Source organism: Eubacterium maltosivorans, from assembly GCF_002441855.2.
In the GTDB taxonomy this organism is placed as follows: Bacteria; Bacillota; Clostridia; order Eubacteriales; family Eubacteriaceae; genus Eubacterium; species Eubacterium maltosivorans.
Genome location: NZ_CP029487.1, coordinates 4,143,445 through 4,337,501 on the forward strand (window position 1 = coordinate 4,143,445; position 194,057 = coordinate 4,337,501).

General features: G+C 48.7%; 202 protein-coding genes, 7 tRNA genes, 3 rRNA genes, 1 other RNA gene, 4 pseudogenes, 2 riboswitches and 1 other annotated feature (1 of these 220 running past the window's edge). Of the genes and pseudogenes, 128 read left to right on the top strand and 89 right to left on the bottom strand.

What is annotated here, in order from left to right; all coding sequences use genetic code 11:
* From CPZ25_RS19230 to CPZ25_RS19285, 12 genes are all read left to right on the top strand, one after another.
* On the top strand, positions 1 to 1,809 hold the 3' portion of the coding sequence (locus CPZ25_RS19230) for an ABC transporter ATP-binding protein (protein ID WP_096920770.1). 429 nt of this gene lie to the left of the window's left edge; only the last 1,809 of its 2,238 coding nucleotides appear in the window; its start codon lies beyond the left edge, outside the window; its stop codon occupies positions 1,807 to 1,809.
* Positions 1,802 to 3,673: an ABC transporter ATP-binding protein gene (locus CPZ25_RS19235; RefSeq protein ID WP_096920769.1), complete on the top strand. Its 1,872-nt coding sequence runs from the start codon at positions 1,802 to 1,804 to the stop codon at positions 3,671 to 3,673. Before CPZ25_RS19230 ends, CPZ25_RS19235 begins: the two co-directional genes overlap by 8 nt.
* Positions 3,674 to 3,683: 10 nt before the next feature.
* Complete coding sequence (locus CPZ25_RS19240; protein WP_167495275.1) at positions 3,684 to 4,283, top strand: cytidylate kinase-like family protein; 600 nt, start codon at positions 3,684 to 3,686, stop codon at positions 4,281 to 4,283.
* 234 nt (positions 4,284 to 4,517) lie between these two features.
* The gene (locus CPZ25_RS19245) at positions 4,518 to 5,216 is read left to right on the top strand and encodes a helix-turn-helix domain-containing protein (RefSeq protein WP_038352786.1); all 699 of its coding nucleotides are present in this window, start codon (positions 4,518 to 4,520) and stop codon (positions 5,214 to 5,216) included.
* A gap of 398 nt (positions 5,217 to 5,614) precedes the next feature.
* On the top strand, positions 5,615 to 6,949 hold the full coding sequence (gene brnQ, locus CPZ25_RS19250; RefSeq protein WP_090413352.1) for a branched-chain amino acid transport system II carrier protein: 1,335 nt from the start codon (positions 5,615 to 5,617) through the stop codon (positions 6,947 to 6,949).
* Positions 6,950 to 7,031: 82 nt separating this feature from the next.
* Entirely contained in the window at positions 7,032 to 8,075 is a 1,044-nt protein-coding gene (locus tag CPZ25_RS19255) for a Glu/Leu/Phe/Val family dehydrogenase (RefSeq protein ID WP_041689918.1), read from the top strand.
* Positions 8,076 to 8,202: 127 nt separating this feature from the next.
* The gene (locus CPZ25_RS19260) at positions 8,203 to 8,877 is read left to right on the top strand and encodes an ATP-binding protein (RefSeq protein WP_096920767.1); all 675 of its coding nucleotides are present in this window, start codon (positions 8,203 to 8,205) and stop codon (positions 8,875 to 8,877) included.
* A gap of 24 nt (positions 8,878 to 8,901) precedes the next feature.
* The gene (locus tag CPZ25_RS19265) at positions 8,902 to 9,126 is read left to right on the top strand and encodes a 4Fe-4S dicluster domain-containing protein (RefSeq protein WP_013381722.1); all 225 of its coding nucleotides are present in this window, start codon (positions 8,902 to 8,904) and stop codon (positions 9,124 to 9,126) included.
* 12 nt (positions 9,127 to 9,138) lie between these two features.
* On the top strand, positions 9,139 to 10,206 hold the full coding sequence (locus CPZ25_RS19270; protein WP_013381721.1) for a 3-methyl-2-oxobutanoate dehydrogenase subunit VorB: 1,068 nt from the start codon (positions 9,139 to 9,141) through the stop codon (positions 10,204 to 10,206).
* Positions 10,190 to 10,942 (top strand): thiamine pyrophosphate-dependent enzyme, encoded by a 753-nt coding sequence (locus CPZ25_RS19275; RefSeq protein ID WP_096920766.1) that lies wholly within the window; start codon positions 10,190 to 10,192, stop codon positions 10,940 to 10,942. Before CPZ25_RS19270 ends, CPZ25_RS19275 begins: the two co-directional genes overlap by 17 nt.
* 1 nt (position 10,943) lies before the next feature.
* Positions 10,944 to 11,495, top strand: a complete 552-nt coding sequence (locus CPZ25_RS19280) for a 2-oxoacid:acceptor oxidoreductase family protein (RefSeq protein ID WP_096920765.1) — start codon at positions 10,944 to 10,946, stop codon at positions 11,493 to 11,495.
* Between the two features lie 33 nt (positions 11,496 to 11,528).
* A complete protein-coding gene (locus tag CPZ25_RS19285; RefSeq protein WP_096920764.1) occupies positions 11,529 to 12,830 on the top strand; it encodes an acetyl-CoA hydrolase/transferase family protein in 1,302 nt (433 codons plus the stop codon).
* 228 nt (positions 12,831 to 13,058) lie between these two features.
* Here the strand turns inward: CPZ25_RS19285 and CPZ25_RS19290 are convergent, their stop codons facing one another.
* Complete coding sequence (locus CPZ25_RS19290) at positions 13,059 to 14,285, bottom strand: tyrosine-type recombinase/integrase (RefSeq protein ID WP_096920880.1); 1,227 nt, start codon at positions 14,283 to 14,285, stop codon at positions 13,059 to 13,061.
* 418 nt (positions 14,286 to 14,703) lie between these two features.
* On the opposite strand from CPZ25_RS19290, the gene CPZ25_RS19295 reads away from it, so the two are divergent.
* From CPZ25_RS19295 to CPZ25_RS19320, 6 genes are read left to right on the top strand one after another with little or no spacing between them, the layout of a single operon-like run.
* Positions 14,704 to 16,758, top strand: coding sequence for a VWA domain-containing protein (locus CPZ25_RS19295; RefSeq protein WP_090413360.1), 2,055 nt, complete (start codon positions 14,704 to 14,706; stop codon positions 16,756 to 16,758).
* Positions 16,759 to 17,262, top strand: coding sequence for a signal peptidase I (locus tag CPZ25_RS19300; protein ID WP_096920629.1), 504 nt, complete (start codon positions 16,759 to 16,761; stop codon positions 17,260 to 17,262).
* Between the two features lie 14 nt (positions 17,263 to 17,276).
* The gene (locus tag CPZ25_RS19305) at positions 17,277 to 17,912 is read left to right on the top strand and encodes a hypothetical protein (protein WP_096920628.1); all 636 of its coding nucleotides are present in this window, start codon (positions 17,277 to 17,279) and stop codon (positions 17,910 to 17,912) included.
* 45 nt (positions 17,913 to 17,957) lie between these two features.
* A complete protein-coding gene (locus CPZ25_RS19310) occupies positions 17,958 to 18,593 on the top strand; it encodes a spore coat-associated protein (protein ID WP_013381712.1) in 636 nt (211 codons plus the stop codon).
* A 33-nt stretch (positions 18,594 to 18,626) separates the two neighbouring features.
* On the top strand, positions 18,627 to 19,187 hold the full coding sequence (locus CPZ25_RS19315; protein WP_013381711.1) for a SipW-dependent-type signal peptide-containing protein: 561 nt from the start codon (positions 18,627 to 18,629) through the stop codon (positions 19,185 to 19,187).
* Positions 19,188 to 19,233: 46 nt separating this feature from the next.
* The gene (locus CPZ25_RS19320; protein WP_096920627.1) at positions 19,234 to 19,950 is read left to right on the top strand and encodes a hypothetical protein; all 717 of its coding nucleotides are present in this window, start codon (positions 19,234 to 19,236) and stop codon (positions 19,948 to 19,950) included.
* 253 nt (positions 19,951 to 20,203) lie between these two features.
* Here CPZ25_RS19320 and CPZ25_RS19325 read toward each other — a convergent pair whose 3' ends face one another.
* Together CPZ25_RS19325 and CPZ25_RS19330 are read right to left on the bottom strand one after the other, a co-directional pair.
* Complete coding sequence (locus CPZ25_RS19325; RefSeq protein ID WP_096920626.1) at positions 20,204 to 21,514, bottom strand: M18 family aminopeptidase; 1,311 nt, start codon at positions 21,512 to 21,514, stop codon at positions 20,204 to 20,206.
* Between the two features lie 15 nt (positions 21,515 to 21,529).
* Positions 21,530 to 22,960, bottom strand: a complete 1,431-nt coding sequence (locus tag CPZ25_RS19330) for an APC family permease (protein WP_013381707.1) — start codon at positions 22,958 to 22,960, stop codon at positions 21,530 to 21,532.
* Positions 22,961 to 23,449: 489 nt separating this feature from the next.
* On the opposite strand from CPZ25_RS19330, the gene CPZ25_RS20600 reads away from it, so the two are divergent.
* The 6 genes from CPZ25_RS20600 (at position 23,450) to CPZ25_RS21125 (ending at position 26,994) form a co-directional block, all read left to right on the top strand.
* Positions 23,450 to 23,608 (top strand): hypothetical protein, encoded by a 159-nt coding sequence (locus CPZ25_RS20600; protein ID WP_158577818.1) that lies wholly within the window; start codon positions 23,450 to 23,452, stop codon positions 23,606 to 23,608.
* Between the two features lie 274 nt (positions 23,609 to 23,882).
* Positions 23,883 to 24,077, top strand: a complete 195-nt coding sequence (locus tag CPZ25_RS19340; RefSeq protein ID WP_133067095.1) for a hypothetical protein — start codon at positions 23,883 to 23,885, stop codon at positions 24,075 to 24,077.
* Between the two features lie 44 nt (positions 24,078 to 24,121).
* Complete coding sequence (locus CPZ25_RS19345) at positions 24,122 to 25,330, top strand: AI-2E family transporter (protein ID WP_096920625.1); 1,209 nt, start codon at positions 24,122 to 24,124, stop codon at positions 25,328 to 25,330.
* Between the two features lie 168 nt (positions 25,331 to 25,498).
* Positions 25,499 to 26,017, top strand: coding sequence for a hypothetical protein (locus CPZ25_RS21115; RefSeq protein ID WP_341473484.1), 519 nt, complete (start codon positions 25,499 to 25,501; stop codon positions 26,015 to 26,017).
* Positions 26,018 to 26,136: 119 nt separating this feature from the next.
* Positions 26,137 to 26,487, top strand: coding sequence for a hypothetical protein (locus tag CPZ25_RS21120; RefSeq protein WP_341473485.1), 351 nt, complete (start codon positions 26,137 to 26,139; stop codon positions 26,485 to 26,487).
* 234 nt (positions 26,488 to 26,721) lie between these two features.
* On the top strand, positions 26,722 to 26,994 hold the full coding sequence (locus CPZ25_RS21125; RefSeq protein ID WP_479723753.1) for an FGGY-family carbohydrate kinase: 273 nt from the start codon (positions 26,722 to 26,724) through the stop codon (positions 26,992 to 26,994).
* Between the two features lie 142 nt (positions 26,995 to 27,136).
* Here CPZ25_RS21125 and CPZ25_RS19365 read toward each other — a convergent pair whose 3' ends face one another.
* The gene (locus tag CPZ25_RS19365; protein WP_058695312.1) at positions 27,137 to 28,003 is read right to left on the bottom strand and encodes a DegV family protein; all 867 of its coding nucleotides are present in this window, start codon (positions 28,001 to 28,003) and stop codon (positions 27,137 to 27,139) included.
* Positions 28,004 to 28,013: 10 nt separating this feature from the next.
* Positions 28,014 to 28,484 (bottom strand): MarR family winged helix-turn-helix transcriptional regulator, encoded by a 471-nt coding sequence (locus CPZ25_RS19370; protein ID WP_058695311.1) that lies wholly within the window; start codon positions 28,482 to 28,484, stop codon positions 28,014 to 28,016.
* Between the two features lie 215 nt (positions 28,485 to 28,699).
* On the opposite strand from CPZ25_RS19370, the gene CPZ25_RS19375 reads away from it, so the two are divergent.
* The 4 genes from CPZ25_RS19375 to CPZ25_RS19390 all read left to right on the top strand — a co-directional run bounded on the left by CPZ25_RS19375 (position 28,700) and on the right by CPZ25_RS19390 (position 31,441).
* The gene (locus CPZ25_RS19375) at positions 28,700 to 29,869 is read left to right on the top strand and encodes a VanZ family protein (protein ID WP_096920624.1); all 1,170 of its coding nucleotides are present in this window, start codon (positions 28,700 to 28,702) and stop codon (positions 29,867 to 29,869) included.
* A gap of 55 nt (positions 29,870 to 29,924) precedes the next feature.
* A complete protein-coding gene (locus CPZ25_RS19380; RefSeq protein ID WP_207670834.1) occupies positions 29,925 to 30,290 on the top strand; it encodes a hypothetical protein in 366 nt (121 codons plus the stop codon).
* A gap of 111 nt (positions 30,291 to 30,401) precedes the next feature.
* The gene (locus CPZ25_RS19385; RefSeq protein WP_074617701.1) at positions 30,402 to 30,920 is read left to right on the top strand and encodes a hypothetical protein; all 519 of its coding nucleotides are present in this window, start codon (positions 30,402 to 30,404) and stop codon (positions 30,918 to 30,920) included.
* Positions 30,917 to 31,441, top strand: coding sequence for a P-loop NTPase family protein (locus CPZ25_RS19390; protein WP_096920623.1), 525 nt, complete (start codon positions 30,917 to 30,919; stop codon positions 31,439 to 31,441). Before CPZ25_RS19385 ends, CPZ25_RS19390 begins: the two co-directional genes overlap by 4 nt.
* A 147-nt stretch (positions 31,442 to 31,588) precedes the next feature.
* Here CPZ25_RS19390 and bcp read toward each other — a convergent pair whose 3' ends face one another.
* Positions 31,589 to 32,053 carry a thioredoxin-dependent thiol peroxidase gene (gene bcp, locus CPZ25_RS19395; protein ID WP_096920622.1) on the bottom strand — a complete coding sequence of 155 codons (465 nt, stop codon included), beginning with the start codon at positions 32,051 to 32,053 and terminating at the stop codon, positions 31,589 to 31,591.
* 202 nt (positions 32,054 to 32,255) lie between these two features.
* On the opposite strand from bcp, the gene CPZ25_RS19400 reads away from it, so the two are divergent.
* The gene (locus CPZ25_RS19400; protein ID WP_096920621.1) at positions 32,256 to 32,918 is read left to right on the top strand and encodes a MarR family winged helix-turn-helix transcriptional regulator; all 663 of its coding nucleotides are present in this window, start codon (positions 32,256 to 32,258) and stop codon (positions 32,916 to 32,918) included.
* A gap of 202 nt (positions 32,919 to 33,120) precedes the next feature.
* Positions 33,121 to 33,822, top strand: coding sequence for a toll/interleukin-1 receptor domain-containing protein (locus CPZ25_RS19405; RefSeq protein WP_074617705.1), 702 nt, complete (start codon positions 33,121 to 33,123; stop codon positions 33,820 to 33,822).
* Positions 33,823 to 33,868: 46 nt separating this feature from the next.
* Here the strand turns inward: CPZ25_RS19405 and CPZ25_RS19410 are convergent, their stop codons facing one another.
* Both CPZ25_RS19410 and CPZ25_RS19415 read right to left on the bottom strand, forming a co-directional pair.
* Entirely contained in the window at positions 33,869 to 34,690 is an 822-nt protein-coding gene (locus CPZ25_RS19410) for a MerR family transcriptional regulator (RefSeq protein WP_167495277.1), read from the bottom strand.
* A 92-nt stretch (positions 34,691 to 34,782) separates the two neighbouring features.
* Positions 34,783 to 35,529, bottom strand: a complete 747-nt coding sequence (locus tag CPZ25_RS19415; RefSeq protein WP_096920619.1) for an AAA family ATPase — start codon at positions 35,527 to 35,529, stop codon at positions 34,783 to 34,785.
* A gap of 336 nt (positions 35,530 to 35,865) precedes the next feature.
* On the opposite strand from CPZ25_RS19415, the gene CPZ25_RS19420 reads away from it, so the two are divergent.
* Together CPZ25_RS19420 and ytvI are read left to right on the top strand one after the other, a co-directional pair.
* Entirely contained in the window at positions 35,866 to 37,542 is a 1,677-nt protein-coding gene (locus CPZ25_RS19420; protein ID WP_074617708.1) for a Na/Pi cotransporter family protein, read from the top strand.
* A gap of 8 nt (positions 37,543 to 37,550) precedes the next feature.
* Entirely contained in the window at positions 37,551 to 38,546 is a 996-nt protein-coding gene (gene ytvI / locus CPZ25_RS19425) for a sporulation integral membrane protein YtvI (protein WP_341473486.1), read from the top strand.
* Between the two features lie 163 nt (positions 38,547 to 38,709).
* On the opposite strand, the gene CPZ25_RS19430 is transcribed toward ytvI, so the two are convergent.
* The 4 genes from CPZ25_RS19430 to CPZ25_RS19445 are packed head-to-tail and all read right to left on the bottom strand — an operon-like array spanning position 38,710 to position 40,686.
* A complete protein-coding gene (locus CPZ25_RS19430) occupies positions 38,710 to 39,075 on the bottom strand; it encodes an MmcQ/YjbR family DNA-binding protein (RefSeq protein ID WP_096920618.1) in 366 nt (121 codons plus the stop codon).
* A complete protein-coding gene (locus CPZ25_RS19435; RefSeq protein WP_074617711.1) occupies positions 39,068 to 39,556 on the bottom strand; it encodes a VOC family protein in 489 nt (162 codons plus the stop codon). The genes CPZ25_RS19430 and CPZ25_RS19435 overlap by 8 nt, the downstream gene beginning before the upstream one ends.
* A 22-nt stretch (positions 39,557 to 39,578) precedes the next feature.
* Entirely contained in the window at positions 39,579 to 39,827 is a 249-nt protein-coding gene (locus CPZ25_RS19440) for a helix-hairpin-helix domain-containing protein (RefSeq protein ID WP_096920617.1), read from the bottom strand.
* A 31-nt stretch (positions 39,828 to 39,858) separates the two neighbouring features.
* Positions 39,859 to 40,686: a helix-turn-helix domain-containing protein gene (locus CPZ25_RS19445; protein WP_074617712.1), complete on the bottom strand. Its 828-nt coding sequence runs from the start codon at positions 40,684 to 40,686 to the stop codon at positions 39,859 to 39,861.
* A gap of 148 nt (positions 40,687 to 40,834) precedes the next feature.
* Here CPZ25_RS19445 and CPZ25_RS19450 point away from each other — a divergent pair, with 148 nt between their 5' ends.
* Positions 40,835 to 41,629, top strand: coding sequence for a MerR family transcriptional regulator (locus tag CPZ25_RS19450; RefSeq protein ID WP_096920616.1), 795 nt, complete (start codon positions 40,835 to 40,837; stop codon positions 41,627 to 41,629).
* A gap of 60 nt (positions 41,630 to 41,689) precedes the next feature.
* Here CPZ25_RS19450 and CPZ25_RS19455 read toward each other — a convergent pair whose 3' ends face one another.
* The 16 genes from CPZ25_RS19455 to CPZ25_RS19530 form a co-directional block, all read right to left on the bottom strand.
* Positions 41,690 to 42,028, bottom strand: coding sequence for a cupin domain-containing protein (locus CPZ25_RS19455; RefSeq protein ID WP_096920615.1), 339 nt, complete (start codon positions 42,026 to 42,028; stop codon positions 41,690 to 41,692).
* Positions 42,029 to 42,133: 105 nt separating this feature from the next.
* Positions 42,134 to 43,162 carry an IS30 family transposase gene (locus CPZ25_RS19460; RefSeq protein ID WP_096920614.1) on the bottom strand — a complete coding sequence of 343 codons (1,029 nt, stop codon included), beginning with the start codon at positions 43,160 to 43,162 and terminating at the stop codon, positions 42,134 to 42,136.
* A gap of 13 nt (positions 43,163 to 43,175) precedes the next feature.
* Positions 43,176 to 43,361, bottom strand: a complete 186-nt coding sequence (locus CPZ25_RS19465; RefSeq protein ID WP_096920613.1) for a hypothetical protein — start codon at positions 43,359 to 43,361, stop codon at positions 43,176 to 43,178.
* Positions 43,358 to 43,972, bottom strand: coding sequence for a rolling circle replication-associated protein (locus CPZ25_RS19470; RefSeq protein WP_133067094.1), 615 nt, complete (start codon positions 43,970 to 43,972; stop codon positions 43,358 to 43,360). The genes CPZ25_RS19465 and CPZ25_RS19470 overlap by 4 nt, the downstream gene beginning before the upstream one ends.
* Before the next feature lie 171 nt (positions 43,973 to 44,143).
* The gene (locus CPZ25_RS19475; protein ID WP_096920611.1) at positions 44,144 to 44,899 is read right to left on the bottom strand and encodes a zonular occludens toxin domain-containing protein; all 756 of its coding nucleotides are present in this window, start codon (positions 44,897 to 44,899) and stop codon (positions 44,144 to 44,146) included.
* 18 nt (positions 44,900 to 44,917) lie between these two features.
* Positions 44,918 to 45,172 carry a hypothetical protein gene (locus CPZ25_RS19480; RefSeq protein ID WP_096920610.1) on the bottom strand — a complete coding sequence of 85 codons (255 nt, stop codon included), beginning with the start codon at positions 45,170 to 45,172 and terminating at the stop codon, positions 44,918 to 44,920.
* Entirely contained in the window at positions 45,169 to 46,509 is a 1,341-nt protein-coding gene (locus CPZ25_RS19485; RefSeq protein ID WP_096920609.1) for a hypothetical protein, read from the bottom strand. The genes CPZ25_RS19480 and CPZ25_RS19485 overlap by 4 nt, the downstream gene beginning before the upstream one ends.
* Positions 46,510 to 46,776: 267 nt before the next feature.
* A complete protein-coding gene (locus CPZ25_RS19490) occupies positions 46,777 to 47,970 on the bottom strand; it encodes a site-specific integrase (protein WP_021388559.1) in 1,194 nt (397 codons plus the stop codon).
* A 79-nt stretch (positions 47,971 to 48,049) separates the two neighbouring features.
* Complete coding sequence (locus CPZ25_RS19495) at positions 48,050 to 48,253, bottom strand: excisionase (protein WP_009905235.1); 204 nt, start codon at positions 48,251 to 48,253, stop codon at positions 48,050 to 48,052.
* 420 nt (positions 48,254 to 48,673) lie between these two features.
* Positions 48,674 to 48,931, bottom strand: coding sequence for a helix-turn-helix domain-containing protein (locus tag CPZ25_RS19500; protein ID WP_032509128.1), 258 nt, complete (start codon positions 48,929 to 48,931; stop codon positions 48,674 to 48,676).
* Positions 48,912 to 49,352: an RNA polymerase sigma factor gene (locus tag CPZ25_RS19505; protein ID WP_018112814.1), complete on the bottom strand. Its 441-nt coding sequence runs from the start codon at positions 49,350 to 49,352 to the stop codon at positions 48,912 to 48,914. The genes CPZ25_RS19500 and CPZ25_RS19505 overlap by 20 nt, the downstream gene beginning before the upstream one ends.
* A 466-nt stretch (positions 49,353 to 49,818) precedes the next feature.
* The gene (locus tag CPZ25_RS19510; RefSeq protein WP_016728876.1) at positions 49,819 to 50,592 is read right to left on the bottom strand and encodes an ABC transporter permease; all 774 of its coding nucleotides are present in this window, start codon (positions 50,590 to 50,592) and stop codon (positions 49,819 to 49,821) included.
* Between the two features lie 5 nt (positions 50,593 to 50,597).
* The gene (locus tag CPZ25_RS19515) at positions 50,598 to 51,407 is read right to left on the bottom strand and encodes an ABC transporter permease (RefSeq protein WP_016728877.1); all 810 of its coding nucleotides are present in this window, start codon (positions 51,405 to 51,407) and stop codon (positions 50,598 to 50,600) included.
* Complete coding sequence (locus CPZ25_RS19520) at positions 51,400 to 52,326, bottom strand: ABC transporter ATP-binding protein (RefSeq protein WP_016728878.1); 927 nt, start codon at positions 52,324 to 52,326, stop codon at positions 51,400 to 51,402. The genes CPZ25_RS19515 and CPZ25_RS19520 overlap by 8 nt, the downstream gene beginning before the upstream one ends.
* Positions 52,327 to 52,462: 136 nt before the next feature.
* A complete protein-coding gene (locus tag CPZ25_RS19525) occupies positions 52,463 to 53,380 on the bottom strand; it encodes a sensor histidine kinase (RefSeq protein WP_011861096.1) in 918 nt (305 codons plus the stop codon).
* A gap of 6 nt (positions 53,381 to 53,386) precedes the next feature.
* Positions 53,387 to 54,079, bottom strand: coding sequence for a response regulator transcription factor (locus tag CPZ25_RS19530; protein WP_016728879.1), 693 nt, complete (start codon positions 54,077 to 54,079; stop codon positions 53,387 to 53,389).
* Positions 54,080 to 54,421: 342 nt separating this feature from the next.
* Here CPZ25_RS19530 and CPZ25_RS19540 point away from each other — a divergent pair, with 342 nt between their 5' ends.
* From CPZ25_RS19540 to CPZ25_RS19560, 5 genes are all read left to right on the top strand, one after another.
* Positions 54,422 to 54,775, top strand: a complete 354-nt coding sequence (locus tag CPZ25_RS19540) for a helix-turn-helix domain-containing protein (protein WP_016728880.1) — start codon at positions 54,422 to 54,424, stop codon at positions 54,773 to 54,775.
* Positions 54,776 to 55,023: 248 nt separating this feature from the next.
* Entirely contained in the window at positions 55,024 to 55,353 is a 330-nt protein-coding gene (locus tag CPZ25_RS19545; RefSeq protein WP_021421432.1) for a plasmid mobilization protein, read from the top strand.
* On the top strand, positions 55,314 to 56,663 hold the full coding sequence (locus CPZ25_RS19550; protein WP_021388555.1) for a relaxase/mobilization nuclease domain-containing protein: 1,350 nt from the start codon (positions 55,314 to 55,316) through the stop codon (positions 56,661 to 56,663). The genes CPZ25_RS19545 and CPZ25_RS19550 overlap by 40 nt, the downstream gene beginning before the upstream one ends.
* A 60-nt stretch (positions 56,664 to 56,723) precedes the next feature.
* On the top strand, positions 56,724 to 56,993 hold the full coding sequence (locus CPZ25_RS19555; protein WP_016728891.1) for a helix-turn-helix domain-containing protein: 270 nt from the start codon (positions 56,724 to 56,726) through the stop codon (positions 56,991 to 56,993).
* Between the two features lie 46 nt (positions 56,994 to 57,039).
* Positions 57,040 to 57,333 (top strand): hypothetical protein, encoded by a 294-nt coding sequence (locus tag CPZ25_RS19560; RefSeq protein ID WP_016728890.1) that lies wholly within the window; start codon positions 57,040 to 57,042, stop codon positions 57,331 to 57,333.
* Positions 57,334 to 57,477: 144 nt separating this feature from the next.
* Here CPZ25_RS19560 and CPZ25_RS19565 read toward each other — a convergent pair whose 3' ends face one another.
* The 27 genes and pseudogenes from CPZ25_RS19565 to CPZ25_RS19670 form a co-directional block, all read right to left on the bottom strand.
* A complete protein-coding gene (locus CPZ25_RS19565) occupies positions 57,478 to 57,843 on the bottom strand; it encodes a cysteine-rich VLP domain-containing protein (protein ID WP_032509131.1) in 366 nt (121 codons plus the stop codon).
* Positions 57,840 to 58,046 (bottom strand): transposon-transfer assisting family protein, encoded by a 207-nt coding sequence (locus CPZ25_RS19570; RefSeq protein WP_032508375.1) that lies wholly within the window; start codon positions 58,044 to 58,046, stop codon positions 57,840 to 57,842. The genes CPZ25_RS19565 and CPZ25_RS19570 overlap by 4 nt, the downstream gene beginning before the upstream one ends.
* 2 nt (positions 58,047 to 58,048) lie before the next feature.
* Positions 58,049 to 58,993, bottom strand: a complete 945-nt coding sequence (locus CPZ25_RS19575; RefSeq protein ID WP_016728670.1) for a hypothetical protein — start codon at positions 58,991 to 58,993, stop codon at positions 58,049 to 58,051.
* Between the two features lie 3 nt (positions 58,994 to 58,996).
* A complete protein-coding gene (locus tag CPZ25_RS19580; RefSeq protein WP_096920608.1) occupies positions 58,997 to 63,382 on the bottom strand; it encodes an antirestriction protein ArdA in 4,386 nt (1,461 codons plus the stop codon).
* Positions 63,383 to 63,623: 241 nt separating this feature from the next.
* Positions 63,624 to 65,714 carry a DNA topoisomerase 3 gene (locus tag CPZ25_RS19585; protein ID WP_021388553.1) on the bottom strand — a complete coding sequence of 697 codons (2,091 nt, stop codon included), beginning with the start codon at positions 65,712 to 65,714 and terminating at the stop codon, positions 63,624 to 63,626.
* A gap of 120 nt (positions 65,715 to 65,834) precedes the next feature.
* On the bottom strand, positions 65,835 to 66,155 hold the full coding sequence (locus CPZ25_RS19590) for a TfoX/Sxy family protein (protein WP_016729340.1): 321 nt from the start codon (positions 66,153 to 66,155) through the stop codon (positions 65,835 to 65,837).
* A gap of 89 nt (positions 66,156 to 66,244) precedes the next feature.
* On the bottom strand, positions 66,245 to 66,427 hold the full coding sequence (locus CPZ25_RS19595) for a hypothetical protein (RefSeq protein WP_032513421.1): 183 nt from the start codon (positions 66,425 to 66,427) through the stop codon (positions 66,245 to 66,247).
* Positions 66,424 to 67,152 carry a DUF4366 domain-containing protein gene (locus tag CPZ25_RS19600; protein ID WP_021388552.1) on the bottom strand — a complete coding sequence of 243 codons (729 nt, stop codon included), beginning with the start codon at positions 67,150 to 67,152 and terminating at the stop codon, positions 66,424 to 66,426. Before CPZ25_RS19600 ends, CPZ25_RS19595 begins: the two co-directional genes overlap by 4 nt.
* The gene (locus CPZ25_RS19605; RefSeq protein WP_021426977.1) at positions 67,142 to 67,411 is read right to left on the bottom strand and encodes a DUF4315 family protein; all 270 of its coding nucleotides are present in this window, start codon (positions 67,409 to 67,411) and stop codon (positions 67,142 to 67,144) included. The genes CPZ25_RS19600 and CPZ25_RS19605 overlap by 11 nt, the downstream gene beginning before the upstream one ends.
* 31 nt (positions 67,412 to 67,442) lie before the next feature.
* Complete coding sequence (locus CPZ25_RS19610; protein ID WP_021387103.1) at positions 67,443 to 69,383, bottom strand: C40 family peptidase; 1,941 nt, start codon at positions 69,381 to 69,383, stop codon at positions 67,443 to 67,445.
* Positions 69,384 to 69,409: 26 nt separating this feature from the next.
* Positions 69,410 to 70,356: pseudogene (locus CPZ25_RS19615) on the bottom strand (DNA-methyltransferase).
* Positions 70,353 to 72,782, bottom strand: a complete 2,430-nt coding sequence (locus CPZ25_RS19620) for a VirB4-like conjugal transfer ATPase, CD1110 family (RefSeq protein WP_096920607.1) — start codon at positions 72,780 to 72,782, stop codon at positions 70,353 to 70,355. The pseudogene CPZ25_RS19615 and the gene CPZ25_RS19620 overlap by 4 nt, the downstream one beginning before the upstream one ends.
* Positions 72,730 to 73,134, bottom strand: a complete 405-nt coding sequence (locus tag CPZ25_RS19625; protein WP_021388550.1) for a PrgI family protein — start codon at positions 73,132 to 73,134, stop codon at positions 72,730 to 72,732. Before CPZ25_RS19625 ends, CPZ25_RS19620 begins: the two co-directional genes overlap by 53 nt.
* Before the next feature lie 41 nt (positions 73,135 to 73,175).
* Positions 73,176 to 74,045, bottom strand: coding sequence for a VirB6/TrbL-like conjugal transfer protein, CD1112 family (locus CPZ25_RS19630; RefSeq protein ID WP_032513415.1), 870 nt, complete (start codon positions 74,043 to 74,045; stop codon positions 73,176 to 73,178).
* An 18-nt stretch (positions 74,046 to 74,063) separates the two neighbouring features.
* The gene (locus tag CPZ25_RS19635) at positions 74,064 to 74,279 is read right to left on the bottom strand and encodes a Maff2 family protein (protein ID WP_009906233.1); all 216 of its coding nucleotides are present in this window, start codon (positions 74,277 to 74,279) and stop codon (positions 74,064 to 74,066) included.
* A gap of 263 nt (positions 74,280 to 74,542) precedes the next feature.
* A complete protein-coding gene (locus CPZ25_RS20605) occupies positions 74,543 to 74,710 on the bottom strand; it encodes a hypothetical protein (RefSeq protein ID WP_016729064.1) in 168 nt (55 codons plus the stop codon).
* Positions 74,711 to 74,729: 19 nt separating this feature from the next.
* Positions 74,730 to 74,897 (bottom strand): hypothetical protein, encoded by a 168-nt coding sequence (locus CPZ25_RS20610; RefSeq protein ID WP_016729065.1) that lies wholly within the window; start codon positions 74,895 to 74,897, stop codon positions 74,730 to 74,732.
* A complete protein-coding gene (locus CPZ25_RS19640; RefSeq protein WP_021388547.1) occupies positions 74,890 to 76,680 on the bottom strand; it encodes a VirD4-like conjugal transfer protein, CD1115 family in 1,791 nt (596 codons plus the stop codon). The genes CPZ25_RS20610 and CPZ25_RS19640 overlap by 8 nt, the downstream gene beginning before the upstream one ends.
* The gene (locus CPZ25_RS19645; protein ID WP_021388546.1) at positions 76,677 to 77,159 is read right to left on the bottom strand and encodes a PcfB family protein; all 483 of its coding nucleotides are present in this window, start codon (positions 77,157 to 77,159) and stop codon (positions 76,677 to 76,679) included. The genes CPZ25_RS19640 and CPZ25_RS19645 overlap by 4 nt, the downstream gene beginning before the upstream one ends.
* A gap of 94 nt (positions 77,160 to 77,253) precedes the next feature.
* Positions 77,254 to 77,472, bottom strand: a complete 219-nt coding sequence (locus CPZ25_RS19650) for a DUF5348 domain-containing protein (protein ID WP_004611927.1) — start codon at positions 77,470 to 77,472, stop codon at positions 77,254 to 77,256.
* A gap of 24 nt (positions 77,473 to 77,496) precedes the next feature.
* Positions 77,497 to 78,471: a DUF6017 domain-containing protein gene (locus CPZ25_RS19655; RefSeq protein ID WP_077711833.1), complete on the bottom strand. Its 975-nt coding sequence runs from the start codon at positions 78,469 to 78,471 to the stop codon at positions 77,497 to 77,499.
* Between the two features lie 755 nt (positions 78,472 to 79,226).
* On the bottom strand, positions 79,227 to 79,400 hold the full coding sequence (locus CPZ25_RS20615; protein WP_167495278.1) for a hypothetical protein: 174 nt from the start codon (positions 79,398 to 79,400) through the stop codon (positions 79,227 to 79,229).
* Between the two features lie 432 nt (positions 79,401 to 79,832).
* On the bottom strand, positions 79,833 to 80,003 hold the full coding sequence (locus CPZ25_RS20620; protein ID WP_167495279.1) for a hypothetical protein: 171 nt from the start codon (positions 80,001 to 80,003) through the stop codon (positions 79,833 to 79,835).
* An 8-nt stretch (positions 80,004 to 80,011) separates the two neighbouring features.
* Entirely contained in the window at positions 80,012 to 80,269 is a 258-nt protein-coding gene (locus CPZ25_RS19660) for a hypothetical protein (protein ID WP_096920605.1), read from the bottom strand.
* Positions 80,270 to 80,359: 90 nt separating this feature from the next.
* Positions 80,360 to 80,536: a hypothetical protein gene (locus CPZ25_RS20625; RefSeq protein WP_167495280.1), complete on the bottom strand. Its 177-nt coding sequence runs from the start codon at positions 80,534 to 80,536 to the stop codon at positions 80,360 to 80,362.
* Positions 80,533 to 80,775 (bottom strand): hypothetical protein, encoded by a 243-nt coding sequence (locus CPZ25_RS19665; RefSeq protein ID WP_096920604.1) that lies wholly within the window; start codon positions 80,773 to 80,775, stop codon positions 80,533 to 80,535. The genes CPZ25_RS20625 and CPZ25_RS19665 overlap by 4 nt, the downstream gene beginning before the upstream one ends.
* A gap of 5 nt (positions 80,776 to 80,780) precedes the next feature.
* Entirely contained in the window at positions 80,781 to 80,987 is a 207-nt protein-coding gene (locus CPZ25_RS19670; protein ID WP_096920603.1) for a hypothetical protein, read from the bottom strand.
* Between the two features lie 151 nt (positions 80,988 to 81,138).
* Positions 81,139 to 81,393, top strand: a binding site (T-box leader).
* Between the two features lie 62 nt (positions 81,394 to 81,455).
* Here CPZ25_RS19670 and CPZ25_RS19675 point away from each other — a divergent pair.
* Positions 81,456 to 82,835, top strand: a complete 1,380-nt coding sequence (locus CPZ25_RS19675) for a TrpB-like pyridoxal phosphate-dependent enzyme (protein WP_096920602.1) — start codon at positions 81,456 to 81,458, stop codon at positions 82,833 to 82,835.
* Between the two features lie 42 nt (positions 82,836 to 82,877).
* Here CPZ25_RS19675 and CPZ25_RS19680 read toward each other — a convergent pair whose 3' ends face one another.
* From CPZ25_RS19680 to CPZ25_RS19695, 4 genes are all read right to left on the bottom strand, one after another.
* Positions 82,878 to 85,385, bottom strand: a complete 2,508-nt coding sequence (locus CPZ25_RS19680) for an ABC transporter permease (RefSeq protein WP_096920601.1) — start codon at positions 85,383 to 85,385, stop codon at positions 82,878 to 82,880.
* Positions 85,378 to 86,058 carry an ABC transporter ATP-binding protein gene (locus CPZ25_RS19685; RefSeq protein WP_074617717.1) on the bottom strand — a complete coding sequence of 227 codons (681 nt, stop codon included), beginning with the start codon at positions 86,056 to 86,058 and terminating at the stop codon, positions 85,378 to 85,380. The genes CPZ25_RS19680 and CPZ25_RS19685 overlap by 8 nt, the downstream gene beginning before the upstream one ends.
* A 111-nt stretch (positions 86,059 to 86,169) precedes the next feature.
* Positions 86,170 to 87,108, bottom strand: a complete 939-nt coding sequence (locus CPZ25_RS19690; protein ID WP_096920600.1) for a sensor histidine kinase — start codon at positions 87,106 to 87,108, stop codon at positions 86,170 to 86,172.
* 1 nt (position 87,109) lies between these two features.
* On the bottom strand, positions 87,110 to 87,799 hold the full coding sequence (locus CPZ25_RS19695; protein ID WP_058695288.1) for a response regulator transcription factor: 690 nt from the start codon (positions 87,797 to 87,799) through the stop codon (positions 87,110 to 87,112).
* 131 nt (positions 87,800 to 87,930) lie between these two features.
* On the opposite strand from CPZ25_RS19695, the gene CPZ25_RS19700 reads away from it, so the two are divergent.
* The 6 genes from CPZ25_RS19700 (at position 87,931) to CPZ25_RS19725 (ending at position 93,225) form a co-directional block, all read left to right on the top strand.
* Positions 87,931 to 88,815: an SPL family radical SAM protein gene (locus CPZ25_RS19700; RefSeq protein ID WP_096920599.1), complete on the top strand. Its 885-nt coding sequence runs from the start codon at positions 87,931 to 87,933 to the stop codon at positions 88,813 to 88,815.
* A gap of 97 nt (positions 88,816 to 88,912) precedes the next feature.
* Positions 88,913 to 89,611, top strand: coding sequence for a response regulator transcription factor (locus CPZ25_RS19705; RefSeq protein ID WP_058695286.1), 699 nt, complete (start codon positions 88,913 to 88,915; stop codon positions 89,609 to 89,611).
* Positions 89,612 to 89,613: 2 nt separating this feature from the next.
* Positions 89,614 to 90,537 (top strand): sensor histidine kinase, encoded by a 924-nt coding sequence (locus CPZ25_RS19710; protein WP_243129325.1) that lies wholly within the window; start codon positions 89,614 to 89,616, stop codon positions 90,535 to 90,537.
* A gap of 89 nt (positions 90,538 to 90,626) precedes the next feature.
* Positions 90,627 to 91,550 carry an ABC transporter ATP-binding protein gene (locus CPZ25_RS19715; protein ID WP_058695284.1) on the top strand — a complete coding sequence of 308 codons (924 nt, stop codon included), beginning with the start codon at positions 90,627 to 90,629 and terminating at the stop codon, positions 91,548 to 91,550.
* Positions 91,543 to 92,337 (top strand): ABC transporter permease, encoded by a 795-nt coding sequence (locus CPZ25_RS19720; protein WP_167495281.1) that lies wholly within the window; start codon positions 91,543 to 91,545, stop codon positions 92,335 to 92,337. Before CPZ25_RS19715 ends, CPZ25_RS19720 begins: the two co-directional genes overlap by 8 nt.
* Before the next feature lie 87 nt (positions 92,338 to 92,424).
* The gene (locus CPZ25_RS19725) at positions 92,425 to 93,225 is read left to right on the top strand and encodes an ABC transporter permease (RefSeq protein WP_096920597.1); all 801 of its coding nucleotides are present in this window, start codon (positions 92,425 to 92,427) and stop codon (positions 93,223 to 93,225) included.
* Positions 93,226 to 93,254: 29 nt separating this feature from the next.
* Here the strand turns inward: CPZ25_RS19725 and CPZ25_RS19730 are convergent, their stop codons facing one another.
* Positions 93,255 to 93,746: a class I SAM-dependent methyltransferase gene (locus CPZ25_RS19730; RefSeq protein ID WP_058695281.1), complete on the bottom strand. Its 492-nt coding sequence runs from the start codon at positions 93,744 to 93,746 to the stop codon at positions 93,255 to 93,257.
* Between the two features lie 147 nt (positions 93,747 to 93,893).
* On the opposite strand from CPZ25_RS19730, the gene CPZ25_RS19735 reads away from it, so the two are divergent.
* The 7 genes from CPZ25_RS19735 (at position 93,894) to CPZ25_RS19760 (ending at position 99,813) form a co-directional block, all read left to right on the top strand.
* Complete coding sequence (locus tag CPZ25_RS19735) at positions 93,894 to 94,400, top strand: YcxB family protein (protein ID WP_058695280.1); 507 nt, start codon at positions 93,894 to 93,896, stop codon at positions 94,398 to 94,400.
* 65 nt (positions 94,401 to 94,465) lie between these two features.
* Positions 94,466 to 95,377 (top strand): DUF2268 domain-containing putative Zn-dependent protease, encoded by a 912-nt coding sequence (locus CPZ25_RS19740; RefSeq protein WP_096920596.1) that lies wholly within the window; start codon positions 94,466 to 94,468, stop codon positions 95,375 to 95,377.
* 452 nt (positions 95,378 to 95,829) lie between these two features.
* Positions 95,830 to 96,072: an MATE family efflux transporter gene (locus CPZ25_RS21065; protein WP_279230303.1), complete on the top strand. Its 243-nt coding sequence runs from the start codon at positions 95,830 to 95,832 to the stop codon at positions 96,070 to 96,072.
* A gap of 11 nt (positions 96,073 to 96,083) precedes the next feature.
* The gene (locus CPZ25_RS21070; protein WP_279230304.1) at positions 96,084 to 96,833 is read left to right on the top strand and encodes an MATE family efflux transporter; all 750 of its coding nucleotides are present in this window, start codon (positions 96,084 to 96,086) and stop codon (positions 96,831 to 96,833) included.
* 373 nt (positions 96,834 to 97,206) lie between these two features.
* The gene (locus tag CPZ25_RS19750) at positions 97,207 to 98,040 is read left to right on the top strand and encodes a DNA-formamidopyrimidine glycosylase family protein (RefSeq protein WP_058695278.1); all 834 of its coding nucleotides are present in this window, start codon (positions 97,207 to 97,209) and stop codon (positions 98,038 to 98,040) included.
* Between the two features lie 80 nt (positions 98,041 to 98,120).
* Positions 98,121 to 98,738: a transglutaminase domain-containing protein gene (locus CPZ25_RS19755; protein ID WP_096920595.1), complete on the top strand. Its 618-nt coding sequence runs from the start codon at positions 98,121 to 98,123 to the stop codon at positions 98,736 to 98,738.
* Positions 98,739 to 98,751: 13 nt separating this feature from the next.
* A complete protein-coding gene (locus tag CPZ25_RS19760; RefSeq protein ID WP_207670835.1) occupies positions 98,752 to 99,813 on the top strand; it encodes an alcohol dehydrogenase in 1,062 nt (353 codons plus the stop codon).
* Positions 99,814 to 99,822: 9 nt separating this feature from the next.
* Here CPZ25_RS19760 and CPZ25_RS19765 read toward each other — a convergent pair whose 3' ends face one another.
* From CPZ25_RS19765 to msrB, 3 genes and pseudogenes are all read right to left on the bottom strand, one after another.
* Positions 99,823 to 100,083 (bottom strand): hypothetical protein, encoded by a 261-nt coding sequence (locus CPZ25_RS19765; protein ID WP_058695276.1) that lies wholly within the window; start codon positions 100,081 to 100,083, stop codon positions 99,823 to 99,825.
* 128 nt (positions 100,084 to 100,211) lie between these two features.
* Entirely contained in the window at positions 100,212 to 102,116 is a 1,905-nt protein-coding gene (locus CPZ25_RS19770) for an alpha-amylase family glycosyl hydrolase (RefSeq protein WP_243129326.1), read from the bottom strand.
* Positions 102,117 to 102,287: 171 nt separating this feature from the next.
* Positions 102,288 to 102,734: pseudogene (msrB, locus tag CPZ25_RS19775) on the bottom strand (peptide-methionine (R)-S-oxide reductase MsrB); the annotation flags it as partial.
* 195 nt (positions 102,735 to 102,929) lie between these two features.
* A riboswitch (M-box (ykoK) riboswitch) is annotated at positions 102,930 to 103,088 on the top strand.
* A 258-nt stretch (positions 103,089 to 103,346) separates the two neighbouring features.
* Between msrB and mgtA the strand changes: the two are divergent.
* From mgtA to CPZ25_RS19795, 4 genes are all read left to right on the top strand, one after another.
* On the top strand, positions 103,347 to 105,998 hold the full coding sequence (mgtA, locus tag CPZ25_RS19780) for a magnesium-translocating P-type ATPase (protein ID WP_096920593.1): 2,652 nt from the start codon (positions 103,347 to 103,349) through the stop codon (positions 105,996 to 105,998).
* A gap of 206 nt (positions 105,999 to 106,204) precedes the next feature.
* Positions 106,205 to 106,354, top strand: a complete 150-nt coding sequence (locus tag CPZ25_RS19785) for a helix-turn-helix domain-containing protein (RefSeq protein WP_096920592.1) — start codon at positions 106,205 to 106,207, stop codon at positions 106,352 to 106,354.
* Positions 106,355 to 106,501: 147 nt separating this feature from the next.
* The gene (locus CPZ25_RS19790; RefSeq protein WP_096920591.1) at positions 106,502 to 107,011 is read left to right on the top strand and encodes a hypothetical protein; all 510 of its coding nucleotides are present in this window, start codon (positions 106,502 to 106,504) and stop codon (positions 107,009 to 107,011) included.
* A gap of 10 nt (positions 107,012 to 107,021) precedes the next feature.
* Positions 107,022 to 107,888 (top strand): PhzF family phenazine biosynthesis protein, encoded by an 867-nt coding sequence (locus tag CPZ25_RS19795; RefSeq protein ID WP_096920590.1) that lies wholly within the window; start codon positions 107,022 to 107,024, stop codon positions 107,886 to 107,888.
* Positions 107,889 to 107,943: 55 nt separating this feature from the next.
* On the opposite strand, the gene CPZ25_RS19800 is transcribed toward CPZ25_RS19795, so the two are convergent.
* The 3 genes and pseudogenes from CPZ25_RS19800 to CPZ25_RS19810 all read right to left on the bottom strand — a co-directional run bounded on the left by CPZ25_RS19800 (position 107,944) and on the right by CPZ25_RS19810 (position 110,701).
* Positions 107,944 to 109,194 (bottom strand): MFS transporter, encoded by a 1,251-nt coding sequence (locus CPZ25_RS19800; protein ID WP_096920630.1) that lies wholly within the window; start codon positions 109,192 to 109,194, stop codon positions 107,944 to 107,946.
* Between the two features lie 139 nt (positions 109,195 to 109,333).
* On the bottom strand, positions 109,334 to 109,984 hold the full coding sequence (locus CPZ25_RS19805) for a TetR/AcrR family transcriptional regulator (RefSeq protein WP_096920589.1): 651 nt from the start codon (positions 109,982 to 109,984) through the stop codon (positions 109,334 to 109,336).
* Between the two features lie 85 nt (positions 109,985 to 110,069).
* A pseudogene (locus tag CPZ25_RS19810) lies at positions 110,070 to 110,701 on the bottom strand (CatB-related O-acetyltransferase).
* A gap of 139 nt (positions 110,702 to 110,840) precedes the next feature.
* Here CPZ25_RS19810 and CPZ25_RS19815 point away from each other — a divergent pair.
* Both CPZ25_RS19815 and CPZ25_RS19820 read left to right on the top strand, forming a co-directional pair.
* Positions 110,841 to 111,395, top strand: a complete 555-nt coding sequence (locus CPZ25_RS19815; protein WP_187368487.1) for a GNAT family N-acetyltransferase — start codon at positions 110,841 to 110,843, stop codon at positions 111,393 to 111,395.
* Between the two features lie 2 nt (positions 111,396 to 111,397).
* On the top strand, positions 111,398 to 111,910 hold the full coding sequence (locus tag CPZ25_RS19820) for a GNAT family N-acetyltransferase (RefSeq protein ID WP_167495282.1): 513 nt from the start codon (positions 111,398 to 111,400) through the stop codon (positions 111,908 to 111,910).
* A gap of 30 nt (positions 111,911 to 111,940) precedes the next feature.
* Here the strand turns inward: CPZ25_RS19820 and CPZ25_RS19825 are convergent, their stop codons facing one another.
* On the bottom strand, positions 111,941 to 112,297 hold the full coding sequence (locus tag CPZ25_RS19825; RefSeq protein ID WP_058695268.1) for a helix-turn-helix domain-containing protein: 357 nt from the start codon (positions 112,295 to 112,297) through the stop codon (positions 111,941 to 111,943).
* A gap of 209 nt (positions 112,298 to 112,506) precedes the next feature.
* On the opposite strand from CPZ25_RS19825, the gene CPZ25_RS20630 reads away from it, so the two are divergent.
* Positions 112,507 to 112,674, top strand: coding sequence for a hypothetical protein (locus tag CPZ25_RS20630; protein ID WP_158501365.1), 168 nt, complete (start codon positions 112,507 to 112,509; stop codon positions 112,672 to 112,674).
* Positions 112,661 to 112,993 (top strand): helix-turn-helix domain-containing protein, encoded by a 333-nt coding sequence (locus CPZ25_RS19830; protein ID WP_058695267.1) that lies wholly within the window; start codon positions 112,661 to 112,663, stop codon positions 112,991 to 112,993. Before CPZ25_RS20630 ends, CPZ25_RS19830 begins: the two co-directional genes overlap by 14 nt.
* A 72-nt stretch (positions 112,994 to 113,065) precedes the next feature.
* Here CPZ25_RS19830 and CPZ25_RS19835 read toward each other — a convergent pair whose 3' ends face one another.
* On the bottom strand, positions 113,066 to 113,281 hold the full coding sequence (locus CPZ25_RS19835) for a hypothetical protein (RefSeq protein WP_074617738.1): 216 nt from the start codon (positions 113,279 to 113,281) through the stop codon (positions 113,066 to 113,068).
* Between the two features lie 1,310 nt (positions 113,282 to 114,591).
* On the opposite strand from CPZ25_RS19835, the gene CPZ25_RS19840 reads away from it, so the two are divergent.
* The 8 genes from CPZ25_RS19840 (at position 114,592) to tnpA (ending at position 121,423) form a co-directional block, all read left to right on the top strand.
* Complete coding sequence (locus CPZ25_RS19840; RefSeq protein ID WP_074617740.1) at positions 114,592 to 115,173, top strand: hypothetical protein; 582 nt, start codon at positions 114,592 to 114,594, stop codon at positions 115,171 to 115,173.
* Positions 115,174 to 115,241: 68 nt separating this feature from the next.
* Positions 115,242 to 116,093, top strand: a complete 852-nt coding sequence (locus tag CPZ25_RS19845) for a TlyA family RNA methyltransferase (protein WP_096920587.1) — start codon at positions 115,242 to 115,244, stop codon at positions 116,091 to 116,093.
* Positions 116,083 to 116,979, top strand: coding sequence for an NAD(+)/NADH kinase (locus tag CPZ25_RS19850; protein ID WP_096920586.1), 897 nt, complete (start codon positions 116,083 to 116,085; stop codon positions 116,977 to 116,979). Before CPZ25_RS19845 ends, CPZ25_RS19850 begins: the two co-directional genes overlap by 11 nt.
* A 5-nt stretch (positions 116,980 to 116,984) precedes the next feature.
* The gene (locus CPZ25_RS19855) at positions 116,985 to 117,437 is read left to right on the top strand and encodes an arginine repressor (protein WP_058695262.1); all 453 of its coding nucleotides are present in this window, start codon (positions 116,985 to 116,987) and stop codon (positions 117,435 to 117,437) included.
* Between the two features lie 49 nt (positions 117,438 to 117,486).
* Positions 117,487 to 119,190, top strand: coding sequence for a DNA repair protein RecN (gene recN / locus CPZ25_RS19860; protein WP_096920585.1), 1,704 nt, complete (start codon positions 117,487 to 117,489; stop codon positions 119,188 to 119,190).
* Between the two features lie 131 nt (positions 119,191 to 119,321).
* Entirely contained in the window at positions 119,322 to 119,981 is a 660-nt protein-coding gene (gene pduL, locus CPZ25_RS19865; RefSeq protein WP_038352709.1) for a phosphate propanoyltransferase, read from the top strand.
* 23 nt (positions 119,982 to 120,004) lie between these two features.
* A complete protein-coding gene (gene lgt, locus CPZ25_RS19870; protein ID WP_074617743.1) occupies positions 120,005 to 120,784 on the top strand; it encodes a prolipoprotein diacylglyceryl transferase in 780 nt (259 codons plus the stop codon).
* A gap of 171 nt (positions 120,785 to 120,955) precedes the next feature.
* Positions 120,956 to 121,423 carry an IS200/IS605 family transposase gene (tnpA, locus tag CPZ25_RS19875; RefSeq protein ID WP_074617744.1) on the top strand — a complete coding sequence of 156 codons (468 nt, stop codon included), beginning with the start codon at positions 120,956 to 120,958 and terminating at the stop codon, positions 121,421 to 121,423.
* A gap of 169 nt (positions 121,424 to 121,592) precedes the next feature.
* On the opposite strand, the gene CPZ25_RS19880 is transcribed toward tnpA, so the two are convergent.
* Together CPZ25_RS19880 and CPZ25_RS19885 are read right to left on the bottom strand one after the other, a co-directional pair.
* Entirely contained in the window at positions 121,593 to 122,558 is a 966-nt protein-coding gene (locus CPZ25_RS19880; protein WP_138721015.1) for an IS3 family transposase, read from the bottom strand.
* Positions 122,555 to 123,235 (bottom strand): helix-turn-helix domain-containing protein, encoded by a 681-nt coding sequence (locus CPZ25_RS19885; protein WP_096920878.1) that lies wholly within the window; start codon positions 123,233 to 123,235, stop codon positions 122,555 to 122,557. Before CPZ25_RS19885 ends, CPZ25_RS19880 begins: the two co-directional genes overlap by 4 nt.
* A gap of 253 nt (positions 123,236 to 123,488) precedes the next feature.
* On the opposite strand from CPZ25_RS19885, the gene CPZ25_RS19890 reads away from it, so the two are divergent.
* Both CPZ25_RS19890 and CPZ25_RS19895 read left to right on the top strand, forming a co-directional pair.
* Positions 123,489 to 123,869: a BMC domain-containing protein gene (locus tag CPZ25_RS19890; protein ID WP_013381240.1), complete on the top strand. Its 381-nt coding sequence runs from the start codon at positions 123,489 to 123,491 to the stop codon at positions 123,867 to 123,869.
* Positions 123,870 to 123,884: 15 nt separating this feature from the next.
* The gene (locus CPZ25_RS19895) at positions 123,885 to 124,421 is read left to right on the top strand and encodes a EutP/PduV family microcompartment system protein (protein ID WP_058695258.1); all 537 of its coding nucleotides are present in this window, start codon (positions 123,885 to 123,887) and stop codon (positions 124,419 to 124,421) included.
* Positions 124,422 to 124,499: 78 nt separating this feature from the next.
* Here CPZ25_RS19895 and CPZ25_RS19900 read toward each other — a convergent pair whose 3' ends face one another.
* Positions 124,500 to 124,970 carry a homing endonuclease associated repeat-containing protein gene (locus CPZ25_RS19900; RefSeq protein WP_096920871.1) on the bottom strand — a complete coding sequence of 157 codons (471 nt, stop codon included), beginning with the start codon at positions 124,968 to 124,970 and terminating at the stop codon, positions 124,500 to 124,502.
* 432 nt (positions 124,971 to 125,402) lie between these two features.
* Between CPZ25_RS19900 and CPZ25_RS19905 the strand changes: the two genes are divergently transcribed.
* The 3 genes from CPZ25_RS19905 to CPZ25_RS21075 all read left to right on the top strand — a co-directional run bounded on the left by CPZ25_RS19905 (position 125,403) and on the right by CPZ25_RS21075 (position 130,554).
* Entirely contained in the window at positions 125,403 to 128,144 is a 2,742-nt protein-coding gene (locus CPZ25_RS19905) for a response regulator (RefSeq protein WP_096920872.1), read from the top strand.
* Between the two features lie 686 nt (positions 128,145 to 128,830).
* A complete protein-coding gene (locus CPZ25_RS19910; RefSeq protein ID WP_058695256.1) occupies positions 128,831 to 129,619 on the top strand; it encodes a hypothetical protein in 789 nt (262 codons plus the stop codon).
* Positions 129,620 to 130,419: 800 nt separating this feature from the next.
* A complete protein-coding gene (locus CPZ25_RS21075; RefSeq protein ID WP_263422125.1) occupies positions 130,420 to 130,554 on the top strand; it encodes a hypothetical protein in 135 nt (44 codons plus the stop codon).
* A gap of 229 nt (positions 130,555 to 130,783) precedes the next feature.
* Here the strand turns inward: CPZ25_RS21075 and ssrA are convergent.
* The 4 genes from ssrA to CPZ25_RS19930 form a co-directional block, all read right to left on the bottom strand.
* Positions 130,784 to 131,180, bottom strand: a transfer-messenger RNA (tmRNA) gene (ssrA, locus tag CPZ25_RS19915).
* A gap of 19 nt (positions 131,181 to 131,199) precedes the next feature.
* Positions 131,200 to 131,658 carry an SsrA-binding protein SmpB gene (gene smpB / locus CPZ25_RS19920; RefSeq protein ID WP_013381200.1) on the bottom strand — a complete coding sequence of 153 codons (459 nt, stop codon included), beginning with the start codon at positions 131,656 to 131,658 and terminating at the stop codon, positions 131,200 to 131,202.
* Positions 131,659 to 131,747: 89 nt separating this feature from the next.
* Positions 131,748 to 133,901 carry a ribonuclease R gene (gene rnr / locus CPZ25_RS19925; protein WP_096920873.1) on the bottom strand — a complete coding sequence of 718 codons (2,154 nt, stop codon included), beginning with the start codon at positions 133,899 to 133,901 and terminating at the stop codon, positions 131,748 to 131,750.
* Between the two features lie 122 nt (positions 133,902 to 134,023).
* Positions 134,024 to 134,659 carry a flavodoxin family protein gene (locus CPZ25_RS19930; RefSeq protein WP_096920874.1) on the bottom strand — a complete coding sequence of 212 codons (636 nt, stop codon included), beginning with the start codon at positions 134,657 to 134,659 and terminating at the stop codon, positions 134,024 to 134,026.
* A 451-nt stretch (positions 134,660 to 135,110) separates the two neighbouring features.
* Between CPZ25_RS19930 and CPZ25_RS19935 the strand changes: the two genes are divergently transcribed.
* From CPZ25_RS19935 to CPZ25_RS19980, 10 genes are all read left to right on the top strand, one after another.
* Positions 135,111 to 136,634, top strand: a 16S ribosomal RNA gene (locus CPZ25_RS19935).
* Between the two features lie 70 nt (positions 136,635 to 136,704).
* Positions 136,705 to 136,780 (top strand) — tRNA-Ala (locus tag CPZ25_RS19940).
* A 22-nt stretch (positions 136,781 to 136,802) separates the two neighbouring features.
* Positions 136,803 to 136,878: transfer RNA gene (locus tag CPZ25_RS19945), tRNA-Ala, on the top strand.
* A gap of 19 nt (positions 136,879 to 136,897) precedes the next feature.
* A tRNA-Ile gene (locus CPZ25_RS19950) sits at positions 136,898 to 136,974 on the top strand.
* 164 nt (positions 136,975 to 137,138) lie between these two features.
* Positions 137,139 to 140,001: ribosomal RNA gene (locus tag CPZ25_RS19955) — 23S ribosomal RNA — on the top strand.
* A gap of 211 nt (positions 140,002 to 140,212) precedes the next feature.
* Positions 140,213 to 140,329: ribosomal RNA gene (rrf, locus tag CPZ25_RS19960) — 5S ribosomal RNA — on the top strand.
* Together the 16S, 23S and 5S rRNA genes with 7 tRNA genes alongside form the textbook arrangement of a ribosomal RNA operon.
* Before the next feature lie 9 nt (positions 140,330 to 140,338).
* Positions 140,339 to 140,413 (top strand) — tRNA-Asn (locus CPZ25_RS19965).
* A gap of 67 nt (positions 140,414 to 140,480) precedes the next feature.
* Positions 140,481 to 140,555: transfer RNA gene (locus CPZ25_RS19970), tRNA-Glu, on the top strand.
* Between the two features lie 36 nt (positions 140,556 to 140,591).
* Positions 140,592 to 140,668: transfer RNA gene (locus CPZ25_RS19975), tRNA-Asp, on the top strand.
* 23 nt (positions 140,669 to 140,691) lie between these two features.
* A tRNA-Lys gene (locus tag CPZ25_RS19980) sits at positions 140,692 to 140,767 on the top strand.
* Positions 140,768 to 141,016: 249 nt separating this feature from the next.
* On the opposite strand, the gene CPZ25_RS19985 is transcribed toward CPZ25_RS19980, so the two are convergent.
* The 3 genes from CPZ25_RS19985 to CPZ25_RS19995 are packed head-to-tail and all read right to left on the bottom strand — an operon-like array spanning position 141,017 to position 145,079.
* A complete protein-coding gene (locus CPZ25_RS19985) occupies positions 141,017 to 142,246 on the bottom strand; it encodes an aminopeptidase (RefSeq protein ID WP_096919250.1) in 1,230 nt (409 codons plus the stop codon).
* 11 nt (positions 142,247 to 142,257) lie between these two features.
* Positions 142,258 to 143,841 carry a carboxylesterase/lipase family protein gene (locus CPZ25_RS19990; protein WP_096919251.1) on the bottom strand — a complete coding sequence of 528 codons (1,584 nt, stop codon included), beginning with the start codon at positions 143,839 to 143,841 and terminating at the stop codon, positions 142,258 to 142,260.
* On the bottom strand, positions 143,838 to 145,079 hold the full coding sequence (locus CPZ25_RS19995) for a tRNA(Met) cytidine acetate ligase (protein WP_096919252.1): 1,242 nt from the start codon (positions 145,077 to 145,079) through the stop codon (positions 143,838 to 143,840). Before CPZ25_RS19995 ends, CPZ25_RS19990 begins: the two co-directional genes overlap by 4 nt.
* Positions 145,080 to 145,224: 145 nt before the next feature.
* Here CPZ25_RS19995 and CPZ25_RS20000 point away from each other — a divergent pair, with 145 nt between their 5' ends.
* From CPZ25_RS20000 to acpP, 5 genes are all read left to right on the top strand, one after another.
* On the top strand, positions 145,225 to 146,415 hold the full coding sequence (locus CPZ25_RS20000) for an acetate/propionate family kinase (protein ID WP_058695250.1): 1,191 nt from the start codon (positions 145,225 to 145,227) through the stop codon (positions 146,413 to 146,415).
* A gap of 286 nt (positions 146,416 to 146,701) precedes the next feature.
* Positions 146,702 to 147,172 carry a YceD family protein gene (locus tag CPZ25_RS20005; RefSeq protein ID WP_074618482.1) on the top strand — a complete coding sequence of 157 codons (471 nt, stop codon included), beginning with the start codon at positions 146,702 to 146,704 and terminating at the stop codon, positions 147,170 to 147,172.
* Positions 147,173 to 147,202: 30 nt separating this feature from the next.
* Positions 147,203 to 147,379 carry a 50S ribosomal protein L32 gene (rpmF, locus tag CPZ25_RS20010; RefSeq protein ID WP_013381192.1) on the top strand — a complete coding sequence of 59 codons (177 nt, stop codon included), beginning with the start codon at positions 147,203 to 147,205 and terminating at the stop codon, positions 147,377 to 147,379.
* Positions 147,380 to 147,435: 56 nt separating this feature from the next.
* The gene (gene plsX / locus CPZ25_RS20015) at positions 147,436 to 148,452 is read left to right on the top strand and encodes a phosphate acyltransferase PlsX (protein WP_096919253.1); all 1,017 of its coding nucleotides are present in this window, start codon (positions 147,436 to 147,438) and stop codon (positions 148,450 to 148,452) included.
* Complete coding sequence (gene acpP, locus CPZ25_RS20020; protein WP_058695247.1) at positions 148,452 to 148,676, top strand: acyl carrier protein; 225 nt, start codon at positions 148,452 to 148,454, stop codon at positions 148,674 to 148,676. The genes plsX and acpP overlap by 1 nt, the downstream gene beginning before the upstream one ends.
* On the opposite strand, the gene CPZ25_RS20025 is transcribed toward acpP, so the two are convergent.
* Positions 148,677 to 148,907 (bottom strand): hypothetical protein, encoded by a 231-nt coding sequence (locus CPZ25_RS20025; RefSeq protein ID WP_096919254.1) that lies wholly within the window; start codon positions 148,905 to 148,907, stop codon positions 148,677 to 148,679.
* Between the two features lie 39 nt (positions 148,908 to 148,946).
* Between CPZ25_RS20025 and rnc the strand changes: the two genes are divergently transcribed.
* The 16 genes from rnc to CPZ25_RS20105 all read left to right on the top strand — a co-directional run bounded on the left by rnc (position 148,947) and on the right by CPZ25_RS20105 (position 162,332).
* A complete protein-coding gene (rnc, locus tag CPZ25_RS20030) occupies positions 148,947 to 149,615 on the top strand; it encodes a ribonuclease III (RefSeq protein ID WP_058695246.1) in 669 nt (222 codons plus the stop codon).
* Positions 149,616 to 149,646: 31 nt separating this feature from the next.
* Positions 149,647 to 153,225 (top strand): chromosome segregation protein SMC, encoded by a 3,579-nt coding sequence (gene smc / locus CPZ25_RS20035; RefSeq protein WP_167495283.1) that lies wholly within the window; start codon positions 149,647 to 149,649, stop codon positions 153,223 to 153,225.
* A gap of 156 nt (positions 153,226 to 153,381) precedes the next feature.
* A complete protein-coding gene (gene ftsY, locus CPZ25_RS20040; RefSeq protein ID WP_207670836.1) occupies positions 153,382 to 154,290 on the top strand; it encodes a signal recognition particle-docking protein FtsY in 909 nt (302 codons plus the stop codon).
* A 235-nt stretch (positions 154,291 to 154,525) separates the two neighbouring features.
* Entirely contained in the window at positions 154,526 to 154,891 is a 366-nt protein-coding gene (ylxM, locus tag CPZ25_RS20045; RefSeq protein ID WP_074618623.1) for a YlxM family DNA-binding protein, read from the top strand.
* A gap of 8 nt (positions 154,892 to 154,899) precedes the next feature.
* Positions 154,900 to 156,246 (top strand): signal recognition particle protein, encoded by a 1,347-nt coding sequence (gene ffh, locus CPZ25_RS20050; protein ID WP_096919256.1) that lies wholly within the window; start codon positions 154,900 to 154,902, stop codon positions 156,244 to 156,246.
* 48 nt (positions 156,247 to 156,294) lie between these two features.
* On the top strand, positions 156,295 to 156,540 hold the full coding sequence (gene rpsP / locus CPZ25_RS20055) for a 30S ribosomal protein S16 (RefSeq protein ID WP_058695241.1): 246 nt from the start codon (positions 156,295 to 156,297) through the stop codon (positions 156,538 to 156,540).
* Positions 156,541 to 156,555: 15 nt separating this feature from the next.
* On the top strand, positions 156,556 to 156,786 hold the full coding sequence (locus tag CPZ25_RS20060; protein ID WP_013381181.1) for a KH domain-containing protein: 231 nt from the start codon (positions 156,556 to 156,558) through the stop codon (positions 156,784 to 156,786).
* Between the two features lie 129 nt (positions 156,787 to 156,915).
* Entirely contained in the window at positions 156,916 to 157,434 is a 519-nt protein-coding gene (gene rimM, locus CPZ25_RS20065) for a ribosome maturation factor RimM (RefSeq protein WP_096919257.1), read from the top strand.
* Entirely contained in the window at positions 157,431 to 158,120 is a 690-nt protein-coding gene (gene trmD / locus CPZ25_RS20070) for a tRNA (guanosine(37)-N1)-methyltransferase TrmD (RefSeq protein ID WP_096919258.1), read from the top strand. Before rimM ends, trmD begins: the two co-directional genes overlap by 4 nt.
* 343 nt (positions 158,121 to 158,463) lie before the next feature.
* A complete protein-coding gene (locus CPZ25_RS20075; RefSeq protein WP_096919259.1) occupies positions 158,464 to 158,916 on the top strand; it encodes a cyclic nucleotide-binding domain-containing protein in 453 nt (150 codons plus the stop codon).
* A gap of 187 nt (positions 158,917 to 159,103) precedes the next feature.
* A complete protein-coding gene (locus tag CPZ25_RS20920) occupies positions 159,104 to 159,262 on the top strand; it encodes a hypothetical protein (RefSeq protein ID WP_243129389.1) in 159 nt (52 codons plus the stop codon).
* Between the two features lie 142 nt (positions 159,263 to 159,404).
* Complete coding sequence (gene rplS / locus CPZ25_RS20085) at positions 159,405 to 159,746, top strand: 50S ribosomal protein L19 (protein WP_096919260.1); 342 nt, start codon at positions 159,405 to 159,407, stop codon at positions 159,744 to 159,746.
* Between the two features lie 53 nt (positions 159,747 to 159,799).
* Complete coding sequence (lepB, locus tag CPZ25_RS20090) at positions 159,800 to 160,339, top strand: signal peptidase I (RefSeq protein ID WP_058695235.1); 540 nt, start codon at positions 159,800 to 159,802, stop codon at positions 160,337 to 160,339.
* A 1-nt stretch (position 160,340) separates the two neighbouring features.
* On the top strand, positions 160,341 to 161,171 hold the full coding sequence (ylqF, locus tag CPZ25_RS20095) for a ribosome biogenesis GTPase YlqF (protein ID WP_096919261.1): 831 nt from the start codon (positions 160,341 to 160,343) through the stop codon (positions 161,169 to 161,171).
* Entirely contained in the window at positions 161,158 to 161,946 is a 789-nt protein-coding gene (locus CPZ25_RS20100) for a ribonuclease HII (protein ID WP_083337208.1), read from the top strand. The genes ylqF and CPZ25_RS20100 overlap by 14 nt, the downstream gene beginning before the upstream one ends.
* Before the next feature lie 20 nt (positions 161,947 to 161,966).
* A complete protein-coding gene (locus CPZ25_RS20105) occupies positions 161,967 to 162,332 on the top strand; it encodes a YraN family protein (RefSeq protein ID WP_058695233.1) in 366 nt (121 codons plus the stop codon).
* 323 nt (positions 162,333 to 162,655) lie between these two features.
* On the opposite strand, the gene CPZ25_RS20110 is transcribed toward CPZ25_RS20105, so the two are convergent.
* Entirely contained in the window at positions 162,656 to 162,976 is a 321-nt protein-coding gene (locus tag CPZ25_RS20110; protein WP_058695232.1) for a nucleoside triphosphate pyrophosphohydrolase, read from the bottom strand.
* A 139-nt stretch (positions 162,977 to 163,115) separates the two neighbouring features.
* On the opposite strand from CPZ25_RS20110, the gene CPZ25_RS20115 reads away from it, so the two are divergent.
* The 17 genes from CPZ25_RS20115 to CPZ25_RS20190 all read left to right on the top strand — a co-directional run bounded on the left by CPZ25_RS20115 (position 163,116) and on the right by CPZ25_RS20190 (position 179,274).
* Positions 163,116 to 163,883: a ZIP family metal transporter gene (locus CPZ25_RS20115; RefSeq protein WP_058695231.1), complete on the top strand. Its 768-nt coding sequence runs from the start codon at positions 163,116 to 163,118 to the stop codon at positions 163,881 to 163,883.
* Positions 163,884 to 164,215: 332 nt separating this feature from the next.
* Positions 164,216 to 165,700 carry a glycerol kinase GlpK gene (gene glpK, locus CPZ25_RS20120; protein WP_074618475.1) on the top strand — a complete coding sequence of 495 codons (1,485 nt, stop codon included), beginning with the start codon at positions 164,216 to 164,218 and terminating at the stop codon, positions 165,698 to 165,700.
* A gap of 400 nt (positions 165,701 to 166,100) precedes the next feature.
* Positions 166,101 to 166,655: a glycerol-3-phosphate responsive antiterminator gene (locus tag CPZ25_RS20125; protein WP_058695229.1), complete on the top strand. Its 555-nt coding sequence runs from the start codon at positions 166,101 to 166,103 to the stop codon at positions 166,653 to 166,655.
* A 209-nt stretch (positions 166,656 to 166,864) separates the two neighbouring features.
* Positions 166,865 to 168,364: an FGGY-family carbohydrate kinase gene (locus CPZ25_RS20130; RefSeq protein ID WP_096919263.1), complete on the top strand. Its 1,500-nt coding sequence runs from the start codon at positions 166,865 to 166,867 to the stop codon at positions 168,362 to 168,364.
* A gap of 268 nt (positions 168,365 to 168,632) precedes the next feature.
* Entirely contained in the window at positions 168,633 to 169,391 is a 759-nt protein-coding gene (locus tag CPZ25_RS20135; protein WP_058695227.1) for an SDR family NAD(P)-dependent oxidoreductase, read from the top strand.
* Between the two features lie 182 nt (positions 169,392 to 169,573).
* On the top strand, positions 169,574 to 171,022 hold the full coding sequence (locus tag CPZ25_RS20140; RefSeq protein ID WP_096919264.1) for an NAD(P)/FAD-dependent oxidoreductase: 1,449 nt from the start codon (positions 169,574 to 169,576) through the stop codon (positions 171,020 to 171,022).
* A gap of 13 nt (positions 171,023 to 171,035) precedes the next feature.
* Positions 171,036 to 172,292, top strand: coding sequence for an NAD(P)/FAD-dependent oxidoreductase (locus tag CPZ25_RS20145; RefSeq protein WP_074618368.1), 1,257 nt, complete (start codon positions 171,036 to 171,038; stop codon positions 172,290 to 172,292).
* 4 nt (positions 172,293 to 172,296) lie between these two features.
* A complete protein-coding gene (locus CPZ25_RS20150) occupies positions 172,297 to 172,668 on the top strand; it encodes a DUF1667 domain-containing protein (RefSeq protein WP_096919265.1) in 372 nt (123 codons plus the stop codon).
* A 2-nt stretch (positions 172,669 to 172,670) separates the two neighbouring features.
* Complete coding sequence (locus tag CPZ25_RS20155; RefSeq protein ID WP_096919266.1) at positions 172,671 to 173,540, top strand: class II fructose-bisphosphate aldolase; 870 nt, start codon at positions 172,671 to 172,673, stop codon at positions 173,538 to 173,540.
* 403 nt (positions 173,541 to 173,943) lie between these two features.
* On the top strand, positions 173,944 to 174,120 hold the full coding sequence (locus CPZ25_RS20635; protein ID WP_167495284.1) for a hypothetical protein: 177 nt from the start codon (positions 173,944 to 173,946) through the stop codon (positions 174,118 to 174,120).
* A 67-nt stretch (positions 174,121 to 174,187) separates the two neighbouring features.
* Positions 174,188 to 174,733 carry a hypothetical protein gene (locus tag CPZ25_RS20160; protein WP_058695222.1) on the top strand — a complete coding sequence of 182 codons (546 nt, stop codon included), beginning with the start codon at positions 174,188 to 174,190 and terminating at the stop codon, positions 174,731 to 174,733.
* A 198-nt stretch (positions 174,734 to 174,931) separates the two neighbouring features.
* Entirely contained in the window at positions 174,932 to 175,306 is a 375-nt protein-coding gene (locus CPZ25_RS20165; RefSeq protein WP_058695221.1) for a DUF2089 domain-containing protein, read from the top strand.
* Positions 175,307 to 175,374: 68 nt separating this feature from the next.
* Positions 175,375 to 175,800 carry an SHOCT-like domain-containing protein gene (locus CPZ25_RS20170; protein ID WP_096919267.1) on the top strand — a complete coding sequence of 142 codons (426 nt, stop codon included), beginning with the start codon at positions 175,375 to 175,377 and terminating at the stop codon, positions 175,798 to 175,800.
* Between the two features lie 17 nt (positions 175,801 to 175,817).
* A complete protein-coding gene (locus tag CPZ25_RS20175; protein WP_058695219.1) occupies positions 175,818 to 176,081 on the top strand; it encodes a hypothetical protein in 264 nt (87 codons plus the stop codon).
* 113 nt (positions 176,082 to 176,194) lie between these two features.
* Positions 176,195 to 177,115, top strand: a complete 921-nt coding sequence (locus CPZ25_RS20180; protein WP_058695218.1) for a hypothetical protein — start codon at positions 176,195 to 176,197, stop codon at positions 177,113 to 177,115.
* A gap of 137 nt (positions 177,116 to 177,252) precedes the next feature.
* Positions 177,253 to 178,605 (top strand): butyryl-CoA:acetate CoA-transferase, encoded by a 1,353-nt coding sequence (locus tag CPZ25_RS20185; RefSeq protein ID WP_058695217.1) that lies wholly within the window; start codon positions 177,253 to 177,255, stop codon positions 178,603 to 178,605.
* 411 nt (positions 178,606 to 179,016) lie between these two features.
* Complete coding sequence (locus tag CPZ25_RS20190; protein ID WP_096919268.1) at positions 179,017 to 179,274, top strand: hypothetical protein; 258 nt, start codon at positions 179,017 to 179,019, stop codon at positions 179,272 to 179,274.
* Positions 179,275 to 179,323: 49 nt separating this feature from the next.
* On the opposite strand, the gene CPZ25_RS20195 is transcribed toward CPZ25_RS20190, so the two are convergent.
* A complete protein-coding gene (locus CPZ25_RS20195) occupies positions 179,324 to 179,659 on the bottom strand; it encodes a winged helix-turn-helix transcriptional regulator (RefSeq protein WP_058695215.1) in 336 nt (111 codons plus the stop codon).
* A gap of 181 nt (positions 179,660 to 179,840) precedes the next feature.
* Here CPZ25_RS20195 and CPZ25_RS20200 point away from each other — a divergent pair, with 181 nt between their 5' ends.
* From CPZ25_RS20200 to CPZ25_RS20210, 3 genes are all read left to right on the top strand, one after another.
* A complete protein-coding gene (locus CPZ25_RS20200; protein ID WP_096919269.1) occupies positions 179,841 to 180,617 on the top strand; it encodes a protein-ADP-ribose hydrolase in 777 nt (258 codons plus the stop codon).
* A gap of 143 nt (positions 180,618 to 180,760) precedes the next feature.
* Positions 180,761 to 180,970, top strand: a complete 210-nt coding sequence (locus CPZ25_RS20205; RefSeq protein WP_058695213.1) for a helix-turn-helix transcriptional regulator — start codon at positions 180,761 to 180,763, stop codon at positions 180,968 to 180,970.
* A 27-nt stretch (positions 180,971 to 180,997) separates the two neighbouring features.
* Positions 180,998 to 181,432 carry a hypothetical protein gene (locus CPZ25_RS20210; RefSeq protein ID WP_058695212.1) on the top strand — a complete coding sequence of 145 codons (435 nt, stop codon included), beginning with the start codon at positions 180,998 to 181,000 and terminating at the stop codon, positions 181,430 to 181,432.
* 29 nt (positions 181,433 to 181,461) lie between these two features.
* Here CPZ25_RS20210 and CPZ25_RS20215 read toward each other — a convergent pair whose 3' ends face one another.
* The 7 genes from CPZ25_RS20215 to CPZ25_RS20245 all read right to left on the bottom strand — a co-directional run bounded on the left by CPZ25_RS20215 (position 181,462) and on the right by CPZ25_RS20245 (position 187,708).
* Complete coding sequence (locus CPZ25_RS20215; protein WP_096919270.1) at positions 181,462 to 182,346, bottom strand: hypothetical protein; 885 nt, start codon at positions 182,344 to 182,346, stop codon at positions 181,462 to 181,464.
* 165 nt (positions 182,347 to 182,511) lie between these two features.
* Positions 182,512 to 183,003: an ACT domain-containing protein gene (locus tag CPZ25_RS20220; RefSeq protein ID WP_074618379.1), complete on the bottom strand. Its 492-nt coding sequence runs from the start codon at positions 183,001 to 183,003 to the stop codon at positions 182,512 to 182,514.
* 9 nt (positions 183,004 to 183,012) lie between these two features.
* A complete protein-coding gene (locus CPZ25_RS20225; RefSeq protein ID WP_096919271.1) occupies positions 183,013 to 184,227 on the bottom strand; it encodes an aspartate kinase in 1,215 nt (404 codons plus the stop codon).
* A gap of 7 nt (positions 184,228 to 184,234) precedes the next feature.
* Entirely contained in the window at positions 184,235 to 184,966 is a 732-nt protein-coding gene (gene dapD, locus CPZ25_RS20230) for a 2,3,4,5-tetrahydropyridine-2,6-dicarboxylate N-acetyltransferase (RefSeq protein ID WP_096919272.1), read from the bottom strand.
* Between the two features lie 20 nt (positions 184,967 to 184,986).
* On the bottom strand, positions 184,987 to 185,742 hold the full coding sequence (gene dapB, locus CPZ25_RS20235) for a 4-hydroxy-tetrahydrodipicolinate reductase (RefSeq protein ID WP_096919273.1): 756 nt from the start codon (positions 185,740 to 185,742) through the stop codon (positions 184,987 to 184,989).
* A gap of 40 nt (positions 185,743 to 185,782) precedes the next feature.
* Positions 185,783 to 186,664, bottom strand: coding sequence for a 4-hydroxy-tetrahydrodipicolinate synthase (dapA, locus tag CPZ25_RS20240; RefSeq protein WP_096919274.1), 882 nt, complete (start codon positions 186,662 to 186,664; stop codon positions 185,783 to 185,785).
* A 45-nt stretch (positions 186,665 to 186,709) separates the two neighbouring features.
* Positions 186,710 to 187,708, bottom strand: coding sequence for an aspartate-semialdehyde dehydrogenase (locus tag CPZ25_RS20245; RefSeq protein ID WP_058695205.1), 999 nt, complete (start codon positions 187,706 to 187,708; stop codon positions 186,710 to 186,712).
* Between the two features lie 143 nt (positions 187,709 to 187,851).
* Positions 187,852 to 188,022: riboswitch (Lysine riboswitch) on the bottom strand.
* Between the two features lie 377 nt (positions 188,023 to 188,399).
* On the opposite strand from CPZ25_RS20245, the gene CPZ25_RS20250 reads away from it, so the two are divergent.
* The 4 genes from CPZ25_RS20250 (at position 188,400) to CPZ25_RS20265 (ending at position 193,658) form a co-directional block, all read left to right on the top strand.
* Positions 188,400 to 190,631 (top strand): PTS sugar transporter subunit IIABC, encoded by a 2,232-nt coding sequence (locus CPZ25_RS20250; protein ID WP_096919275.1) that lies wholly within the window; start codon positions 188,400 to 188,402, stop codon positions 190,629 to 190,631.
* A 125-nt stretch (positions 190,632 to 190,756) separates the two neighbouring features.
* On the top strand, positions 190,757 to 191,581 hold the full coding sequence (locus CPZ25_RS20255) for a PRD domain-containing protein (RefSeq protein ID WP_096919276.1): 825 nt from the start codon (positions 190,757 to 190,759) through the stop codon (positions 191,579 to 191,581).
* A gap of 122 nt (positions 191,582 to 191,703) precedes the next feature.
* Positions 191,704 to 192,891 carry a M20 metallopeptidase family protein gene (locus CPZ25_RS20260; protein WP_096919277.1) on the top strand — a complete coding sequence of 396 codons (1,188 nt, stop codon included), beginning with the start codon at positions 191,704 to 191,706 and terminating at the stop codon, positions 192,889 to 192,891.
* Positions 192,892 to 192,914: 23 nt separating this feature from the next.
* Positions 192,915 to 193,658 carry a class I SAM-dependent DNA methyltransferase gene (locus CPZ25_RS20265; RefSeq protein WP_096919278.1) on the top strand — a complete coding sequence of 248 codons (744 nt, stop codon included), beginning with the start codon at positions 192,915 to 192,917 and terminating at the stop codon, positions 193,656 to 193,658.
* A 52-nt stretch (positions 193,659 to 193,710) separates the two neighbouring features.
* Here CPZ25_RS20265 and CPZ25_RS20270 read toward each other — a convergent pair.
* Positions 193,711 to 194,055: pseudogene (locus CPZ25_RS20270) on the bottom strand (IS30 family transposase); the annotation flags it as partial.
* Positions 194,056 to 194,057: the final 2 nt, after the last annotated feature.

A 194,057-nucleotide genomic window follows, 5' to 3' on the forward strand; every position in this document is an offset into this window, starting at 1 on the left:
ACAGCCAGCCAGGAGGACATGACAGCCAACGTTGACGACATGGATTTATCCAAGCTGTACGAAATGACACCTATGCTGAAAATGATGCCGAAGGAACAGTTCGACAGCGCCAGAGAAAAGGCCGTGCAGACGCCAGAGTCCACCCAGCAGCAGACAGGCGCCATTTTTGTCAGGGAATTCTATAAAGAATTAGGCGCCGACACCAGCTATATACAGACCATGTATATCCTTAAGATTGGCGGCATCATGCTGGGATTATCGCTGATTGGTGTTATCGCAGCCATTTGTGTTGGCCTGCTGGCCGCCAAGGTAGCCGCTGGTTTTTCACAGGTGGTGCGCAGAGATATTTTTAAGAAGGTTGAGTCCTTCTCAAACACCGAATTTAACCGGTTTTCAACCGCCTCGCTCATCACGAGGAGCACCAACGATATCACCCAGATGCAGACGCTGCTGATCATGGGGATACGAATGATCTGCTACGCGCCCATCTTAGGGGTTGGCGGGGTGATTATGGCATTGCGGGAAAGCACGTCCATGAGCTGGATTATCGCTGTGTCGGTCATTGTGCTGGTCGGAGTGATTGTAGTGACCTTCTCACTGGTGCTGCCGCGTTTTAAAATTGTGCAGAAGCTGGTGGACCGCCTGAACCTGGTCATGCGTGAAAACCTTAATGGGATGTCGGTGATCCGCGCCTTTGGGAACCAGGATTTTGAACGTGAACGTTTTAAAAGAGAAAACATACGAGTGACAAACAATAACCTTTTTATCAACCGTACAATGGTCTTTCTGATGCCGTTGATGATGCTTATTATGAATGGCACCACTTTGCTGGTTATCTGGCTTGGCGCACATCAGATCGCGGACTCAACCATGCAGGTTGGTAATATGATGGCCTTTATGCAGTACGCCATGCAGATCATCATGTCTTTCCTGATGATTTCCATGATGTTTATCTTGGTGCCCAGAGCCGCTGTTTCCGGCGAACGTATCGCAGAAGTGCTGGCAGTGGACCCGGTGATCAAAAGTCCTAAAAATCCAAAGCCCTTCCCTCAGAATGTGCCGGGACGCCTGGTGTTTGACCATGTTTCCTTCCACTACGAGGGCGCAGACGAGGACGTGCTCCATGATATTAGTTTTGAGGCTGATCCAGGACAGACAACAGCCTTTATCGGTTCTACCGGCTCAGGTAAATCAACATTGATTAACCTCATTCCCCGTTTTTATGATGTGACCGACGGTGCTATTACGCTGGATGGCGTGGATTTAAGAGATGCCTCTCTCCACGACCTGCGCGACAAGGTTGGTTATGTCCCTCAAAAGGGGGTTCTGTTCTCAGGAACCATTGATTCCAATCTTCGCTATGGCCGCAAAGAGGCCACCGAGGAGGAAGTGCGCCAGGGGGCGGAAATCGCCCAGGCTATGGAATTTATTAACGCGAATTCTGATGGTTTTGAGCGAGAAATCGCCCAGGGCGGCGACAATGTCTCTGGTGGGCAGAAGCAGCGTTTATCCATTGCCAGAGCCCTTGTTAAAAAACCGGATGTCTATATTTTTGACGACAGCTTTTCGGCCCTTGACTTTAAAACAGATGCAGCCCTGCGTTCGGCCCTCAAGAATTATACCGAGGAGGCTACCGTGCTGATTGTTGCCCAGCGTATTAATACCATTATGAATGCTGAACAGATTATCGTTCTTGACGAAGGCCGCGTGGTCGGCAAGGGAACCCATGAAGAATTATTGAGAAGCTGCGGTACCTATCAGGAAATCGCAAGCTCACAGCTGTCAAAGGAGGAATTAGGAAATGTCTGATAAAGTAACGAAAGCAACGACTCCAACGCCTCCAAAACACCGTGGCCCCATGGGCCGTGGGCCGGTGATGGCGAGCGGTGAAAAGGCAAAAGACTTTAAGGGTACCCTTAAAAAACTTTTAGCTTATCTGAAACCCCATCGGGTTGCCGTGACCTTTGTCGTGATCTTTGCCATCGCTTCAACTGTTTTTAACATTGTCGGACCTAAAATTCTGGGACAGGCAACCACGAAAATTTTTGAAGGCGTGATGAATATGATCGCCAATACCGGCAGTGGCATTGATTTTGAAGGTATCGCAAAGATTTTACTGTTTTTGGTAGGACTGTATATTATCTCGGCTGTTTTCTCAGCGCTCCAGGGATTTTTGATGACAGGCGTGTCGATGAAAGTCACCTACAAGCTGCGTGAAAATACCTTTGCGAAAATAAACCGTCTCCCTTTTAAGTATTTTGATAAAACAAGTTACGGCGAAGTTTTGTCGTTTTTAACCAATGATATTGAAACGGTCAACCAGACCCTTAACCAGAGTTTGACCCAGATTATTACCTCTGTGGCAACCGTTATTGGTATTCTGGTCATGATGTTCTCCATCAGCTGGCAGATGACCCTGGTAACGCTGTGTATTATTCCACTGTCCTTTGTGTTTATCGTACTGGTGGTCAAGCGGTCCCAGAAATATTTCAGCAGCCAGCAGGAATATCTTGGACACATCAATGGCCATATTGAGGAAATTTATGGCGGCCATTCAGTGGTTCAGGCCTTTAACAACGAAGAGGAAGCATACAAAACCTTTGAGGGACTCAACAACAACTTGTATGGGTCGGCCTGGAAATCGCAGTTCCTCTCGAGCCTGATGCAGCCTATTATGGCCTTTATTGGAAACCTGGGCTATGTGGCTGTGTGTATTTTGGGCGGTTATCTGGCCGTTAACGGCCGCATCTCCGTCGGGGATATTCAGGCGTTCATCCAGTATGTCCGCCAGTTCAACCAGCCGATCTCACAGATTGCCAATATGTCCAATATCATGCAGATGACTATGGCTGCGGCTGAGCGTGTCTTTACATTCCTGGCTGAGGAAGAAGAGGTGCCGGACCCGCAGAATCCGGTGTCACCTGCAGATGTCCAGGGGAATGTCACCTTTGATCACGTTCATTTTGGCTACAACCCGAACAAAATCATTATCAATGATTTCTCCGCACAGGTAAAGGAAGGCCAGAAGATCGCCATTGTAGGGCCTACCGGCGCGGGCAAAACCACGATTATCAAGCTGCTCATGCGTTTCTACGATGTAGACTCCGGCGCGATTCTGGTGGATGGCCACAACATTAAGGACTTTAGAAGAAACGATCTGAGAAGCCTGTTTGGGATGGTTCTCCAGGACACCTGGCTGTATAACGGCACCATTGCCGACAATATCCGCTATGGGCGTCTGGACGCTACCGATGAGGAGGTTCAGCAGGCCGCTGTGGCCGCCCAGGTGGACCACTTTGTAAGAACACTGCCCGATGGCTACAGTATGGTGCTGAACGAGGAAGCCAACAATGTGTCCCAGGGGCAGAAACAGCTTCTGACCATTGCGCGTGCGATCCTCGCAGATCCCAAAATTTTGATTCTTGACGAAGCGACCAGCTCTGTCGATACCCGTACCGAAATCCTCATTCAGAAGGCCATGGATAACCTGATGCATGGGCGGACCAGCTTTGTCATTGCCCACCGCCTGTCCACCATCAAGAACGCAGACTGTATCTTCGTGATGAAGGACGGCGATATCATTGAACAGGGAACCCATGAAGAACTGCTTGCCCGAAATGGCTTCTACGCAGACCTGTATAACAGCCAGTTTGAAGTGGAAGAGGAGGCGTAAAAAAACAATTATGAAATACAATATTGTCACCATTGAACGGGAATATGCCAGCGGCGGTCGGGAAATCGGCTACCGGACAGCAGAAAAGCTGGGGATTCCTTACTACGGGAAAGAAATACTGGAGATGGCTGCGAAAAAGAAAGGCGTTTCCCCCGAATATCTTGAAGAGCTGGAAGAAACACCAACCAACAGCTTCTTCTACTCTGTCTACATGCTGTCTAAAAACCTGATAGGCGATACGCCCAGCCTGCCGGAGAACGATGCGCTGCGGCTGGCAGAAGCTGAAATTATCAATGATCTGGCAGCGGAAGGCCCCTGTGTCATCATTGGCCGGTGCGCCTGCCACGCCCTGAGAAGACGAAAGGATGTCCTGAATGTTTTTATCCACAGCAGCTGGGAGGCCCGTGTAAAACGGGCGGTGGAGACCTACGGCGTGGACGCGGCCAACGCAGAAGTTGTGCTGAAAAAGTTTGATAAACGCCGCGCCTGTTACTATAATGCGAATACGGGCAAAAAGTGGAGTGACCCCGAAGGCTACCACATGATTCTGGATTCGGGCAGGCTTGGAATTGGAAAATGTGTGGATATTTTAGAAAAAGCTGTGGAGTGAAATAACCGGAAAATGACAATGCAGAGAGGATACGGCAAAACGCCATATCCTCTTATTTTAATTTATTTTTCGCAAAATATGTGAATGCTTAAAGTTTTGTTAAAATTACTGAAATTTTTTGTTTTTCTAAATAAAGGTTGACAGTCCTTCTTTTAATCGTGTAGAATTCAACTAGAAATAAACATCTTATTTGTTTTGTTTTTTTTATTTTTAGAAATAGGGGGCGAGCAGATTATGACAGGGGATTCATTGAATGCGCAAATTGGGGCTCAGGTTCGGATGTATCGAAAAATGGCAAAGATCAGCATTGATGAAATGGCTCGAACCATTGGTAAGAGCCGGGCGACAATCTCAAAATATGAGACAGGCGCGATTGGTATGGATGTTTCAACTTTGTTTGAAATTGCCTCGACATTAAACATTGGGGTCTCTCATCTTCTGGATATACCGAAAGAAGACAAGACGACGGAAGTAACTCAAAGCCAGCTGGGAAATATTGACCACTTTTATCTTTACCAGCAGTCGCGCCATAAAAATTTTTGTTCTTACATCCGTCTTGGGGAAGAGCGGGCAAACGGTCAGATTTACGCGACCTTTTATTATCAGCCGGAAGATATTAAAAACTATAAAAAGTGCGAGGGGATTTATCACGGTTCCATGAACATCCGGGATAATTTTATTATTTTCATCATGCAGAACCTTTACTGTGAGGCGGAAATTGCGTATTTATCTTTTTTCATCCCCATGAAAAAGCTTTCCGCGATTCCGGGAATTCTGACGGGAATGGACAATTACAGCATGCGTCCAACCGCCATTAAAGTGATTCTTTCAAAGGAGCTGATGACCAGCAAGGAATTGGAGGAATTTTTTGTCGTGTCGAAAGAGGAGATAAAACGTTTGAAAGAAGATCATTGTTTTGTGATTGACCCTTAAAAGGGAAAAGTGTAAAAATTAGTAAAATGTTTAATATTTAACAAACCCGGTAAAAGTGTTATTTTAACTGGGTTTTTTCATTTTTTTGGATGATTTTTAAAAAGGTCAGGGAAATAATACGTTTTCATATAAATCTGTTTTTTTGTGAAAATGATTTCTTGAGAAAGCAAAAAATACAAAAAACAGATTAAAACAGGTTAAAAGTTTCGTATAAAGAAGTTTTTGAGGTAAAAATTGAGATTCTAAAGAATATTAAGCAACTTTGCAGAAAAAACATACTGAGAATATAATAAAACCATCATCAGAAAAGAGGAGCGGACGTACACAGTGCTGCAAAGAGGCAGCCTTAATCACCTGAGATTCGGACCTGTAACGCTGATTAAAGAGGAGAGTGTAAAATGAGTCAAAGAAAAGACAAGTGGATTGTTGGTCTTGCGTTGTTTTCGATGTTTTTCGGTGCCGGGAATGTGATCTTTCCGCCTTATCTTGGAATGACGGCAGCGTCTATGTGGGTGCCGGCCTTTATCTGCTACTACATCGCAGATATTGGACTGGCGATGCTGGCCATCCTGGCCATGCTGAAATGTGACAGCGATATCGAAGGAATTACCTGCCGCATTGGGAGGATACCCGCTGTGCTGCTGTCGACGCTGGTGGTGCTGTGCGTAGGCCCGATGCTGGCCATTCCCAGGACTGCGGCGACAACCTTTGAAATGGGCGTTTCGCCCATCTTTCCGGGGGTAAATCCACTGGTTGCTTCGATCGCATTTTTCGTGCTTATCTGGGTGCTGTGCGTGAAGGAGGCATCGGTGGTGGACATTGTCGGTAAATTCCTGACACCGGCTCTGTTTATCGGGCTGATGATTGTCATCATAAAGGGGATCATTGATCCACTGGGGCCAATTGCGGCTGAGCCAAAGGTCTCAAATATTATCAGCAGCGGCATCATCTCGGGATACCAGACAATGGATGTGCTGGCAGCGCTGATTTTTGGGGTTATTATTGTAAAAACGGTCAAGGAAAAGGGCTATACGGAGATCAAAGCCAAGAACGCTGTAATCGGAGGCGCCGGGCTGGTTGCTGGGGCAGGGCTCCTGATTGTTTATTTTGGTCTGGCCCACCTTGGGGCGACAGCCTCGACCATGTATGGGGTGGATGTTTCCAGGTCTACACTGATTCTTGAGATCATTAAAAACCTTCTTGGAAATGTCGGCATGGTTATCTTTGGGATTGTGGTAGCGCTGGCCTGTATCACCACTGCAGTGGCGCTGGTCAGCTCCAGTGGGGCTTATTTCTCGCGGTTAAGCAAAGGGCGTGTCAGTTATAAAGTCATTGTCACCATTGTGTGCGTGATTTCACCGGTCATCGCCAATATCGGCCTGGATGAGATCATCGCCATTTCAGAGCCGGTCCTGTCCATTGTCTACGCGCCGGCCCTTACACTGATCATTTTAACCATTGTAGGTGACAAGATCAGAAATGACAATGTCTTTAAAGCGGCCGCGCTGGGCGCGTTTTTGATCAGCGTTTTGGAGACAGCCGCCAATCATGGTCTGGGCTTTCAGTTCGTCAACTATTTACCGCTTCACCACTTTGGGTTCGGATGGCTGCTGCCAACCGTGATCTGCGGCGTGGCCGGGTATTTTATCAAGGGCGACAAGAAAAAAGTAAGCCCAGAAGTATCTGTCCCGGAGCCCGATCCCGCAGAGACAGTGCGAAAGGGAAAAATCTAAGGGATATCTATGCCGGCCGGATTAAGAGCCGCTGGTATCTATATATTAATTATTAAAAATTATGTTTTGGAGGTATGAAAAAATGAGTATTTTTGAAAAGATGGATTTCTATGGACACGAAGAACTGGTATTCGCACGGGATGAGGAAACAGGTTTAAAGGCCATTATCGCCATTCACGACACGACCCTGGGCCCGGCGCTCGGCGGCACCCGGATGTGGAACTACGAGAGCGAGGAGGATGCTCTCTATGATGTTCTGCGGCTGTCCAGAGGCATGAGCCTTAAAAATGCGGGCTGTGGATTAAAGAACGGCGGCGGAAAAGCCGTAATCATCGGCGATCCGAGAAAGCTTAAAAATGAAGCGTTTTTTAAGGCCTATGGCCGCTTTATCGAATCCCTTGCCGGGAGATATTATACTGCTGAGGACGTCAATATCAATACGCAGGATATTGCCTACATGCAGGAGACAACCAAGTATGTTACCGGCACCCGGGAAATTGGCGGCAACCCGTCACCCTATACAGCCAGAGGAACCTTTATGGGAATTAAAGCCGGAATCAAGGAAAAGTTTGGCGCGGACACGGCCGAGGGATTAACCGTTGTGGTTCAGGGGCTTGGCAGTGTTGGTTATATGGTCGCAAAGCTGCTGCACGATGAGGGCGCTATCTTGAAGGTTTATGACATTAATCCGGACGCTGTAAAGCGGGCTGTTGAAGAATTTGGCGCCACCCCGCTGAACGCTGACGAGGTACTGACAGCAGAGTGTGATATTTTTGCCCCATGCGCTCTGGGCGCGGTGATCAACAGCGGCAACGCCAAGGCTTTGAAGTGTAAAATTGTAGGCGGATGCGCCAACAATGTGCTGGTTGACCCACAGACCGGCGAGGAGCTGGAAGAAAGAGGCATCCTCTATTTACCGGATTATATCATTAACGCCGGCGGTGTTATCAACTGTGGTGAAGAAATTGTGACAAAGCCCTACGACGCCAGCAAGGTAACAGAAAAGGTTGATAAAATTTATGACACCACCCTCAACATCATCCATTATGCCAAAGACAAGGGCATTACAACCTATGAGGCCGCAGACCACTACGCAATGGATATCATCAAGGCGGGACGCGCCTGATTCTTATTAAAAAGCCTTGACGGCAGGCCTGTGAAGCAGTTAATTTTACTGGCCTGCCGGATAAAAATCATTAGTTTTGCAAAAGGGCAGCCGGTCATTGTGCTGAAGCCGCTGCGGAGGTGAAAAAATGTTGGAAAAAGACAAAAGAGTACGAATCATTGCCGGCCATTACGGAAGCGGAAAAACAGAGTTTGCGGTCAATTACGCAGTTGCCCTGAGCAAAAACGCACCAAGGGTTGTACTGGCAGATCTGGACATTGTCAATGTTTTTTTCAGGTCCAGGGAAAGGCGTAAGGAGCTGGAGGAATACGGCGTGAGGGTAATCGGGTCCTCCATTAAGCAGGATAACTGTGATCTTCCGGCCGTTTCAGCGGAGATTGGGACACCGGCAAAGGATAGAGCGTGTGACTATATCATCGACCTCGGTGGAAACAGTGTGGGCACCACCACGCTGGCCCGCCTGAGGCCGCTTCTGAGCCGGGACGAGATTGATTTTTTCATGGTCGTTAATGTAAACCGGCCGGATACCGCGAGTGTGGAGGGAATCCTCTTTCAGAAAGAATGTCTTGAGTACGCTTCAGGCTTTCAGGTAACGGGGTTCATTAACAATACAAACCTTGTGAGAGAGAGTACCCTTGAAAATCTGGTCGCTGGCGACGCGGTGTTGAGGGAAGCCTCGAAGCGGACGGGGATTCCCATCCGGTATACGTCTTATATGGAAGAAATCATTGGCAGGGTATCAGGGAGGCTGTCTGGCGAGCGGCTGCCGCTGAAGTTTTTCATGCGGGAAGAATGGATGTAATAAACCAAATATGGAGGAGTAGACATGGCAAGAGCCAAAGGAAACGTCATCATTGATGAATTTTATTGTAAAGGGTGTGAACTATGTGTGTCCGTCTGCCCAAAGGATATCTTGGCGCTGGATGAAACACGCCTGAACATCAGCGGGTATAACCCCTGTATGGTCACCGATATGGGCGAATGTATCGCCTGTGCGAACTGCGCTAAGATGTGTCCGGAAGCGGCCATCACAGTAGAAAAATGCGATTAGGGAGGGATAGCAGTGACAAAGGTTTTAATGAAGGGGAATGAAGCAGTTGGCAAGGCGGCGATGGAGGCGGGATGCCGGTTCTTTTTTGGCTACCCGATCACGCCGCAGAGCGAGGTTCCAGAGTATCTGTCCAGAGAGCTGCCTAAAATCGGGGGGACGTTTGTGCAGTCCGAATCCGAGGTGGCAGCTATCAATATGGTCTACGGTGCGGCAGGAGCAGGCGCACGGGTTATGACCAGCTCATCCTCACCTGGAATCGCCTTGAAGCAGGAGGGGATCGGTTATATTACCCGGGCGGAGCTGCCGGCAGTGATTGTTAATATGATGCGCGGCGGCCCTGGCCTGGGCGGCATACAGCCAAGCCAGGCCGATTACCACATGTGTGTAAAGGGCGGCAGCAATGGGGATTACCATAATATTGTCCTGGCGCCGTCGACGGTACAGGAGGTTGCGGATATGGTCATGGAGGGGTTTGACCTTGCGGACTATTACCGTACACCGGTGATCATTCTGTCCGACGGAATGATCGGCCAGATGATGGAGCCTGTGGAGTTCAATTACAGGCCATCCAAAGAACTGAAGCCCAAGGACTGGGCCATGACCGGAAAAGGGAAGGGCGAGCGCCACCTCGTCATTAACCTGGACCTGGAAGCCGAGGGGCTGGAAACCGCCAATTTTGAATTGCAGAAAAAATATGAGCAGATCCAGGAAAGTGAGCAGCAGGCGGAAAGCTTTATGATGGAAGACGCCGAGTACGCCTTTGCCGCATACGGCACCGCTGCCCGGATTGTCAAGACAGCCATTAAGCGCCTGCGTGAGGAAGGTTACCGCGTGGGGCTGATAAGGCCAAAGACTCTGTGGCCCTTCCCAGAAAAGGCATTTAAAAACCTTTCGGTCAAGAAGATCATGGATGTTGAGATGAGCCTTGGCCAAATGGTGGACGACGTTAAACTGGCCTGCGGGGATGTCCATAAAGTCGAGTTTTACGGCCGCACCGGCGGTGTGATCCTGACGCCAGAGGAAATTGTTGAATTTGCGAAATCTGTGATGGAGGTGGAAAAAAATGACCACTGTATTTAAACGCCCCCAGGGGCTGACCGAGGCAAAGACCCACTACTGCCCAGGATGTACCCACGGTATTGTCCACCGGCTTGTCGGTGAGGTTCTTGAGGAGATGGGGCTGCTGGAGGAAGCCATTGCGGTGGTCCCGGTTGGCTGTGCGGTCATGGCGACCAGCTATTTCAATACTGATGGCATCCAGGCGGCCCATGGCCGCGCGCCGGCTACGGCCACCGGGGTTAAACGGGTACACCCGGATAATACGGTTTTTACCTACCAGGGGGACGGAGATCTGGCCTCCATTGGCACCGCGGAAATCATTCACGCGGCTGCCCGGGGTGAGAAGATCACGACCATTTTTATCAACAATGGCATCTATGGGATGACGGGTGGCCAGATGGCGCCGACGACCCTGCCAGGCATGAAGGCAACCACCTGCCAGAGTGGGCGTGATCCCAAAATCGACGGGAACCCCATACGCGTGTCAGAGATGCTGAGCACCCTTGAGGGAGCCGCTTACATTCAGCGCGTTGCAGTCAATTCGCCCTTTAATGTGATGAAGGCCAGAAAGGCGATTCAAAAGGCCTTTGAGGTTCAGAAAAAAGGGCTTGGCTTTTCACTCATTGAGGTAGTTTCAAGCTGCCCGACCAACTGGGGGCTAACGCCGGTCAAAGCCATGCAGTTTATCGAAAAAGAAATGATCCCTTACTACCCGCTGGGGGTTTATAAAGACATTACCAAGGAGGCAGAGTCGTAAAATGGAAACGAAGAAAATTTGTTTTGCAGGCTTTGGAGGTCAGGGGGTTCTGAGTGTTGGCAAGCTGCTTGCCTATGCGGCGATGATAAAGGACAAGGAAGTTTCCTGGTGTCCCTCTTACGGCCCTGAGATGCGGGGAGGAACAGCCAACTGTACGGTGATCATTTCGGATGAACCCATTGGATCTCCGGTCGTCACGAAAAACGCCTCGTCCGCGGTCGTCATGAATGAGCCGTCCTTCCGTAAGTTTGAGAATGTGGTCGCTCCGGGCGGCGCCATGATCATCAATGCGAACCTTATCTCTTTAAAACCGGAGCGGACGGATATCCGGACGATCTATGTTCCAGCCGGCGATATTGCCAAGGAGCTGGGTAACCCGAAGCTCATGAATATGGTGTTGCTTGGGGCCCTGTTGGAAGTGGATCATACCATCTCGGAGGAGGCGGTTTTGGAAGCCTTTACCAAGGTGTTCGGCGAAGGTAAAGCGAAGTTTATCCCCGTTAACCGGCAGGCGCTTGAAAAGGGAAAGAATTATGCCAGAGCCCTGGCGTAGCCGAAGGCATAAGGGTAAGAGGAATGTGTGTGAATGAAAACAGTGATCAGTCAATATAAGCAAAAGCTTAAGCGGCCAGAGGAAATCGCAGCCCTCATGGAATGCAGCTGGGTGTGCTGCTCCGACATCGCGCTGGGCTACCCGCCGGCCATTTACAGCGCGGTGATGAATCGAATTCAGCAGGAAGCGGATTTTACCGTCCAGCTGCACACCATCCTGGATGTGCAGCCCATGCCCTGTTACGACGAAAGGCTTATGGGTAAGATGGGCGTTTCCTGGTTTTCGGGAAAATACGCGCGCCAGGGCGTGGCAGCTGGGGTGGGGGATGTGATGCCCTGCTACTACCGGGATATGCCCGAGCTGTTTGAAAACTATATTGATATGGACGCCTTTTGTGCGACGGTATCGCCAATGGACCGGCACGGCTACTTCTCTACCGGCTGTACCGCTTCCAATAGCCTTGCCATGCTTAAAAAGGCAGAACATATCTTTCTGGAAGTCAATGAAAATATGCCGAGATCGCTCAGCGGCCCCGTAATCCATATATCCCAGGTTACCGCGCTGTGCGAGAACAGTGTCTCCCTGCCGACAACAGAGTCCTCAGAGCCTGACGCTGTCAGCCAGATCATTGGCAAATTGATCGCGGCGGAGATCCCTGACGGGGCCACCATTCAGCTGGGAATTGGCGGGATCCCCGAGGCAGTGGGCCAGGCCCTGAAGAAAAAGCATCACCTGGGTATCCACACTGAGCTTTTTACAGACAGCATGATGGAGCTGATTGCCTCTGGAGCAGTGGACAACAGCCGGAAAGCCATCCACCCCGGACGCTCTGTGGCTACATTTGCCTATGGCAGCCAGAATATGTATGATTTTGTCAATGACAATCCTGCCATCGAAATCCTGCCAGTGGACTATGTGAATAACCCCCTGGTGATCGCAGAGCATTCGGATTTTATATCGGTTAATTCGGCTCTGGAGGTTGATTTCTGGGGCCAGGTGTGCGCGGAATCTGTGGGGAACAGGCATATCTCGGGGACCGGCGGCCAGAGCGATTACGTGAGAGGCGCCCGGCTGTCCCCCGGCGGCAAAAGCTTTATCGCTTTCCCCTCCACTGCCATCAACGGCAAGGTCAGCCGGATCAAACCCACGCTTACACAGGGCGCAGTGGTCACAACCAGCAAGAACGATGTGGACCGCATCGTGACGGAATACGGTATCGCGGAGATGAGGGGAAAGACCCTGTCCGAAAGAACCAGAGCGCTGATCGCCATCGCCCATCCTGATTTCAGGGAGGCGTTAAAAGCAGAAGCGCGGAAAATGAAAATACTGTCCTAAAATAAAGATCCTTCTCTAAAAGATAATGCGGCGTTTTGCCGTATTATCTTTTTTTTGGGTGGTGCGCGCCATGGCACAGTACCGGCCTTCAAAAGGTTTACAGAAAAACAGAAAAGAAACAAAAGCATTAAAAAAGCTCGTGAAATATTTAAATTTCACGAGCTTTTGTCCTAAACCCTCTATTTCAGGCGCTTGGCGTATTTATGACCATGTTTTTGACCAAAACGGTCAGCTTGCAGACAGCTTCAGCATTTCCTGCTGATCCTGGCCGCTCAGTACATGAACATAAAGCTGCAGCGTCAAACCGACGTTTGAATGTCCCAAAATCCTGCTCAGGACAGAAATCTGCATATTTTTACTTGCTGCATGTGTCGCGAAAGTATGGCGCAGAGCATGAAAATTGACGTGGCGAATTCCGGCTTTTTTTAGAATACGCCTAAAGTAAAGCTGATAAACCCTGGGGTCGATGAAAGAATTTTTTCGATTTGTAAAGACGAATGTTTCTGAAAAATTTTCCCTGTGTTTCATGGTTTCATAATACTGATACAGCAGCTCATGGATTTCTGGATTCATGGGGATTGTCCGGTTAGAGCTGTAGGACTTTGTCCCTTCAAACACCATCTTGGTTTTCATGCCACTCTTCTCACTGTTTTTCACACGCTGAACCGAATCCCTGATTTGGATGACCTGCTCATCAAAATCAACATCTTTCCACCTTAAAGCAGCCAACTCCCCTAGACGAATGCCTGTCTTAAGGGCGAAAAGCACAGCTGTTGATTTTTTATGGTCCCGAGAATTTTTCAACACAGTTTCGAGCTTTTGGGCCTCTTTCACATCAAGAAAAACTGGCTTTTTTATGGACCTTTTAGGTAAAATAATATCGTCACAAGGGTTTTTATGGATTAATCCCTCTTTTTGTGCCTGCTTGAGGGCGGCCGAGAGAATAACAATGTGCCCGCGAACCGTTGAGACCGCTATTTTATTTTCTTCTAAGGTTGCTTTTATATAATCCTGTATGGCATCTGGCTTCAGATTTTCCAGTTCGCAGTGCCCCAGCCGTGGCACGAGGTGCCGGTTGACGACATTGCTGTACCTTGTATAGGAGGACTGTTTGATCGTATATTTTTTGTATGACTCAAGCCACTTCCTCAGCCACTCCGCCAGTAGCGTTTTGGCCTTGTCTTTCTGGTTTTCGTCAAACTGAAGGTTCAAAACATTTTCAATAATACCCCTTTGATTGCTTTTTTCCTTTTCTTCCCGCAACAGACGCTGAAGCTGGACCTCCTCAAAAACTTTATTTTCTGCCTCCTCAAGCTTTAAAATTATTTCCTTGTAGGTTTTAGCATAAACGGAATGGTAGACAGCCTTTCCATAGACATTTTCATATCTTATTATATAGCGGCCCTCGTAACGGCCATCCTTGCGTTTATAGACATTTTTTCGATAACGTTTCATGATGATTCTACTCCCTTTCTGATTTCTGACCATATTCTGACCATTTTTTTTATAATTAAACAGATGAATAAAGCTCTATTTACTATCATTATCCATTTCCCTCTTTAATTATCTTAAAAAAAGTCTGGATTTATTCAATTATTGTGTTATAATGTTTACATGAAATAGATAGTATCCGTATTTTAATATTTGATGGCTGACAAAAGCTCGTGAAATTTAAATATTTCACGAATGCTTTATGTTAGCTGACCTATATTTTATAACCAAATTGTATTTTTTAAAAGAGGATATCGAACATTTTAAGAAATACTCAAGATAACGGTGCTGTCAAAAAAATTTAAAAATCCAGAATAAGAAAACGAAATCCGTCAAACGACGATGATAAACGTTTTCAAAAATATTCTGGAGGAAAGGATGTATGCTGAATATGAAAAAAACAGGAAAACAAATTATTGCAGTCATCGCTCTGCTGGGCATGCTGTGGAGCAGCGGCTTTTCTGTTTTGGCAGCGCCGGAGCCGTCATCCCCCAATATCGAGGTCACCAAGACGGCCGCGCTGAAGGACTGGGAAAGCAGAACCTACCAGATCAACCTTGGCGCAAAGGCCAGTTCTTCAGCGGTGGGCGCCGCGGATGTGGTGCTGGTTATCGACCGGTCCGGGAGCATGGGCGAGCGCTACGATGGAAGCCGGCAGACTAAAATGGAGGTGCTGAAGGATACCGCTAAGGATTTCATTACCCAGCTGAGCGCGCAGTCCCCGGCCAGCCAGGTTTCTGTCGTGAGCTACGCAAGCGACTCCAAAACCAATATAGGCCTGACGTCTCTAGACACACAGGAAAATATCCAGAGCCTTAACCGGGCCATTGATAAGCTTTGGGCCAGTGGCGCCACACGGTCAGATTTAGGACTGGAGGATGCGTACAGCGTGCTGGGCGCAGCGGATTCAGGAAACAAGCAGTTTGTCATCTTTTTGACCGATGGGGAACCAAACAGCTACTCGGGATTTGACAGAGAGATCGCGGCGAGAGCGGAGAGCACCGCCTCGATTATTAAAGGGGAGGACTTAATTAAAAGAGACGGAAGAATATTTGGAGATTATGACGGCAGCCTTGATGATGGCTCCAGCCATAACCCAGACTGGGAATTTGAAGGAGATCCCTTAAGCGCTGAAATCTTCTCGATTGGGATCTTAAAAAGCTGGTCGTCTCAAAGAGTTCACGATTACCTGAACTATATTGACTCACAGCACAGCGCGGCTCTCGCGGATACTGCGCAGGCTCTGCAGGATATTTTTGAAGCCATCACACACCAGATCGCGGTGACAGCAACGGTAAGTGACGTGCTGGACAGCCGGTTTGAGCTGACCGCTGGGCAGAAAGCTGCCTTTGACACCGCAGGCGTCGCATATACCGAAAACGGGGACGGCACCACCACCATCGTATGGCCGGATAAAGATTTGTCCGGAAACGGCTGGCAGGCCTCTGTTGAGGTGAAGGCAAAAGACAGCTTTATCGGGGATAACAATGTGCCCACCAACGCTGCCGGCTCAGGGGTAAGTGTCGACGGGGTGCTGGTGGCGCCCTTTGCTTCGCCGACGGTGAATGTGCGACGGCTGAAGCTGAAGAGCCAGGATGTTGACAAAACCATTTTTTATGGTGATTCGCTCAGGCAGACCGGCGTCACAGACGAAGCCGGCCTGGAAGCCATGATGCTGGGCTGGGACGACGCTGAGAACATTCGTCCATCTATCGGCGATGTTTTTGATGCGCCCTACAATCAGGGGCTCATTAAAAAGGCCTGGCAGCCTGAACCCTGCACACCAGAAGAGCTGGACAGAATACCGGACAGCGGCACCGTCTATAAGCTGAGTGTCACGCAGTCCGTCAACCCTCCGACAGAGGCGTCAACCAACAGCTCGTCTGGAAACGTCAGTGTGGCGGGAGATAGCCTGTCCGGGCAGTACACAGTGCATGTGGTAAAAGGGCAGCTTGATATTACTAAAGAGATCGACGCCCAATATACATCTGATACGCGGCCGAACACCAACCAGAGCTTTGTTTTTAAAATTGAGCGGCGGGACGAGCTGTCCGGGCCGGTTCAGGATACCTTCTATGAGGTGATCAGCTTCGCGGCCAATGAGGATACAAAGGTGAAAACAAACACCGTTCGGGGCCTTAGAAAAGGCTACTACACCGTAAAGGAAGAGAGCGGCTGGTCGTGGAAATACAATTTAACGGATTTAACCCAGGGCTTTGAACCTGTTCCAGCCCCGGTGTATAAGCCCTCAGAAGGATTTTATTTGGGCGGTTCAGGGGATAACGGCACTGCGACAGAGGCCCAGCTTAACGGCACAGCGCCTTACCAGGGACAGGAAGGCAAGGCCCCCTCAGTGATAAGGGCCAGCAATGCCTTAAAGCAGAACACTGGTATTCTGGGGGATGCTGCCAACGCCCTGAACCGGTTTGTGAATTAAATGAAGTCCATGGTTATCCGAAAAATGTTATCCACCATCCTGACAGTACTGCTCTGTCTGATGATCCTGCTGCTTTCAGGCCTTCGCCTGCTGGGGTGGATCCCTTTAGCAGTGCTGAGCGGCAGCATGGAGCCGCAATACCCAGTGGGCAGCCTGATCTTTGTCAGGCCGGTCGCCGCGGAAGATGTAAAGTTGGGAGATCCCATTACTTTTTATATGGCAGACGGCAGAACCCTGGCCACACACCGGGTGACCCAGGTGGACGAGGCCAGCCAGAGTTTTAAAACAAAGGGGGACGCCAACGCCGTTGAGGATCAGGGAACTGTGTCCTTTGACCGGCTGGTGGGCAGCCCGCAGTTCTGTGTTCCTCTTGCCGGCTACGTCAGTATTTTGGCAGGGTCGGCCCAGGGAAAAATGATTCTGGGGGCAGCCCTTCTGGTCCTGGTGCTCCTGGCCTTTTTGCCCGGACGCCTGATGAAAACAAATGCATCCAAACGAAAATGAGGAGGTGAGAATGCGTGAAACGAAAAAAAGTCCGTGTCATTACAGCCGGTATCATTGGTATTATGCTGCTGGCGGCGGTAGCTGGAACCTATGCGTTTTTAAACGCGACCACAAATGTGAAGGAAAATCTTTTCAGCCCTAAAAAAATTGTGAATATCACAGTCTTAGAACAAGACCCGGCCAGCGGCAGGGACCGGCAGGAGACTGGTGAAAAAACGCCGCAAAATTATGCAGCGATCCAGGGTGGCGCCACCGTCCCTAAAAAGGTATGGATTGAGAACTATGATAACCCGGAGGGAAAGGTCACAGACGCTTATATCCGCGTCCGGCTGGTGCCCAGAATTGTCTTTGACAGCGATAACGCGGGAACCGGCATCAGCGTGGAGGGGCAGATAAGCTATAATTTTGCGGCGTCTGGCCCGGGAACGGCTGACAGCGGCTGGCAGCAGCAGGGCGACTATTTTTACTACAAAACGCCGGTAGCGCCAGGAGATACCACCACACAGCTGTTGGAGAGTGTTTTACTGGCTCCGGGATTTGTAATGCCCGAGGGATGTCATCTGGAAATACAGGTGCTGGCCGACGCGCTGGACGCGGCGGATCTGGGCGCTGTAAAAGATACATGGGGTGCAGATACCCCCATTCAGTAATGGCCGGTCGTTAGAAATGGCCTTAAAGTGAAAGAGAGGTTTAAAATGAACAAAAAGAAATGGACAATTGGATTAAGTGCGATTGCACTGGCAGGGATTCTTGCCGTTGGCGGCGTGCTGGCCTGGCTGACCGCGCAGACAGCCACAAAGAAAAACACCTTTGTGGCGACGGCCGGCCTTTCAGGCGCCATACAGGAGGTTAACTGGGATGGGCTTGACTATGGTAACAACCCTGTAACCCCGCAGCCATCCCCCCTTGGCAGAGATATGGCAAAGGATATGCTGCCAGGCATGGTCATTCCCAAAAATCCACAGGTGAAAAACACCTCGCAAAAGGAGCCGGCCTATATCGCTGTCCGTCTGGATATAAGCTGTGACGGCGCGGAGGGCCAGGCAGCGCTGGACGCCGTCAGTGCGTTTGCAGACATCCGCTTTAACACCGGAGAATGGACAGCGCTGGGTACCTCAAAGGATGGGAAGGCAGTGGTCTATGTGTATAATACCGCAGTCGAAGCTGGAAGCGAAACCAGCGATGTCTTTAAATCGGTAAACGTGCACGATAACGCGAACGCGGCGGACATTAAGGATTTCCAAATCGACGCGGCCGGTTACCTGGCACAGGTTCAGAGCGGCAAAACAGCGGCGGACTGCATTAAGGCAGCTTTTCCGGATTTAGTTTAGCCATGAGCGCGAGTAACCTGAAAGGAGCGAAACATGAATAAAAAAAGAGCCATCGGAATCACTGCTGTTCTGTGCACTGCGCTGTTAATCGCAGCTGGAACACTGGCGTGGTTCACAGATGCCAAGAAAACTGAAAATATTATCACCATGGGAAACGTGCGGATTGATCTGACCGAGCCGGAATGGAAAGCGCCAACAGGCGTTGTGCCCGGCGGCGTTTACCCCAAGGATCCAACAGTGACCAATACCGGTAAAAACAGTGCCTATGTACGCATCCGCCTGACCCACGACGAGGGGCTGAGCGACGCCCAGATGGATGACATTGAGCAGGCGCTGGAAATTCAGAAAGACTGGGTGAAATCAGAAGACGGCTGCTACTACTATCAGGCGGTTCTGCCAGTTGGGCAGAGCACGCCAGCACTGTTCACAGAGCTAAGCATCCCGGAAACCTGGGGAAATGAAATTGTGGACAAAACCTTTACAGTGAATGTGCAGGCAGAAGCGGTCCAGTCCGACCATTTTACACCCCACAGGACAGAGAGCGTCATTGACGGCTGGGGAGACACGCATGTGGAGCCCTATCCGGGAGAATAAATGAACCTTAAAATAAGCCTGATTACCAGAGGAAAGGGGTGATTGAATGAGTGTGATGACATTTTCCAGAAAAGCAGCCGTTTTGCTTTTGGCGGTCCTGACCCTGCTGGCAATAAGCGGCGTGGGCGTCAGGGCTGAGAATGAGCGCAACGTCATTTATGACGGTGAGGCTAAAAAAATTGTGAGCCTGCCAGACGATGATCTGTTCTTTAATTATAAGGAGCTGGTGCCCGGCGAGGTTCAGGAGCAGAGAATCTGGCTCAACAATAAGGACTTTAACAATGTGAAGATGTACCTGCACGCCGAGGCAGCGGAGGCGGAAGGTTTTGACACACCAGAAGAAAAAGCGCTTTCCGACGAACTGTTAAACCGCCTGAGACTGCATCTGGACCTGACAACCGCTGACGGAAACGTCCGGACCATCTATAACGGGCCGGCCTCCGGGCTGCCGGAAACCAGCGGCCAGGGGACCTTAAAGGATGATATTTTCATTGGCGAGTACACCAAAAATGACCAGGGAATTATCGACGCGACATTGACGGTTCCGGGGGATCTTGAGAATAAATACCAGGAAGCCCTGGGACGGGTGCACTGGGTCTTTATCTGTGATGTTGCGCAGAGTGGTTCAAAAACCGAGGGGTCTGGCGGCGCGCCGTCTACAGGGCTGTTTGGACAGCTTGACAGTATGGGTGCTGCCTATCTGTTGGTTTTGCTGGCATTATTAAGCGTTTCAGGCGTTATGGTTAAACGAAAAAAACGTTAAAAAAGCGCGCGAGAGATGGCCGGAATGCTTCAGTGGAGCGGAGCAGGCTGGCCGTCTGAAGAGATTGGAGAAAGACTGGTGGAAAGGGCCAGTGGAAATAAAAGGTTTTGTAGATGTGTGAACAGCTCACGGGAGAGTGAAGTGAGCATTTAAAAAAGGAATGACCCAGGGAAAGCGCCATTTCCCGGCTGTCACAGGGCAGCAGGAGAGGATGCGGCAAGACGCCGCATCCTCTCTTTTGGCATAGGGGTGTCTATTCAACCACATACCGCCCGTCGCCCTCGCACCGGATTGGGGTTTCATAAAAATATTTTAACGCTTTTACAAGGTGTTCAGTGTCTCTTGCGCCGCCGGTTTCGTAGGGGGAGTGCATGGCCAGCTGGGCCAGGCCAATGTCTACAGTGTTCATGGGGGTGTGGGTGCTTGCGATATTGCCAAGGGTGGAGCCGCCGGCCATATCGGACCGGTTGACATAGTTCTGGACTGGGACGCCGGCCTTTTGACAGATGGCCCTGAAAATGCCGGCGGAGACCGCGTCGGTGGTATATTTCTGGTTGGCGCTGTGCTTGATGACAATGCCCTCGTTCATGTAAGGGCGGTTGGTGTCGTCCGTTTTTTCCGGGAAATTGGGGTGGACAGCGTGGGCGTTGTCGGCGGAGACCATAAAGCTGCCGGCCATGGCGCGGAAGGTATCCTCCCGGGTGCCTCCGGTGGCTTCTACGATGCGGGCCAGGGTGTCCTTCAGGAAGGTGGAGCCAGCGCCCTGCTTGGTGCCGCTGCCCACCTCCTCGTTGTCAAAGACGCAGTGCACCGCCACGTTTCGCGGGTGGACCGCGGCCAGAAAGCCTTTCAGCGATGCAAAGGCGCACTGGAGGTCATCCAGCCGCGGGGTGGAGATAAAATCATGGTTCGCGCCCCAGATGCGGCCAGGGTCCCGGTTATAAAGGAACAGCTCCGCGCCGGTGATGTCCGCTCCGGCCACACCGGCAGCCTCTGCCACAAGCTCCATAAGCCGCCCCCTGGAAGCGCCGTCGCCCACAAGGGGCAGCATATCCTTCTGGATGTTATATTCATGACTGCTGCCAGACTTGCGATCCATGTGAATGGCGAGGTTTGGAATGAGGAACAGGTCCTGGTCCAGGTTCACCAGGCGGGTAAAGATCTGGCTGCTGTGCTTAACGACCACCCGTCCGGCCGCGGACAGGGGCCGGTCCAGCCAGGGCGCGCGGAGCATGCCGCCATAGCCCTCCACGTTCAGCTTGGTGTAGTGGTCCTCCACGGTAATCTCGGGGTTGTCCTTGATTTTAAAGGACGGGGAGTCGCCGTGGCTGGCGACAATCTGAAAGCCGGTATAGGCCCCCTCCGGAATTCTGAAGGCAATGAGAGCCGAGGCGTTGCGGGTGACGTAGTAGCCTCGGCCAGGCGCCAGCTGCCAGGCGCTGCTCTCTTCCAGTGGGATAAAGCCTGCTTCTGCAAGCTGGGCTTTCATGGTGTCCACCGCGTGAAAGACGGTGGGGCTTTTTCCAATAAAGGATAACAGTTCGTGATTTAATGGTTCGTTCATGGTGACCTCCTTGTTTTACGACAGATCCCTGGCGTTCTGATGTTTTGCGATGTAGGGCATGATAAAGCCCAGCAGAACCAGCACAACCGGGGTCAGAATGTTTAAGATCAGCTCAAAGGGCTCGTCGGAATAGATGCCGCCAATGCAGGCAATGGCGGTGACGATAAAGCACCAGGCGCCAAAAATGATGCCGACGGTTTTATTCTTGACAAAGTGATAGGCTGACGGGAACGCATTGCCGGCTTTTTTCAGGGCGATATAGGCCACAAACACCCACAGGTACCGCAGCGGCATACAGACCGAGTTCACCTTGACCAGCCATCGGACCAGCTCGTCTACGCTGCCAATGCCAAAGGCCGGCACCACAATGAGAATCCCCACAATGACTAAGACCATTTTATGGCCCTTAGTGTAGGCGCCGTACTTGTTCTGGACAAACAGCGATTTGGGGATGTACTCCTTATCCGCGCTGCCCAGTAAAATGCACAGCGGTGCATCAATGGAGAGGATCATGACCGTAAACTGACTGATGGCGTTGGTGAGGGCAAAGGCGATGACAAAAACGTTGCCCACGTGGTAGTATTCGCCAAGAGTGGCAAAGGCATAGTAAGCGCCGTTGGTCATCAGGTCTTTGGGGATATTGTTCGAGTCAAACATCATGCCCATAGCAATCGTACCCAAAACGGCGCAGACGCAAACCATGACCGCCAGGGCGATCATCCCGGTCGAGAAATCCTTTGACGGGTTTTTCATCCGGTTGACATAGGGGGACAGCTTTTCGCAGCCGCCCACGGCAAAAATGAGGATGGACAGGCCGGTGAAAAATTTCAAATCAAAGGTGGGCATAAAGGTCTGGAGCGACCAGTCGATCTGAAGGGTTTTGGCGCCGGTGATGGCCGGAGCGGCCATCATGAGCAGAATGTAGAGGATGGACATGACAAAGGAGGCCATACCAGCCACAGAGGCCAGCTTCTTGAGGATGCTGAGCCCTCTGGAGGCCAGCGCCAGAGCGACCAGGAAAATGGCCAGCCCGGCAAACTGCATGACAAGGGGGTTCATGTCACTGATGCGCGCGTCCTGGAAGATGGCCCAGCTGCTCGCGATCATCACCGAGTTTGGCTTCTGGGAAATGTAGGGCATGTGCACTACCCAGTAAGTCCAGCCTGCGTAGTAGGCCATGCGCGGCCCAATGGTCTGCATGATCCAAGAGCTCACGCCGCCCTCAGCGTCTTTGAAGGCAGACCCCAGCTCCCCAACCATGAGGGCGTAAGGCACAAAATACAGGGCGAAAATGATGATCCAGGCCACAATGGCCTTTAAACCATTGTATTCCGAAAAGCCGTTGATGACATTCCCGAAGCCCCAGACAGCTGTGAAAGCCATGAGCGCCAGGGTATACCAGCTCATTTTCTTTTCAACAGGTTGCGTGTCGAGTTGATTTTTCATAAAGAATACTCCTTTTTATGCAATTATATAACTTGGATTCCTTGTCTATTATGCAAGACCTGAAGGAAAAGGTCAAGAAAAAAGTCGAAAATAAGCGATAAAGGATCGAAGCGGCCAGAGTTTCGCAAATTTGGGGAACATTTAAAGATCTTGGCTTGTTATAATATACAATTGACCAACTGTGTTCAGAAAATAAAAGGGAACACCTTTTAATGAAAAAGAAAAATTTACTTAAGGCCAATATCCTTATCTGCGGTGTGACCGCAGCGGCATTTTTGGTAATTATGGTGCTCAGCGGATACGTAGGCTAGCAGCTTTGATAAATAGTGGTTAGGTCAGCGACGCTTTGGAAACGCAATGGCTAGCCACTGCTGTGGGACTGCTGCTCATGGTGCTGGTACTTGATCATTGGGGTGCTCGCGTACGCACTAAACACCTGCAACTGCCAAGTCATAACCCTGGTACAGAAATAGGCCAGAGTACCAAAGTGTGTTTGAGAAAGCCACCAAGGAGCTTTATGAGGATATTTATGAGCTCAATGTGACCAGGAATTGGCTGACCAACCGCGCGACAGAGGATTACTTTGAGAGTCTGGGTATTCCTGACGGCGCGCCATTCAGCGAAACCCTGGCCTTGGTTGCTGAATGATGGGCGCTACTACTGGATGTGCATCACTGGCCGGATCGTGAGGTGGGAGAGTAATAGAACCTTGCACATGCTCACCTACCGCTGAAATAACCGGCCTACTGAACAAAATCTGCCTCTCTAGCGGCAAAGCGCTGGCATATCTCTGCCAGTTTGGGTGTGACCTTTGCCAGCGCCCGGGGCAATGACTACAGCAATTTATATAAAATAGCAGAAAGGGCTCTGTACGCCACAAAGGCATGTGGAAAAAACGGTTTCACATTTAATGAATAGGAGCGTGAAGGTTCCCACCCCAGTTGGATTACCGCTTGACGAGATGGTCTCTGAGCTGGTGAAACAAATAAAGGTGTTGCGGCGCTCCCCGGAGTTCGTAGACATCGAATATGCTTATCAGCAGTTTGACTATGTGGAGACCTGGCGCTCAAGGGAAGAAAGAGGCTTTGGAAACGTTGATTTAAAAGCGCAAGTATGATAAAGTATTCATAAAATACAACAGATTTTAGACTGGAGGAATCTATGGAATTAAGCAAAAAAACAGTTCGTACGATCATCGGCCTTATTGTGCTTACCCTGTTACTCTCAGCGGGGTTGCAGAACTTTGGATCGGTGTGGAAGACTTTTGATTTTGTAATTGGTTTGATCTTTCCCTTTATTCTAGGGGCGTGTATGGCCTTTCTTTTAAATATTCCTATGAGTGTTATCGAACACCATCTCTTTAGTGAAAAGCGGGTGAAAGGGCTTAAAATGCACAAGATGGTGCGGCCCTTAAGCCTGGTACTGGCGCTTCTGCTGGTGTTTCTGATCATCATGGTAGTGATCTTTATCATTGTGCCCGAAATTGCCAATACGGTCGGCATTCTGGCAAACAGCGTGCCGGGCTTTGTGAAGCAGGTGGAAGAATGGGCTGCCAGTTTGGCAGGGAGCTATCCGGATATTGCCAGACAGATCAGCGAGATAACCATCGACTGGACGAATTTCGGTTCGGAAATTGTCGATTTCCTGCAAAAGGGTCTCATGAGCTTTGTGGGTTCTACTTTTAATGTGGCCAGCAGCATCGCAAGCGGGGTGGTTAACTTTTCTTTGGGATTCATCTTTGCCCTGTATGTACTTTTGCAGAAAGAAAAGCTAGGCTCACAGTTCAGAAAGCTTTTCTATGCCTATCTGCCGGAAAGGGTAACGGATAAGCTTTTAGAGATATGCCGCCTGTCCAATAGCACCTTTAGCAGCTTTGTGACCGGCCAGTGCACCGAATCGGTGATCCTAGGCGCTATGTTTGTGGTGGTCATGCTGATCTTTAGGATGCCCTACGCGCTGATGATCGGCGTGCTCATCGGCTTCTTGTCCCTGATTCCAATTTTTGGAGCCTTTATCGGCTGCTTCGTGGGAACGTTTTTGATCCTCATGGTAAACCCCATGCAGGCGTTCTGGTTTATCATCATTTTCCTGATCATCCAGCAGATAGAAGGAAACCTGATCTACCCCCATGTGGTGGGCGGCTCGGTAGGGCTGCCATCCATCTGGGTTCTGGTGGCGGTCACCATCGGCGGCGGCGCCATGGGCATTACGGGGATGATCATCACCATTCCGCTGTGCTCGGTCTGTTACATGCTCCTGCGTGAGGCCACCGGAAAGCGTCTGAGCAAGCGCCAGATTCCCAAAGAAAAATATGTGAGCGCAGACGAGGCCGCGTTTCTTGCAGAAGAAGAGCATTTGGATGAAATGTAAAATAAATGTCCCTTGGATTTAACAATTCCCGTTTTTTAAAAGGTCACCGGAGTACTAAAATAAAGACAGTTAAAGCAAATGATTCGTGGAACGGCATCCCCAAGGAAGCTGTATCCATCGTGCCCCGGTCCCACAAGGTTGGCCGGTTTTTTTGCCCGTCTTCACTCGATGTTCAACTCAATCGTCGGATGCGTATGCCCCCTATGGCCTCACCATCGCCTACGGAGAGAACATAGTGCAGAACGGCGTGAGAATCAGCTTAAACACAGCAGTGCTTGGTATAAAAATCGAAAACGTAGCTATCACCGCTGTGGAGACGAACCGGGGGACGCTGTATCTGGCGCTTGTCTGGGGACCGTTTTTATTACATTCATCCTCGAAAGGGGGACGAACTCGATTCTGGATAAAAAGGACGGGGGTCTGCTCTCTGGCATAACCGCCATCAAGATACTGGCAAAGAACGCTTCCCACACCAATGGCGGCGGCATTCTGTACACCGTTCACGATAACCTACTGGTAGGCCCCAATGCGGTAGAAACTTGGGAGGTGGAAGCTCCTGGACCTCCGGGGCTACGAAGAGATGTGAAGCGCCTGTTTCTGGGCTTTACCGACGGCGAGGAAGGTTTTTCTAAAAATGTAGCGAAAAATATCCGGCGGATCACCCACCGTTACGGGGCATGGGTCTAACCTTCTACATGGTCAAAAGCTGGGAAAAGGGACGCGTTAATGCCCCCTATCTACGGGACACTATGCTGGACTTCGGCGTGATGACCGATACTCTGGAATGCTCTGTCTACTGATCCAATATGGGCAAAGTCCATAAAGAGGTGCACGCCGCGTGCCACGTTCTGCCAAATACCATTGTCATCACGCATATGTCTCACTGCTATCCAGAGGGTGCCAACCTGTGCTTTATCTTCATCATAAGAATGACCAACGCCGAGGACACTGGCTTAGCCGAAGGAACGCCCCTCATTGCCTCCATCTCTGACAAGGACTGCGAGGTGTTGGAAATGTGCTGCACTACCAGAGAAAAGGCCGCCATCGGCCTGGGCACCACAGCCATGATTACATTTATTACCCATCGTTATTTGGAACACGAGCGGTTCAGCCCACTCTATCCCTCCATTATCCCGGGGAATTCCCCCAAAGATTAAGAATTTTCGGGGCTATTGGCTCATCTCCTGGTTTTAGAAGGAGTTTGCCGAAAAGGAGGTGCGCTAGGCCAGAGAGAGGGGCGTCCCTGCCGAGGAACTGCTGAATCGGCGCTTTAAGGAAATACTGGCCGGATGTGAGGGCCTGCTGTTCCAGCCCTATTTTACCCCAATGTCACTAGGCCCACCGCCTGGGGCGCTGTCATTGGCTTTTCAAATTGCGATACCTGTATTCATATTTACAGAGCTATTATCGAAGGCATAAACTTTGCGTTCATGGAGAGAATGCGCCTCATGAAAAGAGGGGCGAGTCACCGCTTTGAGGAAACCTACTGGGGGGGATCCCAGAGCGATGAGATCTGCCAGATTACAGCCGATATGTTTGGCATCCCTTCTGTTTGCACCCAACCCCACGAGGTAGCAGGCATTGGCGCCTTTAAGGACTACCATAAGGCTGTGTCTGCTATGGCACACAAAAAGGATGGTTTCATCCCAGATATGGAGCAGTAAAAAATATATACCAAGTTCTATAAAGAAGTGTTGAAAATATCTACGGTTGTCTGTCAGGGCTCTATAGCAAGCTGCACGAAATTTACCACCAAAAATAAAAAAAACGAAAAAATAAGATACGGCGTATTGCCGCATCTTATTTTTAATCATTTTCTCCCAACACCAATATTCCGGCACCCAATAGGTTAGGGCCGACATGGGTGCCCAAGGTACAGTCGACCTCGCCCTCATACAGATTTTCAAAATCCGGCAGTACTCGGGTGTAGTGAACTTTAACTGCGTCCATCTCATCTGGGCAGCCGCCGTTTGCGACCATGAGGATATAGCGCGCCCCCCCTGGAACATGGGATTTCGCAAGGTCAATCATTTTCTGGATAGATTTCCGACGTCCACGCACCTTAGCCACGCTCATCAGCTGACCGTCATTGCTGAAAGTGATGATGGGCTTCACATTAAGCAGTGTGCCGGTCATGGCTGTAATCAGGCCGATTCGGCCGCCCTTTTGCAGATACTCTAGGGTGTCAATGCTGAAAAAGACCTTGGTGTTGGCGATGAGGCGCGGAAGGATAGTCTTGATTTCTTCAAAGCTTCGGCCCTCCTTGATGAGCTCCGCAGTGTGAACGGCGATGGCGCCAGTGCCTAGGCTTCCGCTCAGGGTATCCACCGCGTGCACGCTCAGGCCTTCAAATTCCCTTCCAATCAGCCGCACGAGATTAAAGGTACCGCTCAGTCCGCTGGAAAAAATAATGGCGAAAACCTTGCGGTAGCCCTTGTCGTAAATTTTCTGAAAAAGTGTACGCACCTCCTCGGGAGAGGGAAGAGAGGTCTTTGGGATTTCTGACGGTAGTCTGTCATAGACCTGGGCGGCTGTGATGTCCACCCCATCAGTATAGGCTTTGTCGCTGAAGATGATTTTTAGCGGCAGAATGTGTAAGTCATGCTTTTTTATTAATGTCTTTGGAATATCCGCGCAGGAATCCGTCAGCACGGCAATTTTTTCTCTATTCATCTGCATACTCCTATTTTTTACTATTCTGGTTGGCTTCGTGCATGCGCGCAAGCAAGGCCTCAATGGTGTCCATTCCGGTTTGCAGGGTCTCAAAATCCTCAGGCGGGGTATTTTCCATTACCTGAGCATAGCGGCTTTGGATCACCTGATCGATTTCCTTTAGTGTTTCCTGTCCCTTCTCCGTCAGAGAGACAAGGACGACTCGCTCATCATTTTTATCCCTGAAGCGGTTCAAAAAGCCGGCTTGGGCCAGTTTTTTACACATGTTGGAAACATTCGCCTTGTTGAGCTTCAGAGTATCGGCTAGGGCGCCGATGGTGATGGTGTTCGCGTGCTTGACCTCTGTCAGGACACGGCTTTGCAGAATTGTCAGCCCATTATCGCTCAGCACGTCGGCGAACAGGGCATCAATTTCAGTGGTCACATGCCTCACATAGTCGATTAAAATATCCGCGAATTTCAAGACCTGATCAATATACATGGCAAAGGCCGCCTTTCATTTGTTGTAGTCTAAAATATGTTTACAGTACATATATTATAGTTTAAAGTTAAATTTGTCAATAAAAAGATTCGCAGGCGTTTTCACAGGGTATAAAAATAAGATTCTATGCAATTTTTTAAGAAACTATGCTATACTAAGCAGGATAACCGATAAAATTGAAAAAAATGCTAAAAAGTAAAAAAGGGGTGATTTAATTGCTGAGTGCATACACACTTCCCATAAAATTTGCCTGTCTGGTGTTTCCGGTCCTGGCAGCGTTTTTTACCATTCCCTACGCCGTCTATCAATACCGGAAATACGGTTCGCTGCTGGTGCTCAGAGTTGTGATCGTCTATTCGTTTATTCTATATATGACCTGCGCCTATTTTCTGACCATGCTGCCGCTGCCGCCCATCGCGGAGGTCGCCCGCTATACCAGCCCTACCATGGATCTGGTGCCCTTTCATGCCTGGACAAATTTCTGGGAAAACACCAGCCTGGTCCTCTCTGCCCCCAGCACTTATCTCAAAGCTATAAAAGAGCAGTGTTTTTACGAGCCCTTTTTCAATATCCTGCTGTTGGTACCCCTGGGCGTCTACCTGCGGTATTATTTCAGGCGAAGCTGGTGGCAGGCCATCCTCATCGGTTTTCTGGTGAGCCTGTCCTTTGAGCTGATCCAGCTGAGCGCCCTGTTTGGGATATATCCAAGGCCCTACCGCCTGTTTCAGGTGGATGACCTGATCAACAACACCTTCGGCGCTCTGGTGGGTTTCTGGATCACACCGGTTTTCAGCTTTTTTTTGCCCTCGCGGGACCGGCTGGACGAGGTATCCTACAAGCGGGGACGCACCGTTACCTATATGCGGCGGGGCTTTGCCTTTCTCTTTGACTGGGCCATTCTCACTGGGGTTCTGCACCTTGTCGGGCGGGTGCTTGGCAGCCCGACCTTAAGCGATATGCTGGCAATGGACGGCAAACGCTCGGTGGTGCTTTACATCATTGTCATTGTCCTGTATTTCATTCTGTTACCGTGGCTGACCCGGGGAAGGACCGTCGGAAAATTTTTGGTTGGTATCCGGCTCATGTCCGAAAATAAACGCCCGGCAAAGCTTTTTCAGTACATCCTGCGCTACGGCCTTCAGTATCTCCTGGTCATACCAGCCCCCTTTATCGCCATGAAGGTCTATGAGCTCCTGCCCCTGTACACCGGGACCGCCCATACCATCCTTATGGTGATCGCCCTGGCCTTTGGTTTGGTCTTTGCTGTTTTCATCGTTCAGCTGCTCATCTCTGTCTTTACCCGTGAGACTCAGATTTTTTACGAGTCTCTGAGCCATACGATCAATGTGAGCACTGTGCGAAATGGGCGGCGGAGAAGGCAGTAGCGTTAATGACATCCATATTACTAAAAGCAACCGCATTTATTCTAGGGAGAGCGCAATGGATACTGTCACCAAGATTATGCTGAATATTACCCTGACGTCAGCCATTGTGACAGGATTCTGCGTTTCTGAGAAAAGCGGCACACTCTTTACCCTGATGCTGTTTGGGTTTTTTTGCAATGTGGGGATGTATCTTGTGGGCTTTGTGATCAGTATACGCAAAGGCAGGGCAAAAAAGGCGCTGTATACCCTGAATATGCCGGGGTATAATTACACTCAGGCTGTTCTATTTCTACCTGCCGCTGCGGCAAGTACTGGTCATTTTGCTCTTTTTGCCGATCACAGTACTGTCGCCGGTATTTACAGAAAAATGCGGGGGATGACGCGGGCCTTTCCAGCTTTGCGGGCTCGGTGTCTATTTTGATCAGCATTGTGATTATGGTAACGCTGATTGCGTCCATGCATATCGGCTAAGGACAGAGGTCTTGCTTTATGCTATAATTAAGATACAAAATTTTACAGAGGAGAATCGACGATGCGAGAAAAGAGCGTTTCATTTTTATGCACACTGCTGGTTTTGATGGCCTGCTTTTGCGTATCGGTTTTTGCCGAGGAGGCCATCACCGTGACGACGAGCCCGGCCGATACCATTACCGATACCTCCGCCATTTTGAGAGGGGTATATTATACCGATGGTGCAGACATTACCGAACGCGGTTTTGCCTATAAACCAGCTGAAACCGGCGATGAAGACTATAAAACCGTGGTAATGCATGGCGACAACAGCGTCACCAAGTTCGGCTATACGCTGGATACGCTGATTCCGGATATGGCTTACACCGCTATGGCCTATGTCAAGACCGAATCGGGCGTCCATTATGGCCCGGAAATTGAGTTCCGCACTCTGGCGGCGCCTGCCAAGCCCAGCGAAGCGGCCGGGAAAACACCGGAAACTGGGATAGTGGAAGATGCCCTGACAGCTGCGATGCCCATGCTGCTGATGCTGTCCATGGCGCTATCCTCCATGGTGTTGTTTAAGAATAAAGCACGATGAAAATCGCAGTGATTGGTTACAGCGGATCAGGCAAGTCGACGCTTGCTAAACATCTGGGGGAGGAGACCGGGTATCCCGTGCTCCATCTGGATAAGGTCAACTTCCTTCCAGGCTGGCAGGAGCGGGACCGCGCAGAAGCGAGGGCGATGGTCACAGCCTTTATGGCTCAGGACGACTGGATTATCGACGGCAACTACGGTGATCTCCACTGTGGACTTCGCATGGCTGCGGCGAATAAGATCATGATGCTCTGCCTGCCGAGGCGGGTCTGCTTTCCGAGAGCCTATCTGCGCTACCTCAAATCCAGGAACCAGGTCCGGGAGAGCATGGCGGAGGGCTGTGAGGAAAAATTTGACTATGCCTTCGCCAAGTGGATTTTAAAAGACGGGCGCAGTAAACGCCACAGGGACTGGTATCGCAGTCTTCAGAAAGCCTACCCCGAAAAGGTTCTTTTCTGCCAGAACAGCCGGGATGTCAGAAAACTGCTTGAAAGCGGGAAAATATGGCAGTCTGAGTGTTGAGACAGCATCGCAACAGCGAAGCTGTCTCTTGTTTTTTTGATGGCGGCACCCTTGTCCAGATACAGGCTGAACACTGTCCCATCTTGCTTAAAAAACAGATAAAGGCAGCCTGGACTATAAATAATCCTAAAGGCTGCCTTTAGTTGATTATGCCTTGCCCTTTAAATGCTCCAGAATCTGGTCGGCGTTTTCGGCGGGCTTGACTTTTTCATAAACCTTTTCGATCATACCAGCTTCGTCAATGATGTAGGTGGTGCGCACAATGCCCATATAGGTTTTGCCGTACATTTTCTTTTCCTTCCATACATCATAGGCCTGGATAACCTCGGTTTCCGGGTCGGAGAGCAGCAGAAAGGGCAGCTCATACTTCGAGGCAAAATTGGTGTGCGAGCGGGTGCTGTCCTTGCTGACGCCAATGACAACTGCGCCCAGAGCCTCAAATTCAGAATACGCGTCCCGGAAAGTGCAGGCCTGGGTGGTGCAGCCCTTTGTATTGTCCTTGGGATAAAAATAAAGAATAACCTTTTTTCCTTTAAAATCAGAAAGGCTGACCGGATGGTTGTCTTTATCAGGTAGTGTGAAATCCGGGGCCTTGGTACCTTGCTGTAACATCATTTGCTCCTTTTCTTACTTTTCTTAATAGGATACCCTTATTTTACACTTTGGAATGGTGCCATGCAACAAAACTTTAAAAAAATTAATAAGGTACCTTGACAAATATGTGAAAAGGGTGTAAAATTCAATCATAAGGTACCTGAATAAAAGGAGCGGCGGCGGAACGCCCCCGCTTCACGAATCGAAAAGGAGATAAAAAATGAACGAACTCAATGAAAAATTAATGGAACAGTTCAGAAAATACCAGGTTTTAATGCACCAGGGAATGCGTCGCTTTGCGCCGAGAGGGCCAAAGGAAGACCCACACCACGGACAGGGAAAAGTGCTTGTGATGCTGGCTGAAAATGACGGCGTCAGCCAGAAGCTGCTGACTGAGCAGTCCGGCATACGCCCGGCGTCTCTGAGCGAGCTGATCATCAAGCTTGAACGGAACGGGCTGGTGGAACGCCACAGAAATGAAGAGGACAAGCGAAACAGGAACGTTTATCTGACAGAGGATGGAAGAGCGCTGGCAGAAACCATCAAAAGCCGAAAGGATGAATCCGCAGATTTTCTTTTTGATGTTTTATCGGAAGAAGAAAAAGAAACCCTCACAGTGCTTTTCGATAAGCTGATCACCTCACTGGAAGATAAAGTAGCGGATATAGATGAAGAAATGCCACCGCTTGCCCCGCCGCATCCTCATTTACCGCACGGAGGTCCCCATGGCCCGCATCATGAGCACTTTGGCGGCCCGCACGGTCCTCATCATGGCCACGGCCCCCATGATCCAGAGCATCCGCAGTCTACTCGCCATTCAGAAGCAGAGGAAGAGGATAAAATTGTACTGGATGTTCTTAATGAAGAACAAGAAGAGGAATAATTCGATATGATTTACCCGGTTTTGTATGCGAATGGGGCAACAAAACCGGGATTTTTTTGTCAAAATATATCTGCAAATCTATTTTACAAAAGGAAATGAATCCGATATAATTGATTTACAAGAAACGTAAACCATTGCAACGGCACCGGATATTTTGTTTTAACAAAAATTCAAGCGATTTTATTTTGAAATGAGGTACGAGATGTTTACAGCGTTTAACTTAACAATGGATGAAAAAGAGATGGCCCGGCTGGAAAAGGGAGCGCCATGCTCAGATGCGGATGAAAGTGTGAATCAGGCGAAAGTTGTGGAGGAACTGAAAAAATACCTCGGAATGGGGGCCGCTTTTGACGGCGAGGCTCTGCTTTCCGAGTGGTTTCCGGAGCTCAAATTCCAGGTGTTTTTATCCCACGCTCTGGCAGATGGGCCTTTGGCGTCCAGGCTTGAGCGCTGGCTTCAGAAAGAGCTGGGAGTTTCAGTCTTTGTGGATTCGTGGATCTGGCAGGCAGCAGACGAGCTGGTAGCCGGGGGATTTGCGCCCGGCCATGTCTACCCTGTCCTGCACATGGCCTTGGGCAAGATGATCGCCCAGTGTGAGTGTGTGATTTTCCTGAACCCATATCATTCGCTGAAGAAGGAGGGAGCCGTTGAAGAAACACCGTGGATTTACGCAGAACTTCAGACAGCCCGTATGACGCGGAAGAAAAAGCCGGAGCGCTTTAAGAAATTTCATTTTGCCGTCACGCTCGGCACCCAGTTAAAAATAGAGTTTGATCCGCAGCTGCCTAATTTGTTACTTTTAAGCGCAGAGGATCTCGAAAAATGGTGTAGCCAGCAGCATATTGTCTCAGAGGATGTCTATCATTTGGATTTGCTCTATCTTCAAAAGCAAATTATTATCTAAATTTAAAATGCCATCTGACGAATTTCTCCGTCAGATGGCGTTTCGCTTATTTGGCGGCAATGGGGAAGCAGCATTCTGTTACCCATTTTTCAGGCTCGCTGGTATCGCCAGGCCCCACATGGTAGACATTGAACATGGTGCCGTTGGTTCGGTAGCCGTTTTCCTCAATCCACCTCATGGTTGTGATGTTGACATCGGTGATCTGGTCATAGGCGCCAGTGAAAGTGACGCTTGCCACCAGGCGGGCGGGCAGTTTTTTAAAAAAGACGTGCCCGGTATCCTGGTAGCTGCCAATGACAGACACCTGAACTTCTACATCCGGGTTGGCTTCATGGTATTCTGCATCGTGGTAGGTCGCGGTGCTGAAGGGCGGGGTGGCGAACTTGGGATGCTGGGGTGCGATTTCAGCGTGCAGTTTTTCCCAGAGGCGGCCTTCTTCAGTGTAGGTACTCAGGGTATCACGCAGGCTTGCAACCTGACAGGAGGGTAATTCTTTTGCAACAACGATATAATTTTTCATGATTTCTTCCTTTCTGCGAAGCCTTTCGCCAGCGGCTTTCAGCTGCCAGAGCTGAACCTGCAGTTTTTCAGCTTCCTTCAGCTTCTTCTGGTAGCAGGCTTCAATGTGCGTTTCAAGAGCCTGGGAAGTGCTGCTGCTTTCAAGAATTTCACCGATGGCTGTCAGGCTCAAGCCCATGCGCTGCAGAGAGACAATGGTGCTGACAGTCGTCAGCTGAGAAGCTGTGTAGTAACGGTAGCCGGTAAAGGGGTCAACCCGTTCTGGAAGCAGAAGCCCCATCTCCTCAAAATGGCGCAGCATTCGGACGCTGACGTGGCAAAGTTTAGAAAATTCTCCAATTTTCAGCATATTCCCATCTCCTTTCAAAGTTGGTTTTCTTGAGCTCATCCTTAGTATAATCCCTCACATAATGGCAGAGTCAAGGAAGAAAATAAAGTTTTTCAGTCCAGTAAATAGTGTAGCAACCGTTCAGGGTCATCGAGGAACATTTTGGTCAGGCAATAGGGCTCGGTATCTCTGTAGGAGGTCAGGGACAGACGGCCATCGGGGGATAAAACATAAATATCTGCATTGGGGCAGGCCAGCAGAATGGGAGAGTGGGTCGCGACAATAAACTGGGAGCCGTCCCGTGCCAGGTTGTGGATCAGGGATAACAGTGTCATCTGGCGTGAGGCGGACAGGGCGGCCTCGGGCTCGTCTAGAATATAAAGTCCCTTGCCTCGGAAGCGGCTCTGGACCAGTGCCAGAAAGCTTTCGCCGTGGGACTGGGCATGAAGAGAGCGACCGCCGTAGCTTTTGTACAGGCCAGTCCCTCCGGGTTCATTCTCCATCCGGTCAATTTCTGCCGCAACATTGTAAAAGCTCTCAGCTCTTAGAAAGAAATTGTCTTTGGGAAGGGCGAGGCCCTTGGTCAGATTGATGAACTGATACAGGACAGAGTGGGTATCGTGGGAATGAAAATCAAAATTCTTTGACCCGCCCTCTGGGTTAAAGCCATACCTCACCGCCAGTGCCTCCAGCAGGGTAGATTTGCCGGTACCGTTTTCGCCGCAGAAAAAAGTGACGTTCTTTTCAAAGAAAAAGGGCTCAAGCTGCTGAATGACTGGCAGGTCGGAAAGATAGCTCTGAGTGTAGGCCGGATCGTTCCGGTCAATGGAAAAGCTACTGAGATAAAGGGTGCTGAACATTGGATACCTCCTCGATGTATCGGTTGTCTTTATTGTACCAGTTAAAGGACAAAAAGCAAAACCAGAATGTCGCGGTCCTCTTATATGAATGTCAAGCGTGAATTGTTAAATGTTTGTTAAATATTCGGCAGTCTATTGTGTTTTGGCAGGCACTCTTTTATAATGACATCAACAGATTGTTTGGAGAAATGATGATGAACAATGCCGTTGTTGCCCTTGTCTTTATAGACAATATCCGCATTGAGAATAGGTGAGACGCAGCCTGTACCCTCAGGGATACGGGGTGTGTCTTTTTGCGTGACGGTGGTTCATCTGGTAGGAGGAAAGTGAAAAGTTATGGGTGTTACTGATGTTTTGGGTTTACTCGGAGGGTTAGCCCTGTTTCTGTACGGAATGCAGATGATGAGCTCGGGTCTTGAAGCGGCTGCGGGCAATCGTATGAAGCAGATACTGGAGCGGCTGACCGCCAACCGGTTTCTGGGAGTGGCCGTTGGGGCGGCCATCACGGCGGTCATTCAATCTTCATCCGCCACAACCGTCATGGTTGTTGGCTTTGTGAACTCAGGGATGATGACTCTGATTCAGGCGGTCTGGATCATTATGGGGGCCAATATTGGTACGACGATTACGGGCCAGCTCATCGCGCTCGATGTGGGGGCGCTGGCGCCGCTGTTCGCTTTTTGCGGCGTGGCATTGGTGGTTTTTACCAAAAAGGTTAAGCTGCACCACTGGGGCCTGATTGTCGCCGGACTGGGGATTTTGTTCATCGGTATGGATATGATGAGCACAGCGATGATGCCGCTTCGTGACTCACCGGCTTTTGTCAATCTGATGACCCGGTTTTCGAACCCGGCCCTCGGGATTCTGGCAGGGGCTGTTTTTACCGCTGCGATTCAGTCTTCATCCGCTTCAGTCGGAATTTTGCAGGCACTGGCCGTCAGCGGCGTAATCGGCCTGCCTAGTGCGGTGTATGTGCTGTTTGGACAGAATATCGGGACCTGTATTACCGCAGTGCTGGCGTCCATTGGCACCAGCCGCAACGCCAAGCGCACCACAGTTATCCATTTACTGTTTAACATCATTGGAACGGTTGTTTTTACAGTCATTTGCATGCTGACGCCGCTCACGGCCTTTGTCGAGTCCCTGTCTCCAGCAAATCCAGCAGCCCAGATCGCCAATATGCACACACTGTTCAATATTGCGACAACGCTGATGCTGCTGCCCTTTGGCACGCTCCTGGCAAAGGCGGCGATCAGAATTCTGCCCGAGCGCCCTTCAGAAAAAAGCGGCGAGCACCAGCTTTTATACATCAAGCCTGTTGAGGCTTCGTTGGAATACCAGATGGGTACCTCTGCCATTATCGTGAACGGTGTGTGGCGTGAACTGCGGCGCATGGCGAAAATGGTCACAGAGAACCTGGAACAGGCATTTCAAGGGGTTTTGGAAAAGAGCAGCCGCTATACAAAGGATGTGGCAAAATCAGAAGAGTATGTCAATTATCTGAATACCGAGATTTCCAGGTACATTTCGCATGTCATAACCTATGAGCTCAATGAAAAAGATGGGGTTCTGGTTTCCGCGTTTTTCAAAATCTGCGGCAGCCTTGAGCGCGTGGGGGACCATGCGGTCAATATCAGTGAACAGGCCAGGCTTTTGGAGGAAAAACATATCGGATTTACAGAGGAGGCCCAGGAAGAAATGCGGTCGCTTCAGCAGGTCAGCATCGGCGTGCTGGACTCACTCAGCAGGCTGGAGGCCATTACTGAAAAGAGGCTGACTGAAATTGCCGATTATGAACAGAGAATGGATGATTTGACACTTGATTACCAGAGAAACCAGATTGCCCGGATGCGAAAAGGCCTCTGTTCAGACGAAGCCTGTGTGATTTATTCCGAAATACTTATGGATATTGAGAGCATCGGCGATCATATCCTGAGCATCGGCGAGGTGCTGGTGCAGGCCAGCGCCTCCAAAACAACGGTCGATATGGAACAGGAAGCTTATGCGAGGTAAGGATTAATATGGAAACTGAAAAACGGCGGGCTTTTATCATTAATTTTATGTATTTTGCCATTCTTGCGCTTCTGTGCTTTGCGGTACTCAAATATGCCATGCCGTTGCTGGCTCCTTTTATCATCGGCTTCGCTCTGGCCTATCTGCTGAAAGGGCCAATCCGCCTGTTGTCCGGAAAACTGCGCCTGAACGGGAAAATATCGGCGATTGTGGTGGTGCTTGTCTTTTACGGTACCATCGGCACGCTCATTTCACTCCTCGGGGTTAAGGCATTTGCGGCTTCCAGAGAGCTGATTTTTAATCTGCCCCAGATTTATGCCCTCCATGTGGAACCAGTGCTCATGGGGATTTTTGACGGGGTAGAGCAGTCGGTGCTCAGGATGGATCCTGCCCTGGTAGCAGCCCTTGAGGAGATGTTTAACCGTCTGGTGCAGTCTCTGGGGCAGATGGTTTCCAGCCTGTCCATGGGGGCTATGGGCACCGTATCGGATATTGCGTCTTCGCTGCCCGGGCTTTTTATCAAGCTGCTGTTACTCATTATTTCCACCTTTTTTATCGCCATCGACTATGACCGTCTGACAGGCTTTGTCATGCACCAGTTAAATGGAAAGACCAGGACAGTTTTTGTTCAGATCAAGGAATACGTGGTGGGAACACTCTTTGTGTGTATCCGCTCCTATGCGCTCATCATGAGCATTACCTTTGTTGAGCTCGTTATTGGCCTGACCCTCATCGGTGTCGACAATGCTCTGATCATCGCCTTTGTCATTGCGGTGTTCGATATTCTTCCGGTACTGGGCACAGGTGGTATCATGATCCCCTGGACGGTGATTACAGCCCTGCAGGGGAACTATCCGCTGGCATTGGGGCTGCTGCTGGTCTATCTGGTGATCACAGTGGTACGAAACATTATTGAACCGAAAATTGTGGGAAGCCAGATCGGCCTTCATCCGGTGATTACGTTGGCCAGCATGTTTGTGGTCTGCAGCTTTTTGGCGTTGTAGGGCTTTTCGGTTTTCCGATCGTGCTCTCACTGCTGTGCCATCTGAACGAAACGGGCACCATCCACCTGTTTAAGCCAGTGGAGGATACCCGGTAGGTTAAAGGGATTGCTTTAGAGATTAAAAGGAGAGGCTGCGGCAAAACGCCGCAGCCTCTCCTTTTTCTTTAAGCTTCGATAATTTCGCGCTGTGCTTTTTTGGGAAGGCTTTTGAGGACTGTCTCGTAGGCGCTGTCGAGCATTTTTTGAACCGTGTCCTCTGGCACGCCGCCTTCGAGGTAGAGCGTGTTCCAGTGAACTTTATTCATATAATAGCCGGGAATAACCGTGCCGGGATAGGCAGCCCGGAGAGTCAGTCCCTCCTCAGGCGGCAGTTTCATGGTGACGATGGGATCACCGGTTTTATGCTCCCCCATATAGGCGAACATTTTTCCATGAAGCAGATATTTCATCGCCTTCCATTCGGCCTGCCAGACCTTCTCGACACCCTTTTTATCCAGACAATAGGGGTCGATCCATGAAGCGTTATTCATTTATTTCCTCCGCCAGCTCTTTGGCCAGGAATTGGACATAGGGAAGCGGGCACATGGTGCGCTCAGCGGTCGCCTCAATGCTTAACCCCTGGGATAAAAACCGCTTGATCACCAATGAGAGAGGCTCTCCAACCTCGATGATGTGGTGATCAGGGTCATAAAAGCGGATCACCCGCTGTCCCCACGCCTGGGTAAACATTGGCCGTACCAGCGTGGCGCCCCAGCTTTCCAGAACCTTGAGAAATCCGTCCAGATCATCCTCTTCAAAGTACAGCTCCTTATCATTGCCGCCAAAGCAGACAGCGTTTTCCGGTTTGTCGATGAATTCCAGCCAGGTTTCCTTTGTCTGGAGAGCCACGCCACAGTCATAGCTGACATTGACTCCCAGATCCATGGCAACTTTGAGCCTCAGAAGCTTTTCATAAAAAGCGCGGGATTTTTCCATATCGGATACGACAAGCATGAATGCATTATATTTCATATAATCTCCTTTACCGGTGGTGTCAATCTTTCCAGTTCCACCATTTTAGTTTTTCAGGGTCATGCTCGGTATTCTCAGCGAAGTAAACCGCCAGCCGGTAAACATAGAGAACACATCGGTCCAGCTGCTCACCCCTTTGCTGGCATTCTCTGCGATACATCGTCTCAGGGTCTGCCCCCTTCAGCGAATCGACCGTGCTGTAGCCAAGCTCCAGAAGATGCCTCTCCATATTTGGTCCAACGCCGGGAATGGTTTGTAAATCACTTTTCACGAGCGTCACCTCCTTGTTCTGTTACTATAAACTAAAACTTGTAGGATTCATTGTAAAAATCCGACATGTGAGCATAGTATTTTGTCGGTGATATACCGCAGACCGCCTTGAAATCATGGTTGAAATGCGATTGATCATAGTAGCCCAGCGTGTGCGCGAGCTTTGTGAAAGCGATGGGATCTTTTTCCATGCGCTGCATGGCGAGGTTGATGCGGGTCAGCCGGGTAAAGGTTTTATAGCGCATTCCCAGAGCTTCTGTTATGAGACGCTGGAGGTGGCGTTCGGAATACCCGATTTTTTCAGCTGCGGTGCTGACCGTGGCCTGGCAACTGACATGCTTCAGAATGGGCGAAAGGGGCCGGGGATTGCCGGGCATTTCCGCTAAGGCGGTCAGAAGCAGTGTGTCAATCGCATTGCTGAGGTAAGCCACCCTTTGGCTTTGCTCAAAGGCATTCTTTATCCCAATGCTCAGGGAAGGACACACGAGCTCAAGCGGTTCCCTGCGGTCTGTAAAATCCTTGAGGTTCAGCCCCAGAAGCCGATTTGCGCCGCCGGGAAGGAACTCGATAAAAAAACGCAGTGGGATGTTTTCAGCATCGCCGAAAACCACCACCGTTTTGGTGGTAGGGCCCCAGAAACAGCCGGACAGGGCTCTGCCGTCATAAGAAAAGACAACACAGCCGCTGGCATCGGGAATCAGCGTCAGCTTTTCAGGAAGGTGGCTTTTGGGCTGTGCTCCCTGAGCGCAAAAGGTGTAATGCGCGATATAAGGCCTTAGTAGTAGATGAGGCGCGATGTAGAGATGTGTGGGGGTGTGGGCCAGAATGGATAATTCCGGCCGTTTTTCGGGCTGCTGCATGGTGTTCCTCCTGTTGTAGTGAATCCATTATACCTGAAATAACTTAAGTGTTCGATGATAAAATAAAAAATGGCTTGACCTTGTCATCATGTCAAGGTATAAACTACAGATGAACCGGTTCAGAAAATGAATGACACAGGAGGTAAGGATGTTCACCATTGGAGAATTTTCAAAGCTGGGGCGTATTTCACCGCGTATGCTCCGGTATTATGACGCCATGGGGTTGCTTCGGCCCACCCGTATTGGTGAAAATGGCTACCGTTATTACGAAGCCGCGCAGCTGGAAACCCTGGCGGAGATCGAGACACTGAAGGACTACGGCTTCGCCCTGTCTGAAATCGGCGATCTGCTCACGCTGTCCGGGCAGGAGCTGGCTGTAAGACTCCACCGCAGGCGGTTGGCGGCCTATGATGAAATATATACCCTCAGAAAAAAGCTCCGTCAGATGGAGGACGCCATGATGAAAATGGAAAAATGCAATTTGTTAAAGGACCAGTATCACGTTATTGTAATGGAAACACCAGCGCAGCGGGTTTACGGTATCCGCCGGAAAATTAACATCAGTGAAACCGGAGACCTGTTTGATGATCTGTATAAAAAAGTCAATGAGCTGGGGCTTACGCGCTGCGGCGCAGCGCAGCAGGTTTATCTGAGTGAGGAATTCAGCTATGAAAGTATGGATGTCGAGGCTCAGGTAGAGGTAAGCGGTGAACACCCGGATGTTAAAGTCATACCGGCGCGCCTGTGTGTTGCCACTACCCATATCGGCCCCTTTGAGGGCCTGCACAACGCTTATGACGCAATCTGCTCGTGGCTGGCCGAGCACCCGGAATACAAAGTAACCGGCCCCTCGGTCGAACGCTACCTGAAGGATGTGGATATGGTTAAAGATGAGGAGGAGCTGGAAACAGGGATTTTATTTCCAGTACAAAAGCTGCAGTAAGCAAAAAGAGAAGATGCGGTGTTTCGCCGCATCTTCTCTTTGAACGTTCTTCTGGGCTCTCTATACTTCAATTTTATCGGCATGGTCCATCCAGGGGCTGGTGGTAACCACAAAACGAACCGTTTCAGTGCCCTTATTTTCAAGACGATGGATTTCTCCCGGCTCCAAATGAATAAAATCACCAGCCGAGCAGGTGCTTTCGACATCATTTACGGTCATGGAGACAGTCCCTTCCAGTATATAAAAGTTTTCTTCCATAATCTCATGGTAATGGGGAGACACCACATTGCCAGGTAGCAGCTTGACAATACCAAAATTTGAGGTCGGACCCATCATCAGGTATTTTGGCCCGTGATCGCCGTGACGGTACGCTTTTTCGTCTTCGTGAAGTGTGAACATAATCATTTTCCTTTCCGGTGGAGTGGTTCTATTATAAACCATAAAACCGGGAACGGCAAATAAGTGTGAATGTCAACATAAAATTACAAAATTCTCGAAAAAAGTTTAAAGCTTCGAGAGTTCAAGCTCGAAAAGCTCAGCAGAACAGCAGTAATTGAGGATTTTCCGCGGGTAGTGATTAATGCGGTCGACCACCTGTTTAATGTAATGTAAACTTAAATCAGCGATTTTTTCACCTTTTTTGATGTATCTGCGGATAAAGCGATTATAGTTTTCATTACTGCCCCGTTCGCAGGCTGTGTAAGGATGGCAATAGTAGGTTGTCGTCCTTTTCTTTTTGGTGTAGAGTGATTTTTCGATGCCTTTAAAGTCCAGAAACTCTGAGCCGTTATCCATGGTGATGGTCTTGAAGATTTTCTTGAACTTGTGCTTATATTTGCATTCTAAGGTATCTAAGCATTTAATGACGCTGGCTTCGGTTTTCTGACGCATTCTAAAGACAAAGCTATGGCGTGTCATACGTTCGGTCATGACAAGTAAACACTCTTGATCGGATTTACAGGATTCAACACAGTCCATTTCAAAATGACCAAACTCGTTCCGGTCTAAAATTTCCTCCGGGCGTTTTTCAATGCTGGTTCTTACCTTTGACTTATGTGTGCGGTTCACGCGCTTTATGGCCTGTTTTTTTTTAAGCCCTTTGACCAGCAGGCTTTTATTGCTTACGCCGGGAATAAAGCCCTTATCGATGGCATAGTAAAGGCTGGTGGTACAGGGAATGTCTTTTTCCGGGTGTTCTTTTCTCAGGGTGCCAATGGTCACGTCCGGGCTTAAGCGTTCTTTGACAAGTTTGTGCTGAATCAGGTTCAAAAGCTCTTGGTCTCTTAAGACCTTTGGCACGGCGCCTTTGTTTTTCTGCTTTTCCAAAAAATCGGCCTGTGCGAAATCTGCACAGTAAGCTTCATACTCGGTCAGATCGGAGTTCAAAAGGGCGATGGTACCCCGCTTGATTTCATTATAGATAGTCTTAAGTGATTTTTCCATCGTCTTAGCAATTTCCCGCTTAGGCATCCTGGCTTTCAGGTAACCCTCAAGCTGAGTGCGTTCATCTTTGGTGAAATATTTGTTTTTCATTGTTGCCCTCCTGTCACTTGGAGGACGTGTGTTCCTCCAATTCTAATTTCTTTTTCTCAATATGCTGAACTAACTGGCGGTAATCATTCGGCTTAATATAATTGCAGTCCTTTAAGCCTGCCAGATAGCCTTTTAGATAATACAATTGGTATAAATTTTCTGAGTGGGTGATTTCTTCCAATACTCTAAGATATTTCATAAATTTTCATACTCCTTAAAATAATCCTTGAACCAGTCGATACTATCGACAAAGGTGGATTTTGAATACAGCCCTTCAAAAGCCATGGGAAAGTCAAGGGGCTTAATTAACTGTCCTTCTTGAATCTTCTCAGCGGTTTTAAGCCCTCTGGAACAGTAGTACATCTTCTTATTTAACTCAATGCTTGTACTGCCTAAATTTTTAGAAATGTATTTCGTGATGTAGAGCGCAGTCTTGACATTGTCCCGAATGGGCCCCAATGAGTTAAAGCCGAACTTCTGACGGTAGCTTTCCCAGCTGATATAGCCCTTCTCAGAAAGCTTTTTCAGCGGGTGAGGTTCCATATCCTGATAAGGGATATCACTTAATAAACCGTGCATATGCCAGTTTTTACCGTCCTTGTGCAGTTCGGGTATTAATAGATATTTAATCTCAATCTGGCGTTTTTTCCGCTGATCTCTAATAAACTGACTCAGGTCTTTAATAAAGATGTCCAGATTATCACGCTGGTACTTCTTGGGGTCAAGGGTAAAAGTCCCAAACCAGTTCCAATCATTACACAATGCTTTTTCCAAAACCTGTGATTTTGTCCTTGATAATGAATGTGCCATTTTTTTATCATGACCTCCCTGTCCTTTTTTAACCATCTGCTTGGGGTCTTTCTTGCCTTTAATGATCTGTTTGCAAATGGTAATCTTGAAATTATCTTCACCGAATTTTTTAATCTGTACGACATTTTTTCTTTGCGTCTACATCGGATTTCCCGTAATATGTGACTTATGTCAAGTAGCGGGCTCCGCCCGCCGTCCGGTTCCCTCTTGCGAGGGCTTCCGGTCCGCGTGCGGGGCCGCTTTCTTTACATGAAGTTTCATCTTTGCGGGTTCACCGCCAAAACGCACAATCTCGCCGCTTCTTATCTGATCTTGAAGAGTCTTCGTAGGTTTAACAGCAAGCGCAGGATTGAATTCAAAAAACGTATCATAAAGCCCTCCATAATATTTTGAGTAGGTGAAAAAGTCGGCGCTGTTCTTGTCCTTGATGGCCGTGTTACGCTCGACCGCAATGAACAGTTGAAAGGGAAGCCAGCGGTATAGCCAGTAATTGTTGGCGTGGCGGTGGTGTACTTCAATTTCCACCAGCGCCCGTATCTGGCTGTCGATCTGGTTTAAATTCTGTTGAATAAGGATAATGTCATAGCCGTAATGCCGGTGCTGGGCAAAGAAAGACAGGAAGTCCAGGCGGTCTTTGGCATTCCAGGTACGGCTGTTAAATTTGACCGATGCTTCGTCAATCACCAGCAAAGTCTGCCCCATCTTCCGGGGCTCGTGCATGGTCTGGTTGAACTGCATGAGCAGGGGAACCGTGATATCATCATTGGAGAAATAGAAAAAGTGGCCCCGGTTCTTTTTAATCTCGTTGACTTTGATGGGAAAATTGGCAATGACGTTTTTGCCCTCCTCAAGCCAGCCGACCATATTTCGGGTAGCGTGCAGGCTTTTTCCGCTTCCAGGGGTTCCGGTGTAACATTTGGTTGCCATGGTTGTCTTTTGTACCTCCTATTCGATTCTGAGTATGTGCATAATCCATTTGATAAACTTATAGCCCACAATGCAGGTTCCCCAGGCGAGGAGTACGGGCATCATGAGATTCACAGGCAGAAAATAATTTACGTAGCCCATGAACTCGGATGGGACGTCAAGGGTAATGCCCGCAAAGGGAGAGGTGGGCAGGATGTTCACAATCCATGAGATGACACCGCAGATGAGCGTAATTAAGAAGTTGATAATCAGAATAAAGAAATCCGCGATCATTCGTCACCACCTCCAAAGAACATGCCAAAGGTTTTCCACGCTAAGCCGATGATAAAAGCAATAAAAGCCAGATTACGGAACAGTGGGGCATACTTGTCAAACATGGTCAAATCGCCCTTGATGGGAATCTTCCCGGCACCAACGGAAGTAAAATCCATTTCCCAGTCAAAGGCAAAGGGGACGGGCTCAGCCTGAAAGACACCAAACAGGCGCACCAGATCACCGGGCAGGGAGAAGGGGAATTTTTCACTCAGGTTGTCGGGCATGCTGTTCAGGGCGTCGAGATTCAGCGAGAGGGTCGGCACAAAGGCGGCTTTCATAAACTTCAATAAGCCGTCCATGAAATCGCCGATGGGGTTTACCCAGCGGTCACCGTTGTAGTCGGGGGTGGGTTCTGGCGTCGGCTCTGGGGTGGGTGTTGGTTCGGGGTCAGTGCTGGGTTCCTGATCGGGGGTGACGTCTTCATAGCCGGGAAGGTTGATCAGGTCGTCGGTGACAGGATTATAGTTATCTGGGAGCGTGGGGAGCTCGTCGGTGGTGGGGGCAATGATTAAGTTCTCGGTCGAATTGTCAATGTAGTTATTAATGTTGTTAATGACCGTTTGGGGGAGGCGGGTTGGGAGTTTTACTTTGTTGGCGGTTTTGGCGTTTATGTTGGGGACGTATTGCGGATTTGATACACTTGGATAAGAAACGCCCGGAACATTGAAAATGGAATATATTCCATATTGCTTATCAGTTAAGCCACCAGTAAAACGATATATACGGATTTTATTCGGCCATACTAATAAGGTGATTGCAGTAGAACTTGTACAACCATCCTCTTCACCAGTTTTTAAATTTTTCCAGTGTATCCTAGTATTCAAATAACTTACATCATTTTTTACAAAGCAATCATAATCCCCCGACTGGTTATCAAGATCAGCGTAATTCCAACCCGTATATGAAACTTTAATATCACTTGCTACATAGTATTCATAACCAAACGCAGTACCAATATATTTTAAATTTTTTCCATGAGTTATCGACCCGGTTCCTTGTTCTGGCCATACCACATCCACCACCCCTTTTAAGACGGCGTACAGGGCTTTCCCGCTGTATTTGCTCCAGTCGACTTCCTCACCATTTAGAAGCTTCTGGTTGAGGTTCTGGAGAACGTTCATCTGGTGGTTGTAATCGTCTGGATCGGGAAAAGCTGTCTGGAGGTTCGCTGTCCATTTTTCATTTATTTGATTCATTTGCTCAGGTGTATATAAAACATTAGTTTGTACATAACGACCTGCAATTAAGGCGGTGGCAATAGTAGCCGCTAAAATAGCATCATCAACACCTATCACTGCTTTAACCTTCTTTGGTTGAAAAAAAGGTATAATAAATAAGAATAATGAAAGTAGTATAGCAGTTGATTTCATAAATATATTTTTATTAAATCACAAAGTAATTTTTGATTATCTTTTCAAAAGTTCTTATATGCCGGTATAGCCTATTGTTACAGGCTTTTCCGGCATTTTTCATTGTGGAAGATACTCTCAAATCTTCTTATATCCCCGTATGTTTTGGTGTTCAAAAGTAGTATGTGGAGTAGTAAATTCTCCGTTTACTACTTAGGCAATCAGCCGCTTCATTTCTGTTATCGACGTTTCGGAAGTCGTATGCGCGTAATAGTTCAGCGTCATATTGATGTTGGAATGTCCCATGATGTACTGCAATGCCTTTGGGTTCATTCCTGCATTTGCTAACGTGGTGCAGAATGTGTGGCGTAAGGTGTGCGGTGTCATTACCTTTGGCAATGCTACCTTTTGCGTTTTGTTGTATTTCCTTACAAGCCCCCGGAACATACTTTCATAGTTGACTGCCACTTTTGGCAAACCGTTCCGGTTAAGGAACAGAAACTTTGTGTAGCCCTCTAAAATAACAGGCTGTGCATATTTCCGCTTGTTCAGCACCCGCTGAAATGCTTCTAACACTTTTTCACTCATAGGAATAACCCGGTTGCCGCTTTTCGTCTTAGGCGTTTCCACATAGTAGCCCACGTCTGCAATCTTCAAAAGTTGGTGGTCTACATTGATAAGCTGTTTGCCTAAGTCAATGTCAGCTTCCGTCAGTCCGCAGAGTTCCGAAATGCGAAGCCCTGTCCCTAACAGTATGATAATCTCGTCGTAGTATTTCTGATAGACTTTATCATGCTGCACAAAGGACAGAAAAGCCGCTTCCTGCGTAGGGGATAGAGGTTCCTTTGGTTCCGTATCATCTTCAAGGACTGTGTTCAACTGGAAGTCAAATGGATTTTTACGAATACAATCGTCCTGTATGGCTGTGTAAAAGGCAGCCTTTAAGGAACGCTTGTGGTTGTTGATAGTCTTGAAGCCGTAACCTTTTTCTTTCATGCGTAACGCCCATTCCTTTGCGTCGGAGAGCTTCACATTTTCAATCCGGCAGGCTCCAAGTTTATCCTCCTGCAAAATCCGCATGAGCTGTTTTCGCCCCTGCTTTGTACCATGCCGCACATTTGCCCGGTGGCGTATCTGCTTTGCGTAGAGTTGGCAGACCGTCATTTTCTTTCCGATATGGTCGATACCGTCGTCAAGGTCTTTTTGGATTTCTTTCTCTTTTTCCCTCAACGCTATATCGTCGCGCTTTCCTGCCGGGGTTTTGTCCGTAGGCACTAACTTCCAAGAATACACAAACTGCGGTTTCCCAAAGGTATCTATATATTTGTAGGCATATCTCCCGTCTTTTCTCTGGCTCTCTCCGGTGCGGAGAATACGATTTTTATTATCCCGTCTTTTTTCCGACATCGTTATGCTCCTTTCCATAATGGAAAGAGCCTTGATATGCTTGACTATATTGTACCACATTCAAGGCTCGATTTCACTATCAGATTGCGTCCACCGTATCAATCATTTTTTCAAACTGCTTACGCTTAATCTGAATACGGTTTCCGTTCATCATTACCCAGTCCGGGACGGGATTTTCTTCTGCCAGTTTCCGCAGCTTGCTTTCTCCGATACGGAAATATTTTGCTGCTTCTTCTATGGTAAGAGTGTACTTTTCCCAAATCGGCACGTCGTTATTGTTCAATTTGTCGTCCCCCTTTCTTAATGGGTCAAAAATCAATCTGTAACATAGGCTTTAATCGGACGGCTATTAGCGTAACCTCATGGGACTTGCACCCCTCCGGCGGTCTGCCGAAGCCCTACCCATTGCCTGCGACGCTCCTAACGCTCGGACTATGGCTATAAGGAAGTATCATTATGTATTCTGTGCGTTATCGCCCGCAGGCTGCTATCTCTGCTTTACGGTGTGGTATTTCTCGCTCGCTTTTCTATTAAGAGAAAGGTCATGGCGTACCCGCCGCATGGCTCGGCACAAAAGGAACGTATCCGATTTGCCTTATACTGCGTCGCCGTTCTATTGCGCCGCTTTCTTTATCAAAGAGCAGAGGGCTGTTCTGCGATATGGAACGGAAAAGGGGAAAGAAGCGTTCCAATATCGCATAGGTTATTCAGCCCGAAAAGTGAGGATAGCCCTCATCAGTCTTGCTTGCAGCCGTTCCCGAATATCCTCGTCAACGCCATAATAGACATTGCCGCGCTCGTCGTAGAGCTTCCGCATGGAAAGACTTGCTATGTAGCCGCTGAAATGCTGCAAGACCATTTTCATAGCGTCCGGGTCGCCTTTGCTCGCCGCCAAAATAACGGGATAGGGAACAAGGGCATTTTCCAGGTAGTCGTTTTGATTACCATTCGTTCCATTCATCAGCGTGTTCCTCCAAATATTTCTTTAACAGTTCAAAAGAGCTTGTCCGTCTGTACTGTATCGTGCTGCGCGACGTATTGAACATCTTTCCGATTTCCACGTCAGTCATGCCCTCGAAATAGTACAGAAGTATAGCAGTTCTCTTTTCTTCCGGCAGGGTGCGTATTGCTTCAAGCAATAACTTCGGGGTTATTTCTTTTCCCGCCATTTGATAAGTCGGCTCGGCTGTTTCAGCTTGAAAATATTTATCCGTAGTGTAAAGCTGCCGTTCCTCATGCAAGGCAAGGTCACAAAAAGAAACTTCCCGTTTCCTGCGTCGCCGGATTTCATCATGGGCGTTACAGGCTTCATTGTGTAACACCCGTTTACAGAAACTTTGAAAGACACATTGCTTCTGAAATTCTCTGCGATTAGGTTCCATGTAATCACCTCCTTTCTGCCGAAAGGCGGTAGTACCTCCCCTTTTCGCGGGATAATACAGGCGACTTTTTGCTTTGCCAAAAAGAGAGCAAAGTTTTTGAAAAATCTTCTGTAAAATGCAAAATGCGCCCATCTGCAAGGCGCAGACCGACGCATAGGAAATAACAGCAGTATTTAATTGATTTGATAGTTCATCTGTATAGTCGGACTTGTCCGGTGGGGGAGCTATACTTTTTTTAATGAATGTAACCTATGTATGCTGTATAGCAACAAAGAAATCCCCATAGCGGCAGCCCTCCTAAATGCCGCTAATTTATGTTATAGGTTGTCGTGATTTAGCAGTAGACAAAAAAAGCGGCGGCTCTAAAAATCAAAGCCACCGCTTCAAAGGCGCGTGAAAGTGTATCTGCTCTGCGACAGCTTTTTTTCTTTTGCCGTCGTTCGGCAGGTACTATCAATCAAATTATTTACCAACCCTTTTTTCTAACTGCTTTTTTCTTCTTACCAACAGTCAATGTACCAGGTTCTTTCTTTTTATTTGCAAGAATAATCATAGAAATCAAGAAAGTCAAAACTATTGTAATGAAAGCGGGGAAAATGTGATAAGTATAACCATATTCCGCACCACAAGTAGGGTCTACTAAAATCATGCTTGCTTTAATCGGATAATAATTTAACAGTGTTCCTTCAAAAGTTCCAAAATATCCATACACAAAAGCTAGTGCAACTCCACCCAAAAAATTATTTGCCGAACAACAGAATATCAGAATAATCGGCAAGACTGAAATATAAATTCCTATATTCGCCCCAGTAACACGAATAAACATATTGAGTAGATTGCCAAAATGAACTCCCGGAAATCCGACAATAATATTGATTACTAATGCTATCACACAACCTATAAGACTAAAGCTGATTGTCAACAGCAATAGAATAAGTAATTTTCCAGAAAGTAACTGTTTATATGGAATAGGAATTGTTAATATATTCTTCATAGTATCGTCTGTATATTCCCTTGTTATGATATAACCTGCAATCAGTGCAATAATAATCGGAAAAAATAAGGTACAATTACTAATCATAACCTGTTGCATAAAATAGTCAAACGTCCATGTCGGTCCACCGTTGGCTGTGGAATAAAACAGTGACAGCAACGGAGAAAGTGTTGTCATAATAATTCCGGCTTTTATTACAGAATATCGTTTTAATTTTAAAAATTCAGTTTTTATTATATTTCTCATATCTTTTACCTCGTCCATTTTTTATAAAAGCGAATTATCAGCCACAAAGAAAGTACAACTGTAATTGCCATAATAAAAATTGTATGGAAAGTAGTTGGTACAATCGCATAGGCTTCCGGCAAAAGATTATCTTTTTGCAAATTATCCATCATTAAGCCGCTTGTCCAGTTCATAACACACATAACTGGGAAAGAATTTAAGAAAGCAATTTTTGCAGCACTTATAGATGTCCCAATCGTTCCCATTAAGCCCCAGTTAAAAATAGAATAAAAAAATGCAAGCAGGATAGAAAGCAAAAAACTTTTGTTAAAGTAAATAATTAAAACTACAATCGGCAAAGAAGCTGCTACGATAAGAACTCCAAAAATAAGGCTCATATATATTTTATAAGCCATACCATAAACCATTCCTACATGAAACAGTTTACAGAACAATGCGACAGATAATGTGCTTATCAGACAAAATGCAATGCTGAAAATAAAGAGCATAGAAATTTTCGCCATAATGAGCTGTGTATTTGTAACAGGAATTGTTCTAAGGTTTTTGGAAGTATCGCAATCTCTTTCTATAAAAAACAAAATAGCGGCAATAATACCAACTAGACATGGGAGCAAAAAAGCTAAGCCATATCCCAACATCATTGTATAAACATAATCAAATCGGGTTTGAAGATAATGTTCCGTTGTATCTGCACCTGTTCCCGCCTTTGCCATATATGCCAAAATCAACGGAAAAAATAACGATAACGACATCAGTGCATATAATAATCTTTTCCGTTTTAATTTCCAAAATTCGCATTTGATTAGTTTAAGCAATTCCCTCGCCTCCCGTCACACGCTTGAAGTAATCTTCAAGACTTTCTTCACAAGTATGGGCTTCTGATACCTCCAATCCATTTTCTACAAAAGCAGTCACGATTTTTCCTACGGACAAATCAAGATTATGCAAGCGTAAATTGTGGTCGTCCTGTATAGAGAAATGGCTCTCATGGAAAGTACGCTCTAAAATTCTTGCTGCCTGTGCGGTATCAGAAAGAGTAAATCGGATATGTTTGCTGCTTTTTTGTTCCAGTTCCGCAAGACTTTCTTCTTCCAATAGTGCGCCATGGTCGATAATTCCAATATCATCTGCTAGCAAAGAAATCTCCGAAAGGATATGACTGGAAATTAAAATTGTTTTTCCCTTTGTATCGCAAAGCTCGCGAATAAAAGAACGTACTTCTGCAATTCCAATCGGGTCAAGCCCATTGATAGGTTCATCTAAAATCAGAAGTTCAGGGTCGTGCATAACTGCAAGTGCAATCGCAAGCCGTTGTTTCATACCAAGAGAATACTGGGAAAACAGTTTTTTGTCTTTATAAGGCAATCCTACCAAATCCAATGTGTTTTTAATTGAATGACGGTTGGGTATGCCCCGTAAGGTAGCAAAAATTTGTAAGTTTTCCGTAGCAGTCAAATTAGGGTAAAAACCGGGCGACTCAATCAGACTACCGATACGGGGCAACAATTTCTTTTCATTCCCCTGCAAAGACTTTCCCCATATTTTAACTTCGCCGGAAGTTGGCTTTGTCAATCCAAGTAGCATTTTCATAGTGGTCGTTTTTCCGGCTCCGTTTCTTCCAAGCAGTCCGTAAATTCTCCCTTTCTGCACATGAATATTTAAGTCAGCGACACTCTTTTGTGAGCCGTACTGTTTGGTAAGATTTTTTGTTTCAATGATATAATTTTTGTCCATATTCAAACCTCCTATTCTGTAAAGTATTCTATCATACCAACCTTGCATTAACCTTGCCGCAACCTTGCATTAACCTTGCAATTTGAAATATTGTCCTAAAAATAATTAAGGCTCCCGTCAAAAGGACGGGAGAACATTAATTTGCTAAGGGAAAAAGCAAAGTAAATTCCGTTCCTGTTCCCTGTATGCTATTTGCTGTTATTGTGCCGTTCATTTTTTCTACAAGTTGGTGTGCGATAGAAAGCCCAAGACCGCTGCCTTTTTCAGACCGTCCCTTATCGCATTTATAGAGCCGTTCAAAAATATGCTTCAAATCTTCTTTTTCAATCCCTATTCCATTATCTGCTAATCGGATTTGCATATTTTTTTCCTGCTTTGACAGGATTATTTCTATTTTATCCGCATGACTGTGAGAAATTACATTCTGAATAAGATTGTTCAATATCCGCATATAGCCGTCCGTATCAAGTTTTACCCGGAAAGGCTGTTCGGGAATATCAATATTGTAATCTATCTGCTTATCTTCAAATATGGGTATCCAGTCAATCAAGATATTTCGTGTCAGCTCCGCAGCTTCAACAATATTTATATCCATAGCAAACTCATTAGAATTTAATTTGAACCAGTCAAAAAGAACATCAATATATTCTTTCAAATCGTGAGCTTTGCGGCGGGCTGTTTCGATATAGTCGTCCCTGTCTTTTCCTGTAACAATTCCTTTATGTGCAGCGTCAAGATACCCAATAAGCGTTGTAAGCGGTGTCCGAACATCATGGGAAAGACTTGTCATAAGCTGTCGGTTTGTTTCTTCTGTCTGCCGGACAGTAGAAAGCCTGCTCTCATAAGACACAACAATCTCATTTATTTCATAGGCAAGAGGGGCTACCAGTTCATTTGTTGCAGATAAAATACGCCTGTTTCCATTTCCGTTTTTTACATCAATCAATGCGTCTGTTATCTCGGCTATCTGTTTTTTAACACGTCGAATAGCAAAGCAGGAAACAAGAATAGAGAAAAGTGCAATTATTATGGATAGAAAAATGACTGCTTCCATAGAAAATCAAACCTCCTTGTTAAAACGATAACCGATACCTTTAATCGTTTGAATATATTTTGGACTTCCGGGATTTACCTCTAATTTCTTGCGAAGTCGGCTGATAATCGCCATAATGTTGCTGTCATCATAGAAATATTCCTCTCTCCACACTTCTTCATAAATCTGTTGCTTTGTCAGAATTTTCCCTTGATTTTTCGCGCAGTATAAGAGTAAGTCAAATTCTTTTGGAGGCAATTCAAAAGTTCCATTTTCCGTAGTAACAGAACGATTTTCAATATCAATTTTCAACCCGTCAAATTCAAGTTGCTGTGATATTCCGTCCTGTTGATTGAAACGGGTATAACGGCGTATAAGGGAAACGATACGGGCTATCAGTTCGTCCATGTCAAAAGGTTTTGTCAAATAATCATCAGCTCCTGCCCTTAAACCGCGTACTTTAGAAGCACTGTCATTTTTTGATGTAAACATCAAAATCGGCAGGCTGCTTTCTTTTCTAATTTCTTCCAATGTTTCAAATCCGTCCATACCAGGCATCATAACGTCCAGTATCACAAGTTGATATTCTCTCTCTTTTAATTTTTGTAATCCCTCTTTTCCCATATTACAAAAATCAGCTTCTATATCTTCTGATAGCACGCTGCGTTTAATCAGCGCACAAAGTTCCTTATCATCATCTATAATCAAAACTTTATTCATGGTATAGCTCCTTTCCTTGTTTGGTTCTACCGTCAATCGGTTTTTCCGCGTCTTTTGGTATCAACCACATATACCCAAGTTTTGAAACACCCTGTATGCGTTTCTCCCTGCAAAGTATCTGTACCCGCCTTTCAGAAATTCCCCACTTCTTTGCTGCTTCGGGGCAAGACATATATTCCATAACAACACCCGTCCTTTCTGAAAATCTTATCATAATAATTATAGTCTGACACACGAACAATAGCAAGTATATAAATATGAATTATTATGGCTATTTAGTGGAACTGTATAGACATATCCAAAGAGAAAGGGGAACAGTAAAATGTAACTGGGTGAATAAATATGGCAAAAAGACCGGTAGAAAAATATGACTTCAAGGCATTTGGAGAAGCTATAAAAGCTGCGCGGACGGGGCGCAAAGAAAGCCGCAAACAGGTAAGTGATGAAATGTATATTTCTCCTCGCTATCTTGCAAATATCGAAAACAAAGGACAGCACCCCAGTCTGCAAATCTTTTTTGAGCTTATGCTTCGTTACAATATATCCGTAGACCAGTTTCTTTTAGATACGCCCACCCAAAAAGATACAAAGCGGCGGCAGCTCGACGCTCTCCTTGATGATATGAGCGATAATGGCATACGGATTGTAACGGCAACTGCAAAAGAAATTTCAGAAGTCGAAAAAGAGGACAAATAAATGTGTCCGGCAAATTGAATATGATTTAGGAAGCGTTGTAATCTTTACAGATTGCAGCGTTTTTCTTTTGCTCTTTTTTGGCATATAGAGCATTGCGTTGTAGTAACCAGTGAGGAAAAAACTTTCGTAGCAAGCATAGGAAAAGAGTACCCTTTTCCGTATTTTCGCCCTCCCGTCCTGCGGTGCGTCGGTTGAAAATTGCTTGTTGGGAAGTGTCCCAAACCCTCAAAGCGGAAAGGAGCGATTGCATGAACGGACGCAAAAGAAAAGTACAAATCAAATTCTATGTAACAGAGGAAGAAAGGGTGTTGATTGAGCAGAAAATGAAGCTCGTCCCTACCCAAAACATGGCGGCGTATCTTCGCAAGATTGCCATTGACGGCTATATCATTCAGACAGACCATAGCGATATAAAAGCCATGACAGCGGAGATACAGAAAATCGGGGTCAACATCAATCAGATTGCAAAGCGTGTCAATGCGACAGGCAGCGTCTACCAAGAGGACATAGAGGAAATAAAGGGGGTGCTTGCAGAGATATGGCGGTTACAAAGATTAAGCCTGTTAAAAGCACGTTGAGCAAAGCCCTTGATTATATCCAAAATCCGGATAAGACAGACGGGAAAACGCTTGTGTCCTCTTTTGGGTGCAGCTATGAAACGGCAGATATTGAGTTTGAATATACCTTGTCGCAGGCTCGGCAGAAAGGGAACAACTTAGCCTTTCATCTGATACAATCGTTTGAACCGGGAGAGGTGGACTGTGAGAAAGCCCATGCAATCGGAAAGCAGCTTGCCGACGCAGCAACAAAGGGACAGCACGAATACGTCCTTACCACCCACATAGACAAGGGGCATATCCATAACCACATCATTTTTTGCGCGGTCAACTTTGTTGACTACCATAAGTACAATTCCAATAAGCGCAGCTACTACGGCATACGGAATATGAGCGACAAGCTGTGTCGGGAAAACGGGCTGTCCGTCGTCGTTCCGGGCAAAGGCAGCAAGGGAAAAAGCTATGCAGAATATCAAGCGGAAAAGGTCGGTACAAGTTGGAAAGGCAAGCTAAAAATTGCCGTTGATACGCTTATCCCCCAAGTAGCAAGTTTTGAAGAATTGTTGCAGCGGTTACAGGCAGCGGGCTATGAGATAAAGCCGGGAAAATATATCTCCTGCCGCGCTCCCGGACAGGAACGGTTTACCCGCTTAAAAACCCTCGGTGCAGATTATACAGAGGAAGCAATCAAAGAACGGATTGCAGGCAAGCGCACAAAGGCAGCGAAAGCTCCCAAAGAGCAGCGTGGCGTATCGCTGCTTATCGACATTGAAAACAGTATCAAGGCACAAGAGAGCCGGGGCTATGAACAGTGGGCGAAAATCCATAATCTGAAACTGGCGGCAAAGACCATGAATTTCTTGACAGAACATCAGATTGAGCAGTACGCGGATTTAGTCAGCCGGATTGAAGAAATAACTGCGGAAAACGAAAAGACCGCAGACGCATTAAAGAGTGTGGAAAAGCGTCTTGCAGATATGGCGGTGCTGATGAAGCACGTTACCACCTATCAAAAGACAAAACCAGTCTATGAAGCATACCGCAGGGCAAAGGATAAAGACGCATACCGGGCAAAAAATGAAAGCAGTCTGATACTCCATGAAGCGGCGGCAAAGACACTGAAAGCGTCGGGCGTTACCAAGCTCCCCAATCTCGCCGCCATGCAGGAAGAATACGGGAAGCTCCAAGCGCAGAAAGAAGCCCTTTACACTGATTATGGCAAGCTGAAAAAACAGGTCAAGGAATACGACGTTATCAAACAGAACATAGACAGTATTTTAAGACTGGAAAAAGAACCGGAACGGAGCAGGGAAACCGAACGCTTACAGTAGAAATATCTATAAAAGCGTGGTAGGATAAAGATATTCCAATACAGACAGGAGCGTGAAAACATGGCAGACCAAACAATACCCGATTATGAAACCATACGCGCCGCCGTTGCCGGAGAAACATGGGCGGTGGAAAAGGTGCTTATGTGCTACAAGGACGAAATCGACAGGCAGGCAACTGTAAAGAAACGTCAGCCGGACGGAACATTCAAACTGGAAATTGATGAAGATATGCGCCAGTATATCACAATGAAGCTGATAGAAGCCCTCCCCCAATTTCCCCTTGAAGAAATGGAAAGAGAGGAAAAAAGAAATCGGGACAAAAAATCATAAAAAGGTAGACGGGAAGCTGCTGCGGATAGATAAGCAGTTTCGACATTTGAAGCAACGGCAAAAAGAAACTATCAGTACATGGCTTTATGAGGAATACCGCCGCCTTTGGATAGAAAAGGGACAGGAGCCGCATAAACGCAACAACCGGGAAATCGTTGCCGCTGTTATGGAACAGATAGAAGCTGCGGGGATATGGCTGCCGGAACAGGAAGTAACAAAATATTTTTACCGCAGGAAAACCCATTACCGGAACCGGATAGAAAAAGAATTACAGCCGAAGCCGGAAATGCAGGATAAAGACAGTCAGACACAAAAAGAACAGGGTGCAGGAAGCCAGTAATGACCTCCCGCACCCTGTTCTTTTATAGGTACTGATTTTAGAATGTTACGCAGTAGAACCCCGATTTCAAGGGAAAAGGTATTCTGTATCGCCTATGCCAGTTTCACGCCGTTTATGCCCTGTAAATCAAGGCTTTTTTCGCCCTTATTGCGTAACCGCCGCGCGTCGTTTCCTCATGCGTTCCGCTGCCTGTCTGCGGGTAATCCGTTTCCGGCAGTCCGGGCAGTATTTGACGCTGTTTGATTTTGATACAAAGAACGTGCCGCACTCGGTACAACGCTTTTTATCCTCGGTCTTGAAAAGCTCTGCATAGAGCAACTTATCAAGGGGAAGTACGGCGGTCTGAAACCACTTGCATAGAAGTGAATAGGAAATAAGCTGCGGGCAGACACATTCCTCCCCGTCGTCCAATAAGATACAGTGTCCGCGCTCGCAGTTGCAGCACTCCTTTTTTACAAGGCTGTTGACTTTCCGGCTCTGTGGCGGCGTGAGCCGCTTACTCCCGGTCATACTTCATCAGCGGCGAAAATGGAAAGCTCCGCATACTCGTTTTCTGTTAGTGGGGAAATTTTCTGTAAGGTGCGTTCTGCAAAGGGACGCATATCCTCGTCCATGAATGGTAGCGCAGTCGTCATATTTTCCATAAGCTGTGCCTTGCTTCCCTCATGGTAAATACTCAACAGGTTCATTTCTTCAACGGTCAGTCTAATCATGCTCATACCTCCAATTCGTGATGTTTTGATTTTGCTGTCTTTTTCGGGAGTTTTGGGGATTTTTCTGTTTGTAACTGCGCCCGGACAGAGGGACGGGACTTTTTCATCTCTTTATTCCTCTCGCTTTTATCTATCAGCGCATAAACGCCATGCCTGCCCTCCAACGTAGAAAAGGAAAGGCTTTTGTAAGGGAGCATGGAAAGCAGCCGTTCCATATCCTTATCCGTTGCCAGTGGAACAAAGTAGGGAGAAAGTTCTACCGCACAATGGGTCTTTTCGGGGCTGTCCGGTTCTCCAAGCCCTTTTACATTTTCCACAATCCGGCGGGCTTCTGCTTCAATCCGTCTGTCATGCAGGGCGGCGATATGTAACTGAAAATCCCCCTGCGTATGCGGTGTTCGTTTTTTCTGCTGTTCCCTCAAAATGCTTTTTAAGGCTTCCGGGTCGTTTGGCTGTGCTTCAAAACGTATAAACTTTCCAAGCTGCGGGTCAGTGTTCCCGTCAAAATATTGTCCGGCAGGTTTTGTCAGCTCCCCATGCTCATAAATCAGCGTGTAGTTGTCGGCAGGGATTGATTTTTCGATTACTTCCCGGAAATGCTGCAAATAATCCAGTTCATAAAGATTGCCCTTGATTTTTTCCTGCTCTGTGCCTGTCAGTTCCACCGCATAGGCAAGGATAGTATCGCGGGTCTGTTCCCCGTAAAACCGCCATGTATTATGCTGCCTTGTGTCCTTTAGAAAAACGTCCCGTTCCCGGAAGCAGCACGTCCCGGACGGGCGGGAAAACCACAAAAGCCGTTTGTCCTCCGGGACAGGGCTTACCGCCGCTTTCTGCAAAATCTGTTTGTCTATGTCAAAATCGCTCTGATAAAAAGCGGTATTCTGTTTCATTATGGCTTCAAGGGAAGCGATAACGTCCACATTTTCAAATTTTTGTAACTTCATAGGTCAGCTCCTTTCCAAATCCTGTGTTTTCTGTCTTGCCTGTTTCTTTGGTGTCTGTTCTTTCGCTGCTTTAAGCTGCGCCCGGATAGAGGGCTTTTCCTGTTTGGCAGGCTTGCCACGTTCCTTATCGGTTTTCAATGCTTCGGCGTATTCTGCAAGGGAAATCTGTCCTCCGGCTTTTGCTTTTTCTTCCAGTTCCGCAGCGGTCGGGGTGTTGTTTATCTGCCCGTCAATCATGTTGTAATTTTGCTCGGTGGTCTGCTCGGCAGCTTTCAAATAGTTTTTCGGCTGCAAAAACTCTGGCACGTCCTTATACCCCAAGCTGTCTACATAGTGGGCGGTGTCCTGCCCGTTCTGATGAAGCACCACCACGTCGGAAACGGAAAGGCTGTGTCCCTTAAAATCTTTCGGGTGGTCGATATTGAAGCGGGTGTAAATATCTTCAAGGGACATTCCCGGCGTAAGGGGTGCGGTATAGATAAGCTCATAATTGCCTCTGTCAATGCTGTTTCCCGCCGCCTGTATGCGGTCGTAAGGCTCAAAGCGCAAGTCCCGCGTTTCTTTGCCGTTCTTTAGCTGATAAATTCCGAAAGTGTCCTCGTTCCCATAGAGTAAGAGAGCTTCCCTTGATGGCTCGCTTTCCCGTAGTTCTTGCTTCATGGCGTTGTACTCCCGCAGGGCTTCCCATGTTTCCTTTTCCACGCCGAACAAGCCGCCTTTTTGTGCGTGTGCCTGTAAATCCTCCAAGGTATCAACAAGCCCCTCTGTGCCGTCCTCATAGAGAAGATAAACGGACATATCCTCATGGAAAAGGCGTTCAGCGGCTTCCTGCTGAAGCGGAAGCATACCGTCCCAAGCATAGCCGTATTCCTGCATATCCTTGACGCTGATTGTAGGGTCTGGCATAGGGATTTCCGGCGCGGCGGTCTGCGTCTTTGCGTAAAGCTCCTTGACTTCTCCCTGTGTCAGCTCCCCGGCGGTAAGCTGCGCCATAAGCTCTCGGCATTTCTCCGGCGTTCCGATATACAAAACGTCGCCTATCTTTGCTTTCCCGTCCTCCTGCGGAATGTAGGCTTGCAGCAGATACAGGTTGTCCCTGCTGTCGCTGCGGGGATTTGCGTGTACCTTGTAAATGGCTTCCTGTTCGGGCTTTTTCTGCGCCGCTTCTTTTTGCGCCCGGATATGCGCCCGCTGTATCTCGGTAGGCTTTTCCCCGGTAAAGGGTGCAATCGCCTTGATATAATCAGCCGCATAGTAGGCGTTACTGGTAAGCTGCCGCTGCCATGCCCCTGCTTTGGGCGACCAACGGAAGCCATTACTTTTTAAGGCTTCCCGCGTGGCTTCGTCCGGCTTATCTTCAAAGAAGATTTGCAGACGGTTCGCTTCGGTGTTTGCTTCCACCTTGCCGCCGTCAAATTCCCAACCCACAAAACCGATTTCCTTTTGCTGTGAAAGGGATTTGATACGGTCTTTTACGCGCCTGATTTCTGCGCTGTTGTTGGATAACGCCCAAGTCGCAAAAGGCTTGTCCCCCAAATGCCAACTGCTCGCCATGTCTGCTTTCAGTTTTTCAAGCTGTTCCGGCGACAAATGCGGGCAGCCGTCAAGGGTCTTATGCTTGCGGTAGTAGGCGTTTACGGCTTTCATGGTTTCCTGCGATTTTTCAAGGTTTTCCAGTTTCTTCTCCAACTTCTGTACTGCCTGCGGGTCGTCTGCGCTGATACCGCCCATGCCGGTGCTGCGGATTTTATCAAGAAGTCCTTGTATGTCCTGCCATTCCCGGTAATTGCTGTCGCGGGCTGCGTTCTGCTTTTCTTTCTTCCTTGTGGGGAAGTTAGAGCCGCCCGCAATGAGGATAGAGGGAACACGCGCGTCAATCTCATAGCCTTTGTTCATGTTCGCCGCCAGTTTCCGGGCGTAAGTGTCAAGCAGGCTGTCGATTTTCTCATGGTACATCGGGTCTACCCGTTGTTTCTGCCTTTCTGCAAGCTGTACGGCTTCATCTACATAGTGCCTGTATTCAGCCGTCGCGCTGCCTTGCTTATAATCAGAAAAGCTGTTCATATCCTTTGCACGTTTGGCGGCAGCTTCATTGATTGTGTAATAAGGTGCGGCGGGGGCTGCCTGTCCCGGCTGTGTAGTCTGCGGTGCTTCGCTGTTTGCGCCTGTATCAGCTTCCGGCTCGGTCTGTGCTTCTTTTTCCTGTACCGGGGCTGTTTCTTCGGGAAGCTCCGGCGCGGCTGCTTCTGCTTCGGGCTGTATGGTAGCTTCCTGTGGGGTCTGTGCCTGTTCGGTGGTCTGTTCCTTATCCTGTGCCTTTTGGATTTCTGCAAAATGTCCGTCTATGGTATCAATCAGACTTGCGGCGGTGCTGCGGATTGTTTCAAGAGAGCCTTTCAGTTCTGCAAGTTCTTTTCCGCTGCTCCACCCGGCGATATACCCAAAAGAATAGTCGGACGTATCAAGCCCGTAATGTTGACAGACCGCATAGGCAACGCTTTCCGCCTGTACCTCGCGGGTGCGGCGGTCGGGACGTTCCGGCGCGTCTTTGTCTATGTCATGGAGTGTTGCATGGGCGATTTCATGGATTGCGGTCTTGATGTTCTGCAATTCGTCCATACCCTCGTTGATAGAGATACGCTTTTCCTCATAATTGCAGCGTCCTTTTACGCCGCCGCTTAGTGCTTCAAATCCCATAGCAAACGGGGAAGTCCTTTCAAGGGCAGCGAAAAAATCCTGATACTGTTCCACGTCGCCCGTAAGCTCCTTTATCCCAAGGTCGGGCAACTCCTTACCCTCGGTCTGCGACACGTCAAAAACAGATACCACACGAAAGGCGGGGATTTGGATTTCCTTTTCCTCGGTAACGGCTTTCCCGTTCTTATCGAAAACAGGCTTTTGCGTGTCCGGGTCGATTTTTTCCACCTGTTTCTTAACGGTAAAGGGCGCGGGCGCAAGTATCTTGATAGCTTTTTCTCCCGGCTTTACATGGCGGTCAAATTCCTTTTCCCATTGTTTATAGCCTTTTACAAGGTTGCCGCCCTGCATGGCGATAAGGATTGTATTGTTTAGGCTGTAATCATGGAATTTAGACATAGTACGCAGATAGTCGGCGTAACGGTCGCTTTCATAAATCCCCAAAATGCCCTGTTCCAGTCGGTCGGTAATCTCTTTCATTTTGTCGGCGGGCTTTTCGGAAGATAGGATAATCGGGAGAACCGGGGGCTGCTCTGTGGCAGTGGTCGGTATGGCTGCGGCAGCGTCAAGGTCTGCCTGTTCCTGCGGCTGCGGCGTTACCCGGTATTCCTCCGGCACGTCGCGCCCGTCATACCACTGTGTAAAGGTGTTGCGGTTGTTGTAGATATATCCCTGCTCGGTAAATCTGCCCCCGTCATTGATAGCAGCGTCCCGCCCGTATTCCTCATACATGAAATAATTTTTTGCTTCTTCCGGCAGCTCCAACTCGTCCAGTTCTTCAATCAGATAATGCCCGTAATCTTCCTCGGTTTTTACGGACGGATAAATCCAGTAACAGTCAAGGTTTTGTGCAAGGTTTATAATGTCCTGCAAGTCCCTTGTATGGTCGCCGTATGTGATAGCCGCAGCAAATTTTTCCCGGTCGTCGTCAAACTGCATTTTCAAAAGTTCGCTCAAATAGTTCAGTTCGTCAAGGCTTTCAAGCTCGGTCAATTTCCCTGCCAGTCCTGCAATAGAGGACTGGTATTCTGTGATATGCAGTTCCCCGTAGTTTTTGCCGTCTATCCCGATACGGTCAAAGACTTCTTTCAAATGCTCGGCAGTCGTGGGGAATGATACCCATTCGCCCGCAGGTCTGCCCTCGGTGTACTTTCCAAGATTAGAAAGATACCCGCTTAAAATCGTTTCTGCCATGCGTTCACTCCTTTCGTTTTCAATCATGCGGTGCATAAGTTCGTAGTCCTCTATGCTCATGCTCCCGTCAAATAGATAGGGGTCGGGTTCTTCGCCGTCCCGGTAGGCTTTTTCAGAGAAAGGCAGCCCCGCAGCGTGGGCGGCGGCTCTTGCTTCCTCGATAAGCTCCGGCGGCAGCCTGTCGTCGTGGGCTTCGATAAATTCCCCGATATTGCTATATCCGTTTTCGTAGTGGCGACGCACCCCGGCGGTCAGTTCGTCAAGGTTCCTGTCCTCGCCAAGATAGCCGGAATAATAGCCGTTTACCACAACGGCGGCAGGGTCAGCCTGCTTGATTTCTTCCATGCGGCTTCTGTCCTCCGGGTAAAGGTAGTCGCCCATTTCAAGGTGGAAATATTCGGCGTTCCAAGAACGTCCCGTTTTCCAAAACGTCACCCAAGCGATACCGTCCCGTAATTCTTCTTGATAGTCCTTTACGGTGTCCCGTAAACTTGCCATGTGTAACCTCCTTTCCAAAGGGCAGCGCGGACGCTGCATGTTCCGGTTTCATCATTCAGTACCCCGCGCCCGCGTTTTTGCCAAAGATTTTATAGATTTTTTCAAGATTTCAGAGGGTAAAACCCTCCACAAAACAGAGGGTTTGGGACACTTCCCAACAAGCAAAAATCCCCGCCGTTCTCGGTAGAGAAAGCAGGGATTTTACGGAAAAGGGTACTCTTTTCCTATGCTTGCTATTCAGTTATTTTTTCTTCGGTAGTTCAATGCGGTAGTTGACATATTTCCCGCCCGTATCAGCCAATACGATAGTTCCGTCGTAGGTTTTGCCCGTCTTTGGGGAATAGAGCTTTTTCACATTTACCTTGCCGGATTTTAAGAGTGCAGCGGCAATCTTTGGGGTAAAGGTTACTTTTCGTTCTTCAAAGAAACGGTCATTTTTCCACATGGTAAAGATACATTCCTTATTACTGCAATAGTAGTTTTTCTTTCCCTCATAGACAGGAGAACCGCAGCGGGGACATTTCCCAAGCTCCGGCTTTTCCTCTTTGAAACGCCCCTTGTCAGCTTCGGAAAGAAACGGATAGGTCTTTACCAATTCCCGCGCCATATCCTCGATACCCTCCATAAATGCGGCGGGTTCTGCCTTGCCTTTTGCAATCTGCGTCAGATTGTTTTCCCATTCTGCGGTAAGCTGCGGGCTTGTCAAGGTGTCCGGCAGGACGCACACAAGGTTGATACCGTCCTTTGTGGGAAGTAGCTGCTTGCCTTTTCGCTCCACAAAACCGCCCTTTACCAGTTTTTCAATGACGGCGGCGCGGGTGGCGGGAGTTCCAAGCCCTTTGCGTTCTGCGTCCGGGTCGGTGTCCTCGCTTCCGGCGCGCTCCATAGCAGAGAGCAGCGACGCTTCGTTGTGAGGTTTTGGCGGTGTTGTGTCATGCTCCGTTACCGTTGCCGCCGAATTTTCAAAGGTCTGTCCCTCGGTAAATGGCGGCAGGGTCTTTTCTGTGTCGCTGTCTGCGTCGTCCGTTTCGGGCTTGTTCTTTAAGGCTGCCCGATAGCGGCGGTCAAGTTCTTTCCACCCGTCGGACAGTACCCTTTTTCCCCTTGCGGTAAAGGACTGTCCGGCACATTCAAAGATTGCCGTAACCGCTTCAAAGGTATGCGGTGCGGCGGTCGCCATGAGCAGACGCGCCCCGGCAAGGGTAAGGATATTCCTTTCGCTTTCCGGCAGCGCAGCAAGGTCGGTCTTTGAAAGCTCCATAGTCGGGATAATGGCATGGTGGTCTGATACCTTTTTACTGTTCAGCACCTTTGCAAGCTCCGGCGTGAAGTCTTTTCCCGCCATAAAAGAAAATTTCCCACAAAGCAGCTTGATAATGCCCGCCGCTGTGTCGCCCATGTCGTCGGTTAGAAATGCGCTGTCGGTTCTCGGATAAGTAAGCAAACGCTTTTCATACAGGGCTTGTGCAAGGTCAAGGGTCTGCTTTGCGGTATAACCGAACAGGCGGTTTGCTTCCCTCTGTAAAGAAGTAAGGTCAAAGAGCTTCGGCGGGGCTGCGGTCTTTTTCTCTTTCACAAGGGAAGTACAGACTGTCCGCGATGCTTCGCAAGTCGTTTTTAATGCGTCGGCTTCTGCCTTATCTGAAATTCTTTCACTTGCAGCTTCCGCGCCGGATAAGGCAAGGCGCACATGGTAGTATTTTTCTTTCTTGAAAGTGGTAATCGCTGCGTCCCGGTCAACAAGCATTTTTAAGGTCGGGGTCTGTACGCGCCCCACGTTCAAGGTATGATTGTAAAGGACAGAGAAAAGGCGGGTGGCATTGATACCAATTAACCAGTCAGCCTTTGCCCTGCATAATGCGGAAGCAAAGAGCGCGTCGTATTCCTCGCCGTTCTTCAGACGGGAAAAGCCCTCTTTGATTGCGCTGTCCTCCATAGAGGAAATCCAAAGGCGGCGCATAGGTTTCTTGCAGCCCGCCATTTCATAAACAAAACGGAAAATGAGTTCACCCTCGCGCCCTGCGTCGCAGGCATTGACGACTTCGGAAACATCTGCCCGGTGTATAAGCTCCTTTAAGGTCTTGAATTGCTTTTCCTTGTCAGCCGCAACGGTGTACTTCCATTCCTGCGGCAAAATCGGTAAGCTGTCATAGCTCCACTTTTTATACTGTTCCCCGTAGGCGGCAGCTTCCGCAAGCCCTACCAAATGTCCCACGCACCAAGAAACGATATAGCCGCTTCCTGTGAGAAATCCGTCTTTCTTTTCCTTTGCCCCAAGTACGGCAGCTATTGTCTGCGCTACACTGGGCTTTTCTGCGATAACTAAAATCAATGATAAATCCTCCTTTCGGGTAAAAGAAAAGAGCAACCGATTTTTCGATTGCTCCTACAAGTGATTGTATAAAATTGTGCGATATGAAATAGTAAAATAATTTGACAAACCGGAAGTTGTTTATTTCTTCTTTTTCGGTTTTGGGGCTGGCAGTTCATCATACATTGCATGAAACAAGCCTGTCAAAAATTCCTTATTATCAACTTCATCTACCAACAACATCTCTTTTGCTCCCTCATAGGGTAATTCATACGGAGCTGTCGGCATATAACTAATTGCCGATTTTACTGGTTTAACAAGTAATCTATCATCATAGATACCGCCTACAATCTTGCCACGATAATAAATAATAAATTCTCCTATCATAGCTCGATAAGTAATTTCTTCTAACTCAGATAGCTGCCCTAAAATAAACTCTAAGTATTCCTTGCTTGATGCCATATTTCCACCTCAAATTCTTATTTGTTTAACTCTGTCATTTCCTATGGTTGGAACAATTATATCATATTCCATATCGCAAGTACATCTTTTTATCGTTCCGTCTGTCGTTTGGTTTCCAGTTTTCTGATACAGTACCCCACACAAGGGGACTGTCCCTTGTAAGGACAGGAAGTGCAAGCCGGGGGATAAGGAACAGGCGGCGCATTATCACGCCGCCCGTTCGGTTTCTGTATCATCATCTTTTCAAAGGGATTGTCGGTAAACAGGGTCATAGGGTTTCTTCCTCCGTTTCTTCATCTTCGGGAGTTTCCCCGGTATCTGTTTCCGGCTCGTCCTCGTCGTAATCCTCAAATTCAAAATCTTCAAGGTCGGTATCGCCCTTTACATTCTGCTTCGGCTTTAGAAACTTAAAGTAGTAGAACGCTGCGCCGCCACCAAGCAGGGCAAAGAGGACTAAGGCAAGCACTACACCGGGATTGCCACCTTTTTCTTTCGGTTCTTCTGGCTGCTCTGTTGGTGTTGGGGTGGGTTCTTTGCCTGTGCAGCCTGTCATACTGGTAACACATACCGGGCAGGACGTGTTTACCTTTCCGGCTTCGCATTTTTCCGTACAGTTACAGCTTTCCGGCTTTTTGGCAGCTTCGCCGTTTTCGGTCAGTGCCATAAGGTCGGCTTCGTCCACTTGATTTAGGAAATGTACGGTCTGTTCCCCCTCGGCGGCGCGGTCAATGAGGATATAGAAGTAGTTGCCGCTTTTGGTGGTAACAGTGATAAGCTGCTTATTGCCGCCGTAATCGTCAACCAGTGTTGCGTTTCCCTTTGGGGTAAGGGGCGGCGTTTCTTCTTTTTCCTCCACAATCACGCCGCTGTCATTAGTTGCGTCCTCTGCGGGCGGCTCTGTGGCTGCGCCCTGTGCATAGGCAGGGACAGAAAAACCGCCCATAAGGATAAGGGCGGCACAAAGGGCAGTCAGGGTCTTTTTCAGTTTATTCTTCATCTGCATTTTCCTCCTGTTCTTCGTAGTCTGCGGCTTCGGTAGCGGGTGCGGCGTTCATGCCGGGAATACCGCCGCCGGACAGCATAGCGTTAAGTTCCTGCGGGGTCAGACGCATAGCTCGTACAAGCTGTACGATTTCAAGGTTTTCCGCTTCGGTTTTCTGCGCTTCCAGTCCTTTTAACTTGTTCTGATACTCTGTGATTTTCTCGCGGGTCTTTGCGATTTCCTTATTGATACGGTCGATTTTATTGTTTGCCATAGGTCATTTCTCCTTTCTTTTTGGGGCTGCTTTACCAGTTCATCAGCCCGTAGCCTTTGATACATTGATAGTTAAGGTCATAGCTCTTTATCTTGCAGGCGTCGCCGGAATTGCCCTCAACGGTATAGACGCGGCTGCCGTCCCTGCCAAGCACAAGCCCCACATGGTCGGCAACGCCGTCTAAATCCCAATCGAAAAAGATAGCGTCGCCCGGTGCGATATTCTCATAGCCGCGTGCGCCCCATTGTCCCCTTGACTGAAACCAAGGGACACCCTGCCATTCGCAGCCCGCAAAGCGCGGTTCGCTTTTTCCGGCTTGATTGTAGCACCATGATACAAAACAGGCGCACCATTCCACGCGGCTGTTAAAGCCGTACCAAGACCAGTAAGGGTAGCCGCCCACATTTCCGACTTGCTGCTTTGCAAGCTCCATAAGTTCTTGATTTCCGGGGCGCGTACCGTTTACAAACTCCACGCCGCTTAAATCCTCGGACGGGCTTCCGTCGGGAGAACCACCGCCGAAAATCAGCGGTTTGTTGCCGCTTGTTTCCAAGTAGACATGGAACATTTCAAGCTGCTGTGGCGTAAGAAGTTCCTCCGCAAGCTCGGAAATCGGCTTGTTTGTCAGTTTCACATTCAAGATGTAATACTCATAAGGGACTTCCTCGGTGGTGGTTTCCCCGGTTTCTGGGTCGGTGCTTGTTTCGGTGCGGTAACGTATTTCAACCTCCTCGGTCAGCGTCAAGGTGTACTGCATGGCAAAGATACGTTCAAGCTCTGCCTGTGCGCTCTGCGGGGTGTAGCTCTGCAAGAGGGCGGTCAAGTAAGACGCAAGTTCATGTGGGTTATGTCCGATACTGTCAAGGTCATAGCGGTATTCATCATAGCCGAGGTGGGTGTTTTCGATATTGTCAATCTCACTTTGCAGCCCGTTTTCCAATGCAGCATAGTTGTTTTCAACTGCCAAAAGGTCGCTGTCCTCGGACGTGTAGGAAGTGCCAAGCACGCCATTAGTCAAGCCCGAAAACATAGCCCCGCAAGAGGACAGCCCTGCGGAAATCATAATAAAGAGAAGCAGCGCGGCAACTGCAATCAAAATGCCCGCCGGGTGTCTTGCCGCAAATGCGGCGGCTTTCCTCGTTTCCTCGGCGGTTTTCTTCGCCGTCTTTCTTGTGGCTTCCGCTGCGGCTTTTGCCCCTCCTTTCTTTGCCGCCTTTGCATACTGGCGTTTTATCTGCTGTTTCTGCATGAAACGGGAAAGCGGGTTAGAGGTAAGCTGCGGGTTGTCGTGCAGGGTCTTGTGATACTGGAAGTTGACGTTTGCCTTAAATGCTGCCTTTTCTGCCTTCGCTGCTTCCCGGTAGGGTTTCAGCTTATGGCTGCGGTAGCCCTGTTTTAACTTCCGCGCCCCGTATTTCGCGCCGCGCTCGGCAAGTTCCTCCGACTTATGCGCCCCCTCAACGCCGGAATTGTCTTTTTCAACCGAATGTATCTTGTTGTGGACGAAAATCCCCGCTTCCTGTGCAGGGCGGGACAGCGGGTTTCCCTTTTTGCCGCCGGGTATCGGTTTTTCCTGTTTTTCAAAGAGTAAGCGGGTCTTTGCTTTTCCTGTGGCTTCATCAAAGGTGCGCTCCTTAACCAGTTTCTTTTGCTTTGGGATAGCTGCCTTTGCCGCGTCCAGTCGGTCAGCGGCTTTGTTTGATTTCTCAATATAGCGTTCCAGTTCCGGGGCGGCAAGTTCTTCCTCGGTAAACTGCAAGCGGGAAGTGGAAGTACGCAAAGCAGTAGCTTCCTGCTCTTTTTTGACTGCCTTTTTGTTTGCCTTTCGGGTATGTGCTGCGTCAAGATGTTCTATGACGCGTTCCGCTGCGGCACTGTCCGGCTGTGAAAAGTCGCTGTCTGCTTCCCGGCTGCTGATACGCTCGGCGGTCTGCTGTGTTTCGTTGACTTCCACCACGCCGTCGCGGGTCATTTTCTGTGTGATTTTATCGCGTGGTTTTAATTGTTTGATAGTCCTGCACCTCCAATCCGCGCCCTCGCAAGGGCGCAATACTCTGCATTTAATTCAATCCCGATATAATGGCGGTCAAGGCTTTTTGCTGCAAATCCTGTGGTTCCGCTTCCGAAAAACGGGTCTATGACAATCCCACCTTTGGGACAGCCCGCCAAGATACAGGTTTCCGCTAATTTTGGGGGAAAAGCTGCAAAATGCGCCCCTTTATATGGGACAGTGTTAATCAGCCACACGTCCCGCTTGTTCCGCGTGGTCGGCATGAGCGCGTCGTCATAGTAGCCACCGTCCCGCGGTCGGTTTAGTCCCTGCACCTTTCCTTGTCCGGGTATTTCCTGTGTGTATTTGCTGTTGGTGCTGCGCGCTCTGCGATAGTAGGTGCTAAGGGTTCCGCAATGGCGGCAGCGTCATAGTAATATTTCTTTTCCTTTGAAAGCAGAAAGATATGTTCATAGCAGCGGGTAGGGCGGTCTTTGCAGCTTTCCGGCATAGGATTTTGTTTTTGCCATATAATATCGCTCCGTAGATACCACCCCTGTTCACGCAGGGAAAACGCCAAGAGCCAGGGAATACCGATTAAGTCCTTTTGTTTGCAGCCGGTAACGCGGCTGTTCCTTGCAATCCGCTGTCCGGTGCGTCCCTTTGGGTTTTTTGGGTCAGCATAGCCGCCTTTATTTCCTGTGCCGCAATAGGTGTCTGCGATATTCAGCCATAACGTACCGTCCTTTCTAAGCACCCGGTAAAGCTCGCGAAAAACAGAGGTCAGCCTGTCAATATACTGTTCCGGCGTATCCTCCTGTCCGATTTGTGCGTCAAGCCCATAGTCCCGCAGCGCAAAGTACGGCGGGCTTGTAACGCAGCAATGGACGCTTTCAGAGGGCAGCTCTTTTAAGGCACAAAGCGCGTCCCTGTTGATAATCACGTCGGTTTTCATAGGCTGCTCACTTCCTCCGGCTTCGTCGTCATAATGCGGTAAAGCTCGGTGTCTTTCGGGAAATGGTCTACAAAGGGCAGCACCACATTCCCATAAAAGATAAGTCCCTCGCCTGCTTCGGTGTGGGTAACGTATTTCATCTGCTGCGGGGAAATATTAAGCTGCTTTGCAAGGATAGTACGGTCGCCCTGCGCTTGATTGAGCATAAGGACAAAATCACTGTTTTCAAAGATATTTTCCACCTCGCGGCTTGCCAAAAGGTCTTTGACGTTCTGCGTAATGGCTGTCGGTATGCCGCCCCATTTACGAAAACGCTTCCAAATCTCCACACTATAAGCGGCGGTCTGTTCCTCTTTTAAGAGCAGATGAAATTCGTCCATATAGTAGCGGGTAGATTTCTTTTCTGCCCGGTTAATGGTAACGCGGTTCCATATCTGGTCTTGCACAATGAGCATACCTAACTTTTTAAGCTGTTTTCCAAGCTGCTTAATATCAAAGCAAACAAGGCGGTTATTCAGTTCCACGTTGGTTCTGTGGTTGAATACGTTAAGGCTACCGGAAACATACAGCTCCAATGCCGCCGCAATGCGGGCAGCTTCCGGCTCCGGCTGCTTCAACAGTTCGTCGTAAAGGTCGCCCAAGATAGGCATTTTCTCCGGTACAGGGTCAGCAAGATAGTCCCGGTACACATTCCTTACGGCGCGGTCAATAACCGTCTTATCTACGGGCTGCAAGCCCTCTTTGCCGCCAATGACAAGCTCGCAGAGGGAAAGGATAAAATCGCTTTTCAGTGCAAGGGGGCTGTCGTCCTCGCTGTAATTAAGGTTCATATCCATAGGGTTCACATACTGGGGCGTACCGTCCATGCCTTTTCCGGTTGGGGATAAGCGTATCACTTGCCCGCCAAGCCGTTTTACAAGGGCAAAATATTCCGCTTCCGGGTCGCAGATAAAAATATCGTCGTCGGTAATGAGAAAGGCATTTGTGATTTCCCGCTTTGCTGCAAAGGATTTTCCACTGCCCGGTGTTCCCAAGATAAGCCCATTCGGGTTTTTAAGCTGCTTACGGTCGCAGAGTATCATGTTGTTTGACAGGGCATTTAAGCCATAATACAGGGCAGCCCCGGTCTGAAATAGCTCCTGCGTGATGAACGGGATAAAAATAGCGGTGCTGCTCGTCGTCAACCCTCTCTGAATAGGGATAAGGTTCTCGCCCAAAGGGATAGAGGACATTAGTCCCGCTTCCTGCTGATAATCAAGACGGGTCAAGGCGCAGTTGTATTTCTGTGCAATGCCCGCCGCCGCGAAAATGTCATTTTCCAGTTTCCGTTTCGTGTCTGCCATGTTTACCACAAGGAACGTAAGGAGAAACATTCGCTCGTTGCGGCTCTGTAAATCCTGCAATAAATTCTTTGCTTCATTTCCAAAAGTGGCAAGGTCGGACGGGATTATATCCATGTCATAACCGCTTCTAACTGCTTTTTTCTGTTCCTCAATCTTCATCTTGTCAAGGTCAGTGATTTTGCGCTTAATGGTCTTGATTGCTTCCGACTGGTCGATACTGCGGATATGTAAGTTGACGATTACGCCTGTTTCCAAATCTAACATATCCGCTAAGATACGGTCGTTTAGCTCCGGGGCAAAGATTTCAAGGAACGATACCGCCCCCGTCTTTTTCCCCATAGCAAAGTAGCGTCCCTCCCCGAACTTGAAAGAGGACGGGGCGATAAAGTCCTTTGTAGTAAGCCCGGTCGGGGTCAGCCAGTCATAAGAGAATGAGAACGGCTCGCCTGCCGGGTGGAATACCCCATGCAGCACCTTTAAGCGTTCATAGCCGGATAAGGGGTGCGCCGATACCCCAAGCACCTTGAAGTTGTTGAGTACGTCCGTTTCAATACGGGAAAGGCGCGCCCTTGCTGCCGCCGGATTGTCCGCTTCAATGGAAAACGTGATGTACTTGTGCTTTACAAGCCCGTTGTTCCCTTTGGCAAGCTGCGATTTCAGCATATCGGAATACTCGGTGCGGATAGAATTAAAATCGTCATTTTGGGGCGGGATATGGATTGCCCTCGCTGCCTGTTCCTGCTGTGAGCCTTGATTGATGAAAGAAAGCTGCACGTTCACGCTTGCGTCAAAGTAGTTGAGAAAATCGCACCAGTTTTCAAAAATGGCGGTCTTATCGTCTGCCTGTGCAAGCTGATAGTTGATGTCCTCAAAAGCAATGCTCTTTGAATACTTGTGCTGTGCCACTTTGCAGATACCGTCCGGGTACATGGCAAGGTAGGGAATGGTCTGCTGTGCGGTGTGTGCTTTGCCGTCCCCCTTTGCCTGCCGGATAACCGCCGCTATCTGTTTCTTTTCCGCGCGGGTCAGCTTACGCCTGTTTCCTGCGGCTTCCCGCGTCTTTTTTGTCTGTCCTTTTGACAATCGCTGATACCTCCTTTTCTAATGCCCGCTGTTTCTCCAAGAGTGCATATAGGTTTTCCGTCTGATACGGTCGCACTTTGGGACGGGTAAATTTTGTCTGAATGATGTTCTTTACAACCACTTCAAGGGGCTGTCCATGCTTTTCATACATGGCAACCAAGAAGCAGGGAAGCATAACGACAATCATTGCCATTGCCGCAAGGCTCGTCCCTGCGCTGTCTTTGAGCAAAAAGAAAAGCGGCAGTCCCATAAGAAGTGCCACTGAAAAACAAAGGATTTGCCGCTTTGTCAGATTGAAAGCGACTTTTGTTTTGACTTTGGATAAGTCTTTAGGTACAGGTACATACGCCAAGAAAAACCTCCTTTCTGCGGGGCTTGCCCGCGTGTGCTGTGTTAATGTGCATTAAAAATAGATTTTGCCAGTGCGCCGGATTTGAACAGGGAAAAACAGAGGATAACCGTATAGGCTGCAAGGGAAAAAATCGCGCTGTGCAGGTTATCCGCTAAGACCATTTCGCCTACCAAAACTGCGTAAATGCCGACGCATATCATAATGAGGAAGCCTTGAAAGCCCAGTGCAAACAGCCCCTTTAGGTAGTTGTTCCCAATCTGTCCCCATTCCCGGTTTGTCATGGTGGCAAAGGGGATAGGGGAAACTGAACAGTAGGCGTATATCTCAATCATTCTGCCGTAGAGGATAACGGTTATCAGTACGGACATGATTTTCATACAAAGGCTTACAAGGCTCGTTTCCATGACAAGTAACAGTAGTTCGGGGATTTCCATATCTTTTAGTCCCTCCTGCATGGCGGCAAGGGCTTCGGTTACGTCGATATTCGTATCGCCGCCGATTACCCCCGCCGCACCGGACACAATATGCTGCGCCATATCAAAGACTGCCATTGTTATATCAAAGGTATGCGTTACCAAGAAAACGGCAACAAAGGCTTTGAAAAACCACTTAAAGAACATGAATGTTTCTATGTCGTGCATATTGTTTTTTTCCGTTACCATGCTGATAAGCTCATAACAGAGGACATAGGTAATGACAAGCCCCGCAATGGGTACAATCACATTTTCCGACAGGTTTTGTATCATGCTGAAAATGTTTGCGTTCCACCCCTGCGGGGTCTTGCCTACCTCCGCGGCAATGGTGCCTACTTTTTCGTTTACGTCCCCGAACATAGTGGAAAGGTTGCCGTTAATGGCTCCGATAAGGATTTCTTTTATCCATTCGTTAATCGCTTCCAGTATGCTCTCCATAGGCTACCCTCCGTAACTTTATCCGAACAGACCGGAAAGAAGCGGTACAAGGATAGTGCCGATAAGGGCAACGCCGCCGCCCGCCATGAGCTGCTTAATGCCTTGACTTTTCGCACCCGGATTGTCGTTTCCATATCCCTCCAAGAGATTGATAACGCCCCAAATGCCTAAGCCTGCGCCCAGTGCGATAACAAGGGTCTGTAATACGTCGATAGCAGAGTTAAAAAATTCCATAAAGCTCCTTTCTTCCGCAAATGCGGCTTGCCCTATAAAAGGGCATAAAAAACGGCGGTCAGTTTTGTAACTGCCGCGGTCATAAGCCCGCCGGATTGTGGCGGGTTCCCCGCGCTGCCTATGTGTCTGCCGCGCGGCGGTATTCAGTTTTGAGTGTGGGCGTTATGGATTTTCCAGTAGGGGCGCGTATTCTGTAAGTTGTCTGTTTCTTTGTTACTGCGTCAATTCCTCCTTTCTTTTCAGCCGGGAACACACATTTTTCGTCATTCCAAAAGATAGCTCCTGCGCTGCATATACTCGGTAACGTAAAGGGTCTGTTCCCCTCCGCGTTCCTGCAAATCCTCCCGCAGAGCGTTTTCTGCATTTTCTATCATCTTTGTAAAATAATGTTCACGACGTATATCATCAGTTTTTGTTTTCTGTCTGCTCATAGTGTAACCTCCCGTAAAATCAAAGTTCCCGCCGCACCCGTTTCTGCTCATACAGGGCTTCACACCGTTTCACAAACTGCCGGATAGCTGCCTGCCGTTGCTGTTCCCGTCGCTCGGCAATGAAAACAAGCCCGTTTATGGCTTCTGTGATTTTCTTGTCCTTTTTCTTTCTGATACGTTTATTCATGGTCGGTGTCCTCCTGCAAATCGCTTTCGCTGATTTCGTAGTAGTCAAATACTTCGTCCGGCTTCACAAGGGCGGGTCTGCGCCTTAAATGCTTCTCCATATCAAAGGTATTTTTCTTGTCATAGTCAGACAGGTATTTATAGTTGGGGTGCTTTGTTATGTCGTACTTATCAGAGAAAAACGGGCGCACCCCTCGTAGCTGTAAAATACATTTCCCGCCGTCCATGACCGCAATTTCATCTTCCGTCATAAGCTGCTTACCTAATTTTTGATAGTTCAGCCCATGCGATACCTCCCGCCCCCGGTTCTCGGAAGTGTTGAAGCTGTCAATGGTTTCTTTCCCCAAGATTTCGGACATTTCTTTGAGGGTGGTTTTCTCCTTGCCGCCCAAGAAAAGAGTGGTGTCGCAGTTGCCGACGATAGTATCAGCGTTATCTTTGTATATCGCCTTTAGCTGCGACTGGCTCTGCAAAATGATGGAAGCAGAGATTTCCCGGCTTCGGATAGTGGCTATGAGCTTTTCAAACTTCGGTATCTGCCCGATATTTGCAAACTCGTCTAACAGACAGCGCACATGGACGGGCAGCCTGCCGCCGTATTCATCATCTGCCTTGTCGCAAAGGAGATTGAAAAGCTGCGTGTAAAGGATTGATACTACAAAGTTAAAGGTATCGTCGGTATCGCTGATAATGACAAACAGGGCGGTCTTGCGGTCGCCTATGGTGTCAAGCTCCATTTCGTCGGTTTCCATAAGGTCGCGCAGCTCTTTAATGTCAAAGGGTGCAAGCCGCGCACCGCAGGAAATGAGGATAGAGCTTCTTGTCTTTCCCGCAGATAACAGGAATTTCTTATACTGCCGGACGGCAAAGTGTTCCGGGTCTTTTTCCTCCAACCGTTCAAACATGAGGTCAACGGGGGACTGAAATTCCGGGTCGTCCTCGCGGGCTTCACTGGCATTTATCATTTCAAGCAGCGTCGTGAAGTTCTTTTCTTCCTCCGGGGCTTCGTACCAAATGTAGCCGATAAGGGCGCAGTAAAAGAGCCGTTCCGATTTTACCCAAAAATCTTCCCCGGCTTTTTCCCCGTCCCCTTTGGTGTTGGCAATCAAAGTGTTTACCAGTTTCAAAATGTCTTTCTCGCTGCGGAGATAGGCAAAGGGATTGTATTTCATGCTTTTTTTGAAGTTAATCGTGTTCAGCACTTTTATCCGGTAGCCGCCCCGCTGTAAGAGCTTCCCGCACTCGACTAAAACCGTACCTTTCGGGTCGGTTACAACGTAGCTTGAGTGCATTTGCATTAAATTCGGCTTCACAAAAAATCTCGTCTTGCCGCTGCCACTTCCCCCGATAACAAGGATATTTTTATTCCTTGCATACTTCGGCTGCTTCGGGCGGCTGTTCATGCTAAGCCGTTCCGTCTGTGTCAGCAGCACGTTATTTTGAAATACCGGGTCGGTGTAGGGCTTAATATCTTCGGCAGTCCCCCAACGGGCAGAGCCGTATTCCACACCTTTGCGATATTTCTTTGCGTTCTTGCCTTTGACATAGACAATCAGCCGGATAAGTACCGCGCCTAAAATTCCTATCAGTAAATCCATAGGGGCAAGGCTCGGAAGCGGGTTTGCAAAGGCAGCGGAAAAGCCCTCCCCAAGCGACAGCACCTTGCCGGACAGGTCAGCCCCCGGCGCAAGGTGTACCGCCTGCCCGACTTTATCAAAGAGATACACAAAGAGCAGATAGGGAATGTTGGGAAGCAGCAGCTTTTTCCAGTTGATAGCGTTCATCTTGCAATCCCCCTGTCTTTGTTTTTTACTTTGTCCCGCTGTGCGTTCAGAGCCGCCGCCTTTTCTTTGAGGGAAACAATCAGTTTGCGGATAGAGGGATTTTGTTCCTGCGTCAGCTTCTTTGCGGAAAACTCCTTGAAAGCTGCGGTCAGTGCGTCCGCGTCCCGTCCCTTGAAAAACACCAAATAGCGGGGCGGGGTTTCGGTGCTGTCTTTCTTTAAGGCAAAGTCAATCCCGTATTTTTTCGCCGTACTCTCAAAGGCTTTGATATTGTCCTTTGTGATTTCAATGTTGGAAACGCCCGCGTTCTGCTTCATAAGCTGCTTTAGAGTCTGCTTTCCATGCGGGATTTTCTGTTTGTCATGCTGCTTTTTCATCTGTGCAAGCAGGGCTTTCATAGCCTTTTGGAGCTGCTGCGCCGTCAGCTTTCCGGTCTTGATGTAAAGGGCTATGGTCTTTTCGTTGGTTTCCTCCTGCAATGGGTTTCCTCCTTTCGTGTTCTATGGTGGTATGCCCGCCGCCGGGAAGTGGGGCGGGCATGAAAAAAAGAGCGTCCGTTTTCACGACGCCCTGTTAAATCCGTACCCGCAGCCCGGAAAGGTCTGCCGCCCGAATACCCACAAGATACCAGTTGTCCCCATACTCCATACGGGTAGGCTTCCATTTGCCCCGCACAAAGACCTCCATGCAGTCGCCGCAATGCAAGCCCCCGTAATAGTCGTTTACGTCAAAGCGAATGTCGTAGCGGTCAGCGGTTTCATCAAAAATCAAAGCTCCTGTTTTCTGTGTCATTATAAAATCCTCCTTTGGGTTGGTTTACAGGCTTTCGCCCTCGTCGCAGGTGTAATCGGGTATGCCGGATTTTTTCGGTTTCCCATAAAATGTGCCGTCTGCCATATCGTGAGATACAAGGGACGTGTAATAGCTGCCAATCGTAGACGGGGCATTGAAAAGGGCAGCTTTCATGTACTGCTTGATGTTGCGGATTTTGGTGGTGTTTTCCTGCATACAGTCCAGTACAAAGCGGATATGTTCGCTGTTCAGTTTCATAAATTTTGCTTTTACAAGCTCTGCCGGGTGGTCGTCCCCGGCGATACGGATTGTTCTTCGTTTGGTGCAGACGGTTTCAAGAATAAGGGCAAGGATTTCCTCTATCCTGTCCCTGTCAAGGTATCTGTCCTGTATCAGATAGTCGTACTCGATATTGTCCTTGATGATTTCCTCATACACGCTATATGCGTCTGTCGTTTCCTTTCGCTTCCGTTCCGGCGGCTGTGCCGCGTCCTCTAAGGGAGAGGGATTTAGGGAATGGAAAGGAATGGAATGGGTACTTGATATATCTGTATTTAATTTTTCTTTGTTTGGTAAGTTAGTCTTTAATAGTTCTTTATTTAATTGCGTTGGATTTTCCGACGTCGGGTTATCCGGTGTCGGATTTTCCAATATCGGCTTATCCGCTGTTGGATTTTCCAATATCGGACAATCCAATGCCGGGGGCTGTGGCTGTTCGTAAATGGTGTACTCGATAGCGGTCATTTTGCCTTTCTCGTCGCGTCCCTGCCGCCTTGTGATATATCCGGCTTTTTCAAGCTCCCATACAGCGGTGCGGATAGCGTCGATACTTTCCCGGTTGATAAGGGACAGCCCTGCAAGGGTGTAGTCCCAATCTTCGGGAAGTGAGAGCATTTGCGATAACAAGCCCTTTGCCTTTAGGGAAAGTTCCTTGTTGCGTAAATGGTGGTTGCTCATAACCGTATAACCTTTGTTCTTTTCCACGCGAAAAACTGCCATAGCTTCGTCACTCCTTTTCGTTGGATTTGTTACGCAGTAGAAACGCGGTTTGGAGGGAAAAGGTATCAACCCTTGTCTTTCTTATCTCCGCGCTCTAAGAGCCACATAAATCAAGACTTCTTTTGCCCTTACTGCGTAACATGAGGGCATAAAAAAAGCAGCGTTCCTGTTCTCCTGTGTAGGAGTAAGAAACGCCGCCTTATAGGTGGTGCTTATTTTATTTTTTCTTATCGACGTGCCGCGCAAGGTGGTGTAGCGGTCTATCCGGCAGCTTCGCAGGTGCTTTTGCATATCAAGGCGCAATCCGTTAAAAGTAGTAAATGAGTAGTAAAATCAATCTGCAAACCTGCGAATATGCCCGTAAATCAAGCATTTTTCAAGACAATCAACTAATTTGATATAAATCTCAAAACCATATCGTAATTTCCCTTCACAAGTGATATAATCTATAGAAAAAGGAGATTAATATGCCATTATTTTTAATACCACTAACTATCATAGCAGTTTTACTACTGGTTGTGATACTTCAACATCATAATAAAATTGACATAAAACCTCTAAGGGGAATAGATTATTACATTAGTACAAGCAGAGCAGTAAAACTTGTATATAGATGCCTAACTGCTGGCTACTTCGTTTTTTATTTGTATATACTATTAACAAGTTTAATGTTTATTGCTGTATTGCCATAGAAAACTAAAAAACCTGTCTGCTAACCTAAAGAGGAAGGCCGACAGGCTTTTTTAATGAGTGCGTTAAGATGTGGATTTGTTGAAGGCTTTCTTTGCGATTTTGTAGACAACGAAAACAACAGCAATGGCAATACCAGCAATCAGGATACCCTGTACAGCGCCGGGTAACTGGCCGATCACTTCAGTAAATTTACCAGTCATAGCAGTGATCAAAGCAGTGGTTGCGTTTTCTTCCATGGTGTCACCCCCTTTCAGTGCGTGGAATTCCAAAAGGCTTTAAAGACCAGATAGCCACAGAATGCGAATATCCAGAGGAAAATACTTCCCAAAAAGCCTAAGACGGCAAAGTGAATAAAGATTTCAAAAAATTGTAGCTCCATGTTAAAACCTGTCAAATATCTTTGAAAGCATGTGGGTCACGGGTACGGCGAGTACAGCACCGAAGATCAGGCCTGCCATGGTTGCTTCTATGGTCATTATCTGTAGGGTTGTCATGTGTCCTCCTGTGGCTTAAAACCAGTCTTTATAGGCTAAAACAAGGCCTACGACCATTCCAAGCATAAGAAAAATTAATTGAATATTCATGGTGCCTCCTGTGGTTCCAATCCGGCCACGCCGACGGCGTGGGGCGAGCGAATAAATCAGACAAGTACGCTTCGCCGAGCTTGCCTAATTTTTCGCCCGTTGCTGTATGGCCCTTGCGGGGTCAAGAAAGGGGTAGTCTTCCAGCATTTCTTCTAAGATGCCGTCACAGAGGTAGTACGTAGCAAAGGCTTCAAAGGCCATCTGTGAAATATCGTTGTAGCGTTCCTGTAACGCTTTCTTTTCTGCTTTGTCCATGGCGGTCCTTATGCGGCGGTTTTGTGTTCCTGAATCAAAACGGGGTGGCCTTTGAGGTCACAGAAGATGGTGACGTTCTTGCCGACAAAGGTGTCGAAGTTGACGCGCATTCTGTCGTAGTCGGCGCGGGAGATGAATTTTTTTTCGGCTTTCTGGCCTTTGACGTTTTCGTCTTTGGACATCAGGAAGATGTTAAAGCCGTCAATGCGTCCTCCATCTTTGGTTTCAAAATTTAAAATCTGATATCCTGCGAAATAATAGTTCATATTTTTCTTGTTTCCTTTCTGCTCTATCAGCGACCCGGTAAGGCGCTACCGGGTTTCGTCTCAATTCTCAGAGACTCGTCAGGCTGATTTTTATTTTAAAGTAAGAAGGTATTGCTCCAAATCTAAATAACAAGTAGACTTAGGATTAATCTTCCCGGTATACTCATATCCGCATGATTCAACACCTGCCCGAAAACCAAGTTGATAATACTGATCTAAAGCTAAGTTGATTTTTGTTTTCAATTGTCTCTTCTCATCTTTCGTCATTTTAAGTATCCTCCTGTAAAGATTTCGACAAAGACATATTCAATGGCTTCTTTGACTTTGTTCGTGGCTAAGCACTGGTTAAAGAGTAGCCGTAATTCCCGTTTACTGACCACGATATGGTCGGGAAAATCAAAGATTTCTTCATAGATACTGTTAATGATCTGCTCCGTTTCGTCCTTGGTGCCTTTGCATGAAAGAAGGGTCAGTTTGTAGGTTTCGTTTGTTTTGAGGTTTCTCATGGTGCTTACCTCTGAACCAAAGCATTAACATAATCTTGAAATTCATTTAAAGCTTGTTGACGCTCGTCACAAGATTTGTAAAAAGCATCTACGTCCATGCCATAAGTCGTATCACAGCCAAAATGATATTGTAATCGTGCATATTCAAAAGCACGTTTCATGATTTCGCCTGCCTGTTCTTCGGTTAATCCACATACTGCTTGTTGTTTCATTATTATTACCTCTTATAAGTTTATTCAAAGTAAAGAGCACAACCCCTTAAGTACTTTGTAATTTCATTATAAAACTTTTCAACGGCAAATAAGCCTAAATTTAGCTTGACAGAAGCTTGGATTTATTATAGAATAGCACCAATCCAGAATAATCAAAACGACGAACGAGAGAAGTAGGTAATGACGGGTGTATCCAGAGAGCCGCGGCAGGTGGAAATGCGGCAGCACAGAAATTACTGAATGGACTTGGGAGTGCGGTCTGAAACCATGAGGGAGTAGGCGCCGACGGGAGCCCCATCCGTTATCAGCGGGGTGCATATGATGGTATGTAAAATGAGTGGGTGTGCTGTAAGGCAGTGCATCAATTTGGGTGGTATCGCAGAAGTTACAGACTTTTGTCCCTTAGTATGGGACAAAAGTCTTTTTTGATTATTTGGGCAAAATTAACATACAGAAGGAGAAAGAACAATGGCAAAAATACCTTACCGTTTCTATTTAAGTGAAGAGGACCTGCCAAAGCAGTGGTATAACCTGCGGGCAGATATGAAGGAGCAGCCAGACCCTCTGATCAACCCAGGCACCATGCAGCCCGCGGTGGAGTCCGACCTGTATCCTGTATTCTGTGAAAAGCTGGCGCACCAGGAAATGGATGGTGAAACCCGGTACTTCGATATTCCAGAACCCGTTCAGGAAATGTATCGAATCTATCGTCCATCCCCGCTGATCCGGGCTTACAACCTGGAAAAAGCGTTGGATACTCCGGCCAAAATCTACTACAAATTTGAAGGCAACAATACCTCTGGTAGCCACAAGCTCAACTCAGCCATCGCCCAGGTGTATTACGCCAAGGAGCAGGGCCTGACTAGCCTGACAACAGAAACCGGAGCCGGCCAGTGGGGAACAGCCCTCTCAGAGGCAAGCTCTTATTTCGATATCCCCCTGACCGTGTATATGGTAAAGGTTTCCTATGAACAAAAGCCCTTCAGGAAGGCTGTGATGCAGGTCTTTGACGGAAAAGTAATGCCGAGCCCCAGTGAAACCACCGACATCGGCCGAAAAATTTTAGCGGAAAACCCGGGAACAACCGGAAGCCTCGGCTGCGCCATCTCCGAGGCCGTGGAAACCGCAGTCAAAACCGAAGGCTGCCGCTATGTGCTTGGCTCTGTTCTCAATCAGGTGCTGCTGCATCAGTCCATCATCGGCCTCGAGAGCAAAACGGCAATGGAGATCCTGGGAGAATATCCCGATATTGTCATTGGTTGCGCTGGCGGTGGTTCGAACCTCGGCGGTCTCATAGCGCCGTTTATGCAGGATAAGCTCACTGGAAAAGCCGATCCCAGAATCATTGCCGTCGAGCCCGCGTCCTGTCCGTCGCTGACCCGCGGCCGCTATGCCTATGATTTCTGCGATACAGGCAAGATCACCCCGATGGCGAAGATGTATACCCTGGGCAGCGGTTTTATTCCATCGGCCAATCATGCCGGCGGCCTGCGCTACCACGGGATGTCTCCGATTTTATCCAAGCTGTACCACGACGGCTATATGGAAGCCACCTCTGTAGAGCAGACCCGAGTGTTTGAAGCAGCGGTTTATTTTGCAAAAAAAGAAACCATTCTGCCAGCGCCCGAATCTGCCCACGCCATCCGTGCCGCCATGGATGAAGCCCTGCGCTGCAAGGAAACCGGCGAAGCCAAGACCATTCTCTTCGGCCTGACCGGCACCGGCTATTTTGATATGACCGCCTACTCAGCCTACCTTGAAGGCAGAATGAACGACTATATCCCAAGCGATGAGGACCTGCAGAAAGGCTTTGACAGCCTGCCGAAAATCCCGGGGATTGAAGAGTAAAGCAAAAAAAAAACAGAGACTGAAATCAGCCTCTGTTTTTTCTTATTCTGCTTCGCGCAGACGTTCCACAATACTCTGTTTGATGGTGCTCCGGTAAGAAATAACCGGAATCAGCACAGATAAGGCTAAAAGGATGGGGTAGGTGATGAGCAGCGGTGTAATGATAAAGTGGTAGGAGAAAAACCACAGGGACGCAGTAACTCCACGAAGGATAATGGCAGAGAAGAAAATGCCAAGAACCAGAGAGAACAGAATGGTTCCAAGGGCATAGTAAAGCCCCTCCAGACAGAGCATTTTCGTCAGCTGGCTTCCAGTCATACCAATGCTCTGAAGCATGGCGAACTCCCGCCGTCTGGTAATAATACTGGTCAGAATGGAATTGACAAAGTTCAGGATACCAATGAGACCAATGATAAAAGTCAGAATACCGCCGATGACCAGAATCATCTGCCGCATACTCTCAAATTCGTTGATAATGAGCTCGCGGGATTCGTAGTCCATTGTGGGCTCGCTCTTTTCAGTATAATTTTTCAGGAAGGCTTCCATTTCACCCTCCAGGCTGTCAGACACGTCAAAGGTGTACTCCATCAGAGGCTGGTCGGGGTCAAGACTGCTGTACACCTCGGATGGGAGATAAAAGTTGTAGCCCCAGCTGCTTCGGTCCGATGCCACGTTCAGGTTTACTTTGGATTTTGCCAGCACCTCGTAAGTATGCGGCGTACCATTCTTGTCATACAGGGTAACGGACTGGCCAAGGCTGAAAGGAGCACTGTAAGGATAGGGATTGCCGTAATCGTCACACTCATAAGCGGCAATGATGTAGTTTCCGCTAGCAAGCTTTTCAGCGTCTGCAGTTCCCTCTAAGACCGTGAGTTTATCCAGCACGAAAGGGTCCACACCGTATACAGAGGCGAAGACCTGCTCACCATTTTTGCTGTATTCGGTTTCTCCGGGAGGATTGTCCATTTTGATGTTCTGACTTTTTCCGCCAAAGACCCGCCCGCCCGCTTCAAAGCCTGGATGAGATTCGACCAATTGGATAAAGCTGTCAGACAGAGTGTTCTCAGGGCCTGTATAGTCATAATTAAAATAATCAGCGTGGGCAATAACAAAGTCAGTGTTGGCCCATCGGCTTACGTATTTTTCCATGTCCAGCCCTCTGGACAGCGTGAACACCGTGTTCAGGAGCACGAGGCTCAGAGACAGTGAAATGATTACAAGGATCGTTCTACCCCGGCTGCGGCCGAGATTGGACAAGGCTATGCGGTAAAGCCTGCCGCCGTCTGTTGATTTTTTCTGTTTTTTTCGTTCTTTTCCACCTTCGGTATAACGAACCGCCTCAATGGGGGATACTCTGGAGGCAACACGCCCAGGCTTGCGCGTGCTGATGAAAACTGTCACAATGGCAAACAGGGCAGAGCCGACAAAAATCAGCGGGTTCAGTGAGACATAAACACCGTTATCCGCGCTGTAGTTACTGGCCGATAAAAGAATGGGAATCAGTGCTTTCCCGGTGAAAAAGCCAATAATCAGACCAATGGGAATACCGATGGCTGAAAGCAGAACAGCCTGCCGGTTAAGGATATGCCGAATCTGCCGCCCAGTCGTTCCAATGGTTTTTAACAGGCCATAAAAACGAATATCCCGGATAACAGATATCTGAAAAATATTGTAAATAATCAGATAGCCTGTGAACACAATGAGGATAATGGCAGATGAAGCTGCCAGAACAGTGGCAGGGCTTAATGAGAAGTTTGAGGACAGGTAAGCCCAGTTGACATTGGAGGCAATGTAGTCAGGCGCTTCGGAATCCGAAGCGTTGAAGCCACTCTCGGTGATCACCTGATGAAGCTTGGCATCGAGATTAAAGCTGTTTCTAAACAGGATATAGGCATTTACCACTCCGGCCATCTGGCCGTCTCCCGGGTCATCCTGGCTGAGAATATCAGCATTTTCAGAGACAAAAGCCTGAGAGACATAAATCTGCCCGACATTAAAAACCGGGTCGCTTTCCCAGTAGCCAGAAAGAATAAAGTTACGGGTAAAAATCTGGTCCTGGATGGTGTAAGTCAGGGGAACAGTGACGCCAATCTCGTGAGGCAGGCCCAGCATGTCGAGGGTTTTAGTATCAGTGATGATCTCATTGGCAGACTGGGGCTTCTGTCCTTCTGTCAGGCGGATACCTGCGAATTTTAAGCCTGTATCGTCTTTATACCACATCTCAGACCGGCGTTTCAGCAGTTCTGGGTTGTCTACTGAGTCTGCCATCAGGCGGTCGTAGCTGATCTCCTTAATCAGAGGATGTTTTTTGATTTTGTCAAATTCTTCATCGTTCAGGTACTTTAAAACCGCGTGCCCGTCCCCGCCGGCCTGGCGGATGGTCTGTTGCTGAAAGGTTTCCACTACACCGGTGCCCATGGTGAAAAGCGTGGTGAACAGAATGGTGGTCAGGGCAATAGCCACAATGGCGATGAGGTTGCGGAGCTTATTGGCTTTAAAGCTCTTGAGGGCAATCCTGCCCACGGCTTTTTTATTTTTGACCTTAAGCATAGCGGCCACCACCTGTGATCTGACCATCCTCGATGTGGATGATCCGGTCTGCCATCTGAGCGATTTCCTCATTGTGGGTGATCATCACAATGGTCTGATGAAAGTGCTCGCTGGTGATTTTTAAAAGACCCAGAACATCCAGACTGGTTTTGGAATCCAGATTACCGGTGGGTTCGTCGGCCAGGATAATGGCCGGCTTAGAGGCAAGGGCCCGGGCAATGGCGACGCGCTGCTGCTGGCCGCCGGAAAGCTGGCTTGGAAGGCTGTAAAGCTTGCTTTTAAGCCCGAGGATATCAATGATTCTGCTTACGTATTTTTTGTCAACTGCATGGCCGTCCAGCTCGATGGGCAGGACGATATTTTCATAAACATTGAGGACTGGCACCAGGTTGTAGTTTTGAAACACAAATCCAATTTTGCGGCGTCTAAAAATGGTCAGGGCGTCATCCTTCAAATCAAAGATGTTTTTGCCATCCACCATTACGGAGCCTGATGTAGGGCGGTCCAGTCCGCCGAGCATATGTAAAAGTGTGGATTTTCCACTGCCTGAGGTGCCGACAATGGCTGAAAATGAGCCTTCTTCTATCTCAAGGGACACATTGTCAAGAGCCTTTACAGTGGTTTCACCTGTACCGTAATATTTTTTTAGCTGTTTTGTCTGTAGAATGATCATAATGACCTCCATAATTGATAGTCTGTACGGAGTAAGAACTCCATAAACAAACTATAACAAAAACTTCTTTCCATGTTCTTTCCGGAATCTTACAGTTTTGACAGATTTCATTTAAAAGGCAGAAGTTTCTTCCTTTTTTTGAAAAGAGCGTGGCAGAAAAACAGAGAAGCAGGAGCCTTTACCGGGTTCGGAGGAAACCTTGATATAGCCGCCCTGCAAGGTGATAATCTCCCGGGAGAGGTAAAGGCCAATGCCAACGCCTTCTTCCTGGCTGACTGCGGAGGAACGGTAGAAGCGGCTGAAAATCTTGGGTATTTCGTCTTCGGAAATACCAATTCCAGTGTCTGAGACATCGATTCGGCAGAATAATTCATAGGCCTGCGCGGTGACGTGGATTTCTCCGCCCGGCGGGGTGTATTTGAGTGCGTTGTCCAGAATATTATAAAGAGCCTCCGCTGTCCATTTGAGATCAAAACAGGCGGACAGGTTCTGCGGAACATCCATAATAAGCGTGACAGAACGGTTTTGAGCTTTTTTTAATACCCCCAGCGCGGCGCTTTCTAAAAGCACATCCATGGCGGAAGTCTCGGGTGAAACCTGAACAATGCCGTTTTCAAGCCGGGAGGCCTTGATCAGTGACTGGATCAGAAAATCAAGCTTTGCGCTTTGCCGGCCAATCTCATCTGCCAGCATCTGAGCAGATTCTGGCAGGCCTGACTGTTCTGCCAGCAAGTCAGAATAAAGCCTCAGGTTGGCAATGGGCGTTTTGGTCTGGTGGGAAATATCGCCGATAAGGGTCTGGACCTGATCCCGCTCAGATACAATGCGGCTGCTGCGGGCACGGCTGGCGCTCAAAAAATGATGAAGCTTGGTTTCAAGGGCTGAGAGGCGGCTTTCGTCAAAAGCATTTTCTTTAAAGGTGTTCTCAAGAGCGTTGTCAAGCATTTGGTCCAGACGGGTAAGCGTCCGGCTTAAGCGGAACAGGCAAAGGATAAAGAAGCCACCGAGAAGAATGGCCGATATTGAAATAAGGATAACGGCTGCGTTCATTTTACTTCACCGCCCAGGTATACCCCAGGCCATAGACTGTCTGAATATACACAGGCTTTGAGGAATTGTCCTCGAGCTTGCTGCGCAGACGGCGTATGGTCACAGAGAGGGCGTTTTCATCCACAAAGTCCATGCTGTCTCCCCAGACCTTTTCCAGCAGCAGCTCTCTGGTGACTGTGCTGCCGCGGTTTGCCAGCAGCAGCTTTAACAGCTTCTGCTCCGTTTTGCTGAGCGTCAGCTCATCTTCGCCTTTAAAAAAAACCATTTGGTCAAAATCAAAAGTAAAGGCGTCGATTTTTATGCAGTTTTGCCGTTCCTTCTGGCTTCGGCGAAGCAGCGCGGCGATGCGGGCACGCAGAATCGCCAGGCTGAAGGGCTTCGTGATATAGTCGTCTCCGCCGCTTTCAAGGCCGATGACCACGTCCATTTCCATATCGTTGGCGGTCAGAAAAATAATGGGAACAGCGGAACGGCGCCGTATCTCCTGGCACAGCTCCAGCCCATTGCCGTCAGGCAGATTTACATCCAGAACGATCAGGTCAAAGGTATTGTCTGTCAGTTTTTCTCTGGCCTCCTTAATGGAAAAGGCGGAAAGTGTGGTATAAGAATCGTTTTTTAAGGACAGTACAAGCCCCTGGTTCAGGGCGCGATCATCCTCAACGATGAGTATTTTTGATGGTTCGTCAGTCATAGGTACCTCCTTGTACGCAGTTCAGTATAACCAGAAAAGCAGCAAAATGCAAGAAGAAGCGCTGCTGTTCAAATATGACACGACCTGTCAGATTCTGTCTGGTATAATAGAGACAGAAAAAGGAGATATCAATGGAAACAATACCGGCCAAAATACTGGTCACCAAGAATAAAAATACCGCGTGGTTTGGAACAGAATACAGTATGAATATTTACAGGGGCTGCTGCCACGGCTGCATTTATTGTGATAGCCGCAGCGAATGCTACCAGAATACGGATTTTGACACAGTAAAGAAAAAGAAGGACGCCCTCAGGCTCATCGCCCGTGACCTTAAAAGTAAAAAGAAAAAAGGTGTGGTAAGTACGGGTGCCATGAGCGATCCCTACAATACCTTTGAGAGAAGGGAGTGCCTAACCAGGGAAGCGCTCAAGCTCATTGACCATTATGGCTTTGGCGTGGCCATCGCGACCAAGGGGAGCCTGGTCACACGGGATATTGATCTGCTGTCGCGTATACAGAGCCACTCCCCGGTTATCTGTAAGGTCACGATCACAGCGGCGGACGATGCGTTGAGCGGTATTGTCGAGCCTGGGGCCCCGCCAAGCAGCAAACGGTTTGAGGCAGTAAGGGCCCTCTCAGATGCAGGCATCTATACCGGTATTTTGCTGATGCCGGTTCTTCCCTTTATTGAGGACAACACAGACAATATCCAGTCGATTGTGGAGCAGGGGGCAAAGTGCGGCGCACGTTTCATTTATCCCGGTTTTGGTGTTACCCTTAGAGATGTCCAGAGAGATTATTATTTTAGTCAGCTGGACCAGCATTTTCCAGGACTCCGGCAAAAGTATATGCGGCGATACGGCAATGATTATAGCTGCGGAGCTTCCAGAGCACATGAACTTTACACGTTTTTAGAAAATGTCTGCGGTCAGGCGGGCCTCAATTTCAGGATGAAAGATATTATCAAAGATTACAAAGGCCGGTATCAATGTGAACAGCTGTCATTTCTGAGATGACACGGCGTTTCGCGGCCTTCCCTTTTTTATTTTTTGTTCTTTTTTTCAGCGGAAGATGTTAGAATGAAAAGATAATCATGGACAAAAGGGGAACAAAATGAAAAATAGAATTATAATCATTGACGATGATCCTAAGCTGTGCGCCCTGCTCGAAAAATGTGTCACCTGCGATGGCTTTGAAGCGGCCTGCGCCAGTGACGGCCACGAAGGGCTTGAAAAGTTGGAGGAGGGCAGCCCGGTGCTCGTGGTGTTGGATGTAATGATGCCCGGTCTGGACGGCTTTGAGGTGCTCAGGAAAATCCGTGAAACCAGTGCGGTACCAGTATTGATGCTGACAGCCCGGGACGATAATATCGACAAGGTATACGGGCTCCGGCTCGGGGCGGATGATTATCTCACAAAGCCCTTTGATATTAATGAGTTCAGCGCCAGGGTTCATTCGCTGGTGAGGCGCTACACCATTCTCAACGGAAGCGGGGAGGAAATCTTTGGCAGGCTGAGCTTTAAAAATCTTGAAATCGACCCGGACAGGCGGCTGGTTACAGTTTGCGGCAGAGGGATTGAGCTTCAGGCAAAGGAGTTTGATATTTTGTATTATCTGGCCAAAAACAAAGGGCGCGCCCTGACAAAGAAGCAGATCTATGAGGAGGTCTGGAAGGAAGAATACCTGTATGATGACAGCAATATCATGGCGCATATCAGCAAAATACGCAGACTTATTGAGCCGGATTCCAAAAAACCGACCTATATTCAGACCATCAAGGGTGTAGGTTACCGTTTTAACGCGGAGGTGTGATCATGGAAGGATTGGAAATACTGCTGTCAGCGCTTTTGTTCCTTGCCGGCAGCGCGGTTCTTGTTTTGGCAGGGAAACTCTATCAGGCACGCAAAAGCGTCCGGGATATGAATGAGGCACTTGAAGATATCCGAAACGGCAATCTGAACCGCCGTATGCTGGCAGTGCCGGATAATATTGTGGCGCCTTTTTTTTATAAAATCAACGCTATTATGGAGGGGTATCGCGATACAATCGCGGAGCTCAATGAGCGCGATCAGGCCAACCGGCAGATGATGACCAGCCTTTCCCACGACGTCCGGACGCCGCTCACCACACTGATCGGCTATCTGGACGCTGTCCACAGCCATCTGGTTGAGGGAGGGGAGCGGGAAGAATACATCGAAACAGCCCGCGAGAAGGCCCACAGCCTCCAGATGTATGTGGATGATCTTTTTGAATGGTTTAAGCTGAATTCCAACGAGCGGGTGCTGGAAATCGCTCCGGTGAATGTGACGGAAATGACCCAGACCGTTCTGAGTGACTGGCTTCCGGTTTTTGAGCAAAATGAAATGAATTATGCTTTTTTTATCCCGGAAAAACGCATGACTGTCTCTCTGGACACAGCGGCTTACAGAAGGATTTTAAATAATCTGATACAAAACGCAGTGAGCCACAGCGGCGCTTCTGCGATTTCTGTTGGTGTAGAGGAAAAGAAAGACAGTGTGGAGATATGGGTAAAGGATAATGGAAGGGGGATACCAGCGGAGGAGCTGGACCATATTTTTGATCGTCTTTATAAATGTGACCCTGCCAGAATGGGCAAGGGCAGCGGCCTTGGGCTCTCCATTGTGGAGCAGCTGGTCCGGCTGCAGAATGGCGGTATCCGTGTAATGAGCGAAGTGGGAAAGGGGACGCGTTTTCTCCTGGATTTTAAGCTGGTTTGATGAAAGACAAGGTTAAAGCAAGGTTGAGGCAAGGTTGGGGCAGGACACAGGTGGTATCATGGCAGTATCAACAGAGGAGGAACTGAACTATGAAGGAAAAATATGTTATCGCTACAAAAAATCTGACAAAGGTTTATGGCGATCAGGTCAGCGTTTCGTCTCTTGATCTGCATGTGCGCAGGGGAAAGATATATGGCCTGCTGGGCCGCAACGGCGCAGGAAAAACCACCACCATGCGAATGCTCCTGGGATTAACTGAGCCCACTCAGGGCACTATCCGTATTTTTGGGAAAGACCCGCTTAAGGACGGTAAGGCCCTGTACCCGAGAATTGGAAGCCTGATCGAGTCGCCGGGCTTTTATCCCAACCTGACGGGAACAGAGAATTTGAGTGTTTTTGCCACGCTTCGTGGCATTCCGAGGAAGGATGCAGTCAAAGAATCCCTTGAGCTTGTGGGGCTTCCATACAAGGATAAAAAGCTTTTTTCCAAGTATTCGCTGGGTATGAAACAGCGCCTGGCCATTGCCCTGGCTGTCATGCACGACCCCGAGCTTTTAATTCTGGATGAGCCCATCAATGGCCTGGACCCCATCGGCATCGCAGAGATCCGTGATCTGCTCAAAGCCTTTGCGAAAAAGGGAAAAACCATTCTGGTATCCAGCCACATTCTTTCAGAAATTGAGCTTTTGGCCGATGATGTGGGCATTATTAATAACGGTGTGCTCTTGGAGGAGGAGCGTATGTCTGTGCTCAGGGATAAAAACCAGATGTATATTCGTTTTGTTTTATCCGATACGGCTAAAGCAGCGCGGATTCTGGAAAAGGTCTTTAAAACCAATGATTTCAGTATTGACGACGGACACACGCTGCGGCTCTTTGACACCAGCCTGCGGGTCGGTACGCTGACCAAGTGCTTTGTGGAGAATGAGCTGGTGGTAGACGACGCCCACACCTGTGAGGATACCCTGGAGGATTATTTCAAAAAGGTTACGGGGGGTGTCGGCATTGCTTAAGCTTGTGCGCTGTGAGTTCTTAAAGCTGAAACGCAAAAAATTTGTGATTTTTATCGTTTTGGCGGCCTGTATCATGCCTATTCCGCTTACGGCCATTGTCCTGAAAACCGGCATCGGGCAGAGCGCGGACAATGTGATGCCGCCCGCGGAAATGTACGACGGCCTGTTTGGTATGATTGTGGGCTTTGGAAATTTTATCTCCATGCCCTGCATTATCGGGATCGTGGCAGCCATGCTGTTTTACATGGAAAGGGATAACGACACGCTAAAAAATCTGCGAACTATTCCCTTAAGCAGTAATCAGATTATCGCGGCCAAGATCATTACATTGTTCATATTAGGCATTTTTTATTCCGTTGCGCTCATGGCCTCATCCATGGTGGGCGGACTGATCGGCGGCGGTATCAATGGGGTGGGCTATAAGCTGTGGATCAGCATTATGACAGGTATTCTCCTGACCGCCGGAACCCTGCCGGTGGTCATTGCCATTGTCTTTTTCAATCGGAGCTATATTTTTTCGATTCTTCTGTCCCTGATTTATGCGGTAGGGGGCTTTGGTGTCGCGAGTACCAGCTTTACAAGCGGCAACTTCACCAATCCGCTGCTCACCATTCTGCCTGTCCCGCTCATCTGGCGCTGGCAGGTGCTGGCCATCCAGGGCGACGCGGCCGCGGCGGCGGTCAAAGAAACGGCGGTTTCCCTGCCTTTGGCGGCCGGGGTTGTCGGTCTGATCGCGGTGCTGTCCATCGTGGGTATTCTGTTTATCTACGGAAAACGTGAAAGCTGAGGTGCGCTGTGAGAAAACTAAAGTGGATTTTGTGTGTTGCGGCGGTTTTTATTTTTATTTATTTGACCGGCGGGAGGGAGAAGAAAAATGCTGAAATTGATTAAGACAGAATTACTGAAGCTCAAGCGCTACCCCATTGTCTGGGTGGCGGCAGCCGCCATGCTCTGCGGCCCGCTGCTTTCCTGGTTTACCATCTCCATGGATACCAGCGGAACCTATGCCTTTCCGGATTTCTCAGACAATGTTATCTGGACAAATTTTGACGCGGTCAATCCTCTGGTTTTTACGCTGTTGGCAGGTTATATCATCTCCAGAGAGTGGGCAGATGATACCCTTAAAAACCTACTGACCATACCCGTTCCCTTCAGTAAGCTGCTGACCGCTAAGCTTTTGGTTATCGCGGCTCTGGTGGCGCTGTCGGGAATCGGCAGCTTCCTGGCAACCGTACTGTTTGCCGGAATATCCGAGCTGGAAGGCTTTACGGCAAATCTGGCAGTGCAGTCGCTTGTGCAGATGGTGGTCATGAACCTGTGCGTGTATATTGCGGTACTGCCCATCATTGTTTTTACCAGTAAAAAGCCGGGCGGCTTTGTCGCGGGCGTGGGCTTTGCCTTCTTTTACGGGGTTTGCGGGGGTCTTGTGGCAGGCCACGGACTTGGAAATGTGTATCCGCTCACAGCGGGCTTTGCCCTTATCAATTACAGAATTGATCCAGGCGCCTTTTCAGAAGGCTTTGCCTATAACCTGCCCCTGTGCTGTACGGTGCTGGCGCTGACACTGGTTCTATCCATTGTGCTGGTGTTGAGAACTGATAAGTATGTGCAGAAAAACGGTCATCGGCAGAGGGATGCTGCTGCGGCAGCCGGTTCAAAAAGCAAAAAGAGATGACACGGCGTTTTGCCGCATCATCTCTTTTATTATTTTCTGGTGATCTTTGTGCGGGACAGATTTTCACGAATGGTGCTGCGGGTTATTTCAAATTGCTCTTTTGGCAGAATATCCTCAATATAGGGGAGGGAAGGGGCGTAAATAAAGGAGCCGCCCTTTTTAAGTGCTGTCAGAATAGATTTATAGCATTTTACCCATTCCAGGTCACTGCCGTCCTGTGCGGACATGGCCGCAGACATTTCTTTAATAAAGGCAAGAGGGGAGAGAATACTGCCCCAGTAGTCCTTACCGTAATCGACGTGTAAAAAATCGGATGCGCGCGTAACATCTGTATCCTCGGCGCTGGGGTCAATGCCGCAGGCGCGGTGGCCCTGTGCGTTTAAAAAGAAGACGAGATTCCCTGTAGCGCCGGAACCCACAACTAAAATTGGGTCTTCCAGCTTATCCATATCTAAATCCAGGAGTTCAATCTGAAAGCCTGCGGAGTATTCAGAGTTTAAATTGATGGTATTGTTATCCATGATCTTTCCTTTCTGAAATTGATGATGTAAAGCTTATACCCATTATAACGAATTTAGGACGGAATGCCCAGATAAAAATTAAATTTACCATTTGCGGTACAGTTGGTGTATAATAAAGCCATTATCAAAAAAATAAAAGGATAAAAAATGAAAACTTTATTTGAAAACACAACCATTTACAGCAAAAAAATTTATCTTGAGGCACAGGGAAAATGGTATCAGAAAAACGCTCTGAAAAAACGCTGGTTCTATTTACTCATGGCTGCTTTTTGTTTTGTTTGCGCCTACTATTATCTGTCGAGAGCGTCCTGGCCGGCAGGCGTGATATTTATAGTGATGGGAATACTGCTGGTGCTTGTCTATTTTCAGGGATACCGCTTTTCGGCAGAGAGAGCCTACAATGAGCAAAAAGATATTTTTCCGGCCAGTGGCTTTAAATGGATTATTACCAAGGATAAGATGGTTTGGAAAACGGATGAGGCAGAACGGCCTGTTTTTTACAAACAGATTGAAAAAATCTATGAAACAGGGCATGCTTTTGTGATCGTGGTTGGCGGAAAAATGCATATTCTTGATAAGGATGGCTTTACGGCCGGCAGTGCCGCTGATTTCAAAAGCTTTTTAATGAAAAAATGTCCTCAGGCTTTTAAATAAAGCTTGACCCTTACGTGGCGTTATCCCTTAAACTGAGATTAAGACACGAAAGGAGATGACGTTTTATGAAAATCAATGCCATTTATTCTGGAAAAATTTATGAAAAGATGATGAACGCTTCTGCCGGAAAAAGAGATGACCTTTACCGTTATGAGATGATGAAGCCTTTTGAGTACAAGTGGGCATGTATCAATGTGCCGATTAAGGCTGCCCGGAAAGGCGGCTACGATGTGGTGATGGCCTCTGAAATGATGGGGCTTTTTCCACCAGAAAGGGTGGATCATTCACAGAAAGAAGCGGTGGAGTGGCTTAAAGAAGAAAGTCTTTGGTCTGCCAGTGAGGCAGCGATAAAGAAATCGCTGGATTGTTTTGTAAAGGCGGGTATCGAACTGCCGGTTCAGGAATACTTTTTTACCCTTCTTCTGGCCAATCCGGATAATCCATATACACAGATGAGTGAGGGGTACTGCGGGGATGGCGGCATTCCAGGCTATATTTTGGGCTCATTGGTGCCGAGTGAAACGACGGTCGCCAGGATGCCTGCGGCCCTGGCCCATGAGTGCAACCACAATGTGCGGTTTCAATTCCAGAAATGGCGGCCGGATATTACGCTGGCCGAAATGATGGTAAGTGAGGGACTGGCCGAAAATTTTGTCGCGGCTCTCTACGGCGAAAAAGCTGTTGGTCCATGGGTAACTAAAACAGATGCGTCAGTTTTGGAAGAGGTTATAAAACCAAAGATTGTTGAAGCTTTTGATGTAACCGGCTTTGACGGTATTACACCCTGGCTTTACGGTGACGAGATAGCAGAGATACAGCATTTCTTTCCGGTGGGGATGCCCTATTGCGCGGGGTATGCCTGCGGTTATCATATGATCCGCCATTATCTCAAAAAAACGGGCGTCCCTATTGTAGAAGCAACCCTGAAGCCAGCCGCTGAGATTATGGCAGAGTGTTCAGAATTTTGGGGGCATTGACAAGGGAGCTTGGCCTTGTTACAATAAGAGCAGAAAAAGGAAAGGAATTTGTACAATGTTAGAAACACTATATGGCAGGAATTGTATTGCAGAAGGCTCCAAGCAAGCTGATTTTCAGAACATTGTGCGGAGCCTGGCCAAATGACTGTATCGAAAGGGTAAAAAAGCCTTTAAGGCTTTATTTGTATACCTTTGTACAGATTGAGTCCAAAATAAAAGTGTTATAAGGCTACGGACATTGTCTGTCCGGAGCCTTTTTTAAATAGTTTAAAACAGAGGCCGTAAATGTTGGTGCTCTGTTTTTTTATTTTGAACAGGAGGTGGATGCAGTGGTCATTGGAATTGTAAAAATCGATGCAGAGTCTGGATCAGGCAGTGGTTTTCATCGATTATAAAACTGCCGCAGGCTTTGCAGACTTAAGATCAAAAAAATAATAAGGGGCAAAGTCAAAATGAAATTAAATAATTTAACAAGTGGAAATATTACAAGACAGTTGGTGGGGTTCAGCTTTCTTCTATTTCTGGCAAACCCGCTGCAGTCTGTCTATGAAATGGTTGATATGGTTTTTGTTGGCCAGTTCACCGGCAGCGCGGCCTTAGCGGCGATCAGCAGCTCTGCCATGATCTGTTTTGTTTTAAATGCGGTTTGTATGGGAGTGACCATGGGGGGGAAGTGTGGTTGCGGCTCAGTTTAAAGGAGCGGGAGATGAAGAAGGGCAGAAACGTGCTATTGGAACCTTATTCAGCTTTGGCGGCGGCCCTTACGATGATCAGCCTCTGCCTGTACCGCCCGATTTTATACATGATGCGGGTTCCGCCAGAAGCGATGCGTTACGCCTGCGAATATATGAGCATTATGAGCATTGGGGTATTCTTTGTTTTTGGGTACAATGCAGTTTGTGCAATAGTCCGGGGATTGGGCGATGCCAAAAGTCCGTTACTGTTTGTAGCGGCTGCCAGTGTAATCAATATTATTCTGGATGCTTTACTTGTAGGTAGTTTTAAGCTGGCGACACAGGGCGCTGTGTCGGCGACAGTTATAGCCCAGGGAAGTGCATTTATCATTGCGGTCATTTATCTCAGAAAACGTGATTTTGTTTTTGATTTCAAGCCCAGGCATTTCAGGATATCCTCTGAGATGTTGATCCCTATTTTAAAAATAGGACTGCCATCAGCACTTCAGCTAGCGGTTGTAAATCTTTTATACCTTATGGTGACCTCAATGCTTAATGTTTATGGTGTTGCCAATGCGACTGCTGCAGGAATTGGTTTGAAAATCAATACTTTTTTAGCTATGCCATGCTGGGCCATTGGAACGGGGGTAACCACTATGGTCGGGCAAAATATGGGGGCACAGAAGCCGGACAGGGTCAGAAAGATATTAAAAAACGGGCTTCAATTAAATTTGATCATTGTAATGCTGGGAACACTTTTTATTCAGTGTACGGCGCCTTAAGTTGTGGGAATATTCAATACAGATCCCGAAGTGCTGAGTGAAGGCGTGCTTTACCTAAGAATCTGTGCTTCGATTAACGGCTTATTTTACACGGTTATGTACACCTGCAATGCTTTTGCCACTGGAACGGGCCACGCCACCTTTGCCAGGCTAATTCACTGTTGGATTCTGTGGTGATGCGGCTGGGGGTTAGTGCCTTTCTGGGGTTTAGCTTAAGCCTTGGCTTTGTGGGAATTTATATGGGAGAGGCTCTGTCGCCGTTAATTTCAGCGGTTTTGGGGATTGTTTACTGCAAAAAAAGCAAGTGGCAGTAAAATATGACAAAACCTGTCAGTGTTTATAGGGTATAATACGGGAAAAGAGGAGGTGCAACATGCTGGAATTACCAGAAAGCTATACCATAGCTGGACAATTAGATGAGATCATTAGAGGGAAACAGATCGAACAGGTGGTTGCGGGAGCGTCGCCACATAAATTTGCTTTTTTCAATGGCGAGCCAGAGGCCTGCCGCGAGCTGCTTTTAGGAATGCGTGTAGACAAAGCCATATCGTATGGCGGCTATGTGGAAATTGAATTTGGAGATAAGCGTCTATTGCTGGGGGACGGTGTCAATATACGTTACCTAGAGGCAAAGGAAAAGCAGCCCAAGAAGCATCAACTCCTGCTGACCTTTGAGGATGAGACCGCCTTAGTATTTTCAGTAGCTATGTACGGCGCGATCTGGGCATATGTAGAAGGTGAAAATGATAATTATTACCATCAGGTTGCCAGAGAAAAGCCATCGCCCTTAAGTGGAAAATTTGATCGGGAATGGTTCGACGCTATTGTAGCTGCGGCTAAACAAAATACAAGTGCTAAGGCCCTTCTAGCGACGGAGCAGCGAATTCCAGGCCTGGGCAATGGCTGCCTGCAGGATATTCTTTTTAACGCTCGAGTCAACCCCAGAACAAAGCTGGAATATCTGACGGCGGAGGAACTTAGGCACCTGTTTGGCTCCGTTAAATCCACCTTACATCAGATGACTATAAAAGGAGGGCGGGATACCGAGAAGGATATTTTTGGTATGAAGGGCGGATATAAAAGTATATTATCTAAAAATACCTATAAAGTGCCCTGTCCGGTTTGCGGCGGCGCCATTGTTAAGGAAACCTATCTTGGCGGCAGCATTTATTACTGTCCAAATTGCCAGCCTATTAAAAATAGTTAAAGCAAAAGACCGGTTGTTCCGGTCTTTTTTATGCTATAATATTTTTACCAGATCAGGAAGACTGAACTTTGGGAGGTAAAATGAAACTCATACCGAAAAGCAAAAATTTGGAAGATTATTTAAAGGAGAGCCCATATGTTGATTACAGTGACCATACCGTTGTGGATAAGTCAGAAAGCCTGTATAGGCTTTCTGAAAACAAACTGGATTATACAGAACGGGCGTTTCTTTTTGTGCGGGATGCCATCGATCATTCCTGGGATATACAGAGCCACAGGGTAATACGAACGGCTTCTGAGGTGCTAAAGGCCGGCGAGGGTATCTGTTATGCTAAAGCTATGTTGCTGGCGGCCCTGCTGAGACGAAAAGGGATACCGGCAGGCTTTTGTTATCAGCGCCTGACCATTGGGGATACACCGGATACAGGTTATTGTATACACTGTCTGAACGGTGTTTACCTGGAAACTGAAAAGCTGTGGATACGTATTGACGCACGGGGAAATACCCTTGGAAAGAACGCTCAGTTTAATAAAGCGCATCCAGAACGAGAGCATCTGGCTTTTCCGGTCCGTCCAGAGTATGACGAGAGGGACTATCCGGAAATTTATGTAAGCTCGGTGCCTGCTACAATAAAGGCTCTGGTAAGAAATCAGGACGCTCTCGATATGATTTTACATGGCCTGCCAGAATCTTTATAAGGGAGGAATAAAAATGAAATCAGAAAAAATGATGAAAGGGCTTGTCTGCCATAAGGACGGCACCATCGAGCTTTTGGATGTGCCGGTTCCGGGGCTTGTGGAAGATACAGACGCCATTGTCCGCGTATCACTCTCAACAATTTGTACCAGCGATCTTCATATCATGCATGGAGCAGTTCCGAGAGCCATACCAGAAAAAGTGCTCGGCCACGAATTTGTAGGTGAAGTCATCGAAGTGGGAAAGGGCGTTAAAAAGCTAAAGTCGGGAGTGCGCGTTGCCGCCAATTGTATTACCTTTTGTGGCGAATGTGGGTACTGCCGGTGGGGCTTTATCAATAACTGTGAAAAAGGAGGCTGGGAGCTTGGATGTCGGATTGATGGCTGCCAGGCAGAATATGTAAGAGTCCCCTTTGCGGATATGGGACTGACTAAAATACCAGATTCTGTCACTGACAAAGAGGCACTGCTGTTGGGGGATATTTTATCAAGCGGCTACTTTGGCGCAGAGCTCTGCGAGATTAAACCTGGTGATACCATTGCTGTTATCGGAGCCGGACCAGTGGGGCTCTGTGCTATGAGCTGCGCGCGCCTGTTTGGCGCGGCCCGGATTATCGCATTGGATATTCAGGATGAACGTCTGAAATTAGCGGTAGAGCAGGGATTAGCAGACGAAACAGTCAACCCATCAGCAGAAGATGCCGAGATGGCGGTCAAGGGCTTAACGGATGGCCGTGGTGCAGACGGCGTGGTTGAGGCGGCTGGCGGTGAGAACACCTTTGAGCTGGCCTGGAAACTCGCGAGGCCTAACGGTGTTGTCGCCCTGGTTGCCATGTACGGAAAGGCCCAGACACTTCCACTTGAAAAAATGTATGGAAAGAATCTGATTTTTAAAACCGGCGGTGTGGACGCTGTCCACTGTGAGCGCATTATGAAGCTTATTGAGGCGGGGCGCATCAATACAGAATTTCTCATAACGCACGAGGCTCCTCTTAATGATATTTTAGAGGGCTACCGTATATTTGAGAATAAGCTGGATCACTGCATTAAATGGGCAGTAACACCTTATCAACGATAGCTTTGGGTATTAAAGGTATTCGAGTATACCATAGGGAGTAACAACGATGGCGCCGGCAGCGATAAGCTGTTCGGTTCCCTTTTGTAAAGCGCTGAGAGAGTCACAGCCGCCGTCTTCCTCCAGCATCAGGGCGTAGCCTTCTTTTTTCATGTCAGGATAGAGCATAAAATCAACACCTTCCTGTTGCAGTGTAAGCTTGGGATCAACCGCGACGATGATTTTTTCTTTAAGTGCATTTTGGTCATTAGGAGATAAAATAGAAGTTTTCATTAAAGGACTCCTTTCGCAATGAGAAGACAGTGTGTCGTTACGCCGTCTCATCTTCTGTAACTATAACATCTGTGGAACAAAAATACAAGAAAGCACGGACCGCTTATTGCAATATCCGTGCCCTCTTTTTAGCACACAGAGGAGTAGACCACAGCTGAACGCTTTGGAATATACAGGGTGGTAAGCATACCGGGGCAATCGGATTTTGAAGCAATTGGGGCAGGCTCTGTGTCTATCCATCCTCCAAAATGATGGGACTCTGTGTTAAGAACGGGTTGATAACCACTGTTGCCAGGAAGCGGGATAAATCCGTTGAAGTCTCTTGTCGGATGAAAATTAAAGGCAAAGAGGTAAGGGCCTTTTGAATAAAGTAGCAGTTTTGCCCAGGTATCGATGAGTAAAAGCTCTGAAGGATATTCAAGCAGCTTTGTATCTCTTGCAAAATGGATCATGGCGCTGTCGAAATCCTGAAGATAGCGGTATCGAAGATTGGTGTCCTCTGCCAGATGCCACTGTCGGCGGGCGTACTGGTAGCTCCAGCCGTTATCCTCACGGGGGAAATCGATCCATTCGGGATGACCAAACTCGTTACCCATAAAATTCATATAGCCTTCGCCGGCGCAGGTACAGGTGATCAGCCGGATCATTTTATGTAAAGCCATGGCGCGCTCAATGACAGGGTTTTGGTTAAAGACATTCATATCGTTATACATATCCTGACCGGCCAGCCAGAACATGATAGTTTTATCGCCGACAATCGCCTGATCATGGGATTCGGCATAACCAATGACTTTTTCGCCTGGCCGGCGCTGTGTAAGCTCATGCCAGAGAGTTTTTAGGTCCCAGTCCTCATCGTTTACATCTCTTAAAGTGTGGATCCAGAAATCGGGAAGACCCATGCCCAGCCGGTAATCAAAGCCAAGACCGCCCAAAGAGACTGGAAGCGCCATCCCAGGAAAGCCACTCATATCCTCAGCAATTAGAAAACAATCAGGCTTTATTTCTTTTGCAAGGCTGGAAGCCATCTGGAGATAGGTGAGGCCTGCCATGTCCGTGTTGGGTGAAAAATACTGATCGTATGAATCAAAGTTTATGCCAAGCCCATGGTTATGGTATAGCATAGAGGTAACACCATCAAAACGGAAGCCGTCAAAATGGTATTCGTCCAGCCAGAATTTTATATTGGATAAAAGAAAGTGGAGAACCTCGGGCTTATCATAATTAAAAACCTTAGAACCCCAAGCGGGGTGATCACCCTCCAAACCAGCGTGAAAAAACTGATAGTCTGTTCCGTCAAATTCTCCGATACCGTCCAGAACATTGCGGGAGGCATGAGAGTGTACCAAATCGAGGATGACTGCGATGCCCAGACGGTGTGCTGTATCGATGAGCGCCTTTAAATCCTCAGGAGTACCAAAACGGGAGGAAACCGCAAAGAAATTAGAAACCTGGTAGCCAAAGGAAGCATAGTAAGGGTGCTCCATAATCGCCATGAGCTGGATGGCATTGTAGCCAAGTCCGGCAATGTGCGGCAGTATATTTTGTGTGAATTCATTGAAGGTTGAAACCTCTGGGGCTTCTCCGGCGATGCCGATGTGAGCTTCGTAGATGAGCGGAGGTACGGACTGGTCGGGATGAAAGGTTTTTTCACGCCATCTGTAGGGCTGCGCAGGATTCCAAACCTGTCCGTCAAATGCAAAGGTATTCTTATCCTGAACCACACGTTTACAATAAAGCGGTACGCGGTCAAAGGACCGTCCCTCAGTCTTAATATGCACCTTAACACGTGAGCCGTGTGTTAGGGATTTTTCGCCAGGGAGAAAAACTTCCCAATTGCCGCTGCCCAAAGGCTTCAAGGGGGTAGCGGTTCTATCCCATCCGTTAAAATCACCAATGAGAAAAACAGATTGGGCGTTCGGAGCCCACTCACGGTAAACCCATCCGTCAGCCTTTTTGTGAAAGCCAAAATAAAGGTAACCGTCCGCAAAATCAGAAAGGCCCTTTTTATTTTTTAAAAGAGCCTTTTTTTTCATGTTAAATCGCTTTACCTGCCATTCGATCGCGGATGTGTAAGATTTTAAATAAGGATCTATTTTTAAAATTTCTAAATTAACTGAAGACATTTAATCAACTCCTTAACTTGTTTTATAAATACCCTTTTAAGTAAAAGATAAAACAACTGGGAGAAGAATTATAGTTTGAAATTATGGTATAATAGGGAGAAGCCAGCCATAACCTTCTGCTTCCATTTGCTCTTTTGGGATAAACCTCAGAGCTGCACTGTTAATGCAGTAGCGTTCTCCGCCAAAGGCAGCAGGTCCGTCATCAAAGACATGGCCGAGATGTGCGTCGCCGCTCCGGCTGCGTACCTCTGTCCGGACCATGCCGTAGCTGGTATCTTTGTGTTCCCGGATCGTATCCGGATCAATGGGTTTCGAAAAGGAAGGCCATCCGCATCCGGCATCAAATTTATCAGATGAGGAAAAAAGAGGTTCACCGGTAGTGATATCCACATAGATCCCCGGCTCAAATTGATCCCAGTATTCACCGGTAAAGGCGCACTCAGTCATACTATTTTGTGTTACCTCGTAGGCTTCTGGCGATAGTGTCTTTTTTAAGGATTGGCCGTCAGGCTTTTTGTACGTATCTGGTACCTTGGTTGATTTTGGGGTATATTGTTTCATAATGAAACCTCCTTCATAAGATGGTTTGATTATACCCAATTCAACACAAAGCATGCTTAAATAAACCAATAGATGTATCGGAGGGGAGTTTCTGGTTATAAGCTTAAGAAATTAGTAAGTGGCTTGACAAATTGAAACAAAGGAAGTAAAATAGCAAAGAAATAAATATTTCGGTAGGTGAGGCTACCACAGGGATATGGATTACTGCCGCGAACTAGTGGAGACACTACAAGTTGGTCAACAGTTTATGTCGAATACAAGGCATTGACTAATGTAATTTCACCGCCCTGTGAAGCTAAAGCTTGAACGGTGAACTGATAAAAGACGATTTTTTTGATATGTTGTCCTCTGTCATTGCTTGAGCTTTGGCAGAGGTTTTTTATTTCAGCAAACAGAGAGGCAGGTGAGAAAAATGGACGTTGGACGAGAGAAAGGCATAAGCCCCAAAAGGGTGGAGGAACCACAGGAAGAAGGATACAGACAGGCGAAGCACGCCCGTTTTTCCCCTTCCGGTAACAGCCTTTACTGAGGCTTGTGTCTTAACAGAAAGGATTAAATAAAATTCAGGAGGTTAAGACAATGAAAGTGATTTCAAATAATGCAAAAGACAGACTGCTGGAAGCTGCTGTTACAGAAGAAAAGGCTTTAATTAAAGTCTATGGCGCCGGCAGCTACAATGAAGAAAAGGCTTCAGAAATGCGAGAAGCTTATGGCGAAAATAAATTAAGCCGTCATCAGAGTGATTCCGTCCTGAAACGGATTTTTGACGCTTTTGTCAATCCCTTTACGATTATTTTGATCGTGCTTGCACTGGTTTCGTTTGTTACAGATGTAGCGATGGCACCGCCGGGAGAAAAGGATCCTGTATTCGTAATAATTGTCGGAGTCATGGTACTGATCAGTGGATCACTGCGCTTTTTTCAGGAACAGAAATCTGACCGTGCCGCCGAGAGGCTTGGCGAGATGGTCGAAACAACCGCTGCGGTCGACAGGAGCCCTGCTGGAAAAGCAGAGATTCCTCTGGATGAAATTGTGGTGGGGGATATTATCTACCTGGCGGCTGGCGATATGGTCCCAGCAGATGTGAGAATTCTGAACGCGCGTGATCTTTTTATCAGCCAGTCTTCACTGACCGGAGAAAGTGAAGCGGTTGAAAAGTATGGAAGCCCGGTAGAAAATGCGGAGGATGATCCGTTGTCCTGCAACAATCTGGCTTTTATGGGAACGAATGTGGTCAGCGGATCAGCCAAAGCGCTGGTGCTGGCAGTGGGCGATGATACTATTTTTGGTTCTATAGCCAGCCAGCTGAGCCCAAAGCAGCAGAATACAAGCTTTGATAAAGGGGTCAATTCTGTTTCATGGGTTTTGATCCGTTTTATGCTGGTTATGGTACCTTTGGTATTTTTTGCCAATGGATTAACAAAAGGCGACTGGACTGAAGCCTTTTTATTCGCAATTTCAGTGGCTGTTGGGTTGACTCCTGAAATGCTGCCGATGATCGTCTCGGCGAATCTCGCGAAAAGCGCTGTGGCCATGTCAAAGAAAAAGGTCATTGTCAAAAATCTGAGCGCCATTCAGAATTTTGGTGCTATGGATGTCTTGTGCACGGATAAAACCGGGACTCTTACGCAGGATAAGGTGGTTCTGGAATACCCGCTGGACATTCACGGCAATGAGGACGACCGCGTTATGCGCCACGCTTTTCTGAACAGCTGGCATCAGACAGGCCTTAAAAATTTAATGGATCAGGCTGTTATCAATCATGTGAATATGGGAACAGCCACTGTTTTAAAAGAAGAATACCAGAAAGTGGATGAAATCCCCTTTGATTTTAACCGCCGCCGTATGAGTGTAGTGGTAACTGACCGTACCGGTAAAACTCAGATGATCACAAAAGGTGCCATTGAAGAAATGCTGAGTGTATGCAGCTTTGCAGAATATAAGGGAAAGGTTGAGCCCATCACCGAGGAGGTTCAGAATGAAATCTTAGAGCAGGTACGGCGTTATAATGATTCCGGTATGCGGGTTTTGGGTGTGGCGCAGAAGACAAATCCAGCGCCGGTCGGCGTGTTCTCGGTAGCGGATGAATCCGATATGGTACTTATCGGGTACCTGGCTTTTCTGGATCCGCCGAAAGAAAGCACTGCAGCAGCTTTGAAGGTTCTCAAAGAATATGGCGTGGGTGTTAAGGTGCTGACAGGTGACAATGAAGTGGTGACAAAAGCGATCTGCCGCCAGGTAGGTATGCCCGCCCAGAAGATACTGTTAGGCTCAGATATTGAAAAAATGGATGATAACACACTGGAAAAAGTTGTGGAGAAGACAGACATCTTTGCCAAACTTTCTCCGCTGCAAAAAGTGCGGATTGTAAAGGCCTTAAAGAGCAACGGGCACACCACAGGATTTCTGGGAGACGGGATCAATGACGCTGGCGCCATGAAAGCATCTGACGTAGGGATTTCGGTTGATACAGCTGTGGATATTGCGAGGGAATCTGCGGATATCATTCTGCTGGAAAAAGATCTGATGGTGCTGGAAGAAGGTGTGGTAGAGGGCCGCAAGACCTATGCCAACATTATAAAATATATTAAAATGACCGCAAGCTCTAATTTTGGCAATATGTTTTCTGTTTTGGCCGCCAGTATTTTTCTGCCTATGTTGCCCATGTTGCCCATGCAGCTTTTGGTGCTCAATCTGATTTATGATATTTCCTGCACGGCCATCCCGTGGGATAATGTCGATCCAGAATACTTGAAAACGCCAAGAAAATGGGACGCTTCCTCCATTGTCAAGTTTATGCTGTGGATGGGGCCTGTGAGCTCAGTATTTGATATTACAACCTATTTATTCCTGTTTTTCTACCTCTGTCCTATGGTTTTTGGCGGTGCGTTCCATACCCTCGGTCAAACGGCTCAAATAGGATTTATTGCACTGTTCCACGCAGGATGGTTTATAGAGTCACTCTGGACTCAAACACTGGTCATTCATATGATCCGTTCGCCAAAGCTGCCTTTTATCGGAAGTCATGCTTCATGGCAGCTGACAGGGTTAACCACTCTGGGGATTGCAGTCGGTACGATTTTGCCCTTTACCTTCATCGGGGCGGCGCTCGATATGGTACCGCTTCCGGGAATGTATTTTCCATTTCTCGTTATCACGGTGCTGTTGTATATGGCTCTGGTAACAATGTTGAAAAAAATATTTATACGTCGTTATGGCGAACTGCTTTGACCATATTGGGAACCTGTGTATGTGAAATAGCCTGCACAGGTTTTTTATATCAGGAAGACAGCCATTGTCTCCAGGCATATTAAATGATAAAATGTCCAGAAACAGGCCGAAAATAGAGAATGCAACCATTGGTTGACAAAATGTAAAGAAAGGTTGGTAGCTTAATAAACCATGCGTTTTCTAAAAGAAACAATGGAGGTGGAAAAATGACATTTCAAGAAAGGCTACTTCAGCTTAGAAGGCAAAAAGGGTTTTCTCAGGAGGCACTCGCGGAGCGTATGGGAGTTTCCAGACAGGCCGTTTCTAAATGGGAATCAGGATTAGCCAATCCAGATATCAATAATCTCGTTCTTTGAAGTGAAATTTTTGAAGTTTCTTTAGATGAACTCATAAAAGGTGAGGTGCCGCCGGCTTTAGAGAAAGAGGCGACGATAAAAACAGTGAAAGTTCCTAGGCGCCGCCATTATGAATACAAAAGCAAGAGTCATATTGGAGGACTTCCTTTGATTCATATAAATATTGGATGGTATGACAGACGGTTCAAGACGAACTTCAAGGCGAGGGGAATCATTGCTGTTGGTAACATTGCGACAGGTCTTATTTCAATAGGTTTGATTTCAGTGGGGATTTTTTCTTTTGGCGCGCTGAGCTTTGGTCTGCTGGTGCTTGGAGGATTAGCCCTGGGACTGGCTCTCGCCTGTGGCGGTGTGGCCGCAGGAGGAATCGCAATCGGCGGTGTGGCTCTGGGGATTTTTGCGCTCGGCGGACTGGCGGTGGGGATGTTTGCCAGCGGAGGCTGTGCCATCGCTTCCCATATAGCAGTGGGGGGGTATGCAAGAGGACATATTGCCTGTGGAGAGATAACCAGCGGCGCGCGGATTGCGGAGCGGTATATCGGCGGCAGCGGCAAAGTTATTGACAGTGAGATGATGGTACTGGCCATCAAGCAGGAATTTACAGAAATGTGGTTGCGGTTCCGGGAGCTTTTGATAAAGCTTTATGGCGGGTGGTAAGGAGTTAAAAATGAAAATATACATTGTTGATTCATTCACAGAAAAGCGTTTTTGTGGTAATCAGGCAGGAGTTGTTCTTCTCGAAAGCGGAAAGGATTTTCCCGAGCCGGACTATATGCGGCAGTTGGCCGCAGAGTTACGTTATTCTGAAACAGCCTTTATAAAGAAACTGGAAAAAGAAGTTTTTAAGCTGAGGTATTTTACACCGATGCAGGAGGTAGAACTTTGCGGACATGCAACAATCGCGGCCTTTACTGTTTTGCATAAGGAGGGAGTTATTAAAGCCGGAAGCTGCAGAGCAGAGACAATGGCCGGCGACCTTGAGGTTAAAGTGTCTGAAAAAGATATCTGGATGGAAATGGCGGTGCCGAGAATCATTAAAATTTTTGATCAGGAAGAGAGTGAAGCCCTTTATACCTCACTGTCACTCGATAAATACGACGCGCCAGAAGCGATGATCCCTCAGATTATAAACACTGGCCTCAGTGATATTATGCTCCCAGTCAAAAATCAAAAGGCATTGGAAGCAGCGGTTTTAAAGGCTCAGGAAGTTTCACTGTTATCTGCGGCCTATAGCGTGACGGGGATACATCTTTTCTGTCTGGAAAAGGATATCGAAATCACTGCCCGGTGCCGCAATTTTGCCCCCGTCTGCGGAATTGACGAGGAATCTGCTACAGGCACCTCCAATGGCGCGCTGACCTGGTATCTCAGGCAGTATGGCATTGTAAAGCCCAATGAGATCAATCGTTTTGTTCAGGGAGAAGCTATGGGAAAGCCTTCGGTGATTAAAACAATTTTTGATGAAAAAGAAGGAAAACCACGCATTCGGGTTGGCGGCGCAGCGGTCATTGTACTTAAAGGAGCGCTTGTTTAGATTAATAATAAAGAGAAAAAGAGATGATGTGCTGTTTTGCCACATCATCTCTTTTTTAATCTGCCGGAATCAGTTCAATACTTTGAAAAATTTTACGCGAAGCCAGCGTGATGGCAATGGCAATAAGACCGGTACCAAAAATAACAGTCCAGGGAGCTCTGCCGAATATTTTAAACAGAAAACCGTAGAGAGCCTGCCCGATTGGTTGTGAACAGACTGAAATTGCCATGATAAAAGACATTACCTTTCCAATTAAGTTTTCCGGTGTAATGATCTGCACATAAGACATCATCATCACCGTAAAAATGGAGGCCAGAGCCATGAGTGACATTCCAAAAAAGGTGATGACCGCGTAGCTGACCATCGACGGCAGTCCGAGCAGAAGTACCAGACCCATCGGGAGAACACAAAGCGCAGAACCGGCTAGAATGAGGTGGGCCTTGTCTTGGGTGAGCTTATCCGAGAGAAGACTGACAAGAATACCGCCGAGCAGCGCTCCGGCCATCATGATTCCTTGAGCGATACCGTAAAGCTGGCTGGAGAGGCCAAGATTAATGGTGATGACTGTGGGCATCCCTATTATGAACATGGAGGTGATAAAAAGGTTAAAGGCACAGACGACAAGCAGAGCTTTAAAAATAACAGGCTGTCGATACAGAATAAAGTTTAGACTATCTCGCATATCGCCTTTGACAATCGACAAAACAGAGCTTTCGGCCGGACGCTTTTTATAGGGCATATGAATAAAAACTTCCATAACCGCAGAGAGGAAGAAGCTGATGCCGCCGATAAAAATAATAGGTGTCAGACCAAAAAAACCATAGAGCATACCGCCAAAGACAGGGCCCAGAAGCGAAGAGAGAGACTGCACCTGATTGACAACAGCATTGGATTTCATAAGGTTTTCTGAGGAAGAAAGCAGAGGAATGCTGGACTGGACGGAGGGGCTGTAAAACGACTGAATAATGGAGAGCAGTACCATCATAACGCCAATCAAAACCACCGCTTGATCAGGAATAAAAACAAGGCCAAAGATAATGACAATTCCTGAGGTGATAAAATCTAAAACGACCATAATATTCCGGCGGTTTACACGGTCTGCGATAATACCGCCGATGGGGGACAGCAGGGCCATCGGGATCATTGATATGGCCATGATCGAGCCGAAAACAGCCGATGAGCCTGTAAGGTTAAGCAGATAAAGCGGCAGGGCAAAGCGCAAAATTGCGTTTCCGAACAGTGAAATAATCTGTCCGATAACAACCAAGGTAAAATCCCGGTTAAAAAGTTTTGATTTAGTATTCAAGGTAATGACCTCCAAAATAATTTTAATACCGACCGATGGTATGTAAATGAGATTAAAAAATGGCTCCTCTTGAGGAGCGGTATCAATGCCGCATATCCAATGCATTAACCGGGCACTGGGTATGCGGTGATGTTTAAATTTATTTTTCTGAATAAACAGCGTCTGCAAATACGTCGATGGCTTTTTTAACAGCCTCATTAATAAGGTTCAATCCCTGGGAAGAAAGAAGGGCGTCAAGAAATTTGATTTTTTCATAAAACTCTTCCCGCGTTTTGGTAAACAGCGCAGGCGTAATCCAGAGATTTGACAGTAAAATCAGGGTCTCTGCTAGTTCTTTAGGATATTTGGTATGGATTGACCCATCTGCTACTCCCTGTTCAATCAGGACCTGAATGGAAGGCGCAGTATCCTCCATCGATGTTTTAACCTGCATGACCAGCATCCGCGCGTTTTTTAACAAGTCGGGGACCATATGATAAACAGCGTGGTTAAAGGGGCTTTCCAGTGATATGATCATACACTGCTGCAGGCGTTCTAACCCGGTTTTATTTTTCGGATTCTGAGTCAGCACATCCAAAAGCCCTTGTTCTTTATAAAACCTGTCGGTGACGGCGTCGAGAATTTCTTCTTTGCTTTTGAAATGGTGGTAGATCGCGCCCTTGCTCAGGTCGCCGAGCGCATTGACAATGTCTTGAATTGTGGTGGCTTCATAGCCCTTTTCCATAAATAATTCCCATGAGGTATCCAGAATACGGTTAATTGTTACCTCGGGATGTTTGTTTCTTGCCATAGATACTTCCTTCTTTAAATACATTCGGTTGGTATGTAAAAATAATACCACTGTGTTTTTTTGTTGTCAAGTCAAGAGCTGTAATTTAAGCATTCTTCATAAAGGCATCAATATTTCCAGATGTAATATCTTCCAGGTGTTTCTGAACTTTTTCGGCAGGCCAATCCCACCAGCTTATTTCAAGCAGTTTATCAATGGTCTTTTCATCAAAACGTTTTTTTATCGGTTTAGCTGCAATACCGCCAACAATAGTGAAGGGCTCTATATCTTTTGAAACCAAGGCTCTGGAAGCCACAATGGCGCCGTGGCGGATCTGGACACCTGGAAAAATGACAGCCTCATAGCCAATCCATACGTCACTTCCGATAACTGTGTCTCCTTTGTTTTCCCAGCTATCCTGCATTTGAAGCTGAGTGCTCCAATCATCAGCAAGAGAGGAAAAACAAAGGTAGACAGTGAGCTCATTGCGTGGTTGGCTCCGTTCATAATAAACCTGGCACCACAGGCGATCGACCCGTATTTCCCGATAATTAAGCGGTCATGGTTAATGGGATAGTGATAAAGGATATTATTCTTTTCAAAATCACGGGGATCATTGACAAAATCATTATAAACAGTAAAATCACCTACTTCAATTGCAGGGTCTGTTATGGCGTTTTTGAGATAAATACTATTGGTATCGCCGTTTCTGGGATACATTCTATTCGCGTTTGGCATTTTAGTTCCTTCTTGAAGTCTTTTAATGATTATACCATAGCGAAGAAGATTTAACTGGGGGTGGAGTATAAAAAAGCTTTTCTTTTTTTGAAAAAGGTGGTAATATTAAAGACCTCTTTTATGGGATTGGAGGATAGGTATGATTGAAAAAATGCTTTTTACTAACAGATTAGTGCTCAGGCGGTCAGAGACAGCACTCTCGGAACTGGTGACCGATTATTTTATACGAAACGCCGATTTTTTGAAAGCCTGGGATGCAGCGCATGATTCAGCGTTTTATACAGAGGCTTATCAGCAAAAAGCTTTGAAGCAGGATGAAAGAGATTTTTTACAGGGGCATGGCTTAAGATATTGGCTGATGCCAGAAAATGAAAGGAGGATTATCGGTAACATTTCTTTTAATAATATCGTTATGGGGCCATTTTGCTCGTGTTTTCTGGGTTACCGGCTGGATGAAAAGAGGCAGGGCAGAGGGCTCATGACAGAAGCGTTGAAGAAGGGAATTGAAACGGCCTTTGGACCGCTAGGGCTTCATCGAATTGAAGCCAATATTATGCCCAAAAACAAGGCGTCTTTGCGGGTGGCCGAAAAGCTTGATTTTAAGAATGAGGGCTTATCCACTAAATATTTAAAGATTAACGGTGTATGGGAGGACCACATCCATATGGTTTTATTGAATGAGGAGATAGAATAAATATGATTTTAAAAACAAAAAGATTATCCCTTAGAGAAATGAGCGATTATGATTTTAAAGATCTCTGCGAGATGCTTCAGGATCCTGTTGTTATGACAGCTTATGAGCATGCTTTTGAGGATGAGGAAGTAAGACAGTGGCTGGAGAATCAGAAAAGACGCTACAGCGAAGACGGCTTTGGCTTATGGGCAGTGCTTCTTAAAGAAACAGGAGAAATGATCGGACAGTGCGGCCTGACCTGGCAAAATGTGGGGGAAGAGAAAGTTTTAGAGGTGGGCTATTTGTTTAAGAAGGCTTTCTGGCATAAAGGATACGCAATTGAGGCGGCCAAAGCTTGTAAGCAGTACGCCTTTGAGATTTTAGGCGTTAAGGAGGTCTACTCCATTATCCGTGATACAAACATCGCCTCACAGGCTGTTGCAAAACGTAATGGGATGACATTGAAAGGCGAAATCGTCAAGCACTACTACGAAATGGATATGCCGCATTTGCTTTATTCAGCTGTTAGAAAATAAAAAACTCCCCTTTTGGGGAGAGGTCAGCATCTAAGTTTCTTTATTAAGGGCAATCCGGTGCTTTTCATAGGTCTTTATCATGTCCAGCACATAGATTTGTTCTTCAGGGCGGAGATCAACCAGAATTTCATGAATCTGTGTTAAAATCTCATTGGCGTTCCATTCAGGAAGCGGATAGGCCATTGGACCCTCATCCCGGAGCAGCCACTCTTTGCTGATTTCCAGTGTTTTACAGATGGTATCGACATAAGAGACACGCGGGTGCTCTGTTTTGTCGCGCTCGATATCTGTAATGACCGTACGTGAGGTGCCTATTGCTTCAGCCAGTTTATCCTGAGAAAATCCTTTCGCTTTGCGCGCTTCTTTCAACCGTTCTCCGATACTCAATAGTCAACCCCCTTTTATCGTATTTGTTTTTTAATTTACCATACTTGAGACCCGCTGTCAATCAGGGAATTGGAAGATATAAACTCCTCTGTTACCATTGTTTTAAATACTTAGTTGACATTCAGAGTGAATTAATATAAAATGAATTTAATAAACGAAAAAGAATATAAAATACATATACTTAGACCTGATGAATGGAGGAGATTCCAGTGAGTAAAGAAAATGCAGTTGTTGAGGAAATTCTCGAGCATTTAAGTCAGGCCACACCTGAATTTCAAAAGGAAATTCTTTCGGTGGTAACAGCGCTAAAGGCGACCTCGGATCCCGATGATACAGCTTCTAAGGAAAGAAAGGAGCCCAGAAATGAAGGAACTTGATCACAAAGCCATTGGTTTAAGAATCCGAAAGCAGCGGATACTTCTAAAATTGAGCCGTGAAGAGCTGGCGCAGAAAATAGGAGTTTCCACCACATTTTTGACAGATATCGAATTGGGAACGAAAGGATTTTCACTTAAGAGTCTAAACCGTTTTTCGCAGGTGCTTAAAATGTCCGCGGAGACCATTTTATACGGATCGGAAGGTGCCGGTAAAAAAACAAGTCTGCTGGATGTATTGGCTCAATGCCCCAAAGAGAAGATCAACTACGCTGAAGAGATCATCCGTCTCTTTCTTGTAAGTCACCAACATGAACAATAAATAAAACAGCACGATAACAAAAGCAAATAGGGGGTCCCCAGTAAGGGCCTTCATTTGCTTTTTTATTTTATGTCAGTATTCTATTTTGTGAGGCGCAATGGCGGACAGGTCAGATTCATCTAAATAAATTGAGACTTCGCCACATTTTGGACAGACCGCAACCTTTGGCTTTCCGATCACTTCACCAAATGTGCCCTCTTTTGTAACTTTTAGGCCATTTCCTGTGCTGTCAATTTTAATGTCAAAGCTTTCGCGCATTTCATATTGACAATGTGGACAGATCCGCATTTGCTACACCTCCGATTACATTTTATGGTCTTATTATAACACAATGTATGAAATTGGTGAAGCTATTTAAGTATATTTGTAAAAGGCGCGTTCTGAATCAGGTATTGACTTTTGTAAAGGGATCATGGGAATTTCGGCAACGGGCATTATGATTATTCCCGTGATGATGACACTGTTGATTGCCAGTAACTTTACAGGTAGAATGATTTTGAAATACGGAAAAGCGCCAAGACTTTCGGTTGTGTCTTTTATCATTCTCTTGCGCAGATGCAGTCGATCATATTTGTGTCGTCATGCCGGCATCCCTTGTTGACAGTTTTAACACGTTGTTGGAGCAAAGCAGTCATTGCATTATCGATAGATCATGTTTTTCTGATCTGTGCAGCAGCGGGTGTTCCTGGGATTATATCCTCTTTCCTTAGGAAGGAAGCCCCCCTGATTTGGAAAATAAGGACGTAAAAAAATATGCCGCCTTTGTTGCGTTATTAATCTTTTATAAAAAGTTAATGATAAAAATGGAGAGCCGAATGTGATTTTAGTGGATACTTTGGGACATATTCACTCAATATTCATGATTTTTGGTAAAAGCAGCTTAAATATTGTTTAATCTTTACATATTTATACAGTTTTTCGCTTGTGATAAAGAAAGGAAGGTGATATAATCTTATACAGGTGGTGCAGTATTCTAGTCGGCACTGTTGATCACCAGGGCGGGCCTAAAAATCCGTCGAAGGGCATATCGATGAAGTCCCTTGTGAATGCTTTTGACGCCCAGTTGGGGGTGTTCACTGGGGGTTAAGGAAGATGGGGCAACCTGCAATGGCATGCGGGCTTCTGACCCTGCTTCCGTGGAGACCTGTCTAATGATAGGGAAAACCTGTGAATGTGTTTCATTCTGTAGTGGAATGGAGTGCTGAAACAGTGTAGCCTGCCTTGAGTGGCTTAGGTGGATGGGCTGACAGTTTTATAATTTCCAGGGCCCGGAGAGTATAAAATATTGCGTTCGAAACCTAATCTGCAAAAGAGGCTAAGGATCAATGGGTGTTGTCGAGGAAAACTCCTAGACTGCTCGCAAGAGGTATAGTGGGGATTATAGTGCACACTTAGTGGTAATTCAGTCCTGCATTCGGTGACGCTGCAGACTACATGTAAAGGGAAACCGCTTTGACGGCGACGTCTTAGTCATGTTTTGGGAAATCCTACTGAACCTATGTCGCAAAGTTTACTCATTATGCTACCACCCCATGAAAGAATGTGAAGGAATTATGCGTCGCATAATTCCTTTCTTTTTAGTTTAAAATGGAGAATTGATGAAAACAAACAAGAAAAATTTGTCTAAAAAGGAATTAAAAGAGCGCAAGCACCGCCATTGGGTGATTGGAGTTTCCATTGGAACCTTCTTTTCGACCATGCTGGTCACTTATATTTCAGATACGCTTTTAGCTCATACGGGCCTTCTGATTTCTTTTCTTATTTTATTTGCCATTATTGCCTTTGGGATACTGGCGGACATTGTGGGCGTGGCTGTGACTGCAGTCAATATTGAGCCATTTAACGCCATGGCAGCTAAGAAGTTAAAGGGCGCTAAGACCGCGGTCTCGCTGGTCAGGAATGCCCCAAGGGTATCCAATGTCTGCAACGATGTTATCGGAGATATCTGCGGTATTGTCAGTGGCGCTACTGGTGTCAGCATTGCCACACAGCTTCTGCGGTTTTATCCGCTCTTTAACGCGGTTGTTTTGAGCCTGGTAATGAGCGGCTGTATCGCCTGCCTGACGGTCGGGGGTAAGGCCCTTGGAAAGGACCTTGCAATGAAAAACAGTACATCCATTATCCACGGCTTTTCGCTGCCTGTGGCAACCGTTAAAATTTTATTCAAGGGCTGCGAATAGCAGCCTGGCTTTGCTGGGCTTATTATGTCGGAAGACCGGTATCATCTTATAAAGAGAAAGTAGAATGTATGAAAAAAGAACGATTTGATAAATATCTCGTTGATCACGGCTTTTTTGATTCTCGGGAAAAGGCTAAAAAAGCAATTATGGCTGGGTTGGTCATGGTGAGCGGCCAGGTCAAGGATAAAGCGGGGGATCAGCTGGTGGTGGATTTGGACCCATCCGTTATCGAGATCAAGGGCAATCCTATCCCTTATGTAAGCCGGGGAGGGCTCAAGCTGGAAAAAGGGCTTGAGGTTTTTCCATTTCCAGTGCAGGGTGGTATTTTCCTTGATATCGGTGCGTCGACTGGTGGTTTTACAGACTGCCTGCTGCAAAACGGGGCCGCAAAAGTATACTCGGTGGATGTGGGATATGGGCAGCTTGACTGGCGTCTCCGCGGAGATGAACGGGTAGTGTCCATGGAACGGACTAATTTCAGAAATCTGGAAAAGGGCGCTATCCCGGATATTGTAGACGGAACAGTTATGGATGTTTCCTTTATTTCGATCACAAAACTGCTGGACGCGATTCGCTTGTTTTTAAAGGATGGGGGAAAAGGAATCTGGCTCATCAAACCCCAGTTTGAGGCGGGACGTGATAAGGTGGGCAAGAATGGCGTTGTTCGGGATAAAAAAACTCACAGAGAGGTATTGGACCAGACACTTTCGCAGATTATGGAAAAGCATTTTAAAGTTTTTGGCTTGGATTATTCACCCATACAGGGCCCTAAGGGAAATATAGAGTTTCTTTGCTTTGTTGAGAAGCTGCCGGAGTGTAAGACAGCAAGGTTTGAAAACCGGGAACAAATGATTGAACAGGTGGTTAATGCAGCCCATAGCGCCTACAGTAAAAAGGATGGGGAAAACAATGATGAATGAAGTCGGCATCTATCTCAACTGCGATAAAAGCGACAGTGTGGAAATGGCCGCGAAGTGCATCCGCTATCTAAGAGGGCGGGGAATACAGGTCGCTTTGCTCAATAATCAGATGGAGCCAGACGGGGACCCTGGGGTGCATATATACCCTAAGGATGAATTTTATAAAAAGCCGGACTGCATTGTGGTATTGGGCGGAGACGGAACACTGCTGTCTGTTGCCAGGGCTTCTTGCATTTACGATATGCCCCTTTTTGGCATTAACCTTGGAAAGCTGGGCTTTCTGACAGAAGGTGAAGCCTCTAACTATGAGCACCTGTTAAAGGCGCTGTGCAACGGGGAGTTCTTCCTCGAGAAACGGATGATGCTGTCCTCCTGCATTAACCGGCCGAATGGTGAGAGCGAGACCTTTCTGGCTCTTAATGACGTTCTGGTAAAAAATACCGGATTCCGCATGATGGATATTAAAGCTTACGCGGGTAAAGAAGGGGAGAACATGATCGATTTTTTCAGAGCGGACGGGCTGATCATTGCCAGTCCGACGGGATCGACGGCTTATTCGCTGGCGGCTGGTGGTCCGGTGGTGGCGCCAGGAACAGATGTTATGATTGTCAATCCCATCTGCCCGCATCGGCTTCATGACCGTGCCTATGTAATTGCCGCAGAGGAAAATATCACCATTCGTTTTGATGAGCGCGAACGGGACATTATCGTGAGCTTTGATGGACAAAACATTATCCCCATTGGGGCGAGAGATGAGGTCGTGGTGAAAAAAGCACCCTATACTGCCAATTTAGTTCGGCTCAATAATGTGAATTTCTACGATCGTCTGAGGAAAAAGCTTTCTGACGATGTGCTCAGCAATATCAGCAATAAAGACAGGAGGTAGCTGCCGTGAAAGTAGCGAGACAGACTAAAATCATTGAAATTATTGAAAATAATCAGATTGAAACCCAGGAAGAACTAGCCGAGCACCTAAAGCAGAGTGGCTACAAGGTGACACAGGCCACGATTTCAAGGGATATTAAGGAGCTTAAGCTCATTAAGGTTATGGGGCAGGACGGACGTCAGTATTATTCTTCCTTAAAGGATATGGGCACCATATACGATGAGCGAGTGGTGGCTGTTTTCAGAGAATCCGTTTTAACGGTAGATACTGCTACCTTTTTGGTAGTGCTCCATACACTGCCAGCCATGGCTCAGGCGGCGGCTCTGGCTATTGACTCTATGGAGTGGAATGAGGTGGTTGGTACTGTGGCAGGCGACGACACTATTTTTGTCGCTGTCCGGGAACAAGATGACGTCAACGAAATTGTAAGCCGCTTTAAAAAATTGATGAAGCCCTGACGGCATCGGGTAAAAATAGCCGACAGATTAAAGCACAGGAGAGGTTTTTATGCTGTTAAATATCGTCATTAAAAATTACGCCCTGATCGAGGCCTTAAATATCGACCTGGATCCAGGACTCAACGTGATTACTGGGGAAACTGGAGCCGGTAAGTCCATTGTCATCGATGCGCTTACATTGCTGCTGGGACAGCGGGGCAATAAGTCTAATATTCGCCACGGAGCGGATAAAATGGTGGTGCAGGGGTTGTTTGATATTGACGGAAATCAGGCAGTATCCGCTAAACTGGCCGAATTTGGTATTGAGCCAGAGGATGGGCGCCTCATACTAACCCGTGAGATTGATACCAAGGGGAAAAATGTGTGTCGGGCAGATGGGATTATCATTACCGTAACACAGCTCCGGGCCATCGGTGATAACCTGATTGATATTCACGGGCAGCATGAGCACCAGTCGCTGTTTCAGCGGGAGAACCACCGTCATTTTTTGGATGATTTTGGAGGTGACCCGGCCAGGGAGCTGCTGAACGATGTGGCGGGAGACGCTGCGAGGCTCAAAGAGCTTAGTCAGAAAATCCGCGGTCTTGAAAAGGACGAGCGGGAAATGGAACGCCAGAAGGAAATGTTCTTGTATGAGCTCAAGGAGATCCGGGCAGCCAAGCTGATCGACGGTGAGGAAGAAAGTCTGGAGAGCGACAAAAAGATTCTCGTCAACAGCGAGCAGCTTTTCAGAAGTGCTAATGAGGCCTACCAGGTCTTGAACGGGGACGAAAATGCTTACCAGACCGCCCTCCTGGCATTGCTGACCGAGCTGGGCGACCGCATAAGGGATATTTCGGAGATCGACAGCGGTTTTAAAGCCTATGATGCCGTAGTGGAATCGGCCTATCAGGAGCTTGAGAATTTGTCCTTTGAAATTCGCAGCTATATAGACGGCATTGACTTTGACATGAATAATCTAGATGAAGTGGAAAAACGCCTGGGTGTGATCACTGGGCTCAAACGAAAATATGGAAGCTCGATCAGTGAAATTCTGGAATATGGCGCGCTTTTGGAAGAACGGCTTTCAGGGCTCATAAACCGCGATGAACAGATCGAGAAATTTCAGAAACAGTATAAAAAGATTCTGAGAGACTATGAAAGCCGGGCAAATGCGCTGCATGAAATGCGCAAAAAATCCGGTCAAGTCTTTAAGGAAGCCCTTGAACGTGAATTGAAAGACCTGGCTATGGAAAAAACTGTGGTGCAGGTACAAATCAGCCAGGAAAAGAAGCTGATCTCACCGAAGGGGCAGGATCAGGTTGAATTTTTGATCTCGGTCAACCCCGGGGTGCCGCCGAAGCCGTTGCGCAAAATTGCTTCGGGAGGGGAGATTTCCCGCATCATGCTCAGCATCAAAAGTATATTCGGCGACCGCGACCGGATCCAGACAATGATTTTTGACGAAATTGACACCGGTATCAGTGGGAGGACAGCTCAGGCAGTGGCTGAGAAGGTTTTTGAGCTTAGCAAGACCCACCAGATTATCTGTATTACCCATCTGCCACAGATTGCCTCGATGGCGGATAAGCATTTTCTGGTCGAGAAAAAATCGGACGACGACAGTGTGGAGGTGAATTTTGGGCCGCTTGGAGAGCGGGAACGCCAGAACGAGCTGGCCCGGATGCTCAGCGGTGCAGAGGTGACTCAAACGACCCTTGACCATGCTGCCGAAATGCTGGAAATGACCAAAAAACTAAAAAAGACAAAATAGTAGCAGTCCTCAAAATGCGAAATGCGCAAAATGAACAAAATAGTGCATTAACAAGTGAATAATTTTTAGGTAGAATAAAGCAAGGTAGAGAAACTTAAAATTAATGGTTAATGAAAAGGAGATTAGTAATTATGGAACGCAGAGTACCATTGGGATTATCAAACAAACACATTCATCTGTCCCAGGAGGATTTAGAAGCTTTATTCGGTGAAGGCTATGAATTGACACCGAAAAAATTTCTGGTTCAGCCTGGACAGTTTGCAGCGGTTGAAAAGGTCGATATTGTAGGACCAAAGAACACATTGGCAGGGGTACGTGTTTTAGGTCCGGTTCGTCCGGAAACACAGCTGGAATTAAACATCGCAGACGGCGTTAAGTTAGGTATCCATCAGGTTCCGATTCGTTTATCAGGTGACCTGGAGGGTACACCGGGCTTTACCATTATCGGGCCAAAGGGGAAAGTAGTTAAGGAAAAAGGGATGATCGTCGCTGAAAGACATATCCACTTATCCACCGAAGAAGGCGCTAACTATAATCTGAAGGACGGCGATATTGTTTCGGTTCGTCTGAAGGGACCTCGCGGCCTGATTTTTAATAATGTGCTGGTGCGTGTTGGGGATAAACACAAAATGGAAATGCACATTGATATTGAAGAAGGCAACGCAGCCGGTGCGCGCAACGGACAGCTGGCCTGTATCGTTGATAAGGAAACCGCTACGATTGATTACCTGACCATCTGCGACGATGGAAGTCCGCTTCCGATGGTTGGAGACCTGCCGGAAAAAGAATAAATTAAAATAATTGGAGGAATACCATGCCAACACCGAACCCTACAGCGTTTACGATTTTCAATATTGAGGTGAAATGGTACGGAATCCTCATTGCTGCTGCCCTGGTAATCGGGATGCTGATTGCGGTCAAGCGTAGTGCGAAATACGGGATTAAGAGCGATGATATCATGGATTTTTTTCTGTTTCTGGTTCCGTCCATTATTGTAGGCGCGCGGCTTTATTACGTTATTTTTGAATGGGGCTACTATTCAAAACACCTTAATGAGATTATTATGACGCGCTCCGGCGGTCTGGCCATACACGGCGGGATTATTGCCGGAGTGATTGTCGGGATTATCCTGTGTCGGGTAAAGAAGATCAATTTCTTTGCGTTGGCAGATACGGTGATCCCGGCATTGCCGCTGGGGCAGGCCATTGGGCGCTGGGGGAATTACTTTAATCAGGAAGCTCATGGTACCATTACGGATCTGCCTTGGGCCATTACAGTAAGCGATCCGATTCTGGGGATGATACGTGTTCATCCTACATTTTTATATGAATCTATCTGGGATTTGCTCGTTTTTGGATTCCTGTTCTTTTATGAAAAGAAATTCAAAAAAGTTAACGGTGAGTTGCTATTTTTGTACCTCGCATTGTATTCTGTAGGCCGCTTCTTTATTGAAGAACTGCGGACGGACAGCCTGATGTTTATGAATATTCGGGTGGCCCAGCTCATCAGTCTGGCCCTTGTGATCGTCGGATTTGGTGGTATCATTGTCCTGAGGAAAAAATTTGGCGGCGAGCATTTAAATGGTGGCGAATAGGACTTTAAAACACTCCTGATCTGGAGTGTTTTTTTGTTTATAAAGAAAACCACTTGCTATGCAAGTGGTCCGGAAAAGCTTAAAGCGAGGGTACAAAAAACCTCCTATCAAGGGGAAAATAAGGTAAGGTTTGGCAGCCATACTTAAAATCCAAATAGGAGGTAAGTTTTTATGAAAGACAAAAATAATTTATCACATACGGTATATCAATGCAAATATCACATCATTATGATCCCCAAATATAGGAGAATGATAATCTACAACAAATTAAAAAGAGATATTGGGCAAATATTAAGAACTTTAATCGAAAGGAAGCCAGGGATTGAAATCATTGAAGCAGAAGCGTGTCCGGATCATATTCATATGTTGGTGGAGATACCACCGAAATACAGCATATCGAGCTTTATGGGATACTTAAAAAGCAAATCGACCTTAATGATTTTTGATCGACATGCGCATTTGAAATACAAATATGGAAACCGCAAATTTTGGGCGAGAGGATATTATGTGGATGCTGTTGGAAAAAATGAGAAAAGAATCAAAGAGTACATACAGCAGCAATTATGGGAAGATAAATTAAGCGACCAAATAAGCATGAAGGAATATATTGACCCGTTTACGGGTGAATCGGTGAAATAGGCAAATAGAAAAAAGCCCCTTTGAGGGGCCGCCTGTAAAAGCGCTATGGTTGTCAAATCTTCAGAGCCCGGAAGGGTGATCAGCCCCTTGTCAAGTAGACAAGTAAAATATCTAAAATAAGACGATAGGTATCCGCCATATCAGAACACAGATATGGCGGATATTTATGTTATGCACACCATTTGGCTTTGTAGGCTTCTAGCCGTTTGTTTTCAGAAATCGGGTACTGAATAGCTGCTTCTGAAGCCAGTGCCTCCTGCCTTACCTCAGATGGTGTTTTACAATGAAATCTGTCCTGTGGTCTTTCATTGGCATAAAATTTCATATATCCATGGATGGCAGAATACAGAGAGCCTTCGTCGGTGATCTTATACATACAGTACATGTCAGACTTGATAATTCCCCACAAGCCTTCTGTGGGTCCATTATCAATACAGTGTCCGACACGTGACATGGATTGAGCCATTCCCTGTTCTTGAAGCTTTGTCTGGAATACCTTGCTCGTATACTGATAGCCTCTGTCGCTGTGAAAGAGTGGTCTGGCTTCCGGATTCTGTTCCACTGCTTTGTCATATGTATCAAATACAAGCTTGTTGTCATTTCTCCGGCTGATAACATAAGCTACTGGATAACGGTCATAAAGGTCAAATATGGCGCTGAGATACAACTTCTTTCCGGTTTCGGGAATTTTAAATTCTGTTACATCCGTAGCCCATTTTTCATTAGGTTTTCCTGCATTGAAATCTCTTTTGAGCTTATTTTCAGCAGTAGCTTCCGGCTTGGAAGAATGGTATGTTTTCTTCTTTTTTCTAATAACAGAATGTATTCCAAGTTTCTTCATAATCCTATGAATCCGGTTCTTGCTATAGTTCGTATGATTGAAATGGTTTATCCAACTTGTCATTCTCCGGTAGCCTAAGATGCGGCAAAAACGTTCATCGTACTCTTTTATCAATTCTGCCAGCTTTAAATTCTCTGCCTCCCGTTCAGGAACTGAGCGGTGCAGCCATTTGTAATAAGCTGCGCGTGAAATTTCCAACTGTCTGCACATCCAGTTGATGCTCCATTGTTTTTTTTCAATAAAATATTGAATCGCCATATATTTCGATTCGAAGCGTTGTTTTCCAAATCTCACATCCTTTCGAATTCTTTCGCTTTTTTTAACAGTTCCACTGCCATATCCTTTTCTTCAAGCTGGCTTTTGAGCCGTATATTTTCTCGGCGCAGCCGTTCCAGTTCATCCACTTCGTCATCTGCTTTATGGTGCCCGCGCCGATCAACCAAACCAGTTTCACCATTAGCATCATATTTTTTCACCCAGGAGTAAACCTGGCTGTATGAAACATCAAACAAAGAAGCGGTTTCTTTGTAATCTCTATCATGGGCAATGCAATATTTAACAATTGCTTCTCGTTCTTCCAAAGTTGTTTTTCTCCGTGCTTCTGCCATATAGACCTCCCTCTTAGGATTATAATCCTTAAGCTTTCTATTGGCATTATACAACGAAACCCAATGCAACAAAACATCTGCTGTACTAATTTTGTGTTTTGCGGCAAGTTCAACTGCGGAGCCTTTTCCAGAAAGATACTCTTCAACCACCATTGTTTTGAATTCTGCTGTATAAGATTTATTACCTGCCGAACACAAGAGTCCCTCTGCTCCTTGCTCTTGATACTGCTGTACCCATCGTTTAAAGCACCCCGGTGCTGACTTATATCCTAACTCATGGGCTTTTTCTTCCAAGGAAAAAAGCCCATTCAGATATCCCTCCACAATATTCAATTTTTCTTCAGATGTATATTTTCTATACATAAAATCCCCCCTAAGTAGATTTTGGTTATTTACCTTGTCTACTTAAGGGGGATCATATCAGGGCACCATAGCAAAATGCACTTTCAGGGCCGGTTCATACCACCGAATTTTCCGATGGTTAATGATTTAAAATACAAAAAATAGCTTTATCAAACAAGTATTTCCATGTTTTGCTTAAAGATTAAATGTTACAATACATAATAATACAATAATAAAAAATGAAAAGTTATGGGGATTTTTAGGAGGGACTTCAATGGATGTGAACAATATATTGGGATCAAACGAAGGCAAGCTTCGTATCATACAGGAAACCGTACCGGGCAAACAGGTTACATTGGCCCATATTATCGCTGGTCCGGACCCGATCGTTTACCAGAAGCTGGGCTTAAACCCAAGCGTGGATTATAATAAGGCGGCCATTGGTATTTTGAGCATGACGCCAGCGGAAATTGCTGTTATCGCAGGGGATATGGCCATCAAGACTGCCCCGATCGATATGGGCTTTATTGACCGTTTCAGCGGCACCTTAATTTTTACAGGTCGTATTTCCGATGTTAAGTCAGCGGTCAATGCAATTTTGAGCTACCTTCAGGGGACATTGGGCTTTACCATCTGCGAAATTACAACAACATAGGATGAAGGCGACTTTATGAAAAAGATGATTTTGGTTGGCAGGAGTGAATGCGGAAAAACTACGCTGCGTCAGGCGCTGAAGGGTGATACCATTCAGTATGAAAAAACGCAGTATGTCAATCACTTCGATGTAATTATTGATACACCGGGCGAATACGCCGAAACCAATACACTGGCGCGGGCGCTGGCCCTCTATTCTTACGAGGCGGACGTGGTGGCACTTTTGATTAATGCGACTGAGCCCTATTCCTTATATCCGCCAAACGTTGCTCCTGTGGCAAACAGGCCGGTGATTGGGATTGTTACGCAGATCGACCATCCCTGTGCCAATACAGAGCAGGCCATCGAATGGCTTAAACTGACTGGTGCTGATCCGATCTTTCCGGTGAGCTCTTATACCGGAGAAGGGATCTGGCAGCTTTTAGAATACCTGAAGGAGCCAGGAGATGTTCTTCCCTGGGAGAGCCAGGAGGAGGCCGAACAGGAAAGAAACGTAAAATCCACAAAATACGAGATCCAGGAATTTGGACAAAAGGATTTTGAATTTATTTAAAACAAACCCCTCCGCATAAATTGCGGAGGGGTTTGTATCTAAAAAAGATGGGATGCCTAAACGGTACCCCATCTTTTTTTAGAGATCCTTTAAAATTTCATCCCACACATCACCGATCCGGGTCGTGCCGAAATAGTTGAGACAGGTTGAAACTGTTGGAAGATTTTTGTTTGCATCTATTTCCTTACGGGTTGGCTTTTTGCCAAGGCGTTTAAACTCATCCAGCAGCATCTGAGTGATGATGCTCTTGGAGTAACGGCGGCGTCCCTGGGGAGCAGTTTCTTCGACGGGTTCAGGATCATTGGCGACTGCTTCGGCAGGTTCAGCAATTTCGGAAACAACAGGAGCGTCCTCCCTGACCAGTGTCAGATTAAGGGCAGAAGCGCTGATGCCGGCAGCTTTGACCGCCTTTTCCCATTTCTTGAAAAAGCCAAGATAAGCCTTTGCCGGTGGATCGATCATATCTTCAGGACCTGGTATGCGTCCTAATTCAACGGCTTTCTTTTGTAATTGCTCAATGAGCATCTTTTTTTCGTAGTATTTTCCCATGGTTACCTTCCCTTGATTAACAATAATTTCAAAATTTTAAACGGTTATTATTATAGCATAAAACAGTGTAAATACAAGTAAAAATAGACCTGCAAAGTAATAAAAAATGAAACTACCGGCAATAAAAAACAGGCGGGATAAATCCAAAGCCTGTTTGGTGCCGATTTAGCTATATTACAGCAAATTTCATACAATAATTTACCATAGTGATTATACCATAACACCATGCAGATGTAAATTGAAGTTTTCAAATTCATTACGCCAAAAGGATCATTTTTAAAAACAGCAGGAAGAAGAGTCCGGCTTAAAGATTCGGAAAAGAATCGTAGCAATCCAGAAGGATTGATTGATTTTAGAAATCTATTAAGATATAATATGAACAAGTAATAAGATTATGATTGAAAGCGATCATAAAGGAGTGAATGGTTTTTAATGAAAGATAAAAAAGAAACAAAGCTAGAATCAGCCAAGGCGAAGATAGAGTTTGGCAGCATGGGGCTTGTAATATGCCAGCTTCTTTTAAATGAAGATCTGCCAGTGCTTTGGGCAAGCATGGATTTTTACAGGGCTACCGGCTATACCGAAGAGGAATATCAGAAGCGGTTTTCAAGTCTCAGGCACTATTATCAGGCATATCCGAAAGCGTTTCAAATTTTTAAGAATACACTGCTTCATGCTTTTGACGCGGGGGAGACCCGCGTGCGGACAAACTGCCAGATGCCTGTCTCAAATGGGATGGCCTGGTTTCAGGTGACTGCGACCATGGCAGAGCCTCCACAGTCAGACAGCTCAGTAATTAACGTTGTATTTGTTGACGTTACAGATATGGTCTTTTTGCAGGAGCAACGAATGCATTATTTTGAATTAATGCTGGATGAATATGTCGGCAACATCTATATCAGCGATATGTCTACCTATGAGCTTCTGTATGTGAACAAAGTATCTTGCGAAACACTGCAGCGGCCAATGGAGAATATTATTGGGAAAAAATGCTATGAGGTGATACAGGGACGGTCAACACCCTGCCCTTTCTGCACTAATGACCGGTTGAGCGAGGATTCCTTTTATGAATGGGAATTTTTTAACCCGGTTTTAGATCGAACTTTTATGATTAAGAACCGGATTGTGAACTGGTATGGGCATAAAGCCCGGATTGAGTTGTCCCACGATATGTATAGCGCAGAGTATAAACTTGCGAAAAAGGATCGTGAGCGGGAGGCCCTGCTCAGGACCATTCCCGGAGGTTTTGCGCGCCTGGACGCCCGAGACTTTAAGACGGTTCTCTGGTATGGGGCGGATTTTTTAGACATGATCGGCTACACTAAAGAGCAGTTCGAAAAAGAGTTGCATTCCCAGTGCACTTATATACATCCCGATGACCACGCCCGGGTGAAAAAAGCAATCATCGAGCCGCAAGCTACAGGACAGAACACAGTGTTTGAGGTGCGAATCAAAAAACGGTCGGGAGAACAGCGTATTTTAACCATTACCATGTGCTATGTGGATGGTTTGGACAGCTGGGACGGCATTCCCTCCTTTTACAGTATCGGACTGGATATCACGGAGGAAAGGGAGGAACAGCAGCGGCAGCGCATAGCACTGGAGGACGCGTATCAGGCGGTTCGTGTCGCCAACTCGGCCAAAACTGACTTTTTATCGTCAATGTCCCACGATATTCGGACGCCCATGAACGCGATCATGGGCATGACGGCCATTGCCAGGGCAAACATGGAAAGCCCGGAAAGGGTGGGGGACTGCCTGAACAAGATTAATGTCTCCAGCCGCCATCTGCTCAGCTTGATTAATGAAGTTCTGGATATGTCAAAGATTGAGAGCGGAAAGCTTGATCTGGTGCTTGAAGCCGTTGACCTCCCCGAGCTTATTCAGGGTGCTTCGGATATGTGTAAAGCGCTTCTGACTGAGAAAAAGCATGATTTCAAGGTGATTGTCGGACAAGTACAGCACGAAAAGGTCATCACTGACGGGGACCGCCTGCAACAGGTTTTTCTGAATCTGCTGTCCAATGCCATTAAGTATACGCCGGAGGGAGGAAAGATCACCCTGCTGATTAATGAGAGGCCTTCGATCATTTCTAAAAAGGCTCAGTATGAATTTGTTTTTACAGACAATGGCATTGGTATGGAACAGGAATTTCTTGTGAAAATTTTTGAGCCCTTCTCCCGTGCAGAAGATTCGCGTATCAGCAAAATCCAGGGAACCGGCCTTGGAATGGCTATTACGGATAACATAGTCCATATGATGAACGGAACCATTGATGTAAAGAGCGAGCCGGGAAAGGGAAGCCAGTTTATTGTAACGGTACCGTTGGAACTGCAAATCGAGGAAGTGCAAAGTGATGATGCGCTAGCAGGCCTGCCGGTACTGGTGGTGGACGATGACCAGATCGTGTGTGAAAACGCTGCGCTGCTACTGAATGAGCTGGGGATGCGCGGATGTTGGGTTTTATCCGGTGCCGAGGCAGTTGAAAGCGTTCAAAAGGCCCATCACCAGGGTGAGGATTATTTTGCAGTCATTCTAGATTGGAAAATGCCTGAAATAGATGGTCTTGAGACTGTCCGGTTGATCCGGAGGCAGATGGGAGAGGAGATGCCTATCATTATAATATCCGCATATGATTTTTCGGATATTGAGGAGGAATTTTTGAGCGCGGGGGCAGACGCCTTTATTACCAAACCTCTATTTAAATCGAAAATGCTGCATGTGCTTCAGCTGTTCTGTTATACAGATAAGACAGAGACTGAGGAGACCGGAGAGGAAGAATTCCACGCCCGGCTTTTGGGTAAACGTGTTTTGCTGGCTGAGGACAATGACCTCAACCGTGAGATTGCCGTCGAGCTTCTCAAAATGCAGGAAATTCTGGTGGAGACTGCGGAAAACGGAAAGCAGGCCATAGAGATGTTCGAAGCATCGAAGCCGGGATATTATCAGGCGATCTTGATGGATATTCAAATGCCGGTCATGGATGGCTACGAGGCAACGGCCAAAATACGGGCGATGTGCCGGGCAGATTCGAACTTACCGATTTTTGCCCTCACGGCTAACGCCTTTGTAAGCGATATGGTCAGGGCCCAGAGTGTGGGTATGAACGATCATGTCTCAAAGCCTATTGATATAGAAAAGCTTGTCGGCATTTTGGAGCAGTGGGTCAGGTAATCAAAAAAGATGTGCAGATAAATTCTTCTGCACAACTCCTGCGTTTTTTTGAACTTGAATACGCAATCTAAGTACAACGAATAAATAATGATCCATAGATTCTGGTAAATAAGATTGATCTGGATCTAATTAAGGAAGTACATTTTTGTTAACACAGGTTTTTCAGACATGAAACAGTAAAAACCTGGGAAAGAAAGCATAAAAACGAACGGCCTAAAAAAATAAATGATTTTCTGAATTAGACACAAAAAAATTGCAAAGAGATATTAAAAGTGGATCAAATGCAAACCAAAAAAACAGCTTGAAGAAAAAATTTTTCCAAACTGTTTTTTTATAGCTGTGGATATTTTTATTTTAAATAGACTTTTGGTGATAATTTTTACCCTTGAAAAGACAATGAAAACGTATTCTTATAATATTAGAAGTGTTATGCAATATAAAACATATAAAATATTCAGCATAAACTAAAATGATTAATTCAGCTATCTGAACAGCAGGGCAAAGACCTATCTCTTATACAGTATTCGGTTTGATTATTGGGTTTGTCTTGTTAATCCTACCGTAGTTGTTCGATATAATATATTATTTTTAGGAATTATCTCATTTTATTTTGCTTTGTACAATCCAGTTGTAGATATTTTTATAGCAAACGATTAAGACCAGAGTAAAAACAAGGAGAATGAGCCATGAAAAAACAAATAAATAAAAGAAGCTGGCTTTTAATCTGTATTTTAATCAGCTTGGCAACGGTGTTTTCATCCGGATGCAAAAAACAGAAGGAAGTAGAGCCTGCCAGTGTCGAGGGCGCCTTAGCCTATCTGGAGAGTAACTACGGTAAGGATTATTACGAAATAAAACTTTTAAAAGAGAACCATGTTGAACCTTATAGAGAGGCACTGTTCTGCATTGATGGATCCTGTATCTACGGGAACGCTCCAGCAAGGACAGAGACCTGTTATCTGGGCTATTCGCCAAAATTTGACCTGAATTTTTATGTATTTCACAGTACCGACAGCAAGGCCACAGGCACCTATAGCACAACCTTAGGAGAAGAAGTAGAAGAAATTGGAAAATTTGAAAAAGTCAAGACATATGCGAAAAATGTTTTTGGAGAGCGCTATAAGGGAACAAACGTCCATCGCTATTTAGGAGAAAATTTACCGCTTTATGGCGTGAAAGAACTCAAGCCAGTTTATAGTAAACCCAACATTGATGACAGAAGTACCTACAATCGGTTGTTTTTGGAGACAGGGAATCCCTTTTCATCAAACATAATGTATATCAGTAGAAAGTCTTCTAGATTTGCTACCTTTCCTTATTTAAATGTTTATGTTGATTGCTCTTTGAAAGAACTGAACCAACATATGAAGGAGGAACGGCTGATTTTGAAAGCATTAGTACACACATACTCTTTATCGCAAATGACGGCATCTACAACAGACCTTATCTCACACTCGAGATGTTTAATGCGTTAAAGTAAGATCTAAACCTAAAGTAAAAAGGGAGGAGTTAATGGACAGGGGGGAAATCAGAGTAATTGTAACGATTATTGGCACGTAAGGGAGTGTATCAGCGAAGGAACGTCATAAATTTAACACTGACTCAAAGTATTAGGAGGAGTAAATAATAAAAAGTTAGTATCTTTATAAAAATTTAATTATTTTTTTCTGTTTTGAATGAAATGTCAAAACTATAAGACTTTAGAAAACCCTTTTGCTTTCAAAGTGAAAAATTTTTGTTTATTTATCAATGGCAGATTTCAAGCGGGATGTTATAGTGTTATACCTGGCTGCTATTTGGCATGAAAGTCAGATATTTTATCGAATTTATGTTGGATACAGTTTGATTTTAAAACAGATAAAATTCTAATGGGGCAATTTATGATAAAATAATTATAAAATTTGGTGATATATAGATATAATCCAACTTATTTTTTTGAGTGTAGAAGATTATAAAATCGCATAATATCAATGTTTTGTGCTAATCAAAAACGGCAAGAATTTTTCCTGCTGTTTTTTTGAAATAAATCAGGCTAAAAGTTGTGATTTTTTCCCTTATATAGGTAGCGGAAGATTTAAGTTGTTTTTATCCAAATTCCCCAACTTGAACGCAATTATTTTCACGGTCTTTGAAAACTGAATGAAAATTATCTGGATAAAAACCCTTGCTCCGGTATGGAGCGACGTTAGGATGGGCACTTTACGATGAACCATATTTATAAAAAATCGTGGTAGATTTTTCGCGATGACGATGGAGGGAGGGCAATGCGACGGTTATGATCAATGCAAGAAACAGAGATGGTAGTCCTGCCTTTTCACCAAAAGAAATCATGGAGTATATGGGGCATAGCAGTATCAAGACAACAATAAAAGTCTATGCGCATGTTGAAGAAAAAATTCAAAACAAATAAACAAGCAAGTTAGGATTTTTGTTAGAATAAAAACAGCATGAGTGAATGATTTTGAAATTGACAAAATGTATCAAAAGCGAGTGATACACTCAATATTTGATGGCTGTAACATGAACGTTTTCTTATATATAAACAAGCTCGTGAGACAGGTTTGTTAGAGTTTTGTTAGAGAAGTTAAAAAAAACAGTTTAAACCATCCGAAAATGGCTTAAACTGGCGGTTCCTGATTTGGTGGAGACGGTGGGAGTCGAACCCACGTCCGAAAATGCATTCACAGGAGCTTCTCCGAGCGCAGTCATTGATTAACATTCGCCCTGCAGGATCTCCAATGACAAAGGTTCTGCAGAACTAGCCTCTTATGCGTTTGCGGACCGAGGCCCTTCCCCAAACGGTTCCCTACTGTTATGAACGCTGATCTCCAAATCGCAGGTTAAATGGAGGAGCGTGCAGCAATTATTATGCTGCGGTAAGTCTTAATACGGGTTTAGACTGCAATTAAGCAGCTAAAGCCATACCGTAACTTCTGTTTTCTTTTGCGTTTATATTTAAGTGCCACTTTTAACGATGATCAGCGCATCGGCTCGCTACTCAAGCTTCAACATCCCCGTCGAAACCTTTACGTCCCCATTTGGGTATCTCTGAAAGCTAAACGCTGTGCCGCAGGTTTTTCTGGATACGCCGGTTAGCGTCCCGCTCTGCGATGGTGTGCCGTTTATCATAGAGTTTTTTACCCTTTGCCAGTGCCAGCTCAAGCTTAACCCGTCCGTTTTTAAAATACAGGGACAGAGGCACCAAGGTATAGCCCTCGCGCTGCTTAAGCCCAATAAGCTTGCGGATCTGCTGTTTATGCAGGAGCAGCTTTCTCGGGCGCAGGGGGTCTTTGTTATAGATATTCCCGTGCTCGTAAGGGGTAATGTTCATCTGATAAACATAAACTTCGCCGTCTTTGATGTCGGCATGGCTTTCCTTCAGGCTGGCCTTGCCCTGGCGGAGGGATTTGACCTCGGTTCCGGCAAGGACGATTCCACATTCATAGGTTTCTTCGATGAAGTAATCGTGCCGGGCTTTTTTGTTCTTGGCAATGACTTTGACTGAATCGGCCATAGCACCCATTTCCTTTCTTTCAGATAGTGTTTTATTATACCAGAATCAAAGCGATTAATCAAGGGGTAAATTTTGGGGACAGGGGCGGCTTATGGCCGTCCCTGCTTTGGAATCTGGGCAATTTCAAAATCAATCTGCCGGTTGTTGATGTCGGCGTGAGTAAGCTTGACGGTGACGTCCTGCCCCAGTTTGTAGATTTTGCCAAAGCGTTCGCCTACCTGCTGGTGCATTTCCTCATCGTAATAGTAGTAATCGTCCTTAAGGCTCTGGAGACGAACCAGGCCCTCGATGGTGTTGGGCAGCTCGACAAAAAAGCCAAAAGAGGTCACACCGCTGATCTGGGCAGAGAATGTTTCGCCGATATGCCTTGACATATACTCGACCATTTTAATCTTGTCGACCTCACGCTCAATATCATCTGCCCGGCGTTCCCGTTCGGAGCAATGCTTAGCCATTTCATCAATATGGCCCTTCAGGTATTTTATCTCCTTGGGGTTGAGCGCGTGGTCCATAACCCTGGACAGGGTTCGATGGACAGCCAGATCAGGATAACGGCGGATGGGCGAAGTGAAGTGGGTATAATAGTTGGCGCCCAAGGCATAGTGTCCCTTACAATTGCCTTCGTAGACGGCCTGCTGCATGGTCCGCAGCATCAGACGGGTAATGACATTTTCCTCGGAGGAATCTTCAATATCCTTTTGTAGTTTCTGAAAATCTTTCCCCGTCACTGGGGTGTCCTCCTCGCCAAGGCTGAAGCCAAAGCGTCCGATAAAGGTGCGGAAGGCTGTCAGTTTTTCGGGATCGGGCTCCGGATGGTTGCGGAAGATAAAAGGCAGGCCGGTTTTTTCGATATGGGCGGCGACTGTTTCATTGGCGGCCAGCATAAATTCCTCGATAATTCGTTCGGAGATTCCGCGTTCCAAGGCAACAATCTCACAGGGATAACCCTTTTTGTCCAGCGTGATTTTGGGCTCTGGAAAATCAAAGTCGACCGCGCCCCGCTGAATCCGGCGTTCATTATAAAGAATGGACATCAGCTCCTCCATTTGAAAGAGGATGCTCTCAAATGGCTCGAGGGCTGCTGTGCCCCCATCATGGACACCGTCCAACAGCCGGTTTACCTGGCCATAGGTCATGCGGGCAGCCGAGTGAATCACGGATTTGAAAATATCGTAGCTTAAGATATTGCCTTTGCCATCAATTTCCATGATACAGCTCATAGTCAGACGATCCACGTCTGGCTTGAGGCTGCATACGTTGTTGGAAAGATTGAAGGGGAGCATTGGGATGACTTGGTCGATGGCATAAATGCTGGTCCCCCGTTCGTAAGCCTCCTGGTCAATGGCACCCCGTTCGGTGATATAGTGGCTGACATCTGCGATGTGAACGCCCAGCACATAATGGCCCTTTTCATTCATATTCAGAGAGACGGCGTCATCAAAATCCTTGGCGTCGTCACCGTCAATGGTAAAGATCGTCTCGCCTCTCAGGTCAACGCGGTTTTTTAACATTTCGGGTGTGATTGTATCACTCAGCATATTGGCATCCCGGAGAGTCTCCTCGGAAAATTCCATGGGCACATCAAATTCTCTGAAAATGGACAGAACGTCAATCCTCGGGTCGTCAGCGCTTCCGAGAACCTCCACGATACGGCCCTCAGGATTTTGGCCGCCGTCAGGCCAGACCGTTACGCTTACAACAACCTTGTCATTGGTGTGGGCACCGTACATATAGCGTTCGGGGATAAAGATATCTTTATTCAGCTTATCGTTGTCTGGGATGACAAAACCAAAATTTTTGTGCAGCTCGAAACGGCCCACCAGTTTGCTGCGCCCGCGTTCGAGCACTTTGACAATTTCTCCCTCTGCCCGGCGGTCTTTGGCAGCTGTGAGGAGGCGCACCTCCACCCGGTCCATGTCCAGGGCACCGTTCAAGGAGCTGGGGGCAATAAAAATATCCTGATCTATGCTCTCATCGTCCGGGGTCACAAAACCAAAGCCTCTGGAGTGTCCCTGAAGGATTCCGGTAATTCTTTTTTCGTCTTTGATGTTGACATAGCGCTCCTGATGGTCGCAGGCAATTTTGCCCTTCCGAACCATCTCGGTCAGCAGGTTGTTCAGCATCTGTTTATCTTTTTTATTGTGAAGATCCAAAAGGTATGCCAGATCCTTAAAGCGCATCGGCCTGTATCTGGAGCTTTCGATTACGGACTTCACCATCTTTTTTAAGTCTTTTGTTTTCATAATGCCTCATTTTCTGTATAATATATAACCTTTATAGGTTCATTCTAACAGAGTAAAGTCTTAAACTCAATCAATTACATAAAATTAACCGCTGCTCTCAGAAGAAAACAGCGGTTAGAGGGTTAATCCTTTAACGCAGAAATGGACGCAGCGATCTGGGTGGCCTTTTCAAAAACCTCGGGCTGCCTGGATAAATCAGGCTTCATATCTGGCGTGTAGATAATGCTATCCTGGGCCATCAACGCCAGACCGCTCATTTCACAGACGTCGCCCACACCGCAGGTCATACAGGCGATGGGCGTTTGAATATTTAGAAATTCCGGAGCTGGCAGACGATGGTAGTTCACGAAAAAGTCGGTCAGACCTTTCTGAGCGACCTCAGGGCTGGTGCCGGAGGACACCACACAGACAATTTTTTTGAGATTAAGCTTGACGCCCAGGTGACGCAGAGCAAACCAGCGCTCCAGAAAAACATGGGTCATAGCGTTAAAGCCCAGAGAAAACGCGTAGTAGGTGGGAAACCCAAGAATCAGGACATCAGCCTCCATGAGACTGGTCTGAATAGAGTCCCAGCCGTCCTCCTGTACACAGCGGTTGGTATGGACACAGAGCATACAGCCTAAACAGGGGTGCAGCTTATAGTCGCTCAGATAAACAAGCTCCTTCTCGATACCCTCCAGATTATTTGTGAGGTACTCGACGACCTGGGCGGTGCTTCCGTCCCTACGAGGAGAACCAACAACTGATAGAACCTTCATAACAATACTCCCTCTCCCTTATATAATGTAGATATTCTTTAAAAACAATATAGCAGAGAAACCGCTTAAAAACAATGATAAAAAAATGCGAAAAAAGTTTAGAAAAGGTATTGACATTCCTAAAGCATCGTCGTATAATAATGAAGCTGTCGCAAGTGAGACAGCAAGTGAGTGAGAAATCACCACTTCGCATAAAAGTTTTTTTAAAAAAGTTCAAAAAGAGCTTGACATTGAAAAAACAAGATGCTAAAATATAGAAGTTCTCTCCGCAAGAGGGAACAACGATTACAGCGAAAAGCTGTAAGGGTCATAGAAAAGAGAATAGTACCATAAAACCTGAAATTCCAGCTGATGGAAATCAGCAAAGGATAAAAAACGCAAGTGCGATGAACACTTCAAAAAAATCATCACATGAACCAGATCAAAAAGCCGAAAGGCAAACGATAAACTTTTTATTGAGAGTTTGATCCTGGCTCAGGACGAACGCTGGCGGTATGCTTAACACATGCAAGTCGAACGAGAAGATCAGTTAAGAACCTTCGGGGGAATAAGTGATTGGAAAGTGGCGAACGGGTGAGTAACGCGTGGGTAACCTGCCCTATGGAAAGGAATAGCCTCGGGAAACTGGGAGTAAAGCCTTATATTATGGAGAGATCGCATGGTCATTTCATGAAAACTCCGGTGCCATAGGATGGACCCGCGTCCCATTAGCTAGTTGGTGAGATAACAGCCCACCAAGGCGACGATGGGTAACCGGTCTGAGAGGGCGAACGGTCACACTGGAACTGAGACACGGTCCAGACTCCTACGGGAGGCAGCAGTGGGGAATATTGCGCAATGGGGGCAACCCTGACGCAGCAATACCGCGTGAGTGAAGAAGGTTTTCGGATCGTAAAGCTCTGTTATTGGGGAAGAAAACATGACGGTACCCAATGAGGAAGTCCCGGCTAACTACGTGCCAGCAGCCGCGGTAATACGTAGGGGACAAGCGTTGTCCGGAATGACTGGGCGTAAAGGGCGCGTAGGCGGTCTGATAAGTCAGATGTGAAAGGTACCGGCTCAACCGGTGACGTGCATTTGAAACTGTCAGACTTGAGTATTGGAGAGGCAAGTGGAATTCCTAGTGTAGCGGTGAAATGCGTAGATATTAGGAGGAACACCAGTGGCGAAGGCGGCTTGCTGGACAAATACTGACGCTGAGGTGCGAAAGCGTGGGGAGCGAACAGGATTAGATACCCTGGTAGTCCACGCCGTAAACGATGAATGCTAGGTGTTGGGGAAACTCAGTGCCGCAGTTAACACAATAAGCATTCCGCCTGGGGAGTACGACCGCAAGGTTGAAACTCAAAGGAATTGACGGGGACCCGCACAAGCAGCGGAGCATGTGGTTTAATTCGAAGCAACGCGAAGAACCTTACCAGGTCTTGACATCCTCTGACAATCCCAGAGATGGGACGTTTCCTTCGGGAACAGAGAGACAGGTGGTGCATGGTTGTCGTCAGCTCGTGTCGTGAGATGTTGGGTTAAGTCCCGCAACGAGCGCAACCCCTGCCTTTAGTTGCCAGCATTGAGTTGGGCACTCTAGAGGGACTGCCGTAGACAATACGGAGGAAGGTGGGGATGACGTCAAATCATCATGCCCCTTATGACCTGGGCTACACACGTGCTACAATGGTCTGAACAGAGGGCCGCGAAACCGCGAGGTGAAGCAAATCCCTTAAAACAGATCCCAGTTCGGATTGCAGGCTGCAACTCGCCTGCATGAAGTTGGAGTTGCTAGTAATCGCGGATCAGAATGCCGCGGTGAATGCGTTCCCGGGTCTTGTACACACCGCCCGTCACACCACGAGAGTTGGCAACACCCGAAGCCCGTGAGAGAACCGTAAGGACTCAGCGGTCGAAGGTGGGGCTAGTAATTGGGGTGAAGTCGTAACAAGGTAGCCGTATCGGAAGGTGCGGCTGGATCACCTCCTTTCTAGGGAACAGGAAGTCATGGTACTATTTTCTTTTGTATGACCCAAAGTCATACAGCACAATGATGATACGGGGGTGTAGCTCAGTTGGGAGAGCACCTGCCTTGCAAGCAGGGGGTCAGGAGTTCGAATCTCCTCATCTCCACCATATTATCATCAAAACCAATTGCGGGGGCGTGGCTCAGTTGGGAGAGCGTCTGCTTCGCATGCAGAAGGTCAGGAGTTCGAGTCTCCTCGTCTCCACCATATTTAAAAAAATAAATATGGGCTTGTAGCTCAGGTGGTTAGAGCGCACGCCTGATAAGCGTGAGGTCGGAGGTTCAAGTCCTCCCAAGCCCACCATGATAAAACATCATATTGGTCATTGAAAACAACATAAAGAAAAAAGAGTAAAGAGCAAATATTAAACAAAGTAAAACTTCTTAATAAATGCAATTTCAAAAACAACATTCTTTTGAGCTCAGAAAGAGAACAAAAGAAAAACGAAATGCGAAAGCATTCGTGGAGATCAAGAAACAAAGAGCACAGGGCGAATGCCTTGGCACTGGGAGCCGAAGAAGGACGCGACAAGCTGCGAAAAGCCACGTTTAGGAGCACATATCCGACGAGACGTGGATGTCCGAATGGGGAAACCCGGCGGTTAGAAGAACCGTCACCGTTAAGTGAATCCATAGCATAACGGAGGGAACCCGGGGAACTGAAACATCTTAGTACCCGGAGGAAAAGAAAGAAACATCGATTCCTTAAGTAGCGGCGAGCGAACGAGGAAAAGCCCAGAATCCAACAATCATTTCCGTTTAGCAGAAGGGCATGGGAAGGCCCCGCAAAGAGCGTAAGACGCGCGTAAGCGAAAAGCCGAAATGAGGAGATTCAACGAGTACCACGGGACACGTGAAACCCTGTGGGAAGATGGGGGGCCCACCCCCCAAGGCTAAATACTACCCAGTGACCGATAGCGGAAAGTACCGTGAGGGAAAGGTGAAAAGAACCCCGGGAGGGGAGTGAAATAGAAACTGAAACCCTGTGCTTACAAGCAGCTGGAGCGCAAGTGACAGTGTGCTTTTTGTAGAACGGGCCAACGAGTTACGGTATGTAGCGAGGTTAAGCACTTCAGGTGCGGAGCCGAAGCGAAAGCGAGTCTTAAGAGGGCGACGAGTTGCATGCTGTAGACCCGAAACCGTGTGATCTATCCATGACCAGGGTGAAGCTTGGGTAAAACCAAGTGGAGGCCCGAACCAGTGTCTGTTGAAAAAGGCTTGGATGAGTTGTGGATAGGGGTGAAATTCCAATCGAACACGGAGATAGCTGGTTCTCCCCGAAATAGCTTTAGGGCTAGCGTTCTGTGATGAATGACGGAGGTAGAGCACTGAATTGGGTAGGGGGCGTCAAGCTTACCGAACCATATCAAACTCCGAATGCCGTCCATTTTAACAGGGCAGTCAGACAGTGGGAGATAAGTTTCATTGTCAAAAGGGAAACAGCCCAGACCATCCGCTAAGGTCCCCAAGTACTGATTAAGTGGGAAAGGATGTGTCACTGCACAAACAACCAGGATGTTGGCTTAGAAGCAGCCATACATTTAAAGAGTGCGTAATAGCTCACTGGTCGAGTGGTGGTGCGCCGAAAATGAACGGGGCTAAAATCAGGCACCGAAGCGATGGATTGTGCCGTAAGGTACAGTGGTAGGGGAGCAATCTCTTAGGGGCGAAGCTTAATCGAAAGGTTCAGTGGACTTAAGAGAAGAGAGAATGTTGGCATGAGTAGCGAAAGTGAAGTGAGAATCTTCACCATCGAAAGCCCAAGGTTTCCTGAGGAAGGCTCGTCCGCTCAGGGTTAGTCGGGGCCTAAGCCGAGGTCGAACGACGTAGGCGATGGACAACTGGTTGAAATTCCAGTACTACCTCAATGCGTTTGAGAGATGGAGTGACACAGAAGGATAAGCGAACCCGGCCATTGGAAGAGCCGGGGCAAGCAGTGAGACTGGAAAGAGAGGCAAATCCCTTTTTCCCCAAGGTCAAGCTGTGATGCGGAACGAAAAATAAGTAGGGAAGTCGCCGATTTCACGCTGTCAAGAAAAGCTTCTATCGAGCAAAGAGGTACCCGTACCGTAAACCGACACAGGTAGGCGAGGAGAGAATCCTAAGATGAGCGGGAGAAGTGTTGTTAAGGAACTCGGCAAAATGACTCCGTAACTTCGGGAGAAGGAGTGCCCCCTCGGGGGCCGCAGAGAAGAGGCTCAAGCGACTGTTTAGCAAAAACACAGGTCTCTGCTAAATCGAAAGATGACGTATAGGGGCTGACGCCTGCCCGGTGCTGGAAGGTTAAGGGGAGTGCTTAGCGCAAGCGAAGGTGCGAACTTAAGCCCCAGTAAACGGCGGCCGTAACTATAACGGTCCTAAGGTAGCGAAATTCCTTGTCAGGTAAGTTCTGACCCGCACGAAAGGCGTAACGATTTGAGCGCTGTCTCGACAACACACCCGGTGAAATTGTAGTACTCGTGAAGATGCGAGTTACCCGCGACAGGACGGAAAGACCCCGTAGAGCTTTACTGTAGTCTGGCATTGAGTTTTGATATAACATGTACAGGATAGGTGGGAGGCAGAGAAGCATGCACGCCAGTGTGTGCCGAGCCATTGTTGGGATACCACTCTTGTTATATTGGAATTCTAACGCGTTGCCGTCAACCGGCAAGCGGACAGTGTCAGATGGGCAGTTTGACTGGGGCGGTCGCCTCCTAAAAAGTATCGGAGGCGCCCAAAGTTACCCTCAGGATGGTTGGAAACCATCTGTAAGAGTGCAAAGGCAGAAGGGTGATTGACTGCGAGAGAGACATCTCGAGCAGAGACGAAAGTCGGGCTTAGTGATCCGGTGGTTCCGAGTGGAAGGGCCATCGCTCAACGGATAAAAGCTACCTCGGGGATAACAGGCTTATCTCCCCCAAGAGTCCACATCGACGGGGAGGTTTGGCACCTCGATGTCGGCTCGTCTCATCCTGGGGCTGAAGCAGGTCCCAAGGGTTGGGCTGTTCGCCCATTAAAGAGGCACGCGAGCTGGGTTCAGAACGTCGTGAGACAGTTCGGTCCCTATCCGTCGTGGGCGTAAGATATTTGAAAGGAGCTGTTCCTAGTACGAGAGGACCGGAATGGACAAACCGCTGGTGCACCAGTTGTTCCGCCAGGAGCATCGCTGGGTAGCTAAGTTTGGAAGGGATAAGTGCTGAAGGCATCTAAGCACGAAGCCCCCCTTAAGATAAGATATCTCATTCGAAAGAAGTAAGGCCTCTGGAAGACGACCAGGTAGATAGGCTGGAGGTGGAAGTGCAGCAATGTATGGAGCTGACCAGTACTAATCGGCCGAGGTCTTGATCCCATCAAGACATTTTGAAAACTCTTTTCCTTTATGTTGTTTTGAGTGACCAACACTTTTGTCCAAAGCATGAAAGGCTTTGGTATGCAGCTGAGCGCAAGCGAAGCAAAGGTACAAAAGCGAACGCATTTTTCAAAGAAAAGCATCTTGAACAGATAGGAAGCTTTGCTTTGAAAAATACGATCCTTATAATTGAATAAAAACACAAGATTGATCTCGTGATGATGGCGAAGGGGAAACACCTGTTAACATACCGAACACAGAAGTAAAGTCCTTCAGCGCTGAAAGTACTTGGTGGGCAACTGCCTGGGAGGATAGGACATCGCGGGGTCTTAAATAATCCTCAGTAGCTCAACGGTGGAGCACTCGGCTGTTAACCGATAGGCTGTAGGTTCGAATCCTACCTGGGGAGCCATTTGAAGACAAACGGATATGGAGAAGCAGGAATTTTCCATATCCGTCTTTTTAAGCCAAAGCAATTTGGCCCCTTGGTCAAGCGGTTAAGACACCGCCCTTTCACGGCGGTTACGGGGGTTCGAATCCCCCAGGGGTCACCATTTTTAGTTTTAAAGTTCCTATTTTTAACACCATGCGGCCTGGTAGTTCAGTTGGTTAGAATGCCAGCCTGTCACGCTGGAGGTCGAGAGTTCGAGTCTCTTCCAGGTCGCCATTTTTTATATTACCAATTTATGTGACCCATTAGCTCAGTTGGTAGAGCATCTGACTTTTAATCAGGGTGTCGGGCGTTCAAGTCGCCCATGGGTCACCATTTTAGAAGATATAGCAGCTGTGAAAACAGTTGCTTTTTTTATTTTTTAGAGAAACAAGCCAGGCGGCTTGAATGCTGAGAGGGGAACATGGCGCGCTGTTTTGGCACGTCATCTCACGGGGATTTGGTGAAAAATTGGGCCGAAGCTGAGTGCACAGCATGGTGTGTCGTTTTGGCATGTCGTCTTATTCCATTAAAAAGGAACCTTTGGCTGGATCTGCCAAAGGTTCTTTGTTTTGATAGCTTGGGCTAGATGGCCCAGTCGCCGTTCACAAAGATGGGCACTTCGGTGCCGTCGGCCTGGATACCGGTAATGCTCAGGTCTTCGGTGCCGACCATGAAATCAACGTGGGTGGTGGAATAGTTGAGACCAGCCTTTTTAAGCTCGTCCACGCTCATGCTGGAGCCGTCTTTGACACAGGTGGGATAGGCGGCTCCAAGGGCAAAGTGGCAGGAGGCGTTTTCGTCGAACAGGGTATTGTAAAACAGGATATCCATATTGGAAATGGGGGAGTGGTAGGGAACGAAGGAGATCTCACCCAGGTAATTGGAGCCTTCGCTGGCTTCGACGAGGTTTTTGAGGGCTTCTTCGCCGGTTTCGGCCTGGTAGCTTACGACCTTGCCGTCTTTAAAGGTCAGTGAGAAATTGTCGATGAGCTGGCCATTGTAGACGAGGGGATGGGAGCTGACCAGTGTGCCGTTGACCTTGTCCTTATGCGGGGCGGAGAACACTTCCTCGGTGGGGATATTGGGGAAGAATTCGACGCCGTCTGCGGCTTTTTCACTGCCGCCGGCCCAGATATGGTTTTCGGGCATGCCGACCTCAATGTCGGTGCCCAGGCTGTTTTTATAGATGAATTTGACGAACTGGCTGTTGTTGAGGAAACGGGTTTTATCCTCAAAGCTTTTGTTGAACTGGTGCCAGGCGGCAACGGGGTCGTCCTGGTCGGCCCGGGTGGCCTTGAAGATGGAATCCCAGAGCATATCGACAGCGGTTTCGGGCTCGACGCCGGGGAATACCTTGGTGGCCCAGCCGACTGTGGGCACAGAGACGACACACCAGCGGCATTCGTTGTTCATCATAGCCATGTGGTAGGCTTCGGTGGCGCTCTGGATGGCGGCTGAGGCGGTTTTGATCTTTTCGGGGTCGACGTCCTTCAGGAGGTCGGGGTCGTCGGCGTAGACAGAGATCATGGCTGAGCCTTTTTCGACCACGGCGTTCTGCTTGGCCACGAACCAGTCGGGCACTTCTTTAAACACGTCGAGGTCGGCGTATGTATAGCGGATTTTGCTGAATTTTTCGTCGCTGTAATTGATGCTGACGTCTCTGGCGCCGGCCTTGTAGGCTTCTTCGGCCAGGGCTCTGGCGAACGCGTTGCACTCGATGGGGGAATTGACGACCAGGTTCTGGTCTTTTTGAATGTTGACGCCAATGCGGACAGCCAGTTTAGCCAGCTTTTGTAAATTTTCTTTCTGCATGATTATCTCCTTTATAGATAGTAGGGTTTTTTACCATAGAGTAAATTCTGTAAAAAATCGAGGGTATCGGCATCGGGCATGGTCTTGTTGGAAAGCTCCTTGTCAAAAACCATGAGCTGCCGGGTTCTGGTGTTGTAGAAAGGCCAGAACATCATATTTTTGTACTCGCCGCCAGTGTTTGGGTTGCCGGTTTTCATAAAATTGGTCCAGTGGGTCTGCATCTGGTCGGACAGGATGCTGATTTTGCTGATGCGCATTTTTCCGATGGCGTTGCCGAACACAAAGGGCAGCTCCAGGGAGTGGGCGGTGTCGAGCCCGACAATTTTAAGAATGGCCGGATCATAGTTAAAGTTATAGAAAAACACGCTGCGCCCGGCGTCGGCAAAGTAGTCGGCGATGATGCGCATGCCCAGGATAAAGCCGGTGTGGGTAAAGATGGCTTCGAGCTGGCGTTCGGCTTTGCGCTCGTCCTCGATGGGGAAGCGCTCAAACACAGCGGGGGCGTTGTCGGCGCCGAAGAGATCATAGATCATCATCTGGTAGGAGCCAAAGTTGTTGTTGCTCTTGAAGAACAGGGTGGCCTCGTTGGTGTTGTAGCCGATGAGCAGATCGACGGCGTTGTAGTCGCCGTTTTTCAGGGCCTGTATGGGGTCCTTTGGCAGGATGACGCCGTCGAATACGGGCCAGAAGGAGAAACGCAGGGGCAGGGCGCGGTCGGCCTTGATCATGGACAGGTAGGCCATGGCCTCGGCCGGTGCTTCCCGGAGTTTTTCAAGCCCCTCTGGGCTGTCGTCTGCGCCGAAGATCTGGGCAAAGTCTTTACCCATGGCAATGGATTTTGCGAGGTTGCCCTTGGCCCGGGTGCAGAAGGCTCCGATGGACAGGATGGAGCCGCTCTCGACGATGGCCCGGTGGAACAGGCCCCTGGTCAGCGGGCTGAGCAGCAGGCCGGTCACGCTGAAGGCGCCGGCGGACTCGCCGCCCAGGGTGATGTTTTCGGGATCGCCGCCGAAGGCTTCGATGTTTTCCCGCACCCACTTCAGCGCCTGAATCTGGTCGAGGAGGCCGAGGTTGCCGATGCTGCCGGATTCTTCTGCCATGGCCCCGAGGGCTAAAAAGCCGAAGGCGCCGAGGCGGTAGTTAAAGGTGACGACCACCACGCCCCGCCCGGCCATATTGGCGCCGTCGAACATGAGCTCGGAACCGGAACCGGTGGCAAAGCCGCCGCCGTGGACGTAGACATAAACGGGGAGCTTTTCCCCGGGCTCGGTGGCGGGTGTCCAGACGTTAAGGTACAGGCAGTCCTCGCTTTTTCCGACGGCGCTATACATGGGCGGCAGGTCGGCCAGAATGCCGCCGAACTGGAGGCATTTATCGCTGAATTCAAAGCATTCGCGCGGGCTGATCCAGGCCGGGGCGGGCTCTGGCGGCCGGAACCGCAGGGGGCCTACCGGAGGTTTGGCAAAGGGAATGCCCTTGTAGCTGGTGACGTTTTTCCGGAAAACGCCGGTCACAGGGCCGCAGGGCGGATAGATGGTGGGCTTGGGGGGCAGGGGAGCTTCTGCATTGGGGATCATGTTAAAGTTCAGATTCATAAGGCCTCCTTTTCGGCGATGATGACAGGGTTTTGGGTGTAGTCGCGGTGGTAATGGTACTGCTTTTCACAGAACAGGCTGTACAGGTCGGTGGCGCGGGCGTCGAAATCGAAGCAGGCGCGCTGGTCGGGGTTCAGCCTTGTGATATTGGCGCGGGTGTTGGTGATAACGGGCAGGCCGTCCTGCTCGTGGATGGCCCTTAGCAGCGCCCGGCCTTTTTCGTTAAAGCCCAGAACCCGGAGGCAGGGCACAAAGCCGGGGTCTGCGAAGCGGCTGAGATCGGCGGACTCAAAGCCCATGGACAGAGCCATTAAAATACGCCGTATCCGGCTTTTGGGCGCGCGTTTTGAGGTGAGGGTATCCACAATGCTGTCGTAACGGCTGTCTGCCTCCAGGGCTTTTTTAAGCTTGAATTCGAGGCCTTTTTCCATGTAGGGCAGAGTTCTGAAGCGGCTGAGGTCCTGGGAGTGGATCTGGCTGAGCAGGGCCTTGGCGTAGCTTTCCTCCCAGGGGACGCGGGCTTTTTGCATATAGCTTAAGAGCAGGCTGGGATCGTATGGCAGCAGGGGCGCCAGGGCCGGGGCGCTGACGCCCGGCGCGGCCAGCAGCTGCCGGATGGCGGTGGCGCTGGCAAAGCGGCTCTGGGCGTCGGTGTCGTGGTAGGCGTTTCCCTGCCGCTTTATGGTGACGGGCCGGATGGTGCTGTGGGTGCGGAGCAGGGCTTTGAGATATTCTATACCCAGAATATTGTTGGGCTCCCGCAGATAAAATGCGGATTTTTCGCCTTTAGTAGCTTTAAAAGCAAGCTCCCGGGCCTTTGGAAAGGCCAGGCCCTGGCCGAGGGCGGCCTTGAGGGCGTCTCTGAAGGCGGGCGTCTCAAAGGCGAGGCTCTGGGCCACGTCGCTCAGGGCCTCGAGGTCGCCGGCCTCGGAGCCAAAACAGAGGGTGTCGCACACGCCGGTGGCGTTTAGGATTTTGACGGCGCCGGCGGCAAAGTACTCGGCGCTCTGGGCGGCGTAACAGAAGGGAAGCTCGCAGACCAGATCGGCCCCGGACAGCAGGGCGGTGCGGGCGCGCAGCCATTTATCGGCTACGGCAAAGGTGCCCCGCTGGACCACGCTCCCGCTCATGAGCGCCAGGGTATGGGTGCTGCCGGCGGCCTTTTTTCCTGCCTGTATCTGGTAGGCGTGGCCGTTGTGAAAGGGGTTGTATTCGCAGATGATGGCCTGGGTTTGCATGGTTTCCTCCAACTGAGCAATAATTTAGCCCAAAAAAACAAAAAAATAATGGCATTATTGGTTTGTTACTGTTATTATATACTAGTGTAGTTCAATTATAAATTGTTTATCTGAAAAAGACAATAAAAGGAGAAAAAATTTAAAAATGAATGTACTTGTTATTAACTGCGGTAGCTCATCACTGAAATATCAGTTGCTGGATATGGACACTGAAACAGTGTTGGCAAAAGGTTTAGCTGAGAGAATCGGTATTGACGGCTCTGTTGTGGTGCACCAGCCGGCTGGTAAAGATAAGGTTAAGTTTGAACAGCCAATGGAAACACACAAGGAAGCCTTGGATATTATTATGGCGGCCCTGGTTGACGCTGACCACGGCGTGATCAAAGACCTTAAGGAAATTGACGCTGTCGGCCACAGAACCGTTCACGGGGCTGAAACTTTTGCGAGCTCTGTTGTGATCAATGATGAAGTGATTAAGAAAATGGAAGACTGCTCTGAGCTGGCGCCGCTTCACAATCCTGCCAACTTAATTGGGATTCGTGCCTGCGAAGAACTGCTGCCGGGCGTACCGATGGTCGGCGTGTTTGACACGGCTTTCCACCAGACCATGCCAGCAGAAGCTTATATCTACCCGCTGCCCTATGAAATGTACGAAAAATACAGAATCCGTAAATACGGCTTCCACGGCACCTCTCACCGTTTTGTGAGTCTGACGGCTGCTGAGCTGCTGGGCGAAAACATCGGCAACTTAAAATTAATTTCCTGTCACTTAGGAAACGGCGCGAGTGTCGCTGCGATCCGCTATGGCAAATGTATTGACACTTCCATGGGCTTAACCCCGCTGGCAGGCCTTGAAATGGGTACCCGCTGCGGCGATATTGACCCGGCCATCATTCCTTTCTTATGTGACAAGGGATATACCGTGGATCAGGTAAACACCATGATGAACAAAGAATCCGGCGTGCTGGGCGTTTCCGGCGTAAGCTCGGACTTCCGTGATGTTGAAGCGGCGGCTGAAGCGGGCAATGAACGCGCGAAGCTGGCTCTGGATATCTTTATCTACCGTGTCAAAACCACCATCGGCGCTTATGTCGCTGCCATGGACGGCGTTGACGGCATTATCTTCACTGCCGGCCTGGGTGAAAACTCTGCCAAGGACCGCGCAGCGATCTGCAGCGGCTTAAAATACCTGGGCATCCAGTTGGACGAAGAAAAGAACAGCAAACGCGGCGAAGCGCTTGTGATCTCTACCCCGGACTCCAGAACCAAGGTCATGGTGATCCCGACCAACGAAGAATTAATGATCGCCCGCGATACCGTCGAATTAGTCGGTTAATCATAAGAAAAACAATCACACAGAGATGGCGTGTCACATGGGCACGCCATCTTAGTGTGTAAAAATATTATGCTGAAGCGGGAGAGCGTTAAAGAGAGGCTTTTGAAGTTGAAAGTTGAAAGTTGAAAGTTCAGGTGCAAATCAGCCAACGGCTGATTTGATTGAATACGGCTTTCATTTTCCGCTTGTTTAAGCCTTTGAAATTTGTGGCCCGTTTGTAAAGATTTTTACTTGACAAAATGGGCAATCCTATATATAATGAGGATTGCCCATTTGGAGTTATGAAATGATTATTAATGTTTTAAAATTATTAAATGATGAAACCCTGAATTATGAATTTCGTCTGTTTCAGGATGATCTCAAAGGATATGGGGACGATTATGAGGGCAAGCTGGATGAAAACGGCGCTTTGGTAAAGGGTAGCATCAAAAAGCTCGGAGCTACTGAGTTTTTGATGAAGTTTACCTTGACCGGAGTGATTGTTTACCCCTGCGCCCGCTGTCTTACACCCACCCCCGTTAGCAGTGTCTTTGAATTTGAGGACACGATCGAAACGGACCCGGGTACGGAGACCATTGATATGGTGCCCTATGTTGAGGAGTGTCTCTTTATCAACGAGCCGTTTAAGGTTTTGTGTGACGAAGACTGTAAGGGGTTATGTCCAAGTTGTGGAGCAAACTTAAATCAAGAACAATGCAGTTGCGGGGATGAATCGGATATTGATCCGAGGATGGAAGCCCTTAAAAAGCTACTGTAAGATGTGACTTAAACATAGGAGGTGTAAAAGATGGCAGTACCAAAGAGTAAAATTTCTAAATCTAGAAGAGACAAGAGAAGAACACATTACAAACTGAATATCCCTGGTATGAGCGTATGCCCAAAATGTGGTGAAATCAAATTACCACACCGCGTATGCAAATCCTGCGGAACTTATAAAGATGTAAATGTAATGATTGAAGACTAAACAGAGTTCCGACTCTGTTTTTTCTCTATACGGAGTTATTTTAGGAAGGTGTTAACGTGAATATATTCGTCGATGCAATGGGCGGCGACAACGCGCCGGTCGAGATTGTCAAAGGCGCGGTGGACGCCGTTAAGGAGTACGGCGTGCCCCTCACCCTTGTGGGTAAGGAGGACATCGTAAAGCAGGAGCTGGCAAAATATACCTATCCACAGGATAAGATAAAGGTGCTTCACGCAGAAACCGTCATCGGCTTTGACGAGGAGCCGGCAATGGCGATCCGCCGAAAAGAGGATTCCTCGCTGGTGGTGGCCCTAAACGCCATGAAGGGCGACCCGGACAGTGTGCTCATCTCAGCGGGCAGCACAGGTGCGCTGCTTTCCGGCGGGCTTCTTAAACTGGGAAGGATCAAGGGGATCAAGCGTCCCGCGCTGGCGGCTGCCCTGCCAAAGGACGGCGGCGTGGTGCTGCTCATTGATACCGGAGCCAACGCAGACTGCAAGTCTGAGTATCTGGAACAGTTCGCCATGCTGGGACATGTCTATTTTGAGAGCGTTTTGGGTAAAAAGAATCCTAAGGTGGGCCTGGTCAACATTGGCTCTGAGGAGGAAAAGGGCAGCATGATGGTCAAGGAAGCTTACCAGCTGCTCAAAAACAGTGACCTGAATTTTGTGGGCAATGTCGAAGCCCGGGATATCCCCACCACCGATGTGGATATACTGGTGTGCGACGGCTTTACAGGCAACATTGTGCTCAAGCTGCTCGAGGGCCTGTCCAGCTACCTGATGAAAGGGATCAAAAAATCCATCATGGGCTCTGCCAAGGGCAAGATCGGCGGGGTGCTCATCAAGAACGACCTGAAGCAGTTCAAAAAACAATTTGACTCAGACGAAGCCGGCGGAGCACCGTTTTTGGGCGTAAAAGGCGGTATCATCAAGGCCCACGGCAGCAGTGGCGCCTATGCCATCAAAAACGCCATTAACCAGAGCATTAAGTTTATCGACAACGATGTTCTGGGCAAAATCACTGCCAAACTACAGGAAGAAAAGGCAGTTAAGGAACAGGAGAAAGAATAATGGAAGAAAAATTTGCAAAAGTTCAGGAAATTATCGCGGAACAGCTGGAGCTTGACCCGGCAAAGATCACCATGGAATCCTCTCTGATGGAGGATCTGGAAGCGGATTCTCTGGACGTTATCGAGCTGGTCATGGCCTTTGAGGAAGAATTCGGCGTTAAGATGCCCGATGAGGAGCTTGAAAACATTAAAACCGTTGGCGATATCGTAAACGCCTTGCAGTAATCAAAAGTCCCATTGCGGACTTTTCTTTTGTTTTGGCCCCAAAATTATGATTTTGGCTGTTAGAAAAGCAGCTGTCAGAACCAAAAAGAAGCTCTTAAGGAGGTATAAGAGGTTTCTTAATTGAGAATTGAGAATTGAGAATTGAGAATTAAGGAAACAAATTTGCCCTGGCAAATTTGAAATTAAATCGAATTGGCAAGCCAATTCGTTCATAAATTCTCCATTTTCCATTTTCCATTCTCCATTATTCTAAAAGCGAGGTGGAAAAGAATGAAGAGAATTGAAGATCGCATTGCTTACACATTTAAGGACAAGGAACTTCTGAAGGTGGCGCTGACCCACAGCTCACATTCAGGAACGACCACGAACAATGAACGCCTGGAGTTTTTGGGGGATGCAGTATTGGAACTGATTATCAGCGAGTATTTATATAAATACAACAAGCTTTCCGAGGGAAAGATGACGAAAATCCGCTCCAATATTGTATGTGCCGAATCCTTGTCCCAGGCCGCCTCTGACCTGAACCTGGGCGATTATATGCTCCTTGGCAAGGGAGAAATCGTGACTGGAGGCAGAAAACGCAAATCCAATCTGGCCAACGCCTTTGAGGCGGTGATGGGTGCGGTGTTTTTAGACAGTGACTACGACACCACCAAAAAAGTGGTGCTGGGAACCCTGGAAAAAAACATCGAGCTGGCCCTGAGCGGCGGCCTCATCAAGGATTACAAAACCGAGCTTCAGGAGCAGATCCAGAAGCACAGTGACAACGCCATCGAGTATGTGCTGGAAAAATCCGAGGGGCCGGAGCACAATAAGACCTTTTTCATCGACCTTTCCTTTAACGGCGTGGTCGTGAGCAAGGGCACCGGCAAGAGCAAGAAGGAAGCCGAGCAGAACGCTGCTAAAAACTATCTGTTTAAAGACAAAAAGAGTGAATAAATAAACCAATCAAAAAAGAGGAGGTGTGCGGTTGTACCTGAAAAAACTGGCCCTGGCCGGCTTTAAATCCTTTGCGGAGCCCGTAGAGCTGGAATTTTCCAAGGGGGTATCGGCCATCGTCGGCCCCAACGGCAGCGGGAAGAGCAATATCACCGACGCGATCCGCTGGGTGCTGGGGGAACAGAGCACCAAGTCCCTGAGGGGCAAGAAAATGGAGGATGTTATCTTCTCCGGAACTGAGAAAAAGAAACCCCTCAGCTATGCAGAGGTCATCCTGACCTTAGACAACACCAGCGGCTTCACCCTGGACAATCTGGACGAGATTGTCATCACAAGACGACTTTTCCGCTCCGGCGAGAGCGAATACCGCATGAACCAGAAAAACTGCAAGCTCAAGGACATCCATGAGCTGTTTATGGACACCGGCCTTGGCAAAAACGGGTACTCCCTTATCAGCCAGGGCGGGATCGAGAATATTATCGGCGCCAGCCCCCAGGAGCTCCGCGGCATTGTGGAGGAGGCTGTCGGCATTGTCAACTACAAGACCAAGAAGCAGGAGGCCGAGAAAAAGCTTGAGAACACCCAGAATAACCTGGAACGCCTGAAGGACATCCTGGAAGAAATTGAAAAACAGCTGAAGCCTTTAAAGGCCCAGTCCGAAAAGGCCAAGGAATACCTGGAGCTGCGGGAGGCCCTGAAAAAGGTTGACCTCATGGTGTTCTACCACAACATGAAGGACGCCTCAGAGCAGCTGGCCGCCTATGAGAAGCAGCTGGCCGAAATCCGGTTTCAGATTTTTGAGATTGAGAAAAAGACCGAAGAAAAGGACCGCGCCTTCCAGGCCGCCCGGGGCAATATCCGGGGCATTACCGAGCAGGCCGACGCCATGGCAGAAGCCTTGGAGCAGTTAAAAAAGCGCATTGGCGCGTGTGAGCGTGAGCTCCTCATAACCCAGGGCAAAAGTGAGAACGAGTCCGCCAACGCCGAGCGGCTCACCCAGGACCTGAACGCTCACCTGGACGAGCACAGCCGCTGCCAGGCGGAGTATGACGGGCTGGCCGCCTCCCGCGACGCGGCCGCCCAGGCCTACGCGGCTGAGAGCGAAGCCCTGCAGAAGCTGGTGGACGAGAAAAGCCGCCACCAGGCCGAGCTGGAAGCCGAGAAGCTGAAGCAGGCCGAGGGCGTGAGCCTGAGAGAGGAACGGGAGCAGCAGCGGGCTGTGCTGAACGATACGCTGTTGGATTTAAAAACCCGCCTGGCCGGCTTTACCACCAGGAAAAGCTTTCACGAGGACCAGCTGAAACGGGTGAGCGAGGAGCAGGCGCGCAGCAGTCAGCTGCTGGCCGACATTAAGCTGGAGGCCGAGCAGAACGAGCGCATCCACGCCCGCCTGGCCGCAGAGACCGAGAGCCTTAAAACCCAGGCCGAGGCGGCTGAGAAAAAAGCCCAGGGCCTGAGAAATGACTACAGCGTGCTGGAAAACAACTACAAGGTAAACCTGTCCCAGCGCGATTATCTCAAGAGTGTCCAGAAAAATTACAGCGACTACTTTCCGAGCATCCGGACCATTATGAACTCCCGGGAGCATCTGGGCGACATGATCGACAAGGTCTACGGCCCGGTCGGGGAGCTTTTATCCATTCCCGACCGCTTTACCATGGCTGTGGACGTGGCCCTGGGGGCCAAGAGCCAGAACATCGTGGTGGAGGACGTGTCCACTGCCAACCAGTGCATCAATATTTTAAAAAAGCAGCGGGCAGGCCGGGCGACTTTCCTGCCGCTGGACAATCTGCGCTATGGCCGGGTAGAGGCAAGGGACCTGGAGATTTTGTCCCGAGCCCCGGGCTTTGAGGGCATCGCCTCCGAGCTGGTGGCATACGGCCCCCGGTTTAAGCGGGTCATCGAGAGTCTGCTGGGCCGCATTGTGGTGGCCGCCGACTTTAACGCCGGCCGGGCCATCCAGAAAGCCATCTTCGGCAAATATACGGTGGTCACCCTGGAGGGGGAAATCTTTTACCCCGGCGGGGCCATCGTGGGCGGTTACAACAAGAGCGGCAAGCAGTCGCCTCTGTTTAAAAAGGCCGAGATCGAAAAGCTGGAAGCCGAGATGAAACGGCAGGACAGTGAGAAAATCAAGCTCAAGGCCGCCTACCGCGAAGCCTTTAAGGCCTATGAGGGCCTGAAAGAGGCCGCCAAAAAGGCCGAGCTGCGTCTGAACAGCGTGGAGCAGGAGCGCTGGAAAATCAGCCAGAACCTGGAGACCACCAAAAAGCGCATGGCCGAGAGCGACCGTATTTTTATGAATCTGCAAGACGACGCGGGCAGCTCTTTGGAAAAAGAAAAACGCCTGCGGGAAACTGTCGCCCAGAAGGAGGCCGAGCTGGCCGCCCTGGAGGCGGAAATGGAGCAGGACGATACTGGCAGCGCCGAGTACATCGAGGTGATCCGCGGGGCCATCGAGGGCCTGAACCGTAAAATCTCCGAGGGGCGGGTCAAGCTGGCCCGGGACAACGAGGGCATCCGCTCCCTGGAGCAGCAGATGGCCATGATCCACAGCCAGATCGAGACCTGCGTCGGCCGGGAGAAAAAGGTGGAGAGCGAGATCCGGGCCTGCCGTGAGAGCAGCGCCCTGCACCGCACCCGCTGCGAGGTGCTGAAGGTCGAGACCGAGGAGCTGCAGGCAGCCGTCAACGAAAAGCGCGCGGCTTTAGAGAGCTTCTCCGCCGAGACGCGAGAGCAGACTGCGATCAGCGAGGCCCTGGAGCAGGAGATCAAAGACCTGAACCATCAGCTTATCCTGCAGAATGAGACCAAAAGCAACGCCGAGATGGCAAAGAACAAGCTGGAAATGCAGATGACCCACTGGGAAGAGAATATCTTCGAGAGCTATGACATGAACTTTGTGATGGTGGGGGATATCTACGAGGCCCTGAGCCGGGAGAACCTGGACCTGAGCCCCGAAAACCAGCGCAGCTTAAAGGGCCGCATGGCCGCCATGGGCAATGTGAATGTGGGGGCCATTGAGGAATATCTGGAGCTGAATGAGCGCTACGGCTTTATGAGCGCCCAGTATAAAGACCTGACCAAGGCCAAGGGCGAGCTGGAGCGCATTATTGACAACCTGTACGAATCCATGGAGCGGCAGTTCGCAAAGCAGTTCGCCGAGCTCCAGAAAAAATTTACCCGGATCTTCGGCATCCTCTTCGAGGGCGGCAAGGCCCACATCGAGTATACCGACCCCGAGAACGTGCTGGAAAGTGGCATTGAGCTGGTGGCCCAGCCGCCAGGCAAGAACCTGCGCCACATTTCCCTGCTGTCAGGGGGCGAGAAATCCATGATCGCCATCGCGCTGCTGTTCTCCTTCCTGGAGCTGAACCCGTCGCCCTTCTGCGTCATCGACGAGATCGACGCCGCTCTGGACGACCATAACATCTACCGGTTCACCAGCTATTTAGAGCATATTGCCGCAGATAACCAGTTTATTATCATCACCCACCGTAAGAGCACCCTGGAGGCCTGCGACGCCATATACGGCGTTTCCATGGCCAAAAACGGGATCTCCAAGCTGGTGGCGGTAAGGCTGTCGGACTATATCGAGCCGGGCGCTTAACAGCTTTTGTGGAAGGTTGAAGCTGGAAGGTTGAAGGTTATAGAACGAATTTGCTTTGGCAAATTCGATTTAGAAACAAATTCGCATAGCGAATTTGAACCTGAACTTTCCACTTTCCACCTTTCACCTTCAACTTTAAAAAAAACGAGGTGTAACATGTCAGAACTGACCCTTTATGAGCGGATGTGCGAGAAGCTCAAAAAGACCAAGGATAGCTTTATGCAGAAGGTCGAGAACGTCGTGTACTACGGCGACCTCGACGATGATTTTTTCGATGAGCTGGAGGAAACCTTTATCCTTTCCGACCTGGGCATCGAAACGGCCACCAAGATTACCGAGACCCTGCGTGAGCAGATCAAGGAGACCAAGACCAAGGCCAAGCAGGACGTCATGGACCTGCTCAGGCAGATCATGACCGAGATGGTGGAGGTGGAAAAGCACGAGACCAAATTACCTGTGATCATGCTGGTGGTGGGCGTCAACGGTGTGGGAAAGACCACCACCATCGCCAAGCTGGCCCAGAAATACAAGGACCAGGGCAAAAAAGTCATGGTGGCCGCGGCCGATACCTTCAGAGCCGCCGCGGCCGAGCAGCTGGACGTGTGGGCAGGCCGCGTGGGCGTGGACATTATCAAGAGTGTGCAGGGGGCAGACCCGTCCTCTGTGGTCTTTGACGCCATCGGCGCCGCCCGGGCCCGCGGCACCGACATCCTGCTCTGCGACACCGCCGGGCGCCTGCACAACAAAGTCAACCTGATGAAGGAGCTTGAAAAAATTACCCGCATTGTCGACCGGGAAGGCCCGGATTTCAGCCAGCATAACCTGCTGGTGCTCGACGCCACCACAGGCCAGAACGCCCTGAACCAGGCCAAAACCTTTAACGACGCCGTACGCCTGGACGGCATCGTCATGACCAAAATGGACGGCACCGCCAAAGGCGGTGTGGCCATTGCCATCATCGACGCACTCCAGGTGCCCATCGAGTACGTGGGCATCGGAGAAAAGCCCGAGGACCTCATCGATTTTGACGCCGGCGAATTTGTGCGGATGCTGTATGAAAAATAATGGAAAATTGAGAATGGAAAATGGAGAATGATGGAACGAATTGGCAGGGCCAATTCGATTTAAATTCAAATTTGCCAAAGGCAAATTTGTTCTTTTAATTCTCCATTCTCCACCTGTTTTCCCCTGTCAAGTTTTTTTCTTGACAAAGGCGAAAAAAGCTTGACAAGCGGATCGAAAAACCTTAAAATAGGTAAGTGCGTAAAGGGAAGAGACTTTACGCGCTGTGAAGGTGCTTATGGAAAAGAACGTATTAGAGCGGTTACTCTTTGATTTCTACGGAGAATTGCTGACAGACAAGCAGAAAATGATCATGGATTATTATTATAACGATGATTATAATCTGGCCGAAATCGGCGATGTGGTTCATGTCACAAGGCAGGGCGTCTACGATGTCGTCAAGCGTTCGAAAGCGCAGATGCAGGCCTACGAGGACAAGCTGAAGCTGGTGGAGCGGTTTTTAAAAAGCCAGGAGCTCATCGACGGCGTGATCCTCGAGCTGGAAGCGCTCCTCGCGACCGAGCTGGTCACAGGGCATCCGGCCCTGGGCAGCGAGCTGACAGCCATCAAAGAGAAAATGAACAGAATTAGCGAAGATTATTAGGTGATATCATGATTTTTGAAGGCTTGAATGAAAAATTTCAAAACATCTTCTCAAACTTAAAACGCAAGGGCAAGCTGAGCGAAGCCGACATCAAAGCCGCCAGCCGCGAAATCAAGCTGGCGCTTTTGGAAGCCGACGTCAACTTTAAGGTCGTCAAGCAGTTCACAAAAGCTGTGAGCGATCGCGCCATCGGCGAGGAGGTCTTAAAATCGCTGACCCCGGGACAGCAGTTCATTAAAATCGTCAACGACGAGATGACCAAGCTGTTGGGCGGTGAGCTCCAGAAAATGGCATTTGTGGACCAGGGCATCAACATCTTTATGATGGTGGGGCTCCAGGGGGCGGGTAAAACCACCACCGCGGCCAAAATCGCGAACCTTCTGCGCAAAGAAAAGAAGCTTAAACCACTGCTCGTGGCCTGTGACGTCTATCGTCCCGCGGCCATCGACCAGTTAGAAATACTGGGCAAAGAGCTGGACATTCCCGTTTACCTGAACAAGGACGAGAAGGACCCCAGAGTCATTGCCAAAAAGGCCCTGGAATTTGCCGAGGCTGAAGGTTACGACCTGGTGGTCATCGATACCGCCGGGCGCCTCCAGATCGACGAAACCCTGATGAACGAGCTGGTCGACCTCAAGGCGCTGCTCGAACCAACCGAGATCCTGCTGGTGGTCGACGGCATGACCGGTCAGGAATCCGTGAACGTGGCCGACGAATTTAACAAACAGCTGGAAATAACCGGCGTTGTACTGACCAAGCTTGACGGGGACACCCGGGGCGGGGCGGCACTGTCCGTCACCTACACCACCGGGAAGACCATCAAATACATCGGGACCGGCGAAAAGCTGACCGATATCGAGCTTTTCTACCCCGACCGCATGGCCAACCGTATTCTGGGCATGGGCGATGTCCTGTCACTGATCGACAAGGCACAGAACATGATCGACGAGGAAAAGGCCAGGGCGCTCGAAGAAAAGCTGAGGACCCAGGAATTTGACCTCAACGATTTCTTAGACCAGATGCAGCAGCTTCAGAACATGGGCTCCATGAGCGAGCTGATGGAAATGGTGCCAGGCGTCAACAAAAAAATGCTGAAGGGCATGAACATGGATGCTGCCGAGGGACAGACCAAACAGACCGAGGCCATTATCCGCTCCATGACGCCCGAGGAAAGGCTGAAGCCCGGAATCATTAACGGCAGCCGCAGAAAGCGCATCGCGCTGGGCAGCGGCACCACCGTCTCCGACGTCAACCGGATGCTCAAAGGCTTTGAGCAGACCAAAAAGATGATGAAGCAGATGGGCGCCATGCAGGGCAAGGCCAAAAAAGGACGGTTCAAGCTACCGTTTATGTAAGCTTTTAGATAAATTAATTTAGCAATTTCACAGAAAGGGGGAAATAAAATGGCAGTTAAAATCAGATTAAAAAGAATGGGTAAAAAGAAAAAACCTTTCTATAGAGTCGTTGTTGCGGACATCCGCGCACCAAGAGATGGTAAATTCATCGAAGAAGTAGGTTACTACAATCCATGCGTAGAACCCGCAGAGTTAAAGCTGGACGCAGAAGCCATCAAAGGCTGGTTAGCCAATGGCGCAAAGCCGACGGACACCGTTCAGGCATTACTGAAAAAAGAAAATATCATTGGATAGTCCAGGAGAGTGGTAATGAAAAAGCTTGTAGAAATCATTGCTAAAGCGCTGGTCGATCATCCGGACGCAGTTGTCGTCAACGAAATTGACAAGGAACAGAGCATTGTTCTGGAGCTCAAAGTCGCCGACGAGGACATGGGTAAGGTGATCGGCAAGCAGGGCCGCATTGCCAAGGCAATCCGTACGGTTCTCAAAGCAGCGGCTACAAAAGACGATAAACGCGTTGTACTGGAAATTGTTCAATAGAGAAAAACGGGATTGTTCAAAAGCGAACGGTCCCTTTTTTGATACCAAGGGTCCAAAAGGGCCTGTGTTTCACGCTCGCGTGAAAAAACAGGGCTTTTGCCCCCGATAGCGTATTTTAATTTGGAGGAAATGATGAAAAAAGAAACCATGGTGATCGGTAAAATCCTGGGCGCCCACGGCATCCGCGGTGAGCTCAAGGTCTACCCGCTGACCGACGATCCCGGCCGGTTTTACGGTCTGGACGCCGTCTATCTCCAGGACGATAAAAAGCGGGAGCGCCGCGAGGTAGAGCTGGTGCGCCTGCACAAGGGCAACGTGCTCCTGACCCTGAAAGACGTGAACGACCGCAACCAGAGCGAAAAGCTCATCGGCCGCACCATTGCCATTGACCGCGAGGACGCAGTGGCCCTGGAGGCAGACGAATACTTTATCGAGGATATGATCGGCCTGGAAGTCTCAGACCCGGACGGCGCGCCCATCGGCGTCGTAAAGGACGTGATCCAGACCGCCGGCAGTGTGGATAATATCGAGATCAAAACCCCGGAAAAGCTGGTCTACGTCCCGGCGCGCAAAATCTATTTCCTGAAGGTGGATTTAGAGGCAGGGCGCATCACCGCCGACATTCCAGAGGAACTGATGAACCTATGAAATACTATTTCCTGACCCTGTTTCCGGGGCTCATTCACCAGTACTTCGGAGACAGCATGATGAAGCGAGCGGTGGACAGCGGCGTGGTGGACTACACGGTCATCGATATCCGGGATTACTCGGGCAACAAGCACAAAAAGGTGGACGATTACCCCTACGGCGGCGGTGCGGGCATGGTCATGGCCGCCCCGCCCATCGCCGCGGCCCTTAAGAGCATCGAGGGCTGGGAGCGTTACCCAGTCATCCATCTGAGCCCGGGCGGCAGAACCTTCGTCCAGCAGGACGGCGAAGCCCTGTCCCAGGCAGAGGGGCTCATCTTTATCTGTGGCCACTACGAGGGCATTGACGAGCGCCTTATCAAAGCCTATGTCACCGACGAGTACTCCATCGGGGACTATGTGCTCACCGGCGGCGAGCTGCCGGCCCTCACCATGGCCGACTGCATTGCCAGGCACCTGCCCGGCTTTCTGGGCAACAACGAGAGCCTGAGCGAGGAATCCTTTGAGAACGGCCTGCTTGAATACCCCCAGTACACAAGACCGCCGGTGTTTGAGGGCCGCGAGGTGCCCCCGGTGCTGCTCTCCGGCAACCACAAGGCCATCGCCGACTGGCGCCACGAGCAGGCCGTCGAAAAGACAAAAGCCCGGCGTCCCGATTTATTTGAGAAGTGGAAGCGGAAGCAGTAAAAAGAGAGAAAAAAGATGGAGTGCTTTTTGGGCGCTTCGTTTTTTTGTTGTGGCGAGCTGCGAGGCGGCGCCTTTCACCTAAGTAAAGAAAAGTCGTCCTGCGGCTACATCATTTGGACTTGGATCAAGCGATACTAAGTGGGTCCTGTTATCTCACAAGTGGCCGGCTGTTCCGGTCAATTACCGCGATTCCAGATCGTATTCGTCAGCGACTGGACACTTTTCTTTGTCTGGATGAAAGGCAGAGCCTCATACCCCGTATCTCCCCATATCTCCCCGTATCCATTCCGCCCTCTTTCTGCTATAATAAAATAAACACTGCAACGCAGAGAGGGAGGGACTCATGGACAAACCAGATTTTATCAATGATGATTTTTTGGAGTTTGAGGATTTTCTAATGGGGGAGGAGCATGGAATCATCAGGCGCAAAAAGGGCGAGGTGCTCAACGGCGCCGGCGACGTGTTCGACCGTTATTTTTACGTTTTGGAGGGGGCAGTCCGCTCCTTTTATTTTTACGAGACGGGTAATGTCCGCACGGTGCTCACCTATTATGGCAAGGGCGCGCTTTTTCCACTGTACTGCCCAGGCGCTTCAGTCTTTGAAATGGCCACCAGTTTTGTGGCCGATACCGACACGGTGCTGCTGACCCTGGCGCCAGAAGTCATGGACCGCTGCGTCAACGGCAGCGCCAGCTTTAACCGGGCCAGAAAGCCCCGAAAACCCGGCAGAGACCACCGATCTTCTGGCAGCCACAGCCCCGCCGCCCGAAGCCCCGCCGGACAGCCCGCCCCCTGAAGCAGGAGCCCATGGCTAGCGCACATTTCGCCCTGTGAGAGTACGCCTGCGACTGCGCGGGCGACTGTGACGGCTACCCCCACAGCCTGGAGCCCGAGCTGCTGGAAAAGGTCGAGGCCCTGCAAACCGGGCTGGGCCGCCGGTCATCATCACCTCCGGCGTGCGGTGCGAAGCCCGCAACCAGGAAGTGGGCGGCGTGTCCTGGTCCTTCCGCGAGCGCGGCGCCGCCGCCGACCTCTACTGCCCCGGCGTGGGCGTGGGGGAGGTGGCCGCCGCGGCCCAGGCCGCAGGGCTGAATATCCTGCCCCATTACAGCGAGGGCTACATCCATGTCGAAATCCCCTGATTTTCAAAGGATAAAATTTCAAAAACAGCTTGCCAAACACTTTGCTTTAGGGTATACTATCATAGTATGCGAAATCAAGAGATGGTCCTCTGTATGGGCTTCATATACGAACATCAAAAAACGAACTGAAGGAGGCTGTGAGATGGATATTATCAAAAAGATCGAACAGGAAAACATGAAGGCAGAAAAACCGGAATTTAACGTAGGGGACACCGTAAAAGTCCACGTACGCGTTATTGAGGGCAAGCGAGAAAGAATTCAGATTTTTGAAGGCGTTGTACTGAAAAAACAGCACGGCGGCATCAAAGAAACCTTTACCGTAAGAAAGATTTCTTCCGGCGTTGGTGTTGAAAGAAACTTCCCAGTACACTCACCAAAAATTGAAAAAGTTGAAGTGACCAGACGCGGTAAGGTCAGAAGAGCAAAACTTAACTACCTGCGCGACAGAGTTGGTAAAGCAGCAAAAGTCAAAGAAAGACGGTAAAAACGAGAGGGGGCCTGTAGGCCCCTTATTTTATATGTAAAGGAAGTGATTCTGTGAGTCAGAACGAAAATGTAAAGCCTAAAAAGCAGCATTCCGAAGCCAGAGAGTGGATACAGTCCATCATCATCGCCGTGGTGCTGGCCTTTGTCATAAAAATGTTTCTCTTTGATTTTGTGCTGGTACAGGGGAGCTCCATGCACCCCACGCTGGAAAACGGCGACCGGCTCATCATCAATAAAATTGAGTACCGGCTGGGCGAGCCCGACTACGGCGACATCGTCATCCTCAATTACTCCAGCAGCGTGGAATACGTGAAGCGCGTGATCGCCAAGGGCGGCGACACCATCGCCATCAAGGACCAGGTGGTTTACGTGAACGGGGAGCCCATCGACGAGCCCTACGTGAACACCGATCCCTACGGCGATTTCCCAGAGGTAACGGTGCCCGAGGGCACCTATTTTGTCATGGGCGACAACCGGGCCAACAGCTCCGACAGCCGTTTTACAAGCCTGGGCTTTGTGGACCGCAAGGACATCGTGGGCCACGTGTTCTTCAGGTTCTGGCCCTTTGACAAGTTTGGATCGGTGAGCTGATATGGAAAAGAACGATGCAATCCAGTGGTATCCGGGCCATATGGCCAAGGCCAGCCGGCAGATCCGCGAGAAGTTAAAGCTCATCGACATTGTGGTCGAGGTGCTGGACGCCCGCCTGCCTGTGGCCAGCAAGAACCCCGATATCGACCAGTACACCGAGCATAAAAGACACCTGGTACTCTTAAACAAGGCCGATTTGGCCGACCCCGACCAGAACCAGAAGTGGGCCGACTACCTGAAGGGCAGAGACAGCGTGGACGAGGTCATGCTCTACAACGCCTTCGACCAGAAGAAAAGGCCCGAGCTGGTCGCCAAGCTCAGGAGCCTGAACCCCAAGGATAAAAAGCAGCTCAAATGCCTGATCTGCGGGATTCCCAACGTGGGCAAGAGCACCATCATCAACTCCCTGATCGGCAAGAAAAAAACCCAGATCGGCAACAAGCCCGGCGTGACCAAGGGCCAGCAGTGGCTCACCGCGCCCGACGGCCTCATGCTGCTCGATACACCGGGTATCCTCTGGCCTAAATTCGAGGACCCCGAGGTCGGCGTTCACCTGGCCTGGATCGGCTCCATCAAGGACACTATTTTTGAAAAAGAAAACATCGCCGCCGACCTGCTCAAATTCCTGGTCGGGCACTACCCGCAGGACGTGGCCGCCCTGTATAAAATCGACCTCGCAGACAAGCGCCTGCCCGAAATCTTCGACGCGGTCGCAAAGAGCCGCGGCCTCCTTTTGCGCGGGGGCGAGTACGACTATTTCAGGACCAGCGAAATGCTCCTGAATGATTTTAAAAACGGAAAGGTTGGGAGAATCACCATTGACCAGCGTTAACCCAGAACAGATCGCGGGCATGACGGCAAAAGCCGTCCGAGAGCTGTGCCAGAGCGCGGATATAAACGGCTATCCCGCCCTGGCGCAGGTGCTCTCACAGGACAGCCGGGCCGCGGTTAAAAAGCAGGGCCAGAGCCTGATGCGGCAGTACGAAAAGCACTGCGCCGCTATCCGGAAAACCGCCCGGATGAAGGCTGTCGAGGAAGGTTTTTACGGCGAGGGCTACCAGATCATCGGCGGCAGCGACGAGGTGGGCCGCGGGCCCCTGGCAGGCCCGGTGGTCTGCGCGGCCGTAATCCTGCCCAGGGACTCCGCCATTCTGCACGTGGACGACTCCAAAAAGCTCTCCGCCAAAATGCGCGAAGCCCTGGATGAGCAGATCCGCGCCGAGGCCCTGTCCGTCACCATCGGCCTGCGCACCCCAGAGCAGATCGACGCCATGAATATTCTGGAAGCCACTAAAAGCGCCATGAGCGAGGCTGTCAGCCGGCTGGCTCCCCAGCCCGACCTCATGCTCATCGACGCCCTCACCATCGAGACACAGGCCGAAGTAAGAGGCATTGTCCACGGCGACGCCACCTGTTATTCCATCGCCGCAGCCAGTATTGTGGCCAAGGTATACCGGGATAAGCTCATGCACGAATACCACGAGCAGTACCCCGAATATGGCTTTGACCGCAACGTGGGCTACGGCACCGCCGAGCACATCGCGGCCATCAAAAAATACGGGATCACCCCCATACACAGGCGGTCCTTTGTTAAGAATTTTGTGTAAGGCAGAGCAGGGAAAACGGCGTGAAAAAAGACAATAAGCAGAAGGGCGACCGCGGCGAGGCCATGGCGGCCCGCTATCTTGAAGAAAAGGGCCATGTCCTCCGGACGCGCAATTACCGCAGAAAGACCGGAGAGATCGACCTGGTCAGCCAGATTGGGGAGACCCTCGTCTTTACCGAGGTCAAGCTGCGCACCACCGACGCCTACGGCACCCCGGCCCAGGCGGTGGACAGCCGCAGGCAGCAGCGCATGATTAAAACGGCCCTGTGGTATCTGCAGGAGAACAGCCTTTTTGACTGGAACGTGCGCTTTGACGTGGTGGAGATTCTGGGAAGCCCCGAAACCGGCTATGTGATGAACCATATCGAGAACGCGTTTTTAATGTAGATAAACTTTAACATTGAGAGATAAAGCGTTAAGAAGAGGCTTTTGAAAGTTGATAGTGGAAAGTGGAAAGTGGAAAGTTGAAAGTTCAGGAGCAAATCAGCCCTTGGCCGATTTGATTGGATGCGGCCTGCGGCCGCAGCTTTAATCGCTTGAGCAAAGCGAAAGCGTTCAATAACTATCCACTATCAACTAAAAAAGCGGTCAGAGACCGCTTCTCAATAAGGAACACAGATATCCCACGGTTTGTTGGATTCGTTTTTTAAACGAAACAAACCGATGATATCTGCGAAACTGATTCACACCAAATTAAAAATTTGGGTTCTCTAGTTCCCGTCATCCGCGGAAATCAGGAAGGTGTTGCCGGAGTAGGTGCCTTTGCTCTCCTTGTTCTGGAGCTTGAGATAATCGATGTGCATGGGTTCATAGTCAAATTTTTCCACAATGGCGTCGATGAGCTCATAGATATCGGAGATTTCATCCTCAGAAGGACGTTCGGCGAAAATATTGGCCTTTTCGATAAGCTTATCCTTCAAGGCATCTAAAACTTCTGCATCACTAAGAATTTTGTAATCACAGCTTCTGCCGCTTTCTCGAATGATATCAGGGATTTTGTCTCGTACTAATTTGTTATATTCGTGTTTCATATCATCACCTCGCTATTATTATATCCTATTTGGGGTATATTTAAAACAGATCATCCCCAAAAACGCAATATTTTCTCTTTTAACCCTTCCAAAAAGGGCATATAATTAAGATAATACGAAGAAAACAACAGGAGTTTTTATGATACAGATCTATTTTGGCGTTTTAGCAGCCGCCGCTATGATGCTGGTGGGCGGCTACATCTTTGTCACCTTAAACAAAAAATACCCCAAAAGCATCGGCCTTTTGCTGGGCCTGTCCGGCGGTTTTTTATTGGGCATTATCTTTTTCGGCATTATCCCCGAGGCTCACGAAATCTTAGAGGAAGCCTTTGACGCTCCGCTGTGGGTGATGGCCGCTGCCCTGACCGGCGGCGCCCTCTTTATTATCCTGTTCGAGAAAATGATCCCGGTTCAGCACCACCACGATCTGGCGCCCGGCGAGCGGGAGCACCACGGGCATCACCAGCTGGTCTACATTATTCTGGCCGCCTTTGGGTTCCACAGTCTCTTTGAGCTTTTGTCCATCCTGGTTGCAGGAAACGCAGATCCGGTGCTGGCCTGGTTCATGATCCTGGTCATCGGCCTGCACAATATCCCCATCGGCTTTGTCATCATCGCCCAGCTTGAAACCCTGGAATGCAGCCAGAAAAAGTGCCTGCTGCTCATCGGCGGACTGGCGGTGGCAGAGGCCCTGCTGGCCATTGTGTGCTATTTGATTTTAATGCCATTTATTACAACTGCATTTCAGGGAGTACTTCTCGCCATGACCGGGGGCATCATGCTCTATCTGGTTTTTGACGAGCTGCTCCCCAAAATTTACCAGGACGAGGAACAGCACCATGTCAATTACATGATCATCCTGGGCGTGTTGCTCATGTACGTCTTTCTCCAGCTCGCGGGACATTAAAAATCCCGGGGCGGTCAATGGAGAATGAAGAATTGAGAATGGAGAATTATGGGAACAAAATGCTGTGCATTTTGATTGGATTTGCGGCTGCAGGCCGCTTTTTTTTATCGCTTTTTCGTTAGAAAAAGGGCACGTGAATTTGCCATTTTCCATTCTCAATTTTCCATTGAAAAAGCCTTGTTCTAAAAAAAATAAAAGGCAGTTTTGACAAGTGTTTATCAGGGTTTCAGCGGCATGGCTTTTAGATTTCTGAAAAACAAGCGTTTACAAATCCGGATTTATGATATACAATTTTGAAAAAGATTATTTATGAGCTATAGGAGGTTGTAAGTATGAGCAAGTATATTTTGGTTATGGACCAGGGAACCACTGGTTCAAGGGGGATTGTATACAACGAACAGGGAAAGGCCATCGCGCTGGATTACGAAGAATACGAACAGTTCTTCCCGCAGTCTGGCTGGTGGGACCAGAGCGGTCTGACCGTCTGGAACGTGACCCTGAAAACCGCACGCAACGCCATCAAAAAGGCGGGTCTGGAAGGAAAAGACATCGCCGCCATCGGCATCACCAACCAGCGCGAAACCACCACCCTGTGGGATAAGAACACCGGCGTGCCAGTGCACAACTCCATCGTCTGGGGCTGCCGCCGCACCACCGAAATCTGTCAGGGCCTGATCGAAAAAGGCTATAACGACATGGTGAATAAAAAGACAGGCCTTGTAATCGACCCCACCTATTCGGCCACCAAGATCCGCTGGGTCTTAGACAATGTGCCGGCCGCCCAGGAAAAAGCCGAAAACGGCGATCTGCTCTTTGGCACCATCGATTCCTGGCTGCTGTGGAACCTGACAAAGGGCAAGGTACACGCCACCGATTATTCCAACGCCGCCCGCACCATGGTCTTTAATTCCTACGACCTGAAATGGGACGACGAGCTCATGGACATGCTGGATCTGCCCTGGAAGATCTTCCCGGAAGTCAAGGAATCCGTAGGGCTTTTCGGCTACGCCGACCCTGAATGGTTTGGCGCGGAAATCCCAATCACCGGGATTGCCGGCGACCAGTCCGCCGCTTTGTTTGGACAGGCCTGCTTTGAAGAAGGAACCGCGAAAAATACCTACGGCACCAGCGCCGTTCCGCTCATGTTTACGGGCGACAAAGCCCCGGAAACCGAAAAAGGCCTGCTGACCGTTGCCTGGGGCAAGGACGGCAAGGTCAAATACTCCATGGGCGCCAGCATTCTCATTGCCGGACAGGTTATCCAGTGGCTGCGCGATAAGGTCAACATCTGCGAAAAGGCAGCGGACACCGAAGCCATGGCCGAGAGTATTCCAGACAACGGCGGCCTGTACTTTGTACCAGCCTTCACCGGCCTGGGTGCGCCGCACTGGAACATGAACGCCCGCGGCATGATGATTGGGATCACCGCTGCCACCACCAAGGAACAAATGGCCCGCGCGGCCCTCGAATCCATGGCGTACCAGACCCGCGACCTGCTCGAAGAAATGGAACGGAACTCCGGCGTCAAGCTCAAAGAGCTGAAAGTTGACGGCGGCGCCGCCCAGAACGATTTCCTCATGCAGTTCCAGGCCGATATCCTGAACTGTAATGTTATAAGACCAAAAGATATTGAAACCACCGCCCTTGGCGCCTGCTACCTGGCCGGCCTGGGCTGCGGCATTTTCGAAAACGAAGACCAGATCAAGGCCCTGTGGGAAGCCGACCGCGTCTTTACCCCACAGATGGACGAAGCGACCCGTGAAGCCCTGTACGCCCAGTGGTGTAAAGCCGTCGAAAAATCAAAAGACTGGCTGTAAAGCTGAGTCCGTTTTTGTAAAAAACGGTAGGGTGTAGGAGCGTTAGCGGACGCCCGGTAACGAAGCAAACGCAGATTTTTCGGCAATATCCGGCCAGAATAAAAAGTTGCCGAAAAATCTGTGATCCTTTTTGAAGCCCTTCGGGGCTTTTTTTAGGTGGAAAGTTGAAAGTTGAAGGTGGAAAGTTCTGGTACAAATGTGCTCTGCACATTTGATCAGATGCGGCCTGTGGCCGCAAATCCAATCAAATCGGCCAAGGGCTGATTTGCACATTAACCTTCCACCTTCCACTTTCCACTTTTAACCTTCAATTTTTAACAATTTTCCATTTTAAATTTTCCATTTTTTTATTGACGTTTATTTTTTTCTGTGATAATATTTAGACAATTGGTGAGTGACTATGAATAAAATTGACTTTGAAAAATTTCAGATGATTCCGTCCATACGGCGGCTTAATGACCTCGAGTTCGCGCTTAAGAGCGCGCGGGACATTGTCCTTCTGACCGAAGCCAACATCGCCAATTTGCAGTCCCTGGTGGAGATGGTCCACCAAAATGGCAAGGACGCCTGGGTAAACCTGGAGCTTCTCGGAGGCTTTGGACGGGACCAGGTGGGCATGAAGCTGCTGAAAAACTATTACAAGGTGGACGGCGTGATGTCGACCGACAGCACCAAGCTCGGCATGGCCAGACGGTGCGGCCTGGTAACCGTACAGCGTTTCTTCATTGTCGATTCAAGGGGCTTTGACACCAGCCTGAGGATTCTGGAATCCGCCAAGGTCGACGCAGCCGAAGTGCTGCCCGCCGTCGCGGCCCTCGGATTTGTCAGCGAGCTGAAACGGGTATCCCGGATTCCGCTGTTGGCAGGCGGCTTTATCCAGACCGCTGAGATGATCGAAAAGGTACAGCGTGCCGGTTTCGCAGGCATCACCATCAGCAAAAAGGCTTTCTGGTAAACTTTTAAAAACAAAATAATCATGCATGGATGGTTTTTGGTGAGTCCTGCTTAATAGACACACAGTGCACAGGGGTGTAAGACTGTGGGTTTATTAAGCAGGATTTTTTTCGTATTATTTTGGGGGACCGGGCCTGCAGACAGGCCCAAAAAATTGTGAACCATCGGCTAGAAGCCGAAAATATAGATCCATGAAAGGGGTTAAAAACAATGGGAAAATATTTACTTGGTTTAGACAACGGGGGGACAATGACAAAGGCGGCGCTGTACGACCTGAACGGTAAGGAAATCGCGGTTTCCAGCCGGAAAACAGAAATGTACCAGCCAGCGCCTGGTTTTACCGAAAGAGATTGTGAAGAAATGTGGGCCGCCAATGTGGGCGCGATCCGCGCAGTGCTGGAGCAGTCCGGCATCAGCGGTGAGGAAGTGCTGGGCGTGGCCGCCACTGGCCATGGCAACGGCATGTACCTTATGGGTTATGATGGGAGAGCGCCCTACAACGGCATGATCTCTACCGACTCCAGAGGCAAGCAGTACGCCATTGACTGGATGAAGGACGGCACCTTTGAAAAAATCCTGCCAAAGACCATGCAGTCTGTATGGGCCGGCCAGCCGACCACGCTGCTCCGCTGGTTCATGGACAACCGCCCGGACGTCCTGGAAAATACCCAGTGGATTTTCATGTGCAAGGACTATATCCGCTATAAGCTGACCGGCGAAGCCTACGGCGAAATCGCCGATATGTCCGGCTCCAGCCTCATGAACGTTCGCGACGTCTGCTACGACAAAGACCTGCTGGCCGACATGGGCCTCGAGAGCATTTACGACAAGCTGCCGCCGCTCAAGTATTCCGGCGAAATCTGCGGCTACATCACCGAGGACGTGGCAGGGCTGACCGGCTTAAAGGCCGGCACGCCAGTAGCCGGCGGCTGTATGGACATCCACGCCTCCGCCATGGCGGTGGGCATCACCGACGAGGAAAAAATGTGCGTGGTGGCAGGTACCTGGAGCATTAACGAGTACATCAGCAAAAAGCCAGTGGTGGATAAGGACCTGTTCATGACCTCGATCTACACCATGCCAGGCTACTGGATGATCCTGGAAGGCAGCCCGACCTCCGCCAGCAACCTCGAGTGGTTCCTGGCAGAGATTTTGAAGGACGTAAACCTGGGAGACAAGGACATCTACGAATACTCCAACCAGTGTGTGGACGGCATTGGCGATCAGGACTGCGGCGTGGTATTTCTGCCCTTCCTGTTCGGCAGCAATGTGAACATCAACGCCAAGGGCGCCTTTATCGGGCTGCAATCCTGGCACACCCGCGAAAACCTGCTGCGCGCAGTTTACGAGGGCATTGTGTTCTGCCACAAATACCACATCGAAAAGCTGCTCAAGTTTAGAGACCAGCCCAAGATGATCCGTATGGCCGGCGGCGTCGCCAAATCCGAAATCTGGGTTCAGATGTTTGCCGATATCCTGCAGGTGCCCATTGAAGTGGCCAGAAGCCAGGAGCTTGGCGCCTTAGGCTCAGCCATCTGCGCCGGTATCGCCACCGGAACCTTTGATTCCTTCCAGTCCGCGTCCGAGTCCATGGTCGACATCATGTACACCGCCGAACCAAACCCGGAAAAATTTGCCGACTACGACAAAAAATACGCGCGGTACAAAAAAGTTATCGAAGCCCTGGATCCGATCTGGGACGAATATTGAAGCTGAATCCGGTTTCTGAAAGAAACCGGTAGGAGGAAGGAGCGTGAGCGGTAGTCCGGTAATGAAACAAATGCAGATAATCCAGAAATGCTCCAAGTTTGAAATAAAAATTTCTGGATTATCTGTAAACAATTGAAAGGGAGATGGGGCGCCGAACCGGCACCTCATCTCCGCACAGTAAGAATTGAAAATTGAAAATGGAAAGGCGCAGCGTCAAGCCGCCCGCTTTCCACTTTCAATTTTCAATTGACAAAGAAGGGGTGCAAAAATGGATTTAAAATTAAAAGGAAAAAACGCAGTGGTCACCGGAGCCTCCAGGGGCGTGGGACGGGCCATTGCACTGGGACTGGCAAAGGAAGGGGTTAACCTAGTGATCTGCGCCAGCCGCATGGGAGCCGCCATCGAAGAAGTGGCAAAGGAAGCGGAAAGCTATGGCGTCAAGGCCACCGCGCTGGCAGCGGACCTGGGGTCTTCCGAGAGCACGCTGGCCTTTATGCAGGAAGCCGAACGGCTTCTGGGCGATCTGGATATTCTGGTCAACAACGCTGGTATCTGGCTCCAGGGCTGGTGCCAGGAAATCCCGCTCGAGGACTGGCAGCGCTCGCTGGACGTTAACCTGACCGGGCCGTTTTTAACATCTCAGTATTTTGCCAAATCCAATCTGGCGAAGGGCCGTCCAGGCAGGATCATCAACATCAATTCCCAGGCAGCCTTTAACGGCTCCACCACCGGTCATGCCCACTACGCGGCCAGCAAGGCCGGCATGGTCGCTCTGACCATCTCCATGGCCAGAGAGCTTTCCCCCAAGGGGATCACCGTCAACGGAATTGCCCTGGGCATCGTGGCCACCGACATGACCAAAGCGTCCCGCGAGAACAAGCCAGGCTACTACGAAAGCCGTATCCCTCTGGGCCGTGTGGCCGAGCCCGAGGACATCGCCGGGATTGTGGTGTTCATGGCCTCCGAGCCGGCAGCCTACCTGACCGGGACCACCATTGACGCCACCGGCGGCATGCTGATGCGGTAAAAACCGGCCAGAGACCGCGATCGCTGTGTGTTGCCTGAACGGGTGCGTTTACATATGCGCAATATGCGCCCTCACCCTTATCCGGCAGCCGCCTTGCGCTCACGGCCTCTGGCGCAGTTTTGGGCTCTGGCATTATTTAATCAGTTAAACGTGTATTAAAGAGTAAAGTTAAGGAGTATGTAATGAAAAATTATGATGTAATCATTATCGGCGGGGGCATCACCGGTACCGGGATCGCCCATGAGCTGGCAAAGTACGATGTGAAAACAGCCCTGATGGAACGGGGAATGGACGTGGGCATTGGCGCCACCAAGGGAAACGGCGGGGTGGTTCACCCGGGTTACGACCCGCATCCGGGTACCCTGAAGGCCAAGCTGAACCCCGTGGGAGCCAGAATGTACCCGAGGCTCTCTAAAGAGCTGGGCTTTGGTCTGCGCCATACCGGCACCCTGGTTGTCGCATACTCTGACGCCGACCTGAAAAAGGTAGACGAGCTTTTAGATAACGCCAGGGTTAATGGTGTCGATCAGGTTGAAAAAATCAACGGCGAACAGCTCAGAAACCGCGAGCCGTTCATGAACCCGGCGGCAGTGGGGGCGCTTCTGGCCCACACCACCACCATGATCGACCCCTTCGAGGTCGCCATCGCCTTTGCCGACAACGCCAAGGATAACGACACCGACATTCTGACAAACCACGAAGTTCAGGGCATTACCAAGGACGAGGACGGCCTCTTTACAGTGCGCACCTCAGCCGGGGACTACAGAACCCGCTACGTGGTCGACGCCGCCGGTGTCCACGCCGATGATGTGGCCGCCCTGGCAGGCATTCACGAGTACCGGGTTCAGGGCCGCCACGGCAACATCTGCGTGCTGGACAAGGAGCTCTCAACCCCCATCAGCACCGTTATGTTCCCCTGCCCAAGCCCGGAAACCAAAGGCCTGGCCCTGATCCCGACCGTCTCCGGCAACACCCTTATCGGCTCCACAGCCACCATGAAAGAGGATAAAGAGGATGTGACAAACGATGCCGAGGGCATTAACGAACTGATCGCTGGCGCCAGACACCTGGTGCCGGATATTGATATCAGCAAAATTATCCGTACCTTTGCCGGCCAGCGCCCCGTCGCCCTGGACAACGGCAACGACTTTTATATCGCAGAGTCCGAAACCGTGCCCGGCTTCATCCACGCAGCCGGTATTCAGTCGCCGGGGGCGGCCTCCTCGCCGGCCATCGCCGAGTATGTCCGCGATCTGCTGGCAGACGCAGGCCTTGAGCTCAAGGACCGCGAGGGCTATAATCCTTACCGCGAACCCGCGCCGGATTTCAGCGAGCTGTCCGCCGAGGATCAGGACGCCCTTATCCGCAAAGACCCGGCCTACGGCCGTATCGTCTGCCGCTGTGAGACGGTGACCGAGGGTGAAATTGTCGCCGCCATTCACGAGGGTGTGGGCGCCAGAACCGTCGAGGCGGTCAAGCGCCGGACCAGAGCCGGTATGGGCCGCTGCCAGAGCGGCTTCTGCCAGTACCGCGTTATGCAGATTTTAGCCAGAGAGCTGGGGATTCCGGAAGAAGAAGTCCACTTCGAGGAAAAGGCTTCGCAGGTACTGTTTGGAAAACTGAAGGGTTAAGGAGAGTAGAGCAATGAAAATTTTAGATTATGATGTTGTCATTATCGGCGGCGGCCCCGCGGGTCTGGGCGCTGCGGTTAAAGCAAAGGAAAACGGCGCCCGGGTAGCGGTCATCGAGCGAAACGACGAGCTGGGCGGTATCCTAAACCAGTGTATTCACAGCGGTTTCGGCCTTCAGTACTTTAAAGAAGAGCTGACAGGGCCGGAATATGCCGAGCTGTTTATCAATAAAGCCAAAGAAGCCGGTATCGATTGCTATTTAAAGACCATGGTCCTGGATATTACAGGCGACCGAAAGGTCACAGCGATCAATGAAGAAGGCACAGTCATTTTTAACGCGGGAGCTGTGATTTTAGCCATGGGCTGCCGCGAGCGGACAAGAGGGGCAATTAAGATCCCGGGATCAAGACCAGCCGGTGTTTTTACGGCAGGCCTGGCACAGCGCTATGTGAATATGGAAAACTTTAAACCGGGCAGCAGGGTGGTCATTCTGGGCTCGGGCGATATCGGCCTGATCATGGCCAGACGCCTGACCCTGGAGGGGATCGACGTTGTGGGCGTATACGAGCTCATGCCGTACCCCAACGGCCTGTACCGGAATATCAAAAATTGTCTGGACGATTTTGATATTCCGCTGCACCTGTCCACCACGGTTACCAAGATCAACGGCAGTGACCGGGTCGAGTCCATCGAGGTCACCAGGGTTGACGAAAACCTTCAGCCAATAGAGGGGACTGAAGAAACCATAGAGTGTGATACATTATTACTGTCCATTGGCCTGATCCCGGAAAATGAGTTGTCCAAAAAAGCGGGTGTTAAGCTGAACCCGGTTACCAACGGCCCGCTGGTCGACGACTCGCTTGAAACCAGCGTAGACGGTATTTTTGCCTGCGGTAACGTGCTCCATGTCCACGACCTCGTCGACAATGTTACCATAGAGGCAGAGGAAGCCGGCGCAAACGCTGCCCGTTACGCCAAGGCGGCTAAAGCGAAGGAAGGAGACGCCCTCGCTGTCAAGCCGGAAGGACTTGTGCGTTACACTGTGCCTTCAAAAATTTATAAAGGTGAAAATGACCACGTCATTGTCAAGTTCCGCGTGGGGCGCCCGGTGGACAGCGCCAGAGCTGTGATTACAAGCGGCGGCGAGGTGGTCTTTGAAAGCAAAAAAGCCCGGAAATTTATCCCGAGCATCATGGAAGAAATCAAGCTGAAAGCAGAGCAGCTGGAGGCGCTTACAGAGCCCCTGGTCGTGAGCGTAAAGGAGGCGTAAAAATATGAAAGAAGTAACAATGTGCTGTACAACCTGTCCGTCGGGCTGCGCCCTGGTCGTGACAGTGGACGGTGACAAGGCCGTCAAGGTTGAAGGAAACACCTGCAAACGCGGGATCAAATTTGCCGAAAAGGAACTGGTAGCCCCTGAAAGAATGCTCACCAGCACCATTCTGGTGCGCTGCGGCGGCCAGGAATGCCTGATCCCCATCAAGTCGAAGGAGCCCATGCCAAAGGAAAAAATGCTGGACGCCATGACCGCGATCAAGGCAGTGCGCCTGGACCACCCGGTTAAAATGGGCGAGGTTATTATCCCGAACATCGTGGACTGCGGTGTGGATATTGTCGCCTGTAAGTCGATGGAAGGGCAGGCCTGAAGATGTTAGTAACCCTGAATGAAATCATGAAGGACGCCTACGCCAAAAAGTACGCGGTGGGGGCCTTCAACACCGTTAATCTCGCCAGCATCCGCGCGGTGCTGGACGCGGCCGAAAAGCTGGACGCGCCGGTTATTTTACAGCACGCCCAGATCCATGAGCGCGTCGCGCCCTTAAAGGTTATCGGGCCCGTCATGCTGGAAATGGCCAGGGCCGCCCAGGTGCCCGTCTGTGTGCATCTGGACCACGGCGAAGACATCGACTACCTGCTCTCCGCCATGGAAATGGGCTTTACTTCAGTCATGTTTGACGGCTCCGCCCTGCCCTACGACGAAAACGTGGCAGGGACCCGCGCAGTGGTACAGGCCGCTGCCAATTATAATGTCTCTGTCGAGGCAGAGCTGGGCCGCGTCCTGCGGCCAGAGGGCGGCGGAGAACCCTCCGAGGAGGAAGCGGACCTCACACCAGAGGACTGCTACACCCGGCCCGAAGAAGCCCGGGCCTTTGTAGAAGCCACAGGCATCGACGCCCTGGCCATCGCCTTTGGTACCGCCCACGGCGTGTACGAAGCCGAGCCAAAGCTTGATTTTAACCGCATCGCGGAAATCCGCGCCGCGGTGGGGATGCCCCTGGTCATGCACGGCGGCTCCGGCGTCGGCGACGCCGACTTCAGAGAAGCCATTAAAAACGGCATCACCAAGGTCAACTACTTTACCTATATGTCCTTAGCCGGCGGCGACGCCGTCAAGGCCTTTTTAAAGGAAAACGCGGCCCGGGCCGAGATTCGTTACGACGAGCTGGCCGAAGCCGCCAGAACCGCAATGCAGGCCCATGTCGAGCATGCCATTGGGATCTTTACCAAACAAGCCTAATAAAGATATGATGCCTTGGGATTTCTACGTGTTTCACACTTCCGAAATCCAAAAACATTCGAAATCCGCTCATTTTTCTACGAAAAATGGCTACTTTCTCATGTTTAGCGGGTCCCAAAGTCCTGTTTTTTCACGCGCGCGTGAAACACATGACCTTTTGACCCTGGTATCAAATCATTGTTAGTATAACCCCTGTAAAAGCCGCCGGCGCATCCTCCCCGATCAGCCCGGCGGCTTTTACGCGTTTTTCTTTAAGAATTCTTTACTTTACAGGGCAGGAGCATTCAGGTATAATTAAAAAAGTGTTAATCTTCTTTGTCTTTAACAAAGATCCAGCGTGTCAAAAAAGTCGGTCACAAGCTGCAAAGCCAAAATGTGAAGCGGTATCAATGGAGAATTGAAAATGGAAAATGGAGAATGTCGGAACACTTTCGCCCTGGCGGGGGCGATTAAAAATGCGGCCGCAGGCCGCATCGCATCAAATCTGCCGGCGGCAGATTTGCACCTGAACTATCCACTATCCACTATCCACTTTCAACTTAAAAAACCTCTTTTTAAGACTTTAACTTCTGCCGATTAAGTTTTTTGACAGCCTGCCTCTTTGTCTTTAACAAAGAGCTTTTTCAATTATTTTAAGGAGGTTGAATATGAACGCAAGCGGAAAAACCTTTATCAAGGTTACAGCAATCATTCTGATTATTTTAGGCGCCTTTTCTGCTTTAACCGGGGCACTGTCCATGGCTGGCAGCAGCATGATGGGCTCTGTGGCAAATGACCCGGCTGTACAGGACGCCCTCGCGCAGGCAGGCTCGTCCGTTTCCACAGACGAGCTCGCGCGTATGGCCATGATCAGCGGCGGTATGCTGCTGGGAATGGGGATACTCTACCTGGTCGTTGGGATTTTAGGCGTTGTTTTTGCCAAGAACACCGGAAAAGCCAAGCTTTTAATGGTTCTGGGCGGGATCGTAGCCGTTCTGGCCATTGTCAGCACAGTGATCAATATCGTCAACGGCGCCAGCATGAGCGGTGTTTTCATGGATCTGGCCTTTATCGTGCTCGCCGGCCTGTATTTCCTGGGCGCTAAGCTCAATAACGACGACGCCAAAGCCGAAATGGCCGCCGCGCCAGCCGCAGAAACAGTCGAAGCCGTCGAAGCCGAAATCGTCGGGGACGATCAGGACGAAGAAAAGTAGAAACTTAGGAAAAGAAATGAAAAAAAGCATCCGAAAGGGTGCTTTTTATTTTGCGCGAAATCATTTTAGAATTCCATTTTAAGATATTCCATAAGAAAATTGATTTTTTTAATAATTATATTAATATTATTAAAATAATAATTGACAATGTTTATTTTTAGGTTTATATTATAGATATCAAAGAGAGAAGGTGATGTGATGTACCAGGTAATCAGCCGATGCCCTGTGTGCGGCGGCAGGCTTAAAGCCGTTAAGCTCCAGTGCGAAAATTGCGATACCGCCATCGAGAATGATTTCTGCCTGAGCAAATTCGATTATCTCTCCGCAGAGGATCTGTTTTTTGCCGAGACCTTTCTGGTCTGCCGGGGCAATATCAAGGAAGTGGAAAAGAGACTGAAGATTTCCTACCCGACTGTCCGCTCCCGTCTGGACGGGATCATCGAGAAGCTCGGCGGAAAGCCCGAGAGCCCGCCGCCAGTTTCCAAAGCCCGGAAAAAGGAGATTCTGGACGCCCTGGAAAATGGGGAGATCACGCCCGAGGAGGCTCTGGAGCAGATGAAAGAAACCGAATAGCGGCCCGGCAAAACAGGCATTAAAATTTGAGGGCAGAACCGGACAGGTCTGCAGAAAAGAGGAATATAATGGAAGAAAAAATGCGAATATTAAAAATGGTAGAAGAAGGCAAAATTTCCGCTGAGCAGGCAGTGGGCCTTCTGGACGCGCTGAGCCAGGCAGCTCCGGCAGAAGCCGGAACACCGGCAGACACCCCGGAAGGCAACTGGATCGAGCCAGTCAGCACGAAGGGAACTGGCTACGATGACAAAATGCTGCGCGTGGTCGTGGACACCCCGGAAGGGGACAAGGTGAATGTGCAGCTGCCCGTTAAAATTGTTAAGCAGATGCTCAAGGTTACCGGGAAGCTGCCAATCCAGTGGGAAGGCTCTGAGAAAATTGACCTGGAAGCCCTGACCACCGCCATTCTGGAATGTATTGATAATGAAACCCTCGGGACCATTGTGGATGTGAGCGCGTCAGACGGCTCGACCGTTAAAGTTTACATTGGCTGACCCTGGAGGAACGACCCATGCGCATTGTAGTACATGAAGGCAACCTGCGGCTTCGGCTGCCTGTTCCGCTGCGGCTGGCCTCCCTCGCGGTTAACCTGGTGCCAGAGATCGCCTTTGTCAAAATGCGGGCGTCTGTTCCCGAGCCCTTCCGGGAACTGGTGACCAAGGATTATTTCAAGATGATCGTGCGGGACTGTACCTCTGTTCTGAGACAGTATAAGGGCCTCGAGATCGTCCACGTCGAGGCGAAGGACGGCACCTATGTCTCCATCCGGATCTGACAAACGGGGACAAGGCCAGGATAAATATTTACCCTCGATAAAACGATTGCAAAATGCTATACTAAAGCAAAAGCTGCTTGAGTATAGCATTTTTTTGGAAAGAGGTGTGAATTATGAAACAGGAAATCCACCGGATACGGGGCGGCCTGCTGGCCATTCTGTTTATCCTGCTGTACGCGGCCCTTCAGGCCTTTTATGTCGAGTACGTCAATGCAGCCAGCCAGAGCTTTTCAGAAAGCGGCGGCGTGGTGGCGGTGCCGGTCTATATCCGGGCCATGTTCTGGGTGTGCCTGGTGCTTCTGGGGGCCCTGATCGGGGGCATTGCCAACGACTTTAAACGCCGCAAAGCCCACATGTCGGTTTTTAACCTGACTGTTGGCCTTGTGATGGCAGCTCTGGGCGCGTCCCTCACGGCCCTTATCGCGGTCGTTCCTCTGCGGGCCTCCCTCGCCAATGCCTCCAGCGGCCTTTTCCTTTTCGGCGGGGTTTTCCTGTATAAGGGGCTGCGCAGCGCGCCCAACCCTGAGCCCGTCTCCAAAAAAATCATGAACCTGATTCTGGCCATTATTCTGATCATGCTCTTTGTCGTCGCCTACGATCAGCTCCAGGCCCATATGACCGGGGCCCTGGCGGCTGTGAGCATGGAGAAAAGAGTGGGGGTAACGGGCAGAGCCCTTGTGTACTACAATTTTCTGGTCACGCCGCTGCTCACCCTGCTCCTGGCCGCAGGCGCCTGCTTTGTTGCCTGGTTTCGCACGCCGCGGCCAGCCTTTGACGTGAGGCACTTGCTTTTTGCCCTGGCCTGCCTGGCGCTTTATGGGGGCATGGCTTATCTGATGCTTGTCGATCCGGCTTTCGGACAGTTTTTAAATAATCTGTCGTTCAGCACAGGAACTGAGATTATCAAAAGCGTCTGCTCGTCACTGGCCTTTACCCTGCCAGTATTTTCAGGACTTTACCTCCTCAAGGCCTTTTTCAGAGGCGCGCCGGAGGTATGGATCAAAAAAGGCGGCAGAAGCAGCAAAAAGAAATAAGGGAAACGCCAGAATGACAAAAAATTCCACGTAATTTCTCGCTTTTTTTTAAAAACCAGCGGATAGTATGTTATAATAAGGGATAAGTAAACATTGACAATTGTTTAACTAAGAGCAATTCCAAATGGGAGGGAAAAATGAGTTTTATTAAAGAATATGCTGAAAAACTGGTAACGGCAGAAGAAGCTGTCAAGGCTGTAAAATCCGGCGACTGGCTGGATTACGGCTGGTGCTCCGCCACAGCAAGAGAGCTGGATCGGGCACTGGCAGCCCATGTGGTCGAAAATGACCTGGTTGACCTCAAAATCCGCGGCGGGATCCTGATGTGGGTGCCCGAGATTTTTAAAATCGAAAATCCGGCAGACCATATCACCTGGAATTCCTGGCACATGAGCGGCATCGAACGAAAGGCCATTGCCCAGGGTTTCGCTTACTACACACCGATCCGTTACTCCGAAATGCCGAGATACTACAGAGATTCCAAGCAAGATGTGGACGTGGCCATGTTCCAGGTCGCACCGATGGATGATCACGGTTATTTCAATTTTGGCCCCAACGCCTCACATATGATGGCAATGTGCGAACGCGCAAAAACAATCATCGTTGAAGTCAATAAAAATATGCCGAGATGCCTTGGCGGCTTTGAAGAAGCCATTCACATCTCTCAGGTCGATAAAATCGTCGAAGGGCCCAATCCCCTCATGGCAGAGCTGGGCGCCGGCGGTCCCGCAACCGATGTTGACAAAAAAGTTGCCGAGCTGATCGTCGAAGAAATTCCGAACGGCGCGTGCCTCCAGCTTGGTATCGGGGGAATGCCGAACGCTGTCGGATCACTCATCGCCGAATCCGATCTGAAGGATCTGGGCGTTCACACCGAAATGTACGTCGATGCCTTTGTCGATATCGCGAAAGCCGGCAAAATCAACGGCTCCAAGAAAAACATCGACCGCTTCCGCCAGACCTACGCTTTTGGCGCAGGTACCCAGAAGCTGTATGATTATATCCACGACAATCCGCAGTGCATGAGCGCGCCGGTAGATTATACCAACGATATCCGCTCCATCGCTGCCATTGATGATTTTATGTCCATCAACAACGCTGTCGACGTTGACCTTTTCGGCCAGGTCAGCTCAGAATCCTCCGGGATCAAGCACATCAGCGGCGCTGGCGGACAGCTCGACTTTGTGCTGGGCGCTTACCTGTCAAACGGCGGAAAGAGCTTTATCTGCTGCTCCTCCACCTTTATGACAAAAGACGGCGAAATGAAATCCCGTATCGTGCCGACCCTGCAGCCGGGCTCCGTTGTCACCGACACCCGTGCGAATATCCACTACCTGGTAACCGAGTACGGCAAGGTCAACCTTAAGGGCCTGTCCACCTGGGAAAAATGTGACGCCATTATCTCCGTAGCCCATCCGGATTTCCGCGACGAGCTCATCGCAGAAGCCGAAAAAATGCATATCTGGAGAAGAACCAACAAAGATAACTAAAACATTCAGGGATCAGCCCAAAGCGGGCTGGTCCTTTTTTCATGGGGATGGTGTGCCGAATGGGCGCGCCATCCTCCGGCCGCCTTGCGGGCGTCCGGTATGGATGAATTTGATCCCGACGTTTAAGAAAGCTTTAATTTATGTAAAAAGACGCAGTGGCCGCAAGCCCGCCCAGAAAGCGGCCTGCAGTGAATAAAAGTATTTTATCGTTAAACAGATAACTAACAAAGGAAACTTTTATCCGAAATTCCTTGATTTTAAAGGATTAACCGTCTATAATGAGGACACAGCCAAAGAGCATAGTGACAGAAAAGAAAAAAGTTCGTTTGTTTGGCGATTGCCAGTACGGCGGCGGTAGATGGTCAAATTTGTCCCGCGTGATGTTGGAATGTAAGGAGCCTTTAGTTTAAAATGAAAACGGATAATACGATCAAGAAGGAATATGCAACCTGGGAAGAATTTCAAAACAGGCTTGAGCATGATATGGCAGTGATGAATAATGTGGAAAAAACCAAAAGAAACAGCGTTACCGTCATTTTCAAAACCGCTGTCGTCAACGAGGAAACCGGAAAAATTGAAGTCAGCTTTAAAAAACAGAAGGACAGAAAATATACAAAGAAGTCGAGAGCCATGCTGCCAGGGCTGAAGCAGTCCTGCCAGAAAATCTAAACGCAAAAGAGATGAGGCGCCAAAAAGGCACACCATCTCTTTTTTTGTTTCAGGGCTTAGCGGCCCCGGACTGGTTTTTGTACGCTGTGCCCCAGTCCACCATGGAGTCGAGAATGGGTTTCAGGCTGTAGCCCGTCTCGGTCAGGGTGTACTCAACCCTCGGGGGCACCTCGGGGTAGACCGTACGGGTGAGCAGGCCACAGTCCTCCATATCTCTCAGGTTAGAGGTCAGCACTTTCTGGGTAATGGCCCCAATGGATTTTTTAAGCTCGCTGAAACGGCGGGTGCCGTCCATCAGGTCCCTCAAAATCAAAACCTTCCATTTACTGCCGATGAGCATCAGCGTGGTTTCGACAGGACAGGCCGGAAGTGGTCGGTCGTTCATTTTTTCACCTGCTTTCACTGGATTAATGGTATCTTAAAGATACTTACATAAAAAAGTATATCAGGTTTTGGATAAAATTTCAACCCTGGTATCCCGAGAGATACCAGGCCACTATTTTGTGCCTGCTTCACAATGGGCCACTTGTGCATTACAATAGAAGAAAAAAGAAAGGAGCCGTCTTATGAACAGAAACGAGCAAATGCTCCGGCTGATCACGGCCCTGCTGGCAGAACAGCCGGAATATAACCCGATAAAAATCCCGGAGACAGCGCAGGAAAGATGGCGGATACTCCGGTCGCTGATGAACCTGCGCCCACCCATGCCCGCAGACCCGGATTTTCTGGCGCTTCAGGATACCTTCCTGCAAGGCGAGACAGCCCGCAAGGGCATTACCCGGGTCGGTGATCTGTCGCCTTTACAGGAGGGACTTTACCTCTGGCAGGGTGATATTACAACCCTTCAGGCAGATGCTGTTGTGAACGCGGCCAACAGTCAGCTCCTGGGCTGCTTTGTGCCCTGCCACAGCTGCATTGACAATGCCATCCATACCTATGCCGGCGTCCAGCTGCGCCAGGCCTGCCACGAGCTTATGCTTTGGCAGGGGACGCCCGAGCCTGCCGGGACGGCCAAAATCACTCCGGGCTATAACCTCCCTGCGGACTGGGTAATCCATACGGTCGGCCCCATTGTCAGCGGCGGCCTGACCCCAGAGCACTGCGGCCTGCTGCGAAGCTGCTATCAGGCCTGTCTTGCCCTGGCCGAGGAAAGAGGACTGCAGAGCCTGGCCTTTTGCTGTATTTCCACCGGAGAGTTCCGCTTTCCGCCGGAACAGGCCGCTGCCATTGCGGTAAAGACCGTAAAGACGTTTATGCGGGAGGCCAGAAGTCTGAAAAAAATTGTGTTTAACGTCTATAAGGATGAGGATTTGAAAATTTACCAGTCTCTGTTGAAAAACTGATCAGGTTAAGAGAACAAGCCGCCGCGCCTCAGGGTGCAGGCGGCTTTTTTGCGTAAAATTAAAATTTATAAGATAAAAAGTAAAATATATTTGACTTTTTGTCGGGTCTGGTTTAGAATAAGCGTGTAAAGGATGGTGACGCAATGGGGAAGAACTTAAGGATTAAAGCTGCCAGGGCTGCCCTCGACATGACCCAGAAAGACCTGGCCGAGGCAGTAGGTGTCACCCGGCAGACCATGAACGCCATTGAGAAAGGGGACTATAACCCTACTATCAAGCTGTGCATCGCGATCTGCAGGGCACTTGGAAAAACACTGGACGAGCTTTTCTGGGAAGAGACGGAGTGTGTATAAAGGTTTTAACGACAGGAGGATTATAAAATGTTTAATTTATGTAAGGAATACGACGAGCGTCAGCAGATTATCCGCGGCAGCATCTGCAAGCACATTATGGTGATTATGGGGATCTGTGTTTTGATCAATGGCATCATTGAGGACGCGGGTTTTGTCTGGCCGGACAAATTCATCGCCAGTATTATTCTGATCATGGTGCCCATTACCATCGGAACGGTAGAGATGAACATCCGGGGCGTTTATCTGAGTAAGAACCGCCAGGTTTTCTTTGTGGTCATTTTTGGTCTGGTGGCCCTGGCCAATGTGGTTCTCCTCATCAGCCACAACGAGTCCCTTTTTACCGCAGGTGTTATCACCGATTACGGTGAACATGCGGTTCTGGCCATCTGTTTTCTGACTATTTTTATCGCTGCCATCATTCGCCTCATCTACGATAAACGCATGGAAAAGATTGAGGAATAAAAAAACAGGACCCGCAAAGGTCCTGTTTTTTATTCGCCTTCCCCGGCCGCAGTGGGGGAAGGAAGGATGGAATTGATGGCGTCGTTGATGAAGTTCGAGCTGCCGCCGGAGTCTGAGCTGTTGTTTGTGTCATTTCCCGGGGAGGTCGTGTTGGTGCTGTCCGAGCCGCTGTTGGTGGTCGTGGACGGCGTGGCAGACGGGCTGGGACTGCTGTTTTTCTGATTGTTGATGAGCCTTGTAATCTGGGACTGGCCATTTTGGATCCAGCTGTTAATGGTCTCCTGGTTGATCCCTGTGTTGATGCCAAAAAGCCCGAGCCAGATCAGCAGTGTGTAGAGTATGGCGATCAGGGTTACAAGGATTCTCGGAATAAGACCGAACTTTTTGTAGTAGTACATTAAAAAAATGCCGAGCGGTGGCACGAGCACCAGCATGAGCAGGATGAACCAGGTGCGGGCATAAAAGGGATCGCCGGAGCGTCTGCCGCCAGGCATGTGAAGCCCGCGGCCGCCGGAACGGCCTTTTTTGCCGCGCTTGCCTTTGCCGCCCCGGCCGCCGGAATCGCCGTCATCTGCCTCGGCTGCGCCCCCGTCCGCGTAGCGGCTGCTCTGCGCGCGGCTGTCACGTCTGCCCTGGCGGCTCTCTGCGCTGCCGCCGCCCTGCATGACCCGGGACACCGAGGATTTAAACTGGTCGATCAGCTCCTTGTCGGAGGCGTCGATTTCCAGTCGCACCCGCCCGTCGTTCTGTATCAGAAAATTAATATCGAGATAACCGTTCTCGCCGATATCGGCGGCGAGGCGGTCAAAATGTTCATCAACCTCTACGCGCTCAAAGCCCGCGTTCCAGAGCGCCGCCTCAGAAGCGTCAATCCAGTCGTCCAGACTGCCTCTGGCAGATAAATTTTCACGCATTTATTTTCACCTCTGATTTTATTGAATATTTCACAGTGTTTTTTATTATACAATGGAAAACTTAAATAATCGGGGATAAAAAAGTTTTTGTTTAAAAAAACAGGAGCTGGCCCAAAGAGCAAAAAAAGATGGCGTGTCGTTTTGGCACGCCATTTCAAAGCTGTTTCAGTCCTCCAGGTCAAAGGCCGCTTTTGTGGCCGCGACCGCTTTCTCGGTATCCTCGATCTTGATAATGCAGGAGATACGGATTTCGGAGGTGGTGATCATTAAAATCTGGACGTCGTTGTCGGCCAGCACCTGGAAGAATTTGGCGGCGACCCCGGACTGGGTGCGCATGCCAATGCCAGAGACGGACAGGCGTGTGATGTCCTTGTTGATGGTGATTTTAATTTCAGGGTATTCCTCGCCAAGGGCGTTTACGATGTCCTTAACCTTATCCAGGTCGCGCTCGAGGACAATAAAGGAAACGTCAAAGGCGTTTTTGACCGGCGCAGTCTGGGTGATGATATCGACATTGACGCCGGCGTCTGACAGCTCGCTGAGGCAGCGGGTCAGGATGATGGAATGGACCGGCACCTTTTTCAGCGAGATCATGAGATTTTTGTGGTCAACGGTCAGGCCGTCAACGCTGTGGCTCTCCATATAGGTGGTCGTCATAAGGGCCTCCTACAGGTCGAACGCGTCGGCGGTAGCCATGACAGCCGTATCCCGCAGCTCGGACGGAATCACGCAGGAAATGCGGATTTCCGAGGTAGTGATCATGAGCATGGGGATGTTGTTGTCGGCCAGAAGCTGGAAAAACTTGGCGGCGACCCCGGACTGGCTGCGCATGCCAATGCCCACAACAGAAAGCTTGGAGATTTCCTTGTTGATGTCCATTTCCACCTGGGGATATTTTTCCATAAAATCATACAGGATTTTCCGCAGCTCGGACAGGTCCTCGATGGGGGCGGAAAAGGAGATATTGATTGCGCCGTAGACCGGAGCAGTCTGGCTGATCATGTCGATGTTAATGCTTTTTTTAGCCAGGTCTGAGAAGAACTGGGCTGTGATGTTCATATCAAAGGGAACGTTCTTGAGAGATACCATCAGCTCGTCGTTGTCGATGGCGAGGCCGGTAATGGCCTGCTGTTCCATAGGGCTCATGTTGCTGTCACCTTCCTTAATGAGCGTACCAGGCACGTCGTGAATACTGGATGCCACATAGATTTCCGCGTTGTACTTGCTGCCCAGCTCGATGGCGCGTGCATGCATGACGCCAGCGCCCAGGCTGGCCATTTCCAGCATTTCGTCAAAGCTGACCGTGTTCAGCTTTTTGGCCGGCGGGTACAGGCGCGGGTCCACACCGTAGATCCCGTCCACGTCGGTGTAGATTTCGCAGGGGCATTCTAACACACAGGACAGGGCAACCGCGCTGGTGTCGGAGCCGCCCCGGCCCAGGGTGGTGATATCGTCATTTTCATTCACCCCCTGGAAGCCTGCGATGATAACGATTTTGCCGTCGTTGAGGGCATCCTCGATTTTCTTAGTCTCAATATCCATAATCCGGGATTTCCCGTGGTGGCCCATAGTGTGGACGCCCACCTGGGGGCCGGTAAAGGAGATCGCGTCGTAGCCCATGGCGTTAAGGGTCATGGACAGCATGGAAATAGAAACCTGTTCGCCGGTAGCTAACAGCATATCCAGCTCACGCCTCGGCGGCGCATCGCTGATGGAGTAGGCCATTTTGATGAGCTCGTCGGTGCTTTTGCCCATGGCAGAGACCACCACGACCATCTGGTTGCCTTCTTCTCTTTTTTTGATAATACGTCTTGCGACATTTTTAATACGGTCAATGGTCCCCATAGAGGTACCGCCGTATTTCTGGACAATGATGCTCATCGGAAACTTAACCTCTCAAATCGTCGAGTAATTCGGTTTTATCCTCGGTTTTTTCGTCTTTGTCTTTCACAACTTTGGCAGGGGAACCTGCGACCACAACGCCGGCAGGGATATCCTCAGTCACCACAGAACCGGCGGCGACCACTGCGCCCTTACCGATTTTGACACCCTCAAGAATGACCGCGTTGGCCCCGATCAGGACTTCATCCTCAATGATGACCGGCTGTTTTGACGGCGGCTCAAGCACACCGGCAACCACTGCGCCTGCGCCGATATGGCAGTTCTTGCCAATGGTAGCACGCGCGCCCAGCACAGCGTTCATATCAATCATGGTGCCCTCGCCCACAACCGCGCCGATATTGATCACAGCGCCCATCATAACCACTGCGTTTTTGTGGATATGCGCGCCCTCGCGGATAAAGGAGCCGGGCTCGATACGGGCGTCCACCTCGGTTAAATCGAGCAGCGGAATGGCCGAGTTGCGGCGGTCACATTCGATACGGACAGAGGAGATTGAGCCAGCCTTGGCGTCCAGAAGGGCGCTGATCTCACCGGCCTCGCCGATGATTATGCAGGCGGAAGGATCGCCGTAGTATTCGTAACCGGCCAGGTCATTTGCTCTCAGGTAGCCGCGGACATAGGCCTTAACCGGCGTGGACTTCGAGACTGCTTTAATGTATTTTGCGATCTGGTAGGGGTCGTTTAAATCAAATTGTTTTTTCAGTTCTTCGTTTGTCATGTTAAATCCTTTCGTGTGGTTTAATTTTCAATCAGCATTTCCATATTGTAGAGGCCCGGGGCTTGGTTTACAAGGTATTTGGCCGCGGTCACTGCACCGTTTGCAAATACTTTTTTGGAAAGGGCCGTGTGGTGGATTTCGATCAACTCATCGTTGCCGGCGAATAAAACTGTGTGCTCGCCGGGGATGGTGCCGCCGCGGACGGCGTGGATGCCTAGCTCCTGGGGTTCCCGCTTGCAGTCTCTGCCGTGGCGCCCAAAGGTATAGTCCTTTTTATTTTTCAGACCGTCGTTTACCGCGTCGGCCAAAAGCAGGGCAGTGCCGCTGGGCGCGTCGGCTTTTTTATTGTGGTGCTTTTCAATAATTTCAATGTCAAAGCCGTCCTCCAGAGCGCCTGCCATATCCCGCAGGGCTTTTGCCAGAAGGTTGATGCCCAGGCTCAGGTTAGCGGTTCTGAAAACCGGAAATTCCCTCCCGCCGGCTTCAATATCGGCCAGGTTCGCCTCGGAGAGGCCAGTGGTGGCGATGACGATGGGGGTCTTGGTGTCTCTGGCATAGCCAAAGATGCTGTCAAAGGCCTTGTAGTGTGAAAAGTCAATGATCACATCCGCCTTTTCCTCACACTGGCTTAAGTCGGAATAGACAGGGAAAGGCGTATCCTGATCGGTGTTGATGTCAAAGCCTGCCACAATCTGGCAGTCCGGATCTTCACCGATGATGGTCTGGAGCATATGCCCCATGGCGCCGCCAACGCCGGATAAGAGTATATTTAGCATAGGGGAGTACCTCGTTTATTAAATTTTATGAATCGCCTTATTAAAGCAGTCCATATTCCTTCAGGGCTTCAACCAGGCGCGCTTCATTGGCCTCTTCCATTTCAACCAGGGGCAGGCGCATTTCGCCAGTGTCGGTGCCCAGTAGCCGCATGGCGGTTTTAACCGGGATCGGGTTGGTTTCATAGAACATGGCCAGATTGATCAGGTTCGTGCTAAACTGCATTTCCCGGGCTTTGTCTACATCGCCGCTCATAAAGGCCGCTACCAGGTCGTGCATATCCTTTGGAATAATGTTGGCAGAAACGGAGATAATGCCCTTGCCGCCCACAGAAAGGATGGGCAAGGTCTGATCGTCGTTGCCGCTGTAAACATCCAGTTTGCCGCCGCAGATGCGGGCGATTTCTGTGATCTGGCTGATGTCGCCGCTGGCTTCCTTGACTGCCTGGACATTGGGGATCTCGGCCAGCTTCTGCATGGTGGACACGCTGATGTTGGCCCCGGTGCGGCTGGGCACATTGTAGACAATGATCGGCACCTTGATGGCGTCGGCAATGGCCTTGATGTGCACGTAAATCCCCTTCTGGGTGGATTTGTTGTAGTAGGGGTTAATGACTAAAACCGCGTCTGCGCCCTGTTCCTCAGCGTATTTTGAGAGCATAATGGAATAGGCGGTATCGTTACTGCCAGTACCGGCAATATAGGGAACGCGGCCGGCAATGTGTTCGCCGGCAACCCGCAGCAGATCAAGGTGCTCCTGATCGGTGAGGGTTGAGGTCTCACCGGTGGTTCCGGCCACCAGAATGGCGTCGGTGCCGTTTTCGATGTGCCAGTCGATGAGCGCTCTGAACCGGTCAAAATCGATTTTGTTGTCCTTGAATGGTGTGACCAGGGCCACACAGCTTCCTGTGAAAATAGTGGACATAGTAATTCCTCCTCAGTATTTTATCCGGCGCGGGGCCGGAAAGTGTTAGATTAAGCCTTCTTCGATTAAGGCAAAGGCGATCTGTACCGCGTTGGCAGCTGCGCCCTTGCGGATGTTGTCGGCAACACACCAGAAGTTAATGCCGTTGTCGATGCTGAAATCGCGGCGGATACGGCCGATATAGACGTCGTTGGTGCCTTCGGCCTCACGGGCCAGGGGATAAACGTTGTTGGCCGGGTCGTCTCTCAGGACACAGCCTGGGGCGTCCTTGAAAAGAGCTTTGACGTCCTCGATCTCAAAGGGCTTTTTGGTTTCAACGTTAATGCTTTCGGAATGACCATAGTAGACCGGAACACGCACAGTGGTAGCGGTCACGCGGATGTTGTCGTCATGCATGATTTTGTGGGTTTCGTTGACCATTTTCATTTCTTCCTTGGTGTAGCCGTTGTCCAGAAAATCGTCGATATGGGGCAGGCAGTTGTAGGCGATGGGGTGTGGGTAAAACTGGTTTTCAGCGCCCTTTACGCCTTCTTCCAGATCCTTGTAGCCTTTGACGCCAGAACCGGAAACGGCCTGGTAGGTAGAGTAGACGATACGGTCGATCCCGTATTTGTCATAGATGGGTTTTAAGGCGACCATGGCCTGGATGGTGGAGCAGTTTGGATTGGCGATGATGTTTTTGTGTCCTCTTAAGTCCTCGGGATTTACCTCCGGCACTACCAGCGGCACTTCCGGGTCCATACGCCAGGCAGAGCTGTTGTCAATGACAATGACGCCTCTCTTGGCAGCGGCAGGGGCAAAGCGTTCGCTGGTGCTGCCGCCGGCAGAGAACAGGGCAATATCAATGTCCTTGTCAAAAGCCTCGTCGCAGAGCTCCTCAACCACGTATTCCTTACCGCCGTATTTAACGGTTTTACCCTTGGAGCGGGCAGAAGCCATTGGATATAAATTATTCACTGGAAATTTCATTTCTTCCAGAACCTGAAGCATTTTTTGACCGACCATGCCAGTGGCGCCGACCACAGCAACGTTGTATGATTTCATCGAGAAATCCTCCTTTGGTTAAATATAATAAAAAAAGCCAGTAAAGATACCAGCTATAAAATTGCAAAAAGTCACGGATTCCGGCCGGTGTGTAAGCCCTGAGGCCCTACGGCGCGGAATGGTTAAAAATATAACGAGTTTGCAGTTTTGACAGCACTCCATCTTTCGATGACAGTATTATTGTTATTCACAATAACCCCAGGAATCCGGCTGACAGTACCGGGCCCTTCGGCGTTTTTCCCTTTGGCCGCCATTCCTTTTACCCTGTCGTAATCCTGGCAGTTACTCTTTAAAAACGCGCCTCTATCTTTACTTATTAGTTTGTAATCCCTATTGTACCAGATGTATACAGGAAAAGAAACAGAAAAATTCAAAATAATGTAAAATTTGCAGACATTATTTTTGCAAAAAAAGCTTGACAGATTCTTAACAGTGCCGTATGATAAGTGCAATTAAATAATTTGTACCGATGGTGTGTTACTGGTTATGCAGGCATTAACTGTCAAAGAGCTGTTTGTTACAGTTTTTTGAAAGTTAATGCCTTTTTTGTTGCCTGAAATGAGACCAGCCTGCAAAATTGGGTATATAGCCTGAGAAGTCTGTTATCGTTTTATCCGATAGCAATCGCGCAGGGTCTCTGTTTCCAACGAGTACAAATCCTGACACCATTAAAAAATGAGGAGGAAAACAAATGAAAGACAAGATTTTTGGTGTTCTGCAGCGCGTGGGCCGGGCCTTCATGCTGCCAATTGCCCTTCTGCCGGTAGCGGGCCTGCTGCTGGGCATCGGGGGTTCCTTTACAAATGAAGTGATGCTGGAATCCTACGGGCTCACCAGTGTCATGGGCGAGGGAACCGTCGTCTATACCATTTTAACGGTTATGAGCGAGGCGGGAAATGTTATTTTCGCGAACCTGCCCATTATTTTTGCCATTGGCGTTGCCATTGGCATGGCGAAGAAGGAAAAGGCCGTTGCGGCGCTGGCGGGGGTTATCGGTTTCTTCGTCATGCACACGGTCATCAGTACCCTGATCGGCCTGACCGGCACCTATTCGCCGGAAACCCTGGCCGCCGCCAACGAAACCGCCCGGGCAGCCGCTTTAGCCGCGAACCAGCCCTTTACGGAAATTGTGGCCAGCCGCCTGCTGCCGTCCGGCTCCATCTCGAGCACTGTCGGTATCGAATCCCTGCAGATGGGGGTATTCGGCGGGATCATCGTCGGGCTCGGCGCAGCAGCCTTAACCAACAGATTCTATAACATTAAGCTGCCGTCTGTGATCTCCTTCTTCGGCGGCACCCGCTTTGTCCCGATCATCACCGCCTTAGTTTACCTGGTTGTGGGCGTTTTAATGTTCTTTGTATGGCCTTATATCCAGATCGGCATCAACGCCATCGGCAATGTGGTCATCAATTCCGGCTACATCGGCACCTTTATCTACGGCTTTATCGAGCGTGCCCTCATTCCCTTTGGCCTGCACCATGTGTTTTATATCCCGTTCTGGCAGACCAGCGTGGGCGGTGTGATGAACGTGGACGGGCAGATGATCGAAGGTGCCCAGAATATTTTCTTCGCCCAGCTGGCCAGCGGCAACGTGACCCAGTTCAGCGTAGAGGCTACCCGCTTTATGTCTGGTAAATTCCCGTTCATGATCTTTGGGCTTCCGGGGGCGGCTCTGGCGATGTACCAGTGCGCCAAGCCTGAAAAGCGTAAGCTTGTCGGCGGCCTGCTGTTATCTGCAGCCCTGACCGCTGTCCTGACAGGGATTACCGAGCCCATCGAGTTCACCTTCCTGTTTGTGGCGCCATTCTTATATATTATCCACTGTGTGCTCTGCGGGCTCTCCTATATGCTCATGCACATTTTAAACGTTGGGGTCGGCATGACCTTCTCCGGCGGCCTTATTGATATGTTCCTGTTCGGTATTCTCCAGGGCAATGACAAGACCCACTGGGTCAATATTGTGCTGGTTGGCGTGGCTTACTTCTTTATTTACTGGATTCTGTTCAGAACCCTGATCAAAAAGTTCAACCTGAAAACACCAGGCCGTGAGGATGACGATGAAGAAATCAAGCTCTATACCCGGGCCGACGTCGACGCCAGAAAAAACAGCGGCGGCACAGAAGACAGCCCTGCCGCAGGCGGCAGCGACCCTGTCTCAGCCATGATCACAGTGGGCCTCGGGGGTAAGGACAATATCGAGGATCTGGACAACTGCATCACCCGCCTGCGCACAACGGTGAAGGATTCATCCCTTGTTAAGGAAGACCTTTTAAAACAGAGCGGCGCAGCCGGCGTGGTTATCAAGGGACAGGGCGTTCAGGTCATTTACGGCCCGACCGTACCGAATATCAAGTCAAACCTTGAAGAATTTTTGGAAACGCCGGAAGCGGATAACCTGTCACTGGATGTGGCCGTAGCCGAAGCGACAAAGGCCGGAGAAAGACCAGAAGCCGCCGAGAAGAACGGCACTGTCGAATTTTTCTCAAGCCCCATCGACGGCCGCGTTGCCAGTATCGAGGAAACCCCGGACGACGCCTTCAGCCAGAAAATGCTGGGCGACGGCATTGTGGTATTCCCGACCGGCTCCGAGGTACACGCGCCCTGTGACGGCTCCATCGAGGTGCTGTTCCCAACAGGCCACGCCATCGGGATGAAATCCGCCGACGGCACAGAGCTGCTTATCCATGTGGGCATTGACACAGTCAATCTTGACGGCAAAGGCTTTACCCCACACGTTGAGCAGGGCGATACGGTTAAACGCGGCGATCTGCTTTTGACCATCGACCTGCCCTTTATCGAGGCCAACGCCCCGTCCGCGGCTGTGCCCATGATCTTTACCGGACTGCTGGCAGGCAAGGATATGAAGATTCTGGCAAAAGGCGACGCTACCACCGATATGGATGTTGTCGAAATTGACGGATAAGTGTATAATAGGATAGAAAGCTAAAACAAGACCATCAGCGAACGACAAAAGGAAGGCTCTTTATAATAGGAAAGGCCTTCCTTTTTACAGCTCTGCGAGAAGATACAGAAGGGGGGACACACCGAGTGTACTGTGTCAAAAAAGTTTTAAATAACAACGCGGTTCTGGCCGTTGACCTCAGACGCAAGGAGGAGGTCATCTTTCTGGGGAAAGGCGTGGGCTTTAATAAAAAAGTCAACCAGCCCTTTGAGGACCCGAAAAGCGTTAAAAAATACCATCTGCAAAAGGAAACCAGCAAAGGCCCCTCAGACAAGCTCATCAGCGCGGTCGATCCGGTTTACCTGGAAATTGCCAACGATATTATCCGCCTGTCCGAGGAAAAATTCAAAGCTGTGGATACCAATATTCTGTTGCCCCTGGCCGACCATATCGCCTTTTCCATTGTCCGTATGAACAGCCGGATGGATCTGTCCAATCCCTTTTCGGAGGATATCCGCCTGCTTTTTGAGGAAGAGTACGCCATTGCCGAAAAGGGCCGGGAGATTATCCGCGAGCGTACCGGCTACAGCATTCCCGACGACGAGGTCAGCTACATTACGCTGTACATTCACTCAGCCCTCAGCGACACACAGGTTTCCCAGTCGCTCAAAATTCCGGTGATCATCCGGGAGAGCATCGAGCGGATCGAGAAGGAATGCGGCGTCAGGATCGACAGGGGCTCCTTTGCCTACAACCGGCTTTTATACCATATTAAATGTATGCTGGCCCGGGTGCACAATAACGAGAAGCTCAACAGCGATATGATCGAATTCACAAAGGAAAAATGCGCCTACGCCTTTGAGGTGGCCGGAGAAATCTGTGAAAAGCTGTCCCATGAGCTGGGCGAGCAGTTTACCGAAAAGGAGGTCAGCTACCTGGCCCTGCACATCGAGCGTATCCGAAGCGCTTAATAGAAAAAGATGACGTGCCGTTTTGGCAGGTCATCTTTTTTAATGGCCGAGGGGGCGTGCGCTTGTGTTATCCCGGTCTTTAATATATAATTATGCTTAATCTTTAAAAAAGGAGTGATTTCATGGCAGTTGACTTTTACCAAAAGCTTCCTGAAGCCATCAAAGCCTATGCGCCGGAAGCCGTCAGCCTCCGGCGGGCTTTACATAAAATCCCGGAAACGGGCTTTAATGAGCGTGAAACCCAGGCGTTTATTATGGATTATCTTGAAAAGCTGGGTTATACCCCCGAGAAGGTCTGCGATACCGGCGTTGTCCTGTTTATCCCAAGCCTGAACGGGCTGGACGAGACCATCGCCATCCGTACCGATATGGACGGGCTGGGCGTCGTGGAGGAAACCGGGGTGGATTTTGCTTCCGAGCATGAGGGGATGATGCATGCCTGCGGCCACGACGGCCATATGAGCATGGTGCTTCTGGTGGCCAGATATTTAAAGGAACACCCCGAAGCCAGAGTGCGCAACACCCTGCTGGTGTTCCAGCCCGCCGAGGAGGGCCCGGGCGGGGCCGGCCCCATTGTTGAGAGCGGCGTGCTTGAAAAATACAAAGCAAAAGCTATTTTTGGCTACCACCTGTTCCCCTTTGTAGAGGAAGGGCTCATCAGCACCACCCCGGGGCCGATGATGGCAATGACCTCAGAATTTTATATTGATATCCTGGGAAAAAGCGGCCACGCGGCCGACCCAGATCAGGGGATCGACGCCATTGTAGCCACTGCCGACTACGTTTCGGGCCTTCAGAAAATCGTAAGCCGGACAGTGAGCCCAAACGACAGCGCCCTGCTGTCCATCGGCACCATCAACGGCGGTACCCGGATGAATATTATCGCCGATAAGGTCAGCCTTTCCGGTACAGTGCGCTCATTCTCAGAGGATGTTCAGGAGGCCATGAAACAGCGCATGGTGGATATGGCCAGGGGCATCGAGCAGATGTACCATTGTAAAATCGAGATTAAGTTTGTGGATATGTACCCCCCGGTGATCAACAGCGAGGCCCTGTTCGACCAGATCTGGCCCCTGTGCGGCGAGGCGGATGAAAAGAAGCTGTTTAAAAAGGTGATGCTGGCCGAGGATTTCGCCATGTATAGGAAGGCCATTCCCGGCGTTTTCATGGGTCTTGGCTCTGGCAGCGAGGAGAAAGGCTATACCCAGAACCTCCATACCCACGGCTTTAATTTTGACGAAAAGGTTCTTCTGAGAGGACTTCAGGTTTATATGAATATTCTTACCAAAGCGGGAGAATATACCCTTTAAAAAGAGAGTGAGGAGAAAAGAGAATGTATGAGGAATTTGCACAGGTCTATGATGACCTGATGCGTGAAATCGACTATAAGCAGTGGGGGGATTATGTGTTCCGCCTGCTGCTGAACGCGAAAAGTGAAGTGAAAAGCGTGCTGGAATTTGGCTGCGGCACCGGTAACATTACCAGTGAGCTGGCAAAAAAGGACTACGCGGTAACCGCTGTGGATTTGTCCGAGGAAATGCTGACCGTCGCGGATGAGAAAATCGCCGAGCTGGGCCTTTCAAATGTCCGCTTTTTCATGGGAGATATGAGTAATTTTCAGATCGGCGAAGAATTTGACGCGGTGGTTTCCTGCTGTGACAGCGTCAACTACCTGCCCGACAAGGACGCGGTTCAGAACTTCATTTATTGCAGCCAGGATGCCCTTAAAAGCGGCGGACTGCTCCTTTTTGACATCAATACCCCAGTCAAGTTTAAAGAGGTTATCAAGGACAATACCTATGTCTATGACCTGGACAATGTCTACTGCGTGTGGGAAAATTCGCCGGACTTCGAAACCGGACGTATGGACTATGACCTCTCCTTCTTTATAAAAGAGGAGGATGGCCGATACTCCCGTTACGATGAAAGCCAGAGCCAGTATATTTATACAGTAGAAGAAATTTACCACATGCTCAAGAACGCGGGCTTTATCAATATTAAAATCTACGCTTTTGGCACCTTCCTGCAGGGAAGCAACGAATGCGACCGCGTCCAGTTTGTGGCCGAAAAAAAATAAATTCAAATTTTTTTAAAATTTGGCTGAATTGCAAGTCAAAACGCGAAATAAATTACAATAAGTTCAAATCTGAAAGGGCGTTCTTAAGACAATAGCTAGAGCTTTGAAATCCAAACATTTTACGCGGATAATTATTGATAAAGTCGGTAATCTCTTTGATAGTAGCTTTGCTTATTTTTGCAATATTAGCACCCTTTGGAATAAAACGCCTGATAAAGCGATTATAGTTTTCATTACTGCCGCGCTCAAAAGCAGAGTAAGCGTGACAGTAATAAGCAACGGTGCGCTTAAAATCCTCATTTAGTATAGAACCTTCAATCAAAGATTGATTGATAAACTCTGTGCCATTGTCCATGGTAATGGATTTAAAAACCAGCGGGAAAGCATGATGAAAGGTCT

Excerpts from the sequence above, each read along its gene's own strand:
- CPZ25_RS19315 (WP_013381711.1), top strand. The coding sequence starts at position 18,627 with ATGAATAAAAAAAGAGCCATCGGAATCACTGCTGTTCTGTGCACTGCG.
- CPZ25_RS19310 (WP_013381712.1), top strand. The coding sequence starts at position 17,958 with ATGAACAAAAAGAAATGGACAATTGGATTAAGTGCGATTGCACTGGCA.
- CPZ25_RS20260 (WP_096919277.1), top strand. The coding sequence starts at position 191,704 with ATGGCAGTTGACTTTTACCAAAAGCTTCCTGAAGCCATCAAAGCCTAT.
- CPZ25_RS19995 (WP_096919252.1), bottom strand. The coding sequence starts at position 145,079 with ATGCAAACCCAGGCCATCATCTGCGAATACAACCCCTTTCACAACGGC.
- CPZ25_RS20110 (WP_058695232.1), bottom strand. The coding sequence starts at position 162,976 with ATGAAACACGAATATAACAAATTAGTACGAGACAAAATCCCTGATATC.
- CPZ25_RS20190 (WP_096919268.1), top strand. The coding sequence starts at position 179,017 with ATGAAAACGGATAATACGATCAAGAAGGAATATGCAACCTGGGAAGAA.
- CPZ25_RS20185 (WP_058695217.1), top strand. The coding sequence starts at position 177,253 with ATGAGTTTTATTAAAGAATATGCTGAAAAACTGGTAACGGCAGAAGAA.
- CPZ25_RS20180 (WP_058695218.1), top strand. The coding sequence starts at position 176,195 with ATGAAACAGGAAATCCACCGGATACGGGGCGGCCTGCTGGCCATTCTG.
- CPZ25_RS19795 (WP_096920590.1), top strand. The coding sequence starts at position 107,022 with ATGAAAATATACATTGTTGATTCATTCACAGAAAAGCGTTTTTGTGGT.
- CPZ25_RS19550 (WP_021388555.1), top strand. The coding sequence starts at position 55,314 with ATGGCGGTTACAAAGATTAAGCCTGTTAAAAGCACGTTGAGCAAAGCC.
- CPZ25_RS19320 (WP_096920627.1), top strand. The coding sequence starts at position 19,234 with ATGAGTGTGATGACATTTTCCAGAAAAGCAGCCGTTTTGCTTTTGGCG.
- CPZ25_RS19415 (WP_096920619.1), bottom strand. The coding sequence starts at position 35,529 with ATGTTCAGCACCCTTTATCTCAGTAGCTTTTCCATTGACCGGAACGAT.
- CPZ25_RS20155 (WP_096919266.1), top strand. The coding sequence starts at position 172,671 with ATGTTAGTAACCCTGAATGAAATCATGAAGGACGCCTACGCCAAAAAG.
- CPZ25_RS19635 (WP_009906233.1), bottom strand. The coding sequence starts at position 74,279 with ATGGAATTTTTTAACTCTGCTATCGACGTATTACAGACCCTTGTTATC.
- CPZ25_RS19760 (WP_207670835.1), top strand. The coding sequence starts at position 98,752 with ATGAAATCAGAAAAAATGATGAAAGGGCTTGTCTGCCATAAGGACGGC.
- CPZ25_RS19345 (WP_096920625.1), top strand. The coding sequence starts at position 24,122 with ATGGAATTAAGCAAAAAAACAGTTCGTACGATCATCGGCCTTATTGTG.
- CPZ25_RS20175 (WP_058695219.1), top strand. The coding sequence starts at position 175,818 with ATGCGCATTGTAGTACATGAAGGCAACCTGCGGCTTCGGCTGCCTGTT.
- CPZ25_RS19655 (WP_077711833.1), bottom strand. The coding sequence starts at position 78,471 with ATGGCAGTTTTTCGCGTGGAAAAGAACAAAGGTTATACGGTTATGAGC.
- glpK (WP_074618475.1), top strand. The coding sequence starts at position 164,216 with ATGAGCAAGTATATTTTGGTTATGGACCAGGGAACCACTGGTTCAAGG.
- CPZ25_RS19580 (WP_096920608.1), bottom strand. The coding sequence starts at position 63,382 with ATGGCAAGTTTACGGGACACCGTAAAGGACTATCAAGAAGAATTACGG.
- CPZ25_RS19650 (WP_004611927.1), bottom strand. The coding sequence starts at position 77,472 with ATGACACAGAAAACAGGAGCTTTGATTTTTGATGAAACCGCTGACCGC.
- CPZ25_RS19260 (WP_096920767.1), top strand. The coding sequence starts at position 8,203 with ATGTTGGAAAAAGACAAAAGAGTACGAATCATTGCCGGCCATTACGGA.
- CPZ25_RS20165 (WP_058695221.1), top strand. The coding sequence starts at position 174,932 with ATGTACCAGGTAATCAGCCGATGCCCTGTGTGCGGCGGCAGGCTTAAA.
- CPZ25_RS19990 (WP_096919251.1), bottom strand. The coding sequence starts at position 143,841 with ATGAATCTGAACTTTAACATGATCCCCAATGCAGAAGCTCCCCTGCCC.
- CPZ25_RS20200 (WP_096919269.1), top strand. The coding sequence starts at position 179,841 with ATGAACAGAAACGAGCAAATGCTCCGGCTGATCACGGCCCTGCTGGCA.
- CPZ25_RS20605 (WP_016729064.1), bottom strand. The coding sequence starts at position 74,710 with ATGAGCAGACAGAAAACAAAAACTGATGATATACGTCGTGAACATTAT.
- CPZ25_RS19805 (WP_096920589.1), bottom strand. The coding sequence starts at position 109,984 with ATGGCAAGAAACAAACATCCCGAGGTAACAATTAACCGTATTCTGGAT.
- CPZ25_RS20265 (WP_096919278.1), top strand. The coding sequence starts at position 192,915 with ATGTATGAGGAATTTGCACAGGTCTATGATGACCTGATGCGTGAAATC.
- brnQ (WP_090413352.1), top strand. The coding sequence starts at position 5,615 with ATGAGTCAAAGAAAAGACAAGTGGATTGTTGGTCTTGCGTTGTTTTCG.
- rpmF (WP_013381192.1), top strand. The coding sequence starts at position 147,203 with ATGGCAGTACCAAAGAGTAAAATTTCTAAATCTAGAAGAGACAAGAGA.
- CPZ25_RS19690 (WP_096920600.1), bottom strand. The coding sequence starts at position 87,108 with ATGAACGCAGCCGTTATCCTTATTTCAATATCGGCCATTCTTCTCGGT.
- CPZ25_RS19695 (WP_058695288.1), bottom strand. The coding sequence starts at position 87,799 with ATGACTGACGAACCATCAAAAATACTCATCGTTGAGGATGATCGCGCC.
- recN (WP_096920585.1), top strand. The coding sequence starts at position 117,487 with ATGCTGTTAAATATCGTCATTAAAAATTACGCCCTGATCGAGGCCTTA.
- CPZ25_RS19275 (WP_096920766.1), top strand. The coding sequence starts at position 10,190 with ATGACCACTGTATTTAAACGCCCCCAGGGGCTGACCGAGGCAAAGACC.
- CPZ25_RS19240 (WP_167495275.1), top strand. The coding sequence starts at position 3,684 with ATGAAATACAATATTGTCACCATTGAACGGGAATATGCCAGCGGCGGT.
- CPZ25_RS19900 (WP_096920871.1), bottom strand. The coding sequence starts at position 124,970 with ATGGGAAAATACTACGAAAAAAAGATGCTCATTGAGCAATTACAAAAG.
- CPZ25_RS19525 (WP_011861096.1), bottom strand. The coding sequence starts at position 53,380 with ATGGAAGCAGTCATTTTTCTATCCATAATAATTGCACTTTTCTCTATT.
- CPZ25_RS20210 (WP_058695212.1), top strand. The coding sequence starts at position 180,998 with ATGTTTAATTTATGTAAGGAATACGACGAGCGTCAGCAGATTATCCGC.
- CPZ25_RS20250 (WP_096919275.1), top strand. The coding sequence starts at position 188,400 with ATGAAAGACAAGATTTTTGGTGTTCTGCAGCGCGTGGGCCGGGCCTTC.
- ffh (WP_096919256.1), top strand. The coding sequence starts at position 154,900 with ATGATTTTTGAAGGCTTGAATGAAAAATTTCAAAACATCTTCTCAAAC.
- CPZ25_RS19710 (WP_243129325.1), top strand. The coding sequence starts at position 89,614 with ATGGAAGGATTGGAAATACTGCTGTCAGCGCTTTTGTTCCTTGCCGGC.
- CPZ25_RS19610 (WP_021387103.1), bottom strand. The coding sequence starts at position 69,383 with ATGACCCGCGACGGCGTGGTGGAAGTCAACGAAACACAGCAGACCGCC.
- CPZ25_RS19555 (WP_016728891.1), top strand. The coding sequence starts at position 56,724 with ATGGCAGACCAAACAATACCCGATTATGAAACCATACGCGCCGCCGTT.
- CPZ25_RS19630 (WP_032513415.1), bottom strand. The coding sequence starts at position 74,045 with ATGGAGAGCATACTGGAAGCGATTAACGAATGGATAAAAGAAATCCTT.
- CPZ25_RS19845 (WP_096920587.1), top strand. The coding sequence starts at position 115,242 with ATGAAAAAAGAACGATTTGATAAATATCTCGTTGATCACGGCTTTTTT.
- CPZ25_RS19285 (WP_096920764.1), top strand. The coding sequence starts at position 11,529 with ATGAAAACAGTGATCAGTCAATATAAGCAAAAGCTTAAGCGGCCAGAG.
- CPZ25_RS19370 (WP_058695311.1), bottom strand. The coding sequence starts at position 28,484 with ATGTATATTGATCAGGTCTTGAAATTCGCGGATATTTTAATCGACTAT.
- CPZ25_RS19470 (WP_133067094.1), bottom strand. The coding sequence starts at position 43,972 with ATGGCACATTCATTATCAAGGACAAAATCACAGGTTTTGGAAAAAGCA.
- CPZ25_RS20060 (WP_013381181.1), top strand. The coding sequence starts at position 156,556 with ATGAAAAAGCTTGTAGAAATCATTGCTAAAGCGCTGGTCGATCATCCG.
- CPZ25_RS19465 (WP_096920613.1), bottom strand. The coding sequence starts at position 43,361 with ATGAAATATCTTAGAGTATTGGAAGAAATCACCCACTCAGAAAATTTA.
- CPZ25_RS19290 (WP_096920880.1), bottom strand. The coding sequence starts at position 14,285 with ATGAAACGTTATCGAAAAAATGTCTATAAACGCAAGGATGGCCGTTAC.
- CPZ25_RS20635 (WP_167495284.1), top strand. The coding sequence starts at position 173,944 with ATGGAAAATGGAGAATGTCGGAACACTTTCGCCCTGGCGGGGGCGATT.
- CPZ25_RS19755 (WP_096920595.1), top strand. The coding sequence starts at position 98,121 with ATGAAACTCATACCGAAAAGCAAAAATTTGGAAGATTATTTAAAGGAG.
- CPZ25_RS19475 (WP_096920611.1), bottom strand. The coding sequence starts at position 44,899 with ATGGCAACCAAATGTTACACCGGAACCCCTGGAAGCGGAAAAAGCCTG.
- CPZ25_RS20130 (WP_096919263.1), top strand. The coding sequence starts at position 166,865 with ATGGGAAAATATTTACTTGGTTTAGACAACGGGGGGACAATGACAAAG.
- CPZ25_RS19885 (WP_096920878.1), bottom strand. The coding sequence starts at position 123,235 with ATGTATAGAAAATATACATCTGAAGAAAAATTGAATATTGTGGAGGGA.
- CPZ25_RS19665 (WP_096920604.1), bottom strand. The coding sequence starts at position 80,775 with ATGAGAAACCTCAAAACAAACGAAACCTACAAACTGACCCTTCTTTCA.
- CPZ25_RS19640 (WP_021388547.1), bottom strand. The coding sequence starts at position 76,680 with ATGAACGCTATCAACTGGAAAAAGCTGCTGCTTCCCAACATTCCCTAT.
- CPZ25_RS19480 (WP_096920610.1), bottom strand. The coding sequence starts at position 45,172 with ATGATCGCGGATTTCTTTATTCTGATTATCAACTTCTTAATTACGCTC.
- CPZ25_RS19520 (WP_016728878.1), bottom strand. The coding sequence starts at position 52,326 with ATGGACAAAAATTATATCATTGAAACAAAAAATCTTACCAAACAGTAC.
- CPZ25_RS19815 (WP_187368487.1), top strand. The coding sequence starts at position 110,841 with ATGATTGAAAAAATGCTTTTTACTAACAGATTAGTGCTCAGGCGGTCA.
- CPZ25_RS19905 (WP_096920872.1), top strand. The coding sequence starts at position 125,403 with ATGAAAGATAAAAAAGAAACAAAGCTAGAATCAGCCAAGGCGAAGATA.
- mgtA (WP_096920593.1), top strand. The coding sequence starts at position 103,347 with ATGAAAGTGATTTCAAATAATGCAAAAGACAGACTGCTGGAAGCTGCT.
- CPZ25_RS19730 (WP_058695281.1), bottom strand. The coding sequence starts at position 93,746 with ATGGATAACAATACCATCAATTTAAACTCTGAATACTCCGCAGGCTTT.
- CPZ25_RS19575 (WP_016728670.1), bottom strand. The coding sequence starts at position 58,993 with ATGAAGTTACAAAAATTTGAAAATGTGGACGTTATCGCTTCCCTTGAA.
- CPZ25_RS19490 (WP_021388559.1), bottom strand. The coding sequence starts at position 47,970 with ATGTCGGAAAAAAGACGGGATAATAAAAATCGTATTCTCCGCACCGGA.
- CPZ25_RS20005 (WP_074618482.1), top strand. The coding sequence starts at position 146,702 with ATGATTATTAATGTTTTAAAATTATTAAATGATGAAACCCTGAATTAT.
- lgt (WP_074617743.1), top strand. The coding sequence starts at position 120,005 with ATGCCAACACCGAACCCTACAGCGTTTACGATTTTCAATATTGAGGTG.
- trmD (WP_096919258.1), top strand. The coding sequence starts at position 157,431 with ATGAAATACTATTTCCTGACCCTGTTTCCGGGGCTCATTCACCAGTAC.
- CPZ25_RS19455 (WP_096920615.1), bottom strand. The coding sequence starts at position 42,028 with ATGTTCACACTTCACGAAGACGAAAAAGCGTACCGTCACGGCGATCAC.
- CPZ25_RS19330 (WP_013381707.1), bottom strand. The coding sequence starts at position 22,960 with ATGAAAAATCAACTCGACACGCAACCTGTTGAAAAGAAAATGAGCTGG.
- CPZ25_RS19255 (WP_041689918.1), top strand. The coding sequence starts at position 7,032 with ATGAGTATTTTTGAAAAGATGGATTTCTATGGACACGAAGAACTGGTA.
- CPZ25_RS20000 (WP_058695250.1), top strand. The coding sequence starts at position 145,225 with ATGAATGTACTTGTTATTAACTGCGGTAGCTCATCACTGAAATATCAG.
- CPZ25_RS19910 (WP_058695256.1), top strand. The coding sequence starts at position 128,831 with ATGAAAAAACAAATAAATAAAAGAAGCTGGCTTTTAATCTGTATTTTA.
- ylxM (WP_074618623.1), top strand. The coding sequence starts at position 154,526 with ATGGAAAAGAACGTATTAGAGCGGTTACTCTTTGATTTCTACGGAGAA.
- CPZ25_RS19685 (WP_074617717.1), bottom strand. The coding sequence starts at position 86,058 with ATGATCATTCTACAGACAAAACAGCTAAAAAAATATTACGGTACAGGT.
- CPZ25_RS19715 (WP_058695284.1), top strand. The coding sequence starts at position 90,627 with ATGAAGGAAAAATATGTTATCGCTACAAAAAATCTGACAAAGGTTTAT.
- CPZ25_RS19295 (WP_090413360.1), top strand. The coding sequence starts at position 14,704 with ATGCTGAATATGAAAAAAACAGGAAAACAAATTATTGCAGTCATCGCT.
- CPZ25_RS20075 (WP_096919259.1), top strand. The coding sequence starts at position 158,464 with ATGGACAAACCAGATTTTATCAATGATGATTTTTTGGAGTTTGAGGAT.
- CPZ25_RS19505 (WP_018112814.1), bottom strand. The coding sequence starts at position 49,352 with ATGGAACCTAATCGCAGAGAATTTCAGAAGCAATGTGTCTTTCAAAGT.
- acpP (WP_058695247.1), top strand. The coding sequence starts at position 148,452 with ATGGAAGAAAAATTTGCAAAAGTTCAGGAAATTATCGCGGAACAGCTG.
- CPZ25_RS19300 (WP_096920629.1), top strand. The coding sequence starts at position 16,759 with ATGAAGTCCATGGTTATCCGAAAAATGTTATCCACCATCCTGACAGTA.
- CPZ25_RS19890 (WP_013381240.1), top strand. The coding sequence starts at position 123,489 with ATGGATGTGAACAATATATTGGGATCAAACGAAGGCAAGCTTCGTATC.
- CPZ25_RS19265 (WP_013381722.1), top strand. The coding sequence starts at position 8,902 with ATGGCAAGAGCCAAAGGAAACGTCATCATTGATGAATTTTATTGTAAA.
- CPZ25_RS19280 (WP_096920765.1), top strand. The coding sequence starts at position 10,944 with ATGGAAACGAAGAAAATTTGTTTTGCAGGCTTTGGAGGTCAGGGGGTT.
- CPZ25_RS19365 (WP_058695312.1), bottom strand. The coding sequence starts at position 28,003 with ATGAATAGAGAAAAAATTGCCGTGCTGACGGATTCCTGCGCGGATATT.
- rnc (WP_058695246.1), top strand. The coding sequence starts at position 148,947 with ATGAAGAGAATTGAAGATCGCATTGCTTACACATTTAAGGACAAGGAA.
- CPZ25_RS20610 (WP_016729065.1), bottom strand. The coding sequence starts at position 74,897 with ATGAATAAACGTATCAGAAAGAAAAAGGACAAGAAAATCACAGAAGCC.
- CPZ25_RS20160 (WP_058695222.1), top strand. The coding sequence starts at position 174,188 with ATGAACGCAAGCGGAAAAACCTTTATCAAGGTTACAGCAATCATTCTG.
- CPZ25_RS19675 (WP_096920602.1), top strand. The coding sequence starts at position 81,456 with ATGGCAAAAATACCTTACCGTTTCTATTTAAGTGAAGAGGACCTGCCA.
- CPZ25_RS19660 (WP_096920605.1), bottom strand. The coding sequence starts at position 80,269 with ATGAACTATTATTTCGCAGGATATCAGATTTTAAATTTTGAAACCAAA.
- CPZ25_RS19435 (WP_074617711.1), bottom strand. The coding sequence starts at position 39,556 with ATGAAATATAATGCATTCATGCTTGTCGTATCCGATATGGAAAAATCC.
- CPZ25_RS20145 (WP_074618368.1), top strand. The coding sequence starts at position 171,036 with ATGAAAATTTTAGATTATGATGTTGTCATTATCGGCGGCGGCCCCGCG.
- CPZ25_RS20205 (WP_058695213.1), top strand. The coding sequence starts at position 180,761 with ATGGGGAAGAACTTAAGGATTAAAGCTGCCAGGGCTGCCCTCGACATG.
- CPZ25_RS19840 (WP_074617740.1), top strand. The coding sequence starts at position 114,592 with ATGAAAACAAACAAGAAAAATTTGTCTAAAAAGGAATTAAAAGAGCGC.
- CPZ25_RS19700 (WP_096920599.1), top strand. The coding sequence starts at position 87,931 with ATGGAAACAATACCGGCCAAAATACTGGTCACCAAGAATAAAAATACC.
- CPZ25_RS20140 (WP_096919264.1), top strand. The coding sequence starts at position 169,574 with ATGAAAAATTATGATGTAATCATTATCGGCGGGGGCATCACCGGTACC.
- CPZ25_RS21075 (WP_263422125.1), top strand. The coding sequence starts at position 130,420 with ATGATCAATGCAAGAAACAGAGATGGTAGTCCTGCCTTTTCACCAAAA.
- dapD (WP_096919272.1), bottom strand. The coding sequence starts at position 184,966 with ATGACAAACGAAGAACTGAAAAAACAATTTGATTTAAACGACCCCTAC.
- CPZ25_RS20615 (WP_167495278.1), bottom strand. The coding sequence starts at position 79,400 with ATGGAAGAAAACGCAACCACTGCTTTGATCACTGCTATGACTGGTAAA.
- CPZ25_RS21115 (WP_341473484.1), top strand. The coding sequence starts at position 25,499 with ATGTTCAACTCAATCGTCGGATGCGTATGCCCCCTATGGCCTCACCAT.
- CPZ25_RS19705 (WP_058695286.1), top strand. The coding sequence starts at position 88,913 with ATGAAAAATAGAATTATAATCATTGACGATGATCCTAAGCTGTGCGCC.
- CPZ25_RS19445 (WP_074617712.1), bottom strand. The coding sequence starts at position 40,686 with ATGCAGCAGCCCGAAAAACGGCCGGAATTATCCATTCTGGCCCACACC.
- CPZ25_RS19380 (WP_207670834.1), top strand. The coding sequence starts at position 29,925 with ATGGATACTGTCACCAAGATTATGCTGAATATTACCCTGACGTCAGCC.
- CPZ25_RS19830 (WP_058695267.1), top strand. The coding sequence starts at position 112,661 with ATGAAGGAACTTGATCACAAAGCCATTGGTTTAAGAATCCGAAAGCAG.
- ytvI (WP_341473486.1), top strand. The coding sequence starts at position 37,551 with ATGGAAACTGAAAAACGGCGGGCTTTTATCATTAATTTTATGTATTTT.
- ylqF (WP_096919261.1), top strand. The coding sequence starts at position 160,341 with ATGGAAAAGAACGATGCAATCCAGTGGTATCCGGGCCATATGGCCAAG.
- bcp (WP_096920622.1), bottom strand. The coding sequence starts at position 32,053 with ATGTTACAGCAAGGTACCAAGGCCCCGGATTTCACACTACCTGATAAA.
- CPZ25_RS19570 (WP_032508375.1), bottom strand. The coding sequence starts at position 58,046 with ATGATTAGACTGACCGTTGAAGAAATGAACCTGTTGAGTATTTACCAT.
- rnr (WP_096920873.1), bottom strand. The coding sequence starts at position 133,901 with ATGAAAACAAAAGACTTAAAAAAGATGGTGAAGTCCGTAATCGAAAGC.
- CPZ25_RS20115 (WP_058695231.1), top strand. The coding sequence starts at position 163,116 with ATGATACAGATCTATTTTGGCGTTTTAGCAGCCGCCGCTATGATGCTG.
- CPZ25_RS20170 (WP_096919267.1), top strand. The coding sequence starts at position 175,375 with ATGGAAGAAAAAATGCGAATATTAAAAATGGTAGAAGAAGGCAAAATT.
- CPZ25_RS20150 (WP_096919265.1), top strand. The coding sequence starts at position 172,297 with ATGAAAGAAGTAACAATGTGCTGTACAACCTGTCCGTCGGGCTGCGCC.
- CPZ25_RS19895 (WP_058695258.1), top strand. The coding sequence starts at position 123,885 with ATGAAAAAGATGATTTTGGTTGGCAGGAGTGAATGCGGAAAAACTACG.
- CPZ25_RS19390 (WP_096920623.1), top strand. The coding sequence starts at position 30,917 with ATGAAAATCGCAGTGATTGGTTACAGCGGATCAGGCAAGTCGACGCTT.
- CPZ25_RS19530 (WP_016728879.1), bottom strand. The coding sequence starts at position 54,079 with ATGAATAAAGTTTTGATTATAGATGATGATAAGGAACTTTGTGCGCTG.
- CPZ25_RS19405 (WP_074617705.1), top strand. The coding sequence starts at position 33,121 with ATGTTTACAGCGTTTAACTTAACAATGGATGAAAAAGAGATGGCCCGG.
- CPZ25_RS19450 (WP_096920616.1), top strand. The coding sequence starts at position 40,835 with ATGTTCACCATTGGAGAATTTTCAAAGCTGGGGCGTATTTCACCGCGT.
- smpB (WP_013381200.1), bottom strand. The coding sequence starts at position 131,658 with ATGGCCGATTCAGTCAAAGTCATTGCCAAGAACAAAAAAGCCCGGCAC.
- CPZ25_RS19410 (WP_167495277.1), bottom strand. The coding sequence starts at position 34,690 with ATGCTGAAAATTGGAGAATTTTCTAAACTTTGCCACGTCAGCGTCCGA.
- CPZ25_RS19400 (WP_096920621.1), top strand. The coding sequence starts at position 32,256 with ATGAACGAACTCAATGAAAAATTAATGGAACAGTTCAGAAAATACCAG.
- CPZ25_RS19565 (WP_032509131.1), bottom strand. The coding sequence starts at position 57,843 with ATGACCGGGAGTAAGCGGCTCACGCCGCCACAGAGCCGGAAAGTCAAC.
- CPZ25_RS19540 (WP_016728880.1), top strand. The coding sequence starts at position 54,422 with ATGGCAAAAAGACCGGTAGAAAAATATGACTTCAAGGCATTTGGAGAA.
- CPZ25_RS19735 (WP_058695280.1), top strand. The coding sequence starts at position 93,894 with ATGAAAACTTTATTTGAAAACACAACCATTTACAGCAAAAAAATTTAT.
- CPZ25_RS19385 (WP_074617701.1), top strand. The coding sequence starts at position 30,402 with ATGCGAGAAAAGAGCGTTTCATTTTTATGCACACTGCTGGTTTTGATG.
- CPZ25_RS19930 (WP_096920874.1), bottom strand. The coding sequence starts at position 134,659 with ATGAAGGTTCTATCAGTTGTTGGTTCTCCTCGTAGGGACGGAAGCACC.
- CPZ25_RS19600 (WP_021388552.1), bottom strand. The coding sequence starts at position 67,152 with ATGAAGAATAAACTGAAAAAGACCCTGACTGCCCTTTGTGCCGCCCTT.
- CPZ25_RS20245 (WP_058695205.1), bottom strand. The coding sequence starts at position 187,708 with ATGAAATCATACAACGTTGCTGTGGTCGGCGCCACTGGCATGGTCGGT.
- pduL (WP_038352709.1), top strand. The coding sequence starts at position 119,322 with ATGGAACGCAGAGTACCATTGGGATTATCAAACAAACACATTCATCTG.
- tnpA (WP_074617744.1), top strand. The coding sequence starts at position 120,956 with ATGAAAGACAAAAATAATTTATCACATACGGTATATCAATGCAAATAT.
- CPZ25_RS20620 (WP_167495279.1), bottom strand. The coding sequence starts at position 80,003 with ATGGACAAAGCAGAAAAGAAAGCGTTACAGGAACGCTACAACGATATT.
- CPZ25_RS19460 (WP_096920614.1), bottom strand. The coding sequence starts at position 43,162 with ATGAAAAACAAATATTTCACCAAAGATGAACGCACTCAGCTTGAGGGT.
- CPZ25_RS20195 (WP_058695215.1), bottom strand. The coding sequence starts at position 179,659 with ATGAACGACCGACCACTTCCGGCCTGTCCTGTCGAAACCACGCTGATG.
- CPZ25_RS19785 (WP_096920592.1), top strand. The coding sequence starts at position 106,205 with ATGACATTTCAAGAAAGGCTACTTCAGCTTAGAAGGCAAAAAGGGTTT.
- CPZ25_RS19325 (WP_096920626.1), bottom strand. The coding sequence starts at position 21,514 with ATGAACGAACCATTAAATCACGAACTGTTATCCTTTATTGGAAAAAGC.
- CPZ25_RS19545 (WP_021421432.1), top strand. The coding sequence starts at position 55,024 with ATGAACGGACGCAAAAGAAAAGTACAAATCAAATTCTATGTAACAGAG.
- CPZ25_RS19835 (WP_074617738.1), bottom strand. The coding sequence starts at position 113,281 with ATGCGGATCTGTCCACATTGTCAATATGAAATGCGCGAAAGCTTTGAC.
- CPZ25_RS19500 (WP_032509128.1), bottom strand. The coding sequence starts at position 48,931 with ATGAATGGAACGAATGGTAATCAAAACGACTACCTGGAAAATGCCCTT.
- CPZ25_RS19820 (WP_167495282.1), top strand. The coding sequence starts at position 111,398 with ATGATTTTAAAAACAAAAAGATTATCCCTTAGAGAAATGAGCGATTAT.
- CPZ25_RS19430 (WP_096920618.1), bottom strand. The coding sequence starts at position 39,075 with ATGAATAACGCTTCATGGATCGACCCCTATTGTCTGGATAAAAAGGGT.
- CPZ25_RS19725 (WP_096920597.1), top strand. The coding sequence starts at position 92,425 with ATGCTGAAATTGATTAAGACAGAATTACTGAAGCTCAAGCGCTACCCC.
- CPZ25_RS19420 (WP_074617708.1), top strand. The coding sequence starts at position 35,866 with ATGGGTGTTACTGATGTTTTGGGTTTACTCGGAGGGTTAGCCCTGTTT.
- CPZ25_RS20125 (WP_058695229.1), top strand. The coding sequence starts at position 166,101 with ATGAATAAAATTGACTTTGAAAAATTTCAGATGATTCCGTCCATACGG.
- CPZ25_RS20215 (WP_096919270.1), bottom strand. The coding sequence starts at position 182,346 with ATGCGTGAAAATTTATCTGCCAGAGGCAGTCTGGACGACTGGATTGAC.
- CPZ25_RS19680 (WP_096920601.1), bottom strand. The coding sequence starts at position 85,385 with ATGCTTAAGGTCAAAAATAAAAAAGCCGTGGGCAGGATTGCCCTCAAG.
- CPZ25_RS19770 (WP_243129326.1), bottom strand. The coding sequence starts at position 102,116 with ATGAAAAAAAAGGCTCTTTTAAAAAATAAAAAGGGCCTTTCTGATTTT.
- dapA (WP_096919274.1), bottom strand. The coding sequence starts at position 186,664 with ATGTCCACTATTTTCACAGGAAGCTGTGTGGCCCTGGTCACACCATTC.
- CPZ25_RS19605 (WP_021426977.1), bottom strand. The coding sequence starts at position 67,411 with ATGGCAAACAATAAAATCGACCGTATCAATAAGGAAATCGCAAAGACC.
- CPZ25_RS19850 (WP_096920586.1), top strand. The coding sequence starts at position 116,083 with ATGATGAATGAAGTCGGCATCTATCTCAACTGCGATAAAAGCGACAGT.
- CPZ25_RS19510 (WP_016728876.1), bottom strand. The coding sequence starts at position 50,592 with ATGAGAAATATAATAAAAACTGAATTTTTAAAATTAAAACGATATTCT.
- CPZ25_RS19740 (WP_096920596.1), top strand. The coding sequence starts at position 94,466 with ATGAAAATCAATGCCATTTATTCTGGAAAAATTTATGAAAAGATGATG.
- rpsP (WP_058695241.1), top strand. The coding sequence starts at position 156,295 with ATGGCAGTTAAAATCAGATTAAAAAGAATGGGTAAAAAGAAAAAACCT.
- dapB (WP_096919273.1), bottom strand. The coding sequence starts at position 185,742 with ATGCTAAATATACTCTTATCCGGCGTTGGCGGCGCCATGGGGCATATG.
- CPZ25_RS19670 (WP_096920603.1), bottom strand. The coding sequence starts at position 80,987 with ATGAAACAACAAGCAGTATGTGGATTAACCGAAGAACAGGCAGGCGAA.
- CPZ25_RS19750 (WP_058695278.1), top strand. The coding sequence starts at position 97,207 with ATGCTGGAATTACCAGAAAGCTATACCATAGCTGGACAATTAGATGAG.
- CPZ25_RS20135 (WP_058695227.1), top strand. The coding sequence starts at position 168,633 with ATGGATTTAAAATTAAAAGGAAAAAACGCAGTGGTCACCGGAGCCTCC.
- CPZ25_RS19985 (WP_096919250.1), bottom strand. The coding sequence starts at position 142,246 with ATGCAGAAAGAAAATTTACAAAAGCTGGCTAAACTGGCTGTCCGCATT.
- CPZ25_RS20220 (WP_074618379.1), bottom strand. The coding sequence starts at position 183,003 with ATGACGACCACCTATATGGAGAGCCACAGCGTTGACGGCCTGACCGTT.
- CPZ25_RS19590 (WP_016729340.1), bottom strand. The coding sequence starts at position 66,155 with ATGGCATCAAGCAAGGAATACTTAGAGTTTATTTTAGGGCAGCTATCT.
- ftsY (WP_207670836.1), top strand. The coding sequence starts at position 153,382 with ATGTCAGAACTGACCCTTTATGAGCGGATGTGCGAGAAGCTCAAAAAG.
- CPZ25_RS20225 (WP_096919271.1), bottom strand. The coding sequence starts at position 184,227 with ATGAGCATCATTGTCCAGAAATACGGCGGTACCTCTATGGGGACCATT.
- CPZ25_RS21070 (WP_279230304.1), top strand. The coding sequence starts at position 96,084 with ATGAAGAAGGGCAGAAACGTGCTATTGGAACCTTATTCAGCTTTGGCG.
- CPZ25_RS19595 (WP_032513421.1), bottom strand. The coding sequence starts at position 66,427 with ATGACCCTGTTTACCGACAATCCCTTTGAAAAGATGATGATACAGAAA.
- rplS (WP_096919260.1), top strand. The coding sequence starts at position 159,405 with ATGGATATTATCAAAAAGATCGAACAGGAAAACATGAAGGCAGAAAAA.
- CPZ25_RS19765 (WP_058695276.1), bottom strand. The coding sequence starts at position 100,083 with ATGAAAACTTCTATTTTATCTCCTAATGACCAAAATGCACTTAAAGAA.
- rimM (WP_096919257.1), top strand. The coding sequence starts at position 156,916 with ATGATGAAAAAAGAAACCATGGTGATCGGTAAAATCCTGGGCGCCCAC.
- CPZ25_RS20025 (WP_096919254.1), bottom strand. The coding sequence starts at position 148,907 with ATGGAAAATGGAGAATTTATGAACGAATTGGCTTGCCAATTCGATTTA.
- CPZ25_RS21120 (WP_341473485.1), top strand. The coding sequence starts at position 26,137 with ATGGGCAAAGTCCATAAAGAGGTGCACGCCGCGTGCCACGTTCTGCCA.
- CPZ25_RS20625 (WP_167495280.1), bottom strand. The coding sequence starts at position 80,536 with ATGACGAAAGATGAGAAGAGACAATTGAAAACAAAAATCAACTTAGCT.
- CPZ25_RS21065 (WP_279230303.1), top strand. The coding sequence starts at position 95,830 with ATGAAATTAAATAATTTAACAAGTGGAAATATTACAAGACAGTTGGTG.
- CPZ25_RS19235 (WP_096920769.1), top strand. The coding sequence starts at position 1,802 with ATGTCTGATAAAGTAACGAAAGCAACGACTCCAACGCCTCCAAAACAC.
- CPZ25_RS19245 (WP_038352786.1), top strand. The coding sequence starts at position 4,518 with ATGACAGGGGATTCATTGAATGCGCAAATTGGGGCTCAGGTTCGGATG.